Here is a 229,209-nt window from a genome sequence, read left to right as displayed (position 1 = left end):
GGCCTCCTGCAGCCGGTTGGCCAGGCTGAGGTTGGCCTCTTCGTCGAAGCGGGCGCGCAGCTCGACCACCACCGAAACGTCCTTGCCGTTGTGCGCGGCGGTGATCAGGTGCTCGATGATCTTGGAGTCGCGTCCGGTGCGGTACAGCGTCTGTTTGATGGCCAGCACATGCGGGTCGTTGGCGGCGTGCTGCAGCACGTCGAGCACGGCGTTGAAGCTCTGGTACGGGTGGTGCACCAGGATATCGCCTTCGCGGATGCTGCCGAACGGATCCTCCTCGTCCATCTCGGCCTTGCCCTGCTTGAAGTTAGGGAACTTCAGGTCAGGGCGCTTGGCCATGTCGTATACCTGCGCCACGCGGTTCAGGTTCACCGGGCCGTTGATGCGGAACAGCGCCTTTTCCGACAGGTTGAAGTTCTCCAGCAGGATTTCGACGATGCGGTCGGGGCAATCCTTGGCGATTTCCAGGCGCACCGCCGGGTTGTAGCCGCGCGCGTGCAGTTCGTCCTTCAGCGCGCTGGCCAGGTTCTCCACCTCTTCCTCGTCGACGAACAGCTCGGAGTTGCGGGTGACGCGGAACTGCCAGGCGCCCTTGACCTTCATGCCGGGGAACAGGTCGCCGACGAATTCGGTCAGGATCGCCGACAGGAACACGTAGTCGTCCTTGCCGCCGGACACGCTTTCGGGAATCTGGATGATGCGCGGCAACGAACGCGGCGCGCGCACGATGGCGATGCCGCCGTGGCGGCCGAAGGCGTCCTTGCCCTGCAGGATGACCGCGACGTTCAGGCTCTTGTTGAGGATCTGCGGGAACGGATGCGCCGGATCCAGCGCCAGCGGCGACAGCACCGGCAGGATCTCGTTGCGGAAGTAGTTGTGCAGCCAACGCTTCTGCGCCGGACTCCAGGTGTCCTGCTTGGAGATGCGCACGCCGGCCTGCGCCAGCTCGGGGCGCAGCACGTCGTTCCACAGCGCGTACTGCTCCTGCACCAGCCTGTTGGACAGCGCGTAGATCTTCTCCAACGCCAGCTGCGGATCCATGTTGTCCGGCAGCAGCGGCGCCTTGTACTGCATCGCGGTCTTCACCGTGGCGGCGCGGATCTCGAAGAACTCGTCGAGGTTGGTGCAGGAGATGCACAGGTATTTCAGGCGTTCCAGCAGCGGAATGCCTTCGTCGCGGGCCTGCGCCAACACCCGGAAATTGAACTCGAGCTGCGACAGCTCCCGGTTCAGGAACAGCTCCGGAGCGGGCAGGGGCGTGGAATCGGTCATGGAAGAAGCCTTTTCGACAAGGATAGCAGATGCCGAAAGCGCGGTTAAGCCAGGCGCGCCCCGGGGAAGCGGCAGCGGAAGGTGCTGCCTTTTCCGGGAGTGCTCTCGATCAGCAGCTCGGCCTGGTGCAGGTTGAGCACGTGCTTGCAGATCGACAGCCCGAGGCCGGTGCCGCCGAGTTCGCGCGATCGGCTGGCCGAGACCCGGTAGAAGCGTTCGGTCAGGCGGCCGATCTGGTCGGCCGGGATGCCGAAGCCGGTGTCGCTGACGAAGAAGTCCAGCCCGCCGGCGGCGTTGCGCTCGAAGCCGAGACGGATGCCGCCGCCGGTCGGGGTGTAGCGCACGGCGTTCGAGACCAGGTTGGAGAAGGCGCTGTGGATCTCCTTCGGCGCGCCCAGCAGCTGCCCGTGGAAATCGCCGACGGCCTGCACTTGATGCCGGCCTTGGCTGAGCGCGGCGGCTTCCTGCAACAGCGTCTTCATCAGCGAATCGGTGCTGATCGGTTCTTCCGGCAGCGAGCTCTCCGATTCCAGCCGCGACAGGTTCAGCAGATCCTCGACCAGATGGTTCATCCGGCTCGACTGCTTCTGCATCTCCTGGATGATGGTCGCCAGTTCCGGATTCTCCTGCTGTTCGATCAGTTCCAGATAGCCGTGGATCACCGTCAGCGGCGTGCGCAGTTCGTGCGAGACGTTGGCCACGAAATCGCTGCGCATCTGCTCCAGCCGGCGCATCTTGGTCGAATCGCGCAGGATCAGCAGGCTGTTCTGCGGCGTGTACGGCAGCAGGAACAGGTCCAGAAAGGCGCCGGCCTCGGCCGGCGAGGACACGTTCAGCAGCGGTTTTTCGGCGTCACCGGCGGTGAACCAGTCCTTGATCGGGGCATCGAACAGGCGGAACAGGTTGCTGTCCTCGTCGCCGGGCGAGAGGCCGAGCATGCGCTTGGCGGTCTTGTTCGACCACACCAGGTAGCCGGTTTCGCGGCTGACCACCAGCGCGCCCTCGGGCATGGCACCGGCCGCCAGCCGGTAGCCGCGCAGCATCTGCACCAGCCGCGCGATGCGGTGCCGGTGCTCCTGGTTCTTCTTGAAGATCAGGATTTCCAGCGCGCCCCAGACGCCCAAGCCTTCCGGCCGCGGGTTGATGACGCGCGATTCGAGCTGGTTCAGGATGCGGCCGAGCTTGGCGTAGGCGCGGACGATCTGCAGCACGGTGATGGCGGTGAACGCGGCCCACAGGCCGGCCCAGGCGCCGAACCAATAGCCGGCGGCCAAACCGAAGGCATAGGTGAACGCCCAGAGGATCCAGCTCTGCCGCCAGGCCAGTGCGGTCAGGGTCGCCTTCGGCATGCTCAGGCTTTCAGGCCCGTATCCGCGAAGCGGTAGCCGGAGCCGCGCACGGTCTCGATCATCGACTCCAGCCGGAACGGTTCCAGCACCTTGCGCAGGCGGCGCACGTGCACGTCGACGGTGCGGTCCTCGATCTCGCTGCCGCCGCCCCAGACGAAATCCAACAGCTGGTTGCGGGTGTACACGCGCCCGGCGTGGCTCATGAAGAAGTGCAGCAACCGGTATTCGGTGGGGCCCACGTGCACGCTTTGGCCGTGCACCAGCAGTTTCTGCTGGCGGCCGTCCAGGCGCAACGCGCCGATCTCGATCGAACCGTCGTCCTCGGTCTCCCGGCTCCGGCGCAGCACGGCCTTGATGCGCGCCAGCAGTTCCCGGGCCGAGAACGGCTTGACCACGTAATCGTCGGCGCCGCTGTCGAAACCGGCGATGCGGTCGCTTTCCTCGCCCTTGGCGGTCAGCATGATGATCGGCACGTTGCGGGTGTTGGCTTCCTTGCGGAAGCGCCGGACCAGCTCGATGCCGGTGGTGCCCGGCAGCATCCAGTCGAGCAGGATCAGGTCGGGGATGCGTTCGGCCACGGCCTGCAGAGCCTCCTTGCCGTCTTGCGCGCAGACCGGCTGGTAGGATTGCGTGCGCAGGGCGTAGGCGATCATGTCGCGGATGGCCGGCTCGTCTTCGACGATCAGGATATGGGCTTGCACATCAAAACCTTAGTCCAGGAAGATAAGGTATTTAATCGGATGATTATGACTGTAATATGACGGCCTGTCATCCGGGCGTCATCCGGATGTGTCAGCCGCCTTGCTGCTCCGGCTTGATGCCCTGGCGTTTCAGCTCCAGCGAAATCGGCGTGAACTCGGCGATGCGCGCCTCGATCCGGGCCCGTTGGTAATAATCGAGCTCGTCGTTCTTCAGCAACGCGGCCAGCTGGCCGATGGCGTCATCGACCCGGCCGTTGAGGAAAGACACCTCGGCATAGACCTCTGCCGCGCGCAGACGGTTGCCGGAGAGTTCGTAGGCGCGCGCCATGGTGCGCTGGAACACCACGTCCTCGCCGGTGCCGGCCGCCAGCCGGCGCAGCACGTCCTGCGCCCGCCGCGCCTGCGCCGCGTCGTCCTGCTCGAGCAGGAAGCCGGCGTACGACAGGATCACCGCGCGGTTGCCCGGATAGTGCCGCATCAGCTGTTCGTAGCGGGTCTGCGCCAGGGCCGGATTGGCCGACACCTGGGCCGCCTCCGCGCGCGCCAGCGCGATATACAGGTTGTCCGGATGCGCCGTATACAACGGGCCGAGCAGGGCTTCGGCCGCGCCGCCTTGCCGATGGCCGATGTAGGCCAACGCCAGTCCGTATTTCTGGGCATCCGTCGGCTGGCTTTCGAAGCCGTCCACGCCGCGCCGGTATTCGGTGATCGCCGCGCCCGGACTGGCCGCCGACAGCACGCGCAGGCGCTCCTTGACCCAGGGGAAGTCGCGGCCGATGCCTTCGCCCGGGCGAGCGGCGTGGGCCTGGGCGAAATCGGGCAGCAACGGGTTGTTGCCGGCGCGGGTGCCCACGCTCGGCGTGGAGGTTTCCTGCTTGATCTTCTGCGCCCGGTCGCGGGCCTCGCTGATGCGGGTGGCGGTCACCGGGTGCGTGCGCAGGTAGTCCGGTGCGGTATAGCCGCCGGAGTTGGCGCGGCCGGCGCTTTCCATGCGGGCGAAGAAATCGCCCAAGGCGTCGACGTCGTAGCCGGCCCGGTTCAGGGTCTGGATGCCGATGCGGTCGGCCTCGGATTCGTTGGCGCGGGTGTAGTCGATTTGGCGCTGCATCATCAGCGCCTGCGATCCGACCACGGCGGCCATGGTGGCGTCATCGCTGGAAGCGCTGTCGCCGCCGGCCGATTGCGCGGCGATGACCATGCCGAGCGCGGCCAGCATAATCGGGATCTGTTCCTTCTTGGCGCGTTCGACCGAGCGCACCACGTGGCGCTGGGTCACATGCGAGATCTCATGGCCGAGCACGCCGGCGACTTCGTCTTCGCTGCGGGCGGTCAGCACCAGGCCGCTGTTCATGCCGATGTAGCCGCCGAGCGTGGCGAAGGCGTTGATCTGGCGCTCGCGCAACATGAAGAAGGTATACGGCTGTTTCGGATTGTCGGAGGAGGCGCCCAGCCGGTGGCCCATGGTCTGCAGCCAGGCCTCGACCAGCGGATCCTCCAGCAGCAGGTTCATCTGCCGCAGCTGGTACAGGGTGTAAGCGCCGTATTGGGCTTCCTGCTGCGGGGTGATCAGTTCGCCGGCCGAGGAGCCGAGTTCGGGCAGGGCGGTTTCCTGCGCCGCGGCCGGCACGGCGGCCAGCAGCCCGGCGGCGACCGTCAGGCCGAGCAGGGTGGTGCGGGGATAGCTGGCGTTCATGCGTTCTGCACCGGGGTTCACGTACACTAAGACCCTGAGTGTACCGCAGAGTTCCCGACAATCCCCTGAACCCGCCATGGCCGACATCCTGATCTACAGCACCGCGATCTGCCCGTATTGCGTCGCGGCCAAGAACTTCCTGAAGGCCAAAGGCCTGGACTGGCACGAGGTCCGCATCGACCTCGATCCGGCCGCCCGTGCCGAGATGCTGGCCAAGGCCCAGCGCACCTCGGTACCGCAGATCTTCGTCAACGGCACCCATGTCGGCGGCTTCGACGACCTGGTGGCGCTCGACCGCGCCGGCCGATTCATCCCACTTTTGGAGCAGAACCCATGAGCGAGTCCGACCGCGTCAAAGCCTTCACCGAATTCCGCCAGCGCATGAACGAGCGCATCCTGTCCGAGGACAACCAGGTGGTGCGCCGTTTCTTCGCGCTCGACACCCAGACCTACAAGGACGGCGCGCTGAGCCTGAAGACCAAGGAGTTGCTCGGCCTGGTGGCGTCGATGGTGCTGCGCTGCGACGACTGCATCAGCTACCACATCGCCCAATGCAAGGAAGCAGGCGTCAACCGCGACGAATTCTTCGAGGCGTTTTCGGTGGCGCTGGTGGTCGGCGGCTCGATCGTCATCCCGCATCTGCGCCGGGGCGTCGACTTCCTCGACCAGCTGGAAGGCCAGGGCATCCACGCCGCGGTGCCCGAGCACAAACACGATTGATTCCGATGCGCGCGGCTTGGCCGCAGTTGCCTTCGGTTTAGCCGCCGTTGGGGCGGAGAGCCGGCCGGATGGGGTATAATAATGCCCCTCATCCGCTGAATATTGGTGAATACACATGTCGCAGACGATCGCTGTCATCCGGGGCGATGGCATTGGCCCGGAAATCATGGACGCCACCCTCGAGGTGCTGAACGCCCTCAACGTCGGTTTGGAGTACGACTTCGTCGACGCCGGCCTGAGCGCCTATGAGAAGACCGGCGAACTGCTGCCGGAAGCGACCCTGGCCGCGATCGCCCAGCACAAAGTGGCGCTGAAGAGCCCGCTGACCACCCCGGTCGGCGAAGGTTTCGCCTCGATCAACGTGGCCCTGCGCCGCAAGTTCGACCTGTACGCCAACGTGCGTCCGGCCATCAGCTTCCCGAACACCAAGTCGCGCTACAGCGGCATCGACCTGATCACCGTGCGCGAGAACACCGAAGGCGCCTACATCGGCGAAGGCCAGAGCCTGTCGGAAGACGGCGAGACCGCGCTGCTGACCCAGAAGATCACCCGCAAGGGCTCCGAGCGCATCGTGCGCTACGCCTTCGACATGGCCCGCGCCATCGGCCGCAAGAAGGTCACCATCGTGCACAAGGCCAACATCCTGAAGTCGACCTCGGGCCTGTTCCTGAAGGTGGCGCGCGAAGTGGCCGCCCAGTACCCGGACATCGAATGCAACGAGATGATCGTGGACAACACCTGCATGCAGCTGGTGATGCGTCCCGAGCAGTTCGACGTGATCGTGACCACCAACCTGTTCGGCGACATCATCTCCGACCTGTGTGCCGGTCTGGTCGGCGGCCTGGGCCTGGCCCCGGGCGCCAACATCGGCAAGGACTGCGCCATTTTCGAGGCCGTGCACGGCTCGGCCCCGGACATCGCCGGCAAGGGCGTCGCCAATCCGTGCGCGCTGCTGCTGGGCGCGGTGCAGATGCTGGAGCACATCGGCCAGGTGGACGCCGCCAAGCGCCTGAAGCAGGCCATCGTCGACACCATGAACGATAAGGACAGCCTGACCCCCGATCTGGGCGGCACCGGCTCCACGCAGACCTTCGCGCAGGCCATCATCAAGCACATCAAGGCGTAAGTTCTCTTCCGCCGGAAACGAAAAAAGCGCGCCTCGGCGCGCTTTTTTCATGTGGTCTGCCGTGATGCTCAGGCGTTGATGTGTCGCAGCACCGATAATGCGGCCTTGCCGGGCTTGTAGGCCGCCTTGAGCGCATCGAACACGTAATCCCCTGCCGCCTCGCAGGCGTCCGGTAGCGATTTCTTCAAGGCCAGATTGGCCGCGATGGCCGAGGACAGCGTGCAGCCGGTGCCGTGTCCGGAAACCTTCAGGCGCGGGTGTTCGAATTCGTACAGCGCCTTGCCGGTGTCGAGCCGGTCGATCACGGTCTTGCCGCGCAGATGGCCGCCTTTCAGCAGCACCGCCTTCGCGCCCAACGCCAGCAGTTCCACCAAGGCGGCTTCGGCCTCTTCATCGCTGTCGATGGTGTGGTCTAGCAGCAGCACGGCTTCGTCGATGTTCGGCGTGATGACCGTGGCCAGCGGCAGCAGGCGGTCTACCAAGCGGCGGATGGCGCGGGTTTCCAGCAAAGTGTGGCCGGAGCTGGACACCATCACCGGATCGAGCACCACATGCTTCGGTTGGTGGATTTCCAGCGCGTCGGCCACCGTGTCGACGACTTTGGCGTTGGCCAGCATGCCGATCTTGACCGCGCGCACGTCGAAGTCGGCGAACGCCGAATCCAGCTGCGCTTTCAGGAACGCCACCGGCGGCACGTGTACCGCCTGCACGCCGCGGGTATTCTGCGCGGTCAGCGCGGCGATGGCCGACAGCCCGTGCACGCCGTGCGCCGCGAAGGTCTTCAGGTCGGCCTGGATGCCGGCGCCGCCGCCGGAATCGGAACCGGCGATGGTGAGCACCGAGGGCGCGCGCGCCATGGCTTACAGCACCTCGGAGGCGTAATCGGCCAGGCGCGAGCGTTCGCCGCGGCGCAGGGTGATGTGCGCCGAGTGCGTCCAGGTCTTGAAGCGGTCCACCGCGTAGGTCAGGCCGGAGGTGGTCTCGGTCAGATACGGCGTGTCGATCTGCTCGACGTTGCCCATGCAGATGATCTTGGTGCCCGGGCCGGCGCGGGTGATCAGCGTCTTCATCTGCTTGGGCGTCAGGTTCTGCGCCTCGTCCACGATCAGCCAGCGGGTCAGGAAGGTGCGGCCGCGCATGAAGTTCATGGCGCGGATCTTGATGCGCGAGGCCAGCAGGTCGTTGGTGGCGCCGCGGCCCCAGGAGTTGTGGTCGTGGGTGCTGGTCAGCACTTCCAGGTTGTCGGTCAGCGCGCCCATCCAGGGCGTCATCTTCTCCTCCTCGGTGCCGGGCAGGAAGCCGATGTCCTCGCCGACCGAAACGGTGGCGCGGGTCATGATGATCTCGCGGTAGCGTTGCACGTCCATGGTCTGCGCCAGACCGGCGGCCAGCGCCAGCAGAGTCTTGCCGGTGCCGGCGGTGCCGAGCAGGGTGACCAGGTCGATGTCCGGATCCATCAGCGCGTTCAGCGCGAAGTTCTGCTCGCGGTTGCGGGCGTTGATGCCCCAGACCTGATGCTGCGGCGTGCGGAAGTCGTCGACGATCTGCAATACCACGCGTTCACCGTCGATCTTCACCACCCGCATCTCGACCTCGTCCTCGCCCGGCATGTACAGGAACTGGTTCAGGTACCAGTCGTCGTCGCGCGCGCGTCGGATCTCGTAGAAGGTGCGGCCCTTGTCGGTCCAGGAGCGCAGGTTGCCCTGGTGGCGCTCCCAGAAGTCCGCTTGCAGCTCCTTGACGCCGGTGAACAGCAGGTTGAAGTCGTCGATGGCGCGGTCGTTCTCGTAGTCCTCGGCCAGCACGCCGCAGATCGAGGCCTTGATGCGCAGGTTGATGTCCTTCGAAACCAGTACCACCGGCGTCTCCGGGTGGTCCTCCTTCAGCTGCAGGATGGCGCCGAGGATCAGGTTGTCCGGCATCACGGTGCCGAAGCGTTTGCCGGATTCGGTCGGTTTCAGCTGGAACAGCAGGCGGCCGACGCTGTCGGCGGCGCGCAGGTTCAGGCCCTTGGGCTGCACCAGCGCAATGCCCTCGGCGATGTCGCGGTTGCCGTGGGCTTCGATCAGCTCGTTGATGAAGCGGCTGACCTGGCGGGCGTTGCGGGAGGATTCGGAGTGGCCTTTCTTGCCGTTGTCCAGCTCCTCCAGCACCATCATCGGGATGAAAACGTCATGCTCTTCGAACTTGAACAACGCGGTCGGATCGTGCATCAGGACGTTGGTGTCCAGGACGTAGATGCGCTTGCTGCGTGTCATTGGCGTTTTCCTTGGCCGGGGGATTTTTCAATATTTCATCGGGTCCATGATGGCGTCCAGGTTCAGGTGGTCGCAGAACTCCATGAAGTCGTCGCGCAGCGCCGCGATGTGCATGCTGGCGGGGATGCCGATGGTGAGTTGGGCGGTGAACATCGAGGCGCCGGTGTGCATGGCCTGGTAGCCGTTGCTCTGCATGTTCTCGATGGTGATGCCCTGGCGGTCGAAGAAGTCGGCCAGCTGGAACAGGATGCCCGGCTTGTCGGCGGCCACCACTTCCACCAGATACGGCAGCAGGTTCGACTGCATCGGTTTCGGGCCGGTGCGGTAGAACGCGATGCGGATGCGGTCCTCGCGTTCGAGCTTGCCGAGCAGGGCCTCGAGCTTGACGATGGCGTCCCAGCTGCCGGCCGCCAGCGCGACCAGCGAGACGTCACGGCCGACGGTGGACAGGCGGGTGTCGAGCAGGTTGCAGCCGGACTCGGAAATCCGGCGCGAAACCATGAGCAGGGGCGAGTGCGGATAGGTGCTGTAGGCGCTTATCAGCAGGTGGTTGCCGGAGGCCGGCGCTTGCGTTTCGGTGTCGTTCAATGCGCGTTCCTGGGACACGGGAATCTGTGTCAGAATGGTGCTCACAGAATAGAGTTTCGCCGGCTTGCCGGCAAGTGCCATTTTCGACCGCAATCCAGGAGCCTTCCGCGTGCAGTTACACGGCAGCATCACCGCACTCACCACCCCGTTCGACGCCGACGGCCGGCCTGATCTGGCCGCCTGGCGGGCCCAGATCGAACGCCAGATCGAGGCCGGCACCGCGGCCGTGGTGGTCGCCGGTTCCACCGGCGAAGCCGCCGCGCTGAGCGACGCCGAATACGCGCAACTCATTGAAACCGCGGCCGCCTGCGTCGGCAAGCGGATTCCGGTGCTGGCCGGTAGCGGCCTGTCTTCCACCGCCAAGACCATCGCCCAGACCAAACTGGCGCAGGACAGCGGTGCCGATATTGCCTTGGTGGTGACGCCGCCGTACGTGCGGCCAACCCAAGCCGGCCTGATTGCGCACTACCGTGCCGTGGCCGATGCCGCGGGCATCCCGGTGGTGCTGTACAACGTGCCCGGCCGCACCGGCTGCGACATGCAACCGGACACCGTGGCCGCGCTGCGCCCGCATGCCAATATCATCGGCTTGAAGGAAGCGGTGGGCGACGAAGGCCGCTGGGCTGCGCTGTATCCGCTGGCCGGACCGGATTTTTCCCTGCTCAGCGGCGACGATCCGACTTTCGTGCGTGCCATGGCCGGCGGCGCGCACGGCGTGATTTCGGTGGCCTCGAACGTGGTGCCGGCGACTTTCGCCGCCATCTGCCGGCTGTTGCGTGACGACAACCTGGCCGGCGCCCAGGTGCTGGACGCGCGTCTGCGCGGCCTGTACGACTTCCTCGGCGTCGAACCCAATCCGGTGCCGGTCAAGGCCCTGATGCGCCTGCTGGGCTACGGCCAAGACCTGCGCCTGCCGTTGCTGCCGCTGTCCGAGCCGCACCGCGCCGAGGCGTTGCGCATGGCGGAATTGTGCAACACTGTCGAACAATCGATCTGATCCGAGGAAACCGTATGTCCCTGATGTCGAAATGTGGCCTGCCCATGCTGTTGCTGACGCTCACCGTCGGCGGCTGCGGCTGGTTCAAGAGCAAGCCGGATTACGAGGGCGCCGAATTGGCCAAGCCGATCACGGTGCCGGCCGACCTGAGCCGCCCGAGCGACCGCGACGCCATGCGCATCCCGGCCAAGAGCCTGATCGGCGCCAATGCCGTGCGCGTCGAATCGGTGCGCAGCGTCGATGTCGGCGGCGATGTCGCCTCGGTCTGGAAGCGTGCCGGCGACGCGCTCGCCGCCGTCGAGGGCGCCGAGATCCTGAGCCGGGCCGAAAGCATCGCCAGCTACGAAGTGCGTTTCGCCGGCGAGACTTTCCTGGTTTCGGTGCAGGCCAACGGCGCCGGCTCCCGCATCATCGCGGTCGGTGTCGACGGTGCGGCCAGCGAAAGCGCCGCCGCCGGCCAGCTGCTCGGTCTGCTGAAAGCCAAGCTGTAAGTTTCCCGGTGTTGAACGGAAAAGAGCGCCCATGGGGCGCTCTTTTTTGTCGCGGCGGTTCCGGACTCAGCGTTGCAGGTATTGCAGCTTGTCCGGTTTGCCGTCCCATTCGGCCGCTTCCGCCAGCGGCTCTTTGCGGGTGGTGATGACCGGCCATTGTGCAGACAGCTCGGCGTTCAGCGCCACGAAATGCTCCTGGCCGGCCGGCACGTCGTCCTCGGGGAAGATGGCCTTGGCCGGGCATTCCGGTTCGCACAGGGTGCAGTCGATGCACTCGACCGGATCGATCACCAGGAAGTTCGGACCTTCGTGGAAGCAGTCGACCGGGCAGACCTCGACGCAGTCGGTGTATTTGCAGCGGATGCAGTTTTCGGTAACGACAAAGGGCATAAATCACCTAAAGGGCGGTAAACCCCGTAAAATACGGCTTGGCCACGGGGCTTGGACGTGGACATTTTACTGCATTTAGGAAGCTTATGAGCGAACCCCAGGAGGCGGGCCACGGCACCGTCATCGCCCGCGCCGACCACGGCATCTCCCGCAAGGACATCAGCCCGAACGCCCTGCGCGTGCTGTACAAGCTACGCGACGCCGGCTTCAAGGCCTACATCGTCGGCGGCGCCGTGCGCGACCTGCTGACCGGCGGCCACCCGAAGGACTTCGACGTCGCCACCAACGCCACCCCGGAACAGGTGCGCGCCCAGTTCCGCAACTGCCGCCTGATCGGCCGCCGCTTCCGGCTGGCGCACGTGATGTTCGGCTCCGAGATCATCGAGGTCGCCACGTTCCGCGCCTCCGGCGACGACGACACCGCCGCCGCCGACCGCGAAGTGCACGAGGAAGGCCGGCTGATCCGGGACAACGTCTACGGCACCCTGGAGGAGGACGCGTTCCGCCGCGACTTCACCGCCAACGCCCTGTATTACACGGTCGAGGATTTCAGCGTGCGCGACATCGTCGGCGGCTACCGCGACGTCAAGGACCGCGTGCTGAAGCTGATCGGTGATCCGGAAACCCGTTACCGCGAGGATCCGGTGCGCATGCTGCGCGCGGTGCGCCTGGCGGCCAAGCTCGGCTTCTCGATCCACCCCGAGGCCGCCGCGCCGATTCCGGCCATGGCGCCGCTGCTGGCCGGCGCGTCCTCGGCGCGCCTGTTCGACGAGGTGCTGAAGATCTTCCTGGCCGGCAGCGCGGTGCCGAGCTTCCTGCTGCTGGAGCAGTTCGGTCTGCTCGACGTGCTGTTCCCGGACGCCGCCAAGGCGCTCAAGACCAACCGCAGCGGCGCCCTGCGCGCCATGCTGATGCAGGCGCTGCGCAACACCGACGAGCGCGTGCGCGCCGACAAGACGGTGGCGCCGGGCTTCCTGTTCGCCTGTCTGCTGTGGCCGGCCTATTGCCGCGAGGTCGCGGTATTGCAGGCCTCCGGCGCCGAGCTGGCGGTGGCGCAGCAGCGCGCCGCCGACCGCGTCACCCTGCGCCAGACCGAGCGCGTGGCCATTCCGCGCCGGTTCTCGCTGCCGATGCAGGAAATCTGGCAGCTGCAGTCGCGTTTCGGACAGCGCACGCGCAAGCGGGTGTTCCGCCTGCTGGCGCATCCGCGCTTCCGCGCCGCCTTCGATTTCCTGTCGCTGCGCGCGCATGGCGTGCCGGAATTGGCCGAGGAGCTGCGGTTCTGGGAGCAGGCGCAGGCCTTGGCGCCCGAACAGCTGGCGGAAATCATCCCGGCGCATGCCCCGGCCGGCAGCGGCGAAAGCGCCGCGCAGCCGCCGAAACGCCGCCGTCGGCGCAGCAGGCCGCGGCCCGCCGGCTGATTGCCGTGTCCGCACGCGTCTTCATCGGCCTCGGCGGCAACCAAGGCGACACCGCCGCCATCCTGCGCAGTGCCGCGCAGGCCATCGCGAAACTGCCGCGCAGCCGTCTCTGCGCTGTGTCCGGCGTCTATCGCACGCCGGCCTGGGGCGGGGTGGAACAACCCGATTACCTGAACGCCGTGCTCGAGCTCGACACCGCCTTGCCGCCGGGCGTGCTGTTGCATGAATTGCTGGACATCGAACGCCGGCATGGCCGCGACAGAGCGCAGGAAACTCGCTGGGGGCCACGCACGCTGGATTGCGACATCCTGCTGTACGGTGAACGCCGCATCGAGGCCGAGGGCCTGCAGGTGCCGCATCCGCGCATGGCCCAACGCGCGTTCGTGCTGGTGCCCTTGGCCGAACTCGCGCCCGACCTGACAGTTCCCGGCCAAGGTGCTTTAATGGAGCTGCTCGCGGCCCTGCCCAAACAGCCGATCGAACGACTCGCCGAAGGAATCGACCATGTACGCCAATGACGCCGATGCGCCGCTCCGCGCGCCGATCACCGTGCCCGCCCTGCGCCAGATGAAGCAACGTGGCGAACGCATCGCCGCGCTGACCGCCTACGACGCCAGCTTCGCGCGCGCCATGGACCATGCCGGCATCGACGCCGTGCTGGTCGGCGATTCGCTGGGCATGGTTGTGCAGGGCGGCGCCAACACCGTCTCGGTCACGCTCGAGGACATGGTGTACCACAGCCGCTGCGTGGCCAAGGGCCTGCGCTCGGCGCTGCTGATCGCCGACATGCCGTTCCAGACCTACGCCGGCCCCGAACGCGCGCTCGACGCCGCCACGGCGCTGCTGGCCGAGGGTCTGGCCAGCATGGTCAAGCTCGAGGGCGCCGGTATCGTGCTGGACGCCATCGGGTATTTGAGCGAGCGCGAGATCCCGGTCTGCGCACATCTGGGACTGACCCCGCAATCGGTGCTTAAACTGGGCGGCTTCAGGGTCCAGGGCCGCGACGCCGACGCCGCCAAGGCGCTGCTGGCGCAGGCGCGGGCGGTCGAGGCCGCCGGCGCGCAGCTGCTCGTGCTGGAATGCGTGCCCTCGACGCTGGCCGCCGACATCACCGGCGCGGTCGGCATCCCCACCATCGGCATCGGGGCCGGTCCGGACTGCGACGGCCAGATCCTGGTCTGCCACGACGCGCTCGGCATCAACTCCGGCCACCGTCGGCCGCGCTTCGTCAAGGACTTCCTGAAAGGCCGCGATTCGGTGGAGGCCGCGTTCCGCGCTTACGTTGACGAGGTCAAATCCGGCGCCTTCCCCGCGCCCGAACACGGATACGCCTGATGCACGTCTTCACCGGACTCGCCGAGCTGCGGCGGCAAATCAACGAATGGAAGGCCGAGGGCCAGCGCATCGGCTTCGTGCCGACCATGGGCAACCTGCACGCCGGCCATTTCGCCCTGGTCGAACTGGCCAGGCAGCGCGCCGATAAGGTGGTGGCCAGCATCTTCGTCAATCCCACCCAGTTCGGTCCGAACGAGGATTACGCGCGCTATCCGCGCAGCGAGCAGCGCGACTGCGGCGGCCTGCAGGCGCATGGCTGCGACGCGGCGTTCCTGCCGACCGCGGACGTGATGTATCCGTTCGGCGCCAAGAACACCGTGCAGATGCACGTGCCCGGCATCACCGACATCCTCTGCGGCGCCTACCGGCCCGGCCACTTCAACGGCGTGGCCACGGTGGTGGCGCGACTGTTCAACATGGTGCAGCCGGATCTCGCGGTGTTCGGCCGCAAGGACTACCAGCAGCTGCAGGTCATCCGCTACATGGCGGCCGAAATGAGCTTCCCGGTCGAGATCGTGCCGGCGCCTACCCTGCGCGAAGCCTCGGGGCTGGCGATGAGCTCGCGCAACCAATACCTGACCGATGCCGAACGCGTCACCGCGGCCGAGGTCTACCGCACCCTCTGTTTCATGCGCGACGCCTATCTGGCCGGCACGCCGGTCGAGCGCATCGAGCACGAGGCCTTCGCGCGGCTGGAGGCGCAGGGTTTCGAGGTCGACTACGCCGAAATCCGTTCGGCCGAACTCGGCCGGCTGGCGCGTGCGCGCACCAGCGCACGGGTGGCGCTGATCGCGGCGCGTCTGGGATTGACGCGCCTGATCGACAATCTCGAATTCGACAGCCAAGAGGGCAGTTGACGTCATGTGGAACACGGAGGACTGGCAGGCGCTGGCAGCACATGCCGAGCGTTGCCGCAGCAAGACCATCGCGGGGTTGGTGGCGGCTGAATCGGGGCGCGCCGCCGATTTCGCCTGCCGCGTCGGGCCGCTGTACCTGAATTTCGCCCGCCAGCACATCGATGCCGAGGCCGTCGCCGATCTGCAGGCGCGGTTAGTGGCCTCCGGTATCGAAGCGCAGGCGCGCGCGCTGTTCGACGGCGCGCACGTCAACGCCAGCGAGGACCGTCCGGCCCTGCATACGGCGCTGCGCAGCGGTCTGTCGGCTGCGCCGGCGGCGCGCGCGGCGCATGCCGACGCCATGGCGGCGCTGGCCCGGATGGCGGAAACCGCGGCCCGGCTGCGCGCGCGCGGCGTCACCGACATCCTCAGCGTCGGCATCGGCGGCTCCGACCTCGGACCGCGGCTGCTGCTCGACGCCTTGGCCGAGCACGCCGACGGCGGATTCCGCGTGCATTTCCTGAGTTCGGCCGACGGCATGCATCTGGACCGTTACATGGCTACGCTCGATCCGGCGACGACCGCGGTGCTGCTGGTCAGCAAGAGCTTCACCAGCCAGGAGACGCTGATCAACGGCGCCGTGCTCAAAGCCTGGGCCGGCGATTCGGAACGCGTGTTCGCGGTCACCGCCAACGCCGCGCGCGCCGAGGCCTTCGACGTGCCGGCCGGCAACATCCTGCCGATCTGGGACTGGGTCGGTGGCCGTTTCTCGGTCTGGTCGGCGGTGTCGTTCGCGGCCGTGCTCGGCCTCGGCATGCCGGCGTTCCGCGAATTCCTGCGCGGCGGCGCCGACATGGACGCGCATTTCCTGGAGGCGCCGGCCGGGTGCAACGCGGTGTATTGGCAGGCGCTGATGTCGGTCTGGAACCGCAACGCCATGGGCTACGGCACGCAGGGCATCATCCCGTACGACGAGCGCTTGGCCCTGCTGCCGGCGCATCTGCAGCAGGTAATCATGGAAAGCCTGGGCAAATCGGTCACCGTCGACGGCCGCGACTGCCCGCAGGCGACCTCGCCGGTGCTGATGGGCGCCAGCGGCAATCCCAGCCAGCACAGCTTCTTCCAATACCTGCAGCAGGGCGTGGGCACGGTGCCGCTCGACATCCTCGGCGTGCTGCGTTCCGGCCACAGCCAGCCGACCAACCATCACTTCATGCTCGCCAACCTGCTGGCGCAGGCCGAATCCCTGGCCAACGGCCAGGACGATGCCGATCCGCAACGGCGTTATCCCGGCAACCGGCCTTCGACCGTGATTCTGCTCGACGAGCTGACGCCGTATGCCCTGGGCATGCTGCTGGCGCTGTACGAACACAGCGTGTTCGTGCAGTCGACGATCTGGGGCATCAACGCCTTCGACCAGTGGGGCGTGGAACTCGGCAAGCGCATCGCCATCGGCCTGATGCCGCATGTGGAAGGCGAGGGCGGCGACGCGGCCGCGCTCGATCCGGTGACGCGCGAACTGCTGGCGCGCCTGCTCAGCCGCTGAGCGCGGCGTCCAGCCGGTCCAAGGCCCAGCGCGCGTGTTCGCGCACCACCGGGTCGGGGTGCCCGCACCTTTCGGCCAGTGCGGCGCGGTTGGCCTCGCTCGGCGCGGCGTTGCCGAGCGCCACCGCGATGTTGCGCAGCCAGTTGACGTACCCGGTGCGGCGGATGGCCGAGCCTTCGGTGCGCTGCAGGAATTCCTCCTCGCTCCAGGCGAACAGCTCGAGCAGTCCGGCTTCGTCGAGCCGGTGGCGGGCGGCGAAATCCGGCTCGGCGTGGATCTTGGCGAACTTGTTCCAGGGGCAGACCAGCTGGCAGTCGTCGCAGCCGAAGATGCGGTTGCCGATGGCGGCGCGGAACTCCTCCGGGATGCTGCCTTGGTGCTCGATGGTCAGATAGCTGATGCAGCGCCGCGCATCCAAGCGGTTCGGTGCCACGATGGCCGCGGTCGGGCAGACGTCGATGCAGCGCGTGCAGGTGCCGCAATGGCCCTGCGGCTTGAGCGCGCTGCGCGGCAGCGGCAGGTCGGTGTAGATCTCGCCGAGGAAGAACCAGGAGCCCTCGTCCTTGTCGATCAGGCAGGTGTGCTTGCCGATCCAGCCCAGACCGGCGTTGCGCGCCAGCGCCCGTTCCAGCGCCGGCGCCGAATCCACCAGCACCCGGTAGCCGAAACCGCCGGTTTCGCCGGCGATGAAATCGGCCAGACGCTGCAACCGCCGCCGCATCAGCTTGTGGTAGTCGCGGCCGAGCGCGTAGCGCGCCACATAGGCGCGTTCGGAGTCGTGCAGGGTTTGCCAGGCCTGTCCGGGGTCGGTGCCGTAATCCATGCGCACCGAGATCACCGACACCGTGCCCGGTTGCAGCAGTTCCGGGCGCGAACGCATCTCGCCATGCCGGGCCATGTAGTCCATCTGGCCGTGCAGGCCGTGGGCCAGCCAGTCGCGCAGATGCGCTTGGTCCTCGCCCAGCGCGGCCTCGGCCACGCCGAAGCCGGTGAAGCCGAGTTCGCGGCTGTGGTCGCGGATTTTGCCGAGCAGGGCGTGGAAGTCCATCGCGCCAGTATAAAATGCTTCACATGACCGCACACGCCGCCGACAGCCGCAGCCCCGAAGACACCGCCGCCTTGGCCGCGCGTCTGGCGGCCGTATGCCCGCCGGGCATGACGGTGCACCTGCACGGCGACCTCGGCGCCGGCAAGTCGACCTTCGCGCGCGCCTTCCTGCAGGCGCTCGGCGTGCGCGGCGCGATCAAGAGCCCGACCTATACCCTGATCGAGACCTATGCGCTGTCCGACGGCCTGGATGCCGTGCACATGGACCTGTACCGCATCGCCGACCCCGACGAGGTCGATTATCTGTCATTGGACGATTACGACGGCCGCAGCCGGGTGATGTTGGTGGAGTGGCCGGAACGCGGCGAAGGCCATATTCCGCCCGCCGATCTGCGCATCGACCTCGCCGGCGAAGGCGATGTGCGCCGCATCCGCATCGATGCGCGCACGGCCGACGGCGCCGCCTGGCTGGCCGCGTCCGGCTTGAACGCCGCATGAACCGTGGTACGGTATGTATAATCAAGGCTTGCGCCGACCGGCCGCCAATGCTTCAATCCCGCTTATGAGAATGATGCTGAAACGACTGCTCTGCCTCGCGCTGCTGCTTGCCGCCGGCCACGCTTCGGCCGCCGGCGTCACCTTGTCCGGCATCGTGCTGCTGCAGGACGGCGATTCGACCAAGGCGCTGATCGACCTCTCGGGTCCGGCCAGCTACAAATCCTTCACCCTGAAAGCCCCCGACCGCGCCGTGCTCGACATCGACGGCGCGCAGCTGGCGCCGCAGTTCGCGTTGCCGCCGGCCAACGGCATCGTGCTGTCGGTGCGCCAGGGCAAGACCCCGACCGGCGTCCGCCTGGTATTCGATCTGGTGCAGGGCGCCGAATTGGCGACGCGTCTGGACGATGCCGCCGGCAAGCCCCGGCTGGCCTTGGAATTACGCGGTAAAGGCGCCGTGCTCGCCGCCGCACCGGCCAAGACGGAGCCCGCGCCGGCCGTGATTCAAGCTCCCGTGCCGGCCAAGACCGCTCCGTCCGTCGCCAGCACGCCGGCCAAGCCGGCCGCCGGCGCGCCGGCATCGGCTAACGTACCCGGCCGCAGCAACATCGGTTACGCGCTGATGGACGATGAAATCGTGCAGATCGACATCGACAGCTCGGGCGACAAACCGACCACCACGGTCAAGCCGGCCGGCAACAAGCCGGTGCCGCCGCTGCCCAGCCAGAAGCCCTCGATCCACCCGACGCCGGCGCAGGCCCAGGCGGCGTTGCCGAAGAAAGCCAAGACCGTCAACGACGTGCTCGGCCCCTCGGCGCGCAAACTGGTGATCGCCATCGACGCCGGTCACGGCGGCAAGGATCCCGGCGCGCTGGGCGGCAGCGGCCTGCGCGAGAAAGATGTGACCCTGCGCGTGGCCAAGGAACTGGCGGCCCTGGTCAACGCCGATCCAGGTATGCGCGCGGTGCTGATCCGCGACGACGATACGTTCGTGCCCTTGCAGGAACGCTACCAGCGCGCGCGCCGGGCGCAGGCCGACCTGTTCGTCTCGATCCACGCCGATGCCGCGCTGAACAACGCCGCCAGCGGCTCCTCGGTGTTCGTGCTGTCGACCAAGGGCGCCTCCTCGCAGGCCGCGCGCTGGCTGGCCGACAAGGAAAACGCCGCCGACCTGGTCGGCGGGGTCAGCTTGGACGACAAGGACAAGAACCTGTCGGCGGTGCTGCTGGACCTGTCGCAGAGCGCCACCATGCGCATGAGCGAGGACGCCGCCGAAAAGGTGCTCGGTTCGCTCAAGGATCTCGGCAAGGCCCACAAGAAGCAGGTCGAGCACGCCAATTTCGTGGTGTTGCGCTCGCCGGATGTGCCCTCGATGCTGGTCGAGACCGGCTTCATCACCAATCCGGACGAGGAGCGCAAGCTCGGCGACCCGGAGCACCGCAAGCGCTTGGCCTACGCCATCGCCCAGGGCCTGCGCAATTATTTCGTCGAACAGCCCCTGCCGGGCACCTATTACGCCCGCAAGGGCGAGGTTTCCGGTGCCGGCGTGACCGCCGCCGGCCCCGGCATCATCCCCTGATTTCCGGCCGCCCGCCGCGCGCATTCGGTACAATGGACGGCCATGCGCATCCATAAGCTGCCCGATGTCCTGATCAACCAGATCGCCGCCGGCGAGGTGGTCGAGCGCCCGTTCTCGGTGGTCAAGGAACTGGTCGAGAACGCGCTGGACGCCGGCGCGGCCAAGGTCGAGATCGAGCTCGAGGAGGGCGGCATCCGCCTGATCCGCGTGCGTGACGACGGCGACGGCATCGCGCCCGAGGAGCTGCCGGTGGCGGTGCAACGGCACGCCACCAGCAAGATCGCCAGCTTGGACGACCTCGAGCAGGTGGCCACGCTCGGCTTCCGCGGCGAGGCGCTGCCCTCGATCGCGTCGGTTTCGCGCTTCGCCATCCGTTCGCGCCGGCCCGAGGCCGAGCACGGCGCGGCGCTGGCCATCGACGGCGGCCGGCTGGGTGCGGTGCTGCCGGAGGCGCACCCCAAGGGCAGTACGGTGGAGGTGCGCGACCTGTTCTACAACGTGCCGGCCCGGCGCAAGTTCCTGAAGGCCGAGCGCACCGAGCTCAACCACATCGACGACTGGCTCGGCTCGCTGGCGCTGGCCAAGCCGGCGGTGGAACTGCGCGTGCGCCACAACGGCAAGGCCTACAAGCACTACAAGCCGGTCGACGCCGACGCCCGCCATCTGGAGCGGGTGGCGCAGGTGCTGGGCGAGGGCTTCGCCGGACAATGCCTGCCGGTGGCCGCCGAGCATCAGGGTATGGTGCTGCGCGGCTGGGTCGGGTTGCCGACCGCGGCCCGCTCCAGCGCCGACCAGCAGTACTTCTTCGTCAACGGCCGCGCGGTGCGCGACAAGACCGTGGCGCATGCGGTGCGCCAAGCCTATGCCGACGTGCTGTACCACGGCCGGCATCCGGCCTTCGTGCTGTTCCTGGACATCGATCCGCTGCGGGTCGATGTCAACGTGCATCCGGCCAAGCATGAAGTGCGCTTCCGCGACGGCCGCAGCGTGCACGATTTCATCTACCGCAGCCTGCACCGGCTGCTGGCCGATACCCGCGCCGGCGCCGCGCCGGAGGCCTTGCCGTCGCCCGTGATGCCGTCGCCATCGGCGTATCCGTTGGCCTATGCCGCGCCGCAAACGCGCATGGCGCTGCCGGTGCAGGAAAATCTGGCGCACTACCGCAGCCTGTACGCCGAACCTGCCGAGGCCGCGCCGGCCGCCGCGGCGCAGCCGATGCCCGAACCGCCGACCGACGGCTCGCCGCCGCTGGGTTTCGCGCTGGCGCAGCTGCACGGCGTGTTCATCCTGGCCGAGAACGACGCCGGCTTGGTGCTGGTCGACATGCACGCCGCGCACGAACGCATCACCTACGAGCAGTTGAAGGCGGCGCAGGGCGACGGCGGCATCCGCAGCCAGCCGCTGCTGGTGCCGGTATCGGTGCCGTTGAGCGAATCCGAGGCCTCGGCCAGCGAGAGCCTGGCCGAACCCCTGCGCGAGCTGGGCTTCGAGGTGGTGCGCAGCGGACCGCAATCGGTCAGCGTGCGCGCAGTGCCGAGTCTGCTGGCCGACGTCGACGCGCGCCAGCTGTTCCTGGACGTGCTGTCCGAGTTCCGCGAGTTCGGCGCTTCGCGCCGGCTGCAGGAAGCGCAGAACGAACTGCTGTCGACGATGGCCTGCCACGGCTCGGTGCGCGCCAACCGGCGCTTGAGCCTGCCGGAAATGAATGCCCTGCTGCGCGCGATGGAAGCCACCGAGCGCTCCGGGCAATGCAACCACGGCCGCCCCACCTGGGTGCAGCTGAGCCGGTCCGAGCTGGACCGCCTGTTCATGAGAGGACGATGATGCGCAAGATACTGATGATGGCCGCCACCCTGCTGTTGGCCGCCTGCCAACAGGGCCCAAGCCCTGAACAACTGGCCAAGGAAAAAGCCGAGAAGATGAAATACGAAGCCGAAATCGCCGCTTGGCGCAGCGAACGCATCGAGCGCCTGAAAAAGCCGGACGGCTGGCTGTCGCTGGTCGGCATGCACTGGCTGCCGGTCGAGGGCTTCACCCGCGTCGGTTCCGGCGCCGACAATGGCACCCGCTTGGCGACCGGCCCGGCGCGCTTGGGCGTGATCTCCACCGCCGCCGGCAACCGGGTCTGGCTGCAGCCGGAAGCCGGCGTGGCGCTGACCCTGGACGGCCAGCCGCTGACCGGCAAGACCGAGCTGACGCCCGACAGCCGCGGCACGCCGAGCGTGGTCGGCTTCGAGAACGGCCGCGCCAGCTTCGTGGTCATCGAACGCGGCGGCAAGCTGGCCCTGCGCGTGCGCGACGCCGAGGCCGAGACCCGGACGAAATTCACCGGCATCGACTATTTCCCGATCGACACCGCGTTCCGTTTCACCGCCACCTTCACCCCGCACGAAGCCGGCCGCACCATCGACATCGTCAATATCCTCGGCATGGTCGAGCCGATGATGAATCCGGGCACGGTCAGCTTCACAGTGGGCGAGGTCACGCACACGCTGGAAGCGGTGGATGAGGGCGACGGCCGCCTGTTCCTGATCTTCGCCGACCGCACCTCGGGCAAGGAAAGCTATGCCGCGGCGCGCTTCCTGTACGCCGATCCGGCCGGCGCCGACGGCACCACCGTGGTCGACTTCAACAAGGCCTATAACCCGCCGTGCGCGTTCAACGCCTACTCGACCTGCCCGATGCCGCCGCCGGAAAACCGGCTCGACCTGGCGGTGACCGCCGGCGAGAAGAAGCCGCGGAAGATCTGAGCATGCGCCTTGCCCGCCCTCTGCTGTGCCTGACGCTGCTGCTGGCCGGCTGCGCCAGCGCCCAGCCGCCGACGCCGGCGCTGTGGCGGGTCAGCGATGCCGACAACAGCCTGTATCTGCTGGGCTCGTTCCATCTGCTGAAGCCGGACGACTACCCGCTGTCGGCCACCGTGCAGGCCGCGTTCAAGGATGCCGAGACGGTGCTGTTCGAACTGCCGCCGCAGGAGATGGGCTCGCCGGCCACGGCCATGGCGATGAGCCGCGCCGCGCTGCGCGGCGACGGCAAGACCTTGGCCGAGGAGATCGGTCCCGAGTTGGACGGCAAACTCGGCGCGTGGGCCGCGGCCAACAGCGATGCGCTGGCCACGTCCGGCCTGTCCGCCTCGCTCTTGCAACGTTTCGAACCCTGGTTCGTGGCGCTGTTGATCAGCAACATCGAAATGGCCAAGCTCGGCCTGGATCCGGCCTTGGGCCTGGATGCCCACTTCGTGGCCGAGGCCGCCAAGGCCGGAAAGCCCGGCGCGGGCCTGGAAACCGGCGCTCAGCAGATCGCGCTGCTGGACGGCATGAGCGGCGACGAACAGCGCCAACTACTGCGCGAATCGCTGGCCGAAGCCGACGAGGCCAAAGCCCGCACCGAAGCCCTGCACGCGGCCTGGCGCCGCGGCGACGACAAATACCTCTGGCGCGAAATGGGGCTGGAGATGCGCCGCGAGTATCCGGCGCTGTACCGGCGCATCAACGTCGAACGGAACGACGCGTGGTTGCCGGCGTTGCAGGCCCGCTTGGACGCGCCTGGCAGCGACGATACCTTGGTGGTGGTCGGCGCCCTGCATCTGCTCGGCGAAGACGGCGTGGTGGCCAAGCTGCGCGCCAAGGGTTACAAGATCGAGCGCCTCAAGTAACCTCGAATCCCCCTCGATCCCCCGCGCAAAGGGGGAAGCGCGCCGCGCAGCGGGATTCCCGCTAAACGTAAACCACGTCGATGCAATCGACCGGGCAGGGCGGAATGCACAGATCGCAACCGGTGCAGCGGTCGGCCAACACGGTATGCATCAGTTTCGACGCGCCGACGATGGCATCGACCGGACAGGCCTGGATGCATTTGGTACAGCCGATGCATTCGGCTTCGCGGATGACCACCACCGACGCCGGCCGGGTTTCGCCGTGTTCGGGACTCAGCGGTTTCGGTTCGCATTCCAGCAACGCGGCCAGCGCGCGGATGCCGGCTTCGCCGCCGGGCGGGCATTGGTTGATGTCGGCCTCGCCGTCGGCGATGGCCTCGGCGTACGGCCGGCAGCCGGCATAACCGCACAGGCCGCATTGGGTCTGCGGCAGCAGCGCGTCGATGGCCTCGGCGGTCGGCCGCTGCGGCATCCTTACTTGACCGGGTGGCCGGGTTGCGCGCCGGCGTCGGCGTCCAGCAGGAACAGGCCGTCGTTGCCGCCGGCCGACAGGATCATGCCTTCCGAGATGCCGAAGCGCATCTTGCGCGGCGCCAGGTTGGCGATGAACACCACGTTGCGGCCGACCAGCTTCTCCGGCTCGCCGTAGCTGGCGCGGATGCCGGAGAAGATCTGGCGCTGGCCGAGGTCGCCCGCATCCAGCAGGAAGCGCAGCAGCTTGTCGGAGCCGTCCACGAAGCCGCACTCCAGCACTTTGCCGATGCGCAGATCGAGCTTGGCGAAGTCCTCGATGCCGATGGTGCCGGGTGCGGCCTCAACAGCCGGAGCTTTCTTTGGTTCGGCGGCCTTGGCTGGTTTGGCTTCAGTGGCGGGCGGGGCGGCGGTGGTGTCTTTCGAGGCGTCGATCATGGCTTGGATGTGTTTGGGGTCGATGCGGGTGAACAGCGGGCTGTAGGCGGCGATGCGGTGCGCCAGCAGCGGGCCGGTGAAATCGGACCAGCGCGCGGCCGGTGCGTTCAGGAAGGCTTCGGCCTGCGCCGCCACTTGCGGCAACACGGGCTTGAGCGCCAGCGCCAGCACGCGGAACAGGTTCAGCGCCTGGGTGCAGACGGCGTGCAGCGTGTCCAGGCCGTCCGGCTGCTTGGCCAAAACCCAGGGCTTGGTGTCGTCGATGTAGCGGTTGGCGATGTCGGCCAACGCCATGGTCTGGCGCAGCGCTTGGCCGATCTCGCCATCCAGATAGCTTTGCCGGATGGCGGCGAATTCGGTTTCGAACTGCGCGTACATGGCCGAATCCGGCAGCGTGTCGGCCAATTGGCCGTCGAAACGGGTGGCGATGAAACCGGCGCAGCGGCTGGCGATGTTGACGAACTTGCCGACGATGTCGGCATTGACCTTGGCCACGAAGTCGTCGAGGTTGAGGTCGAGGTCGGCCACGCCGGAACCGGATTTGCCGGCGAAGTAGTAGCGCAGCGCTTCCGGCTGCAGGCCGGCATCCAGATAGCTGCGCGCCATCACGAAGGTGCCGCGCGATTTCGACATCTTGGCGCCGTTCACCGTCAGGTAGCCGTTCACGTGCAACGCGGTCGGCGCCCGGAATCCGGCGCCGTGCAGCACCGCCGGCCAGAACAGGCCATGGAAGTTGACGATGTCCTTGCCCAGGAAGTGGTGCAGTTCGGTTTCGCCGGCGGCGTTGCGCGCGGCGTCCAGGAAGGCGTCGAAGTCGAGGCCTTCGCGTTGGCACAGGGCCTGGAAGCTGGACAGGTAGCCGATCGGCGCGTCCAGCCAGACGTAGAAGAACTTGTCCGGCGCGCCCGGAATCGGGAAGCCGAAGTAGGGCGCGTCGCGCGAGATGTCCCAGTCGCGCAGGCCGCCGTCGGCGTCCAGCCATTCGCGCAGCTTGGTCTGGATGCCCTCGTGCGCCACGCCGCCCTTCAGCCAGGCGTCCAGGAACGAGGCGTAGTCGCCGAGCTTGAAGAAGTAGTGCTCGGATTCCTTCAGCACCGGCTTGGCGCCGGATACCACCGACACCGGGTCGATCAGGTCGGTCGGGGCGTAGGTGGCACCGCAGGCCTCGCAGTTGTCGCCGTACTGGTCGGCGGCCTTGCAGTTCGGGCAGGCGCCCTTGATGTAGCGGTCCGGCAGGAACATGCCCTTTTCCGGATCGTACATCTGGTTGATGGTGCGCACTGCGATGCTGCCGCGCGCCTTCAGGGCGGCGTACACGCGCTCGGTCATGGCCCGGTTATGGGCGGAATGGGTCGAGTCGTAGTGGTCGAAATCGACCGAGAAGGCCTTGAAATCGGCCTCGTGCCCGGCCTGGATGGCGGCGATGAAGGCCTCCGGGCTCAGTCCGGCCTTTTCCGCGGCCAGCATGATCGGGGTGCCGTGGGTGTCGTCGGCGCAGACGAAGTGGACGGTGCCGCCGGCCAGTCGGCGGGCGCGGACCCAGATGTCGGCCTGGATGTAACCGACCAGATGGCCCAGATGCAGGGGGCCGTTGGCGTAGGGAAGGGCGGTGGTGACGAGTGCGGGGGCGAGATTCATCACAGAATTATAAAGGCTCCGGCCCCTGTTTGTGGCTTTCCTTTGCCGCTACAATAGGCTTTTCCGCGAAGTACGCCGCATGTCGCTCACCGAAGACGCCGTCCGCGCCGAATTGGCGCACATCCTCGACCCCGATACCGGCCTGGACCTGATCTCGGCCAACGCCGTGCGTGCCGTCGGCATCGACGGCCAGAACGTGGCGCTGGCCCTGCAGTGGGCCTATCCGGCCAAAAGCGGCCAGCCGGCCCTGATCGAGGCCATCCGCAGCCGCTTGGCCGAGCGCCTGGGCGCGCAGGCGGTCAGCGTCGAGATCCAGACCCGCATCCCGGCGCACAAGGTGCAGAAAGAGCTGTCGCCGCTGCCGGGCGTGAAGAACATCGTGGCCGTGGCCTCCGGCAAAGGCGGCGTCGGCAAATCGACCACCGCCGTCAACCTGGCGCTGGCTTTGGCGGCCGAGGGCGCCAGCGTCGGCATTTTGGACGCCGACATCCACGGCCCGTCGATCCCGATGATGCTCGGCATCTCCGGCAAGCCCGACAGCCTGGACGGCAAGACCGTGGAGCCGAAGATCGCCTACGGCCTGCAGGCGATGTCGATCGGCTTGTTCCTGGGCGAAGACACCCCCACCATCTGGCGCGGCCCGATGACCACCCAGTACCTGCAGCAGCTGCTGACCACCACGCGTTGGCAGGACCTGGACTACCTGATCATCGACCTGCCGCCGGGCACCGGCGACATCCAATTGACCCTGGCCCAGCGCATCCCGGTCTCGGCCGCGCTGATCGTGACCACGCCGCAGGACATCGCGCTGATCGACGCCAAGAAGGCGCTGAAAATGTTCGAGAAGGTCGAGGTGCCGGTGCTCGGCATCGTCGAGAACATGGCCGTGCACATCTGCTCCAACTGCGGCCACGCCGACGCCGTGTTCGGCGAGGGCGGCGGCGCGCGCATGGCCGAACAATACGGCACCGAGCTGCTGGGCCAGCTGCCGCTGCAGCGCGCCATCCGCGAGCAGATGGACGCCGGCACGCCGACCGTGGCCGTCGCGCCGGATTCACCGGCCGCCGCCGCCTACCGCGCCATCGCCCGCAAGGCCGCCGCCAAGCTCTCGCGCCAGGCGCGCAACAAGAGCATCGGCTTCCCGAACATTGTCATCCAAAACACCTGAGAGCCCCGACATGAGCATCAAGTCCGACAAGTGGATCCGCCGCATGGCCGAGCAGCACGGCATGATCGAACCGTTCGAGCCCGGCCAGGTGAAGACCGCCGCCGACGGCCACCGCATCGTGTCGTACGGCACCTCCAGCTACGGCTACGACGTGCGCTGCGCGCGCGAGTTCAAGATCTTCACCAACATCAACTCGACAATCGTCGACCCCAAGGCCTTCGACCCGACCAGCTTCGTCGACATCGAATCCGACGTCTGCATCATCCCGCCCAACTCCTTCGCGTTGGCGCGCACCGTGGAGTTCTTCCGCATCCCGCGCGACACCCTGGTGGTATGCCTGGGCAAGAGCACCTACGCGCGCTGCGGCATCATCGTGAACGTGACGCCGCTGGAGCCGGAATGGGAAGGCCACGTGACGCTCGAATTCAGCAACACCACGCCGCTGCCGGCCAAGATCTACGCGGGCGAGGGCGTGGCGCAGATGCTGTTCTTCCAGTCCGATGAAGTCTGCGAGACCTCCTACAAGGACCGTGGCGGCAAATACCAGGGCCAGACCGGCGTCACCCTGCCGAAGACCTGAAGTCCATAATTCGTTTGCGTATGAAAAAAGCCGGCCCGCGATGCGGAGTCGGCTTTTTTATATCCACTAGTAATGAATTTATTTTTCCTTGTGATGCTATTCAAGCTATCTTTTGTTTTTCTATTTATTTTGATGGATTGAATTTACCATGGATTTGGTCGTGACATAGTTTGCAAACTGCCATCAAGTCTGAGTCGAGTTCTTGCCCAATTCGAGCGTATGTCTTGTGGTGAATCTCAGTGGCTGGATAGTGTTCGCAGCACTCGCATTTTTTAGTTGCGCGTTCCAAAATAACCATACGACGCTTTCTCCATGTTTCAGACTCTAGATAAGCTTCATACTCCGCTTTCAGGCTTGGTTCAATTGCTATATAGATAGCTTGGTATTCAGCGTTTTTACGCGCTCGCCATTTAATCTCAAGCTCGTTATCAAACAGAGTGATGGATATTGGTTTCGCTTGGTTTTTTATTGATTTTAACCCGATTGCACTTCCGGCATGTCCACAACTAATGCATTGGTTGTAATAAGCTTTCCTACTGTCTACGAGAATTCTAAGGCGAATCTCGCGTACTTCATGAGTGCATCGGTACCTCTCCTCAATAGCAGAATAAGCGGCTTTTTTGATTAGAAAATGCGACATAAAAAATCTCAAATAGATTGGCTATTTATTTCTCATAACAGCTTCGGAGATTTCGCTGATTTAACAGTGCATTTTCCATGAGCGGTAGATTCACTGATGCCGGTGGGCAGTTCAAGCTTTGTACGTGTAACAACGGTAAGATCTGTGCGGTTTATATCAATTATCGTCGTGTATGAAGCCGATAGGCCTGCATGTGTCACACTGGTAAGGCGAATCACGCTCGGTAACGTGTCTTTGGCGTAGATTTTTATTCCACATGTTCTTTCTTGAGCGCATTCTGCGCTTAAGCCAAAAAATTCAACCTCTGCTTTATTAGACTCGTCATCTACTTTGGCGTAAATAACTTGCTCCATATTTTTATCTGTCGTTTGTCTGCACTCGATATTCTTAGTGACTGCAAACGCAGCGGGAGTTGTTGCGACAACTGCTGCAGTAAGAATCCAGCGAATCATTAAAAATTTCCCCATTTGTATAAAGTCGTTATGAGCATTAGAGCGCCACAAACCACTTTAATCTTATGCTGGAATTTTGGTCAATTAGAAAAAGTCTCAGAAATTGAAGTTATTAGAAGACTTATAATTCTGCCTGCCTCGGCCTCGCCATACGGCTGCCGCTGACCGGAATTCCACACCGGTGCCGGCCAGGCCGCATCGCCGTCATGGCGCAGGATCACATGGATGTGCAGCTGCGGCACCACATTGCCCAGCGCCGCGATGTTGAGCTTCTGCCCGTGCGGGAACACGGACTGCAGGGCGCGGGCGGCGGCGTTGATTTCGGCCTGCAGCTGCAGCTGGTGCTCGGTGCCCAGGTCCGGCCATTCGCGCACGTTCGGCACCCGCGGCACCAGGATCAGCCAGGGGAAGCGGGCGTCGTCCATCAGCCCGATGCGGCAGAGCGGGGCGTCCAGAAGGAAATGCGTATCGGCCTCCAGGCGGCCGTCGAGTCGGAATTCAGGCTGATTCATCAATGGCTTGGCCGGGAACGGTATAATCCAAGGCCCAGTATCCGGTCCCCGTTCCCGCATGTCAAAGTCCAATCCGAAAGTCGGTTTCGTCAGCCTCGGCTGCCCCAAGGCGCTGGTCGATTCCGAGCGCATCCTGACCCAGCTGCGGGTGGAGGGCTACGACATCGTGCCGACCTACGACAAGGCCGACGTGGTGGTGGTCAACACCTGCGGCTTCATCGACTCGGCGGTGGAGGAATCGCTGGACGCCATCGGCGAGGCCATGGCCGAGAACGGCAAGGTCATCGTCACCGGCTGCCTGGGCAAGCGCCCGGAGCAGATCCGCGAGCAGTTCCCGGATGTGCTGTCCATCTCCGGCCCGCAGGACTACCAGAGCGTGATGGGCGCGGTGCACGCCGCGCTGCCGCCCAAGCACGACCCGTTCATCGACCTGGTGCCGGACTACGGCATCAAGCTCACGCCCAAGCACTACGCCTACCTGAAGATCTCCGAGGGCTGCAACCACCGCTGCAGCTTCTGCATCATCCCGTCCATGCGCGGCGATTTGGTCTCGCGGCCGGTGGACGACGTGCTGCGCGAAGCCGAGAAGCTGGTGCGCGGCGGCGTGCAGGAACTGCTGGTGATCTCGCAGGACACCAGCGCCTACGGCGTGGATGTGCGCTACGCCGAGCGCACCTGGCGCGACAAGGCCTACCAGACCCGCATGAAGGACCTGTGCGAGGGCCTGTCGGAGCTGGGCGTGTGGAGCCGCCTGCATTACGTGTACCCGTACCCGCATGTGGACGACATCATTCCGCTGATGGCCGAGGGCAAGCTGCTGCCGTACCTCGACATCCCGTTCCAGCACGCCAGTCCGCGCATCCTGAAGGCGATGAAGCGCCCGGGCGCGGTCGACAAGAACCTGGAGCGCATCCAGCGTTGGCGCGAAATCTGCCCCGATCTCACCATCCGCTCCACCTTCATCGTCGGCTTCCCGGGCGAAACCGAGGAAGACTTCGAGCAGCTGCTGAGCTTCATCGACCAGGCCGAGCTCGACCGCGTCGGCGCCTTCGCCTATTCGCCGGTGGAGGGCGCGACCGCCAACGAGTTGCCGGGCGCGGTGCCGGAGGAGGTCAAGGAAGAACGCTTGGCACGCTTCATGGAACTGCAGGCCGAAATCAGCGCCGAAAAATTGCAGCGCAAGGTCGGCAGCGTGCAGCAGGTGCTGGTCGATGCCGTCGACGGCGAACTGGCCATCGCGCGCTCGAAGGCCGACGCCCCGGAAATCGACGGCTTGGTGCAGATCCAGGACGGCGAACGCATGGGCCTGAAGCCCGGCCAATTCGTGGACGTCACCATCATGGGCGCCGACGAGCACGACCTGTTCGCCTTGGTCGATCTGGATAACGCGGATTTTTGAGTCGGCGTTGCGCCGATTTTTTACTACCCCGCCCTTCGGGCACCCCTTCATGAATGAAGGGGATTAAAAACATCAAGCCGCTTGGATAAACTCCCCTTCGTTTACGAAGGGGTGGCGCGAAGCGCCGGGGTAGCGCTTTTAAATGCCGAAGGGGTAGCGCTTTTAAATGCCGAAGGGGTAGCGCTTTTAAATGCCGAAGGGGTAGCGCTTTTAAATGCCGAAGGGGTAGCGCTTTTAATTCCGAAGGGCAGGGGGATTACTCGTACCGCACCGACACCAGCACGAAGTTGGCACGGCCGGTCGGCAGTTCCACTTCGAATTCGGCGTCCACCGCTTTGTTCAATACCGCCCGCGCCAAGGGCGAGTCGATGCTGATCCAGCCGCGTTTGGCGTCGGTTTCGTCCGGGCCCACGATGCGGTGCGTGCGCGCGTTGCCGTCTTCGTCCTCCAGCTCGAACCAGGCGCCGAAGAACACCTTCTCGCGCGGCGCGCGGGAGCTGTCCGGCACCTTCAGTACCTCGATGCGCTTGCTCAGGTAGCGCACGCGCCGGTCGATCTCGCCCAGCTGCTTCTTGCGGTAGGTGTATTCGGCGTTTTCGGAGCGGTCGCCCTCGGCCGCGGCCGCGGCCAAGGCCTTCACCACCTCCGGCCGGCGCACGTGCCAGAGCTCCTGCAGCTCGGCGCGCAGGCGCTCCAGGCCCTCGCGGGTGATCAGGGCGGTGGATTTCTCGGGTGGCGGTCGCCAGCGGCTCATCGGTTCATGAAAATTTAATGGAGTCCGGACCGTCGATGGGGAATAATGACGGCTGTATAGCTTAGTGCATCGCCCGGGAGTTTTCATGCGTCATCTGTTCGTCACCGCTTTCCTGCTGCTCGCCGCCGGCGCCGTCCAGGCCGCCAAACCCAAGCCCGAGGAGGCGCTGTATGCGCGCATGGAGGTCACCGTGCAGGCCTACCAACAGGCCTGGAAGCGCTACGAAGCCGGCGACGAAGCCCAGCTGCTGGCGATGAACGCCGCCATCGAGGACATGGAAGAGCACGCCAACGCCTGCTTCAAGCTGCGCAGCTGTTCGCGCAGCACGCTGATCAGCGCCTACGAGCGCATGATCAAGCACCACGACATGCCATCGCCGGCAGTGGTGCGTCTGCCCAACCCGGAAAGCCTGCCGGCCATCGACAGCACGGTGAAGTTGCTCGGTTCGCGCATCGAACTGCTGGCCAAGTACAACGAACCGGTGCAGGCCGCCATCGGCAACTGGCTGACGGTGAACCGCGCGTTCTTCATGGATTCCTGGGAGAACTACCAGTACATGCGTTACCTGATGGCGCCGGAATACGAGAAGGCCGGCCTGCCGGAGGCGCTGCTGTTCGGCATGATGACCAAGGAGTCCGGCGGCAAGGCGCATTCCACCTCGCGCGCCGGCGCCTCCGGGCCGCTGCAGTTCATGCCGTCCACCGGCCGCCGTTTCGGGCTGGACGTCAGCGCCGGCCGCGACATGCGCTACGATCCGCAGTACGCCGCGCGCGCCAATGCCGAATACATGAACGAGCGCTTCGAGGAACTGAACAAGAGCCTGGAGATGGCGATCGCCGGCTACAACGGCGGCGAAGGGCGGGCACGGCGCATTTACGGCGAGCGCGGCGGCGAATTCTGGCAGGAGCGCGTGTACAAGGAATGGCCGGCCGAAACCCGTGACTACGTGCCGGCGGTGATCGCCGCGGCCTGGCTGTTCCTGCACGGCGAGGACTACGGCCTGACTTTCCCGAAACTGGATTACACCCCGGCCAGCTTCACCCTGCAGCGCCCGAGCAGCATCAACGAGCTGACCATCTGCCTGGGCAATCCGCACAACCAGTTCGGCTGGTTCCGCGTGCTGCGTAACCTCAACCCGCATTACGAACCGAACCAGTTCATCGGCCAGGGCACGGTGCTGCGCGCGCCGCAAAAATTGGTGGAAAGCTACCAGGCCAACTGCCTGTCGGGCCCGCGCGCCGAGTTGGCGCGCACGCTCAGCCAGGCACGCAAGACGCCGGTGTTCGCCGCGCCGGAACCGGTGCTCGTTGCCGCCGAAGCGCCGGCCGAGGGTGTGACCGCCGCGCCGGAAACCCATGCCGGCAAGTACACGGTCAAGCCGGGCGAGACGCTGATGATGATCAAGCGCACGTTCGATTGCGACCTGCAGCGCCTGATCAAGGAAAACGACCTGTCGCCGCCGGATTACATCATCCGTCCGGGCCAGGACATCAAGCTGATCGGCTGCCGCAAATAAGCGGTTTTGATGTGCAAGAAAAAAGCCGGGCGATGCCCGGCTTTTTCGTGTGCGGCGTTCCGGCTTACAGCGCGTCCCAGCCGGCTTTGGGCGTGAAGCGCGCGCCGTATTTGGCCTCCAGTTCGCGCAGTTTGGCCAGGCAGGCGTCGCGGCCGACGGCCTTGATGTGCTCGATCGGGCCGCCGCGGAACGGCGCAAAGCCGGTGCCGAAGATGACGCCGGCGTCCAGCAGTTCGGCATCGCCGACCACGCCCTGGTGCAGGCAGGACACCGCTTCGTTCAGCAGCGCGAACACCAGGCGGTCCTGCAGGTCGGTCGGGGCTTGGTAGCCGTTCGGCAGTTCCGGTTTGACCGGCTTGCCGTCCTTCCAGGCGTACAGGCCTTGGCCGTCCTTCTTGCCGCGCTTGCCGTCTTCCACTTTGAATACATCCGGCAGCTCTTGGCCATGGAACGCGGCCATGATCTTGCCGACGCTGGCGGCCACGTCCAGGCCGACGGTGTCGACCAGTTCAATCGGGCCCATCGGCATGCCGAAGTCGAGCGCGGCCTTGTCGATGGCGCGGCCCGGAATGCCTTCGCTGAACGCCAGGATCGCTTCCTGCATGTACGGCGCCAGGATGCGGTTGACCAGGAAACCCGGCGTGCCGGCGACCGGCACCGGCAGCTTGTCGATGGCGCGGCAGAACGCGGCCAGGCGGCGTTCGGTTTCCGGCGCCATGCCGTCGTGGCGCACGATTTCCACCAGCGGCATCATCGCCACCGGGTTGAAGTAGTGCAGGCCGGCGAAACGCTCGGGGTTGGCGAGCTTGGAACGCAGCAGGTCGAGCGCGATCGAGCTGGTGTTCGACACCAGCAGCGCGTCCGGCTTCATCTTCGGTTCCAGCGCGGCGTACAGCGCCTGCTTGGCGTCGAGGTTTTCGAAGATGGCCTCGATCACCAGGTCGGCCTGGGCCACGCCGTCGCCGGCCACGTCGGCGCGCAGACGGGCGGCGGTGGCTTCGCGCTTGCCGGCGTCCTTCACCTTCTTGCCGAACAGCGCCGCGGCGCGGTCCAGCGCCGGCTGGATGTACTGCATCTCGCGGTCCTGCAGGGTCACCTCGAAGCCGCGCAGGGCGCACCAGGCGGCGATGTCGCCGCCCATCACGCCGGCGCCGATGACGTGCACGTGGCGGATGCCCGGGTCCGGCTTGCCGGCCCCATCCTTGCCGCCCAGCGATTTCAGGCGTTCCATCAGGAAGAAGATGCGGGTCAGGTTGCGCGCGGTCGGGCCTTGGGCCAGCTTCACCACCGAATGCGCTTCCTGCACCAACGCCGCCGGCACCGGCAGGCCGCCGGCGCGCACCCAGGTGCTGATCAGGCTGTACGGCGCCGGGTAGTGGTCCTTGCGCGCCTTGCGCGCCACCTGTTTGACCAGCACGCCCGACAGCAGCTTGCGGGCCGGCAGGGTGTTGGTCAGCCAGGCGGTGGCGCGCTGCTTGAACGGACGCTGCACGCCGCGTTCGATCAGTTCCACGGCTTTGGCCATCATCAGCGCCGGTTCGGTCACCGCGTCGACCAGGCCGATGGCGCGGGCCGCCGAGGCCGACAGCGCACGGCCGGTCAGCATCATGTCGAACGCGGCCGGCGCGCCGACCAGGCGCGGCAGGCGCACGCTGCCGCCCCAGCCCGGATAGATGCCGAGTTTCACTTCCGGCAGGCCGATGCGGGTGCTGGCGTCGTTCGAGGCCACGCGGATGGCGCAGGCCAGGCTCAGCTCGGTGCCGCCGCCCATGCAGTGGCCGTGGATCAACACGGCGGTCGGGCAGGGCAGTTCGGCGATGCGCTGGAAGATGTTCTGGCCGTTGCGGATCGAATCCAGGACGGTGCCCTTGGCGTCGAATTCGGCGAATTCGGAGATGTCGGCGCCGGGGATGAAGCCGGCGGCCTTGCCCGAACGGAACACCACGCCCTTCGGCGGCGCCAGCGCGATCCGTTCCAGCAGAGCGTCCAGCTCCATCAGCACGGCCTGGCACAGGGCGTTGACGCTCGCGTCCTGGCGGTCGAGGGTGAGCACCAGGATGCCGTCGTTACGGGTTTCGACATGCCAATGCCGGGAGGTGAGGCCGCTGAACTGGTTCATACATTCGTTTGATTGAAATTAAAGTAAGCTTATCTTCACCGCTTTGGCGCCGGCGGTCAATCGCCGGGAACTTTTTCCGGCCTCCGGCGACCAACCCGTAGCCGATGGCTGCAGACGAAACGGAGATCCGGGCCCGATGGCCGAACACGAAATCGACGCCGAACTGGTCCGCAAGGCCCAGAAAGGGGACAAAACCGCCTTCGACCTGCTGGTGCGCAAGTACCAGCACCGGATCGCGGCCGTGGTCAGCCGCTTCGTGCGCGACCACGGCGAATGCCAGGACGTGGTGCAGGATAGCTTCATCAAGGCCTTCCGCTCGCTGCCGGGCTTCCGCGGCGACAGCCAGTTCTACACCTGGATGTACCGGATCGCGGTCAACACCGCCAAGAACCATCTGGCCAGCCAGAAACGGCGGCCGGGCGCCGACGTCGAGATCGAGGACGCCGAGTTCATCGACGGCGGCGTGTACGTGCAGGACAACGATACGCCGGAGCAGGAACTTCTGCGCGAAGAAGTTGCCCAAGTGGTCAGCAAGGCGCTGGCGGCCTTGCCGGACGAGATCCGGCAGGCCATCACCCTGCGCGAGATGGAAGGGCTGTCCTACGAGGAAATCGCCGAGGTCATGGGTTCGCCCGTCGGCACCGTCCGATCCCGCATCTTCCGCGCACGCGAGGCGATCGACGCCCGCCTGCGTCCCCTTTACGAGCAACAGCGAGTCAGGCCATGAAACCGATCAGCGAAACCGACCTGGAACAACTGAGCGCCTACATCGACGGCGAACTGCACGGCAGCGAGCGGCGCTTCTTCGAGAAACGCCTGGCCGCCGATCCCGGTCTGCGCGCGGCCTGCGAACGCGCCTGGCTGGCGTCCACGGTGCTGAAGGCGCAGCCGTTCCGCCTGATGCCGGAAACCAGCGCGACCGACATCTGCGCCCGTTGCGACGGCGCTCCGAACCGCGGCCGGGCCTGGGCCTTGGTCGCATCGCTGGCGGCGTTGACCGTGGCGGTCGGTATCGGCTATCGGCTCTGGCCGGATGCCGAACCCAATACGCCCGAAACCGTCGAGCTGGCCGCCAAGCCGGCCTCGCGCGCCGTGCTCAAGCCGGCCGGCGCCGCCGCCACGGTGCAGTCGGCGCCGGTGGTGCGCCGCAACCTGCAGCGTCCGCAATTGGCCGATAACGCCACGCCTGCCCCCACCGCTGCGGCCGCGGACGATCCGAGCGGCTTCGAGTTGAACGAAGCGACCCGTTCCAAGACCTGGCCCAAGCGCGATCAGGCGCTGGACGATTATCTGGTGCGCCACAACCAAATGAGCGGCAACGCCGCCAGCGACTTGATTTCCTATGCCGAGCTGCTGTCCGAGCCGGACGCCGCGCCCGAGCCGCAGGAGCGCCCGTGAGACGTCAGGCCGCCATCCTCTTGCTGTGCGCGCTGACGGCCTTGCCGGCGTCGGCGGCCGAAGACGGTTCCTGGCTGCAGAACGGCAAGGACTGGGTGCGCCAGCTCTGGCGCGATGACGCCCGCCAGTGGCTGGAACGCATCGACGGCGCGGTGCTCAACAACGAATACCAGGGCGTCATCGTATTCGCCCAGGGCGACCGCATCGAGTCGCTGGCGGTCGAGCACCGCATGCGCGACGGCGTCGAAACCCTGCGCCTGCGCACCCTGTCCGGTCCGCCGCGCGAACTGCTGAAGCGCAACGGCAAGATCCAGAACGATTCGCTCGGCGGCGACGCGCCGACTTCCGGCGCGGCCTCGGCGCAGACCACTTTCAGCCAGTTCGGCCGCCTGGCGCGCAACAAGTGGTACAAGGCGTCCTTGGCCGAGCAGGGCCGCATCGCCGGCCGGCCGGCGCAGGTCATCGAGGTGCGCGCGGCCGATGCCTGGCGTTACGGCTACCGCCTGTGGCTGGACCAGGAGACCGGGTTGCCGCTGAAGATCATCACCTTGGACGAGCGCGGCTACACGGTCGAGCAGGTCGCCTTCACCCAGATCCGCATCAGTCCGGCCAAGGGCAAGCCGGCCGGCCAACGGCCGCCGGCACCGAAGGCCTTGGACAATCCGTTCAAGGACGTGAAAGGCTTCCAGCTGGTGGCCCGCGGCCGCAAGGGCGCGTCCGAACACTATCTGTTCAGCGACGGCTTGGCCAGCGTGTCGCTGTATGTCGAACCGGCCGCGGTCAAGGACAAGGCGCAGATGCGCAAGGATTCGGTCAACGGCCTGATGTTCGCCGACGGCAGCACGCGCTACGTGGTGCTCGGCAAGGTACCGGTCGCCACCTTGGAGCGCATCCTGGCCGCCGCCCGGCGCTGAATTCCCCCCGAAACTCCGTCGTCAACGAGGAATGCCCATGTCGAAGTTCTCTCCCGTATCCCGTTTTGCAGTCGGTTTCTTCAGTTGCGCCCTGCTGGTGGCCTGTTGGCAGCAGGCCCAGCAACCGGTGCAGGCGCAGAGCGCGCCGGCGGCCAACGCCGCGCCGCTGGTGTCCTTGCCGGATTTCAGCGCCTTGGTCGAGCGCACCGGTCCGGCCGTGGTCAGCATCGAAGCGCGCGGCGAATCCCGCAGCGCCCGCGCCGAGGGCCCTGACGACGAGCAGATGCAGGAATTCTTCCGCCGCTTCTTCGGCCAGCCGATGCCCGGTCAGCCCGGCCCGCAGGCGCCGCGCCGCGGCGGCACCTCCTACGGTTCCGGCTTCATCATTTCGGCCGATGGCTACGTGCTGACCAACCACCACGTGATCGAGGGCATGGACACGGTCACCGTGCATCTGGCCGATCGCCGCGAGCTGCCGGCCAAGCTCGTCGGCTCCGATCCGGCCACCGACGTGGCGCTGCTGAAGGTCGAGGCCCGCGGCCTGCCGGTGCTGGCCGTCGGCGATTCGGACGCGGTCAAGCCCGGCCAGTGGGTGGTCGCCATCGGTTCGCCGTTCGGCTTCGACCATTCGGTCACCGCCGGCATCGTCAGCGCGCTCGGCCGTCCGAGCGTGGACGGCAGCCAGCGCTACGTACCGTTCATCCAGACCGACGTGGCCATCAACCGCGGCAACTCCGGCGGCCCGCTGCTGAACACGCGCGGCCAGGTGGTCGGCATCAACTCGCAGATCTTCAGCAATTCCGGCGGCTACATGGGCGTCAGTTTCGCCATCCCGATCCGCACCGCGATGAACGCGGTCGAGCAGCTGAAGGCCACCGGCACCGTGCAGCGCGGCCAACTCGGCGTGCAGGTGCGCGACGTGCAGTCCGAGGAACTGGCCGAGCTCGGCCTGAAGACCGCCGAAGGCGCGTTCGTGGCCAGCGTGCAGAACGGCAGTCCGGCCGCCAAGTCCGGCATCCGCGCCGGTGACGTGATCACCGCGTTCAACGGCCAGGCCGTGGTCGAATCCTCCGACCTGCCGCCGCTGGTCGGCGCGCTCAAGCCCGGCAGCAAGGCCCAGGTCACCCTGCTGCGCGACGGCCGCCGGCAGTCGGTGCCGGTGGTGCTGACCGCCCTGGACGAGTCGCTTGCCGCCGGTCCGGGCCGTCCGGCCGCCCCGGCCGACGCCGCCAAACTCGGCTTCAGCGTCACCGAGGTCACGCCGGCCACCCGCCGGCGCCTGGACATCGCCGAGGGCGGCGTGCAGGTCGCGCGCGTCAGCCAGCCGATGCTGGCCCGCGCCGGCATCAACGAGGGCGACGTCATCCTCGAGGTCGGCCGCCAGCCGGTGGCCTCGGTCGCCGCCTTCAACAAGGCCCTCGCCGGCATCAAGTCGGGCGAACGGGTCCGGCTGCTGGTCCGCAACGAACAGAGCACCGCGATCGTGGTCCTGGAAATGCCGTAAGAAATTGATTCTGGGGCGGAAACCCTGCCTCAGACGCGGTCCCATGTGCGATAATGATCGGCTAGCGTTTTCCGACAAAGCGAACCCATGCAGCATATCCGCAACTTCTCCATCATCGCGCACGTGGACCACGGCAAATCGACTCTGGCCGACCGCATCATCCAGATCTGCGGCGGCCTGCAGGACCGCGAGATGGAGGCGCAGGTGCTCGACTCCAATCCGATCGAGCGCGAGCGCGGCATCACCATCAAGGCCCAGTCGGTGTCGCTGCCGTACACCGCGAAAGACGGCAAGACCTACCAGCTGAACTTCATCGATACCCCCGGCCACGTCGACTTCAGCTATGAAGTCTCGCGCTCGCTGGCCGCCTGCGAAGGCGCGTTGCTGGTGGTCGACGCCGCCCAGGGCGTCGAGGCGCAGTCGGTGGCCAACTGCTACACCGCGGTGGAGCAGGGCCTGGAAGTGGTGCCGGTGCTGAACAAGATCGACCTGCCGACCGCCGACATCGAGCGCGTGAAGGGCGAGATCGAAGCGGTGATCGGCATCGACGCCTCGGATGCGGTGGCCATTTCGGCCAAGACCGGCCTGAACGTGCGCGACGTGCTGGAGGCCATCGTCGAGCGCATCCCGCCGCCGAAACCGGTCGACACCGGCCATCTGCAGGCGCTGATCATCGACTCCTGGTTCGACAACTACCTGGGCGTGGTCTCGCTGGTGCGCGTGGTGCAGGGCGAGATCAAGCCCGGCGACAAGATCCTGGTGATGTCCACCGGGCGCGTGCACCAGGTCGACGAGGTCGGCGTGTTCACGCCCAAGCGCAAGGTGCTGGGCAAGCTCTCGGCCGGCGAAGTAGGCTGGCTGAACGCCTCGATCAAGGACGTGCACGGCGCGCCGGTCGGCGATACCCTGACCCTGGCCGGCAACCCGGCCAGCGAGCCCCTGCCGGGCTTCCAGACCATGCAGTCGCGCGTGTTCGCCGGCCTGTTCCCGGTCGACGCCGAGGACTATCCGGCCCTGCGCGAGGCGCTCGACAAGCTCAAGCTCAACGACGCCGCGCTCAACTTCGAGCCGGAAAGCTCGGAGGCGATGGGCTTCGGCTTCCGCTGCGGCTTCCTGGGCATGCTGCACATGGAGATCGTGCAGGAGCGCCTGGAGCGCGAGTACGACCTGAACCTGATCTCGACCGCGCCGACCGTGGTGTACGAGGTGTTGCTGACCGACGGCACGGTGATGCCGCTGGACAACCCGGCCAAGCTGCCGCCGGTCAATAAGATCGACGAGATCCGCGAGCCGGTGATCCTGGCCACCATCCTGACCCCGCCGGATTACGTCGGCAACGTCATCACCCTGTGCGAGGAGAAGCGCGGCTCGCAGCAGGGCATCAACTACATGGGCAGCCAGGTGCAGATCAGCTACGAGCTGCCGATGGCCGAGGTGGTGACCGACTTCTTCGACCGCCTGAAGTCGGTGTCGCGAGGCTACGCCTCGCTCGACTACCACTTCCTGCGCTTCGACGCCGGCCCGTTCGTGCGCGTCGACGTGATGATCAACGGCGACCGGGTCGACGCCATGTCGATGATCCTGCACCGCGCGCACGCCGAACGCCGCGGCCGCGAGCTGTGCGAGAAGATGAAGGACCTGATCCCGCGCCAGATGTTCGACGTCGCCATCCAGGCCGCGGTCGGTTCGCAGATCATCGCGCGCTCCACGGTCAAGGCCATGCGCAAGAACGTGCTGGCCAAGTGCTACGGCGGCGACGCCACCCGCAAGAAGAAGCTGCTCGAGAAACAGAAGGAAGGCAAGAAGCGGATGAAGCAGTTCGGCAAGGTCGAGATTCCGCAAGAAGCGTTCATGGCCGTGCTGTCGGTCGACAACAAATAAGGATTGCCCGTGAAGATCGATTTCGCCCTGATTCTGACCCTGCTGGCCCTGGTCACCGGCCTGGTCTGGCTGGCCGACAAGCTGGCGTTCGAGAAGCGCCGCAAGGCCGCCGACCCGGAGGCCAAGGATCCGGTGCCGGTCGAGTACGCCAAATCGCTGTTCCCGGTCATCTTCGCGGTGCTGGCGCTGCGTTCGTTCCTGGCCGAGCCGTTCCGCATCCCGTCCGGCTCGATGATGCCGAACCTGCTGATCGGCGACTTCATCCTGGTCAACAAGTTCGATTACGGCATCCGCCTGCCGGTGCTCAATAAAAAGGTGGTCGAGATCGGCCAGCCGGCGCGCGGCGACGTCATGGTGTTCCGCTATCCGGGCATGGGCGAGGGCGATCCGGCCGCCGGCACCGATTACATCAAGCGCGTCATCGGCCTGCCGGGCGACACCGTGAGCGTCGAGGAGAACCGGGTCGCGGTCAACGGCGTGCCGTTCACTTATGCCGAAGACGGCGTGTTCATCGGCGAAGGCGTGTCCAGCGAGATGACCGGTTCGCGCATCTACACCGAAACCCTGGAGGGCCGCCGCCACGCCATGCTGGAGATGGACGGCGTGCCGCTGGGTTACCGCCACAACGGCAGCTGGACGGTGCCGGCCGGCCATTACTTCGTGATGGGCGACAACCGCGACCGCAGCGCCGACAGCCGCGAATGGGGCTTCGTGCCGGAGCGGAACATCGTCGGCCGGGCGATGGTAATATGGCTCAACTGTTCGGGTTGGTTCTGCACCGACAGCTTCCAGCCTTCGCGCATCGGCACCAAAATCGACTAACGGGAGAGCCATACCATGCAACGCACCCAACAGGGCATGACGCTGATCAGTTTCATCCTCATCCTGGCGCTGGCCGCTTTCTTCGGCTTCCTGGCCATGCGCCTGTTCCCGGTGTACTCGGAGTATTACAGCGCGGTCAACGACATCAAGGCCGTGACCCAGGCCGCCGGCGCCCAGAACCAAGGCCTGCCGCAGATCAAGGACAGCCTGTACCGCCGCTTCCAGATCAGCTACGTCGACAACATCAACCTCGACAAGAACGTCAAACTGGTCAACGGCCCGGCCGGCAAGACCCTGGAGCTGAACTACGAAGTGCGCAAGCCGCTGATGTACAACCTCGACTTCGTGGCCAAGTTCGAGCGCAGCTTCCCGGTTTCCGGACAGCCGGGCGTCGAGTAAGCGGTTGCTGGACCGGTTCAACAATCCCGCCTTGCTGGAACAGGCGCTGCGCCACCGCAGCGCCGGAAAACCGCATAACGAACGCCTCGAGTTCCTTGGCGACGCCGTGCTCGGCCTGCTGGTGTCCGAGGCGCTGTACGCCAAATTCCCGACCGCCAGCGAAGGCGACCTGACCCAGGCGCGTTCCCTGCTGGTGCGCGAGCCGGTGTTGGCCGACATCGCCCGCGAGCGCGACCTGGGCGCCCGCCTGCAGCTTGGGCCGGGCGAGATGAAGACCGGCGGCCACCGCCGCGATTCGATCCTGGCCGACGCGGTCGAGGCGGTGATCGCCGCAGTCTATCTCGATGCCGGCATCGACGCCGCCCGCCGGCTGGTGGCCGAATGGTTCGGGCCGCGCCTGCAGTTGGTGCCGGCGCGTTCGGCCGGCAAGGACCCCAAGACCCGTCTGCAGGAATGGCTGCAGTCCAAACAGCATCCCTTGCCCGCGTACCGCCTGGTGCAGGCCACCGGCAGCGAACACGAACGGGTGTTCGAGGCCGAGTGCCTGATCGAGCAGCTCGCCATCCGCACCCAGGGCCGCGGTTCGTCGGTGAAGGCCGCCGAAGCCGAGGCCGCGCAGCAGGCGCTGATCCTGCTAGGAAAAGCCAAATGAACGACAACGCGTCATCCCATCCTTACCGCGCCGGTTTCGTGGCCGTGATCGGCCGCCCGAACGTGGGCAAGTCGACCTTGGTCAACGCTCTGGTCGGCAGCAAGATCAGCATCGTGTCCTCGCGGCCGCAGACCACCCGCCACCGCATGCTCGGCATCGCCAGCTTCCCGGAAGGCCAGCTGGTGCTGGTCGATACCCCCGGCATCCACGCCAAACAGAGCCGGGCGATGAACCGGCACATGAACCGGGCCGCGCGCGGCGCGGTCAGCGACGTGCACGCCTCGGTGCTGGTGGTCGAGGCCGGCCGTTGGCACAGCGACGACACGCTGGCCTACCAGGCGCTGAAGGACTCCGACGTGCCGGTGCTGCTGGCGATCAACAAGATCGACAAGCTCAAGGACAAGGACGCGCTGTTGCCGTTCATCAAGGAGGTCACCGACGGCCGCGCCTTCGACTCGGTGCACCTGATCTCGGCGCTGAAAGGCAAGGGCACCGCCCATCTGGTCAAGGCGCTGTTGGCGCACATGCCGGAGTCCGAACCGCTGTACGACGAGGACGAGATCACCGACAAGAGCCAGCGCTTCCTGGCCGGCGAGCTGGTGCGCGAGCAGCTGATGCAGCGCCTGGGCGACGAGCTGCCGTATTCGGCCACGGTCGAGATCGAGAAGTTCGAGGTCGATGGCGCATTGCTGCGCATCGGCGCGGTGATCTGGCTGGAGCGCGAAGGCCAGAAGGCCATCGTCATCGGCAAAGGCGGCCAGCAGCTGAAGGCGATCAGCGCCGCGGCCCGCATCGGCATGGAGAAGCTGTTCGGCGCCAAGGTGTTCCTGGAGACCTGGTGCCGCGTGCGCGACGGCTGGTCCGATGACGAAGCCGCGCTGCGTCGCTTCGGCTACAACGACTGATGCGCGTCGAGTGGCAGCCGGCATTGGTGCTGCACAAGCGCGCCTACCGCGAGACCAGCCTGCAGCTCGAACTGCTGACCCGCGACCACGGCATCGTGGCCTTGGTGGCCAAGGGCGTGACCGGCGCCAAGAACCACATCCTGCGCGCCCAGCTGCAGCCGCTGCAGCATATCAAGGCCAGCTTCCTGCTGAAGGGCGAGCTCGGCACATTGACCCAATCCGAAGCCCTGCCGCCGCCGCTGGCGTTCGCCGGCGAACGGCTGATGGCCGGGCTGTACCTCAACGAGCTGGTGCTGAAGCTGTGCCCGCGCCATGACGCCGACAACGAGCTGTACCAGCGCCTGCTGCAGGCGCGCGCCGAGCTGGCCGGCAACGGCGACCTCGCCTGGTTGGTACGCCGTTTCGAGCGCGACCTGGTCGGCCATCTGGGCTTCGTCACGCCCTGGTCGTTCACCGCCAGCGGCGAGGAAATCGGACCGGAGCGGCATTACCGCGTGCACCCGGAGCTGGGCCTGATGCCCTGCGGCGCGGAAGACGCCGGCGCGCTGGTCGGTGCCGAGTGGCTGGCGTTCAATGCCGACCGCATGCCGTCGCGTCCGGCGTTGGCGGTGTTGCGCGGCGTGTTGCATGCCGCCATCGCCTCGCATCTGGGCAAATCGCTGCCGCGCAGCTGGCAGATGATCGGCGAGTTGAGCCGATCGCTGCTCAAATAGCGGCCAAGGTTTCGGCGCAGACGCATTCGAAACGTGCCAGCGCCTCCGGGCCGGGCGCGGCTTCCAGCGCGCGGCATTCGGCCAACAGGCGTTCAGCGCCGAGAAAGCCGCAACTGGCCTTGAGCTTGTGCAGCACGTCGCCCAAGGTCTTCAGGTCACCGGCGTCCAGCGCCGCGCGCACCGCGGCCGACATCGCCGGCACTTCGGCCTGGAACAGAGCCTTCAGGCTGGCCACCGCCTGCGGGTTCTGCGCCAGCGCGCGCAGGGCCTTGTCGGGATTCCACAGAGGTGCGCTGTCCAGACCGCACAGGCGCAGCACCGCGGCATGCAAGTCGCCGACCGGCATCGGTTTGGCCATGGCCTCGGCCGCGCCGGCCGCCAGCAGGCGCGTTCGGGTCGCGGCATCGAGCTCGGCGCTGAGCGCCAGCACCGGCACGCCGGGCGGAAATTCACCGATGGCGCCGAACAGGTCGCCGTCCGGCAGGTTGCAGTCGGATACGATCAGGTCGAACCGGCCTTGCCGGAACGCGTCGCGGGCCTCGCGGAAGCTGGCGCAGGCGCGCCATTGCACCAGCAACCGGCCGATGGCCTCGCCGAGGTAGGCGCGGCTGATGTCGTCGTCTTCGATCAACAGGATGTCGGTCATGGCGGTTCCGGGCCGGCGGTCCCATCCGCGGCCGATAATCTGCGAAAATAGCGTTTTGCATCCGGGAATCCCATTGTGGCACGAGGCGGCGTCAAAGCGAAACGCGAATACGAGCTCGACATCGTCGACCTGAGCCATGACGGCCGCGGCGTCGCGCGGGTCGAGGGCAAGACGGTGTTCGTCAGCGGCGCGCTGCCGGGCGAACGCGTACGCGCGCAGCAGACCGGCCGCAACCGGCACTTCGACGAAGCCAGGACCCTGGAGGTGCTGCAGGCCTCGCCGGACCGCGTCGTGCCGGAATGCCCGCATTTCGGCGTCTGTTCGGGCTGCGTGCTGCAGCATCTGGCGCCGGCGCGCCAGATCGAGGCCAAGCAGTGCACGCTGACCGAGAACCTGCAGCGCATTGGGCATGTGCAGCCGGAGTCGGTGCTCCCGGCGATGGTGTCCGAGCCCTGGGGCTATCGGCGCAAGGGCCGTTTTTCGGTGCGCTATGTCGAGAAGAAGGGCGGGGTGCTGGTCGGCTTCCGCGAGACCGATCCGCGCTTCGTGGCGCAGCTGGCCGGCTGCCGCACGGTGGTGCCGACGGTCGATGCCCTGATCGTGCCGCTGACCGAATTAATTGGCGCCATGCAGGCCAAGCGCGAAATTCCGCAGGTGGAGTTCATCCAAGGCGACGGCCCGGTGGCCTTGGTGTTCCGCCATCTGGCGCCGCTGGCGGCCGACGATCTGGCCTTGCTGCAGGCCTTCGGCGACGCGCACGGCGCGCAGATCTTCCTGCAGCCCGGCGGCGTACACACCCTGCATCCGCTGCGCGACGGCTACCCCGAGCTCGGCTTCGACCTCGGCGAAGACATCCGTTTCACCTTCCGTCCGCTCGATTTCATCCAGGTCAACGCCGCGCTGAACCGGCGCATGATCGACAAGGCCATCGAGCTGTTGGCGCCGACCGCCGACGACGTGATCCTCGACCTGTTCTGCGGTCTCGGTAATTTCACCCTGCCGCTGGCCAAGCATGCCGGGCAGGTGGTGGGCGTGGAGGGCGACCACGGCTTGGTGGCACGCGCCAAGGCCAACGCCGAACGCAACGGCATGACAAACGCCGAATTCTTCGCCGCCGACCTGACCCAGGACCTGTCGGCCCAGCTCTGGAAAGGCCAGCGCTTCAGCAAGCTGCTGCTCGATCCGCCGCGGGCCGGCGCCATCGAGGTGCTGAAGCAGCTCGACCTGCGCGGCGTCGGCCGCATCGTGTATGTGTCCTGCCATCCGGCCTCGCTGGCGCGCGATGCCGGCTATCTGGTGCAGGAGCGCGGCTACCGGCTGGTGGCCGCGGGCGCCATGGACATGTTCCCGCAGACCGCGCACGTCGAATCCATCGCCGTGTTCGAGGCCGTCTGATGGCGATCGAGATCGAACGCAAGTTCCTGCTGGCCGGCGACGGTTGGCGCGCCCAGGCGCACCATGCCCTGCGCATCGCCCAGGCCTATCTCAACGACGGCGCGGCGCTGGCCGCCGGCCGCGAGCAGTGCTCGGTGCGCGTGCGCATCTGCGGCGAGCAGGCCAATCTCAACATCAAGTCGCGCGAGCTCGGCGCCAGCCGGCAGGAGTTCGAATACCCGATTCCGCCGGCCGATGCCGAAGCGCTGATGGCCTTGTCCTGCGACGGCCGCATCGACAAGATCCGGCATCTGGTGCAGGTCGGCGCGCACCTGTGGGAGATCGATGAATTCCGCGGCGACAACGCCGGCCTGGTGGTGGCCGAGATCGAGCTGTCGCGCGTCGATGAACCGTTCGAGCGGCCGTCCTGGCTCGGCCGCGAAGTCACCCATGAGCGCCGGTATTACAATCTGGCGTTGGCGGCCCGGCCGTTCGCGCACTGGACGGCGGAGGAGAAAGCATGCTGATCATCGGTCTGGAAGGCCACACCGTGAGCGCCGCAGAACGCGGCCATCTGCAGCATCCGGCGGTGGCCGGCGTCATCCTGTTCGCGCGCAATTTCGCCTCCAAGGCCCAGTTGCAGGACCTGTGCGCCGATATCCGCGCCAGCGCGCCGCGGCCGCAGCTGATCACCGTCGACCAGGAAGGCGGACGCGTGCAGCGCTTCCGCGACGGCTTCGCCAAACTGCCTTGCCTCGAGGACATCGGCGCCGCGGCCGGCCGCGGTCTGCCGGCGGCCTTGGCCATGGCGAAAGAACACGCGTACCTGATGGCGGCGGAAGTGATCGCCAGCGGCCTGGACCTGAGCTTCGCGCCGGTGGCCGACCTGGGCCGCGGCAACCTCGCCATCGGTAACCGCGCCTTCAGCGCCGAACCGGAGACGGTGGCGGAATTCATCGCCGCCTACGTGGCCGGACTGCGCGAGGCCGGCATGGCCGCGACTCTCAAGCATTTCCCCGGCCACGGCTCGGTGCTGGCCGATACCCATTTCGACGAAGCGGTCGATGACCGGCCCTTGGCCGACATCGAAGCCCTCGATCTGGTGCCGTTCCGCGCCGGCTTGGCTGCCGGCGCCGAGGCGGTGATGATGGCGCATGTGCGCTATCCGCAGGTGGCGCCGGATCCGGCCGGCTATTCGCCGTTCTGGATCCAGACCCTGCTGAAGCAGCGCCTCGGTTTCGCCGGCGTGGTGTTCAGCGACGACATCGGCATGGCCGCCGCCGAAAGCGTTGGCGGCGTGCGCGCGCGCATCGAAAAACATCTGTCGGCCGGTTGCGACGCGGTGCTGGCCTGTCCGCCGGCCTGCGTGCCGGACGCCATCGAGGCGATGGCCGTGCGCGAGTACCCGCTGGCCCGGCTCGACCGGCTGCGCGCGGCGCGCGCCTTCGACTGGGCCGCGTTGCCCGGCGATTCCCGTTATCTGGCCGCGTGCGCGGCCCTGAACGCGTTGGAGCGTGTCTGATGAAACATACCTTCGAACAGCTGCTGGCGGCTTCCGACTGCCTGTACGACCGGGACGCGGTGGAGCAGGCCATCGACCGCATGGCCGAGAAGATCCGCAAGGATTTCGACGGCCAATTCCCGGTGTTCCTGACCCTGATGAACGGCGGCATGTTCTTCGGTGCGCGTCTGGCGCTGCAGCTCGGCATCGACGTCGAATTCGACTACGTGCACGCCACCCGTTACCACGGCACCACCACGGGTTCGGGCCTGGCTTGGTTGCGCCGGCCCGGCGCCGTCATCGAAGGCCGGCCGGTGTTGCTGGTGGATGACATTCTGGACGAAGGCCATACCCTGAAGGCGGTACGCGACTGGTGCGAGGACCAGGGCGCCACCAAGGTCAAGATCGCGGCGATGACGGTGAAGCAGCACGACCGCTGCGTACCCGGCCTGATAGCCGACTACATCGGCCTGACCGTGCCGGACCGCTACGTGTTCGGTTACGGCATGGACGTCAACGAACACGCCCGCAATCTGCCGGGCATCTACGCGATGAAGGATTGAGCGCCATGAACGACATCGCATTGGCCGTCATCGGCGGCACCGGCGTGTACCGTCTGCCGGGCGTGACCTGGCGCGACAGCGTGGAGGCCGATACCCGCTACGGCCGGCCCTCGGGCCCCGTGCGCATCGCCGACATCGATGGCCATGCCGTGGCGTTTCTGGCCCGGCATGGCGAGGGGCACGGCGTGCCGCCGCATCAGGTCAATTACCGCGCCAATCTACAGGCCCTGCACGATCTGGGTGCGCGCCGGGTGCTGGCGGTGAACACCGTCGGTGGCATTACCGAGGCTTACGGCCCGCGCGTGATGGCGGTGCCGGACCAACTTATCGACTACACCTGGGGCCGCATCAGCACCCTGTGCGAGGAGCCGGGCACCGAGGTCCTGCACGTCGATTTCGGCGATCCGTACACCGAAGACCTGCGGCAGGCCATCCTGTCCGCCGGCGCCGCGGCCGGCATTCCGCTGGTGGCCGGCGGCTGCTACGGCGCTACCCAAGGCCCGCGCCTGGAGACCAAGGCCGAAATCCGCCGCCTGCGCCGCGACGGCTGCAATCTGGTCGGCATGACCGGCATGCCGGAGGCGGGCCTGGCGCGCGAGCTCGGCTTGGACTACGCCAGCCTGTGCGTGGTGGCCAATTGGGCTGCCGGTTGCGATCCGCAAGACACCGAAATCACACTGGCCGAGGTGCTGGCCAACGTCGACTCGGTCATCGGCCACCTGATGCCGATTATCCGGGGCGTGCTGGACGCCGAAAAAACACTTGGCAAGTAAACGCCGTTTGTGCATACTCTGGATTCACCGGCGATTCATGTTGGTGAACAATCAATCTTCAAACGGGGTGTTGCAATGAGTGTGGGTACGGTCAAGTGGTTCAATGACGCCAAGGGTTTCGGTTTCATCGCGCCGGAAGACGGCAGCGAGGACATTTTCGTGCATTTTTCGGCCATCGCCTCCGAGGGCTTCCGCTCGCTGAAGGAAGGCCAGCGCGTCACTTTCGACGTGGTGCAGGGTCCGAAAGGCAAGCAGGCCGCCAACGTCGTCGGCGCCTGATCGGTACGGCGGCGCAAGCCGCCGTCCTTTTCCCCATGTGGTACATCGTTTTGGCCAGGGATAACCCGGGTACCTTGGCGCAACGCCTGGCGGCCCGGCCCGCTCATCTGGCGCGCCTGCAGGAACTGCTCGGGCACGGCCGGCTGAAGCTCGCCGGCCCGATGCCGGCCATCGACAGCGAAAATCCCGGCGAGGCCGGTTTCAGCGGCAGCCTGCTGGTGGTCGAGTTCCCGTCCTTGGATGAAGCCAAAACCTGGGCTGATGCCGATCCATACATCGCCGCCGGCGTGTACCGCAGCGTCGAAATCCTGCCGTTCAAGCCGGTGCTGCCGTGAGCGCCGATCGCGTCGAACGCATCCGCGAGGCTTTGACGGCATTGCAGCCGGTCCGGTTGGACATCCGCGATGACAGCGCCAAGCACGCCGGACATGCCGGCGCCCGCGACGGCCGCGGGCATTTCAGCGTCAGCATCGTGTCCGCGGCCTTCGATGGCCTGTCGCCGATCCAGCGCCACAAGCGGGTCTATGCCGCCATGGGCGCACTGATGGACACCGACGTGCACGCCTTGGCCATCGTCGCCAAGACCCCGGCCGAGGCCGGCGCCTAGCGCGTTTCCGGCAAAAAAGCGTAATTTCCTATCGCCCCCGCCGGCCGTACGCGCTATACTGTCAATTGCGTCCTCATTTTGCCGATAAGCATATATAAATCATAAACTTATCGCCGGTATTGAGGGAGAATTCCAGCCCCGCCGCGGAACCCGTTCCGTCGCGCCTTGAGCGAAGACCGAAAACCACATCCATGCGCCTTTCGACCATCAAACTGTCCGGCTTCAAGTCCTTCGTCGACCCCACGGTTTTCCATCTGCCCACGAACATGACCGGCATCGTCGGGCCGAACGGCTGCGGCAAGTCCAACATCATCGACGCCATCCGCTGGGTGATGGGCGAAAGCTCGGCCTCGCGCCTGCGCGGCGACGCGCTGACCGATGTCATCTTCTCCGGCTCCTCGACCCGCAAGCCGGTCAGCCAAGCCACCGTCGAGCTGATCTTCGACAACAGCGAAGGCAAGATCGGCGGCGAGTTCGCGCGCTTCAGCGAGATCTCGGTCAAGCGTTCGGTCAGCCGCGACGGCCAATCCAACTACTACCTCAACGGCTCGCGCTGCCGCCGGCGCGACATCACCGACCTGTTCCTGGGCACCGGCCTGGGCCCGCGCAGCTACTCGATCATCGAGCAGGGCATGATCGGCCAGATCATCGAGGCCAAGCCCGAGGAGCTGCGCGTGTATCTGGAGGAAGCCGCCGGCATCTCCAAGTACAAGGAGCGCCGCAAGGAAACCGAGTCACGCATCAAGAGCACGCGCGAGAACCTCGACCGCCTGAACGACCTGCGCGAGGAGATCGACAAACAGCTCGAGCACCTGAAGAAGCAGGCGCGCGCCGCCGAGCAATACCAGCAGCTGCAGGCCGAGCGCGCCGAGAAGGACGCCCAGCTGAAGGCCATGGACTACCGCCAGCTCGGCATCGAGCTGCACAAGCACCAGGAAGCCCTGCGCGACGGCGAGCTGCAGCTGCAGAAGCTGCTGGCCGAGCAGCGCCACGCCGAAGCGCAGATCGAGCAATGCCGCAGCCAGCAGACCGAGGCCGCCGAGGCGCTGGCCAAGGTGCAGGCCGAAGGCTACCGCGTCAGCGGCGAGCTGGCGCGCATCGAACAGCAGATCCAGCACCAGCGTGAACTCAAGCAGCGCCTGGAGACCGCCCGCGCCGAAGCCGACCAGGCCTTCGCGCAGATCGAGAGCCATCTGGGCGAGGATCAGGCCAAGCTCGACGCCGTGCAGGCCGAGATCGCCGCGCTGGAGCCGAAACTGGCCGCGCTGCAGTCCGAGCAGGACGGCAAGTTGGCGGCGCTGCGCCAGGCCGAGCACGACCTGCAGGAATGGCAGCAGAAGTGGGACGCCTGCCTGAAGGCGCAGGCCGAAGCCACGCGTTGGGCCGAGGTCGAGCGCACCAAGATCGAATACCTCGAGAAGCAGAACCTCGAACTCAGCCGGCGCAGCGAAGCGTTGCAGGCCGAGCGCACCAGCCTCGATCCGGACGCGATCCAAGCCGGTCTGCAGGCCATGGAAGCCGAGCACGCCACCCAACGTGAAAGCCTCGACCGCCTCGCCGCCGAGCTGGAGGAACGCAAGGCCGGACAGCAGGCCCTGGTGGAGGAGCAGCGCCAGAAACAGAACGAGCTGTCGGAAATCCGCAAACAGTCCGAATCGGCGCGCGGCCGTCTGGCCTCGCTGGAAGCGCTACAGCACGCCGCCCTCGGCCAGGAAGACAAGCAGACCAAGGACTGGCTGGGACGCCAAGGGCTCGCGGGCCAGTCGCGTCTGGGTGAGATGCTCGAGGTCGAGGCCGGCTGGGAGTTCGCGGTGGAAACCGCGCTGGGCGCCTTGCTGGAGGCGGTCGCGGTCGACGACAGCGACGCCTTGCTGGCGCATGTCGCCGAAGTCAATCAAGGCCATCTGGCGCTGATCGACCAGACCCGCAGCGGTCGCGGCTTCCCCGACGGTACGCTGGCCGCGCGCATCCAGGGCCCGGACGCCATCCGCATCTACCTGAGCCGCGTGCATACCGCGCCCGATCTGGCCGCCGCCCGTAACCGTCTGGCCGGTCTGGCCGAGCACGAATCGGTCATCACCCCGCAGGGCGAGTGGCTGTCGAAGGGTTTCGTGCGCGTGCTGCGCTCCGGCCACGCCCAACAGGGCAGTCTGCGCCGCGAAGCCGAGATCAAGGCCACCCGCGCCGACATCGAGCGCTTGGCCGAGGACGAAAAACGCGTGCAGGCCGATCTGGCCGCGCTCAAGGACCGGCTGTTGCAGGCCGAGCAGACCCGTGAAGACGCGCAGCGCAGCCTGTATCTGGCGCACCGCGGCGTGTCCGAACTGTCCGGCCAGATCCAGGGCGTGCAGGGCAAGCTGCAGTCGGCGCAGAGCCGCATCGCGTTGATCGACGGCGAGCTGCGCAATGCCGCGCAGACCTTGGATGAAGCGCAAGTGCAGGTGCGCGAGGCGCGTGTTCGCCTGCAGCAGGCGGCCGACGGCATGGGCGAGCTGGAGCGCCAACGCCAGGCGCTGGACGAACAGCGCCGCACGCTCGGCCAGGCGCGCGACGAGGCCCGCCAGCAGCAGCGCGAGCACGCCGACGCCAGCCACCAACTGGCCTTGGCGGCGCAGTCGCACCGGACCGCCGCCGCCGGCCTGCAACAGTCGATCGAACGCCTGCACCAGCAGCGCGTGCAGCTGGTCGCGCGCAGCACCGAATTGGCCGAACAGCTCAAGCACGGCGACAGCCCGATCGAGCAATTGGCCGCCGAACGCCAACGCGTGCTCGACCAGCGCGTGCTGTTCGAGCGCGAGCTGTCCTCGGCGCGCTCCGCGCTCGATGGCGTCGAGCAGGAACTGCGCCGCTACGAGCAGCAACGCCAGAGCGCCGACAGCCAGGCCCTGGCGCAGCGCGAGAAGATCACCGGCGTGCGCCTGCACGAACAGGCGGTGGCCCTGCGCGCCGAGCAGCTGAAGACCGCCATCGAGCAGGCCGGCGGCAGCATCGAGCACGTGCTGGAAAACCTGGGCGAGGAATTCAATCCCGAGCTCTGGGCCAAGAACCTGCTCGACATCGACAACAAGATGCGCCGGCTGGAGCCGGTCAACCTGGCCGCGATCCAGGAGTACGGCGAACAAAGCGAGCGCAAGACCTATCTCGACGCCCAGAACGCCGACCTGACCCAGGCGCTGGAAACGCTGGAGGAGGCCATCCGCAAGATCGACCGCGAGACCCGCGGCCGCTTCAAGGAGACCTTCGACCGCGTCAACGCCGGCGTGCAGGACCTGTTCCCGCGCCTGTTCGGCGGCGGCCACGCGTATCTGGAGCTGACCGGCGAGGACCTGCTCGACACCGGCGTCGCGATCATGGCGCGTCCGCCCGGCAAGCGCGTGTCGAACATCACGCTGCTGTCCGGCGGCGAAAAGGCGCTGACCGCGGTCTCGCTGGTGTTCGCCATCTTCAAGCTCAACCCGTCGCCGTTCTGCCTGCTCGATGAAGTCGACGCGCCGCTCGACGAGGCCAACGTCGGCCGCTTCAGCAGCATGGTGACGGAAATGAGCGAGTCGGTGCAGTTCCTGTTCGTGACCCACAACAAGGCCACCATGGAATCGGCCAAGCAGCTGTCGGGCGTGACCATGCGCGAGCCGGGCGTCAGCCGCATGGTCTCGGTCGACCTGGCCGAAGCCACCCGACTGGCCGGCGTGGCCTAAGCGGAGGTGAGCATGCTTTCCAATCTCAGCGACGAAGCCATCGTACGGATCATCATCGCCGCGGTGTTCGTGCTGGTCATCGGCTACATCGTGATCAGCAGCCGGCTGCGCGGCCGCGGCAAGCCGCAGGCGCGCAGCGCCGTGCGCCAGGAGCCGGAAGCCGGCGCCGACGACGGGCACGCCACGGACGGCCAAACGCCGGACGAACCGGAGTACCGCGAACAGGCCACGCTCGGTTTCGACAGCAAGCCGGCGCCGGCCAAGGCCAGCCAGATCGGCAAGCGCAAGAGCGAGAACTACGAGAAGCTGGTGATGCTGTACCTGGCGGCCAAGAGCGGCCAGACGATTTCCGGCGCCGAGCTGGTGCTGGCCACCGAGAAGGTCGGTCTGGTGTACGGCCACCACAACATCTACCACCGTCTGGCCGACGGCCCGGACGCCGGCGAGCCGGTGTTCAGCATGGCCAACGTGGTGCAGCCGGGCTATTTCGACCTGGCCAACATCGATGCGCTGCAGACGCCCGGCGTCAGCTTCTTCATGACCCTGCCGGGTCCGGTCACCGCGGTGCAGGCCTGGGACACCATGCTGCCGATCGCCGAACGCATGGCCCAGCTGCTGGACGCCGTGCTGCTCGACGCCGACCGCAACGCGCTCGGCCGCCAGCGCATCCTGCACATCAAGGAAGAGCTGCGCACGTTCGACCGCGAAAAAGAGCGCCAGAACATCAAGCCCGGACGCTGAGATGGATCCGGTGCAGGAACGCATGCGGCAGTTGCAGGCGCGCATCGAGGACGCCAACTACCGCTACTACGTGCTCGACGACCCGTCGATCACCGACGCCGAATGGGACCGCCTGCTGCGCGAACTGCAACAGCTGGAAGCCGCGCATCCCGAACTCGCCGACACCGCCTCGCCGACCCGCCGCGTCGGCGGCCGGCCGGCCTCGGGTTTCGCGCAGGTCGCGCATACGGTGCCGATGCTGTCGCTCGGCAACGCCTTCAGCGACGACGAGGTCGCCGAGTTCGTCGTCCGCATCGGCAAGGAGACCGGCGACGGCGAACCGGTGTTCTCGGTAGAACCGAAGCTCGACGGCCTGGCGATCAGCCTGCGCTACGAGCACGGTGTGTTCGTGCGCGGCGCGACCCGCGGCGACGGCAGCACCGGCGAGGACGTCACCGGCAACCTGCGCACGGTGAAAAGCATTCCACTGCGCCTGCGCGGCGACGCGCCCGCGGTGCTGGAAGTGCGCGGCGAGGTGTTCATGCCCAAAACCGGATTCGCCGAATACAACGCCTGGGCTTTGGCGCATGGCGAGAAGACCCTGGCCAATCCGCGCAACGGCGCCGCCGGTTCGCTGCGCCAGCTCGATCCGGCGGTCACCGCCAAGCGGCCGCTGGCGTTCTACGCCTACGCGCTGGGCGAGGTCAGCGCCTTGCCGGCCGGCATCGACACGCATTCGCAGGCCCTGGCTTGGCTGCGTTCGCTGGGCCTGCCGGTCTGCCCCGAGGTGCGCACCGCGCGCGGCGTCGCGGGCGTACTGGCGTTCTACCGCGAACTCGGCGCACGGCGCGACGGTCTGCCGTACGACATCGACGGCTCGGTGTACAAGCTTGACCGCTACGACCAGCAGCGCGCCATGGGCTTCGTGTCGCGTGCGCCGCGCTGGGCCATCGCGCACAAGTATCCGGCGCAGGAGGAATCCACCGTCGTCGAGGACATCGAGGTGCAGATCGGCCGCACCGGCGCGGTGACGCCGGTCGCCCGGCTGGTGCCGGTGCAGGTGGCCGGCGTGGTGGTCACCAACGCCACCTTGCACAACGCCGACCAGGTCGCGCGGCTGGACGTGCGCGTCGGCGACACCGTGATCGTGCGCCGCGCCGGCGATGTCATCCCGGAAGTGGTGCGGGTGGCCGATGGCGGCCGGCCGGACGGCAGCCGGCCCTGGACGATGCCGACGGAATGCCCGATCTGCGGCTCCGCCATCGAGCGCGAAGACGGCGAAGTGGTGGCGCGCTGCACCGGCGGCCTGTTCTGCCCGGCGCAGCGCAAGCAGGCCCTGTTGCACTTCGCCTCGCGCCGCGCGATGGACATCGAGGGTCTCGGCGAGCGCTTCGTCGACGCGCTGGTCGAATTCGGCTATGTGCGCACGGTCGCCGATCTGTATCTGCTGACGCTCGCCGATTTCCTGGAGATGAAGCGCCGCGCCGATGAGCGCGACGGCAGTACGCCGGAGACGGTGAAGGCCGGCAAGGTCGCCAGCAAGTGGGCCGAGAACCTGATCGCCGCCATCGACGCCAGCCGCGAAACCGCGCTGGAGCGCATGCTGTTCGCGCTCGGCATCCGCGATGTCGGTGAGAGCACAGCCAAGACCCTGGCGCGCCATTTCGGCGCGCTCGATCCGCTGATGGCCGCCGGCGAAGACGAATTGCGGCAAGTGCCCGACATCGGTCCGGTGGTCGCCGCGCGCATCGCGCATTTCTTCGCCCAGCCGCACAACCGCGAGGTGATCGATGCCCTGCGCGCCAACGGCGTGCGTTGGCCGGAAGGTCCGCCGCAGCGCGCCAGCGAAGGCCCGTTGGCCGGCGTCACGGTGGTGCTGACCGGCGGTCTGGCCGCGATGTCGCGCGATGAAGCCGGCGCGAAGCTGGAGGCGCTCGGCGCCAAGGTCTCCGGCAGCGTGTCGAAGAAAACCGGCATCGTGGTGGCCGGCGAAGCGGCCGGCAGCAAGCTGGCCAAGGCGCAGGAACTCGGCCTCGAGATCTGGGACGAAGCGCGCCTGCTGGCGTTCCTGGCCGAACACGCCGGAGCCGACGGTGGCTGATTGGCGCAGTCTGGTCACGTCCGAGGCGTTGCGCTTGCGCGCCGCGGTGTATCGCCACATCCGCGAGTTCTTCCACGCCCGCGGCGTGCTGGAAGTGGAAACGCCGGTATTGTCGGAAGCCGGCAACACCGATCCGAACATCGAGTCGTTCCGGCTCGAATTCACCGGCCCGAGCAGTGCCGGCAGCCGGCACCGCTGGCTGCGTACCTCGCCGGAGTTTCCGCTCAAGCGCTTGCTGGCCGGCGGCGTGGGCGATTGCTACGAACTGGGCCGGGTGTTCCGCAACGGCGAATACGGCCGCCGGCACAATCCCGAGTTCACCATGCTGGAGTGGTACCGGGTCGGTTGGGACCACCTGCAGCTGATCGACGAATGCGTCGAACTGGTGCTCGGCGTGTTCGCACTGAACGGCCGCACTCTGGATCTGGCGCGCTTCAGCTACCGTGAACTGTTCCAGCACCGGCTCGGCATCGACCCGCTGACCGCGCCGTTGGAGCTGCTGTCGGCCGCCGTGACTCAACATGCGCGCATCGATACCGACGGTCTGACGCATGATGATCTGCTCGATCTGCTGTTGACCCACGCCATCGAACCGGCGTTGCCGGCCGACCGCTTGACCGTGATTTACGACTTCCCGGCCAGTCAGTGCGCCTTGGCGCGCATCCGCCGCGACGCCATTCCGGTGGCCGAACGCTTCGAGCTGTATGTCGGCGGCGTGGAGCTGGCCAACGGCTACCACGAACTCAACGACGCCGCCGAGCAGCGCGCGCGTTTCGAGGCCGATCTGGCGCGCCGCCGCGAACGCAACGGCGCGCCGCTGCCGCCGGTCGATCAGCGCCTGTTGGCGTCGCTGCCGGACATGCCGGACTGCGCCGGCGTGGCGCTGGGCATGGACCGCTTGATGATGTGCCTGCTCGGTGCCGGCGCGTTCGCCGACATCGCCGCGTTCGACTTCAGCCGCGCCTGAGCCGTCGACCGGCGTCCTGCAGGCGCTTCAGCGCCGGCAAGGCCAGTTCGAACGCTTCTTCCGACCAGTTCCAGAGCAGTCCGGCCGGCAGTTTCAGGTTCTTGGCCAACGGCGCCGGCAGCCAATCCGAACCGAGCTTGCGCACGCGGCCGACGCTGTCGGCATAGCGTCCGATGGCCCAGGTCCGAGCCACTTCGCTCAGCAGTTCCGGCGCCCAGTGCGCCAACGGCGCCAGGCGCAGCAGCCAACGGCTGGCGGTTTCGCCCAAGCTCCGGCGCAGACGCCGCTCGATTGCCGCACCGTCCAGCAGGCGCGGCGTACCGGCGTCGGCCACGGCGAGGATCGCGGCGATTTCCCAATTGGCCGGTTTCAGGCCGTAGCGGCGGTAGATGTCGCGGATCAGCCGTACCTGGATCTTGGCCGGCGTATTGCCGCTCAGGTTCTTGCGCAGCGACGACGCCAGAAACGGTTTGGCCAAGGGCAGGGCGCTGATGACGCGGTGGGCGAGGGCATAGGCGCCGGCCTTGACACAGGCGGTGTGCAGGACGAGTTCAACCTGTCCACCGGGGCTGGCGGAGATGCGAGCCTCAGCCATATGGGATGGCCGCGAATTGGGTAAAATGGCGCATGCACAGGAACGATACCATGGATTTCAGCCGATACGACCGCGTCCGCCCCCTGCTCTGGAACGGCGACAGCCTGCGCGTGCTCGATCAACGCGTGCTGCCGCACCGGCAGGAATACCTGGATTGCCGCGATCATGCGCAGGTGGTCGAGGCCATCAAGACCCTCGCCGTGCGCGGTGCGCCGGCCATCGGCATTGCCGGCGCCTATGGCGTGGTACTGGCCGCGCGGGCGGTGAGCGCCGCCGATGGCGCCGAGGCGCTGGCGCGCATCGCCACGCCGTTGCAGGAACTGGAGCATGCGCGCCCGACCGCCGTAAACCTGGCCTGGGCCGTGCGCCGGATGGCCGCTGCCTTGCGCGCCGCCGGTGTGGATTGGCGGCGCGTCGTCGAAGCCGAGGCCGTCGCCATCCAGGCCGAAGACTTGGCCGCCAACCACGCCATGGGCCGCATGGGTGCCGACTGTCTGCCAACCGGCGCGCGCGTGCTGACCCACTGCAACACCGGCTCCCTGGCCACCGCCGGTTTCGGCACCGCGCTGGGCGTGATCCGCGCCGGCGTCGCCATGGGGCGAATCGCCGAGGTGTATGCCAGCGAAACCCGGCCCTGGCTGCAGGGTTCGCGGCTGACCGTATGGGAACTGCTGCAGGACGGCATCGAGGCGACGCTCATCGTCGATTCGGCCTCGGCCTACCTGATGCAGACCGGCCGGCTGGATGCGGTCATCGTCGGCGCCGACCGCATCTGCGCCAATGGCGACGTCGCCAACAAGATCGGCACCTACGCGCACGCGCTGGCGGCCAAGGCGCATGGCCTGAAGGTGATGGTGGTGGCGCCCAGCACCACGGTCGACATGGCCACCGCGCAAGGCGCCGACATCGAAATCGAACAACGCAGCGCCACCGAACTGACCCACATCGCGGGCGTCGAAGTGGGCGCGCGGGCGGCCAAAGTCTACAATCCGGTGTTCGACGTGACCCCGGCGGACTGCATCGATTTCCTGGTCACCGAAAAGGGCGTCATCGAGCGCCCGGACCGGGCCAAAATGACGGCCTGTTTCGGAGCCGTGTCAAGCCCCTAACGTATTGTTTCATCGGGGCAAAAAACGCTAAACGGACGCTGAATTCTGGTACAATCGGAGGGGTGTTTTTCCGCGTCGGAAACGGCCCGGAAACGGCATCCAAACCCCTCTAATTCCGAGTGCCTGAATGTCCGATTTAGCCAAAGAAGTCATCCCCGTCAATCTCGAAGACGAAATGCGCCGCAGCTACCTCGATTACGCCATGAGCGTGATCGTCGGCCGCGCCCTGCCCGACGTGCGCGACGGCCTGAAGCCGGTGCACCGGCGCGTGCTGTTCGCCATGCACGAGCTCGGCGCGCACTCGAACAAGCCGTACTACAAGTCGGCGCGCATCGTCGGTGACGTCATCGGTAAGTACCACCCGCACGGCGACCAGTCGGTGTACGACACCCTGGTGCGCATGGCGCAGCCGTTCTCGCTGCGCTACCTGCTGGTCGACGGCCAGGGCAACTTCGGTTCGGTCGACGGCGACTCCGCCGCGGCCATGCGTTACACCGAGGCGCGCATGGCGCGCATCACCCACGAGCTGCTGGCCGACCTCGACAAGGAAACGGTCGACTTCCAGCCGAACTATGACGAGAAGGAGCTGGAACCGACGGTCATGCCGACCAAGGTCCCGAACCTGCTAATCAACGGCTCGGAAGGCATCGCGGTCGGCATGGCGACCAAGATTCCGCCGCACAACCTGGGCGAGGTCATCAACGGCACCATCGCGCTGATCGACGATCCGGAAATCGGCATCGGCGAACTGATCGCGCACATCCCCGGTCCGGATTTCCCGACCGCCGGCATCATCAACGGCGCCGCCGGCATCCACGCCGCCTACCACACCGGCCGCGGCCGCGTGGTGATGCGCGCCAAGACCGACATCGAGATGCAGGACAACGGCCGCGAGGCCATCATCGTCACCGAAATTCCGTACCAGGTGAACAAGGCGCGCCTGATCGAGAAGATCGCCGAGCTGGTCAAGGAAAAACGCGTCGAAGGCATCTCCGAACTGCGCGACGAGTCCGACAAGGACGGCATGCGCATCTACATCGAGGTCAAGCGCGACCACAGCGCCGAGATCGTGCTCAACCACCTGTTCAACGAGACGCCGCTGCAGCAGACCTTCGGCATCAACATGGTTGCCCTGGTCGACGGCCGTCCGCAGCTGCTGAACCTGAAGCAGATCCTGGAAGCCTTCGTGCGCCACCGCCGCGAGGTGGTCACCCGCCGCACCATCTTCGAACTGCGCAAGGCCCGCGCCCGCGCCCACATCCTGGAAGGCCTGACGGTCGCCTTGGCCAACATCGACGAGATGATCGAGCTGATCAAGGCCTCGCCGAACCCGCAGGAGGCCAAGGAACGCATGATGGCCAAGCGTTGGCAGCCGGGTCTGGTCAAAGCCCTGCTCGAAGCCGCCGGCGCACACGCCTCGCGCCCGGAAGACCTCGACGCCGGGTTCGGCCTGCTTGCCGATGGCTACCAGCTGTCCGAGGTGCAGGCCAAGGAAATCCTGGAGATGCGCCTGAACCGCCTGACCGGGCTGGAGCAGGAGAAGCTGACCGAGGAGTACAAGGAACTGCTGGCCGAGATCCGCGACCTGATCGAGATCCTGGAAGTGCCGGAGCGCCTGCTGGCGGTCATCCGCCAGGAGCTGCTGAAGGTCAAGGAGGATTTCGGCGACGACCGCCGCACCGAAATCCGCCCGAGCGAGGAAGACCTGGCCGACCTCGACCTGATCGCCTCCGAGGACGTGGTGGTCACGCTCTCGCACGCCGGTTACGCCAAACGCCAGATGCCGTCCACCTACCGCGCGCAGAAACGCGGCGGCAAGGGCCGCGCCGCGGCCTCGGTCAAGGACGAGGACTTCATCGAACGCCTGTGGGTGGTCAACACCCATGACACGCTGCTGACCTTCACCTCCGAAGGGCGGGTGTTCTGGCTGAAGGTCTATCAGCTGCCGGATTCCGGCCCGAACTCGCGCGGTCGTCCGATCGTCAACTGGATTCCGCTGCAGGAGGGCGAAAAGGTGCAGGCGGTGCTGCCGGTGCGCGATTTCGCCGACGACCGCTACGTGTTCTTCGCCACCCGCAACGGCACGGTCAAGAAGACCCCGCTGTCGGATTTCTCCAACCCGCGCTCGAAAGGCATCTGGGCCATCAACCTCGACGAGGGCGACGGCCTGGTCGACGTGCAGCTGACCGACGGCGGCAAGGACATCATGCTGTTCGGCTCGCACGGCAAGGCCGTGCGCTTCGATGAATCCGAAGTGCGCTCGATGGGCCGCACCGCCACCGGCGTGCGCGGCATGCGCCTGCCGGAAGACGGCGCCACGGTGGTCAGCATGGTCGTGGTCGAGGGCGAGGGCGACATCCTCACCGCCAGCGAGAACGGCTTCGGCAAGCGCACCGAGGTCTCGGCCTATCCGAAGAAAGGCCGCGGCACCCAGGGCGTGATCGCCATCCAGACCTCCGACCGCAACGGCAAGCTGGTCGGCGCCATCCAGCTGACCGAACAGCACGAGATCCTGCTGATCTCCGACCAGGGCACCATGGTGCGCACGCGCGCCTCGGAAGTCTCGCAGGTCGGCCGCAACGCCCAAGGCGTGACCCTGATGCGGGTGGCCGAGGACGAGAAGCTGATGGCCATCGAGAGCCTGGACGTCATCGACGACGGCGGCGATGCCGAGGTCGAAGCCGGAGACGGCGCGCCGGAATGACGGCGCGTCGAGTTCTGAAACGGAAAACGGCGGATTCGATCCGCCGTTTTTCGTTCGTGCCGGAAGCGCGGGCTCAGGGCCGGTAAAGCTTGGCCTTGCCGTCCTTGACCCGCACGATGTAGCCGACCTTGATGCCATGCAGCAACTCCTGGCGGACCACCTTGGTGCTGCCGTCGCGCATGCGCACGGTGATCTTGTATTCACGGTTGCCTTCGGCCATCTTCTTGCCGGCGTAGGCGCCGCCGACCGCGCCGGCGACCGTGGCGACCTTCTTGCCGTCGCCACTGCCGACCTGGTTGCCGACCAGTCCGCCGATCACGGCGCCGGCCACCGCGCCGCCGGTTCCGGATTTGGGATCGTCGACCTTGACGATGTCCAGCACGCGGCCGCAGCGCGCGCAATCGGCCGGCATGTCGCGGGTCTGGGCGTTGGCGGCCGAACCGGCCAGTACGCCGGTCAACAGGATCATTGCGGTGAATTTGTTCATAACGATCTCCTTTGCGTTACAGGGAAGCGAGCACCGATTCGGCGGCGGACACCGAGAACTCGCCCGGCGCCTCCACGAACAGGTGGGTGACGATGCCGTCGTCGGCGACCAGGGCGAAGCGCTTGGCGCGCAGGCCCATGCCGAACGCGCTGGCGTCCAGCTCGAGGCCGAGCGCCTTGGTGAATTCGCCGTTGCCGTCGGCCAACATCTGGATGGCGGATGGGGTGTCCTGGCTCTTGCCCCAGGCCGACATCACGAAGGCGTCGTTGACCGACAGGCAGGCCACGGCGAAGCCCTTGGCGGTGAATTGGTCGATGTGCTGGATGTAGCCGGGCAGGTGTTTGGCCGAGCAGGTCGGGGTGAACGCGCCCGGCACGGCGAACAGCACCACCTTACGGCCGGCGAAGAACTCCACGCTGTCGATGGCCTGCACGCCGTCCTGCACCAGATTGAGGGTTGCGGACGGGATGCGTCCGCCGACTTGAATGGCCATGGATCACCTGCATATTGGGGAATGAGGGTGAATGATAAACTGTTTCCAGCGCATCCACCGTCAAGTCTGTTGCATCCATCCTGAACCGCGTTCTAACGGCGAGGAAATCCATGGAATTCAAGGATTATTACCAAACTCTCGGCGTCGAGCCGTCGGCCAGCGACGCCGAAATCAAGACCGCCTACCGCCGTTTGGCGCGCAAATACCATCCGGACGTGAGCAAGGAAACGGGTGCTGAGGAACGCTTCAAAGCGGTTAATGAGGCCTATGAGGTGCTCAAGGATTGCGACAAGCGCGCCCAGTACGATCAGCTCAAGGCCGGCGGCTATCGGCCCGGCGAGGATTTCCGCCCGCCGCCGGGCTTCAACCGTGGCGGCTTCCAGTTCGACTTCAACGACCTGGGCGGCGGGGGCGGCGGCTTCAGCGATTTCTTCGAGTCGCTGTTCGGCGGCGGCCAGCGCGCGCAGCAGGCGCCCTCGGGCAGCCGGGTCAAACTCGCCATCCCGTTGGAGCGCGCGTATGCCGGCGGCAAGCAGAAGATCCGCGTCGGCGAACGCACGCTGGAAATCAACATCCCGGCCGGCATCCGCGCCGGGCAAAGCATCCGCCTGGCCAAGCAGGGCGAACGCGGCGGCGATTTGATGATCGAAATCGACTACCAGGAACACCCCGAGTTCGAGCTGGACGGACAGAACGTGCTGTACACCGTGACGCTGATGCCCTGGCAGGCGGCCTTGGGCGACACCGTCTCAGTGCCGACTCTCGGCGGCAAGGTCGGCCTGAAGATTCCGGCCGGTTCCGACAGCGGCAAACGTCTGCGCCTGAAGGGCCGCGGCATGCCCGGCAAGCAGGGCAACGGCGACCAGTTGGTGGAAATCGAAATCAGCGCGCCGCCGGCGGACACCGAAGAGCAGAAAGCCCTGTACCGGCGGATGGCGGAACTGTACGGCGGCGCTTAGGCCGCCGGAGTCAGCACCTGCTTGATGATGTCGACCAGTTCGTTCTCGTTGAACGGTTTGGTCAGGTAGGCTTTGGCGCCTTGGCGCATGCCCCAGACGCGGTCGGTTTCCTGGTCCTTGGTGGTGACCAGCACCACCGGGATATGCTGGGTGGCCTCGTCGCGGGTCAGCGCGCGGGTGGCCTGGAAACCGTTGAGGTTCGGCATCACCACGTCCATCAGCACCAGGTCGGGTTTCTCGGTCTTGCACAGCTCGACGCCGATGACGCCGTCTTCGGCGGTCAGCGCTTCATGGCCGAGTTTTTCCACGATGCGTTTCATGCCCAGCAGTTGCGAGGGCGAGTCGTCGACGACCAGAATGCGTGCCATAAATTTCCCCTGTAGCGGTGCGGTTAGTTAACGGTAAAAACGCGTTTTTGGCAAGCCTTACGCATGGATGCGGACCACGGTGCGGCCGAACGACGCGCCGGCCAGCATGCGCTCGAACACCGCCGGCAGTCCGTCGATGCCGGTTTCGCGCACGGGCAGCGCGGCCAGCGTGGCGGCGTCGAAATGCTCCGCCAGCAAGGCCCAGACCCGTTCGCGGATCGGGCGCGCGGTGCCGGCCGAGGCGATGCCGAGCAGCGACACGCCGCGGATGATGAACGGCATCACCGACGCCGGCAGTTCCGCGCTGGCCACCAGGCCGCAGGTGGCGACATTGCCGTACGGCGCGGTCTGCGCCAACAGCGCGGCCAGCGTGGCGCCGCCGACGTTGTCGAGCGCGCCGCCGAAGCGCACGCTGTCCATCGGCCGCGTAGTCAAGAAGGCGTCGCGCGCCAGCACGTGCGATGCGCCCAGCGCGCGCAGCACGTCGGCGTGCTCCGGTTTGCCGGATACCGCGTGCACGGTGTAGCCGGCCTTGGCGAACAGCGCGGTGGCCAGCATGCCGACGCCGCCGGTGGCGCCGGTGACCGCGATCGGGCCGAGTTCCGGACGCTGATGGTTCTCCTGCATGCGCAGCAATGCCAATCCCGCGGTGAAGCCGGCGGTGCCCAGGATCATCGCATCGCGCGGGCTCCAGCCCGACGGTAGCGGGATGACATGTCGGGCGTCGATGCGCACTTCGGCGCCATAGCCGCCATCGCTGGTTTCCGACAGGCCCGAGCCGGTGACCAGCACCGAATCGCCCGGCTTCAGCGCCGGATCGGCCGATTCGACGACATGCCCGGCGCAGTCGATGCCGCCATTGAGCGGAAAGCGGCGCAGAATCTTGCCTTGGCCGGTGCCGGCCAAGGCGTCCTTGTAGTTCACGCTGGAGTACTGCGCCGCGATGACGGTATCGCCCGATGTCAGCGTCGCGCGCGTGACCGCTTCGATGCCGGCGCGGTAGCCGGCGTCGTCGCTGTGGATGCGGAAGGCGGGAAAGGCGGTGTCGGTGTGCATGGCAATCTCCGTGCGGCGGCCGGCGGGCAAGAAAAAACCCGCATCGCTGCAGGTTTTTTCGGTACGCGCCGTGCCGGTTCAGTTGACCTTGTGGATGGCGCGTTTGTCGACCGCCATGGCGGCGTCGTGAATGGCTTCCGACAGCGTCGGGTGGGCGTGGCAGATGCGCGCCAGGTCCTCGGCCGAACCGTGGAACTCCATGGTCAGCACGCCTTCGTGCACCAGCTCGGAGACGCCGACGCCGACCAGGTGCATGCCGAGCACGCGGTCGGTCTCGGCGTGCGCGATGACCTTGACGAAGCCGGCCGGCTCGCCCATGGCCACGGCGCGGCCGACGGCGGCGAACGGGAAGCTGCCGGTCTTGTATTCCACGCCCTCGGCCTTGAGCTGCTGCTCGGTCTTGCCGACCCAGGCGATTTCCGGTTCGGTGTAGATCACCCACGGGATGGTGTCGAAGTTGACGTGGCCGGGCAGGCCGGCGATCATCTCGGCCACCGCGATGCCTTCCTCGAAGCCCTTGTGCGCCAGCATCGGGCCGCGCACGCAGTCGCCGACTGCCCAGATGCCGTCGACGCCGGTGCGGCAGTGCGCATCGACCTCGATCTGGCCGCGCTCATTAAGCTTGACGCCGGTGCCGTCGGCCAGCAGACCCTTGCTGGCGGCCTTGCGGCCGACCGCGACCAGCAGCTTGTCGACGGTCAGCTGCACGTCGGCCTTGCCGTCGTTGTAGGTCAGGTGCACTTCGCCGTTCTTGACCTCGGCCTTGCCGAGCTTGGCGCCGAGCTTGATGTCGAGGCCTTGCTTCTTGAATTCCTTGAGCGCGACGCGCGACACTTCGGCGTCGGCCGCGCCCAGGAAGTCCGGCATCGCTTCCAGGATGGTCACTTCCGCGCCGAGGCGCTTCCAGACGCTGCCGAGTTCCAGACCAATCACGCCGGCGCCGATCACGCCGAGGCGCTTGGGCACCGCGGCGAAGTCGAGCGCGCCGACGTTGTCGACGATGTGCGTGCCGTCGAACTTGGCGAACGGCAGCTCGATCGAGTCGGAGCCGGCGGCCAACACGACATGCTTGCCGGTCAGCTCGACCACGCTGCCGTCATGCTGCTTGACGGTGACGCGCTTGCCCGGCTGCAGCTGGCCGAAGCCGTAGAACGGCGTGACCTTGTTGGCCTTGAACAGCGCGGCGATGCCGCCGGTGAACTGCTTCACGATCTTGTCCTTGCGGCCGACCATGGTGCCGACGTCGATCTTGGCGTTGTCGGCGGTGATGCCGTGCTCGCCGAACAGGTGCTGCATGTTCCAGTATTGGCGCGAGGAATCCAGCAGCGCCTTGGACGGGATGCAGCCGACGCGCAGGCAGGTGCCGCCCAGCGCGGGCTGGCCGTCCTTGCCGAGCGCGGCGTCGATGCAGGCGGTCTTCAGGCCCAGTTGCGCGGCGCGGATGGCGGCATGGTAGCCGGCCGGGCCGGCGCCGATGACGACGACGTCAAATTCAGTACTCATGGTTCATTCGCCTCGAAGGTGGATTACAGGCCGAGCAGCATGCGGTGCGGGTTTTCCAGCTGATTCTTGATGTCGACCAGGAACAGCACCGCGTCCTTGCCGTCGATGATGCGGTGGTCGTAGCTCAGCGCGATGTACATCATCGGGGCGATCACCACCTGGCCGTTCTCGGCGATCGGGCGCTCCTTGATGGCGTGCATGCCGAGGATGGCCGACTGCGGCGGATTGACGATCGGGGTCGACATCAGCGAGCCGAAGGTGCCGCCGTTGGTGATGGTGAAGGTGCCGCCCTGCAGGTCTTCCAGCTTCAGGCCGCCTTCACGGGCCTGCTTGGCGTAACCGGCGATGGCCGCTTCGATGTCGGCGAAGCTCATGTTCTCGACGTTGCGCAGCACCGGGGTGACCAGGCCTTTCTCGGTGGCGACCGCGATCGAGATGTCGGCGTAGCCGTGGTAGATCACGTCGTTGCCGTCGACCGAGGCGTTGACGATGCCGTGCTTGGCCAGCGCATTGGCGGCGGCCTTGGCGAAGAAGCTCATGAAGCCGAGCTTGATGCCGTGGGTCTTCTCGAACGGCTCGCCCAGCTCCTTGCGCATGGCCATCACCTTCGACAGGTTGACTTCGTTGAACGAGGTCAGCATGGCGATCGAGTTCTTCGACTGCATCATGCGTTCGGCGATGCGCTGGCGGATGCGGGTCATCGGCACGCGTTGTTCGGGGCGGGCGCCGCCGCCGGACTTGACGTGGTTGACCAGGTCTTCCTTGGTCACGCGGCCGGCGCGGCCGGTACCGGCGACGTCGGCCGGGTTGATCTCGTTGCGCGCGGCATAGTTGGCGGCACCGGGCGGCAGGCCGGCGGTGTCGACCTTGGCGGCGGGCGCGGCGGCAGCGGCCGGTGCCGGGGCGGCGGCTTTCGGCGCGTCGGCCTTGGCGGCCGGAGCCGGCGCGGCGGCGACCACGCCTTCCTCGATGATGGCCACGACCTGGCTGCTGGTCACGGTGGCGCCGGCTTCGAACTTGATTTCCTTGAGGGTGCCGTCGACCGGGGAGGGCACTTCCAGCACGACCTTGTCGGTCTCGAGATCCATCAGGTTCTCGTCGCGGCGGACCGTGTCGCCCGCTTTCTTGTGCCAGGCGGCGATGATGGCGTCCGAGACGGATTCGGGCAGGACGGGGACTTTGACTTCGATGCTCATGACGATGGCCTTTTGGGGGTTATTCGTTGGTGAAATCGCGCTGGCCCGGATTGACCAGGGCGTCGGCGATCAGTTTCGCCTGTTCGGCGGTGTGGGTGTTGGCGTGGCCGCAGGCCGGCGCCGCGGAGCGGGCGCGGCCGGCGTAGTGCAGCACGCGGCCTTCGCCCAGACAGCTGCGCAGATGGTGCTGGATCTGGTACCAGGCGCCCTGGTTCTGCGGCTCTTCCTGGCACCAGAACACATCCTTGGCGGCCGGGAAGCGCGCCAGTTCGGCTTTCAATGCTTCGCGCGGGAACGGATACAGCTGTTCGACGCGCACGATGGCGACGTTGTCCAGCTTCTTCTCGGCGGCGGCTTCGACTAGGTCGTAATAGACCTTGCCGGCGCAGACCACCACGCGCGTGGCCTTGGCCGGGTTCTTGGCGGTGCTGTCGGCAATCAGCTCCTGGAATGCGCCGTTGGCGAGATCTTCCATGCGCGAGACCGACAGCTTGTGGCGCAGCATCGACTTCGGCGTCATCACCACCAGCGGCTTGCGGGTGGCGCGCAGCATCTGGCGGCGCAGCATGTGGAACATCTGCGCCGGGGTGGTCGGCGTGCAGACCTGGATGTTGTTCAGCGCGCACAGCTGCAGGAAGCGCTCCAGGCGCGCCGAGCTGTGTTCCGGGCCCTGGCCTTCATAGCCGTGCGGCAGGAACAGCACCAGGCCGCACAGGCGGTCCCATTTGGCCTCGCCGGAGGTGATGAACTGGTCGATCACCACCTGGGCGCCGTTGGCGAAGTCGCCGAACTGGCCTTCCCAGATGTTGAGCGTCATCGGTTCGGCGGTGGAATAACCGTACTCGAACGCCATGACCGCTTCCTCGGACAGCAGCGAATCGATGATCACGGCGTGGCTCGGGTGCTTGACGAACTGCTGCAGCGGCATGTGCGACTGGCCGTTGTTCTGGTCGTGCACCACCGCGTGGCGGTGGAAGAAGGTACCGCGGCCGGCGTCCTGGCCGACCAGACGCAGGCGGTAGCCTTCGGTCAGCAGGCTGGCGTAGGCCAGGTTCTCCGCGAAGCCCCAGTCCATGTCGAGTTCGCCGGCGGCCATCTTGCGGCGGTCTTCGTAAATCTTGGCGACGCGCGCGTGCGGCTTGAAGCCGTCCGGCACGGCGCTGATCTTCTTGCCCAGGCTTTCCAGCGAGAACTGCGCCAGACCGGTCTTCACCGCCTGCGACAGCTTGCCGTTCAGCCACGGCGTCCAGTCGACCGCGAATTCGTCCTTGGCGGCCTGCGCCACGTCGGTGGTGACCTCGCCCTTGTCGAGTTTGCCGCGGTAGCCGTCGACCAGCGCTTTGGCGTCGGCGTCGGACAGCACGCCGGCGTCGGCCAAGGACGCGGCGTACAGTTCGCGGGTGGTCTTGCGGGCGCGGATGTTCTGATACATCAGCGGCTGGGTCGCGGCCGGCTCGTCGGCCTCGTTGTGGCCGTGGCGGCGGTAGCAGACCAGATCGATGACCACGTCGCGGCCGAAGGTGCGGCGGTAGTCGAACGCGAGTTCGGCGCAGTACACCACCGCTTCCGGGTCGTCGCCGTTGACGTGGAACACCGGCGCACCGATGATCTTGGCCGGGTCGGTGCAGTACAGGGTCGAGCGCGCGTCATCGGGGCGCGAGGTGGTGAAGCCGACCTGGTTGTTGATGACCACATGCACGCTGCCGCCGACCGCGAAGCCGCGGGCCTGCGACATCTGGAACAGTTCCATGACCACGCCTTGGCCGGCGAAGGCGGCGTCGCCGTGGATCACCACCGGCAACACCTGCGAGCGGTTGTCGTCCTGACGGCGCATCTGGCGGGCGCGCACGCTGCCGGCCACCACCGGCGCCACGATTTCCAGATGCGAGGGGTTGAAAGCCAGCGCCAGGTGCACCGGGCCGCCGGGCGAATTGACGTCGGCCGAGAAGCCCATGTGGTACTTGACGTCGCCGGAATGCTCCGGGGTATCGGGATGGTCGAAACGGCCCTCGAATTCGGCGAACAGCTTCTGCGGCGGCTTGCCGAGGGTGTTGACCAGCACGTTCAGGCGGCCGCGGTGGGCCATGCCGATGATGGCGTCCTTGATGCCGTGCTTGCCGCCGTGCTGGATCAGATGGTCCATCAGCGGAATCAGCGATTCGCCGCCTTCCAGCGAGAAGCGTTTCTGGCCGACGTATTTGGTGTGCAGGTAGCGCTCCAGGCCTTCGGCGGCGGTCAGGCGCTCGAGGATGCGTTTGCGCTGTTCCGGGCCGGCCTGCAGGCGGCTCTGCACCGACTCCATGCGCTGCTGGATCCACTGGCGCTGTTCGGCGTCGCTGATGTGCATGAACTCGGCGCCGATGCTGCCGGAATAGGTGCGCTTCAGGCGCTCGAGCAGGTCGGACAGCTTGAGCTTGTCCTGGCCGAAGAAGGTGTTGGCCGGGAATTCGATGTTGAGGTCGGCCTGGCTGAGGCCGTGGTGCGCGATGTCCAGGTCGGGGGCGGCCGGCTTTTCCATCATGCCGAGCGGATCGAGGTTGGCGTTCAGGTGGCCGCGCGAACGGTAGGCGGTCACCAGCTTGCCGACGGCGGTCTGCTTGCGGGCCATTTCCTCGTCGCCGCCGCCGGTGGCGTAGCGGGCCTGCTTGGCCTGGGCCTGGACCGCGGCCAACACCGCCGAGTGCGGCACGTCGCCGCCGCCCTGCAGGCTTTCGAAGTAGTTTTTCCACTGCGCCGGCACCGACGCCGGGTCGACCAGGAAGTCTTCGTAGAGTTCTTCGATGAATGCGGCATTGCCGCCGGAAAGCTGGGAGGACTTGAGGAATTGCTTGATCAGACTTTCCACGGATTTCGGCCTTCGTTCACGGTGAGTGTTGACCGGCATGCCAGCGCGCCAGCCGGTTTCCCAATCCGTGAATTATACCCGAGTCCGGCAGGCGGGAGCACAACCGGACTCGCCCGCGCTTCAGGGCCGAATCAGTTCCAGACGCATCGAGCGGTGGCGGATGCCGGCCTCGTCGTATTCCGGGCCGTAGGCCGCGAAACCGTGCTTTTCGTAGAAGCCCAGCGCGCCGAGTTGCGCGTGCAGGCTCACCTCCGGCCAGCCCGATTCGGCGGCCCAGGCCAGCAGTTCGCGCAGCAGCGCGTCGCCTACGCCGCGCCCGCGCCACTCCTTCAGCACCGCCATGCGGCCGATGGTGCGCTGCGGTGTCAGGCGGCCGGTGCCGATCGGCCGTCCGTCCTGGTCCAGCGCCAGCACATGCGCGCATTCGGGGTCGATGGCGTCGCGTTCCAGCGCGGCCGGCACATTCTGTTCCTGCACGAACACCGTTTCGCGCACCGCATGCAGCAGTGCGGCGTCCCGACCGAAGTCGGCGCGGACGATGCGGAACGCCGGGCTCATCCGCCGTCGCCGAGCCGGTACACGCCCTGTTCGAACAAGGCCTGCAACGCGGCTTGCCCGCTCTTGCCCAGGCGGTTGAGCTCATCGACGCCGATCGCGGGCCGATGGCAGAGCAGGCGGGCATCACCGGCGCCGAGCGCGAAGCTCTCGCCGCTGACGTGTAGCTGCGCCTGTTGGCCGTCACGGTGCCAGGCGAAGCGCGCGAACGGATTGCGCAGCAGTTCCTCGCCGGCCGACAGCGCCGCCAGCGCATCCGGCCAGGCCGGCTGGTCGGGCGCGGCCTGGATGTCGCCGGAGGCGCGGTAGCGGGTGATGAATTGCCCGAACCAGCGCCGGCGTTCCTGCGCCGAGGCCTTTTCCAGCACCGACAGCGCCGCCTCGACGCGCGCGAAGGCGGCTTCGTCGATCTCGAATGGATCCTCGGCCACGGCCAGATCCGGGTCCTCGTAGCGGTGGTATTCCGGCAGCCGTTGCGCCAGGTCATCGGCGAAGTCGGCCAGCATCTCGGCGGTGGACGGCGCGCGCATGCCGACCGAGAAGGTCATGCAGGGATTGCGCGCCTCGCCGTGGTGGGCGTAGCCCGGCGGCAGGTACAGCACGTCGCCCGGCTCCAGATCCCAGCCGTGGCTCGGGTGGAATTCCTGCAACAGTTTCAGTTCGGAATCCGGCCGGAACGCCGGCTCCAGCCTCGGCGCGTCCTCGATCTGCCAGTTGCGGCAGCCCATGGCCTGCACCAGGAACACGTCGTACTGGTCGATGTGGGGGCCGACCGAGCCGCCCTCGACCGCGAAGCTGATCATCACGTCATCCACGCGCCAGCGCGGCAGGAACGCGAACGGCGCCAGCAGTTCGGCCACGTCGGCGTCCCATTTGTCCATGTCCTGCACCAGCAGGGTCCAGTCGCGGTGGCCGAGTTCGGGGAATTCGGACTCCTCGAACGGCCCGGTGCGCAGATGCCAGCGGTCGTTCGGGCGGTCGTAGGTGACCAGGCGCGACAGCGGACCGTCTTCGCAGGCCAGGCCGGCCAGATCCTCCGGGGCCAGCGGCGGCTCGAAGCCGGGAAAGGCCTGCCGGATCAGCAGCGGTTTCTTCTGCCAGTAATCGCGCAGGAACTCCTCGACCGGCATGCCGAGGAAATGCGCCGCACTGCCGCGGGTCTCGATCATCTCAGGCTTTCCCGATGGCGTCGGCCAGCGCTTGGGCGCGGCCGATGTAGGTCGCCGGCGTCAGCGCCAGCAGGGCGTCCTTGGCTTCGGCCGGCAGCTCCAGGCCGCGGATGAAGGCCTGCATGCTGTCGCGGGTGATGCCTTGGCCGCGGGTCAGCGCCTTCAGCTGCTCGTAGGGATTGGGCAGACCGTAGCGGCGCATCACGGTCTGCACCGGCTCGGCCAGCACTTCCCAGGCGGCGTCCAAGTCTTCCTGCAGGCGTTGCGGATTGGTTTCCAGCTTGCCCAGGCCTTTCAGCAGCGAATCGAGCGCGATCAGGGTATGGCCGAAGCCGGTGCCGAGCGCGCGCAGCACGGTCGAGTCGGTCAGGTCGCGCTGCCAGCGGCTGATCGGCAGCTTTTCGGCGAAATGGCCGAGCAGGCTGTTGGCGATGCCGAAATTGCCTTCGGCGTTCTCGAAGTCGATCGGGTTGACCTTGTGCGGCATGGTCGAGGAACCGACTTCGCCGGCCTTCAGCTGCTGCTTGAAGTAGCCGAGCGAGATGTAGCCCCAGACGTCGCGGCACAGGTCGATGCCGATGACGTTGATCCGGCGCATGGCGTCGCACAGCTCGGCGATGCCGTCGTGCGGCTCGATCTGGGTGGTGTACGGGTTGAATTCCAGGCCCAATGCGGACACGAAGCGCTCGGCGAACGCCGGCCAGTCGACGTTCGGATAGGCGACGACGTGCGCGTTGTAGTTGCCGACCGCGCCGTTGATCTTGCCCGGCACGGTGATGGCGTCGAGCTGGCGCAGCTGGCGTTGCAGGCGCGCCGCCACGTTGGCCAGTTCCTTGCCGAGCGTGGTCGGCGAAGCGGTCTGGCCGTGCGTGCGCGACAGCATCGGCTGGCCGGCATTGGCGTGCGCCAAGGCGACCAGCGCCGCGTCCAGGCGGCCGAGCGCCGGACGCAGCACGGCGTCGCGGCCCTGTTTCAGCATCAGGCCGTAGCTCAGGTTGTTGATGTCTTCGGAGGTGCAGGCGAAGTGCACGAATTCCTTGGCTTGCGCCAGGTCGGCGCGGCTTTCCAGGCGCTGCTTGATGAAGTACTCGACGGCCTTGACGTCGTGGTTGGTGGTGCGCTCGATGGCCTTCACCGAGGCGGCGTCGGCCGGGCTGAAGTCGGCGGCGACGGCGCGCAGGAACGTGGCCTGGGCGGCGTCGAAGACCGGCAGTTCGGGGATGCCGGCCTCGCTGGCCAGGGCGATCAGCCACTCGATCTCGACATGCACGCGGGCCTTGATCAGGCCGTATTCGGAGAACACGCCGCGCAGGGCGTCGACTTTGCCGGCATAGCGGCCATCGGTGGGGGACAGGGCAAGCAAGGCGTGTTCGGTCATGGCGGGTCACTGGCTGGAGGTGGGCCGGCGGGCAGGGCGTGGCGATCGCCCGCGACAGGCCGTAATTGTACCGTGAAAGGCGCTATCATCGCGGAAAGCACCCGGCGGGAGAACGGCGATGGTGATGAAATTCCGTGTCGAGCAGGACGGTTTCGGCGAACTGCTGGTGCCGTTCGACGCCGTATACGGCGCCCAGACCCAGCGCGCCGTGCAGAACTTCGCGCTGTCCGGCCGTGGAATGCCGCCGGAGTTCCTGCGCGCCCTAGCCCTGCTCAAGGCCTGCGTGGCCCAGGCCAACGGCCAGCTCGGCCATCTGGGCCGCAAGCCGGCCAAGGCCATCGAGCGCGTTGCGCTGGAGATTGCCGGCGGCGCGTTCGCCGATCAATTTCCGGTCGATGTGTTCCAGACCGGTTCCGGCACCTCGACCAACATGAACATGAACGAGGTCATCGCCGGCGTGGTGAAGCGTGAGCACGGCCTGGCCGTGCATCCGAACAACGACGTCAATAACGGCCAAAGCTCGAACGACATGATTCCCAGCGCCTCGCTGGTGTCCGCGGCCGTGGCCTTGAAATACGGCCTGTTGCCGGCGCTGAAAGCCTTGCGCCGCAGCATCCAGCGCAAGGCGCGGCAGGCGGGCGCCACGCTCAAGACCGGCCGCACGCATCTGATGGACGCCATGCCGATGACGGTGGCGCAGGAGTGGTCGGGTTGGGCGGCCCAGCTCGATTCGGCCATCGCGCGCCTGGATGACAGCGGCAAGCGCCTGACGGCGTTGCCGCTGGGCGGCACCGCGGTCGGTACCGGGGTGAACGCCGATCCGAAGATGCCGGCGCTGGCCTGCAAAGCGCTGGCCAAGCACACCGGCATCGCGTTCAAACCGGCCGGCAACAAATTCGAGTCGATCGCCGCGCAGGACCATCTGGTGGAGCTGTCCGGCCAGTGCAATGCGCTGGCGGTGACCCTAATGAAGATCGCCAACGACCTGCGCTGGATGAACTCCGGGCCGCTGACCGGCCTGGCCGAACTGGAGCTGCCGGCGCTGCAGCCGGGCAGCTCGATCATGCCGGGCAAGGTCAATCCGGTGATTCCCGAGGCGGTGGCCATGGCCTGCGCGCAGGTGATGGGCCTGCATACGGCCGTTTCCATCGCCGGCCAGAGCGGCAACTTCCAGCTCAACACCATGATGCCGCTGATCGCCGACAACAGCCTGCAGAGCCTGAATCTGCTGGCCGCGGCCTGCACGCATCTGGCGGAAAAGGCCATCAACGGCATCACCTTCAACACGTCGCGGATGAACGAGGCGTTGGCCCGCAACCCGATTCTGGTGACTGCCTTGAATCCGGTCATCGGCTACGAGGCGGCCGCGCGCATCGCCAAGCGGGCCTACGCCGAAAAGCGGCCGGTGATCGATGTGGCCAAGGACATGACCGATCTCAGCCTGGACGAGCTGAAGGTATTGCTGGATCCGGCTCGCTTGACCACGGCTGGCGGCTAATTCGGTGCACGCCGCAGCTTGCGGATAAACGCGCCCATAAAAAACCCCGGCAAGCCGGGGTTTTGCTGATTCAACACCGAGCTCAGCGGCTGGGGCTTGCCTTTGCGGCGAACACTTTCGCCTTGGCCTCCGCGACGTCACGGGCGCATTCCGCGATATCGCTTTGCTCCACGCGGGCATAGGGCTTGAATTCCGGCACCGCATCGGACACCGCGCTCTGCGAAGCCAGCAGCGCCGGCAGACGGTCGCACAGCGTGATCGCGGAGGCCTCGATCTTCGCCGCTTCGGCTTCCATCTTGCGTTCGAAGCGCGCTTCGTTGCCAGTCAGTACCGCGAACAGCGCCGATTTCATGGCTCTGCCGGCCAGGTCGACGCCTTGGCGGCCGATCTGCACGCCTTCGGTGGCGATGCCGACCAGCTGGTTCCGGTGCGCGGCCAAGAGCGTACGTTGCCCGGCGGACAACGCGACGGCCTTGCCGCCGATCAGCAGGTCGCCCTCGGGCGTGATTTCCGCATCGGGTTGGCCATCGGCCTGTAGCTGCATGTTCTCCTCGGCGATCAGGCGGGCGGCCTGGTCGATTTCGGCATGGGCGTCGGCCAGACTCTGTTCGATGTCCGCTTCCGGCAGACAGCCGGTCAGCAGCAACGTGCTCAGCAGCAGGGCAGTCAGTGTGGTTTTCATGAGGCGTTCCTTATTGTGCCGGCGGAGCCGGCGGCTGTGGCGCTTCAGGGGCTTCCGGCGCTTCCGGCACGTCGATGTCGGACATGCACTCGTCGACGTCGGTCTGGGTCATCTGGGCGTAGGGCTGGAAGGCCGGAATGGCCTTGGCCAGCGCCTGTTCCGAGGCCATCAGCGCCGGCAGGCGGCCGCACAGCGTTTTGGCCGACTGCTCGATGCGTTTGGCTTCGGCTTCGATCTTCTTTTCGAACTCCTCGCTGTCGCCGTTCAGCACGCCGCTGAACGCTTCGCTGACCGCTTTGCCGGCCAAGGCCACGCCTTCCTTGCCGATGGCGACGCCGTCGCTGGCGATGGCCACCAGCAGTTCGCGGTGTTTGGCCAGCTGGGCGCGCTGGTCGTCGGTCAGCTGCACCGGCTTGCCGTCGATCAGCAGCTCGCCGGTCGGGGTGATTTCGGCCTTGGGTGTGCCGCTGGCGCCGGTCAGGCTCATGTTTTCCGAGGCGATTTCCTTGATGGCTTTGTCCATCTCGGCGTGTGCGGTATCGATCGCCTGTTTGGCGGTGCCGTCGCCGTCGGAGGGGGCGCAAGCGGTCAACAGGGCGGCGGCGAGCGCCAGTGCGGGCAGGGACTTCAACATGGGATTCTCCAAAAGGATTCCGGGAACGGGCGGCGCGCCGGATGGTACGCCGCCGGGGTGGAATTCAGCCTTCGTCGCGATAGCGGCGCATCTTCACCGCCGCGGCCAGAAAGGCCAGGCCGATGGCGACGCCGATCCACAGGTTGGCGGTGGCCAGCAGGCTGTAGGTGTTCGATAGCAGGAAGCCCAAGGCGTTGTCGGGGGTGATATGGGCATTCTGCTCCGAGACGTAGCCCAGCCAGGTGCCCGGGAAAGCGCTGCCCAGACCGCGGCCGACGATGATTTCCCAGTACTTGTCCAGTTCGAACGGCGAGCCGGACAGCAGGTTGATCCAGCTCAGGATGACGCCGCCGAGCACCGGTACGCCCACCGCCCACAGGAAGGGCTTGGTCTTGGCCCAGCTGGACACGAACATCAGGTAGCCGACGGTCGGCAGCGCCCACAGCACGTAGATCGGGATGAAGCTCAGGATCTGCAGGATGACCAGATAGAAGTTGCCGTTGCCGAGCACCGCGCCGAACAGGTTCATGCCATGGAACGCGGCCAGCAGCATGAAGGTGAAGGTGACCAGCAGCGCCAGCGCCAGCGATACCGCGATAGCGATCAGCGGCCCGACCACCAGCGCGGTCAGCGCCTTGGCCACCACGGTGTCGCGGTCGGAGATCGGCAGCGATTTCCAGAACAGGATGCTGCGGTCCTTGCGCTCGTCGTACAGGCAGCCCAGGGCGTAGAAGAACACCACGAAGCCCAGGGTCACCATCACCGGCATGGCGATGGCCGGATAGCCGACCGCGATGCCTTGCGCGATTTCGAGCTTATCGGCCTGCGACACGCTGGCCAGCGCCTGCGACAGGCTGACATCGCTGTTGCCGCCGATGTGGAAGCCGCCGTCGCGGCCCATCACGGTGGCGAACAGCATCGAACCGATGCTGATCAGCACGATGATGCCGGACACCACGATCGGCGCCCAGAAGAAGCCGCCTTTGTGTTCCCAATGTTCGCGTTTCAACAGCCAATTCATCGTGTTCATGCGTAGGTTCCTTTCATGGTGGCGACGAACAGGTCGGCGATGCCGGGGGTTTTGACGTCGCCGAGGCGGGACAGGTCGGTGCGCGCGACGCCGTCGAACAGGAAGACGGTCTTGCCGAACACCGAGCGCTCGTCGATCGGGCCCAGGGCCTTGGCGGCGGCGTAGCTGTCGGAGCCGACCATCACTTCGGTGAAGCGCCCGGCGATCTCGTCCATGGTGGTGTTCAGGGTGATCTTGCCTTCGCGGATGAACACCAAGTCGGTGAGGATGTGTTCGATCTCCTCGACCTGGTGCGTGGTGACGATGATGGTCTTGCCCTCGTCGAAATACTCTTCCAGCAGGTTCTGGTAGAACTGCTTGCGGTACAGGATGTCCAGGCCCAGGGTCGGTTCGTCCAGCACCAGCAGGCGGGCGTCGATCGACATCACGATCGCCAGGTGCAGCTGCACGATCATGCCCTTCGACATCTCCTTGACCTTCATCGACGGCTTCAGCTTGGTCTTGGCCAGGTAGGCGTCGGCCTTGGCGCGGTCGAACTTGGGATGGGTGCCGGCCACGAAATCGATGACCTCGCGCACGCGGATCCAGCGCGGCAGCACCGCCACGTCGGCGATGAAGCAGACCTCGCGCATCAGGTCGTCGCGCTGGGTGCGCGGGTCGAAGCCCATCACCTTCAGCTCGCCCTCGAACGGAATCAGACCGAGCGCGGCCTTCAGCGTGGTGGTCTTGCCGGAGCCGTTCGGGCCGATCAGGCCGACGATGCGCCCGGGTTGGATGTCCAGGTCGATGGCATCGACCGCGGCCTGCTTGCCGTAGTGTTTGCTCAGCGCGGTGGCGCTCAGGACGCTGCTCATGCGGATTCCCCCTTGGTGTTGTTGAGTAATTGTGCCGTATCCAGGCCGAGGCGTTTGATGCGTTCGGCAATCGCCGGCCATTCGTCGTGCAGGAAGCGCTGCTTCTCGCTGGCCAGCAGGCGGTCCTTGGCGTCGCCGCTCATGTACATGCCCAGGCCGCGGCGCTTCTCCACCACCTGCTCGTCGGCCAGTTCCTGGAAGGCGCGCGAGACGGTGATCGGGTTCAGCTGATATTCGGCGGCGATCTGGCGGACCGAGGGCAGGGCGTCGCCCGGCTTGATGTCGCCGTCCAGCATCATGCCGACCAGCCGTTCCTTCAGCTGCCGGTAGATCGGGGTGTTGTCGCTCCATTGGATGCTCATCAGCGTGCTCCCGGGAAGTTCGCTTTGCCGAACGAGAAGTACGGGGTGGTCAGCGCGCGTTTGGCGCGGCGCTTGCCGGCGATGCGGCTGTCGTCGGCGGATTCCGACGCTTGGGCGGCCGGACCGGCGGGCAGGTCGGTTTGGCCGGCCGCAACCGGCGCTTGGCCGGACAGGAAGCCCGCGAACAGCATCACACCGGAAAGTGCTAGGCTTGCCAGGGTGTTTTTCAGGGAGAGGGCCATAAGGTGCTCCGGTGATGTATCGGGTGGGTGTTGTAGGTAACTATAACAGTAAAAGTTTACCTGTCAACACCGTCTTCATGGTCGATTTGCCAAACTATTCAGAAATCATTCACTTTTCCCGCCGAGGAGTCGCGATATGTTAATCAAATCATTGCGTTATATTGCCTTGGGGCTGTTTTTGGTAGGTGCCGCCGGTGCCGCCAAAATCGATGTCCTGGACCACAAGTACCGCACGCTGGCCGGGAAAAAACAGGTCGATCTGCGCGCCACTTACGGCGGCAAGGTGCTGTTGGTGGTCAATACCGCCAGCAAATGCGGTTACACCCCGCAATTCGAGGCATTGGAGGCGCTGAACGCCAAATACGGCAAACAAGGCTTTGCCGTGCTGGGCTTTCCGTCCAACGACTTCATGGGCCAGGATCCGGGCAGCGAAAAGGAAATCAAGGATTTCTGCACCTTGACCTATGGCGTGAAATTCCCGATGTTCGAGAAGGTGCATGTCAAGGGCAACCAGACCACCGGCATCTACCGCGACCTGAAGGTGCTGACCGGCGACGTGCCGGGTTGGAACTTCCACAAGTTCCTGATCGACCGCAAAGGCAACGTGATCGGCAGCTTCCCGAGTAAGGTCAAGCCGGACGACGCGCAGATCGTGGCCAAGATCGAGGCGGCGCTGGCGGCGCAATGACGCCGGCGCGATAGTGTTTGCCGAAAGCGGCGTTTGCACCGACAATACGGGTCTGAATCCCACCCCGGAGTAAGTCCCCCATGAAGTTCAAGCAACCTCTCGCGCTCACCCTGGCCGGCGCCCTGATGTGCGTCAGCCTTTCCGCCTGCAGCAAGGACGAAGGCGCCGGCGAAGGCAAGTCCGCCGCCAAGCCCGAAATCGTCAGCGTCGAGAAAGGTAGCGAAACGGTCAAGGGCCTGGCCGGCATGAACAGCGAACGCAAGCAGGTCAGCTACATGATCGGCATGGACATCGCCAAGTCGCTGAAGGAAATCGAAGGCGAAATCGACGTCGACATGCTGGGCAAGGGCTTGGCCGACCAGATGGCCGGCAAGGCGCTGATCAACGACGCCCAGCACCAGCAGATCCGCGAGGCCTTCGCCGCCAAGCTGCAGGCGCACGCCGAGAAGACCGCGGCCGAACTGCCGAAGAAGAACCTGGAAGAAGGCAAAGCCTTCCTGGCCAAGAACAAGGCCGCGCCGGGCGTGATCACCACCGCCAGCGGCCTGCAGTACCAGGTGCTGCGCCAAGGCTCCGGCCCGAAGCCGGCCGCCACCGACGTGGTGAAAGTCAACTACAAAGGCACGCTGCTGGACGGCACCGTGTTCGACAGCTCCTACGAGCGCAATGAACCGATTGACTTCCCGCTGAACGCGGTCATCCCGGGCTGGTCGGAAGGCGTCGGCCTGATGCCGGTCGGCAGCAAGTACAAGTTCTGGATTCCGAGCGAGTTGGCCTACGGCGAAGCCGGCGGCCCGCCGGTGATCGGCCCGAACGCTACCTTGGTGTTCGAAGTGGAGCTGTTGGAAGCCAAAGCCGGCGAACCGGCGCCGGCCCAGTAATCCGGACGGACGCACGCGATGAAAGTCACCGTATTCGGCACCGGCTATGTCGGTCTGGTCACCGGCACCTGCTTGGCGGAGATGGGCAACCACGTGGTGTGCGTCGATATCGACGCCGCCAAGGTCGAAGGCCTGAACCAGGGCCGTATTCCCATCTACGAGCCGGGCCTGACGCCGATGGTGGTGCAGAACCACCAGGAAGGCCGTCTGCAGTTCACCACCGACGCCAAGTCGGCGGTCGAGCACGGCGACATCATCTTCATCGCGGTCGGCACCCCGCCGGACGAGGACGGCAGCGCCGATTTGCAGTATGTGCTGGCGGTGGCCGACACCATCGGCCGGCACCTGTCGCGGCCGGCCGTGGTGGTCAACAAATCGACGGTGCCGGTCGGCACCGCCGACCGGGTCGAGGCCGCGGTGGCTTCGGCCCTGCAGGCGCGCGGCGCCGTGGTGGCGTTCGACGTGGTGTCCAATCCCGAATTCCTGAAAGAGGGCGACGCGGTCAAGGACTGCATGCGCCCGGACCGCATCGTGATCGGCGCCAAGTCGGCCAAGGCGCTGGAGCAGCTGAAGAAGCTGTACGCGCCGTTCAACCGCAACCACGACCGCATCGTGGCCATGGACGTGCGTTCGGCCGAGCTGACCAAGTACGCCGCCAACGCCATGCTGGCGACCAAGATCAGCTTCATGAACGAGATGGCCAACATCGCCGAACGCGTCGGCGCCGACATCGAGATGGTCCGGCACGGCATCGGCTCCGATCCGCGCATCGGCTACAGCTTCATCTATCCGGGCGCCGGCTATGGCGGCTCGTGCTTTCCGAAGGACGTGCAGGCGCTGGAGCGCACCGCGTGCCAACACGGCTACGAGGCGAAGATCCTGGCCGCGGTCGAAGCGGTCAACGACCGCCAGAAAGACAAATTATTCGAGCTCATTTCCAGGCACTTCAACGGCGAGCTCAAGGGCCGCACATTCGCGGTCTGGGGCTTGGCGTTCAAACCCAACACCGACGACATGCGCGCCGCCTCCAGCCGCAACCTGTTGGCCAGCCTGTGGGCGGCCGGCGCCAAGGTCCAGGCCTTCGACCCGGAAGCCATGCACGAGGCCGAGCGCATCTTCGGCCAGCGCGACGACTTGGCGCTGACCGGTACCGCCAACGCCGCGTTGCAGAACGCCGACGCACTGGTGGTGGTGACCGAATGGAAGAATTTCCGCAGCCCGGATTTCGGTCAGCTGAAACAGCAGCTCTCGGCCGCCGCGGTGTTCGACGGCCGCAACATCTACGACCCGGAAACGGTTGAAGCCGCGGGCCTTGCCTACTACGGCATCGGTCGCGGCCGTTCCATCGCCAAGGCCGGCTGACGTGACGGGCAGCGTCGAAGAGCGTCTCGCCGAACTCGAGGCGCGCATCGCGTTCCAGGAGCATGCCTTGGCCGAAATGAGCGACGCATTGGCCGAAGCGCGCATGGAGAATTACCGGCAGTCCGAACAACTGCGCCGGGCGATGGAGGAGCTGAAGTCCATGCGCGGCATGGTGCTGGCCGATCCGGGCACCGAGCCGCCGCCGCCGCATTACTGAGCCATGAGCGATTCCCTGAAAGACCAATTGCTGGGCCTCGGCTTCAAGCCCGCGCCCAAACCCGAACGCCGCCCCACGCCCAAGCCGTCACCCCATCCGGCGCGTTCCGGCTCGAAAGCAGGGCATGGCCGCGGCAAACCACGGCCGTCGGCGGAGGAAATGGATCTGGCCAAGGCTTTCGCCCTGCGCAGCGCGCAGGAAAAACGCGAGCGCGAACAGGCCGAACGCGAGAAGCAGGAAAAGGCCTTGGCCAAGAAACAGGCCAAAGAGGCGGTGGCACGCCTGCTCGAGGGCAAGGCGCTGAACAGCGAGAGCGCCGAAATCGCCCGCCATTTCATGTACGGCGGCAAGATCAAGCGCGTGTACGTCACGCCGGAGCAGCTGACCGCGCTGAACGCCGGCGAGCTCGGCGTGGTGCAGTTCAACGGCCGGTATTGCCTGGTACCGAAGGACGTCACCTTGGCGGTGCGCGATCTGTTGCCGGCGCTGGTGGCCCTGTATTGCGACGGGAGCGAGGAAAGCCTGCCGGACGATTACGCCGACCCGAAATACCAGGTGCCCGACGACCTGATCTGGTGAGTCTCATCAGTCTCCGTCGCGGGCGTCCAGCACGAGTCCGATGCCGGCGTCTTCGACCGCCGCGCGCAGGGACTCCAGCGCGACCGGTAGCCGATCTAGGCCGATCCGGAAATGTAGTTTGCCATCCGGCGTGCGCGAGGAATGGATCGAGGCCAAGTTGATGCCCAGCCGCTCGAACACGTCGAGCAAGGCGCGCAGCGAGCCGGGGCGGTCCTGTGGCAGGTACACGCTGATGAAACGTCGGTCCTGCAGGTCGGCCTGCAGGTAACCCATGCGTTCAAAATCGTGGCTACAGGCGGCCAGCACCGAATCGCCAAACCACGCCGCGGGCACCTGCAGGAAGCGTTCCGCGACCGCCGTGCGGGCGTCGCTGCTGCCATCGGCAACCGCGTCGCGCAACTCCGCCGCCGCCGCCGCCAACCGCGCCAGCACCGCCGGCATGTGTGGATTGTCGAACTGGATGCCGGTGTAAATCGCCGGGTTGCCGGACAGGATCCGCCCGGTCACCGCGAGGTCGAGCTGATGGCCGGTGGTGCGTAGCCCATGCAGGCCTGGCAATCCGCCGGCATCGGCCGCGAGCACGCACAGTACTTTCGCCTGCACCATGTGCGTCGCATGCACCAGTCCCTGTACCAGCGCCATTGCCCGGTCATGCGCCTGCGGGTCGATCTCCACGCAGTCCGCCTGCAACTCTTCGAGCAATGCATCCAGCCATGCCTGCCAGCGCAGTATGCGCGCCCGGCACACCGCCATCGTGTGGCCTTTGAGGGTCACGGTCTTCGGTGGCGCCGCCATCGGGTGTAGGCCCGCCACCTCCGCGCGCGATCCCAGCATCGACTGCACCGGCGCCTGCTTGACCGAGGTGAGATCCAGCCATAGCTGGCCGGCTTCGATGCCATCGGCAAGCCTGGCGAACGACTCGATGATCGCCGGGGTATCGCGGATCGGTGTGCTGAACACCACCACGTCAGCGCGTTGCAGCAGCGTGCGCGGCGACAGCGAATCCGCCAGTGCCGGATCATGACCGATGACTTGCAGTCCCATCCGCTCGCTCAGGAAGCATGTCAGCCAACGCCCATAGGCACCCGCGCAGCCGACAATCGCGACCACCGGCGGGCGGGCGTCCGGGCCATTAACGGGTGTCATTCCGGGTCGTAGTCCAGATTGGCGGCCAAATAGCGTTCGGCTTCGGCGATGTCGATGCCTTTGCGCGCCGCGTAATCCGCGACCTGGTCGCGGCCCAGCCGGCCGATTACGAAATACCGGCTCTGCGGATGCGCGAAGTAGTAACCGCTGACCGCCGACGCCGGCTGCATGGCGAAATTCCCGGTCAGCCGCAGGCCGATGCGTTCCTCGGCGTCGAGCAGGGCGAACAGCGTGCGCTTCTCGCTGTGGTCGGGGCAGGCCGGATAGCCCGGCGCCGGCCGGATGCCGCGGTAGCGTTCCTGGATCAGCGCCTCGTTGTCGAGCGTCTCGTCGGCCGCGTACGGCCAGAGTTCGGTGCGTACGGTGCGGTGCAGCCATTCGGTGCAGGCCTCGGCGAAGCGGTCGGCCAAGGCCTTCAGCAGGATCGAGGAGTAATCGTCGTAAGCGGCTTCGAACGCCTTGGCCCGGGCGTCCACGCCCTCGCCGCAGTTGACCGCGAAGGCGCCGATGTAATCCGGCGGACCGCCCTCGGGTGCGATGAAATCGGCCAGGCTCAGATTGGCGCGGGTATCGGGCTTGTCGGCCTGTTGGCGCAGGAAGTGCAGGGTGGTCGTGCCGCTTCCGGTCTGCAGCCGCACGTCTTCGCCGCGGCTGTGCGCCGGCCAGAAGCCGGCCACGGCACGGGCCCTCAGCCAGTGCTCGGATATGATGCGCGCCAGCATCGCCTGCGCGTCGGCATACAGCGCCCGCGCCTGTTGCCCGACCACGGCGTCGTCGAGAATGGCCGGATAGCGGCCGGCCAACTCCCAGCTCTGGAAGAACGGCGTCCAGTCGATGTACGGCACCAGTTCCGCCAGCGGAATGTCGTCGAACACGCGCGTGCCGGTGAAGTTCGGCGCCGGCGGAGCATAGCCGTTCCAATCCAGGCGCAGGGCATTGCCGCGGGCGGCATCCAGCCCGACCAGGGTCTTGGCGTCGGACTTCAGCGCGTGCCGCTCGCGGATGCGACGGTAGTCCTCGGCGATGCCGCTCAGGAACTCCGCGTGCTGCGCCGGCGCGCAGACCGCTGCGGCCACGCCGACCGCGCGCGAGGCGTCCTTGACCCAGACCACCGGTTGGTCGTGGTGCGGCGCGATCTTCAGTGCGGTGTGCGCGCGCGAGGTGGTGGCGCCGCCGATCAACAGCGGCAGGCGCAGGCCCTGGCGCTTCATTTCCTTGGCGACGTGGCTCATCTCCTCGAGCGAGGGCGTGATCAGACCGGACAGGCCGATGGCGACCGCATCATGCGCCACGGCGGCGTTGAGGATGTCCTGCGCCGGCACCATCACGCCGAGATCGACGATCTCGAAATTGTTGCAGGCCAGCACCACGCCGACGATGTTCTTGCCGATGTCGTGCACGTCGCCCTTGACCGTGGCCATGACGATGCGGCCGTTGGAGCTGCCGGCACCGCCGGTCTGCTTCAGCGCCTCGATGTACGGTAGCAGCAGGGCGACCGATTTCTTCATCACCCGCGCCGATTTGATCACTTGCGGCAGGAACATCTTGCCGGCGCCGAACAGGTCGCCGACGGTGTTCATGCCGCGCATCAGGTGCCGTTCGATGACCTCCAGCGGATGCGCCGCGGCCAGCCGGGCCTCTTCCGTGTCCTCTTCCACATAGGCGTCGATGCCGTGCACCAACGCGTGCGCCAACCGGTCTTCGACCGGCCAGGCGCGCCAGGCCAGAGAGCTGCCGTCATCGGCGTTTTGGCCGGCCTTGAAGCGGTCGGCGGCGGCCATCAGCTTTTCGGTGGCGTCCGGGTCGGTGGCCAGCACCAGACCCTCCAGCAGCGCGCGCAGTTCGGGCGCGATGTCGTCGTACAGCGGCATGCCGCCGGCGTTGACGATGCCCATGTCCATGCCGGCGCGGATGGCGTGGTACAGGAACACCGAATGCATGGCTTCGCGCAGCGGCATATTGCCGCGGAAGCTGAAGCTGACGTTGGAGACGCCGCCGGATACGTGCGACAGCGGAAAGCGGCGCTTGAGTTTCCGCGCGGCCTCGATGAAGGCTACTGCGTAGCCGTCGTGTTCGGCGATTCCGGTGCCGATGGCGAAGATGTTCGGGTCGAAGATGATGTCTTCCGGCGGGAAGTCCAGGCGTCCGGTCAGCAGGTCGTAGGCGCGGGCGCAGATCGCCACTTTGCGTTCCAGCGTGTCGGCCTGGCCGCTTTCGTCGAAGGCCATCACCACCACGGCGGCGCCGTAACGGCGGATCAGGCCGGCCTGGCGCAGGAATTCGGCTTCGCCTTCCTTCAGCGAGATCGAGTTGACCACGCATTTGCCCTGCACCCACTTCAGGCCCGTTTCTAGCACCGCCCATTTCGAGGAGTCCAGCATCAGCGGCACGCGCGCGATGTCGGGCTCGGCGGCGATCAGACGCAGGAAACGGCCGAGCGCGGCTTCGGCATCCAGCATGCCGTCGTCCATGTTGATGTCGATGATCTGCGCGCCGTTTTCGACCTGCTGCTTGGCAACCGCCAGCGCCTTGTCGAATTCGCACTGCAGGATCAGCTTCTTGAACTGCGCCGAGCCGGTGACGTTGGTGCGCTCGCCGACGTTGACGAAATTGGTTTCCGGCGTGATCACGAACGGCTCCAGGCCCGACAGCCGGGTGTGTGCCGGTAGCACCGGAAGCCGACGTGGCGGCACGCCGGCCACCGCCGCGGCTATTGCCGCGATGTGCGCCGGGGTGGTGCCGCAGCAGCCGCCGACGATGTTGAGCAGGCCGGCGCGGGCGAATCCGCCCAGTTGCTCGGCCATGTAGTCCGGTGACTCGTCGTAGCCGCCGAAAGCGTTCGGCAGGCCGGCGTTCGGGTGGCAACTGATGCGCGTATCGGCCACCTGCGACAGGATGTCGATGTGCGCGCGCAGGTCCTTGGCGCCCAGCGCGCAGTTCAGCCCTATGGCCAGCGGCCGGGCGTGCCGTAACGAATACCAGAAGGCATCGGCGGTCTGGCCGGACAGCGTGCGCCCGGAGCGGTCGGTGATGGTGCCGGACACCATCAGCGGCAGGCGCTCGCCGCGTTCGCGGAACACCTCCTCGATGGCGAACAGCGCCGCTTTCGCGTTCAATGTGTCGAACACGGTCTCCACCATCAGGATGTCGGCGCCGCCGTCGATCAGGCCGCGCGCGGCCTCGCGGTAGTGCCCGGCCAAGGTGTCGAAGTCGGTATTGCGGAACGCCGGATCGTTGACGTCCGGGCTGATCGAGGCGGTACGCGAGGTCGGTCCGAGCACGCCGACCGCGAAACGCGGGCGTTCGGGCGTTTCGGCCTGCTTGGCGTCGCAGGCGGCGCACGCCAGCCGGGCCGAGGCCAGGTTCAGCTCATAGGCCAGGTGCTCCAGCCGATAGTCTGACTGCGAACTGCGGGTGGCGTTGAAGGTGTTGGTTTCGATCAAATCGGCGCCGGCGTCCAGATACTGCCGGTGGATGCCGGCGATCAGCTCTGGGCGTGTCAGCGACAGCAAATCGTTGTTGCCTTTCAGGTCGTGCCCGCCGCAACCGCAGGCGGCGCCGTGCGCGTGATCGGCCTCGGCCAGCAGGTCGAAACCGTCACGGAAGCGTTCGCCGCGGTAGTCGGATTCCTGCAGCCCCAGATCCTGGATCATGGTGCCCATGGCGCCGTCCAGGATCAGGATGCGTTCGTCCAGCGCGTTGATCAGGGCGGCCGCGCGCGCCGGCTCCTTCCAGGGCAGCATCAGGGTTTCACCGCCATCAGCATCACGATTTCGAAGTGCGGCGCGCGCCGTTCGCGGCTGACCACCTCGCAATGCTTGACCCGCAGTCCGGCCTTCTCTGCGAAGCGGATCAGTTCCTTCTGGCTGAAACCGAGGTTCTCGTGGCCATAGGGTTCGACCGCGCCCTTGTGGCCGTGCTTGAGCAGGCAGCTCAGCAGCAGCTCGCCCTTGGGCCGGAGCACGCGCGCGGCCTCCTCGATGGCTTGCGCCGGTTTCCGGGAATAGCTCAGCGCCTGCATCATCAGCACCAGGTCGAACTGCGGCGTCTCGAACGGCAGCTCGTGCATGTCGGCCTTCAGTACCGACACCGTCGGCCATTTGCGCAGGCGTTCGGTGGCGGCCTGCACCACCTTGGCGCTGGAATCGATGCAGACATAACGTTTGGCGTAGGGCGCGAACAGTTCGGCCAGCACGCCGTCGCCGGAGGCGATGTCGAGCACTTCGCCCGGGTCGATCAAGGGCAGGGCGGTGCGCGCCATGGCCTCCCACGTACGGCCGGGCGAGTAATGGCGCTCCATGTCGCCGGCCACGGTATCCGGCCAGTTTTCATCGTCGGCGCGCTGCGCCAGCACCACCGACAGCCGTTCGAAATCCTGCTTGAGCAACGGGTCGTCGGCGCCCGAGCGCAGGGCCTGCCATAGGCTGCGTTCGGCCGCGTCCAGATCCTTGTCGTTGAAGCGGTAATAGGCGCTGACCCCGGCGCGGCGGTCGCGCACCAGATCGAACTCCTTGAGCTTGGACAGGTGGGTGGACACGCGCGGTTGCGCCAGGCCGGTGATCGAGGCCAACTCGGCCACCGTCAGTTCCTCGTGTTCGAGCAGGGCCAGCAGACGCACGCGGGTCGGATCGGCGAGCACTTTCAGGCACTGGGACCAGGATTCGAGATTCATATATATCCTTTCATCATGATGCAAAGATATATGTTTTCCCGGGCGGGTGCAACACATAAGAACACATAAGCTTCGGCAACGGGGTTAAAATGGCTGTTTGTGATTCATTTCGAGCCGAGGCAATCATGGATTTTGGATTCACCGAAGAGCAGTTGATGATTCAGGACGTGGCCCGCCGCATCGCGCAGGAGAAGATCGCGCCCAGCGCCGAACACTTCGACCGTACCGGCGAATTCCCGCTCGACAACATCCGCCTGTTGGGCGAAAACGGCCTGATGGGCATCGAAGTGCCTACCGAATATGGCGGCGCCGGCATGGATCCGGTCAGCTATGTGCTGGCCATGATCGAGATCGCCGAAGCCGATTGCGCGCACTCGACCATCGTCTCGGTCAACAACTCGCTGTTCTGCAACGGTATCCTGAAGTTCGGCACCGAGGCGCAGAAGCAGCTGTACGTGCGCGCCATCGCCGAGGGTCGCGAAATCGGCGCCTTCGCGCTGACCGAGCCGCAGTCCGGTTCCGACGCCACCGCCATGCGCTGCCGCGCGGTCAAGCAGGCCGACGGCACCTATGTAATCAACGGCAAGAAGAGCTGGATCACCTCCGGTCCGGTCGCCAAATACATCATCCTGTTCGCCATGACCGATCCGGCCAAGGGCGCCAAAGGCATCACCGCGTTCATGATCGACACCGCCAAGCCGGGCTTCCACCGCGGCAAGACCGAACCCAAGCTCGGCATCCGCGCCTCGGCCACCTGCGAAATCGAGTTCCAGGACTACGTGGCCACCGCCGACGAAGTGGTGGGCGTGGAAGGCGAGGGCTTCAAGATCGCCATGGGCGTGCTCGACGCCGGCCGCATCGGCATCGCCTCGCAGGCCGTGGGACTGGCCAAGGCCGCTTACAAGGCCGCGGTCGCCTACGCCAAGGAGCGCAAGAGCTTCGGCCAGGCCATCGGCAGCTTCCAGATGATCCAGGCCAAGATCGCCGACATGAAATGCCGTCTGGACGCTGCCGAGATCCTGACCCTGCGCGCGGCGTGGGCCAAGGCTCAGACCGACCGCAACGGCGGCCGCTTCAGCACCGAGGCCTCGGTCGCCAAGCTCACCGCGTCCGAAGCCGCGATGTTCATCACCCACCAAGCGCTGCAGATCCACGGCGGCATGGGCTATTCCAAGGAAATGCCGCTCGAGCGCTATTTCCGCGACGCCAAGATCACCGAAATCTACGAAGGCACCAGCGAGATCCAGCGTCTGGTGATCGCCCGCAACGAAACCGGGCTGCGTTGACCCCGTTCCACCCCAACCGATCCCTCACCGAGTACATCCGAAATGACCGCCATCATCAATCCTTCGACCGCCGCCATCAAGGCCATCGCCCAAATCGTCGCCCAGAGGAGTACCGGCGACGTGCCGGCCGATGCCTTCGTGCACGCCGCGCTGTCGCAGGTGTCGTTGGAGGATTTCGAGCTGCAGGACCAGCAGGCCTGGGTCAAGATCCTGGAGTCGCTGCTGCAGGTCTGCGGCAGCCGCACGCCCGGCGTCGCCGCCGTGCGCGTCAACCAGGACGTCAGTCTGTCGGTCGACGGCGGCAACACCCGCAGTTCGCTGGAAATCGTGACCGAGGACTTCCCGTTCCTGGTCGACTCGTTCAAGATGGTGCTGGATTCGCTCGGCATCAGCTGCTACGCCATCGTGCATCCGGTCATTTCGGTCGAACGCGCGGCCGACGGCCGCTTGAAATCGCTGCCGGGCCCGATCCGCGAGTCGGTGGTCTGGATGGAGATCGAGCGCCAGACCGCCGAATCCGCCGAGGCCCTGGTCGCCGCCGTGCGCGCCACCCTGGAGGACGTGCGCGTCAGCGTCGCCGACTGGCAGGCCATGCGTACCCGCATGCTGGAAATCGCCGACATCGCGGCCCAGCAACGCGTCGACAACGCCGAGATCGCCCCGGATGAAGCCAAGGCCTTCCTGCAATGGGCGGCCGACAACCACTTCACCTTCCTGGGCTTCCGCGAATACACGCTGAGCGGTTCCGGCGACGCCGAAACGCTGTCGGCGGTACCGGGCACCGGCCTGGGCCTGCTGCGCGACAGCCATCACAGCGCACAGGCGCGTCCGGTCAAGACCCTGGGCCGCAAGCAGATGGAGCGCCACGAGCTGCTGATCCTGACCAAGACCGCGGCGCGCGCCAGCGTGCACCGTCCGACCTACATGGACTACATCGGCGTGCTGCGTTACGGCGCCGACGGCCGCGCCGTGGGCGAGTACCGCTTCATCGGCCTGTACACCACCGCAGCCTACAACCGCCGTCCGTGGGAAATTCCGGTGGTGCGCCGCAATTACGAAAAAGTGATGGACGCTTCCGGCCTGAGCCTGGAAGGCCACAGCGGCAAGGCCCTGCGCCAGATCCTGGAGACCCTGCCGCGCGAAGAGCTGTTCCAGGCCACGCCGGACCAGTTGCTGCAGACCAGCGTCAGCGTGCTCAGCCTGCAGGAACGCTTCCGCCCGAAACTGTACATCCGCAAGGATCCGTACGGCCGCTTCTACTCGGTGCTGATCTACCTGCCGAAGGACCGTTTCAACACCGAAATCCGCACCCGCATCGAGGCCATGCTGATGGCCGCGCTGGACGGCGAGCGCATCGACAAGACCCTGAAGGTCGGCGATTCGCCGCTGGCCCAGCTGCACCTGCTGATCCGCCACGCCGGCAACCAGCCGGCCGCCTACGACCTGGAGTCGCTGGAGGCGGAGCTCGGCGCCATCATCCGCAACTGGAAAGACGAGCTGCGTGACGCGCTGATCCAGGGCTTCGGCGAGGAGCGCGGCATCGCGTTGGCCGCGCGCTACCTGCCGGCCATGCCACAGAGCTACGTGGAGACCGTGACCCCGGCGCAGAGCATCGACGACATCCGCCAGATGGAGCGCCTGCAGGCCGAAGGCGGCCTCACCCTCAACCTGTACGAGAAGGACGGCGCGCTGCGCTTCAAGCTGTTCAGCCTGGACCGCGAAATCGCGCTGTCGGACGCGCTGCCGATGCTGGAAAACCTCGGCATGAAGGTGCTGACCGAGAATCCGTACACCCTGCACATCGACGGCCGCCGCGTGGTGATCCAGGACTTCGCGCTGGAAGCGACCGTTCCGGGGCTGCGCGCCGAGCACATCAAGGCCGACTTCGAGCAGGCCTTCGGCGCGGTCTGGCGCGGCCAATCGGAGAACGACGGCTTCAACAAGCTGGTCAGCCTGGCCGGCCTGGGCTGGCGCCGGGTTTCGGTGCTGCGCGCCTATGGCAAGTACCTGCTGCAGATCGGCGTGCCGTTCTCGCAGAGCTACATGGAAGAAACGCTGCAGCGCTATCCGGCCCTGGCCCGCATCCTGATCGGCCTGTTCGACGCCCGCTTCAACCCCGACCTGCCGGCCAGCAACACCGACCTGGCGCCGGCGTTGATGCGCATGGGCGTGGACTCGGCCGAGCGCTACCTGGCCAACTTCGTCGCCACCGCGCGCGAGGAGCAGATCGGCGCGGTCGACAAGCTGCTCGGCAAACAGTTGGCGAAAGTGGCCAGCTTGGACGAGGACCGCATCCTGCGCGCCTTCGCCACGGTGATGCACGCCACCCTGCGCACCAGCTTCTTCCAAGGCGGCGAGAGCGGCCACAAGGATTACGTCAGCTTCAAGTTCGATCCCTCGCGCATTCCGGACATGCCCAAGCCGGTGCCGTACCGCGAGATCTTCGTGTATTCGCCGTTCGTCGAGGGCGTGCACCTGCGCTTCGGTCCGGTGGCCCGCGGCGGCCTGCGCTGGTCCGACCGCCGCGAGGACTTCCGCACGGAAGTGCTCGGCCTGGTCAAGGCGCAGATGGTCAAGAACACCGTCATCGTGCCGGTCGGCTCGAAGGGCGGCTTCTTCGCCAAGCAGCTGCCGGATCCGGCGCTCGACCGCGACGCCTGGTTCAAGGAAGGCGTGGCCTGCTACAAGCGCTTCATCAACGGCCTGCTGGACATCACCGACAACATCGTCGGCGGCAAGATCGTGCCGCCGGCAAATGTGGTCCGCCACGACCAGGACGATCCGTACCTGGTGGTCGCCGCCGACAAGGGCACCGCGACCTTCTCCGACATCGCCAACGGCATCTCGGCCGAGCACGGCTTCTGGCTGGGCGACGCCTTCGCCTCCGGCGGCTCGGTCGGTTACGACCACAAGGGCATGGGCATCACCGCCCGCGGCGCCTGGGAGTCGGTCAAGCGCCACTTCCGCGCGCTCGGCCGCAACAGCCAGACCGAGGACTTCACCTGCGTCGGCATCGGCGACATGTCCGGCGACGTGTTCGGCAACGGCATGCTGCTGTCCGAGCACATCCGTCTGGTGGCGGCGTTCGACCATCGCCACATCTTCATCGACCCGAATCCGGACGCGGCGGTCTCGTTCAAGGAACGCCAGCGCCTGTTCGCCGTGCCGCGCTCTAGCTGGGAGGACTACGACAAGTCGCTGATCGCCCGCGGCGGCGGCGTGTTCCCGCGTTCGGCCAAGACCGTGGCGCTGAGCGCCGAGGCCAAGGCCGCGCTCGGCATCGACGAGTCGGTGGCCGAGATGACGCCGAACCAGCTGATGAACGCCATCCTGAAGGCGCCGGTCGACCTACTGTGGAACGGCGGCATCGGCACTTACGTCAAGTCAAGCGCCGAGACCCACGCCGACTGCGGCGACCGCGCCAACAACGGCCTGCGCGTCGACGGCCGCGAACTGCGCTGCAAGGTGGTGGGCGAGGGCGGCAACCTGGGCATGACCCAGCGCGGCCGCATCGAAGCCGCCCAGGCCGGCGTGCTGCTGAACACCGACTTCATCGACAACTCGGCCGGCGTCGACACCTCCGACCACGAGGTCAACATCAAGATCCTGCTCGGCGCGGTGATGCTGGCCGGCGAACTGGACCAGGAAAACCGCAACGCGCTGCTGGCCAGCATGACCGACGAAGTCGGCGAGCTGGTGCTGGTCGACAACTACCGCCAGAACCAAGCGCTGAGCGTGATGGAATCGATGAGCGCGCAACGTCTGGGTTCGTTCACCCACTTCATCCAGACGCTGGAATCGCAGGGCCTGCTGGACCGCGCCATCGAGTTCCTGCCGAGCGACGCCGAGCTGGCCGAGCGCAAGGCCAAAGGCCAGGGGCTGACGCGTCCGGAGCTGGCGGTACTGCTCAGCTACGACAAGATCGTGATCTTCAACCAGCTGCTCGACTCCGACGTCCCGGAAGATCCGTACCTGTCCAAGGAACTGCAGCGCTACTTCCCGCAGCCGTTGCAGGACAAGTACGCCGAATACATGCTCAGCCACCGTTTGCGCCGCGAGATCATCGCCACCGCGGTCACCAACTCGCTGGTCAACCGCATGGGCTCGACCTTCCTGCTGCGCATGCAGGAGGACACCGGCGAGACCCCGGCGCAGATCGCAAAGGCCTATACCATCGTGCGCGAGAGCATGCAGGCGCGCGCGCTGTGGGCCGAAATCGACGCCTTGGACAACAAGGTGCCGGAATCGGTGCAGATCCAAGCGCTGACCGGCATCTGGCACCTGCAGCGCAAACTGACGCGTTGGATGATCGCCTTGCCCGGTCTGTTGCCGGACATCGCGCGCATGGTCGAACGCTACCAGGAGCCGTTCAGCGTGCTGCTGCAGTCCTTGCCGGGCGCCCTGACCGAATCCGACCGCGGCCGCTTCGAGGCCGAGTTCAGCCGCCTGTCCGGTTTGGGCATGTCGGCGCAGTTGGCGCATTTCCTGGCGGCGTTGCCGTACCTGGATTCGTCGATGGACATCATCGAGCTCAGCCTGCGCGAGAGCCAACCGGTGAAGGCCGTGGCCCAGGCGCATTTCGCGCTCAGCGAGGCGCTGCACATCAACTGGCTGATGGCCGGCATCGAAGCCCTGCCGGTGACCGGACGCTGGCAGGCCCAGGCCCGTGGCGTGTTGCGCGACGAACTGCAGGCGCAGCAGCGCCAGCTGGTCAGCACCGTGCTGGGCAGCCTGCAGGCCGGCAAGGAACCGTCGGAGTGGGTCGAGGCTTGGCTGTCGCGCGACGACGCCGCGCTGAAGTACACGCTCGGCATGTTCACCGACATGCGTTCGCTCAGCGAGATGGATTTCCCGACCCTGTCGGTGGCGGTCCGCCGCCTGGCGCAGATCGCCTCGACCGGCACCCGCTGATTCCGCGGCGGTTCGGTTATGCTATGACCGGACCGCACCGGAGCCGCCCGTGCCTTTATCGCATCCGCCGAAGATCGCGTTCGTCGCCAGCAACGCGCCCAATGCCCAGGAGGCCTTGGGCGCGTTGACCGCGCGTTACGGCCAGCACGCACCGGAAGACGCCGAAGTCATTTGCGCGTTGGGCGGCGACGGCTTCATGCTCGGCACCTTGCATCGCCACGGCGATCTGGGCCTGCCGGTGTTCGGCATGAAGCTCGGCAGCGTCGGGTTCCTGATGAACCAATACCAGGCCGACGGCTTGGTGGATCGCCTGCACGCCGCCGAACGCAGCGAACTCAAGCCGCTGGAGATGGAGGCGCTGACCGAATCCGGCATGCGCCACCGCTTCCTGGCCTACAACGAAGTCTCGCTGTTGCGCCAGACGCGGCAGGCCGCGCATCTGGAAATCTCGCTGAACGACCAGGTCCGGCTCGAGGAACTGGTCTGCGACGGCATCCTGGTGGCCACGCCGGCCGGCAGCACCGCCTACAACTTCTCGGCGATGGGTCCGATCCTGCCGCTGGGCTCGTCGGTGATCGCGCTGACGCCGATCGCGCCGTTCCGGCCGCGGCGCTGGCGCGGCGCCATCCTGCGCGCCGACACGCGCGTCATGCTGCGCGTGCTCGATCCCTACAAGCGCCCGGTCAGCGTCACCGCCGATTCGCACGAGGTGCGCGACGTGGTCGAGGTGCGCATCGTGGAAAGCCAGAGCCATACGGTCAAGCTGCTGTTCGATCCGGCGCACAACCTGGACGACCGCATCCTCAACGAGCAGTTCGTCATCTGAGTCGCGCGCCGTGAGAACGGCATCCGCTACAATGGCGGCATGAACGGACAACCGACCTCGCAGTCATCCGGCGGCCAGGCCGCCCTGGTGGTGGCGATCACCGCCCGCGCCCTGTTCCACCTGGAGGACGGACACCGTGTGTTCGAATCCGAGGGAATCGAGGCCTACGCCCGCTACCAGCGCGCGCGCGAGAACGACGTGCTGCCGCCGGGCATCGCCTTCCCGCTGGTCACCAAGCTGCTGGCGCTGAACGCCGGCGCGCCGCCGGAACGGCCGCGGGTCGAAGTCATCCTGCTGTCGCGCAACAGCTCCGACACCGGCCTGCGCATCTTCAACGCCATCGAGCATTACGGGCTGAAAATCACCCGTGCGGTGTTCACCAGCGGCGCCGAGGTCTACCCGTACATCCAGCCGTTCGGCGCGCACCTGTTCCTGTCGGCCAATCCGGCCTCGGTGCAGGCCGCGTTGGAACACGGCATCGCGGCCGCCACCATCCTGCCGGCCGAAGCGGCCGAGCAGGGCCATCCGGAATTGCGCATCGCCTTCGACGGCGACGCGGTGGTGTTCGGCGACGAATCCGAGCGCATTTCGCAGCAGGGCGGCCTGGCCGCATTCCACGCGCACGAAGCCGAAAAGGCGCACGAGCCGCTGTCCGGCGGTCCGTTCAAGGGCTTTCTGTCGGCCCTGCACGAGCTGCAGGCCGATTTCCCGCCCGAACACTGTCCGATTCGCACCGCCTTGGTCACCGCGCGTTCGGCGCCGGCGCACAAGCGCGTGATACTGACCTTGCGCGAGTGGGGCGTGCGTCTGGACGAATCGCTGTTCCTGGGCGGACGCGACAAGGGGCCGTTCCTGAAGGCCTTCGGCGCCGACCTGTTCTTCGACGACTCCCGACACAACATCGACAACGCCCGCCTGCACGTGGCGGCCGGCCACGTGCCGCATGGCATCTCCAACGAATAATCCTTTCAGCTCAGTGGGTTGCGCGGCCCCTTCGGGCCTGTAAAGAATTTGCTGACAGCTCCCGAAATCCGGTTAATATGTTTGACAATCGCCCGGCGGTTTTTCCGGACGAGTGTCGATTTCGCGTATAAACCAGAACGCCAAGAGGGAAACGCCATGTCCAAGTCGCTGAAGCCCGTCGTACTCGCCATCACCGTTGCCGCCGCATTGGGCGCCTGCAAGAAGGAAGAACAAACCGCCGGCGCCGATGCCGGTCAAACCGCGTCGAACGCCCTCGAGGGCGAGCTGTCGATCATCGCCTGGCCGGGTTACATCGAGCGCGGCGAGACCGACAAGAACTACGACTGGGTCACCGGCTTCGAACAGCAGACCGGCTGCAAGGTCACGGTCAAGACCGCCGGCAATTCCGACGAAATGGTGGCGCTGATGAACCAGGGCGGCTACGACCTGGTCACCGCTTCCGGCGACGCCTCGCTGCGCCTGGTCGCCGGCGGCAAGGTGCAGGCCATCGACGTCGCGCGCGTGCCGTCCTATGCCACGGTCGACGAGCGCCTGCAGAACGCCGCCTGGCATACCGTCGACGGCACGCACTACGGCGTGCCCTATCAATGGGGCCCGAACGTGCTGATGTACAACACCAACGTGTTCAAGACCGCGCCGACCAGCTGGGGCGTGGTGTTCGAGGAGCAGAAGCTGCCGGACGGCAAATCCAACAAGGGCCGCATCCAGGCCTTCGACGGCCCGATCTACATCGCCGACGCCGCGCTGTATCTGAAAGCCAAGCGTCCCGAGCTCGGCATCACCGACCCGTACGCGCTGAACGAGCAGCAATACGCCGCCGCCATCGATCTGCTGAAGAAGCAGAAGGCCATGGTGCACCGCTACTGGCATGACGCCACCGTGCAGATGAGCGATTTCAAGAACGAGGGCGTGGTCGCTTCCGGCTCCTGGCCGTACCAGGTCAACGCGTTGCAGTTGGAGAAGCAGCCGATCGCCTCCGCGGTGCCGGTCGAAGGCGCCACCGGCTGGGCCGACACCACCATGCTGCACAAGGACGCCAAACATCCGAACTGCGCTTACGCCTGGATGGAGTGGTCGATCAGCCCGAAAGTGCAGGGCGACGTCGCGGCCTGGTTCGGCTCGTTGCCGGCGGTGCCGAAGGCCTGCGAAGGCAACGCGCTGCTCGGGGCCGAGGGCTGCAAGACCAACGGGTTCGGCGACTTCGACAAGATCCACTTCTGGCGCACGCCGGAAGCGCGCTGCACCGATCCGGCCGGCTGCGTGCCGTACAGCCGCTGGACCCAGGACTACATCGCCATCATGGGCGGTTGACCGTTCCGTTCCGGGGCCGGGCGAGGGGAGTTCCCCTCGCCCTTTTCGATGGTGTCGATGGAAGCAGTCATGACCTCCGCAGTTGCAGTCGAGTTTGAACGGGTTTCACGCATATACGGTGCCGTGCGCGCGGTCGACGGCGTCAGCCTGTCGATTCCCGATGGCGAATTCTTTTCCCTGCTCGGACCGTCCGGCTCCGGCAAGACCACCTGTCTGAGGCTGATCGCCGGCTTCGAGCAGCCCGACAGCGGCTGCATCCGCATCCGCGGCGAGGTCGCCTCGGGATTGCCGCCCTACCGGCGCGACGTCAACACCGTATTCCAGGATTACGCGCTGTTTCCGCACATGAACGTGCTGGAGAACGTGGAATACGGCCTGATGGTGAAAGGCGTCGGCAAGACCGAGCGGCGCAGCCGCGCCGAGGAGGCCTTGGCCTCCGTGGCTTTGGCCGAGATGGCCGGGCGTCGGCCCTCGCAGCTGTCCGGTGGCCAGCGCCAGCGCATCGCTCTGGCGCGCGCCATCGTCAACCGGCCGAAGGTGCTGTTGTTGGACGAGCCGCTGGGCGCGCTCGATTTGAAACTGCGCGAGCAGATGCAGTCGGAACTGAAATCCCTGCAGAAGCGGCTCGGCATCACCTTCGTGTTCGTCACCCACGACCAGGGCGAGGCGCTGTCGATGTCGGACCGCGTGGCGGTGTTCAACCAGGGCCGCATCGAACAGGTCGCCAGTCCGCAGACGCTGTACAACCGTCCGGAAACGGTGTTCGTGGCCGATTTCGTCGGCTCGGCCAACATCTTCGACGCCGCCGCCGCCGAACGCCTGATCGGCCGCCGGCAGGCGTTCTCGGTGCGCCCGGAGAACATCGCGGTCGACCGCGGTCTGGTCGACGGCCATACGGTCGAAGGCCGCGTGCTGGAGGTGCGCTTCCACGGCGCCAACAGCCAGCTGGAAGTCGCCGTCGGCGACGGCTTGCCGGTCTCGGTCACGCTGTCCAACAGCATGCTGCACGCCGGCGGTTTGCCGACTCCGGGCGATGCCGTGCGCCTGTCCTGGCCGGAATCGGCCGTCGTACCGTTGCGGGATTGAGCGGCGCATGGCGGCCAACGCGCTCTACCTGAAGACGCCGCTGCGGCGGCTGTCCGATTTCCTGTACCGGCATCCGCGTGCGCTGCTGGCGGTATTGCTGGGCCCGCCTTTGCTGTGGTTTCTGGTGATCTATCTCGGTTCGCTGCTGGCGCTGCTGATGCAGGGTTTCTACAGCTTCGACGACTTCTCGATGACGGTGCGGCCGGAGTGGACGCTGGAAAATTACGCGCGCATCTTCGCGCCGGCCAACTGGGACATCATCGTGCGCACGGTGGCGATGGCTTCGGCGGTCACCCTGGCCTCGGCCGTGATCGCATTCCCAATCGCGTACTACATGGCAGTGCACGCCGGCAAAGCCGAGAAGGGCCTGTTCTACATCGGCGTGATGCTGCCGATGTGGGCCAGCTACATCGTCAAGGCCTACAGCTGGACGGTGATCCTCGCCAAGGGCGGCATCGTGTACTGGGTCGCCGGCAAGCTCGGTCTGGTGCCGCTGCTGGAATCCCTGCTGGCGTTGCCATACATCGGCGGCTCGACGCTGTCGACCTCGCACCTCGGCCGCTTTCTGGTGTTCACCTACATCTGGTTGCCGTTCATGATTTTGCCGATCCAGGCCGCCATCGAGCGGGTGCCGCAGAGCCTGACCCAGGCCTCGCAGGATCTGGGCGCCGGCCCGTTCGCCACGTTCCGCCATGTGCTGCTGCCGTTGGCGTTCCCCGGCGTGGTGGCCGGTTCGATCTTCACCTTTTCGCTGACGCTCGGCGACTTCATCATTCCGACCCTGATCGGCCCCTCCGGCCTGTTCATCGGCAACTTCGTGTACGTGCAACAGGGCGCGGCCGGCAACATTCCGTTGGCGGCGGCGTTCACCGTGGTGCCGATTGTGTTGATCGCCGTCTATCTTGCCGTGGCGCGGCGCCTGGGGGCCTTCGATGCGCTCTAACGGCCACCCGCTGATGAAGGCGGCCGCCTGGGGCGGGCTGTTGTTCATGCATTTCCCGATCGCGGTCATCGCGATGTACGCGTTCAACACCGAGGCCAGCTCGTTCAGCTTTCCCTTGCAGGGCTTTACCCTGGAGTGGTTCGCCAAGGCCTTCGCGCGCGAGGACGTGCGCGCGGCGGTCTGGCTGTCGGTGGAGGTGGCGGCGCAGGCCACCGCGTTGGCGATGCTGCTCGGTACCCTGGCCTCGGCCGCGCTGTACCGCACCGCCTTCTTCGGCAAAGAGGTGATCACGCTGTTGTTCATCCTGCCGATCGCGTTGCCGGGCATCGTCACCGGCATCGCGTTGCTGTCGGCGTTCAAGCTGGCCGGCCTCGAATCCGGCATGCTGACCATCGTCACCGGACACGCCACGTTCTGCATCGTTGTGGTGTACAACAACGTCATCGCCCGTTTCCGGCGCACGTCGGCCTCGCTGCTGGAGGCCTCGATGGACCTCGGCGCCGACGGCTTCCAGACCTTCCGCCATGTGGTGTTGCCGAACATCGCCACCGCGCTGCTGGCCGGCGGCATGCTGGCGTTCGCGCTCAGCTTCGACGAGATAATCGTCACCACCTTCACCGCCGGCAGCGAACGCACGCTGCCGATCTGGCTGCTGAACCAGCTGTCCAAGCCGCGCGATACGCCGATCACCAACGTGGTCGCGCTGATGGTGATGCTGGCCACCATGCTGCCGATCCTCGGCGCCTATTACCTGACCCGAGACACCGACTCCGTCGCCGGAGCCGGGAAATGACCATCCACCCAGGAGAGCAACCATGCAGACCCAGATGTTGATCAACGGCCGGCTCGAGACCGGCACCGGCGAAAGCCTGGCGGTGTACGATCCGGCCACCGGCGCGGAAATCGCGCGCATCGCCGAAGCCGGGCCAGAGCAGGTGGCGCGCGCGGTGCGCGCCGCCGAGGCGGCGTTCGCAGGTTGGGCGCGCACCACGCCGAAGGATCGCGCCGCGGTGCTGCTGCAGATCGCCGACCGGGTCGAGGCGCATGCCGAGGAACTAGCGCGGTTGGAATCGCGCAATTGCGGCAAGCCGTTCCCGGCGGCGCTGAACGACGAAATCCCGGCCATCGCCGACGTGTTCCGCTTCTTCGCCGGCGCGGCGCGCACGCTGAACGGTTCGGCCGCGGCCGAATACCTGCCGGGCCACACCTCGATGATCCGCCGCGATCCGGTCGGCGTCATCGCCTCGATTGCGCCCTGGAACTATCCGCTGATGATGGCGGCCTGGAAGATGGCGCCGGCCTTGGCCGCCGGCAACTGCCTGGTGCTGAAACCGTCCGAAATCACGCCGCTGACCGCGCTGCGCTTCTTCGAATTGATCGCCGACCTGTTGCCGGCCGGTGTCGTCAATGTGCTGTTCGGCCGCGGCGGCACGGTCGGCGAACCGCTGGTGAATGCCGATCCGGTGCGCATGATCTCGCTGACCGGCTCGGTCGCGACCGGCAAGAAGATGCTGGACGTGGCCGCGCGCACGCTCAAGCGCACGCATCTGGAGCTCGGCGGCAAGGCGCCGGTGATCATCTTCGACGACGCCGACATCCAGGCCGCGGTCGAAGGCATCCGCACCTTCGGCTACTACAACGCCGGCCAGGACTGCACCGCCGCCTGCCGCGTGTACGTGCAGGACAAGGCCTACGAGAAGTTCGTGGCGGAACTGACCGCCGCGGTGTCGACCATCAAGACCGGCACGCAGGATGAGGACGGCGTCGAGATGGGGCCGCTGGTCAGCCAGGCCCATCAGCAGCGCGTGGCCGAATTCATCGAGCGCGTGCGCGGCGTCGGACATATGGAAATCACCACCGGCGGTGCGGTCGGCGAGGGCGGCTACTTCTACCGGCCGACCGTGGTCGCCGGCGCCACCCAGTCCGACGAGATCGTGCGCAAGGAAGTGTTCGGTCCGGTGGTCTCGGTGTCGCGCTTCAGCGATGTCGACCAGGCCATCGCCTTCGCCAACGACAGCGACTACGGCCTGGCGTCCTCGGTCTGGACTCCCGACATCGGCAAGGCCATGCGCGTCAGCGCCGAACTGCAGTACGGCTGCACCTGGGTCAACACCCACTTCATGCTGTGCAGCGAGATGCCGCACGGCGGCGTCAAGCAGTCCGGCTACGGCAAGGACATGTCGATGTACGGCCTGGAGGATTACACCACCATCCGCCACATCATGATCAAGCACTGAACCGGCCTATTGCCGGATATTGGACGGCCCCGCACGGGGCCGCCCGCGTGTCAGGGCGCGATGCGTTGCGCCCAGTCCAGCAAGGCCTGCAGCACCGGCGCCTGCCCGGGCTGTTCGGCCAGCAGGCGCGTGCATTCCTCGCGGTAGGCCGCCAAGCGCTCCGGCGTCAGCCTAAGGCGGCGGAAGTCCTGCCATTGCCGGGCTTCGCCGGCATCCAGGGTTTCCGGCCAATTGCGCGCCTTGTAGCGGAAATACAGCTCGGTCAGCCGGGCGTCGTGGAACACCAGCGGCGCCTGGCCTTGGCTGCTGCGCGCCTTGGAGAATTTCAGCTTGTCGGCGCGGTCGATGAAGCCGGCGTACAGGGCGCCATCCGGATCGTCGTCGGCATACTCGCGCGGCTTGCCGAACACGGCGGCGAGCTTGGCCATCACCGGTTCGGCGGCGGCCTGCAATTGTGCCTGGATCTCGCGCGCCTGAGCCAGGTCGATGCCGAGCCGGGCCAGGTCCGGTTTCAGGCCCAGCGCGGCGGCATCTTCCGGCTCCAGTACGATCGGACAGCGGTTGTGGTGGATTTCCTTGATTCCGATGCGCGCTTCGCCCTCGGGCAGCAAGGCGGCCTTGGTGAACAGGTTGCGTTCGATCTCTTCCGCGCCGCGTTCGATCAGCATCAAGGCTTCCGGGCGCAGTTCCACCGCCAGCGTGCGGCCCTTGATCAGCGGATGCGTCATCAGCGGCAGCATCAGTCCGGTGCAGGCGTGCGCGGCCGGGAACTGTCCGGATACGTGCAATACGCGCCGGCCGCGGTGTGGCTGCAGGCGTTCGGCCACCCGGTTCTTGTCGCGCAGCGACAGCGCGTAATCCCACAGCGCCGGCGCCGCCATCTTGGCCTTGCGCGCCAGGTTGATCAGGCTGCGCACGTCCGACAGCGCCTCGTGCGCCTCGCCCTCGAAGCAGCCGTTGGCCTTGGCCAGATGTTCGAGCTTGAAGCTCGGTTGGCCGTCCTCGCGCAGCGGCCACTGCAGGGCGCCGGGCTGCAGCGCGTACAGCATGCGCATCACGTCCAGCAGGTCCCAGCGCGAGTTGCCGCCGGCGTATTCGCGCTCGTAGGCGTCGAAGAAGTTGCGGTACAGCCCGAAGCGGATGAATTCGTCGTCGAAGCGCAGGGTGTTGTAGCCCAGCGCGCAGGTGCCCGGCTGGCTGAACTGCTCGTGCAGCACGGCCATGAACTCGGCCTCGCACAGGCCCGCGGCGGACACCGCCTGCGGCGTCAGGCCGGTGATCAGCGCCGCTTCCGGTTCCGGCAGGAAGTCGTCGGCCGGCCGGCAGAACAGCGAGATCGGCTCGCCGACCGGCTGCAACGCGGCGTCGGTACGGATCGCGGCGAATTGGGCGATACGGCTTTCGCGCGGACTGCGGCCGAAGGTCTCCAGGTCGAACCAGAGGAAGGTGTCAGTCATGCAGGGGCTCGAGACGGCGATGGACCAGTTCCGAGGCTAGCGCGAAATCGACCTGTGCGATGTCGGATTTTCCTGCACACAGCGTCTGCAATATGTCCCGTTGCACGCTGCCGCGGGCAAGCGCCACGGTATAGGGCGTGCGCCGGAAGCTGACCATCGAATAGCGCGGCACGAAGCGTTCGGGGTGGCGCGCGGCCAGTTCGCGTTCCAGCGCGCGCTGCAGCAGGAAGTCGGCGTCGTCGACCCGGTCGCGCATCTCGATGTAGTTTTCCAGCGCCATGGCCTGGATGGCGGCGGCGTTGGCCTGGCGTTCGCGTTGGTAACGGGCGATGGCCGTCTCCCAATCGGCTTCGGCCTCGACGGCCTCGAGCAGGGCCAGGCAGTCCTCGAACGCGCAGTTCATGCCTTGGCCGTGGAACGGCACCATCGCATGCGCGGCGTCGCCGAGCAGCACGGCGCGGTCGCGGTGGTGCCAGCGGTCGAGATACAGGGTCGACAGCGGGCTCTCCGGGTTTTGCGTCCAGTCCTGCTCGAAATCGGCGATCAGCGCCAGCGCGTCCGGGAACTGCGCATGGAAGAACGCGCGCGCGTCCTGCGGGCTGCGTATGCAGTCGAAACCGGTCTCGCCGGACGCCGGCAGGAACAAGGTGACGGTGAAGGTGCGCTCGGTGTTGGGCAACGCGATGCACATGAAGCCGCCGCGCGGCCAGATGTGCAGGCTGTTGCCGTCGAGGCGGAAGCTGCCGTCGTCGGCCGGCGCGATCTCCAGTTCCTTGTAATGATGGCCCAGCGATTCAGTGCGGGCCGTGACCGAACCGGCGGCCACCATCGCCTGGCGCACCTGCGAGCCGGCGCCGTCGGCGCCGATCAGCCGCTCGAAGCGCTCCACGCGCCCGCCGTCGGCGTCCTGCAGGGTGAAGCAACCGGCGTCGAGGTCGAGGTCGCGGATCTGCGCGTTGAATTCGATCCGTACGCCCAGCGCCTCGGCGGCGTCGATCAGCGCCCGATTCAGGCGGCCGCGATGGACCGACCAGATCACCTCCGAATCGTCCTTGCCATAGCGCAGGAAATTCTGCCGGCCATCGACGTCGTGCACCATGCGGCCGCGCATCATCACCGTCTGCGGCATCACCGCCGCGTCCAGACCCGCCTGCCGCAGCACATGCAATCCGCGGAAGGCCAGCGCCAAGTTGATCGAGCGGCCGCCTTGGTAACCGGTTTGCCGCGGATCCGGGCGCTTCTCGAACACCCGCACCGAATGCCCGCGGCGTACGAGCAGGATGGCGAGCAGGGTGCCGGCCAGGCCGGCGCCGATGATGTGGATGCGCTGCGCCTTCATCGTGCGTCCGCCCATTGCTTGATCACGCGCACCGCGTGATAGCAATCGCCGAAGCGGTTGTACAGCGGCGTCGGCGACAGCCGGATGACGTCCGGTTCGCGCCAATCGCCGATCACGCCTTCGGCCATCAGGTGTTCGAACAGCGCACGTCCGGCCTCGCGACCGGCCAACACCTGCAGGCTCAGTTGGCAACCGCGGCGCTCCGGGTCGGCCGGGGTCACGTTGCGGATGACGCCGGCCAGCTCCTGCGCGATCAGCGCGGCCAGATAGCCGGTCAGGGCTTTGGATTTGCGGCGCAGGGCGTCGATGCCGGCCTGCTGGAAGATCTCCAGCGAGGCGCGTAGCGGCGCCATGGCTAAGATCGGCGGATTGCTGAGCTGCCAACCGTCGGCGCCGGGCGAGCCCTGGAATTCGGCGCCCATCTTGAAGCGGGTGTCCTGGCGGTGGCCCCACCAGCCGTTGAAGCGCGGCAAGGCGGCGGTGGCGTGTCGTTCGTGCACGAACGCGCCGGCGATCGCGCCCGGGCCGGCGTTCAGGTATTTGTAGCTGCACCAGGCGGCGAAGTCGGCGCCGGAGGCATGCAACTGCAGCGGCAGGTTGCCGACCGCATGCGCCAGGTCGAAGCCGACCTTGCTGCCGTGCGTGTGCCCGAGCACGCTGATCGCGCGCAGGTCGAATGCCTGTCCGGTGCGGTACTGCACGCCGGGCCAAAGGACCAAGGCCACGCGGTGGCCGTGTTCGGCCATCACTTGCGCCAAGGCGTCTTCGGTCACCAAGCCGCTGTCCGAATCGGCGCCGACTTCGATCAGGCACTCGGCCGGATCGTGGCCGTGGAAGCGGATCTGCGATTCGACCGCGTAGCGGTCGGACGGAAACGCACCCTGTTCGATGACGATGGCCGGCCGGGTCGGGGTCGGGCGGTAGAAGCTGACCATCAGCAGATGCAGGTTCACCGTCAGCGAATTCATCGCCACCACTTCCAGCGGCTTGGCGCCGACGCACTCGGCCAGCAGGTCGCGCAGTTCGGTGTGGTAGGGCATCCACGGATGTTTGGCGTGGAAGTGGCCTTCCACCCCGAACGCGGCCCAGTCGTCGAGCTCCTGCTGCAAGGCCGCGCGCACGCTCTTCGGCTGCAGGCCGAGCGAATTGCCGCAGAAATACCATTGATCGCGGCCCTGGTGCTGCGGGATGTGGAACAGGGCGCGGAAATGCGCCAGCGGATCGGCCAGGTCCTGCGCCAGCGCGTGCGCTTCCGTAAACAGGCCGCTCATGGCGCGAACCGCCGGGCGTCGAGACCGAGCCAGGACAGCGCGGTACGGTGGAACAGCTGGGCATCGGCGTCCTCGCCGAGCGCCAGACCGCGGATGCCGGAGCCCGGCTCCTGTTCGCCGAGCGGGAACGGGTAATCGGTGCCGAGCATGATGCGGTCAAGGCCGACGGTGTCGATCAAATAGCGCAGGGCGCGGCCATCGTGCACGCAGGAGTCGAAATACAGCCGGCGCAAGTAGTCGCGCGGATTGCCCGGGTTGTCGGTGGCCACCAGATCCGGGCGCATATGGAAGCCGTGCTCGATGCGGCCGATGGTGTACGGAAAGCTGCCGCCGCCGTGCGCCAGCATCACCTTCAGGCGCGGAAAACGCTCCAGTACGCCGCCGAACACCAGCGCGCAGGCGGCGCGGCTCTGCTCGGCCGGCATGCCGACCAGCCAGGGCATCCAGTATTTCGGCATCGATTCGGCGCCCATCATGTCCCACGGGTGCACCAGGATGGCGGCGCCCAGATCCTGTGCGGCCTCGAAGAACGGCTGCAGTTCGGCGGCGTCCAGGTTCCAGTCGTTGACGTGCGAGCCGATCTGCACGCCGCTCAGGCCGAGCTGGTCGATGCAGCGTTCCATCTCCTGGATCGCCAGGCGCGGCGACTGCAACGGCACGGTGCCGATGCCGGCGTAGTGGCGCGGATGCTCGCGGCAGGTCTGCGCCATGTGGTCGTTCAGGCTCTGGTGCAGTTCCAGCGCCTGGTTCGGCGCGGCCCAATAGCTGAACATCACCGGCACGGTGGAGATCACCTGCACCTGCACGCCGAAGCGCGCGTAGTCGGCGATGCGCTCCTGCGGATCCCAGGTCTTCGGCCATATTTCGCGGAAGAACTTGCCGTCCTTGTAGATCCGGTGGCCGCCGTCGCTGCCATGGTGGATCACCGGGAAGCGGCTGTCGCCGTATTTGGCGGCCAAATCGGGCCAGTCGCGGGGCAGGTAATGGGCGTGGGTGTCGATTTTCAGCATGACGTGCTCAGAGACGGCTCAGTAACGCGGCGAACGCGAAGTACAGCGGGATGCCGATGGCGAGATTGAACGGGAAGGTGAAGCCGAGCGCGGCGGTAATGCAACGACCGACGTTGGCTTCCGGCAGGGACGCGCGGATGGAAGCCGGCGCGGCGATGTACGAGGCGCTGGCGGCCATGGTGCCGAACACCGCCGAGGTCGCGGCGTCCATGCCGATGGCGTGGCCGAGCGAAACGCCGAGCAGGCCGTGCAGCAAGGGCAACGCGGTGGCGAATGCCATCAACCGCAGCGCGCTGCGGCCGACAAAGCGCAGCTGGCCGCCGGCCAACAGGCCCATGTCGAGCATGAACAGCATCAGCGTGCCCTGGAACAGCTGGAAGTACATGGCGTCGACCTTGGCCAGCGCATCGGCGCTGCTGAGCGCGCCGATGGTCAAGCCGCCGAGCAGCAGCAGCGCGGTCTTGCCGGTCAACACTTCGCGTACGTGATGCCAGCGCACGCCCTGGGCGCCCTTGGCCAGCGCCAGGCCGACCAGGATGGCGGGGATTTCCATCGCCACCACCAACGCCACCAACACGGCATCGGCCGGCTGCCCGCTGCGTTCGCTGAACTGCTGCGCGGCGATGAAGGTCACCGCCGATACCGAACCGAAGTGGGCGGCGATGGCGGAGCCGTCGATGCGGCCGTCGCGCAGCCAGAGCCGGGCCAGGCCGTAGGCGCTGAACGCGGTCACTACGCCGAGCGCGATGGTGGCGAGGATCAGCACGGGCAGGTCGTGTGGCGTCTGTTGCCGCAACGCCACGCCGCCCTTCAGGCCGATGGCCAGCAGCAGGAAGATGGAGAGGTAGCTCTGGATCGCGGCCGGGATTTCCAGGTCGCTGCGCAGCAGCCGGGCCAGCAGACCCAAGGCGAACGCCAACACCACCGGCGAGAGCAGGTTGGCGGCGAGCAGATCGGCGGAGAACAGGTCGACGGGAAGCATGTACTGGCCTCAGGATTCGGCGTGGAAGCGCGCCGGCGCCGGGTTGAGGTGGCCGCAGGCTTTGCAGATGCGGTGTTCAAGTGAGCGGTAGAAGCGCTCGAATACGGCGTGGAACTGGTTCTCGATGTCGGTCAGCTGGAAGGACTCCGCGTACAGTCCGGCGTTGCAGGCCTCGCAGAACCAGCGCAGCGCGTCCTGTTCGTGCGCCAGGCGCCGGCGTTCGATCACCAGGCCGACCGAGCCGGGCATGCGCTGCGGCGAATGCGGCACGCGCGGCGGCAGGTAGAACATCTCGCCGGCCTTGATCGGGATGTCGCGCACGGCGCCGTCTTCCTGGATGCGCAGCACCATCTCGCCCTCGATCTGGTAGAAGAACTCGGGGCCGTCCTCGACGTGGTAATCGGTACGCTGGTTCGGGCCGCCGACGACCATGACGATGAAGTCGCCGTCGACGATGCATTTGTTGCCGACCGGCGGCTTCAGCAGGTGCCGGTGCTCGTCGATCCAGGCGTGCAGGTTGAAGGCCGGCGGCAGCATGTCATTTTCCCAGATAGGCGGTGCATTTGAGTTCGATGGCGATCGGCGTCGGCAGCGCGGTGATGCCGAGCGTGGTGCGGCAGGGTGCCGTGGCCGGATCCGGGAAGTATTCGCGCCAGACCCGGTTGTAGGCCGCGAAGTCGGCGGCCATGTCGGTCAGATACACGGTGACGTCGACCAGGTCGTGCATGCCGGCGCCGGCGGCCTGCAGCACGGCCTTGACGTTGGCGAACACCGCATGGCATTGCGCGATGATGTCGTAGCTCTGCAGGCTGCCGTCCGGGGCGTACACGTTGCCGGCGATGCGGTCGTCGGCCGGATCGCGCGGGCCGATGCCGGACAGCAGCAGCCAGTCGCCGGCACGGCGCGCATGCGGATACGAGCCGACCGCCTTGGGCGCGTCGCCGGCGTGGATGGCCTCAGCCATGGGCGCGCTCCCAGCACGCGGCCAGCGCGTTGCGGTAGCCGGACACGATGCCTTCGGTGCTCTCGATGCCCGTGTTCAGCGCGCGGATGTGACCGTTGTGCAGCGAATAAATCCAGGCGTGTACGGTGATGGTCTGGCCGCGCTGCCAGGCGTCCTGCAATACCGTGCTCTGGCAGACGTTCAGGGTCTGCTCGATCACGTTCAGTTCGCACAGCGTGTTGTGGCGCCGGGCCGACACCACCGCGTCAAGGCGTTCCTGGTGTTTGTCGAGCACGTCGCCGACGTGCCGCAGCCAGTTGTCGACCAGTCCGATGCGGCGGCCATCGAGCGTGGCCTGGATGCCGCCGCAGCCGTAGTGGCCGCAGACGATGATGTGTTCGACCTGCAGCATGTCGACCGCGAACTGGAGGGTGCTCAGGCAGTTCAGGTCGGTGTGAACCACCACGTTGGCGACGTTGCGGTGCACGAACACCTCGCCCGGATCCATGCCGGTGATCTGGTTGGCCGGCACCCGCGAATCCGAGCAGCCGATCCACATGTGCTTCGGGCTCTGCAGTTTCTCCAGACGCGCGAAGAAGCCCGGATCCTCGGCCAGCACGCGCTGCGCCCAGTCCTTGTTCTGTTCGAGCAGTTGCTTCAGTTCGGGCATTCAGTCGGTTCCTATGCAGACGGTTTTCGGTTCGGTGAAGAACAGCAGCGCCTCGAGGCCGCCCTCGCGGCCGAAGCCGGACTGCTTCATGCCGCCGAACGGCGTGCGCAGGTCGCGCTGCATCCAGGTATTGATCCAGACGATGCCGGTCTGTAGGCCGTCGGCCATGCGCCGGGCGCGGCCGAGGTCGCGGGTCCAGACGCTGGCGGCCAGGCCGTATTCGGAATCGTTGGCCAGCGCCAAGGCATCACGCTCGTCTTCGAACGGATGCAGGCTGACCACCGGGCCGAAAATCTCCTCACGGCAACTGCGCGCCGACATCGGCAGGCCTTCGATCAGGGTCGGCGCGATGTACCAGCCGCCGTCGCGTTCGACCGCTTCGCCGCCGCACAGGATGCGGCCGCCTTCCTCGCGGGCCAAGGCGATATAAGCCATAACCTTATCGAAATGCGCTTTCGACATCATCGGGCCGAGCTGCGAGGCCGAATCCGAGGGCGGTCCGACCCGCAGCGCCGCGGCATCGCGCACCAAGGCGGCTTTCACCTGTTCGTAGCGGCCGCGCTGCACCAGGATGCGCGAAGCGCACAGGCAGATCTGGCCGCTGTTCTGGAACGCCGCGCGCAGCAGCGCGGCGGGCGTGTGTTCCGGCGCGTCATCGAACACCACGGCCGGATTCTTGCCGCCCATCTCGAGCGTCACTTTCTTGAACTGCCGGGCGCATTCGGCGGCGATGGTGTGGCCGACGCGGGTCGAGCCGGTGAAGCTGACGGCGCGCACGCGCGGATGCGCGACCAAGGCCGCGCCGACGGTGTCGCCGGCGCCTTGCAGGAGGTTCAGCACGCCGGCCGGGAAGCCGATGGAATGGGCGACTTCAGCCAACAGCTCGGCCGACATCGGGGTGATTTCGCTGGGTTTGGCGATGACGCAGTTGCCGGCGGCCAAGGCCGGCGCCAGCTTCCAGCTCAGCAGATACAGCGGCAGGTTCCAGGGGCTGATCACCGCCACCGTGCCGAGCGGCGCGTGCCGGGTGTAATTCAGGCCGGCCTCGTCGTGAAAAGCGTGGTCCGGCGCATTCAGGCACTGCGCGGCGAAGAAGCGGAAATTGGCGACCGCGCGCGGCACTTCGATGTCGCGCACCAGCGCCAGCGGCTTGCCGGTGTCCCGGCTCTCGCAGGCGGTGAACGCCTTGCTGCGGGCTTCGATGGCATCGGCCAAGCGATTCAGCCAACGCGCGCGTTCGCTCGGTTTCAGCACCGACCAAACCGGGAAGGCGGCTTCGGCGGCGGCGACCGCCGCCTCGGCGTCCTGGCTGTGGCCGCGCGGGCACTCGGCATAAACCGTGCCGGTCGCCGGATCGGATACCGGCAACCGATCGGCGGCCGCGGAGGCCCGTCGTTCGCCGGCAATCCAGTGTTCAATGCCAATCATGCGCTCTCCCCGTAGACGCCATAGGATACCGCATCCGTACAGCCGGTCGGCCTCTTACAGCGACTTGGTGCGGCCGCCGTCCACCGGCAGATTGACGCCGTTGATGTAACCCGACATCGGTTGGCACAGGAAGGCCACGGCGTGTGCGATTTCCTCGGCTTCGGCGAAGCGCGCCGCCGGCACGCTGGCCAGCATGGCTTCGGCGACGGCAGCTTCGGATTTGCCGGTGGCCGCGGCGCGGTCGCGCAGGATCTGCTGCAGGCGCTGCGTGCGCGTATAGCCCGGCAGCACGTTGTTGACGGTGATGCCGTCGGCGGCCAGTTCGGTGGCTAGGGTCTTGGCCCAGGACGCCATGGCGCCGCGGATGGTGTTCGACACACCCAGTATCGGAATCGGTTCCTTGACCGAGGTCGAGATGACGTTGACGATACGGCCCCAGCGCGCCGCGCGCATGCCAGGCAACACCGCCTGCAGCAGCTGTTGGGCGCCGATCACATGCTGTCGGAACACCGTCAGCAGCTGCGCTTCGTCGGCGTTTTGCAAGGCGCCGCCGGCCGGCCCTGCGCTGTTGTTGACCACAATGCCGTAACCGGCGCCGGCGATGCCGGGCAAGACGGCATGCAGGTCGAGCAGGTCGGCTACCAGCAGGGCATGCGCTTGCCCGTGGCGGTCGTCCAGAGTGGCCAGTGCGGCACGCAGGGCGTCTTCGCGGCGGGCCAGCAGGGTGACGTCGGCGCCGAGCGTCGCCAGGGCGCGTGCCGAGGCCAGACCGATGCCTTCCGAGGCGCCGCAGACCAGGGCTTTTCGGCCGAGCAGGACGGCCACGTCAGTGCCTCGGACCGATGGTCTTGATCATCTGCGGCAACAGATCCTCGTCGTTGTCGCCCTGCGGCGGCTCGAGCTCCTCCAGCCAGAGGCCCAGGCTGTCGGCGTCGTCCTCGTCCATGCCGTCGAACGAGCGGAAGTCGGCGTCCATCAGCGCGGCACGGGCGATGTCCTCGCTTTCGAACGCCAGGGTCTCGCCCTTGCTGTCGAACACGAAGGCGACGCCGTTTTCGGTGACCCGCAGGCGGGCCCAGACCAGCAGGTGCTCCGGCCGGGCCAGCCACCACTGTTCGGAGACGATGAGGTATTCGGGAAGATCGTCGTATTCGTCCATGCACTCAGGCCTTGCTCATGATGAAACAGAAGACGGCGGCGACCAGCGCCACCAGCGCGATCCAGCCGAACACGCCGGCCAGGTTGCCGAACTGGTTCAGCACCCGCGCCTGCGGATGGGCCTTGTGGCCGAAACGCATCAGCCACCAGCTGTAGGGCAGGCCGCCTTGGCCGGTGCCGGGCGCGAATGGCAATTGCCGGTCCAGATGCTCGCGGTAGGCCAGCACGCGCATGCCGAAGTGGCCGGGCAGGGCCGAGCCGAACACGCCGAGGAAGGCGAAGACCAGTCCGATCCACATGTCAGAAGGTGGCCAGGCCGGGCGCGCGCGGATAGGGGATCGCGTCGCGGATGTTCTGCAGGCCGCAGACGTACACCACCAGGCGCTCGAAGCCGAGGCCGAAGCCGGCGTGCGGCACGCTGCCGTAGCGGCGGAAGTCGCGGTACCACTGGTAGTGCGCCGGATCCAGGCCGAACTGGCGCATGCGCGCGTCGAGCACGTCCAGACGCTCCTCGCGCTGCGAACCGCCGATGATCTCGCCGATGCCCGGTGCCAGCACGTCCATCGCGGCCACGGTGCGGCCGTCGTCGTTCAGGCGCATGTAGAAGGCCTTGATGTGCTCGGGGTAGTTGGCCACCACCACCGGCCGGCCGACGTGTTGTTCGGTCAGCCAGCGTTCGTGCTCGGTCTGCAGGTCGAGGCCCCATTCGACCGGATAGTCGAACTTCTGGCCGGACTTCTGCAGCAGCGTGATGGCGTCGCCGTATTCGATGCGCTCGAACGGCGCGTTGATGAAGGCCTCCAGCTTGCTGATCGCGGTCTTCTCGACGCGTTCGGCCAGGAACGTCAAATCGTCCATGCGTTCGTCCAGCACGGCCTTGAAGATGTACTTCAGGAACGCCTCGGCCAACGCGGCGTCGTCGTTCAGGTCGGCGAAGGCGATTTCCGGTTCGATCATCCAGAATTCGGCCAGGTGGCGGGTGGTGTGCGAGTTTTCGGCGCGGAAGGTCGGTCCGAAGGTGTACACCTTGGACAGCGCCAGACAGTAGGCCTCCACGTTCAGCTGGCCGGATACGGTCAGGAACGCTTCCTTGCCGAAGAAGTCCTTGCTGAAGTCGACCTCGCCCTTGGCGGTACGCGGCAGGTTCATCATGTCGAGCGTGGAGATGCGGAACATCTGGCCGGCCCCTTCGGCGTCCGAGGTCGAGATGATCGGGGTGTTGATCCAGTAGAAGCCCTGCTCGTGGAAGAAGCGGTGGATGGCCTGCGCCATGCAGTGCCGGATGCGGCTGACCGCGCCGAACAGGTTGGTGCGCGGCCGCAGATGGGCGACTTCGCGCAGGAATTCCAGACTGTGCGCCTTGGGCTGGATCGGGTAGGTTTCCGGGTCTTCGACCCAGCCGACCACTTCGATGGTCTCGGCCTGCAGCTCGTAGGCCTGGCCCTGACCTTCGGACGCGGCGACGGCGCCGGTGGCGCGCACGGCGCAGCCGGCGCTCAGGCGCTTGACCTCGGATTCGTAATTGGCCAGCAGGGCGGGCGCCACGATCTGGATCGGCGCGAAGCCTGAACCGTCGCTCAGGTTGATGAAGGACAGGCCCGCCTTCGAGTCGCGGCGGGTGCGCACCCAGCCTTGGACCGTTACGGTTTCGCCCACGGCCACCTTGCCGTCGAGCACCTGTTGGATGCTTGCCACTGCCATACTTGAATCTCCGGGAATCGACGCAATCTACACGTTACGTTGCTATAGAATACCCGTTCGAACGGCATTCCCCAACCGTTAACGACATCTTTGACGAGGTCCATCCGCATGTCCGTCACCCTGACTCCCGCCGCCGCCGAACGCGTCAAACAGTACCTGAGCCAGACCCCGGGGGGCATCGGTCTGTCGGTGTCGGTCCGCCGCAGCGGCTGTTCGGGCTGGACCTACGCCTTGGACATCGCCACCCGGGCCCAGGACGGCGAGCGTGTGTTCACCAGCCACGGCGTCGACGTGCGGGTGCCGGAAGACGCCTTGGTTCAGCTGGAAGGCACGGAAATCGACTTCATCAGCCAGGGCCTGAACCAGCAGTTCCAGTTCAGGAACCCCCGGGTCACCGGGGAATGCGGCTGCGGCGAGAGCTTCACCACCGCCGAATCGGCCGCCTGAACCGTCCGAAACGCCGTAACGCCTTGTCTTTCCGGTAAAAGCCGGTCATACTATGCGGCTCCCGCACCTGGCGGGAGTTCTTGCTCCACCGCATCCGCGGGGGGCTGTTTGGCCGCAAGGCCATCATCCACAAGGAAACATCACAATGCGTCATTACGAAGTCGTGTTCATGGTCCATCCGGACCAGTCCGAACAAGTGCCGGCCATGGTCGAGCGCTACAAGTCCCTCATCGAGGGCGCCAACGGCAAGATCCACCGCCTGGAAGACTGGGGCCGCCGCCAGCTGGCCTATTCGATCGAGAACCTGGTCAAGGCCCACTACGTGCTCATGAACATCGAGTGCGACCAGTCCGTGCTGAACGAGCTGACCGACGGTTTCCGCTTCAACGACGCCGTGCTGCGCCACCTGGTGCTGTCCATGGACGAGGCCGTCACCGAGCAGTCCCTGATCATGAAGCACAAGGACGACAAGGGCGACCGCCGCCGCCGTGACGACGACGGCGCCGAAGCCGCCGCCGAGACCGTCGAAAGCGACGACGCCGAAACCAGCGAATCCGCTGCCTGAGACCCGAGGAACACACCATGTCGAAATTCTTCCGTCGCCGCAAATTCTGCAAGTTCTCCGCCGAAGGCGCCACCAGCATCGATTACAAAGACCTGAACACGCTGCGCCAGTACATCACCGAGAACGGCAAGATCGTGCCGAGCCGCATCACCGGCACCAAGGCCAAGTACCAGCGCATGCTGCAGGCCGCGATCAAGCGTGCCCGCTTCCTGGCCCTGATCCCGTATACCGACAACCACGACGTTTGATCCGAACGTTGTACGGACAGCACCCGCTGCGGGCGGTTTCCGCCCGCTAACGTATAGAACTGGAGTCATCATGAAAGTCATCCTGCTGCAAAAAGTCGCCAACCTCGGCGGCCTCGGCGACCAAGTGGTCGTCAAACCGGGCTTCGGCCGCAACTTCCTGATCCCGTACGGCAAGGCCGTGCCGGCCACCGCCGACAACGTCGCCGCGTTCGAAGCCAAGCGCGCCGAGTACGAAGCCAAGGCTGCCGCCGTGCTGGCCGCCGCCAACGCCCGCAAGGATGCGCTGGACGGCGCCGCCGTCACCATCTCGGCCAACGCCTCGGCCGAAGGCAAGCTGTTCGGTTCGATCGGCGCCCGCGACATCGCGGAAGCCTTCACCGCCGCCGGCCACAAGCTGGAGAAGTCGGAAGTGGTGATGGGCGAAGGCCCGATCCGCCGCACCGGCGAATTCGAGGTCGCCGTGCACCTGCACGCCGACGTCGACGCCAAGGTCAAAGTGACCGTGGTGCCGGAAGCGGCCTGATCGCCGGTTCCGCCCGCAACGAAAGAAACCGCCTCCGGGCGGTTTTTTTTGCCGTGAATTCCACCGGATATCCACAGCGTTATCCGCAACGTCCGGCCGCCGAACGCGGTACGATAGAGTCCTGCGTCAACGCCCCGAGAAGCCATGTCCGCACGTCCCGAATCCCTGTCCGGCAACCGCCGCGTCGATGAACTGAAAGTGCCGCCGCAGTCGGTCGAGGCCGAGCAGGCCGTGCTCGGCGGCCTGATGCTGTCGCCGGAGTCGATCAACCACCTCGGCGACCTGCTGGTCGCGGACGACTTCTACCTGCAGGCGCACCGGGTCATCTACCAGGCCATCCTCGAGCTGTCCGAGCGCAACCAGCCGTTCGACGCCATCACCATCGGCGAGTGGCTGAGCGCCAACAACCGCGCCAACCAGGTCGGCGGCACCGAATACCTGGTCGATCTGGTCAGCCAGACGCCGTCGGCCGCCAACATCCGGGCCTGGGCCGAGATCGTGCGCGAGAAATCGGTGCTGCGGCAGATGATCGAAGCCGGCACCGACATCGTCAACAACGGCTTCGCGCCGGACGGCCGCGACATCAAGGAGCTGCTGGCCAGCGCCGAGCAGGCGGTGTTCAAGATCGCCGAGCAGGGGGCGCGCGCCAAGAAGGGTTTCGTGGCCATCAAGGACGCCGCCAAGGAGGCCTACGACCAGATCATCAAGCGCTACGAGAACCAGGGCGCGCTGTCGGGCCTGCCGAGCGGCTTCAGCGAGTTCGACGAGATGACCTCCGGCCTGCAGAAGCAGGACCTGATCATCCTCGCCGCGCGTCCGGCCATGGGCAAGACCACGCTGGCGCTGAACATCGCCGAATACGCGGCGCTGAAGACCAAGAAGGCGGTGGCGGTGTATTCGATGGAGATGTCGGCCGGCCAGCTGGCGCAGCGCCTGCTGTCGTCGATCGGCCGCATCAACGCCAACGGCCTGCGTTCCGGCACGCTCGAGGACGAGGACTGGTCGCGGCTGACCATGGCGATCCGGATGCTGACCGAGTCGAAGATCTTCATCGACGACACGCCGGCGCTGTCGCCGCAGGAGCTGGCGTTCCGCGCCCGGCGCCTGAAGCGCGAGCACGACCTCGGCCTGATCGTGGTCGATTACCTGCAGCTGATGCAGGTGCCGGGCAGCAAGGAGAACCGCGCCACCGAGATCTCCGAGATCTCGCGCTCGCTGAAGGCGCTGGCCAAGGAGCTCGACATCCCGGTCATCGCGCTCTCGCAGCTCAACCGCGGCCTGGAAAGCCGGACCGACAAGCGCCCGGTGATGTCCGACCTGCGCGAATCCGGCGGTATCGAGCAGGACGCCGACATTATCCTGTTCATCTACCGCGACGAGTACTACAACAAGGAATCGCAGGACAAGGGGCTGGCGGAAGTCATCATCAGCAAGCACCGTAACGGCTCGACCGGCACCTTCAAGCTGAAGTTCTTCGGCGAGTACACCCGCTTCGACAACCTGGCCCACGACCAGCACGGCAGTTTCGAGTAAGCCATGGCCCGCGCGACCACCGCCCATATCCACATCGACGCGCTGCGCCACAACCTGGCCGTGGTCCGCGCCCGCGCCCCGCACGCGAAAGTGATGGCGGTGGTCAAGGCCGACGGTTACGGGCACGGATTGGAGCGCGTGGCGCACGCCTTGGCCGGCGCCGACGGCTTCGGCGTGGCGGCGCTGTCGGACGCGCAGCGCCTGCGCGCCGCCGGTTTCTCGCAGAAGATCCTGCTGCTGTCCGGTTTCGACGAGCCGGCCGACCTGGAGCAGCTGCGCCAGCTGGACGTCGACACCGTCGTGCACCACCGCACGCAGCTGGACATGCTGGCGGCCGACCACGGCTCGCCGCTGAAGGTCTGGCTGAAGATGGACAGCGGGATGCACCGCCTCGGCTTCGCGCCGGCCGATTTCGCCGCCGCCCACGCCCGTCTGCGGGCCTTGCCGAACGTGGCGGCGGACATCGTCTGCATGAGCCACCTGGCCAGTTCCGAGGACACCGGAAGCCCGCAGACGGCCGAGCAGCTGCGGACCTTCGGCGACCACCTGCCGCCCTCGGCCGCGGCGTCCATCGCCAATTCGGCCGGCATCCTGATCTGGCCGGAGGCCCACCGGCAGTGGTTGCGCGCCGGCGGCGCCCTGTACGGGCTGGCGGTCGGCGAGGGCAAGACCGGCGCCGATTTCGGCCTGCGGCCGGCGATGACCCTGAGCACGCGCCTGATTTCCGTGCAGACCGTCGCCAAATGCGAGCGCATCGGCTATTCCGGCATCTACACCTGTCCGGAGGACATGCCGGTCGGCGTCGCCGCCATCGGCTACGGCGACGGCTATCCGCGCGTGATCCGTCCCGGCACGCCGGTGCTGTTGAACGGCCGCCGCGTGCCGATCATCGGACGGGTCTCGATGGACCTGATGACGCTTGACCTGCGCGGCCAACCCGAGGCCGCCGTCGGCGATCCGGTGGTGCTGTGGGGCGAGGGGTTGCCGGTCGAGGAAGTGGCTGCCGCCGCCGGCACCATCAGCTACGAGCTGACCTGCTCGATCACCCGCCGGGTCCGCTTCGTCGAAGCCTGAGATTCACGCCGGCGCGACGGCCGGCGCGCTGTAATAGCTGTTTAATCGAGATTCCGGAGGCCCTGTGGCGAACGCATTGGTCTGGTTGCGGCGCGATCTGCGCCTGCACGACAATCCCGCGCTGGCCCAAGCCATCGCCGACGGCTACGCGCCGGTGCTGGTGTATGTGCACGCGCCGGAGGAAGAGGGGGCTTGGGCGCCGGGCGCCGCCTCGCTCGCCTGGCTGCATTTCTCCCTGCTCAGCCTGCATCGCGATATCGAAGCCCGCGGTGGACGTCTGGTCATCGCGCGCGGCGCGAGCCTGGCCGAGCTCGAACGCCTGCAGCGCGAAACCCGCGCCGAAGCCCTGTATTTCGGCAACGTCTACGAGCCGTTGCTGCAGGCGCGCGACGCCCGCGTGCAGCAGGCCTTCGAGCGCAGCGGCATTGCGGTCAAGCGCTTCAACGCCAGCCTGCTGGTGGAGCCTTGGCAGGTGCAGACCGGTTCCGGTACGCCCTACAAGGTGTTCACCCCGTTCTGGCGCAATGCCTCGGCCGCTTTCAGCCTGCGTGCCGAATACCCGGCGCCATCGCGCCTGCCGTCCGTCGAGGCCGTCGGTCTAGGCATCGAGCAGTTGGGCCTGCTGCCGGCCATCGCCTGGCATGCGGGCTTCTGGAGCCATTGGCGGCCGGGCGAGGAAGGCGCCCGGGAACTGCTGGAGGCGTTCTGCGAAGGCGCCGTCGAAGGTTACAAGGAGCAGCGCAACCTGCCCGACCGGACCGGCACCTCGAAACTGTCGCCGCACCTGCACTTCGGCGAAATTTCGCCGCAGCAGATCTGGCGGCGGACGGCGACGCTGCGCCTGTCGGAGACCGGCCAGGCCGACTTGGCCCATTTCCGGTCCGAACTGGGCTGGCGCGAATTCTCCTACCACCTGATCCACCATTTCCCGGACTCCACCGACCATAACCTGAACCCGCAGTTCGACCGTTTCGACTGGGCCGAGCCCGATGCGGAATCGCTGGCGCGCTGGCAGCGCGGCCGCACCGGCATCCCGATCGTGGACGCCGGCATGCGCGAGCTCTGGCACACCGGCTGGATGCACAACCGGGTGCGCATGATCGTGGCCAGCTTCCTGTGCAAGAACCTACGCCACCACTGGCTGCACGGCGCGCGCTGGTTCTGGGACACGCTGCTGGACGCCGATCTGGCCAACAACAGCCAGGGCTGGCAGTGGACGGCCGGCACCGGCTGCGATGCCGCCCCGTACTTCCGCATCTTCAATCCGGTCAGCCAATCCGAGAAGTTCGATCCGCAGGCGCGTTACATCAAGCGCTGGGTGCCGGAGCTGCAGCAGTTGCCGACGCCGCTGGTGTTCGCGCCCTGGCAACGGCCGGAACTGCTCCGCCATTCCGCGCCGGAGTATCCGGTTGCGCCGATGGTGGATCTGGGCGAGTCGCGCGCGGCGGCCTTGGCGGCCTATAGCCGGCGCTAGTGTCCGGCGGGGGCTTGCGGTAAAGTGGAGCCGAATCCTCTTCCGGTTCCCCTATGGCCGCGACCCGCAAAGCCCCTCGAAAATCGCCGATGAGCCGGGTCGACCAGGCCTGGTTGCGCATGGAACGGCCGACCAACCTGATGATGATCACCGGCGTGATGATGTTCGAGACGCCGGTGACGCTCCCCGGTCTGCAGAAGGTCATCCACGAGCGTTTCATGGCCTATCCGCGCTTCCGGCAGAAGGTGGTCGAAACCGCCACCGGAACCTTCTGGCAGGAAGACGCCGATTTCGACCTGGACCATCACGTACGGCTTTCCGCCTTGCCGGGCAAGGCCGACAAAGCCGCCTTGGAGCGCTTCGTCAGCCAGATGGCGTCCACGCCGCTGGACAAGAGCAAGCCGCTCTGGCAATTCGATCTGATCGAGAAATACGGCGGAGGCTCTGCGTTGGTGACGCGCATCCACCACTGCTATGCCGACGGCATCGCCCTGGTGCAGGTGCTGTTGTCGATGACCGATGCCGAAGCCCGGCCGCGCAAACGCGAGCCGCTGTCGAAGACTTGGCTGAAGGAAGACGGACGGGCGGTGCGTGCACGCATGGGCGTCATCGACCGCTACATGAAGCTCGGCGAGGACCTGCTCGGCAAGAGCATGGATTTCTACCGAGATCCGACCTTGGCCGGCGTGGTGGCCAAGGAGGGCGGCGAGATCGCCCGCGAGCTGGCGCTGGCGCTGTCGCTCAGCGATGACCCGGAAACCGTGCTGCGCGGCCGCTTGGGCGTCAGCAAGCGCGTGGCTTGGGCGCCGCCGTTGCCGCTGGAGGAGGTCAAGGCGATTTCCCGCGCCTTCGACGCCACGGTCAACGACGTGCTGATGGCTTCGATGGCAGGCGCCCTGCGCAGTTACATGCTCGAGCGCGGCGAGTCGCTGGACGGGGTGTCGATCCGCGCCACGGTGCCGGTCAACCTGCGGCCGCTGGAACACGCCAAGAAGCTCGGCAACCATTTCGGCCTGGTGTTCCTCGACCTGCCGGTCGGCGAGCACCATCCGGTCAGCCGACTGCTGCGGGTGGTGGAAAGCATGAAGCAGCTCAAGCAGTCGCGCCAAGCGGTGGTGGTGTACGGCCTGTTGGCCGCCTTGGGCATGGCGCCGCCGATGGTGCAGAACCTGGCGTTCGAGGTCTTCAGCCGCAAGGCCACCACCGTCGCCACCAATGTGCCGGGTCCGCAGATGCCGCTGTATCTGGCAGGCGCGAAGATCGCCGAGCAGATGTTCTGGGTGCCGCAGACCGGCTCGATCGGCCTGGGCGTCAGCATCCTGAGCTACAACGGCAAGGTGCATTTCGGCCTGATCGCCGACGCCAAGCTGATGCCGGATCCGGACGCGGTGATCCGGCGCTTCATTCCCGAGTTCGAGAAGCTGCTGTACATCGCTCTGATGGACGATTGGGGCGAGCCGGCGAAGGCCGGCCCGCCGCGCCGGATCAATCCTTGAACGGCGTCAGTTCGCCCGGCTTGCGCAGCATCTTGTTGACTTCGTCCAGATGCAGTTCTTCCTGGTAGATCATCTCGCGGCAGTATTCCTCGAGGATCACCGATTTGCCTTCGACCAGCTTGAGCAGTTTGTAATAGCACTGGCCGGCCTGCTTCTCGTGCTCCAGGCTTTCGCGCAGGATGTCGCCGATGTCGTGTTTCTCGGTCTCCAGCAGGGCCCCGATCCTCAGCGACGGATGGCCGCCGAGCATGGTCACCAGCTCTCCGGCCTTGCGGGCGTGGGCCAGGCTTTCGTCGGCGTTGCCTTTCAGCCAGGACACGATGGGGATGCGGTTGTAGCCGAACACCATCAGCGAATAGTGGGTGTAGCGCACCACGCCGGAGAGTTCGAACTCCATGATTTCATTGAGGAGTTTGATGGCTTTTTTCCTGTCTTGGTCTTTCATGGCGCTGCTCCGTGGACGGGGAGCCCATCCTAACAGACGCCGGAAGACGGCGGAAGTGCGCCGTTCCCGGGCTTTTGTAAAGCCGGACAATCGGTTACGATGCGCCGATGGGGAAAATCAGGGGGCTGATCGGATTGCTGCTGGCGCTGGCATGTTGCATGCCGGTTTTGTCGTGGGCGCAATCCGATACGCCATTGCGCGTCTATCGCGTCGGCCCGGCCGACCTGCCATGGCAATCGGTTCTGGCCGGCAAATACCGTGATCGGGAAATCCCCGTCGACAAACAGGCGTTCAGCCCGATGCCGGAAACCAGCGGCTGGTGGCGCGTGGAAATCCGCCGTGACTTGGACGGCATTTCCGACCCGATGCTGCATCTGAGCGCGGTCAGCCTGACCCATTCGGAGGTCTGGCTGCCGGGCAGCCCGGCGCCCCTGCGCTTCTCGCAGCTCGACCGGCAGGGCAACCACGGCTTCTCGCCGCGCCTGATGGTGGTGGCCTTGCCGCCGGAAATGCGCGCCGGCGATTCGGTGTACTGGCGGGTGCAAACCGGCGAGGTCTCGCCGCTGAAGCTCGGTCTGGCGGCAGAAGACGTACTGCGCGTGCAGGACGGCGAGCAGATCCGCTGGCACAGCATGGTCGAAGGCACCATCCTGGCCCTGGTGCTGGCCGGCTTCGTGCTGAGCCTGATCATGCGGGAGACCACCTTCCTGATCCTCGCCGCCGGCATCTTCCTGAGCCTGTTGTTCGTGCTGACCAACAACGGCGACGTGTTCCATTATCCGGGCTTGGCCGGCCTGGACGCCGAGTACCCGCTGCAACGCATCATGGGCTTGGCCGCCTGCGCGGTGATGACCCATTTCGCCTACATCTTCCTCGAGATGCGCCGGCGCACGCCGCGCCTGGCTCTGGTGCAGCGCGCCATCATCGGCGGCTTCCTGCTGTTGCTGATCGGCAGCTTCCTGCCCGGCTTCCGCGACAATCCGCTGGGCTCCATCCTGGGCAATCTGGTGATCGTCGCCGGCACGGTCAACGGCATCCTGGCCAGCATCCTGCTGATCCGCGCCGGCCAGCGCGCGGGCAAATTGTATCTGCTGTCCTGGACGCCGCTGCTGGTGTTCTCGTTCTGGCGCATCGTCGAAATAAGCCTGCGGCTGCCGTTCAACGAATTCGTCGGCTTGGTGTTCCCGGCCACCTATGTGCTGGCCGGCATCCTGCTGTACCTCGGTCTGGGCGAACGCATTCTGCTGTACAAACGCGAGCGCGACGCCAACGAGCATCTGGCGCGGATGGACTCGCTGACGGAGGTCTACAACCGGCGCGCGCTGGACGAACGCCTGCGCATCGCCGCGGTGCAGACCGAGAAGAGCGGCCGCAGCATGGCCGTGCTGTTCGCCGACCTCGACCACTTCAAGCGCATCAACGACAGCCACGGCCACGATGTGGGCGATTACGTGCTCAAGGACGTGACCCTGCGCATCCGCTCGGTGCTGCGCTTCGGCGACGTGCTCGGCCGCTACGGCGGCGAGGAGTTCGTGATCGCGCTGCCGGACTGCGGCGAGGAACAGGCGCGCCATCTCGCCGAGCGCATCCGCGAACGCATCGCCGAACGTCCGGTGGTCTGCGCCGGCACCGTGATTCCGGTCACCGTCAGCATCGGCATCTCGGTGCTGCGCGACGGCCAGTCCGACATCGAGGGCGCGCTCAAGCGCGCCGACCAGGCGCTTTATTTCTGCAAACAGAACGGCCGCAACTGCGTGAACACGCTTCCGGCCTGACGGAGAGAACATGACCGACATTCCCATCCGCAGCGGCGACCTGATCCTGATGCTCAGCACCGGACCGGTCTCGGCCATGATCGCCTGGTGCGGCGACTCCGCCTACAGCCATGCGGCGCTGATGGCCGACAACGGCGACATGATGGAGGCCTCGGCCTCCGGCGTGCGCCGCTATCCGCTGGCCAAGCGCCTGGCCGACAGTTCCGAGGTGGTCTATCTGGACGCATTCCGCAGCGTGAACAAAGCCGGACTGCCGCTGTCGGACGCCGAGCGCGCGGCCGTGGTCGCCGCCGGCGAAGTGTTCCTCGGCACGCCGTACGAGTTCGGCAAGCTGCTGGAAATCGGTATCATCTCGGCCGTGCGCCAGAAGCTGCCGGAGCATCCGCTGGCGCGCTATCTGGTGCGCGAGGCGCTCGACCATCTGCTGGAGAACGACGACCGGGCGATGATCTGCAGCGAATTCGTCTACAACTGCTTCCTGCTGGCCAAGGTCGATCCGCCCGGCGCCGTCACCCCGACCGTGGTGGTGGCGCCGCCCAGCGGCCTGCCATTCCCCAAAATCGACTGGGTGGCGTTCGCCAAGGAAATGTGGGAATTGCTGCAGGCACGCCCGCATGCCGCCGCGTTGCGCGCCATGGCATCGCCGGAGACGCTCGGCGTCGGCATACAGGACGAGGAACTGACCGGACGCATGGCCGAAGTCCGTGCGCGGCTGGGACTGCATGGATTGATGGCCTCGCCGGCGCCGGCCGCCGCCGGCAGCGTGGTGCCCAACCCGAATCCGAAATTGGTGACGCCGCTGGATCTGGCGACGTCACCCAGCCATTCCGCGCTCGGCCGCCTGGCCCAGTACTAAGCCGGTTCCGGCGCGTCCTCGTCCACCAGGAAGCCGCCGCTTTGGTGCGCCCACAGGCGGGCGTACAGGCCGCCGCGCGCGAGCAGCTCGGCGTGCGAGCCCTGCTCGACGATGCGCCCGCGGTCCATCACCACCAGCCGGTCCATGGCCGCGATGGTCGACAGCCGGTGCGCGATGGCGATCACCGTCTTGCCCTCCATCAGCCGGTACAGGTCGCGTTGGATCACCGCTTCCACTTCGGAGTCGAGCGCGCTGGTGGCCTCGTCCAGCAGCAGGATCGGCGCGTCCTTCAGCATCACGCGCGCGATGGCGATGCGCTGGCGCTGGCCGCCGGACAGCTTGACGCCGCGTTCGCCGACGTGCGCGTCGAAGCCGGTGCGGCCTTTGCCGTCGCTCAAGGCCAGGATGAAGTCCTCGGCCTCGGCGTTGCGCGCGGCCTGCCGCATCGCGGCCTCGTCGGCGTCCGGCCGTCCGTACAGCAGGTTGTCGCGCACCGAGCGGTGCAGCAGCGAGGTGTCCTGGGTCACCATGCCGATCTGCCGGCGTAGCGAATCCTGAGTCACGCGCGCGATGTCCTGGCCGTCGATCAGGATGCGGCCGTCGCCGGCTGCGTAGAAGCGCAGCAGCAGGTTGACGATGGTGGATTTCCCGGCGCCGCTGCGCCCGATCAGGCCGATCTTCTCGCCGGGGCGGATGTGCAGGTCGAAATCGGCGATTACCGGCTTATCGGGTGTATAGGCGAAGTTCAACTGTTCGAAGCGGATGTCGCCATTGCTGACCCGTAGTTCCGCCGCGTCCGGCGCGTCCTGGATCGCCACCGGCTTGGCCAGGGCCTCGATGCCGTCCTGCACGGTGCCGATGTTCTCGAACAGGCTGGCCATCTCCCACATGATCCAGTGCGAGACGCCGTTCAGGCGCAACGCCATGGCGGTGGCCGCCGCCACCGCGCCGATGCCGACTTGGCCGAGGCTCCAGAGCCAGAGCGCGGCGCCGGCGGTAGCCAGGATCAGGCCCATGCTGAGGATATGGTTGACCACCTCGAAACCGGTCACCAGCCGCATCTGCCGGTAGACGGTGGCCAGGAACTCGCGCATCGACTGCTTGGCGTAGCCGGCCTCGCGCTGGTTGTGCGAGAACAGCTTCACCGTGGCGATGTTGCTGTAGGCGTCGGTGATGCGGCCGGTCATCAGGCTGCGGGCATCGGCTTGGGCGCTGGCGGCTTTGCCCAGACGCGGCACGAAATACGCCAAGGCCAGCAGGTACAGCGCCAGCCAGCCGAAGAACGGCAGCAGCAGCTTGGCGTCGAACGCGCCGGCGACCGCGGTCATGGTCAGGAAATAGATCACCACGAACACCAGGATGTCGGTCACGATCATCACCGTGTCGCGCACCGCGAGGGCGGTCTGCATCATCTTGGCCGAGACCCGTCCGGCGAACTCGTCCTGATAGAAGGCCATGCTTTGGCCGAGCAGGTGCCGGTGGAAGTTCCAGCGCAGGCGCATCGCGAAATTGCCGTTCAGCGCCTGGTATTTGACCAGGGCCTGGGCGGCGATCAGCAACGGGCTGGCCACCAGTACGCCGACGAGCAGCAGCAGGTTGCCGCGTTCCTGGCTCCAGAGTTGATTCGGCGGGACTTTGCTCAGCCAATCGACGATATTGCCGAGCATGGCGAACAGCAGGGCCTCGAATGCGCCGATCAGCGCGGTCAGCAGCGCCAGTAGACCGATCAGGCCGCGCATGCCCTTCATCGCCGCCCACACGAACGGAAAGAACCCGGTCGGCGGCTGTTCCGGCGGCGTGTCGGGGAAGGGCGATACCAGGCGTTCGAACCAGGACAGCATGGCTCAGCGCCGTCCCGAGGCGATCAACGCCAGCAGTTCATGCGCGATGCTGGCGCCGGCCAAGGCGGTGATTTCGGCATGGTCGTAGGGCGGCGACACTTCGACCACGTCGCAGCCGACCAGATTCAGACCGCCCAAGCCCCGGATCAGCTCCAGCGCGGTGTGGCTGTCGAACCCGCCGACCACCGGCGTACCGGTGCCGGGGGCGAAGGCCGGGTCGATGAAGTCGATGTCGAAGGTCAGGTAGCAGGCGTTGTTGCCGACGCGGACCTTGATCGCCGCCACCGCCGCGTCCACGCCGTGCCGGTGCAGCCAGCGCGCGTCCAGCACCTGGTAGCCGTGCGTGTCGGCGTTGTGGGTGCGCATGCCGAGCTGGATCGAGCGCGCCGGATCGACCAGACCGTTCACCGCCGCCTGATAGAACATGGTGCCGTGGTCGATGCGGCCACCGTCATCCTTCCAGGTGTCGCTGTGGGCGTCGAAGTGGACCAGCGACAGCGGGCCGTGCGCCTCGGCCAAGGCCTGCAGGATCGGATAGCTGATGAAGTGGTCGCCGCCCAGGGTCAGCGGCAACACGCCGGCGGCGCAGAAGCCCCGGTAGGCTTCGGTGATCAAGGCCGGTGCGCCGGCGATGTTTCCGGAGTCGAAGAACACGTCGCCCCAGTCGACCACATGCAGGATATCGAGCGGATCGAAGCCCCAGGCGTAGGGCGGGCACCAGGCCAGCATGCTGGACGCGGCGCGGATGGCGCGTGGCCCGAAGCGGGTGCCGGGGCGCCCGGTGGTGGCCACGTCGAACGGCACGCCGACTACGGCGACGTCGACGCCGGTGAGCTCCTTGCTGTAGCGCCGGCGCAGGAAACTGGTGGCGCCGGCGTAGGTCGGTTCGGCTTGGGTGCCGTACGGCGAGTGGCGGGTAAACGCGAGATCCGAGACGGTCGGGGTCGCGGGCGAGGCGGAATCGTTCGACATGGCGGGCTCCGTGCAAGCAGTCCACTCGTCGTTCCTTGCGCGGGGCAATCGCCGGGACGAGCGTCACCGGTCTTCCGCCCGCGCGAAGCGGGCGTGTATTCAGTTTACTTCATTGTCGGCATGCTGAACTCGGCGCCGGCGCGGATGCCGGTCGGCCAGCGCGCGGTGACCGTCTTCAGCCGGGTGTGGAAGCGCACGCCGTCGGTGCCGTGCATGTGCAACGGGCCGAACAGGGAGCGTTTCCAGCCGCCGAAGCTGTGGAACGCCATCGGTACCGGAATCGGCACGTTGACGCCGACCATGCCGACCTGGATGCCGTGGCAGAACTGGCGGGCGGCATCGCCGTCGCGGGTGAAGATGGCGGTGCCGTTGCCGTATTCGTGGTCGTTGATCAGGCGGCAGGCGGTGTCGAAATCCGGAACGCGCACGATGCACAGCACCGGCCCGAAGATCTCTTCCTTGTAGATGGTCATCTCCGGTGTGACCCGGTCGAACAGGGTGCCGCCGAGGTAGAAGCCCTCTTCGAAGCCCTCCACCTTCAGGCCGCGGCCGTCCACCAGCAGCTGCGCGCCTTCGGCCACGCCGGCGTCGATGTAGCCTTTGACCTTGTCGCGGTGCTGGCAGGTCACCAGCGGGCCCATGTCCGGGTTGTTAGTGTCGCCGGGGCCGACGCGCAGGCTTTCCACCATCGGCTTGAGCTTGGCGATCAGCGCTTCGGCGGCGGCGTCACCGACGCAGACCGCGACGGAAATCGCCATGCAGCGCTCGCCGGCCGAACCGTAACCGGCGCCGAGCAGGGCGTTGACGGCCTGGTCCATGTCGGCGTCGGGCATGATCACCATGTGGTTCTTGGCGCCGCCCAGGGCCTGCACGCGTTTGCCGGCGGCACTGCCGCGGGCGTAGATGTATTCGGCGACCGGGGTCGAGCCGACGAAGCTGACCGCCTGCACGCGCGGGTCGTCCAGCAGCACGTCGACCGCGGTCTTGTCGCCGTGCACCACGTTGAACACGCCGTCCGGCAACCCGGCTTCCTTCAACAATCGGGCCAGGATCATCGGCGGCGTCGGGTCCCGTTCCGAGGGCTTCAGCACGAAGGTGTTGCCGCAGGCGAGGGCGATCGGGAACATCCACATCGGCACCATGCACGGGAAGTTGAACGGCGTGATGCCGGCGACCACGCCCAACGGCGCGTATTCGCTCCAGGAATCCACGCCGGTGCCGACGTTCATCGAGTGCTCGCCCTTGACCAGATGCGGGATGCCGCAGGCGAATTCGACCACTTCCAGGCCGCGGGTCAATTCGCCTTTGGCGTCGGAGAACACCTTGCCGTGCTCGCGGGTGATCGCCAGCGCGATCTCGTCGGCGTGGGCTTCCAGCAAGTGCTTGAACTTGAACAGCACCCGCGCCCGCGCCAACGGCGTGGTCGCGGCCCACGCCGGGAACGCCGTCTGCGCGGCGGCGATGGCGGCCTCCATGTCCGCCGGATCGGCCAGCGCCACGCGTCCACTCACCTCGCCGGTGGCCGGATTGAACACCTCGGCGCTGCGGTTGCCGGTGCCGACGTGGTCTTGGCCGGCGATGAAGTGGGCGATGGTGGCGGTCATGGCGGGCTCCGGTCAGGCGTTCAGGGCGTCGGTGGCGGGCACGTAGTCGTAGCCGAGATCGTCGGCGACCGCCTTGTAGGTGATCTTGCCGGCATGCACGTTCAGGCCGTTGCGCAGGTGCTCGTCGGCCAGCAATGCCGCCTTGGCGCCGCGGTTGGCGATCTGCACGGCGAACGGCAGGGTGGCGTTGGTCAGCGCGAAGGTCGAGGTGCGGGCCACGCCGCCCGGCATGTTGGCGACGCAGTAATGGATCACGTCATCGACTTCGAAGGTCGGATTCTGGTGGGTGGTCGGCTTCGAGGTCTCGAAGCAGCCGCCCTGGTCGATGGCGACGTCGACCAGCACCGAGCCGGGCTTCATCAGCTTGAGCTGCGTGCGCGACACCAGCTTCGGCGCGGCCGCGCCGGGAATCAGCACCGCGCCGATGACCAAGTCGGTCTGCGGCAGCAGGCTTTCGATGGCGTCCACGGTCGAGTACAGGGTGGTGATGCGGTCGCCGTACAGCTCATCGATGTAGCGCAGGCGGTCGAGCGAGCGGTCGAGCAGGGTGACGCGGGCGTTCAAGCCCATCGCCATGCGCGCCGCGTTCAGGCCGACCACGCCGCCGCCCAGCACCAGCACGTTGGCCGGCTTCACGCCCGGCACGCCGCCGAGCAGCACGCCGGAACCGCCTTGGGCTTTCTCCAGCGCGTGCGCACCGGCCTGGATTGACATCCGGCCGGCCACTTCCGACATCGGCGCCAGCAGCGGCAGGCCGCCCTTGCGGTCGGTCACGGTTTCGTAGGCGATGGCGGTGCAGCCGGATTTCACCAACGCGGCGGTCTGCACCGGATCCGGCGCCAGATGCAGGTAGGTGTACAGGATCTGGCCCGGGCGCAGCATGGCGCATTCGTTCGGCTGCGGTTCCTTGACCTTGATGATCATCTCGGCGCGCGCGAAGATCTCCTCGGCGCCGTCCACGATTTCGGCACCGGCCTTGCGGTATTCCTCGTCGGTCAGGCCGATGGCCTTGCCGCCGTCGCGCTGCACCAGCACCCGGTGGCTGTTGGCGATCAGCTCGCGGGCGCCGGACGGGGTCAGGCCGATGCGGTATTCGTGGTTCTTGATTTCACTGGGTACGCCGATGATCATGCTGTATTACTCCGAGAAAGTCGTTTTTGTGTGGTGTCGCGCGGGCGGTACGGGGTCAGTCGGTTTCCCGGATCGCATCGGCGATGCGGGAGAATAACGCATCAATGTGCTGTTTTTCCAGAATCAGCGGCGGCGACAGCGCGATGACGTCGCCAGTGACGCGGATCAGCGCGTCTTTTTCGTGGAAACAGTTGCTGAACACGTCATAGGCGCGGCTGCCGGGTTGGCCCTGACGCGATGCCAGCTCAATGGCGCCGATCAGGCCGAAATTGCGGATATCGACGACGTTCGGCAGACCTTTCAGCGCGTGCAGGCCATCTTCCCAATAGCTTTCCAGTTCGATGGCCTTCTCGAACAGGTTCTCTTCGGCATAGATGTCCAGCGTCGCCAGTGCGGCGGCGCAGGCCAACGGATGACCGGAATAGGTGTAGCCGTGGAACAGGTCGATCATGTGCTCCGGGCCGCTCATGAACGCCTCATGCACGCGGTCGCGCACGAACACCGCGCCCATCGGTACGCTGCCGTTGCTCAGGCCCTTGGCAGTGGTGATCAAATCCGGCGTGACCCCGAAGCGTTGGGCGGCAAACGCCTTGCCGACCCGACCATAGCCGGTGATGACTTCGTCAAATATCAACAAAATCCCATACTTATCGCAGATTTCGCGAATCCGCTTGAGGTAGCCTTCCGGCGGCAGGATGACCCCGGCCGAGCCGGAAATCGGCTCGATGATGACCGCGGCGATGGTGCTGGCGTCGTGCAGGGCGACCAGACGCTCCAGGTCTTCCGCCAGTTCCAGGCCGTGCTGCGGCAGGCCGCGGTTGAAGCCGTTGCGGCCGATGTCGAGCGTGTGGCGCAGATGGTCCACGCCCGGCAGGCCGGGACCGTACCATTTGCGGTTGTTGGGCAGGCCGCCCACCGAGATGCCGCCGAAGCCGACGCCGTGGTAGCCCTTCTCGCGGCCGATCAGACGGGTGCGCTGGCCTTCGCCGCGGGCACGATGGTAGGCGATGGCGATCTTCAACGCGGTATCGACCGACTCCGAGCCGGAGTTGGTGAAGAACACTTTGTTCAGCCCGGCGGGCGCGATTTCGGCCAGACGCTCGGCCAAGATGAAGGGGAGAGGGTGGCCCATCTGGAAGGTCGGTGCGAAATCGAGGGTGGCGATCTGCTGTTGCACCGCGTCGATGATGCGGCGCCGGCCATGGCCGGCGTTGCAGCACCACAGGCCGCCGGTGCCGTCCAAAATCTCACGGCCATCGGTGGTCTTGTAATACATGCCCTCGGCGCTGGCCAGCAGGCGCGGTTTTTGCTTGAACTGGCGGTTGGCCGAGAACGGCATCCAGAACGCGTCCATCTGCTCGGGGTGCTGGGTGGCTTGGCTTTGGTAATGCTGATGGAAGCGCGGCGTGTCGGTCATGGCGGTATCGGTCCAAGGCGATGTTTCGTCACTATACCGTGTTGAATAAATTTTACAATCCCCGGATTTGTAAAATATATTTACATGCGGATTGACCTTTCCGGCGAGGGGTGTTAAATATTCAACATCGCATTTGACAGTCCGCAGAACGCCATGGATATCGGGTTACGCCTTCAGGAAGTCCGCAACAAAAAAGGCCTGAGCCAGCGCGAACTGGCCAAACGGGTCGGTGTCACCAACAGCACCATCTCGCTGATCGAGCAGAACAAGGTCAGCCCGTCGATCAGTTCGCTGAAGAAGGTGTTGGACGGCATCCCGATTTCCCTGGCCGATTTCTTCACCGTCGACCTGGGCGAGGAGCGTGGCGACTCGCCGTTCTACGGCAAGGACGAGCAGATCGACGTCGGCAACGGCGGCATTCATTATTTCCTGGTCGGCCAGAACCGTCCGCAACGCCAGATGTGCATCCTGCGCGAGGTCATGCCGCCGGGCTCCGACACCGGCAAGGACATGCTCCTGCACGAGGGCGAGGAGGGCGGCATCATCATCCAGGGCGAAATCGAGCTCACCGTCGGCGATCAGGTGCGCGTGCTCGGCCCGGGCGACGCCTATTACTTCGAAAGCAAGACCCCGCACCGGTTCCGCAACGTCGGCAAGACCGAAGCCATTCTGGTGAGCGCCAACACGCCGCCGTCCTTTTAATCCTCCGTTTCCGAGAATCCGCCATGTCCCAGAAACTCACCCGCGCCGAGTGGGAAGCCAAAGCCCGAGCCCTCGACCTGCACACGCAGGCCTTCATCGACGGTGCCTACGTCGACGCCGCCTCCGGCAAGACCTTCGACTGCATCAGCCCGATCGACGGCCTGAGCCGCGGCCGGGTGGCCGAATGCGAGGCCGAAGACGTCGAGCGCGCGGTGCGCGCCGCCCGCCGCGCCTTCGAGTCCGGCGCTTGGTCGGAATCCTCGCCGGCGCACCGCAAGCGGACGTTGCAGAAATTCGCGCTGTTGATCGAAAAGCACGCCGAGGAATTGGCGCTGCTGGAGTCGATCGACATGGGCAAGCCGGTCGGCGACGCGCTGGCCATCGACGTTTCCGCCAGCGTGCGCTGCCTGAACTGGACCGCCGAGGCCATCGACAAGGTCTACGGCGAAATCGCCCCGACCCCGCAGCATGAGCTCGGCCTGATCACCCGCGAGCCGCTGGGTGTGGTCGGCGCCATCGTGCCGTGGAACTTCCCGCTGCTGATGGCGGCTTGGAAATTCGCGCCGGCACTGGCTACCGGCAACTCGGTGATCCTCAAACCCTCTGAAAAATCGCCGCTGTCGGCCATCCGCATCGCCGAGCTGGCGATGGAAGCCGGCATTCCGGCCGGCGTGTTCAACGTGCTGCCGGGCTTCGGCAAGGGCGCCGGCGAGCCGTTGGCGCTGCACATGGACGTCGACGGTCTGGTGTTCACCGGCTCCACCGGCGTCGGCAAGCACCTGCTACAGTGCGCCGGCCGCTCCAACATGAAGCGCGCCTACATGGAATGCGGCGGCAAGAGCCCGAACGTAGTGTTCGCCGACGCGCCCGACCTGCAGGCCGCGGCCGAAGCGGCCGCCATCGGCATCTTCTTCAACCAGGGCGAGGTCTGCACCGCCGCTTCGCGCCTGCTGGTCGAGCGTTCGATCAAGGACGAATTCGTGGCCATGGTGGTCGAGGCCGGCAAGTACCTGCATCCCAAGCATCCGTTCGAGCCGGGCGCGCCGATGGGCGCCATCGTCGACGAAGGCCAGATGAACCGCGTGCTCGATTACATCGAAAAGGGCAAGGCCGAGGGCGCCCGTCTGGCGCTCGGCGGCGAGCGGGTGATGACCGAAACCGGCGGCTACTACGTGGCGCCGACGGTGTTCGACGAGGTCGCCCATGAAATGACCATCTCGAAAGAAGAGATCTTCGGCCCGGTGCTGTCGGTCATCGCCTTCGACGACGAGAAGGACGCCGTGCGCATCGCCAACGACACCGACTACGGCCTGGCCGCCGGCGTCTGGACCTCGAATTTGAGCAAAGCCCACCGCGTGGCCAAGAAACTGCGCGCCGGCAGCGTGTGGGTCAACTACTGGGACGGCGGCGACATGACCGCGCCGTTCGGCGGCTTCAAGCAGTCCGGCAACGGCCGCGACAAATCCCTGCACGCCTTCGAGAAGTACACCGAGCTCAAGGCCACCTGGATCAACCTGAGAAGCTGATGGAAACGCCCGTCCGACTGCTGATCCACGGTGCCTCCGGGCGCATGGGCCAGGCCTTGATGCGCTTGGCCCAGAACGATGCCCGCCTGCGGGTGAGCGCGCAGAGCGGCAGCCGCGAAAGCGACCGTCTGCGCGACCTGCCGGAATTCGATGTCGCCATCGACTTCAGCTCGCCGGAGGGCTTCGATGCCGTCTTGGCCCTGTGCTTGGAACGCGGGAAAAGCTTGGTCAGCGGCACCACCGGCCTGAGCGCCGGCCAGTTCGCGGCCTTGGAAGCCGCCGGCGCCCGCATTCCGGTGCTTTGGGCCTCGAACTTCTCGCTCGGCGTGGCGGTGCTCGATCGCTTGGTCGGCCAGGCCGGGCAGTGGCTGAAGGATTGGCAGCTGGACATCCTGGAATCGCACCACATCCACAAGAAGGACGCGCCCTCGGGCACCGCGCTGAGCCTGGGCCGCACCGCCGAGGCCGCCAGCGGCAAGGCGCCGGTCTATCATTCGCTGCGCGGCGGCGACATCGTCGGCGAGCACACGGTGCAGTTCACCGGCATGGGCGAGCGCATCGAGCTGACCCACCGCGCCACCAACCGCGACATCTTCGCGCAGGGCGCGCTGTTCGCCGCGGTCCGGCTATCGGCGAAAATGAACGGGCATTACCGGTTCGACGATCTGCTGTAAGTCTTTCATGGACAAACCCGCCCGCATCCGCTAAAATTCTCGCTCGCCTAACCGCCTTCTTTCGGCTCCCGCGCAATACGGGAATCCGCTGCAGGAAGTACCCCAAACTCTTGAAAAGGCGAGCTTTGTGACCCAACCAGCCATTCTCGCTCTCGAAGACGGAACTGTATTCGAGGGCTTATCCGTAGGCGCGACCGGCATTTCGGTGGGCGAGGTGGTGTTCAACACCGCCATGACCGGCTACCAGGAAATCCTGACCGACCCGTCCTACAGCCGCCAGCTGGTCACGCTGACCTATCCGCACATCGGCAATACCGGCATCACCGGGCTCGACAACGAGTCCGGCCAGGTCTATGCCGCCGGCCTGATCGTGCGCGACGTGCCGCGCCGTGCCAGTAACTGGCGCAGTCAGATCGACCTGCCGGAGTGGCTGGTCAAGAACGGCATCGTCGCCATTTCCGACATCGACACCCGCAAGCTGACGCGTCTGCTACGCGACCGCGGCGCCCAGAGCGGCACCTTGATGGCCGGCGTCATCGACCGCGAGCATGCCGTGGAGGCCGCCCGCAAGTTCGCCGGCCTGAAGGGCATGGATCTGGCCAAAGTGGTCACCTGCGGCGAACCGTACCGTTGGCAGGGCGGCCAGCTCGACCTGAACAGCCAGGCCTTCGTCGAGGCGCCGGAGCGCTTTCATGTGGTGGCCTACGATTTCGGCGTCAAGCACAACATCCTGCGCATGCTGGCCGAACGCGGCTGCCGCCTGACCGTGGTGCCGGCTCAGACGCCGGCCGAACAGGTGCTGTCGCTCGATCCCGACGGCGTGTTCCTGTCCAACGGCCCCGGCGATCCGGCGCCCTGCGATTACGCCATCGCCGCGATCAAGACCTTCATCGCCCGCAAGATCCCGACCTTCGGCATCTGCCTGGGCCACCAGCTGCTCGGTTTGGCCGCCGGCGCGCAGACCCTGAAGATGAAGTTCGGCCACCACGGCGCCAACCATCCGGTCATCGACCTCGATTCCCGGCGCGTGCTGATCACCTCGCAGAACCACGGCTTCGCCATCGACGAAAGCAGCCTGCCGGCCAATGTCACGGTCACCCACCGCTCCCTGTTCGACCAGTCCAACCAAGGCATCGCGCTCGCCGATGCGCCGGCGTTCAGTTTCCAGGGCCATCCCGAAGCCAGCCCCGGTCCGCACGACGTGTCCTACCTGTTCGACCGCTTCATCGCCTTGATGGCGGAGCGCGCATGAGTCCGGGTCTGCGCCTCGCCGCCCTGTTGCTGCTGGCCTTTTGCGCACACCGCGCTTCGGGCGCCGACGAGGTGACGCCGGCGCAGCAGAGCCGGATGGCGGATGTCGCGGTCCGTGTCATGCCGATCGGACGGATCATGGAGATGGCGGCGGCCGAGAATCCGGCGTGGCCGGGCAGCGCGGACAGCCGCCTGGATGCCGAGCGGCTCGCGTGTCTGCGCGGCAATCTGCGGGCGCCCGCCTACCGGAAGGTGGTGGAGCGCCGCGTGGCCGATTATGCCCGCGCCGAACCGGCGCGGTTCGCCGAAGACTTGACCGTTCTCGAGGGCGATGCGGGCCGGCTGTTCGCCAAGCTCATGTCGGCGGGCATGGAAAGCAAGTTCAGCGGCAGCGAGAACCGCTTCGACCCCACTGCGCTGCTGAAGGACGAAACGCCGGAGGCGCTCGCCCAGATGGTGTTGCTGGCCAACGATCCGCGATACACCCCGCTGCGCGCCATGCTCGGCATCGGCGCACAGATCGTGGACGGGGAGAGCGGCCGGAAAGTCGGTCAGGCCGCGGGCCTGACGTTGATGCTCCCGGCCCTGTCCGACGCCATGACCGTCTGCAACGTACGCTTCGAAGAACTCTGACCGCCAACCCACCGAGGACCGCCGCATGCATCGATTCGTCCGCGCGTCATTCACCGCCCTGGTCCTGCTGGCTGCCAATTTTTTTGGCATGCCGTCCGCCTGGGCCCAAGCCAACGCCGCCAAGGTCGAGCGCCTGACTGACTTGGTGGTCGAGCTGATGCCGATCGGTAGCATCTTCGAGGAGTTGGCCAAAGCCGATCCGCAGTGGCCGTTGCGGAGCGACCGGAACGCCATGAGTGCCGGCCAGCACAGCTGCCTGCGCGGCGAACTGAGCCGTGCCGGCTACCGGCGCATGAAGCGCGTGGACGTGGCCGGATACGCCGCCGCCAATCCCTCGCGACTGGATGCCGACATCCGCGTGCTGGAGGGCGGTTCCGCTTGGCTGATGAACCGTCTGGTGCTGGCCGGCGCCGAGGCCGAGCGCACCGGCGTGCCGGCCGACGAGCAGGCCATCCTGTCGGCCGCCAGCATCGAGCAGGTCGGTTCGTTCATGAGCCTGATGCAGAGCCCGGATTACGCCGGTCTGCGCCGCGTGGCAGGCTTGGGCAATGCCCTCGACACCAACAAATCGCAGGAAGAGAACGAAGCGGCCGGCGAGCAAATCGGCGCCGATTTGGCTACCCAGGCCATATTCAAGGCCATGTCCACCTGCAAGATCCCGGCTTCCGCGCTGTTCGCCGACTAAGAATGCGCGCATCCCACCGAACGACCGAGCGACGAAATGCCGAAACGTACTGACATCCAAACCATCCTGATCATCGGCGCCGGCCCCATCGTCATCGGCCAGGCCTGCGAGTTCGACTATTCCGGCGCCCAGGCCTGCAAGGCCCTGCGCGAGGAAGGCTACCGCGTGGTGCTGGTCAACTCGAATCCGGCCACCATCATGACCGATCCGGACATGGCCGACGCCGTCTACATCGAGCCGATCAATCCGGCCACGGTCGAGCGCATCATCGCCAAGGAGAAGCCGGACGCGCTGCTGCCGACCATGGGCGGGCAGACCGCGCTGAACTGCGCCCTGACCCTGGCCGACGACGGCGTGCTCGACAGATACGGCGTCAAGCTGATCGGCGCCTCGCGCGAGGCGATCCGCATGGCCGAAGACCGCGAACTGTTCCGCGTGGCCATGGCCGACATCGGCTTGGACTGCCCGAAGGCGGAGATCGCGCGCACGCTCGAACAGGCGCTCGACATCCAGACCCGCGTCGGCTATCCGACCATCATCCGCCCGAGCTTCACCCTGGGCGGCAGCGGCGGCGGCATCGCCTACAACCGCGAGGAGTTCATCGAGATCGTCAAGCGCGGCCTCGACCTGTCGCCGACCACCGAAGTGCTGATCGAGGAGTCGGTGCTGGGCTGGAAGGAATACGAGATGGAGGTGGTGCGCGACACCGCCGACAACTGCATCATCGTCTGCTCGATCGAGAACCTCGACCCGATGGGCGTGCACACCGGCGACTCGATCACCGTGGCGCCGGCGCAGACCCTGACCGACAAGGAATACCAGCGTCTGCGCGACGCCTCGATCGCGGTGCTGCGCAAGATCGGCGTCGACACCGGCGGCTCCAACGTGCAGTTCGGCATCAACGCCGACAACGGCCGGGTGGTGGTGATCGAGATGAATCCGCGCGTGTCGCGTTCCTCGGCCTTGGCCTCCAAGGCCACCGGCTTCCCGATCGCCAAGATCGCCGCCAAGCTGGCGGTCGGCTACACGCTCGACGAGCTGCGCAACGAAATCACCGGCGGCCTCACGCCGGCCTCGTTCGAACCGACCATCGATTACGTGGTCACCAAGATCCCGCGCTTCGCGTTCGAGAAATTCCCGGCCGCCGACGCGCGACTGACCACCCAGATGAAATCGGTGGGCGAGGTGATGGCGATGGGCCGTACCTTCCAGGAGTCGGTGCAGAAGGCGCTGCGCGGGCTGGAAATCGGCAAGGTCGGCTTCGACCCGACCGGCGCCGCCGCCCAAGGCGAGGAAGGCCTGCTGCGCATCAAGCGCGAGCTCAAGGAGCCCGGTCCGGAGCGCCTGTTCCAGGTCGCGGAGGCTTTCCGCGCCGGCCTGAGCGTGGACGAGGTGTTCAAACTCAGCTTCATCGACCCCTGGTTCCTGGATCAGATCGAGGAACTGGTCGCCATCGAGGCCCAGATCGCCGAGGGCGGTTTGGCCGCCTTGGACGCCGGTCGCATGCGCCATCTGAAGCGCAAGGGCTTCTCCGACGCGCGCATCGCGCAACTGGCCGGCACCGACGAGGCCGCGGTGCGCGCGCTGCGCCATGCGCTGAAGGTGCGTCCGACCTACAAGCGCGTCGATTCCTGCGCCGCCGAGTTCGCCACCGGCACCGCCTACCTGTATTCGACCTACGAGGACGAATGCGAGGCCGCGCCGACCGACCGCCGCAAGGTCATCGTGCTCGGCGGCGGCCCGAACCGCATCGGGCAGGGCATCGAATTCGACTACTGCTGCGTGCATGCCTCGCTGGCGCTGCGCGAGGACGGTTTCGAGACCATCATGATCAACTGCAACCCGGAGACGGTCTCGACCGACTTCGACACCTCCGACCGCCTGTACTTCGAGCCGCTGACGCTCGAGGACGTGCTGGAGATCGTCGAGCTGGAGAAACCGGTCGGCGTGATCGTGCAGTACGGCGGCCAGACCCCGCTGAAGCTGGCGCGTGCGCTGGAGGCCGCCGGCGCGCCGATCATCGGCACCTCGCCGGATTCGATCGACTGGGCCGAAGACCGCGAGCGCTTCCAGAAGCTGGTCGAGGAGCTCGGCCTGCTGCAACCGCCGAACCGCACCGCGCGCAACGCCGAACAGGCCATCGCGCTGGCCAACGAGATCGGCTATCCGCTGGTGGTGCGCCCGAGCTACGTGCTGGGCGGTCGCGCCATGGAAGTGGTGTATTCCGACGAAGACCTGTCGCGCTACATCCGCGAAGCGGTGCAGGTCTCGAACGATTCGCCGGTGCTGCTCGACCGCTTCCTCGACAACGCGGTCGAAGTCGACGTCGACGTCATCGCCGACGCCGACGGCGACGTGCTGATCGGCGGCATCATGGAGCACATCGAAGAGGCCGGCGTGCACTCCGGCGATTCCTCCTGCTCGCTGCCGCCGTACACCCTGTCGGCCGCCATCCAGGACCGCCTGCGCGAGCAGGTGACGCGCATGGCCCGCGCGTTGAAGGTGGTCGGCCTGATGAACACCCAGTTCGCCATCCAGGGCGAGACCATCTTCGTGCTGGAGGTCAATCCGCGCGCCTCGCGCACCGTGCCGTTCGTGTCCAAGGCCATCGGCCGGCCGCTGGCCAAGATCGCCGCACGCTGCATGGCCGGCCAGAGCCTGGCCGCGCAGGGCGCGCTGCGCGAGATCGTGCCGCCGTACTATTCGGTCAAGGAAGCCATCTTCCCGTTCGCCAAGTTCCAGAACGTCGATCCGATCCTCGGACCGGAAATGCGCTCCACCGGCGAGGTGATGGGCGTCGGCCGCAGCTTCAGCGAGGCCTTCGGCCGCGCCGAAGAAGCCGCCGGCATCAAGGTGCCGCAACCGGGCAAAGCCTTCGTGTCGGTGCGCGAGGTCGACAAGCCGCGCGTGGTCGAAGTCGCCCAGGCGCTGCTGAAGAAGGGCTTCAGTCTGGTCGCCACCCAAGGTACCGCGCTGTATCTGAAATCCCGCGGCTTGCCCTGCGAGGCGGTCAACAAGGTCGCCGAAGGCCGTCCGCACATCGTCGACCTGATCAAGAACGGCGAGATCAGCTACCTCATCAACACCACCGAGGGCAAGCAGGCCATCGCCGACTCGTTCTCGATCCGCCGCGAAGCGCTGCAGCACCGTCTGGTGTATTCCACCACCATTCCCGGCGCCAAGGCCTTGGTGCAGTCGATGGACACCCGCGACAACCCGAGCGTCCGTTCCCTGCAGGAACTGCATGCGGAGCTGCGCGGATGAGCGGCATCGTTCCCCTGACCCACAAAGGCGCGTTGCGCCTGCGCGAAGAGCTGGACCGTCTGAAGTCGGTCGAGCGCCCGAAGGTGATCGAAGCCATCGCCGAGGCCCGCGGCCATGGCGATCTGAAGGAGAACGCCGAATACCACGCCGCGCGCGAGCAGCAGGGTTTCATCGAGGGCCGCATCCAGGAGCTGGAATACGCGCTGTCGCATTGCCAGGTCATCGAAGTCGGCAAGCTCAAGGCCGGCTCCAAGGTCGTGTTCGGCGCCACCGTCGAGCTGGTCGACCTGGATTCCGACGTGGTGGTGACCTACACCATCGTCGGCGACCTCGAGTCCGACATCAAGCAACAGCTGATCTCGGTGTCTTCGCCGATCGCGCGCGCGATGATCGGTAAGCACGAAGGCGACGCCATCACCATCCAGGCCCCGGGCGGCAGCCGCGAATACGAAATCACCGCGGTCCGTTATCTCGACTGACATGCCGACCGGCGCGCGCGTCCTGCTGTTGCCGGAACGGCGCCGCTTCGCCGGCCAGGGGTTCTCGCCTGCGTTCGCGCGCATCGCCCGCCGTTTCCATCAGACTGCCGGCACGGCAGGCGAGAGCGCTCAGCTGCAACGGCATTTCCGCTGCGAGCCGGACGGCTGGCCGCTGGCGGCGCTATGCCGGCAGGCCGGGCCGGGCGATGCCGGAGACGGGCAGTGGCTGTTGGCCGATCCGGTACACCTGCAGATGGAAATGCGTGATGCCCGGCTGATGGCCTGGGATACCTTGCCGCTAAGCGGATCCGAAACCGACGCCATCCATCAGGCTTTGGCGCCGGTGTTCGCCGATGCCGGTTACCGGTTTCTCGGCGGCGATGGCCGCTTCTTCCTGCGCGCCGCCAGCGATGAGGTCTTGCCGGCGTTCACGCCGGCGCCGGAAATGCTGGGTTGCACGCTGTCCGACCACTTGCCGGCCGAGCGCCGCTGGACGGCGCTGTTCAACGAATGTCAGGTGATCCTGTACAACCATCCGTTGAACGTCGAGCGCCAGCGCCGCGGCATGGCGACGGTGAACGCACTGTGGTTCTGGGGGCAGGGCGCGTTGCCGTCCGCGGTACATCACGGTTTCGCCCGCATCGAATCGTCGGCTTGGGATATCCGTGCGCTGGCGGCGCAGGACATGGCCGATGGCGGTGGCGAGCTGCTCGACCTGCGTCAGCCGCGCGATTGGCTTGCCGTCGAGGCCGCATTCGACCCGGCACGGGAAACGCGGTTCGACTTCGCCGATGGGACCCTCTGGCGTTGGCGTCCGGCATTCCGCTGGCGATTCTGGTCGCGGCGGATTGCGTCGCTGTCCTGAATTCTGAGCTGCATTTCGGAGTTGTCCGACACGTGAAAGCCGGCAGGCCATATCCGCGGCGGTACAATGGATGCATGCCGTACATCCCGAAGATCAGCCGCCGCCCGTTGCCCGAGGCCGTTCCCGCATTGCATGCCTCGCCGTTGCTGAGCCGTCTGTACGCGGCTCGCGGCCTGCAGTCGCCGGAGGAGGCCGATTTGGCCCTGGCGCATCTGTTGCCGCCGGATGGCTTGCGCGGGCTGGATACGGCCGTCGATCTGCTGCTGGATGCCATCGGCAACGACCGGCGGATCGTGGTGGTCGGCGATTTCGACTGCGACGGCGCCACCGGCGCCGCCTTGGCGGTGCGCGGCCTGTCGATGCTGGGGGCGCGTCAGGTGGGCTTCAAGGTGCCGCATCGGGTTCTGCACGGCTACGGCCTGACGCCGGGCCTGGTGGACGAGCTGATTCCGTCGAGTCCCGATCTGGTCGTCACGGTCGATAGCGGCATCGCCTGCCTGCCGGGCGTGGCGCGCGCCAAGGCGCTCGGCTGGAAAGTGTTGGTCACAGACCACCACCTGCCGGGTGAGCAGTTGCCGGATGCCGATGCCATCGTCAATCCGAACCAGTCGGGCTGTCCGTTCGCCAGCAAAGCTCTGGCCGGCGTCGGGGTGATGTTCTACCTGCTGCTGGCGGTGCGTCGCCGGTTGCGCGAGCACGGCTTGCCGGGCATGGATGCCGATCTGTCGAGTCTGCTGGATCTGGTCGCCATCGGCACGGTCGCCGACATGGTCAAGCTCGACGCCAACAACCGGCGGCTGGTGCGCGCCGGCCTGGCGCGCATCCGCCAAGGACGCTGCCAGCCCGGCGTGCGGGCCTTGGCGGCGCTCGGCGGCCTGGATCTGGCGAAACTCACCGAGACCGACATCGGTTTCCGCATCGGTCCGAAAATCAACGCCGCCGGCCGCTTGGAAGACATGGCGCTCGGCATCGAATGCCTGTTGGCCGATGACGAGACACGGGCCATGGACCTGGCCGAATCCCTGCATGCCATCAACCAGGAGCGGCAGGAACTGCAGCAGGACATGTTGCAGGAGGCGGAGCAGGCGTTGGCAACGATAGGCGATGACGATACCGACGCCGGACCGGCCGTACTGCTGTTCCAGCCGCATTGGCATCCGGGCATCATCGGCCTGGTGGCTTCGCGGGTGAAGGACAGCCGGCACCGGCCGGCCTTGGTGTTCGCGCCGAGCGAACCGGGCAGCGAGGAACTGCGCGGCTCGGCACGTTCGATTCCCGGCTTCCACATCCGCGACGCCCTGGCGCACATCGATGCCCTGCATCCGGGCCTGATTTCACGCTTCGGCGGCCACGCCATGGCGGCCGGCCTCAGCCTGCCGGCCGGTCATCTGCCGGATTTTCGCGCCGCGTTCCAGGCCTTGGCGCGGGCGTGGATCGAGCCCGAAAGCCTGCAGGGCGTGCTCTGGAGCGACGGCGCCTTGGCCGAACACGAGCTCGAGCGCGACACCGCACTATTGCTGCAGGCCGCGGGGCCGTGGGGTCAGGGCTTTCCGCCGCCGTTGTTCGACAATGCGTTCCACGTGCTGGAGTGGCGGGTGCTCAAGGAGCGGCATCTGAAGCTGCAGTTGGCGTTGCCTGGCTCCAGCCGGGCCATCGAGGCCATCCAGTTCGGCGGTTATGCCGGCCGGCCGCCGCCGGAACGCATCCACGCCGTGTATGAACTGCAGACCAACGACTGGCGCGAGCGCCGCGGCGTGCAGTGTCTGATCCGTCATCTGGAGCCCGTCTGAGGCCCGGCTCTGCTACAATGGCAGGCTGATTATCCTGGTGTTTTAGCTGGAATTTATGGAACTGAATCCGATCCGCAACCGCATCGCCGAATTGCAAGAGCGTGTGTCTTCGCTCAGGGGGTATCTTTGACTTCGACAACAAGGTCGAGCGTCTGGAAGAAGTGAACCGGGAGCTGGAAAGTCCCGAAATCTGGAACGAGCCGGATAAGGCGCTGGCGCTAGGCAAGGAGCGCGCCAGCCTCGACAAGACCGTGTCCGAAATCCGCGGCACGCTGGACGGACTGTCCGAAGCGCTGGAATACCTCGAACTGGCCGAGATGGAAGACGACGAATCGATGGTCGAGTCGATCACCGGCGACGTCGAGAAGATCGCCGAGCGCGTCGGCAAGCTCGAGTTCCGCCGCATGTTCTCCGGCGAGCAGGACCATGCCAACTGCTTCGTCGACATCCAGTCCGGCGCCGGCGGCACCGAGGCCCAGGACTGGGCCGAAATCCTGTTGCGCATGTACCTGCGTTTCTGCGAGTCGCGCGGCTGGAAGACCGAGCTGATGGAGGCCTCCGACGGCGACGTGGCCGGCATCAAGAGCGCCACCTTCCGGGTCGAGGGCGAATACGCCTACGGCTGGCTGAAGACCGAGATCGGCGTGCACCGGCTGGTGCGCAAATCGCCGTTCGATTCCGACAACCGCCGGCACACCTCGTTCTGCTCGGTGTTCGTCAGTCCGGAAGTGGACGACAACATCGAGATCGAAATCAATCCGGCCGACCTCCGGACCGACGTCTACCGCTCGTCCGGCGCCGGCGGCCAGCACGTCAACAAGACCGAATCGGCGGTGCGCATCACGCATATCCCGACCAATACCGTGGTCGCCTGCCAGATCGAACGTTCGCAGCACGGCAACCGCGACCGCGCCATGAAGATGCTGAAGGCCAAGCTGTACGAGCTCGAGCTGATGAAGCGCAACTCGGAGAAGGACGCGCTGGAAGCGACCAAATCCGACATCGGCTGGGGCAGCCAGATCCGCAGCTACGTGCTCGACCAGAGCCGGATCAAGGATCTGCGCACCGGCGTCGAACGCACCGATACCCAGAAAGTGCTGGATGGCGACCTCGACGAATTCGTCGAAGCCAGCCTGAAGGCGGGCCTGACCGCCGGCTCCGGCCGGACCAACTGAGCACAGCCATGAACGACACCGTCAACGACCTGCCGCAGGACGAGAACCAGCTGATCGCCGAGCGCCGCGCCAAGCTCAAGGCCCTGCGCGAAAAAGGCATCGCCTTCCCGAACGATTTTGTGCGCGCCGACTACGCGCAGGACCTGCAGGCCGAATACGCCGACAAGGAGCGCTGGAGCACGGAAAGCCTGCAGGAACTCGGCCGCGGCGTGCAGATCGCCGGCCGGCTGATGGCCAAGCGGGTGATGGGCAAGGCCAGCTTCGCCCAACTGCAGGACATGTCCGGCCGCATCCAGCTGTATTTGTCCGCGGCCGACCTGGGCGAGTCCTACGAGGCGTTCAAGCACTGGGACATCGGCGACATCCTCGGCGTCACCGGCACGCTGACCCGCACCAAGACCGGCGAGCTCTCGGTGAAAGGCGAAAGCCTGCGTCTGCTGACCAAGTCGCTGCGCCCGCTGCCGGACAAATGGCACGGCCTGTCCGACGTCGAGCAGCGTTATCGTCAGCGCTACGTCGACCTGATCGTGACGCCGGAGGCGCGCGAGGTGTTCATCAAGCGCTCGCAGGTGGTCTCGGCGCTGCGCAACTGGCTGGACTCGCGCCGCTTCCTGGAAGTGGAGACGCCGATGATGCATTACATCCCCGGCGGCGCCACGGCCAAGCCGTTCACCACCCACCACAACGCGCTCGGGCTCGACCTGTACCTGCGCGTGGCGCCCGAGCTGTACCTGAAGCGCCTGACCGTGGGCGGCCTGGAGCGCATCTACGAGATCAACCGCAACTTCCGCAACGAGGGCGTGTCGACCCGGCACAACCCCGAGTTCACCATGCTCGAGCTGTACGAGGCCTATGCCACCTACAACGAGATCATGGACCTGACCGAAGGCATGATCCGCGCCGCCGCCGAAAAGGTGCTGCCGGACCTGCAGGCGCACTGGGACGGCAACGACATCGACCTGTCAAAGCCGTTCCGGCGCTGGACCATGACCGATGCCGTGCTGGAGCACAACCCGCAGATACGGCCCGAGCACATCCGCGACCTCGAGGCCATGCGCGGCCACTGCCGGGCGCTCGGCATCCGCATCAAGCCGTCCTACGGCTGGGGCAAGCTGCTGCTGGAGGTGTTCGAGAAGACGGTGGAGCACACCCTGATCCAGCCGACCTTCATCACCCAGCACCCGACCGAAGTCAGCCCGCTGGCGCGCGCCAACGACGACGACGCCGGCTTGACCGACCGCTTCGAGCTGTTCGTCGGAGGCAGGGAGATCGCCAACGGCTTCTCCGAGCTCAACGACGCCGAAGACCAGGCCGCGCGCTTCGCCGAACAGGTGGCGCAGAAGGAGGGCGGCGACGACGAGGCCATGCACTTCGACGCCGACTACATCCGCGCGCTCGAGGTCGGTCTGCCGCCCACCGGCGGACTGGGCGTCGGCATCGACCGTCTGGTGATGCTGCTGACCGGCTCCAGCTCGATTCGCGACGTGCTGCTGTTCCCGTACATGCGGCCGGTGCACGACTGACGCTGGATTGCTTCGATAAACGCAAAGGGCGCCCATCGGCGCCCTTTGCATTGCGTGGCAAGAGGATGCGCTATTCGCGCGGTTTGCCGGCCCGGTTGTCGAACAGCGTACCTACGATGGCGCCGCTGCCGCCCAGGAACACCAGCGCCAGGAAGAAGGAGTTCCCGGCCATGGCGCTGACCGCATCCTTGAACACGAGCGCCGTGCACAGGCCGAGCAGGGTGCCGACGACCCGGAAACGGGCGTTGCGCGGCATGGCCATGTTCAGTCCGTCTTGGCGCTTTCGCGCAGCTCGCGACGCAGGATCTTGCCGACGTTGGTCTTCGGCAGCTCGTTGCGGAACTCGATGTATTTCGGACGCTTGTAGCCGGTCAGTTCGTCATGGCAGAAATGGCGGATGGCGTCGGCGGTCAGGTTCGGGTCCTTGCGCACCACCACCAGTTTGACCGCCTCGCCGGACTTCTCGTCCGGCACGCCGACGGCGGCGACCTCGAGCACGCCCGGCATGGCGGCCACCACGTCCTCGACCTCGTTCGGGAACACGTTGAAGCCGGACACCAGGATCATGTCCTTCTTGCGGTCGACGATGTAGAAGAAGCCCTTCTCGTCCATCTTGGCGATGTCGCCGGTGTGCAGCCAGCCGGCGGCGTCGATGACCTTGGCGGTTTCGTCCGGACGCTGCCAGTAGCCCAGCATCACCTGCGGGCCCTTGATGCACAGTTCGCCGATTTCGCCCTGCGGCAGCATGTTGCCGGCATCATCCTTGATGCAGCAGGCGGTCGAAGGAATCGGCAGACCGATGGCGCCGTTGAACTCTTTGAGGTCCATCGGATTGATGCAGGCGGCCGGCGAGGTTTCGGTCAGGCCGTAAGCCTCGACCAGGGTCACGCCGGTGACCTGCTTCCATTTTTCGGCCACGGCGCGCTGCACCGCCATGCCGCCGCCCAAAGTGAAGCGCATGCGGCTGAAATCGAGCTTGTCGAAGCCGGGCGTATGCAACAGGCCGTTGAACAGGGTGTTGACGCCGGTAATGGCGGTGAAGTTGCTCTTGGCCAGTTCCTTGACGAAGCCGCGCATGTCGCGCGGATTGGTGATCAGGTAGTTCAGGCCGCCGAACTTCATGAACACCAGGCAGTTCGCGGTGAGCGCGAAGATGTGGTACAGCGGCAGGGCGGTGATGATGACCTCCTCACCCTCTTTGATGCCGTGGCCCAGCCAGGCCGAGCTCTGCTGCATGTTGGCCACCAGGTTGCGGTGGGTCAGCATGGCGCCCTTGGACACGCCGGTGGTGCCGCCGGTGTACTGCAGGAAGGCGATTTCCTGCGGCTGGATGCTGACCGCCGGCAGGGTGTGCCTGGCGCCGAGCTTCAGCGTCTGCTTGAAGGGGATCGCGCCCGGCAGCTCGAAGTGCGGCACCTGCTGTTTCACGTACTTCAGCACGAAATCGATCAGATAGCCCTTCGGACCCAGCATCTCGCCGATGGTGGTGGTGATCACCTGGCCGACCTTGGTCTCGGCCACCACGTCCTGCGCCACATGCGCGAAGTTCTCAAGCACCAGCAGCACGGTCGCGCCGGAGTCGATTAGTTGGTGCTTGAGCTCGCGGTGGGTGTACAGCGGGTTGGTGTTGACCACGGTGAGGCCGGCGCGCAGCACGCCGAACAGCGCGATCGGGTACTGCAGCAGGTTCGGCAGCATGATGGCCACGCGCTCGCCTTTCTTCAGGCCGAGCTCGTGAATCAGGTAGTTGGCGAACGCGGCGCTGAGTTCGTCGATTTCATGGTAAGTCAGGGTCTTGCCGAAATTGCTGAACGCCGGGCGGTCGCCGAACTTGCGGATGGCCTGTTCCAGCACCGAAACGATCGACGGGAACTGGTCGAGGTCGATTTCGTGGGGTGTGTTCGGGGCGTAGCTGCTCAACCAGGGATGTGTCGTGCTCATGGAAACCGTGGATACGCGAAGGTATGTCCATTGGAGCATAAGCTCTAGGTGCTGACAAGCCTTGCGGCCAATGAAAAAGCGGCCGAAGCCGCTTTTTCACCGTCCCTTCGCGCGGGCCGATCAGGCGGCTTTGCGCGATGCCAGCTGGCGCAGCACGTAGTGCAGGATGCCGCCGTGGCGGAAGTACTCGACTTCCTTCGGGGTCAGCAGCAGCACCTTGGCCTTGAACGCCTTGACCGAGCCGTCCGGCGAGGTCGCGGTGACGTCGGCGATCTTGCCGGCGCCGTCCTGCAGGCCGGTGACGGCGAAGCGCTCGTCGCCCTTCAGGCCGTGCGAAGCGGCGCTCTCGCCGTCCAGGAACTGCAGCGGCAGCACACCCATGCCGACCAGGTTCGAGCGGTGGATGCGCTCGAAGCTCTCGGCGATCACGGCCTTCACGCCCAGCAGGGTGGTGCCCTTGGCGGCCCAGTCGCGCGAGGAGCCGGTGCCGTATTCCTTGCCGGCGATCACCACCAGCGGCACGCCCTCGGCCTTGTAGCGCATGGCGGCGTCGTAGATGGCGAGTTTGTCGTTCGACGGGTAGTGGATGGTGTTGCCGCCTTCCTCGCCGCCCAGCATCAGGTTTTTGATGCGGATGTTGGCGAAAGTGCCGCGCACCATCACGTCGTCGTTGCCGCGGCGCGAACCGTAGGAGTTGAAGTCGACCGGCTTGACGCCGCGCGCCTGCAGGTACTGGCCGGCCGGCGAGCTGGCCTTGATGTTGCCGGCCGGCGAGATGTGGTCGGTGGTGATCGAGTCGCCGAACAGGCCGAGCACGCGCGCGCCGTGGATGTCGTCGATGCTGCCGACCGACATGGTCATGCCGTCGAAGTACGGCGGGTTCTTGATATAGGTCGAGGCGTCGCTCCAGGCGAAGCTTTCGCCTTCCGGCGAGGCGATCTGGTTCCAGCGCGAATCGCCCTTGAACACGTCGGCGTAGTTCTTCTTAAACATGTCCGGGCCGATCGAGGCGGCGATGGCGTCGCTGATCTCCTGGTTGCTCGGCCAGATGTCCTTGAGGAACACGTCCTTGCCGTCGGCGTCCTTGCCCAGCGGTTCGCGGCTGAGGTCGATGTTGACGGTGCCGGCCAAGGCGTAGGCCACCACCAGCGGCGGCGAGGCCAAGTAGTTCATCTTCACTTCGGCGTGCACGCGGCCTTCGAAGTTGCGGTTGCCCGACAGCACCGAGGCCACGGTCAGGTCGCCGGCGGCGATGGCCTTGGACACGTCTTCCGGCAGCGGGCCGGAGTTGCCGATGCAGGTGGTGCAGCCGTAACCGACCACGAAGAAGCCCATCGATTCCAGATCCTTCAGGACATCGGCCTTCTTCAGGTAGTCGGTGACCACCAGCGAGCCCGGGCCGAGCGAGGTCTTCACCCACGGCGCCGGCTTCAGGCCGCGAGCGGCGGCCTTGCGCGCCAACAGACCGGCGCCCAGCATCACCGCCGGGTTGGAGGTGTTGGTGCAGGAAGTGATGGCCGCGATGACCACTGCGCCGTCCTTCATCTCGGTTTCGCTGCCGTTGATGACCGCCTTGACCGCGCCGGTGGCGTCGGCGTTCTTCTTGGCGCGGGCCTCGGCGAACGCGGCCAGCGCGGTATTGGCGTTGTCCTTCATGTCGGTCAGCAGCACGCGGTCCTGCGGACGCTTCGGGCCGGCCAGCGACGGCTTGACCTCGGCCATGTCCAGGTGCAGCACGGCGCTGTACTCGGCTTCGGCGTCGGTGCGCCACAGGCCCTGGGCCTTGGCATAGGCTTCGACCAGCGCGATCAGCGCCTCGTCGCGGCCCGACAGTCGCAGGTAGTTCAGCGACTCGCCGTCGATCGGGAAGATGCCGCAGGTGGCACCGTATTCCGGGGCCATGTTGGCGATGGTGGCACGGTCGGCCAGCGGTAGATGGTCCAAGCCGTCGCCGAAGAACTCGACGAACTTGCCGACCACGCCGTGCTTGCGAAGCATCTGGGTCACGGTCAGTACCAGGTCGGTGGCGGTGGCGCCTTCCGGCAGCTTGCCGGTCAGCTTGAAGCCGACCACCTGCGGAATCAACATCGAGCTCGGCTGGCCGAGCATGGCCGCTTCGGCCTCGATGCCGCCGACGCCCCAACCCAGCACACCGATGCCGTTGATCATGGTGGTGTGCGAGTCGGTGCCGAACACGCTGTCCGGGAAGGCGTAGCGCACGCCGTCGATGTCGCGTTCGACCACCACGCGGGCCAGGTTCTCGAGGTTCACCTGGTGCACGATGCCGGTGTTCGGCGGAACGACCTTGAAGTTGTTGAAGGCCTTCTGGCCCCAGCGCAGGAAGCTGTAGCGTTCGCCGTTGCGGGCGAATTCGATCTGGCCGTTCTCGTCCAGCGAGCTGGCCTTGCCGAAGGAATCGACCTGCACCGAGTGGTCGATGACCAGTTCGGACGGAATCAGCGGATTGATGTTGGCGGCCGAGCCGCCGAGCTTGACCACGGCGTCGCGCATGGCGGCCAGGTCGACCACGCAGGGCACGCCGGTGAAGTCCTGCAGCACCACGCGCGCCGGCATGAAGGCGATTTCGGTATCCGGTTCCTTCTTGGCGTCCCACTGGGCCACGGCTTCGATCGAGGACTTGGTCACCGACACGCCGTCTTCGCAGCGCAGCAGGTTCTCCAGCAGGATCTTCATCGAGTACGGCAGGCGGCTGATGTCGTAGCGCTGGCCGAGCTTGTCGAGGCTGAAGATGGTGTAGGTCTGGCCGTTGACGGACAGTTGGTCGCGCGTGGCGAAGGAGTCGGACATGGGGGGCTCCTGAAGTAGGGGGAAAGACGGACGGAACGGGGTTTCGTCAGCCCGATATTATGCCCGATTCCGCGCGTTTTTGCCCGTCATTTCTCGACGAACGCGCGTTCGAACACGTAGTGGCCGGGCTGCCCGATGCGGCTGGATGACTGGAATCCGCGGGCGTCCAGGATGCGGCGGAAATCGGCCAGCATGCCGGGGCTGCCGCAGATCATGGCGCGGTCGGTTTCCGGATTCAGTTCCGGGAAGCCGAGGAGGCGCGGAATCTCGCCGTTCTCCAGCAAGGTGGTGGCGCGGCCGTGCAGCGCGAACGGTTCGCGCGACACCACCGGCACGTAATGCAGCTGGCGCGAGACCTGTTCGCCGAGGTATTCGTGGCGCGGCAGCTCGTTGCGGAAGTAGTCGGCGTAGGCCAGATCCTTGACGTAGCGCACGCCGTGCACCACTACCACCTGCTCGAAGCGCTCGTAGGTTTCCGGATCCTTCACGATCGAGAGGAACGGCGCCAGACCGGTGCCGGTGGACAGCAGGTACAGCACCTTGCCCGGATGCACGTCGCTGATCAACAGCGTGCCGGTCGGCTTGCGGCTGATCAGCAGCGTATCGCCGGGCTGGATATGTTGCAGGCGCGAGGTCAACGGGCCGTCCGGCACCTTGATGCTGAAGAACTCCAGGTGCTCTTCCCAGTTGGCGCTGGCGATGGAGTAGGCGCGCACCAGCGGTTTGCCGTCCACTTCCAGGCCGATCATGACGAACTGGCCGTTCTCGAAACGGAACCCGTCGTCGCGGGCCACGGTGAAACTGAAGTACTGTTCAGTCCAGTGGCGCACGTCCAGGACGGTTTCCTTGATGTAGGCAGAACTCATGAAAGGCTTCCGGATCAATAAGATAGCTTGTTTTTTCGGCGCGCGGAGCGCGCTTTTCGCTGCGCACATGATACGGTCTTTGCCGGATGGCCGCTATTGACCGTAATCAAGTCCAAGGAAAATCAAGCTTTTAATTGCATTATCCGCAAACCCGTGTATAGTGCAGGTACTGATTTTGCTCAGGGCCAAATGTGGCTTGTGGCCCGATGCGGTAGATTTTAGCGGTCCGCTTCATCGTAACATCGCGGTATTCCTAGCAAAACAGTCTTTCTCCGCAAGGGGGAGGTTTTCTTTGTTTACCTAGGAGCAATACTATGTCTGATCGTCAAGTCGGTACCGTCAAGTGGTTCAACGACGCCAAGGGCTTCGGCTTCATCACCCCGGAAAGCGGCGAAGATGTGTTCGTGCACTTCCGCTCGATCCAGGGCAACGGCTTCAAATCGCTGAAGGAAGGCCAAAAGGTCACCTTCAAGCTGGTGAAAGGCCAAAAAGGCATGCAAGCCGACGAAGTCCAAGCGATGTAATCCCAAAGACGTCATAGTCTTTACAAAACCCCGATCCGTCGGGGTTTTTGTTTTCAACCCATAAAGGAATTCCCGATGCAAATCTCCGACAACAGCGTGGTCAGCTTCCACTACACCCTGACCGACAAGGACGGCAACGTCATCGACAGCTCGCAGGGCAACGCGCCGCTGACCTATCTGCACGGCGTCGGCCAGATCGTGCCGGGCCTGGAAAACGCGCTGGTCGGCAAGGCCGTCGGCGACAAGATGGACGTGCAGGTGCCGGCCGCCGAAGGTTACGGCGAGCGCCACGAGTTCATGATCCAGCAGGTGCCGCGCGAAGCCTTCCAAGGCGTCGATGACATCGAGCCGGGCATGCAGTTCACCGCGCAGACCCCGCAGGGCGGCATGACCGTCACCGTCACCGCCGTGGACGAAACCACCGTGACCGTGGACGGCAACCACCCGTTGGCCGGCCAGGACCTGTTCTTCGCGGTCGAGATCGTCTCGGTGCGCGAAGCCAGCGCCGAAGAGCAGGCGCACGGCCACGTGCACGGCGAGGGCGGCCACCAGCACTGAGCCGGTTCCGCATGGACAAAAAAACACCGCCATCCGGCGGTGTTTTTTTTGGGTGGCTGTTGTTGCTTATAGCGATTCGAAGATGCCGGCCGCGCCCATGCCGGTGCCGATGCACATGGTGACCATGCCGTAGGTGCCGCCGGTGCGTTTCAGGTTGTGCACCAAGGTGGCGGTACGGATGGCGCCGGTGGCGCCGAGCGGATGGCCGAGCGCGATGGCGCCGCCGTTCGGATTGACCTTGGCCGGATCCAAACCGCAGTCGCGGATCACGGCCAAGGCCTGGGCCGCGAAGGCCTCGTTCAGCTCGATCCAATCCAGCTGGTCCTGGTTCAGGCCGGCCTGCTTGAGCGCCTTCGGGATGGCGGCGATCGGACCGATACCCATGATTTCCGGCGCCACGCCGGCCACCGAGAAGCTGACGAAACGGGCGATCGGCGTCAGGCCGTAATCCTTCACCGCCTGGGCCGAGGCCAGCAGCACCGCACCGGCACCGTCCGACATCTGCGAGCTGTTGCCGGCGGTCACCGAGCCGCGGGCCTTGAACACGGGCTTGAGCTTGGCCAGACCTTCGGCGCTGGTGTCGGCGCGCGGGCCTTCATCGATGGCCAAGGTTTTGGCGCGGGTGATGATGCGGCCGCCGGCCAAGTCGGCGCCGCGGGCGACGACCTCATACGGCGAGATCTCGGCGGCGAAATGGCCGGCCGCGGTGGCCGCCAGCGCCTTTTGATGGGAGGCGAAGGCGAACGCGTCCTGGTCCTCGCGCGAGACGTTCCATTGCGACGCCACGTTCTCGGCGGTGATGCCCATGCCGTAGGCGATGGCCACGTGCTCGTTCTCGAACACCGACGGCGCCATGGCGATCTTGTTGCCCATCATCGGCACCATGCTCATCGACTCGGTGCCGGCGGCGAGCATCAAATCGGCTTCGCCGAGACGGATGCGGTCGGCGGCCAGCGCCACGGCCTGCAGGCCGGAGGAGCAGAAGCGGTTGACGGTCTGCGCCGACACCGATTGCGGCAGACCGGCGAGCAGGGCGCCGATGCGCGCCACGTTCATGCCCTGTTCGCCCTCCGGCATGGCGCAGCCGACGATGACGTCGTCGATGCGGGTCGGATCGATGCCCGGGGCCTGGGCGACCACGGCTTTCAACACGTGCGCCAGCAGGTCGGCCGGGTGCGCGTTCTTGAAGGCGCCGCGCGGGGCCTTGGCCACCGGCGTACGGGTGGCGGCGACGATATAGGCTTCTTGTATGGTTTTCATGGGGATGTCCTGGATTAGTTGCGCAGCGGCTTGCCGGTCTTGAGCATGTGGGCGATGCGTTCCTGGGTCTTGGGCATCTGCGCCAAGGCCACGAAATGCTCGCGTTCCAGCGCCAGCAGCCAGTCCTCGTCGACCAGCGTGCCGCGGTCGACATCGCCGCCGCACAGCACGGTGGCGATGCGGGTCGCGATCTCCATGTCGTGCTCGGAGATGAAGCCGCCGGCCTGCATGTTCACCAGCATCATCTTGAAGGTGGCGATGCCGATGCGGCCGGCCACCGGCACCGCCTTCGGCGGCATCGGCGGACGGTAGGCCGACTCGGCCATGGCGCGGGCCTGGGCCTTGGCCACGTGCAGCAGCTCGTAGGCGTTGAACACCACCACGTCGGATTCGCGGGCGAGCTTGAGTTCCTTGGCTTCCAGCGCCGAGCCGGAGACCTTGGCCATCGCCACCGCCTCGAAGTACGGTTTCAGGCCGGCGTGCACGTCGCCGTTGGGCGGGTTCATGCCGACGCGCACCGCGATTTCCTTCAGGCCGCCGCCGGCTGGCAACAGGCCGACGCCGACTTCGACCAGACCGATGTAGCTTTCCAGCGCGAACACGCTGCGCGCCGCGTGCATCTGGAATTCGCAGCCGCCGCCCAGCGCCATGCCGCGCACGGCGGCGACCACCGGGATCTGCGCGTACTTGATGCGTTGGCTGGTGGCCTGGAACTGCGCGATCATGGCGCGGAAGTCGTCGATGCGTCCTTCCTGCAGCGACGCCAAGGCGCCGGCCAGATCGGCGCCGGCCGAGAACGGCTCCTTGCTCTGCCAGATCACCAGCCCTTGGAATTGCCGTTCGGCGATGTCGATCGCCTTCTGCACGCCGGCCAACACGCCGTCGCCGATGGTGTTCATCTTCGACTTGAAGCTGAGCACGCCGATGCCGTCGCCGTCGTGCCACAGGCGTACCGAATCGTCCTCATACGCGGTTTCGCCGGGCGCGAAGCGTTCGCCGAGCAGCGGGTCCGGGAAGCGCTGGCGCGCGTACACCGGATTGCCCGAGCGCGGCAGGAAACGGTCTTCGGCGGCGCTGTAGCTGCCGTCCGGACCGTGCACGCCGGCGATGGCATCGACCCACGCGGGCAGGGCGGCCGAGCTCATCGCCTTGCCGGCCGCGATGTCCTCGGCGATCCAGGCGGCGATCTGCTTCCAGTCGGCGGCCTGCCAGGTTTCCAGCGGGCCCATCTGCCAGCCGTAGCCCCAGCGGATGGCGAAGTCCAATTCACGCGCGCTGGCGGCGATGTCGCCGAGGTGGAAGGCGCAGTAGTGGAACAGGTCGCGGAAACAGGCCCACAGGAACTGCGCCTGCGGATGCGCCGATGCGCGCAAGGCCTTGAACTTGCTCTGCGGATTTTTATCTTTCAGGATGGCCAGCACCTCCGGCGCCACCTGGGCTGCGCTCGGACGGTAGTCGCCGGCGGCCACATCGAGCACGTGGATGTCCTTGCCGACTTTCTTGAAGATGCCGGCGCCGGTCTTCTGGCCGAGCGCCTTGGCGTCGATCAGCCGCTGCAGGAATTCCGGGGTCTTGAAATAGGTGTGCCACGGATCGGCCGGCAGGGTGTCGGCCATGGTCTTGATCACGTGCGCCATGGTGTCCAGGCCGACCACGTCGCAGGTGCGGTAGGTCGCTGATTTCGGACGACCGATCAGCGGGCCGGTCAGCGCATCGACGTCGTCAAAGCCCATCTTGAACTGCGCCGTGTGGTGCAGGATCGACAAGATCGAGAACACGCCGATGCGGTTGCCGATGAAGTTCGGGGTGTCCTTGGCGTACACCACGCCTTTGCCCAAGGTGCTGGTCAGGAATGTTTCCAACGCGGTCAGCACGGGTTCGTCGGTGCGGGCGCAGGGAATCAGTTCGACCAGATGCATGTAGCGCGGCGGGTTGAAGAAGTGCAGGCCGCAGAAGCGGTGGTGCAGGGATTCGTCCAGCACCTCGGCCAAGGCGTTGATCGACAGGCCCGAGGTGTTCGAGGCCAGGATGGCGGTCGGCGCCACGAACGGCAGGATCTTGGCGTACAGCGCCTTCTTCCAATCCAGGCGCTCGGCGATGGCTTCGATGATCAGGTCGCAGTCGCGCAGCGACTCGAGGTTTTCGTCGTAGTTGGCCGGCACGATCTGCTGCGCCACCGATTTGAGCGCCAACGGCGTGGGCGAGAGCTTGCCGAGGTTGGCGACGGCCTTGTTGACGATGGCGTTCTTGTCGGCGCCTTCGGCCGGTAGGTCGAACAACAGCACCGGCACGCCGGCGTTGGCCAGGTGGGCGGCGATCTGCGCGCCCATGACGCCGGCGCCGAGCACGGCGGCTTTCTTGAAACGGTAAACGGACATGGAAATCTCCTGGATCAGGCCTGAAGCCCGGCTTTGGCGAAACGGATGAGGTGTTGGGCGGCTTTTTCGCAGTGCGCCTTCTCGCTGACGCCGTTCTGGCGCTTGATCAGGCCGAAGTCGGCCATGGCGTAGGTCAGCGCCCCGGCCACGAAGTCCATCCGCCAGTACAGTTCTTCCTTGCTGAGCTGCGGCAGGCAGTGGGCGATGGCTTTGGCGAATTCGCGCAGCACCTGGCCGTAGTTCTCGGACAGGAAGTTGCGCAGTCCGTCGTTCTTTTCGGCGTAGGCGCGGGCCAGCACGCGCACGAAGGCGCCGCCGTGGCGGTCAAGCGTCAGCGCCAATGCCGGCTGGATGAAGGCCAACAGGATGCCCTCGAGGTCGTTCGGGTCGTTCTCGACCGCCTTGGCCAGCGCCGACAGGCGTTTTTCGCTCATGTCGTCCATCCGGTGCTTGAACACCTCGTTGACCAGGTTTTCCTTGGAACCGAAGTGGTAATTGACCGCCGCGATGTTGACGTCGGCGCGGGAAGTGACCTGCCGCAGCGAAGTGCCGGCGAAGCCGTGCTGCGCGAACAGGTCTTCGGCGGCGTGCAGAATGCGCTCTTTGGTGTTGAAGTGGCTGGTCATAGCGCTCCGTCGTTGGAATTAAACGATTGTTTCAATCGTATGCTTGTTCGCAGGCAGGGTCAAGAGGACATCGTAGCCGTTTGAATTTCCATCAAATAGTCGATCCGTTTTCGGTGCCGGAATCCGGCGGAGGCGGGTAAAAAATGCTAAAATCGGCTCTTTAATCCACCCTTAAAGTCCGGAGTTGTCCCATGGCCATCGAACGCACCATTTCCATCATCAAGCCCGACGCCGTCGCCAAGAACGTCATCGGCCAGATCTATTCCCGTTTCGAGGCCGCCGGCCTGAAGGTCGTCGCCGCCAAGATGAAGCACCTGTCGCGCAAGGAAGCCGAGGGCTTCTACGCCGTGCACCGCGAGCGTCCGTTCTTCAACGCCCTGGTCGAGTTCATGATTTCCGGTCCGGTGATGATCCAGGTGCTGGAAGGCGAGAACGCCGTGCTGAAGAACCGCGAACTGATGGGCGCCACCAACCCGAAGGACGCCGCCCCGGGCACCATCCGCGCCGATTTCGCCGAATCGATCGACGCCAACGCCGTGCATGGTTCCGACAGCCTGGAGAACGCCGCGATCGAAATCGCCTACTTCTTCGCCGCCACGGAAGTCAGCGCCCGCTGACCCAGTGATGACCGACGTGCCGAAAACCAATCTGCTCGACCTGGATCGTGACGGCCTGGAGCGCTTCTTCGCCGAGGAACTCGGCGAGAAGCGTTTCCGCGCGCACCAGATCATGAAGTGGATCTACCATCAGCACGTCACCGACTTCGGCCAGATGACCGACGTCGGCAAGGCCCTGCGCGCCAAGCTGGAAGCGCGCGCCGAAATCCGCCCGCCGAGCGTGCACTTCGACAAGCCCTCGGCGGACGGTACCCATAAATGGCTGTTGGGCATGGACCAGTCCAACGCCATCGAAACCGTGTTCATCCCCGACAAGGGCCGCGGCACGCTGTGCGTGTCCAGCCAGGTCGGCTGCGGCCTGAACTGCCAGTTCTGCTCGACCGCGACCCAGGGCTTCAACCGCAACCTGTCGACCGCCGAGATCATCGGCCAGGTCTGGATCGCGTCCAAGCATCTGGGCAACAAGACCCACCAGCAGCGCAAGCTGACCAACGTGGTGATGATGGGCATGGGCGAGCCGCTGCTCAACTTCGACAACGTGGTGCGGGCCATGAGCCTGATGCGCGACGACCTCGGCTTCGGCCTGGCCAACAAGCGCGTCACGCTGTCGACCGCCGGCCTGGTGCCGATGATCGACCGGTTGGGCGACGAGGCCGACGTCTCCTTGGCGGTGTCGCTGCATGCCCCGAACGACGCGCTGCGCACCGAGCTGGTGCCGCTCAACAAGAAATACCCGGTCGCCGAGCTGATGGAGGCCTGCGTGCGCTACCTCGGCAAGCGCAAGAAGGGCGAGTCGATCACCTTCGAATACACGCTGATGAAAGGCGTCAACGACAGCCCGGCCACCGCCCGCGAGCTGGCCCGGCTGATGCGCCAGTTCAGCAACCGCATGCAGTACGCGGACGCCGCCAAGGTCAACCTGATTCCGTTCAACCCGTTCCCCGGCACCCGCTTCGAGCGTAGCGGCGAGACCGAAATCCGCGCCTTCCAGAAACTTCTGCTCGATGCCGGTGTCCTAACCATGGTCCGCCGCACCCGCGGCGACGACATCGACGCCGCGTGCGGCCAACTGAAAGGGCAGGTGATGGACAAGACGCGCCGCCAAGCCACCTTCAAGCTGAAAAACACCATCCCCAGCACAACCCAAACGCACTGAGAACGCCATGGATCCCATTCAGAATCCGCTTTTCAAGGAACCGGTCGGCAGCCTGTTCAGGGCGCGCCGGGAACAGATGGGGTTGAGTCCGGAAGACGTGGCCAAACGCCTGAAGTTCAGCGCGCATCTGGTCGAGGCCATCGAGTCCGAACAGTGGGAGAAGCTGGGCGCGCCGATTTACGCCAAGAGCTATATCACCGGCTACATCCGCCTGCTGGGACTCGATGAAGCGATCCGCGACGAAATCCCCAACATCAACGCCGCGCCGGCGTTGAAGACCATCACCGCCGCTCGGGTCGAACCGGCCGCGTCGTCTTCCAAGTGGCTGCTGGCCGGCCTGAGCATCCTGCTGCTGGCGGCCCTGGTCGCTTACCTGAGCCTGCGCCAACAGCCGGCCGAGTCGGTATCGCTGGACGCCTTGGTCACCGCCGCCGCACCGGCACCCGCCGATTCCGCGACGACCGTGCCGGTTGCCGCGCCAGCGGTCGCGATTCCCGGCCAGAGCCGGACGTCCGCCACTCCGCTGCCGGCCGTATCGATGGCGGTCGAACTGCAGTTGCGCAACAGCCGCGAGAGCTGGGTCGAAATCCGCGGCGTCGACAACAGCGTGCTGTACAGCGGATTGATTCCGGCCGGCCAGGAATTCCGTCACGCCCTCGACAAAGCCGGTAGAATCACTTTGGGCAACGCCAGCAGCGCCGAAGTGTCCATCGCCGGCGAGCGCCGCGATCTGACCGACGTGGTCAACAACGACGTGGCGCGCTTCAGCGTCGGCGCCGATGGCCGGCCGGTCGGCATCACGCCCTGAACACCACGCTTAACCATCCCTGCACAACGAGATAAGAACCAGTCCCCATGTCCGACCAATACGACGAACACGAACAGAGCGAACGCGTCAAGAAATGGCTGATTAACAACGGCTCCAATCTGCTGACCGGCCTGCTGCTGGCGGTCGCCGCCGTTTCCGGCTGGCATTGGTGGCAGGGCCGTGAAGGCCGTCAGACGCACGAGGCCGTCAACCAATACCAGACTTTCGTCGCCGCGGTCGAAAAACCGGATGCGGCCAAGGCCGTCGCGCTCGGCAACGGCCTGATCGCGAACTACGCCGATTCCGACTTCGCCTTCCTGGCGGCGTTGCGCCTGGCCAAGCTGCAACAGCAGCAGGGCAAGACGAAAGAGGCGTTGGCGGCAATCGACCAGGCCGCGACGCTGGCACGCGACGATGCGGCGCGCGAACTGGCGCAGGTGCGCAAAGCCCAACTGCAGATGGCGCAGGGCGACACGGCAGGCGCGGCGAAGACCGCGGCCGGCATCGCCGGCACCGCCTATCCTGCCAGTCTGGCCGAGATCAAAGGCGACTTGGCCGCGGCCGCCGGCAAGCGCGAGGAGGCGGCTGCGCACTACCGCACGGCCCTGACCGCGCTCGATGCCAACGCCGCCTCGCGCGGCCTGATCGAAATGAAACTGACTGATGCCGGCGGCAGCGCCGAACAATCCCAGGAGATCCGCTGATGTCCCGTAAACTCATCGCCCTCGGCGCCGGCATGCTCCTGCTGGCCGGTTGCTCCACACTGTCTTCGATCACCGGCCTGCTGAAAAGCGACAAGGAAAAAGCCGTGGCACCGAGCAAGTTGACCGCCATCGCCGAACCGATCGCGGTCAAGCGTCTGTGGTCGGTGTCGATCGGACAGGGCGAGGGCGCGCTGGCTGTGCGCCAGAAGCCGGCGATCGAGAACGACATGCTGTTCGCCGCCGACTCGGCCAACCAGTTGGTGGCCATCGACCGCGCCACCGGCAAGATCAAGTGGAAAGCCAACCCCAACAAGGAAGCCGCCGACGGCAAGGGCTGGAAGTTCTGGAAGAAGAGCGCACAGCCGTTCGCGCTGACCGGCGGCCCGGCCGTGTATTCGGGCCTGGTCGCGCTCGGCGGCCGCAACGGCGAGGTGTTCGCGTTCAACGCCGCCGACGGCTCGGTGCTGTGGAAGACCATGGTCAGCTCCTCGGTGATCAGCGCGCCGCTGGTGACCTTCGATACCGTGGTGGTGCGCGCCAACGACGGCAAGGTGTTCGGCCTCGACCTGTCGACCGGCGAAAAACGCTGGCAGTTCGACCGCGGCATGCCGAGCCTGAGCGTGCGCGGCAACAGCGCGCCGGTGCTCGGCCCGGGCATCATCCTGCTCGGCTATGAAGACGGCAGCCTGATCGCCCTGCGCCAACAGGATGGCCAGCGCGTGTGGGAACAGCTGGTCGCCAAGCCGGACGGCCGCAACGAACTGGAGCGCATGGCCGACATCGACGGCGAGATCCAGGTCGGCGACCGCGAAGTGTTCGCGACCTCCTACCGCAATTCGACCATGGCGCTGTCGGTCGGCAACGGCCAGCCGATCTGGGTGCGCGAAGTCGGCGGCTATGCCGGCATCGCCCTGCTCGGCGATCGGGTGGTGGTCAGCGACCGCGACAGCAACGTCTGGGCCTTCGACCGCAACAGCGGATCGGATCTGTGGAAGCAATCGGCGATGGCGCGCCGCGGCCTAACTACACCGGTGGTGCAGGGCGCCTACATCGTGACCGCCGACGCCGAAGGCTATGTGCATTGGCTGGACGCCGCGACCGGCGACATCAAGGGCCGCGCCAGCGCCGGCAAAGGCGTGGCCGGCAGTCCGGTGGTGTCCGATGACGGCATCGTGTACGTGCAGAGCGTCGACGGCAAAGTCACCGCGTTCGGATTGGCGCAATAAGATGCTCGATATGGTGGCCTTGGTGGGCCGGCCGAACGTCGGCAAGTCCACTCTGTTCAACGGCCTGACCCGGACCCGCGACGCCCTGGTGCACGACGAGCCGGGAGTGACCCGCGACCGCCACTACGGCTACTGCCGTCTGGAACCGACGCGGCCGTTCATCGTCTGCGATACCGGCGGCGTATCCGGTGAGGACGAAGGCCTGGCCGGCGCGACCTCGCGCCAGAGCTGGCAGGCGGCCGCCGAAGCGGCGGTCATCCTGTTCATCGTCGACGCCAAATCCGGCCCCGACGTGCTGGATCATGAAATCCTGAAAGGCCTGCGCCGGCTGAACAAGCCGATGGTGCTGGTCATCAACAAGACCGACGGCAAGAACACCGGCGACGCCATCCACGAATTCGCCGATTTCGGCTTCAAGCATGTGCTGCCGATTTCCGCCGCGCACCAACGCGGCGTACCCGAGCTGTTGGCCCTGGTGCTGCAGCTGTTGCCGGAACAGGCGCCGGCCGAGCCGGAGGAAGACGATGGCGCCCTGCGACTGGCCTTCATCGGCCGCCCGAACGTGGGCAAATCGACCTTGGTCAACCGCCTGTTGGGCGAGGAGCGCGTCATCGCCTCCGACGTGCCCGGCACCACACGCGACTCGATCAGCGTCGATCTGGAGCGCGACGGCACGCATTACCGGCTGATCGACACCGCCGGCCTGCGCCGCCGCGGCCGGGTCGAGGAAGCGGTCGAGAAGTTCTCGGTGTTCAAGACCCTGCAGTCGATCCAGGACTGCCAGGTGGCCGTGGTGCTGCTGGACGCCGGCGAAGGCGTGACCGAGCAGGACGCCACCGTGCTCGGCCATGTGCTGGAGGCGGGCAGGGCGCTGGTCATCGCGGTCAACAAGTGGGACAACCAGAGCGCCTATCAGCGCGAGCAGACCAAAGCCCTGCTCGACCGCAAGCTGTCGTTCTGCACTTGGGCGCCGATCGTGACCATCTCGGCCAAGCACGGCACCGGCATGGCCGAACTGTTCAAGGCCATCCACAAGGCCTACGCCAGCGCCACCCGCAGCTTCAGCACCGCCGAGGTGACCAAGGCGGTCGAAATCGCGGTCGCCACGTTTCCGCCGCCGGTGGTGCGCGGTCATGTGGCCAAACTGAAATACGGACACCCGGGCGACAGCAACCCGCCGACCTTCATCGTGCACGGCAACCGCCTGCGCACGCTGCCGGACAGCTACCGGCGCTATCTCGAGAACTTCTTCCGCAAGCGCTTCAAGCTGGTCGGCACGCCGATCCGCTTCGTGTTCAAGGACAGCGACAACCCCTACGAGGGCAAAAAGAACGTGCTGACCGAACGCCAACAGGAAAAACGCAAGCGCCTGATCCGCCATATCAAACGGAACAAGTAAGCCCGTGACGGCGATTCCGGTCAACCCGCGCCAGGCCCATGAACTGCAGCGTAGCGGCCTGCTATTGATCGATGTGCGCGAGCCGGCCGAATGGACCGCCGGCATGGCCGCAGGCGCCAAACCGGTCGCCAAGGCCGAGCTGGAAAAATCGGCCTGCTTCCATATCGCCGATGTCCATCAACCGGTCATCCTGATCTGCGCCGGCGGCAAGCGCTCGGACGCCTGCGCCGAAGCGCTCATTGCACAGGGCTATGGCACGGTGTATTCGGTGCAGGGCGGCACCCAAGCCTGGCAGGCGGACGGCTTGCCGATGGTGATTCCGGAAAGCACCGATTTCGAGCGCCGCTACGTCCGCCAGATGATGCTGCCGACGGTCGGGCGCGCAGGCCAGGAAAGGCTGGCGAAAGCCCGCGTGCTGCTGGTGGGAGCGGGCGGTCTGGGCTCGCCCTGTGCCTACTATCTGGCGGCGGCGGGCGTGGGCTTTTTGCGCATCATGGATGACGACACCATCGACCTCAGCAATCTGCAACGGCAGATTCTGCACAAAAACGATGATATCGGCGAAAAGAAAGCAATTTCAGCCAAAAATACGCTTTTGTCGCTAAACCCGACCATTTCCGTCGAATCGGTCGTCGACAAAATTCACCCGGACAATGTTCGAAACTACATTAAAGATGTCGACTTAGTGATTGACGGGACCGATAATTTCAGCTCCCGATACGCCATTTCGGATGCCTGCGCGAAGCAGGGCACGCCGTGGGTCTACGGTGCGGTTTACCGATTCGAAGGCCAGGTCAGCCTGTTCCATGCCCGACCCGGACAGGGGCCGTGTTACCGCTGCCTGTTCCCGGATGCCGCCGGTGCCGGCGCGCCCAACTGCAGCGAAGCCGGGGTGCTGGGCGTAACGCCCGGCGTGATCGGCTTGCTGCAGACCACCGAAGCGCTGAAATACCTGCTCGGTATCGGCGAACCGCTCGTCGGCCGGCTGCTGAGCTTCGATCTGCTCGGCATGCGCAGCCACGAAACCCATTTCAGCGCGGACCCGGCATGTCCGGTCTGCGGCACAGCCTGAACGCCGCTTTGTACATCAGCAAGCCGGTGACCGCGCCCAGCGCGGCCGCCGCCGAGTCTTTTTGCGCGTCCCAGACGTCGCCCTGGGTACCCAGATAGGCCATGCCGAGCTCGCCGCCGAAGCGGAGCGCCGCCTGCCATTCGATGATCTCGTACAACTCCGACTGCGCCATCAGGAACGCGATCGGCACGATTGCGCGCCAGATGCCCTGCAAGGCGGCGCGGCGTGACAGCAACTCCAGGTAAGCCGGCATCACCAATAGGCCGAACAGGAAATGGACGCCGCGGTCGAAGTGGTTGCGGCCGTCCATCGCCAGACCCAGCCATTGCCGGTACGGAACCTCGGCATAGGTGTAATGGGCGCCCAAGGCATGCAGGCACAGAAACAGGAACAAGGCGCCCAGTGTGTAGGCCGAGAATCGGATGCGGAGATGGCTGTAGCAGGCTAGCGGCACGGCGATGGCCACCAGCACGTTTTCCAGCAACCAGTCATCCGGGTACAGCGGATTGACCGCCAGCACGACCCACCAGCACAGATAGACGACCAGAAGCCCCAAGGCGTAGCGGGGGCTGGCCTCGGGAAAGCGGTCTGCATACGAAGCCATTACGGTCTGCTTATCCATACAATACTTCGCATAATGTATATTATGTACAAACTGACTATGGGTGAATGTGGGGGTACAGCCGAGATACGTGTAAAAGTGTATAGTTGAAGCGAAAATACTTAATGTTACCAATGGCTTAGCGAATAAAAATTGGACATCTTCTTTGCAACATCACTGATTCAGTGAATTGCGTGTCCTGCCGTCACTTTTGAATAGAATTCTTTAATCGCAGAGTCGGTCAGCCATGCTGGCGGACTACCAGGTTGGAATGCCGTCAAATCTACCGCGATTTCTCGCCCATTACACAATGGCTGAATGGTCATTATGCTTGCCCGTGCAGCACGTTCCGCGTTTGGCTTCGCGACTGCTAACGCCACTAACAGTATTGCTCGCTCTGGCGCTTCCGGCATTCTGATCTCAGCAACGTATGCAGCAGCCACGTATTCCAAGTCTGATAAAGTGAAACTAACGGTTTGATAAGCCAGTCAGGCCTGGGCTCTGGTATATCGACGAGGATCTGCATTTCCGGCAGCACTTCACTTTCCATCACGGCGACATCGCCATGATCCAGCAAGGCCGCAATATATTCTGGTTGCATCCATTGGCGTCTTGCAGTTCTGGCGCGCTGGCCACTTCTCCTGGCGCTTATTCTGGCCATTTTCGATCTTGTCGATACCACTTGCCTTTCTCGGCGGCTACATCAGTTTGCCGGCTGAAATACTCAAGCTGGTGCTGGGTATTGTTCTGCTTTATTCAGCTGCGCATTTTTTTATGCGACCGCCGATAGAAAACGATCCGAAAGCCCCACCACGCAGCCTGGCCCTCGTCATTGGCGGTGGTATTGGCTTTTTATCCGGGCTGACAGGCACGGGTGGTGGAATTTTTCTGACGCCCCTGTTGCTCATAATGAACTGGGCCACGGCAAGAAACGCTGCTGCGGTTTCTGCCCTCTTCATTTTGGTGAATTCCATTGCAGGCCTTCTCGGCAATATCAGTAGTACACGGCAATTTCCTGCATTTGCACTGGTACTGGTTGTTGCAGCCGGTTTCGGCGGCATTATTGGCTCCTATCTTGGGAGTCGTCGCTTCAATCCGCTACAAATAAAGCGATTTCTGGCGGTCGTATTACTCATCGCCGGTTGCAAACTAATCCTCACCTGACAGTCAGCGGACTTTGAATATATAAACAGGATTAGTAAGCCAGATCGCTCCCAATCTTGATTTGGATCAAAGCTTCGACAAAAACACATCGATAGAATTGCGACTGAAATATCCGGATCTTGCGATTCGGTATTCGCCTCCGAGACGGCAAGCCTGTGTTTCGAAATGAACTGGCATGCCGACCGTGGTCATGTTGACCACCAGGGCGGTGATGGAAACGTCACGGCCTCCCGTGTTTGGAAAGGAGTACATCGATGGGTTCACTAATCGACCGATTTGGTCGCAGGTTTCCGTACCTGCGTTTATCGGTCATCGAGGCCTGCAATTATCATTGCAGTTATTGCTTGCCGAAGGGTTATCAGGCGGTACCCGGCCGGCCAAAAAATCTCGACATTGATGAAATTGCTCGCCTGCTCGGTGCTTTCGCGACACTCGGTATGCAAAAAGTCAGGCTGACCGGCGGCGAGCCCAGTCTGCGCCGCGACCTGACCGATATTATTCGCGTGGCAGTCAATACCACCGGTGTTGAAAAAGTGGCAGTCACGACCAATGGTTGTTTATTGCAAAAACGAATTCGGGATTGGTGTGACGCCGGTCTGACTGCCTTAAACGTCAGCGTGGATAGCCTGGACCGCGATTGCTTCAAGAAAATCACCGGACATGATCAACTCAACTCCATCTTGGCCGGCGTCGAGACCGCCCTTGAAAGCAACCTGCTATCGGTCAAGTTGAATGCCGTTTTGTTGCGTGATCTCAATGACGCTCAATTACCCGTCTGGCTCGATTATCTGCGTGATCGCAGAATTAGTTTGCGATTCATCGAGCTGATGCAGACCGGCGACAATCTGGATTATTTCCACCAGCATCATTTACGGGCCGAAATACTCGAACAGCAGCTTGAACAATCGGGCTGGCGACTGCTGCCACGCGCCGCCGATGCTGGTCCGGCACGCGAGTATGGTCATGCCGACTATCGCGGACGCATCGGCATCATTGCGCCCTACTCGCGGGATTTTTGTGCCGGTTGCAATCGATTGCGCGTCACGTCCGCCGGCGATCTGCGGCTCTGTCTATTCGGACAAATTGGTATCCCGCTGCGAAATTTATTGCAGTGTGACGACCAGCAAGCCGAATTGCTCGCCACCATTGCCAAACAACTTGGGCTCAAACAGGCAGGACACGGTTTGCACATGGGTGATACCGGACTGACGCCGCATCTTGCATCCATTGGAGGATGAAGTGACTCGACAAAATTCAACGGAAGCAATGATCGGCAATTTTCAGATGGCCGACATTCGTCGTAAACGACCGACGGCGAGACGCGCAGTTGCCTGCGGTGAAATTTCACTCGGCGAGCTCGCTTTTACGATGCTACTGGACAAGAAAATGCCGAAAGGCGATCCCATCGCAATGGCGGAAATCGCCGGCATTCAAGGCGCTAAAAATGCAGCGCTGTTATTACCCTTGTGTCACCCGCTGGCATTGGAATATGTACAGGTGCGCTGCCAACCCATTCGGGAAAGTTTTTCGATACGTGTGTATTGCGAAGCAAGCACGGAAGCACGCACCGGCGTCGAGATGGAAGCGCTGGCAGGTACCAGCGCCGCTTTGTTGACCTTGTACGATCTCTCCAAGCCGATCGAACCTGCCCTGCAGATAAGCGCTATCCGCCTGCTGTTCAAGGAAGGCGGGAAAAGCGGTTTGTGGTGCCATCCCGAACCCATGACAAGCGCCGAACACGAACTGTTTCGACCCAAAAACAATCACCAGCTTAAAAATATTCGTGCCGCCGTTTTGACCTTGAGCGATCGCGCCCATAGCGGAGAATATGCCGATCTTTCGGGGCCGATATTGGCTGAACGATTAATCGGGCTGGGAGCCGAGATTAGTCACACGGAAATTCTTCCCGATGGTATCGAGCCTTTGGCCAGTCGTTTACGGGATTTATCGACGCAATCTATCCAACTCGTATTGTGTACCGGTGGCACCGGATTGGGGCCGCGTGATTTGACGCTCGAAGCACTTCAAACACTGGACGCACGTCACGTACCGGGCCTGGGTGAAATGTTTCGTTCGCAAAGCCAGCATTACACGTCACTTGCCTGGCTGAGTCGTGCAGAGGCCGTTCTGCTCAATGACATGCTGGTCATCGCCCTGCCCGGCAGCCCTAAAGCCGTTGCTCAGGGCATGGATATTCTCGGCCCGATATTGGCCCATGCGATGGCGATGGTGGCAGGAGAAGCACACGCATGATCAGCTATCGTGAAGCACAGGGAATTATCGCCGAGCAAGTGCATTGCTTGCCGACCGAATCCATTCGATCTGGACAAGCCCTCGGTCGTGTCCTTGCCGAACCGGTGACAAGCCCCATCAACCTGCCCTCCTTTGATAACACTGCAATGGATGGCTTCGCGATTGCAAGCAAAGGTGTTCCAGTGCCTGTAGGAAGCGCGTGGGATGTTCTTGGCGAACAAGCTGCGGGCGACGGCATTAGTCAGGCTACTACCGGCTGTTGGGAAATCATGACAGGAGCTCGCATTCCGGATGGTTACGATGCCGTCATCCCCATTGAACAAGTTCGCATCACACAACTTCATCCCGATGGTCGTCCTGCGCGCATTGAAAGCACGGACATTGCATTGCCGGGCCAGCATGTTCGCCGGACAGGCGAAGATATTGCCCATGGCGATATCGCGATGCAGGCTGGAGAGCGTCTAGCAGCGCAGCATGTCATGTTGCTGGCGGGACTGGGCATATCTCATGTGCAGGCTATTCGCGAGCCGCGAGTAGCACTGATCTGCACCGGACGCGAACTTGTGGATGATGTAGACCAAGTCTTGATTGAAGGCCAAATCCGCAATTCCAACGGACCGTTTCTGGCGGCACGTCTCGCCGCCGCCGGTGCAAGAGTCGTACATGTCCAAACCGTCAGCGATGAACCGGAAGTATTCATTGCCGCTCTGAACAGATCACTTGAGTTTGTACCTGACATCGTTATGAGCACCGGTGCCGTGTCGATGGGCCGTTACGATTTTGTGCCCGATACCTTGCTACGGGAAAACGCCAAAATTCTTTTTCATAAAGTCGCCATTCGCCCCGGAAAACCATTGCTGTTTGCCCGGCTGGCAGGAGGCCAGTTGTATTTCGGCTTGCCGGGTAATCCGGTATCAAGTGCTGTAGGCCTGCGTTTTTTCGTCGAAACGGCGATTCGTGCAATGACCGGTTTGCTGCCTGAACGTTCTTTGCTAGTACCGATAAAAACAGCGATGAAAAAAAAACCTGGTTTCCGCTTTCATCAAAAAGCCGGATTGCAGGTTGACGAGAACGGTCGTCTCTTTGCAGAAGTTTTGTCGGGCCAGGAGTCATTCCGAATTCGTCCGATGCTGCAGTCCAATGCCTGGGTGGTGTTACCTGAAGAAGCCGAACATATTTCTGCAGAAAGTCTGGTGGAAGTGTATGGCCTGGGTCACCTTGAATTTCCTTTTTCGAGAGAGTTGTCACCATGAAGATTCATCTGAAATTATTTGCCGCCTTTCAGGACTTTGAACCGGCTGGCCAGATCGAACTGGAATTACCCGATGGCGCACGGGTAGCGGATTTACGCTTGGCACTCGATGGTTACGGACAGCAGCATTGGCCGAAATATCGTCCCGGATTGGTAAGGCATTCCGCTTTCGCCAGCGAGACCACTATTTTGCGTGATCGCGAAGTGATTCCTTCCGATGGCCGGATGGCGGTATTGCCACCGGTCAATGGAGGTTGAAATGGAAAAAATGCATTGCGTAGTAGTGGATATTCAACACGAACGTCTGGATGTATCGGCTGCTCTTGAATTTGTTTCGGATCCGGGTTTTGGCGGTATTGCCATGTTTGTTGGCCGCGTACGCGACATGAATCACGGCCGTCGCGTTACCGGCGTCAGCTATGATTTGTTTGATGTCCTGGCGGTAAATATTTTCAATGAAATTGCGTTGGATACACTGCGTGAATTCGACGGAAAACTGAAAATATTTGTCACCCATGCCAAGGGGCGCCTAAGTATCGGCGATCTTGCGGTAGTCGTTGCCGTAGGCAGCCCGCATCGTGACGAGGCTTTTCGTGCATGCCGTAGCATCATCGAGAAGGTCAAGCACCAGGCGCCGATCTGGAAACAGGAACACTATGAAGATGGCAATAGCGAGTGGAGTGAAGGCTGCTCTCTTTGCGAGGTTCATCAGCATGCGCAGCCTAACTACGACCTCGTTGTCGGGCACTAACTCTTTGCAGGAATGTTTTTTGGAGTTTTCTGATGAAATTGCAAATACAGGAACAAAACCTTCGTTTTCGCATTGATGAAAATGAACTTGCAACGCTATTGAGTGAAGAGTTACTGGTGAACACGCTGCAGCTGCCGAACGGCGAGCAATTTATGCAGTCACTCAGGTTGATCATTGCCGATTCGGCTGCTTTGGAGACTACCGCGTTGACCTGGTGTCTGATCTTGCCAAAAGCCATTGTCGAGGCGTATGTCGAACGATTGCCATGCCGCGATGCTCTGACTTTCGCCCTGGGCGATACAGGCAATCTGCCCTTAACAGTCCAATTTGAAGTGGATGTGCGGGACAGCGTCAAAAAACGTGGTAGAGCCACGAAAAAACCATAATTTCGGTTTGATTTAGCCTGTTCCTGATTTTAGCTGATCGAATTGACTCAGGTCAAGTCATTTAAATTTAAGCAATGAAATAATTCGCTTCAATTGAATTTCTATTCTATTTGGGGTGTTTCATGGCTAGTATCGTGCCGACCAAGGCTGAAGGTCAGCTACTCAATGATTGGCGACCGGAAGACGCGGATTTCTGGAAATCCGACGGCAACCGAATAGCCAGTCGAAATCTCTGGATTTCTATTCCGGCCTTATTGCTGGCATTTGCTGTATGGATGATGTTTTCGGCCGTCGCGATCAAGTTGAAAGATGTCGGGTTTCATTTTACCGACGATCAACTTTTCTGGCTGACCGCTTTACCAGGTTTGTCCGGTGCCACCCTGCGAATTTTCTACTCCTATTTGGTATCGATGGTGGGTGGTCGACGCTGGACAGCAATATCCACCGCATCCCTGATGATTCCGGCGGTCTGGCTCGGAATCGCCGTGCAAGATACCGCCACTCCCTACTGGCACTTTGTCGCCATCGCGATTTTGTGCGGCTTCGGCGGCGGCAACTTTGCCTCGAGCATGTCGAACATTTCTTTCTTCTATCCCAAGTCCAAACAAGGCTATGCCTTGGGTATGAATGCCGGCCTGGGAAATCTCGGGGTTTCGGCAACGCAATTTCTCATCCCGATGGTGATCTCGATGGGTATCTTCGGCGCCGTAGCCGGTCATCCGCAACTCACAGCCGATGGCAAGGAAATGTATTTACAAAATGCCGGTTACTTGTGGCTTCCATTCCTGTTGGTGTCCACCCTGGCCGCCTGGTTTGGCATGAATGATTTGACGACGGCGCGCTCGAAATTTTCCGAACAATCAGTCATTTTCAGTCGCAGCCAGAATTGGCTGATGTGCTGGTTGTATATGGGTACGTTTGGTTCGTTTATCGGCTTTTCGGCGGGCTTTCCTATGTTGATCAAAACCCAATTTCCGGAAATCAATGCGCTGACTTATGCGTTTCTTGGTCCCTTGGTAGGTGCGTTGGCGCGCCCCGTTGGTGGTTGGCTGTCCGATAAAACCGGCGGTGCCATGCTGACGTTCTGGGTGTTTGTATTGATGGTGGCAGGCGTATTCGGTGTACTGCATTTTCTGCCCGTCGACGGCCAAGGAGGAAATTTCACTGGCTTCCTGATCAGCTTCATGGCCTTGTTCATCCTGTCGGGCATCGGTAATGCATCCACCTTCCGCATGATTCCGATTATTTTCCGGGCGTTTCATGATCGTAAATCTTCCAATAGAACACAGGAAGAAAAAACCGCTTCGATGCGCAATGCAGGAATCGAATCGGCCGCCACCATTGGCTTCAGTTCGGCCATCGGTGCCTACGGCGGATTTTTTATTCCGAAGAGCTACGGCAGCTCGATCGCATTGACTGGTGGGCCGCAAGCAGCGCTGTATGCCTTCATCGTTTTTTACTTTACCTGCATCGCCATTACCTGGTGGTGGTATTACCGCAAACGTGCCCCCTACCCTTGCTGAGAGCAGTTATGCATTTGATGGTGAATACGCAATTTAATTTTATATTTTCGGAGTGCTGGCAATGAGTTATTTCCTCGACCGTCTCAACTTCCTCAAGCCTGCAGCAGAGCCGTTTTCCGATGGCCATGGCGCCACCCGTACCGAAGATCGCAGCTGGGAAGACAGTTATCGCCAACGTTGGCAATACGACAAAATCGTACGCTCTACGCACGGTGTAAATTGCACTGGTTCCTGTAGCTGGAAAGTCTATGTAAAAAATGGTTTGGTGACCTGGGAAACCCAGCAAACCGACTACCCGCGTACGCGTCCGGATTTGCCAAATCACGAACCGCGCGGCTGCCCACGCGGTGCCAGTTATTCCTGGTATCTCTACAGCGCCAATCGGGTGAAGTATCCGTTGATGCGCAGTGCCCTGCTCAAGCTTTGGCGCGAAGCACGTCGATCCATGTCGCCGGTCGATGCCTGGGGCAGCATCGTCGGTGATAAGGAAAAAGCAAAAAGCTACAAGTCCAAGCGCGGCATGGGTGGTTTTGTACGCGTCAATTGGGATGAAGCCAATGAAATGATTGCCGCCGCGAATTTATTTACGACTAAAAAATTCGGACCCGACCGCGTAGTCGGATTTTCGCCGATCCCCGCCATGTCGATGGTGAGTTATGCCGCCGGCGCACGGTATCTGTCATTACTGGGCGGTGCATGCCTGAGTTTTTATGACTGGTATTGCGATTTACCACCGGCTTCGCCACAAGTTTGGGGCGAGCAAACCGATGTGCCGGAATCCGCCGATTGGTACAACAGCCGCTACATCATTGCTTGGGGTTCCAATGTGCCGCAAACGCGCACACCCGATGCCCACTTTTTTACCGAAGCACGCTACAACGGCACCAAAACGGTCGCCATTACTCCCGATTATTCGGAAGTCGCAAAACTCACGGATATCTGGCTGCATCCCAAGCAAGGTACTGATGCCGCATTGGCGTTCGCCTTTGGTCATGTGATCCTGCGCGAATTCCATCTTGATAATCCATCGACGTATTTTCTGGATTACTGCCGCCAGTATTCAGACATGCCGATGCTGGTGCGACTCGATGCACGTGATGACGGCAGCTATGTCGCAGGACGATTCCTGCGTGCCTCCGATCTCGATGGTGGCATGGGTGAAAGCAATAATCCCGAATGGAAAACATTGGCCTTCGATGAAATCACGGGCGCATTGACAGTTCCCAACGGCTCTGTCGGTTTCCGCTGGGGCGAAAAAGGCAAATGGAATATCGAAGAGAAAGATAGCTCCGGCCGCGATACGCGTCTGCGCCTGAGTCTGGCCGATGCTAATGACGACATGGTCGAAGTTAGCTTCCCCTACTTCGGTGGTGTTGAACACGAAAAATGGACTTCCAGCAAACACGAGGATGTTCTCAAACGCAATATTCCAGTTCGTCGCATTAAAACTGCCGACGGCAAGGATTGCTTGGTCGCCAGCGTCTATGATCTGACACTGGCGCAATACGGTCTGGATCGCGGTTTCGGCGGCGGCTACGTCACCGATAATTACGACGACAATGTGCCGGGTACACCGGCATGGCAGGAAAAAATTACCGGCGTACCACGTGCCGATGTCATCCAGATCGCCCGCGAATTTGCCCGCAACGCCGACAAGACGCGTGGTCGCAGCATGATTATCGTCGGTGCCGCGATGAATCACTGGTATCACAACGATATGAATTATCGCGGCCTGATCAATATGCTGATCATGTGCGGCTGCGTCGGACAAACCGGCGGTGGCTGGGCGCACTACGTCGGCCAGGAAAAATTACGTCCGCAATCGGGCTGGACACCACTTGCGTTCGGTCTGGACTGGAGCAAACCACCGCGTCAAATGAATGGCACCTCGTTTTTCTATTTCAACTCCGATCAATGGCGTTATGAAAAACTCGATGTTTCCGAAATCATTTCGCCACTGGCGGATCCAAAGAAATATTCCGGCAGTCTGGTCGACTTCAATTTGCGTGCCGTTCGCATGGGTTGGTTGCCGTCGGCACCGCAGTTGAACATGAATCCGCTGACATTCGTTCGCGAAGCCGAAGCCAAGGGAATCGATCCGGTGAAACATGCAGTGGCTCAATTCAAATCAGGCGAATTGGATTTTGCGTACGCCGACCCCGATGCACCGGAAAACTTTCCGCGCAATATGTTCATTTGGCGCTCCAATTTATTGGGCTCTTCGGGCAAGGGTCACGAGTACATGCTCAAACATTTGCTGGGCACGCGCCACGGCTTGCAAGGAAAAGATCTGGGTGAGCGCGGTGCCACCAAACCGCAAGATGTGAAATGGCATGACGAAGCCACCGAAGGCAAACTTGATTTGCTGGTCACGCTCGATTTCCGCATGTGCACCACGGCGTTGTATTCCGACATCGTATTGCCAACCGCTACCTGGTACGAAAAAAACGATCTCAATACTTCGGACATGCATCCCTTCATTCATCCGCTTTCCAAAGCGGTCGATCCGGCATGGGAAGCACGCAGCGACTGGGATATTTTCAAGGGCATCGCACGCACCGTCAGCGAATTTGCACCGGGCGTACTGGGTGTCGAGAAAGATTTGGTGCTGGTACCCGTCCTGCACGACACACCGAATGAATTGGCGATGCCTTTCGGTGTCACCGACTGGAAAAAAGGCGAGTGCGAAGCGATTCCCGGCAAGACGATGCCATCGATGGTCGTCGTCGAACGTGACTACCCGAACTTGTACAAAAAATTCACTTCACTTGGTCCCCTGCTCGACACTCAGGGTAATGGCGGCAAGGGCATGAGCTGGGACACGTTGGATGAAGTGAAATTCCTCGGCGAACTGAATCACAAGGTGACCGCCGAAGGCGTCAGCAAAGGCCGGCCACAAATCGAAAGCGCGATCGATGCCTGCGAAGTCATCTTGCATCTTGCTCCAGAAACTAACGGCCATGTGGCCGTCAAGGCATGGGAATCTCTGAGTACTTTCACCGGCCGCGATCACAGTCATCTCGCCGTCGGCAAAGAACACGAGGCGATTCGTTTCCGCGATGTCCAGGCGCAGCCACGCAAGATTATTTCATCGCCGATCTGGTCGGGCCTAGAAGACGAACACGTCAGCTACAACGCCGGTTATACCAATGTGCACGAACTCATTCCATGGCGCACGATCACCGGTCGCCAACAGTTCTACATGGATCACGAATGGACGATCGCCTTCGGTGAAGGCCTGATGGGTTACCGTCCACCGGTCAACACGAAAACCATCGCGCCGATGCTGGGGGCCAAACCAAACGGCAACAAGGAAATCGTGTTGAACTGGATTACGCCGCATCAGAAATGGGGCATTCACAGCACCTACTCCGACAACTTGATTATGCAAACGCTTTCGCGTGGCGGACCGATTGTCTGGCTGTCGGAAGATGACGCGAAAAGCGCCGGCATCGAAGACAACGACTGGATCGAACTGTTCAACGTCAACGGTGCAATTGCCGCGCGTGCCGTGGTTAGCCAGCGCGTGATGAACGGTATGGCGATGATGTACCACGCACAGGAACGCATCATCAACACGCCCGGAGCGGAAATCACCGGCACCCGTGGCGGCATCCACAACTCGGTCACTCGCGTCGTGGTCAAACCCACCCACATGATTGGTGGCTATGCGCAGTTTGCCTATGGCTTTAACTATTACGGCACCACCGGTACCAACCGTGATGAATTCGTCATCGTCCGCAAAATGGACAAAATCGAGTGGCACGACGGCGAAGCAGTACCTGCAACCGAGGAGGCTTCACGATGAAAGTACGTGCCCAAATAGCGATGGTACTCAATCTCGATAAATGCATCGGTTGCCACACCTGCTCCATCACTTGCAAAAACGTTTGGACCTCGCGCGAAGGCGTCGAGTATGCCTGGTTCAATAACGTTGAAACCAAGCCTGGGGTCGGCTATCCGAAAGAATGGGAAAACCAGCAGAAATGGAACGGCGGCTGGATACGTAACGATCGCGGCCGTTTGCAACTAAAAGCCGGCGGTCGCTGGCGTATCCTCTCGAAAATTTTCGCCAATCCGGATTTGCCGCAGATTGACGATTATTACGAGCCGTTTGATTTCGATTACCAGCATCTGCATCAGGCACCCGAAGGAAATCATCAGCCGACTGCGAGACCGCGTTCGCTGATTACCGGCGAGCGCATGCAGAAAATCCACTGGGGTCCGAACTGGGAAGAAATTCTCGGCACCGAATTCGCGAAGCGCAGCAAGGATTCAAACTTCGACAGTATGCAGCGCGAAATCTACGGTGCGTTCGAGAAGACCTTCATGATGTATCTGCCTCGTCTATGCGAGCACTGCCTCAATCCGGCATGCGTCGCGGCCTGCCCGAGCGGCGCCATCTACAAACGCGAGGAAGACGGTATCGTACTGATCGACCAGGACAAATGTCGCGGTTGGCGCATGTGCGTTTCGGCGTGTCCGTACAAAAAGATTTACTACAACTGGAAAAGCGGAAAGTCAGAAAAATGCATCTTCTGCTATCCACGTATCGAAATGGGCGAGCCGACGGTGTGCTCGGAAACCTGTGTCGGTCGAATCCGTTATCTCGGTGTTTTGTTGTACGACGCAGATCAAATCGAAGCCGCCGTTTCGGTGCCTTCGGAAAAAGATTTGTATAAGGCACATCTGGATATCTTCCTTGACCCGAACGATCCCCGGGTAATTGAAGCGGCGCGTGCAGAAGGCATTCCACAAAACTGGTTGGATGCCGCGAAGGAATCGCCGGTCTACAAACTGGCGATCGACTGGAAACTCGCGCTGCCGCTGCATCCCGAATACCGTACGTTGCCGATGGTCTGGTATGTACCACCATTGTCGCCAGTCCAGTCCGCCGCCGATGCCGGCAAGGTGGGCATGAACGGTGAAATTCCGGACGTCAAATCATTGCGTATTCCGGTTCGCTATCTTGCCAACTTGTTGACGGCCGGCGATGAAGCTCCGGTGATTCTCGCAATGGAACGCTTGTTGGCGATGCGCGCCTGGCGTCGTGCGATGAATGTCGACGGTGTTGAAGATATCGAAATACTCAAGCAAGCCGGTCTCACCGTGAAGCAGGCCGAAGAAATGTATCGCTATCTTGCCATCGCCAATTACGAAGATCGCTTCGTGATCCCGACGGCACATCGCGAATATGCCAATGATGCTTTTGGTGAACGCGGTGGTTGCGGTTTCACTTTCGGCAACGGTTGTAGTCCATCGTCGCCGGCGGAAGCACTCTTCGGTGGCCGTTCGACACAGACTTACCACGTGCCACCCAATCGCCAGGTCACGGACAGGGAAAAAGCATGAAATCGCTCAAACTAATCAGCGTTCTTCTCGATTATCCGGCCGACGATCTTTGGCAGCATCGCGACGAGCTATTGTCTGCGGCCACCGAATGCCAACTGCCGGCAGCACGCGGTTTGAAACTGCGAAGTTTCGTTGCCGACTTGACGGACCAGGCCACAATGGATGCGCAGGAAGCCTGGTTGGCCCTGTTCGACCGTGGTCGCTCGATGAGCCTGTTGTTGTTCGAGCACATTCATGGCGAGTCACGTGATCGTGGCCAAGCCATGGTCGATTTGATGGAAACCTATCAAAAAAACGGTTTCGAAATTGCAACGCGGGAACTGCCGGATTATTTGCCACTGGTGCTGGAATATCTTTCGCAACGACCTGTGGAAGAAGTGATCGATTGGTTAAAACATACTGGTCCGATTCTCGAGCTGCTGGCCGCCAGAGCCGGCGAAAGGCAAAGCCCCTATGCCTTGCTGTTTGAAATACTCATAGAAATTGGCCACGGCGAAGTCGATCTGACCGTCATTCGCCGCAAGGTGGCCACCGAAGCACGCGATGACACTCCCGAAGTAATGGATCAGGTGTGGGAAGAAGAAGCCGTGCGTTTCGGCAATGAAGCACCCTCAGAAAATTGCCTCCCTAACCAGCGATTACCGACCGGCGTAAAGATGACCGACAAGCAGGTGACCCCATGAATTTTCTCAATACTTTCTTTTTCCAGATTTATCCCTACATTGCCCTTGCAGTGTTTGCGATTGGCAGCTGGATGCGTTTTGATCACGATGCCTACAGTTGGCGCACCGGTTCAAGCCAATTGCTCTCGGGCAAATGGATGCGCCTCGGAAGCAACTGGTTCCATTTGGGTGTGCTAGCCATTCTTGGCGGCCATTTAGTCGGTCTGCTGACTCCGCATTTTGTTTACGAGTCTTTCATTACCGCAGGCCAGAAACAATTACTGGCGATGGTGGCCGGTGGAATTTTCGGTGTCGTGTGTCTGATCGGCATTACGATTTTATTATTGCGTCGTCTTTTTAACCCACGAGTGCGTGCGACCGGTAGCCCGCGTGATTTGCTCGTACTAGTGCTGTTGTACGCACAATTATTACTGGGTCTGTCGTCCATCTTCGTTTCGTCCGGCCATATGGATGGCGGCCAGATGATCAAACTCGGTGAATGGGCGCAGCACATCGTAACGTTCCGTCTGGGCGCCGCCGATTTCATGCTGGATGCCCACTGGATTTTCAAAGCCCACGTGTTTCTTGGCTTGACCCTGTTTCTGATTTTCCCCTTCACTCGCCTCGTCCACATCTGGAGTCTGCCCGTGGCCTATTTGCGCAGGCCATATCAGGTGGTCCGTAAACGTCAGGCACCGCTCGATTATCACGGGAAATAGTTATGAACAAGCCTCGTATTATTCCGATAGTGATGGATTCCGGCGCCTTGTCGGATGCCGCTGCGCGTGCCAGTGAGACAGCACACGATCACTCGCATGATGCGCATGATGCCAGCGCACCGATTCCCGCTCGGCCACCGGTTTTTCTAAAGGTGGGCGACAGAGAAATCGATGAAGCCGAAATCGCCCGGGAAATGCAGCACCATCGTGCCGACAATCCGCATACGGCGCGTGCCGATGCAGCACGTGCCCTGGTGGTGCGTGAGTTATTACTTCAGGAAATAGAACGACTGGGTATCGCTGCCAACGTCGAACCTTTGGATTCCGAAACACTTGAAGAAGCCGCGATCCGTCTTTTGATCGAGCAGGAAGTACCAACGCCCGAACCGGACGAAAATGCATGTCGCCATTATTACGAAAGTAATCGCGAACGCCTGCATACCCCCGACCAATACCATGTTCATCATATCCTGCTGGCAGCATCGGCCGATGACATCAAGGGCCGTTACGATGCCCGCGACCTGGGTGAGCGTTTGATTTCCGAACTGAAAGAATTTCCGGAACGTTTCACCGAATATGCAATGCGACATTCATCCTGCCCTTCTCGCGATGAAGGCGGTGATCTGGGCTGGATTGTCCGCGGTCAAACGACGCCGGAATTTGATCGGCAGCTATTCATGCTGCGCGAAGGTTTGGTGGCAATGACGATCGAATCGCGCTGGGGGCACCATGTCGTCCGTGTCGACGAAATTTCACATGGCGAACCCATGAGCTATGACGATTGCGCGGGAAAAATTGCCGGTTATCTAGAGCTGCAAGTTAAACAAAATGCACTGCATCAGTATCTGCAGATTTTGATTTCGCGCTATCCGGTGATCGGTCTGGCAGAACTCGAAGCACTCACTGCCTGAAGCGAATTACCTAAAACAGTGCTCAAGCATTCAATCTCTTGAAAAAATAACGGGGCCGTAAAGATGCAGAACACAACAACAGTGACTCAGGGACAACAGCGAACAGCGTTGTGGGCCAGCACGTTTGCATTCACCGTGTGCTTTGCGGTTTGGACGATTTTTTCGATCATCGGCATCCAGATTAAAAAGGATCTTGGACTCAATGACACCGAATTTGGTTTGCTGGTCGCAACGCCCATTCTGACGGGCTCGATGATTCGCCTGTTTCTGGGCATCTGGACCGAACAATACGGCGGACGCATCGTTTTCACTCTGGTCATGCTGGCCGGCGCGGCGGCAACCTGGATGCTGACGGCTGCTAATACCTATATCGGTTTTCTGTTCGCTGCATTGGCCGTGGGTATCGCTGGTGGTTCGTTTGCGGTTGGCATTGCTTACGTTTCCAAATGGTTTCCGGCGGAAAAACAAGGAACGGCACTGGGCATTTTTGGTGCCGGCAATATCGGATCAGCCGTTACCAAACTACTGGCTCCGATGGTGATGGTGGCCTATGGCTGGCATGCCGTTGCCCAGGTTTGGTCGGTTGGGTTGGCGATCACCGCCGTCCTCTTTTATTTCATCACCAAAGATGATCCCGGCCTTGCTACGCGCCGTAAAGCGGGCGTAAAGCCGGTGTCGTTCAAGCAACAAATGGCGCCGCTGAAAAACATCCAGGTATGGCGCTTCGGTCTGTATTACTTTTTCGTCTTTGGTGCTTTCGTTGCATTGGCACTCTGGTTGCCGCGTTACCTCACCGGTGCCTACGGACTCGACATCAAAACCGCCGGTGTCATTGCCGCGTGTTATTCCATTCCCGCCAGTCTGTTTCGCGTAGTCGGCGGCTGGTTATCCGACAAGATCGGTGCCCGCAGGGTCATGTACTGGACCCTGAGTGTCTCGGTTGTCTGTACTTTTTTACTGTCGTATCCGTCAACCAGCTATATCGTGTCGGGGATCAAGGGGCCGATTGAATTTACGCTGGCCGTCGGCGTGGTGCCTTTCATGGTGATCGTTTTTGTTCTTGGTTTTTTCATGTCGCTGGGCAAAGCCGCAGTCTATAAACACATCCCGGTTTATTACCCGAATAATGTCGGTGCGGTCGGTGGTCTGGTCGGCATGATCGGTGGTCTTGGCGGTTTTATCCTGCCGATTACCTTCGGTGTCCTGAACGATCTTATCGGCGTTTGGACAAGTTGTTTTATGTTGCTGTTTGTTCTGGTGTCGACGGCCCTGGTTTGGATGCACTTTGCCATTCGGCGTATGGACGTTGCACAGCATCCGCAAAGCTTCCGCGACACCGATCTGCCGGAAATTATGGCAGCCCGGGACGTGCACTGATACGAATAACAAACCATGCCTAAATCCGGAATCGAAGCACTGGAAAAACTGCGTGAAGGCAATCGACGCTTTGTTGATCACGTCATCAGCCTGGAGGCTTTGCTGAGCCATGCTCGACGGGCCGAGCACGCCAAGGCACAGGAACCGTTCGCGGTCATTCTGGGGTGCTCCGATTCACGGGCACCGGCCGAATTTATTTTCGATCAGGGGCTGGGAGATTTATTCGTCATCAGGGTAGCAGGCAATATTGCCGCACCCTCGCAAATCGGCAGCGTCGAATTTGCCGTGGAGCGTTTTGGCGTTCGGCTGGTGGTTGTTTTGGGTCATTCCAACTGCGGGGCCGTTCAAGCGACACTGGATGCCATAGATTGTCCCGGCGATGTGTCTCCAGCTCTGCATGCCATTGTCGATCGGATCATGCCCTCGCTTACCGACACACCATTGCTGGAAAAAGGTGATTGCCCAGAACGAACGCAATATGCCGTCCGGGCAAACGTCCGCCACACGATGCAACGACTAATTCAGGATTCGGATTTTATCAATCGGATGCGCAAAGAAAAGGGACTACTGATCGTCGGTGCCGATTATTCACTCGATACCGGCGAGGTGGATTTTTTTGAAACCCCGCCTGCGCAATAATCCTTCGTGCTTTAGATCGGCAACGTGACCGAGCCTAAATGACCTAGAAGCAGGAAGCCCGAGACCATTACCGAATTGATTGCCCACGCCACCGTTAGTGCCCGGGCTATCTGACCGTAAACCACGTTCTGTACATTGAAAGCGTTGATCCAAACCGCATGCATAATCCAGGCGGTATACGCGACGAAGAGGGCTAACAATGCAATGAGTGATGGTGTCCCGACTTGATGATAAAAATAGAGTATCGCCCCGAACATCAGGTGACTGATGAGCACTCCGTAAATCCAGAAGACAAGCCAAAGCCGCGTATTACCTCTGCGATCCAATGTTGCTGATTCCATGTTCATAGGTTTCTCCAGCAAGTCTAAGTTTCCACCATCCTAGCCCTGCCCCACGATGTACTTCTTGACCTAAGTCAAAGATGGCTAACCCGATTAAACATATCTCTGAGCGGGCACCAAACCACGGTGAATCAGGATCCCCTTGACCAGCGTCAAGGTGTCGCCATGAATTCGTCGCTAGCATGATGTCAGTAGTGGTGACAGGAAGCCGGAAAGGTATTCCCGTCGTCATTGACCTCACATCTCAGGAGAAAAGACCATGCAATTCCTGGTAAAAAACCCGATTTCCGAGCCAATGTCCGAAGCAATTATTCGCTGGATGCGGGCACTCGATGGTTCATCTGAAACACTTGTAGATGCGGAGACCCGGCAGATTCACATTAATTCCCGATTATCGGTTCCGCAGATCATCGAAGTGCTTCGCAACGCCGGTTGTGAGGCCAGTTTCTCGGTGCAGTCTGAGATTGGCCACAAACAGGGCGGTAGTACCTGTTGCGGCGGCTGTTCCTGACACTATTCTATTAGTTAATTGACTTCATCGGAGTTTGGCAATGAAAGCATTTCCGCATCACTATCAAGTCGCGGCATCAGCAGGCCCAGAAGGCGAAGTTCTGCTTTCTAGCGCCGGCCTCGCGCCACTGAATACTGCGCCTCCGCTCGAATTCGATGGGCCGGGTGATCGTTGGTCGCCAGAAACCCTGCTCGTAGGCGCCATTGCCGATTGTTTCATCCTGACCTTTCGTGCGGTCGCGGGGGCTTCGAAACTTTCCTGGCAAACGTTGGCTTGTGAGGTAGAAGGGACTCTCGAACGCGAACAAGGCGCATCGAAATTCGTTGCATTCACGATTCAGGCCAGACTCCGCATTCCTGCAGACGGTAATGTCGAAGCGGCTGAAAAAGCCCTGTATAAAGCCGAGGCCGGTTGTCTGATTTCGAATTCGCTCTCGGGTAAATTCGAGCTCAAGATCATTGTGGAAACATCCGACTAATCCAGAAGCCTGACATCCTCATGCATGAACAAATTTCAGCAAACTATGGCTCAGGCCTATGTCATCGCGAATATCGACGAGCTGCAAACCCGCTTGATTAGCGAGCTGGATGTATTCTTGTGATTGATACATTGTGCTTACGCCATTGGCGAGGGCCGCGAAATATGGCGATGTATTGATAATGCAATAAGCCGCGATGTCGTGCCGCTGGCTGTCCCAAAAAGTATCCAGCACGTAAACGCAGCCGTTGGAATTTAAACTGGTCTTAACACGCCGGAATATTTCCAGAATTGACTGCTTGCTGAAGCAGCTGAGGAGCTGGCTCATCCATATGACATCTTGACCGGCTGGAAACGGAGTATCGGGATTCAACATATCCGCTTCGTAAAAATCAACCCGATCCGACTGGCTTGCCAAATTGCCGCGTGCAATCGACATTTGTTCGGGCAGATCGACCAGAGTCATCCGGACCATCGGATTGAAATCAAGACATCGTTGCGCCCATTTTCCGGTATTGGCGCCAATGTCCATCAATGTCGTGGGCTGGCTCGAAAATACAATTGGCAACACCAACGTAAATGCCGAATCGGAATAATGATGATCGAACTCGAACCAGGCCGACTTGGCCACTTCCGGCAAGGAACTCAACCCGCGATATATCGTTTCCCATTCGCCCAGGCATTTCAGTCCGGCAGGTCTGCCTTCGGCCAATGCAGACTCCAGCTCGAACATACCCTGATAGCATATTTCCTGGGTGAAATTGAAATTCACCCGGGTCATAGGATCCCGTAGCATGAAGTCGCCGATCTTTTCCAGGTAATAGCGATCTTCCTTTCTGCCGACGACGCCGGCGCTCAGACAACTCTCCAGCAAAACACTGACGGCATATTCGCTTCTCTGATGGAATGCAGCGAGCTCTTCGATCGATTGACCGCTCGGAGAACGATCAATGCTTTCCAGCAAGCCCCACTTCATGGCAATCCGTACGCATTGGAAAACCACGGGGCCAAATGCGATTTTTTGCGCTTCAAAGCGTGCATCGATCGCAGGTAGCGGCTTGGCAAATGTTTTGTTTTTCATGTTTTTAGATTCGATTTCCGGTATTTTTTAATTGGCGGTCGACATGGGTTCCGGGCGTATATTCGGCAAAGCGTCATGACGACCAGTTGGATACCCAAGGTGCCATAGTTTTTTGAAATTTAACGATCCGTTTCCTCATGATTATTTCGAAGCGTTTGCCATAGCGACTGCATACGCTTTTCCACCGCCGGGTCGGACACAATCACCCTGCCCCATTCGCGCGTGGTTTCGCCAGGCCATTTCCGGGTCGCATCCAAACCCAATTTTGAGCCGAGCCCCGGCTCGGGACTGGCGAAATCCAGATAATCGATCGGCGTATTTTCGACCAGCATGCTATCGCGTGCCGGATCGACGCGAGTGGATAAAGCCCACAGCACTTGTGACCAGTCGCGTGCATCAATGTCCTCATCGACGATGATGATGAATTTGGTATAGGTGAACTGGCGCAAATACGACCAGATTCCCATCATCACCCGACGCGCATGACCGGCGTATTGCTTGCGAATGCTTACTACCGCGATTCGGTAAGAGCATGCTTCCGGCGGCAGAAAAAAATCGACAATCTCGGGAAACACCTTTCGCAGAATCGGAACGAATAATTCATTCAGTGCGAGTGCGAGCACCGAAGGTTCGTCATGCGGCGCACGGCCCATGTAACTGCCTTGATAAATGGCATCACGACGCAAACGCATGCGCTCGATGGTCATCACTGGAAACATTGCTTGCGCGTTGTAATAACCGGTGTGATCGCCGAAAGGACCTTCCAGCGCCGTGTCACCGGGATAAATAAATCCTTCCAGCAAAATTTCCGCCCCCGACGGCGCATCGAGCCCGGTCAATGCACTTCGCCAAACGCGACTGCGTTCACCGCGCAATAATCCGGCGAATTCAAATTCCGACAAAGTATCCGGAACCGGCGCCACCGCGGCCAACGTTGTTGCAGGATCGGCTCCAATCGCGACGACGATCGGAAAGGGTTTATCCGGATGCGTTGCCTGCCAATCGGCAAAATCCAGTGCACCGCCACGATGCGATAACCAGCGCATGATGACTTTGTTGCGGCCTATGACTTGCTGTCGGTACACCGCAATGTTCTGTCTGGGCTTTCGGGTGCCGCGGGTAATCACCAAGCCCAGCGTAATCAATTTGGCCGCATCTTCAGGCCAACAATGCTGAATCGGCAATCGTGACAAATCGATATCATTCGCTTCAATCACTTCGTCATTGAAGTCTGCATCGCGCACGGTACGAGGTGCGACATGGGCGAGCTGTGCGAGTTCCGGCCAGCTATGCAAGGCTTCGCGCAAACTACCCGGCCAACGTGGTTCCTTCAATGCCGCCAGCAATTCGCCGAGTTCGCGCAATGACGACAACGGCCTGCCTGACAACACCGCTTCGATACGGTTTCGATGTCCGAATAGATTGCCGAGATAGCGTTGTGGTGATTCGGTATTCGCTGCCATCAGCAAGGCCGGACCACCGGCACGAAGCGACAACAGACTCAATGCCGTGGATTCCAGATGGGAACTGACAGGCTCGTCGACGTGTTTTAACTGGCCGCTTGTTTCCAGCCGGGAAAGAAATGAACGCAGGTCATGGAAACTCATCGCGATAAGGTCCAGGAATACAAGTTGAATCGCGAAGTTACTTCGGGAACGGATGTCCCGAAAAGAGCGCAGTTTTTCTTGATGATTAACATGCCGACATGGTCGCTCAGACCGGATACGGGATCATTGACTTGGATCAAGTGGCCGCGACGGGAATTCGCAGGACTTGATCCTTGTCAATGCAATGACCCGACATCGGGCTGATACTGCCAGCTGGTCCCACCAAGGTGCTACTTATGCCTCCTTGTTCCTCGCCATTCGGCGCCAACCCCGTGCAATGGGCAGACGGCTCCAAAGCCCCGTTTGTCAAAAGCGAAAGTGCCATCAAGCTTGATCTGCGGCATCTGCCTGCACCCGAGCCAATGCATCGTATTCTTGAAGCACTGGAAACCCTTCCCGAGGGCAAATCTCTATTGGCGCGGACGCCTTGTCACCCACAACCGCTGCTGGATTTGCTCGATGCCCGTGGTTATCGAGTCGTCGTGATCGACTCTCCTGCCGGCGATGCCTGGGTACAAATATTTTCTCCCGATGACTGCACTGGCCGTTGATCATGCCCCGTCGGTGGAACTGCCGATGCGCTACCTCGGCATGGTGCCGGTATGGGGCTTGGTTACAGCATTTTTGATCCTGCACGACGGCTCGACTTTATTCATCAGTCGTTGGGCGCTGAACACCGTTGCGCTTACCCATATGATCACACTCGGAATATTGGGCAACGCGATGCTCGGCAGTCTGCTGCAGTTTCTGCCGGTCGCGGCCGGCGTACGTTTGGCGCCGTCAAACGCATTAAGTTTGCAATTGCCGATTATTTTCAATCTTGCCCTGATCGGATTACTCGCAGGAATACTTTATTGGCCCTGGTTGATTCCGTGGTCCGGTTTATTGCTGGCATTTTCAATCGGTTTTCATGCCATCGGATGTTTGCTCGCGATGCGTTTCGATGACAAGCAAACCTGGTTGCGAATCGGCATTTGCATGGTACTCGTCTGCCTGTTGCTGACGGCAGTGCTTGGCTTGTTACTCACGCTGGGACTTGCCGGAATCATCGCCATGCCGATGCAGCGGTTGACCGATATCCACGCCGCCATCGGACTGCTTGGCGGCGTTGTACTGCTGTGCGGCTGCGTCGGCAGCGTGATCATGCCGATGCTTCAGGGAACGATAGCACTGCCAAACCAATTTCTTCGATACTGGATCATTGCATTGATCTGCCTGCTGGTGTCCGGTGTCGTTTTACGCTTCGGAAATATTATAGATGGCGACACGCTCACGAAATTACTCGTGTTGCCCGTTGCCGCATTCGCAACCGCAATTATTTTCTTTCAATGGCGCGCTCCGCACCGTCGCAACCGGACACTGATTGGTTTCTGGTGTCTCGGATCGTTGTCGTTGCTGATGGCTGTCTTGACTGTCCTGTGTGTGTCGACACCTTACAAAACGATCCTCGCCGGTGTGTTAGCCATCGGTATCGGCCTGCCATCGTTGGTGCTCGGCATGTTGCTTGAAATTGCACCCTTCATTGCCTGGCTGAAGTTGCAACGGCAACGCCATCAAGGCAGCAGATTGCAAAGCGTCGATGGTCTGTTTCCCGAATATCGCAAACAACGCATTTTTATCTTCTTTGTATTGTCTGCCCTTGCGCTTCCAGCTGCGGTGATTTGGCCGAATTCAACCAGCGTGAACCTAGCAGGTCTTTTACTGGCATCGGCACATGGACTGGCGATGTTCGAGATCCTGTCGCTGCAGTTTCGAACTCGAAAATTTGCCGGTGGAAAAATCGGTTCGCAGGGAGTGCGCACATGAAAAAGAAGCTTCCACTGGTGTACGCCTGTTCCGGTTGCTCAAGCGCGGCTCAAATGGCAAACCAGATGGCGCTGTGGCTGGACCGACAAGGCAAAGCGGAAATGTCCTGCATCGCCGGTGTCGGTGGCGGCGTCACCGGACTGGTCAACACGGCGCGCAGCCATCGTCCCATCATTGCACTGGATGGCTGCATTCTTGCCTGCGCCTCTGCCTGCCTTTCGCAAGTTGGTGTGACACCCGATCGTCACATCGTGCTTTCCGAATTCGAAGTAAAAAAACGCAAGCATGTCGATTTCGATCCGGCCCAGGCTCACGCCATTTACGACCACCATATTGTTCCGATCGCCGAACGTTTGACGGATTCGGCATTACACAGTGAAAAGCATCATGACAAAAACTGAAACATCGCATGGCGCGCTGATCGGCGTACGTCGAATGATTGATGGCGTCGACGATGCGTTGTTGACACTGATTGTTGCCCGACGACGATTGGTTTCACTGGCGGCACGAATAAAGCAGGAAAAGGGCGTGCCGATCCGCGATCCGGACCGCGAACGCGAAGTGCTCCGGCGCGCACGGCGACTCGGCAATCGCTTTGGTCTTCCGCCAGCGAGCAGTGATCGCCTGATGTCTGCACTCATCCAGGATGCCTGCCGGCAGCAAGGCTTGTCGCAGGTGTCCGACGAGTTTGTTGTAGTTGATACAGATCAGGGCGCTCTCCCTCCTATTACAGGCATGCTCGCAAACACCATGAATAGCCAAACCCGATTTTCTTCTTATTCCCGCTGGCTTCGCCTGCTGCCACCTCCTTCCCGCTTGTCGCCTTTTTTGCGACGGATCCCGATTGTCTGGCAAGTGAAATTGTTCGAAGCGGCAATGCAGCGCGTATTGAGCGCACCGATAGAAAAAGGCGCACTCGAAATGCTGTCCGACCGAAGACTCGGCATCGAAGTGAGCGATCTGGATCTTCGCTGGGTAGTGGTACTGCGCGAAGGCCGAATGCGTGTCTGTGCGCGGGACGAAATTGCAGAGGCCACCGTCCGCGGTACTGCAACCGATTTAATGTTGCTGGCCAGTCGCCGGGAAGATGCAGACACCTTGTTTTTCCAACGTCGACTGGTTCTTACCGGCGATACTGAACTGGGTCTTACGGCCCGCAATTTACTGGACCAATTGCCTTGGCAGGAAATTCCGTTGGGGCTTCGCATAGCCATGCAACGTGGCACCGATCTGGCTCTGGCTGCACGCACGGCATATCAAAACAGAACGGCATCGAATTAGATTCTCGATTCCACTTCTGCAATATCAAATCATTCGACATCTCACCATGACAAGCAATATTGAAATTTCTCCACCGCAATGGAGCGACCAGCTGGAAATAGACTATGCCGAACTCGGTACCCGCCTCGAAGGCTTGGTGCCGTGTCTGGAATGGCCGATGCATCTGCCCTGGATCGATGCCATCCTCAGGCTCAAGGAACAGCGCGGCGCAGTCATCATGGCGCACAGTTACCAGTCACCGGAAATTTTTCATGGCGTGGCCGATGTCACCGGTGATTCGCTGTCGCTTGCACAAGCCGCCGCATCTTGTAGCGCAGAATTAATCGTGATTTGCGGAGTGTATTTCATGGCAGAGACGGCGAAGATCCTGGCACCGGATCGGACCGTCCTGATTCCCGATTTGCATGCAGGCTGTTCGCTGGCGTCATCGATAACCGCAGCCGATGTTCGACGCTTGCGTGCGATGCACCCGGGTGTTCCCGTCGTGAGCTATGTCAACACCACGGCAGACGTAAAAGCCGAGTCCGACGCCTGCTGTACCTCGGCCAATGCCTTGCAAGTGGTCGAAGCGATGGGAAGTAAAAAGGTGATTTTCATACCTGATCGATTCCTCGGTGCTTATGTCGCCGCACAGACGAATGTGGAACTGGTGTTATGGAACGGCACCTGCGAAGTACACGAAATTTTCACTGCACAGCAAATGCGGCATGCACGCGAACGCTTCAACGCGAAACTGATCGCACATCCGGAATGTTCACCCGAAGTATTGGCAGAGGCTGATTTTGTCGGTTCCACCAGCGCGATGAGCCAATGGCTGGAAAAAGTAAAACCTGATCGTGTTGCACTGATCACCGAATGTTCGATGGCCGATAATCTGCGGACGAAATTTCCGCAGATAGAATTCGTGCAGCCCTGCAACCTGTGTCCGCACATGAAGCAAATCACGCTGCCCAATATTTTCAATTGTCTGCGCGACCTGCGTCATGAAGTCACGGTTCCCGCCGACGTTGCATCACGGGCACGACGAGCACTCGACCGAATGCTGCAGGTAGGTCGTCAGGATCGTGTGTAAGCGCGAAACCATGCCGCTGATTATCGTCGGAAGCGGAATTGCAGGATTGACGACAGCACTGGCAGCTGCACCGCGTCAGGTGTGCCTGCTGAGTCGTGCACCGGACAGCCAGGACAGCGCCAGTGTTTTGGCTCAGGGCGGTATAGCGGCAGCGGTCGGACCGAATGACAGCACTTGCTCGCATCTGTTCGATACGATGCGATCGGGTTCTTTTCACAACTCAAAACCGGCAGTTCGCTATCTGGTAGAACAGGCAGCAGATGCATTGAACTGGCTAGGTAATCAAGGCGTGCTGTTCGATCGAGAGGGCGACGATTTTCACTTGGCACGCGAAGGCGGCCATGAATTTGCCCGCATCGCCCATGCCGGTGGCGATGCCAGTGGTCGTGCATTCATGCAAGCCTTGGTCGGCAAGGTAAAACAGGCGAGCCATATTCACTGGCATTCCGAAACCGATGTCGATGCCCTGCTCTTGCGCGGTAATTCCATTGCCGGTGTACGCGCAAAAAACAAAACAGGCGATACCGAAATTCACGAAGCCAATGATGTCGTGTTGGCAACCGGTGGATTGGGAGCCTTGTTTTCGGCGACCAGCAATCCGCCCGGTGCCGAGGGTGTCGGTTTGGCTTTGGGTCTTGCGGCGGGTGCAGCAGTGCGTGATCTCGAGTTCATCCAATTCCATCCAACGGCTCTGGCACTCGGCACGAATTTTCAATTGCCTTTGCTGACGGAAGCGTTGCGCGGTGCTGGCGCTATTCTTCGCGATGAACACGGTCGAGCCTTCATGACGGGACGCCATCCGATGGCAGATCTTGCACCACGCGATCTGGTCGCACGTGTGGTCTGGAAAATTTTGACGAAAGGCGGCAATACTTTCCTGCATGCCCAGCATCTGGGTGATGCATGGCCTCAACGGTTTCCGACCGTCTTGGCCAGTTGTCTTGCGCACGGTATCGACCCGCGTCTGGAGCCCATGCCGGTGACCCCGGCCGCACATTTTCATATGGGAGGACTGGCTACTAATCTGGATGGGCGCACCACTGTGCCTGGTTTGTGGGCCGTTGGCGAAGTCGCCTGCAACGGCGTGCATGGTGCCAATCGCTTAGCCAGCAATTCGCTGCTTGAAGGGGTGACTTACGGTCGTAGATTGGCCATGCGAATCAAGCAGGAAAATGTATCGTCGAACACATGCGGCACTTATTGTTTTGCCGAGCGTGGATTGGAAACCTCGCCGTCAGTCCAGCACTATTGGCGCCAACGACTTTGGCAAACACTCGGCCCTGTACGTCAGGCAACTGATATACAAAAGGCTTTGGCTGAACTCCAACAGTTCGGTAAAGACATAGGTTGGCGCCAACAACTCGCCATTTGTCTATTGCAGGCAGCACTGCATCGACGAGAAAACCTTGGGGCACATTGGTGGGCAGAGTCGGTAGACATCGATAAAAAATTCGCATTAAACACGCATTGATACGCACGAAAAATTCAAGCAAAAGATTAAATTCGTTTCAGTCGTTTTGCCTTGCGGACATGCGCATGCCCGGCTCGCCATACCAATAACCGTTTCGCATGCCGATTCGCGGTGGTGCGGTTGGAGAATGTCTGGCCAGATCGAAATGTGTGACGACTTCCTTCATTCCGTTGACTTGCGGATAAAGGCGAAGAATATCGACGCCTAGCGTTCGTAATTCCGGCAACTCGGGCCCGAGATCGGTGATTTCTTCTCCCTGTATCTGGATGCCGTTAATCCTGAGAAAGGCCTGATCCTCGCGTGTCGTGAGTCGCAAACCATCGGGATAATCAATGCAGCGAAACTGACACTGGTCTTTTGCAATATCGAGTGAGCGCGCCGTAAAGCAGCGAGCCGAATAGGACAACGGCAACCGCCCCCAAGCGATGACTTCCAGCTCGGGCATGGCTTGTCCATCGGCGTCCGTTGCCTCGCGAAGTTCCTTGATCAATTCGCGGCCTTGTTCAACACCCGGAACCCAACGCCTTAGCCCGTCTTCCACCAGCATTGCCAGTGCCCGGTGGTTATAGACATTCAACGAAGGCCCGGCAACAAAAGGCACTATCTTTTCACGACATAGCTGTACCGCCGACATGTCGTTGGCTTCGATCCAGAAAAGATCATGGTCGATTAAGCGATGCAGAACACTGAGTTCCGATTCCGCTTCGATCAATGCCAGCGAAGACAATACGACTTGCTTGCCATGAGCTGCCAATTCTTCCGCCAGTGCAATCCAGTCACGCGTGGTCAGTTCCCGTCGTTTGCTGCAAACGGTTTCGCCGAGATAAATAATATCCACCGGCCACTGGACGGCTTCCCGATAAAAAGCCAGCGTACGTTCCCGCGACCAAAAATACTGCAATGGACCTAAACTCAGTTTCATTATGGGTGCCTCTGTGATCGTGAGCATTAGTGCCATGCCCTGTGATAGGGGCCCAAGGTAGTTTGGTGGCCTTCGGCATGCGCCGATAGCACAGATTGCCAATTCGGCTCTACCGCCCACCTGCCAGGATTTGCTTCCAGTTTATCAATGGCGGCTCGCCAGATGCGGGTCACCGAGCTGACATACGCAACGCCGCGCTGACGACCTTCGATTTTTAGCGCGACGACGCCGGCTTGTTTGAGTCTGGGTAATAGTTCGAGCGTATTCAGGCTGGTGGGTTCTTCCATCGCATGAAATATTTCATCGCCGACCGCGAAGCGTCCTTTGCAGACAGTGGGGTAACCTGCCGGTTCGTCTTTCTTGAAACGATCGATCAAAACATCATTCAAACGCACGCTGCGAGAACCGTCATCGTATTCGTCCCAACGAACAAATCGAGCCGGTGAACAGACACCATGTCGATTCGGCGAGGCACCAGTGACATAACTTGAAAGCTGACAGCGTCCTTCCACCATGATGCACAGGCTGCCAAATGCGAATACTTCCAGCGGCACTGGTGATGTCTGGCATAGGCGCTCGACTTGCTGCACGGACAATACTCGTGGCAGAACGGCGCGACTAATGCCAAAGCGCTCATAGGCATAACGCAATGCCGGCGCCGTTGTTGCCGAACCTTGTACCGAAAGATGACGTGGCATTTCCGGATGCATGCGTGCCGCATAATCGAGTACCGACATTTCGGCTGCGATAATGGCATCTACACCAAAAGAGGCAGCCCGATCCACTGCCTGCTGCCATTCGCCGATGCGTGCACTATCGGGATAGGTATTCAATGCCACGTAAACTTTGCAATTATTTTTATGGGCGAAGTCGATGCCCTGGCGCAAATCTGCATCGCTGAAATTCAGGCCTGGAAAAGCACGTGCATTGGTCTGATCACGAAACCCGACATACACCGCATTTGCACCGGCATCGACCGCTGCCTGCAGTGCCGGCAAGTTACCGGCAGGACATACCAATTGCATGGGAATTCTCCAGAACAGTTTGGATAATTCTCGCTTTCGGCAATGGCTTTTGCTCTGATCTAAGTCAAGCAATTTATTTTGCGACCGATTTAGACTTGAACGCGTCGGCTCATCGCCATTATCTGGCGAAAAATGGCTTGTACGACATCCGAAGGCAAGCCACTCTGCTCTGCCCAATCACCGCGTTGCCGCATTAATTCGACTTCACGACCCGGATCAAGAACAGGGGAGCCGACAGCACGCTTGGCATGACCTGCACGGGCACTAAGCTCGCTGCGTCGTTGCAATAACGCAATCAATTCGTGATCCAACTCGTCGATGTGCTCACGGACTTCTCGCAGTGCCGGTGTCGGTTGGCCGAAATCGGGAATATTCATTTCGGTCATTGACGCGCCATGGTCGGGGGCTTTCGACAAGCGCTGATCGATCAAAGTCAGCGACTCAATCAATCCCTGCCTTGTGGCTGCAGCATAAGGATTTTCCAATTGGATGGCATTGAATAAGTGCCCCGCATCGGAGCGAACGGCTGCGATCGACGCAGCCAACGCCGCGAAGCTTGGTGGTGCCCAATGCAAATCCTTATCTACCCCTAAATCAAGCAATCCACGCGCAATAAAAAAAGCCATCGCATGCGTCAATGCCATGTATCGGTCATGACTGCTCGGCTCCTGCTCTCGCACCTCGCTACCCAGCGATTCGAACAAGACCCTGACGAGTCGTGCCGTTTCAGGATGCAGTTCACTGGGACACAACACCGTTCGCAATGGTTCTGCCCGCGCGATGCTGAGCGGGCCGAATAGTGGATGGCAACCAACATGCCCGATGTCTGTGCCCAATATTTCATCCATCAATTTGCACGGGCCTTGTTTAACACTGCAAACATCCATCACACGATGCCTGGCGCTTAACTTGGGACGCAAATCACGCAACACGGTTTCAAAGGAACTTACTGGTACCGCGATGACAATTAAATTGGAGCTGGTCACCAGAGCATCCGCGTCGGCAGTGGCGTGTGCTTCCGGTACTGCAGCGACAGGATCCCAGGCGCGCCACGGATAGCCGCGTTCGTCCATCAGTGCAGCGAATGCAGCGCCAAAACGGCCGTAGCCAAGAAATCCAATCTGGATGTCCTGCAACATTCGTGAGCTACTCTCGTGTTAACTGGACAAGTTGACCGTCACGATCAACCGTCAGGAATTGTGCAATGCGGCCGCTCTTGATGGTTTCGACCATCATTTTCAAAGGCTGCACCGCTTCATCGGCGTTGGGAGCGTGGCCTCCGCGACCATTCATTGCCGACACGAAAAGAATGTCCCAGCTTTGTCCGGTCTGTGCCGATTCTTCTATCAATGCGGTAAAACTTTCGATCTCCTCGGGACGTTTGTCCACGCAAACCACCGGTGCGAGCGCGCCGCCTTCACCGCGCTCGAAACGTTGCTTTTCCTCGTCAGTTGCATCGCGTGGCAATTCGGCTTTTGCAAACACAAACAGAAGCCGTTGCGGTTCGGATTGTTGAATCGCCGCCGCCAGAAGATCGTTAAATGTTTTCATTTCCATAAGTCATCAATTTTAAAAGTGCTGTGGTTAAAAATGGATTTCGAATTCCCGCTCAGCGTTTAATCATGCCATCGTCTTGTCCGAGATATTGGCGCAGCTCGCCAAGGGCGTCGTCAAGCACGATATCGTGTTGTGCCAACCACGTTCTCTCAAATAGCGTCTCGGCGTAACGCTCTCCCCGATCACACAGCAAACTCACGATGCTGCCGGTTTCACCGCGATCTCGCATCGCGGTAGCCAATTGCAAACAGGCAATCAGATTGGTGCCCGAGGAACCACCGTAACATCGGCCAAGAATATCTTCCAGCAACCAGGCGGCAGCGCAGGAATCGACGTCGGCGACTTCGATGATTTTATCCACCACGTCGAACATGAAACCCGGCTCGATATGGCTGCGGCCAATGCCTTCAATAATCGTATTGCAAGGCTTCGTTTCGGTGATGGCTCTGGTCTGCCAAGCCTGTGCAAACGCACCGCCAATCGGTTCCGCCACGCATAAGAGCGTCGGCAATCGCCGATAGCGAAGGTAACGCCCGATTGTGGCCGATGTGCCGCCAGTACCGGCTCCGCAGACTATCCAGGTCGGTATCGGGTTCGATTCTTTTTGCATCTGCGTGAGAATCGACTCGGCAATATTATTATTACCGCGCCAATCGGTCGCACGTTCGGCAAGACCGAATTGATCGAGATAACAGACGCCTTCTGCTCTTGCACGTTCTCGCGCATGCTCGCTGGTGTCGACACCGGCCGGCACCAAATCACACTCTGCCCCGAGTGATTGCAACACACTGATTTTTCGCGGTGTCGTGCACTCGGGCATGACGGCGGTAAAACGCAGACCTAGCAGACGTGCGAACCAGGCTTCCGAAATCGCGGTGCTTCCGGAAGACGCATCAATGACTGATTGACCTTCCTGCAAACGACCATTGCAAAGTGCGTACAGAAAAAGCGAACGCGCCAAACGATGTTTAAGACTACCTGTAGGATGTGATGACTCGTCCTTGAAATAAAAATGGATGCCGGGAAAACCGGCCATATCCAGTTTCAATAAATGCGTATCGGCCGAGCGTGCGGCTTCTTGCTCGAGGCAGGCAATGGCGCTGTGCACCCATGCCCTATTCTCAAAACAAGTGGCCATGAATGGATTCATGGCGTAACTAGAACAGTCATTGGACGGGAGTTATTTGTATCTAGCAATGCATCGATATTTCTCTCCAGGAAATCAAAATAGCCTTCGATATAACTGACATCGTTTTCGCTGTCGATCATGAAAGGGTTCATCAGCGTGTGACGCAAAATGACCAGACTATCTTCCGGCATGTTTCCTCGCTCATCGGCGATCAAATCCAGGCCCAATGCGTCATAAATTCGCCGGCTGTCCTCGGGCCCCATCGTATTGGGCCTGAGCGTGGTAATCGATCCGAAATATTCGCGTCTTTGCAATGGCACCCCGGGGTCGCAACGCAAAATATCATGCAGGCCGCGAACAAAATTATTCATCGTGGCGATATCGCGATTGCCGACGGGATTAAGTGCCAGACAGACTAAATTACTATCGGGCTCAAACGGCACGTAACAGATCAGGCGATTTGAAACGCGCCGGGAGAAATCCTGGATTGCCTGCTGGAAAACTTCGGCGGCTAAAATACTTTCCCGCGGCAATTTACCGAAATGCCTGTGGTCCAGCGGCATCACGCTATGCGTCACGTAAACAGCCGCGGCGATGGCACCGGATTTCGACCCTTCTGGAATGTAACGTCCAAGTTGCCGGTAACGTTTGAAATAGTCATCATTTTTATTGACCGAAAAAACGTAGTCCGCCTCTTCTGCCAACAATTCCATGCCACGCTGATCACGACAAATAAAGGCACCTGCTCCGTAGGGGATATAACCCAACTTGTGCGGATCTACCGTCACCGAATCGACATGACCGAGCGCCTCGAATGCCGAATAGACTTCGGTGTCCGGGAAGCGGCTAAATTCGGAACAAACTTCTTCGCGCGGCCGAATACCGCCATCTTCCTGGCGAAATAACGTCGCCAGATAGCCACCCCACGCCGCATCCACATGCACCGAGAAGCCTATGCCATGCTTGGCTGCCCAATCTCTTTCACGAAGCAGCTCATGTAGCGGATCGATGGTGCCGAATTCCGTGCTACCCAGCACACCGACAGCCATCAGTATCGGCTTTTGTTGTTTCAGATGGTTCTCAATAATGTCATGCAGTGCATCGCAGTTCATGCGCATGCCGCGCACTGGCACCGGCATCAATTGCTGACGTCCCAGGCCGAGCAATTTGACGCCCTTGCTCCAGGAGTAATGCGCGGTTATCGGCGCCAACACACTGGGAACCACCAAGTCGAGATGCGTTGTAAAAAAGTCACAGAGTCCACGCGTTTCAATCCGCTCCACGTGCAGGCGTCTCATGTAATGCTGTTTATCTGCGATCGATTGTTGATCAAGCCAATGATGCCAGTTGCTTAACAGCGCAATCGATTGATCGGGCGTGAGGTTGTAGGCCTGCCAATCATCTTCCGGCAAAGATAAACCCGGCGGATTGGCAGCAAGCAAGGCGACCGGAAAGGCTTTCAGCGCCATCGCCAGACGTAGCGCCTGATAATTGGCGACCGTGCCGCCCGAAGTCAAATGGCCAAAAGAACAATCGGCTTTCGTCGTATCGGTCGAAAATCCGAGCATGCGTGCCAGTTGCAAACCCGTTTTTATTTCCAGATCGACGGTTACCGGTGCCGCATCCACACTGACGTTGTTTGGGTTATACGGCAAGGTCAAAAACTGGGCAGCAAGCCCAGGCAGCAAGACATCCGACACCATATGGCCCAGATAACGCGGACTATGGAACGGTACCGAACGTTTCAATGCCGCCGATAGCGAGTGCAATTCCCGACGCAGACGAGCTTCAAATTCCATGAATTCCGGGGTATCCGAGGCTCGGGTCGGAATTGCAGGCGGGTCATCGGGATAGAGGTTGCGTCGCCAATACACGTGGTCGCGCAAGAACTCCACGACCAGCTTTTCCAGCAAGTCATTGTTCTCGCCATAAGGCCCCAGAAAGTAGGGATAAATACTGGCATTACTCATGTGAATCAAACTCCCGTTTTCTGTAGCGTTTTAGAACAACACGCCGATTTCGTTGACTTCGATCAGGTCAAAGCGATATTTCCGGTCAGGATGGGGATTCGAAAAGCCATCCCCTGACCAGCCAGAGTTCGATAGCGGCAGCTATGATTTCCTCATGCCCGAAAGTATCAAGGCTTTCAGTAAATAGTGCTTTGATGCAGATCAAAAGCCAGATGCCTGAACTAGATGGCTACCGCTATATGCAAGGGCACGCATTCATTGGATACAGGGCTGTGTTGACGGAAATGAAATGAACATGTTCGGGAGCTTTTGCATTCGGGGTTTGAGATGCCGATCACTCAATTTCTTAGTATTGGCATGGCCAGCTTTTCCAACGATGCTAACTCGCAGAGTTCACTTTCGCGACGCGACGCCCGAATCAGCTTTTCAGATTGAAATCGCTTAAAAACGCGACTCAGGGTTTCGGGAGCGAGTCGCAAATAATTGGCAATGTCTGTGCGGCTCATGGCGAGACAGAAAGACGTTGCAGAGAGACCACTCTGGGCGTGGCGCCTGGAAAGCGTTACCAAAAAAGCCGCCGTCCGCTGTTCTGCCCGGTAATCTCCTGTCAGCAATGCTGCCTTTCCAATATCCCGGGATAACAAACGGAATAGCTGCGTTTGCAAGCCTGGCATTTGGGATGCCAACAGGGCCATTTTCTGAAATGAAAAGCGACATAGCATCACAGTATCCAGCGCTACCGCATCGCACGGATATTTTGAATTGTGGATGGCGTTCAACCCTATTACTTCGCCTGGCAGAAAAAAACCCAGAACTTTTTCAGTGTTCTCGGCGTCGAAAATACAGGTTTTGACAGTTCCTTCCTGCACAGCAGCGATGGCATTGAAATCTTCGCCTTCCCGAAAAATATATTCACCTTGCTTAATCGGACCAATGTGCTCAACCAATATATGCAGTTTCCGAAGCGTCGCTTTATCATAGCCTTGTGATTGGCAAGCCTGTGAAAATGCACACGTCGTGCAGAAATGCATTTCATCGCCATCATCCATCAATGTGGATACTTTGATATTTGAAGTCATTGTCATGGCGAGATTTCAAAGTCCCTAAAGGTGTTCGAAAAGCAGAACCTCGTACTCCGCATAAAATGACGACGGGGCACGACTCCGTGAAGTGCCGGGCCAACCTGCACCAAAGTAAATAAATTGAACTCGTATCAGCATTATTGGTTGCCCCATCTTATTGGCTTCTGAGGCCGCTTATATTGACTTATGTCAAACGCCGGCTCCCTAAGCCGGTATTTCCGATACGAAAGGCGCAATCGCCTGTAGTGCCTGTAAATCTTGAATCGGTTGCCGGTTTCGGCTGAATGCACTCAGTTGCGGATTCAACAGATGGACGCTACGGTTGAGTCCGCGGCCCAACCAGACGTTGATCTTTTAATCCCTGCCCGACCTAGGCTTGAATGAAGTGTTGTAAATCAATGTGGCCCGGTTCGTGCTGAACTCCTCATTGGGCGCCGATCCCGACTCGGCGAACTTCTATCTCAAGACCAAGGGCGAAACCGAACAGGCGTTGGCGGCCATGGGCTTTTCGGCCTTGACACTGGTGCGGCCGTCGCTGCTCGACGGCGGCCCGCGCCCGGAACGACGCCCGGGCGAACAGGCCGGACTTTGGCTCGGCAAGCGGCTGGGAAGCCTGATTCCCGCGCGCTATCGTCCGGTCAGCACGCGCACGGTAGCGAAGGCGATGCTGGAAAGCGCCTTGAACAGCCGAGCGGGCATGCAGATCCTGGAAAACGACCAGCTGCTCTCGGATTATTCAATCGGAAACGCGTAAGCCGTATCGGGCAATTCACCGGCTCTCCACGTGAAGTGCCACCACTCCATGGGGTAATTCTCGAAGCCTTCGGCCGCCATCGCGGCCAGCAGCACCGTCCGGTTGGCGCGCTGCGCTGGACCGAGTTGCGGATAGCCGGTGTTGGCGCGCGGCCCGAAATAATCGAAGGCCGTGCCCATGTCGAACGGCCGGCAGGTTCCGGTGCGGCAGTCCAACAGTCCGACATCGACGGTCGCGGCTTTGCTATGGCCGGATTTCTCGGCGATGTAATCGGGCACCAGTACCGATTTGTCCAGCTCCGGGTAATACGCGGCCTTGGTCGATTGGTCGGCATCCTTGGCCCAGGCCATGAACGCGGCCACCGAAACGGTCGGCCGGTAGCAGTCGTACACCGCCAGCGCCATGCCCTGCCCGCGCAGCCCCTGCTCCACCCGCGCCAAGGCCTCAGCCACCGGGCGGTGCAACAGGCACTTGGCGGCCGCATAGCCCGGCACCGGACGCCCTGTGAAGTTGTCGGCCGTGGCGTAGCGGATATCCAGCATGATGCCCGGCGCGAAGGTCCGCACGTCGGCCAAGATGCCGGATTCCGCCGCCGCCATGCCGCCTGCCGCTGACGCCAAGACGGCGGCGCGTGCCAATACCGGGTACCACATCCCTCGCCTCTCCAAAAAAAACGCCCCGGGGCGAGATGCCCCGAGGCGTTGATTCTAACCGTTAACAGGAATCAGAAGTCGATGCTCATGGTCAGCTGGGCGTAGCGCGGCTTCTGCCACGCGGTACCGCGGGCGAACTCGGGCTCGTCGTCGCCGATGTAGTACTGCAGGGTTTCCGACACCTGGGTGACACGCTCCATGTTCAGCAGGTTGTAAATCGCCAGATTGGCGCGGAAGTCGCCGTCGCCGATCTTGCGCTCGTAGGTGACGCTGGCGTTCAGGTCGACGGTCCACGGCGTGCGGCCGAAGGCGCCGCGCTTGTTCAGCACGTACACGCGTTGGCTCGGATCGTCTTCGCAGTTCTGCACGCACTGGTAGAAGCTGTACAGGTCGGTGCCGTCGAACGGGTTGCCGGCGCCGAAGCCGTTGATCGGGCGGCCCGACTGCACGGTCATGCTGGAGCCGACCGACCAGTTGTCGTTGAACGCGTAGCTGCCGCGCAGCTTCAGGGTGTGACGGCGGTCGTTCGGCAGGTAGCCGTAGCCGTTCAGGTTGACGTACGGATTGTCGAACGCATAGGTGCGGCCGGTCTGGTCGCCGCTCGGCAGATCGGAGTTGGCCGGACCTTCGTAGTTGCCCTTGCTGAACGCCAAGGTGTACGAACCGTTGAACGACCACTTGTCGTCCCAGGCGCGGTCGAGCACGAATTCCAGCGAGCTGTAGCTGCGCTTGGGCTTGTCCCAGCCGCGCTGGCCGACGTAGTCGCCGTTGTCGTCATACAGGGCCCAGCCTTCGGTGCTGGTGTCGATCGTGTCGAAGCCGTCGTTCTCGCCGTCGCAGTCGGTGTCGGTGTAGACGGTCAGCACCTTGCCCGGGTTGGCCATCACCACCTGCTCGAAACCGTCGCAGTAGCTGTTGGCGGTCAGCGTGATGTCCTCGATCGCGTTGTTGAGCTTGCGGTAGGTGCCGCGCACGCCCCACGACCACTTGTCGTCGATCTGCTTCTGGAAGCCCAGGATCAGCTCGTCCTGGAATACCGGATCCAGGTCGGAGTCGACCTTGCCGCGCAGGTCGCCGACCGAGCCGTCGCCGTAGGTGTTGTCGACCGGACCGATCTGCGCGCCGAGCACCGGCTTGTAGTAGGTCGAACCGTTGTAAGTGAACGAATCCCACTCCTCCTCGAAGGCGTAGTATGTGGTCTGGCTGAGCAGGCCGCCGGCCAGTTTGACGTTGATCACGTTGGCGACCGGCAGGAAGTAGCGGCCGACGTTACCGAAGATCTTGACCGAACTGTCGCCGTTCATATCCCAGGAAAAGCCGAAGCGCGGGGCCAGCATATTGTCCATCTTGATGAAGCTGTTGCCTTCGGCGTCCTTGTTGTCGAAGGCCTCCGAACGCAGGCCCAGGTTCAGCACCAGGTTGTCGGTGACCGACCAGTTGTCCTCGACGTAGAACGCGGAGTTGACGGTCTCGAACTGGCCGCTGACCTCATACAGGTTGGCGGACACGACGCCGAAGATGCCGGCCGGCACGATGCCGCCGTTGGTCAGCTGGGTGCCCGGATCGGTGTCGCGGATGGTGTAGGCGATGCCGCCGGGACCCGGGTTGTACTCACGGTAATCGGACACGTTGTTCTCGCGGTCCAGGCCGAAGCGCACCAGGTGGCGGTCGAGGTTCCACTCGAAGTCCATGCGCATGGCTTCGCGTTCGTCCACATGCGCCAGCACCTGGTCTTCGCTGGTGCAGCCCGGATAGCGGCCGTAATCCAGGTTGTGGCGGTCGCGGATGTAGTTGCAGTTGATGTCGTTCAGGCTGTTGCGGGTACGGTCGCGCTCGTTGCGGCCGTACAGGAACTTGCCGGACAGGTTCTCGGTCAGGTAGCTGGTCCAGGTCAGCGCCCAGTTGGTGCCGCCGCTGTAGGTGTAGGCGGTGTTCAGGTAGTCGCCGCGGCCGGTATCGAGGTCGTACTCGTACTGCCTGCTTTCCTCGGTGTTCTTGTCGGAGAACGCCAGCAGCTCCACCAGGTTCTTGTCGTTGACGTGCCAGTCGAGCTTGACGCCCCAGAACGCGTCATCGGCCTGCGGAGTGTACTGCTCGCCGGCATCACCGGTCAGGGTCTGGCCGCTGAAATTGCGGGCTTCATACAGGCCGTAGAAGAACAGCTTGTCCTGCACGATGGCGCCCGAGGCGTACAGGTTCAGGTTGGTGTCGGTCGACTTGTCGCGGCTGAAGCTGTAGGCCAGGTTGCCGTCGGTGTCGTAGCGGTCGGTGCCGGCGGTCTGCATGAACGACGGTTCCCAGACCACTTCGGCGCCGTACTTGAACTCGTTCGAGCCGGACTTGGTCACGGCGTTGATCACGCCGCCGGTGGTGCGGCCGAACTCGACGGAATAGCCGCCGGTCTTGACCTGGAATTCCTTGTAGAAGGCGTACGGCACGGCCGAGTTGCCGATCCGGTTGGAGAAGTCGGTGACGTTCAGGCCGTTGATGAAGACGGTGTTCTCGGCGACCGAGGATCCGCCGAAGGAGAAGCCGCCGAGGTCCTTGTCGCCCTTGCCCACGCCCGGGGTGAGCAGGGCCACGGCGCCGGCGTCGCGTTCGACCGGCAGACGCTGGATTTCTTCGGCGGTGAAGTTGCTGGCGGATTCGACCGAGCTGACGTCGATCGGCGACACCACGGCGGTGCCGCGCACCTGCACGGTGTCGATCACGCCGGATTCGGCGCCGATATTGAGGCGGGTGGCGTTGCCCAGGCTGATGCGGACCTGCTCGGCTTTCTGCACGACCTGGCCGTCTTTGCGGACTTCAATGCGGTAAGTGCCGACCGGCAGGAACGGGAAGCGGTAGTTGCCGCTTTCATCGGCGGTCACCGTACGCTCCAGGCCGTTCTCCAGATTGGTCGCGACCACGGTGGTGCCGGATGCGGTGCGGCCGATCAAAGCACCGTCGTTGCTGGCCGCCAGTGTGGCGCCGACCGGCATCAAAGACAGCAGGCAGCCGCCCAAGGCCGCCGACAGGATATTTTTACGCAAAGCCCGTTTATTGCTCATGAACCCTCTCTCTATTGTGGTTGTTTATGGCTGAATCGTATATTAGAAACAAGCGATTAATAGTTCTTATAGTTTTTACCATGACCGGCAAACGGCGGTCAATGGTACTTTCGACTAAAACCTACCGGAATATGGCGAAAATTTGGCCAAAAGCGGGATCCAACGGCGACATTGCCTATACTCGAAGGCCAACTCAAGCAAAAAGCGTTCCATGATCGAATCGCCTTGGATCTACCTTGCGGCGCTTCTGCTGTGCGCCGGCCTGTTTCCGTTCCTGGAAACGCGCCTGCCCTGGCGGATATTCAAGGTATTGCCGGCCGTGGTGTTGACCTATCTGCTGATGACGGCTCTGTCGGCACTGGGTGTCTGGCAACACAACCAGGCCCTGGCCGATACGCGGCAAACCCTGTTGGACGCCGCCCTACCCGCCCTGATGGTGCTGCTGCTGGCCAACTGCGACATCCGGGCCATCCTGCGTCTGGGCCCGCGCATCCTGGCCGGATTCCTGTGCGCCTGCCTGTCGATATACGCCGCCATCGTGGCCGTGTTCCTGCTGATGCGGCCCTTGCTGCCCGCCGATGCCTGGCAGACACTGGGTTCGGTGTCCGGCGGCTGGATCGGTGGCACCGCCAATCTGGTCGCGGTGTCGCAGGCCATCAATGCCAGCCCGAACGCCCTGGCGAATGCCTTGTTGATCGATTCGCTGTGCTACTCGTTCTGGGTGCTGGCGCTGTTCGCCAGCGTGCCTTTGCAGGCGGTGGCGAACGCGAAACTGCGGGCGCGGCCGTTGGCCGAAGACATCGCCGGCTCGATTTCCGACGCGGGGACATCGGCGATACGCCCGGACATGGGCGCCTTGTTGCTCTGGCTCGGCGGCGCCGTGCTGCTTGGACAGGGCGCGCGTGCCTTGGCCGGCGCCATGCCGCCGACGGCAATGCTCGGCAACGCCTCGTGGACCATGCTGTGGGCGACGGCCATCGGCCTGCTGATTTCCTTCACGCCCCTGCGGCGGTTGCCGGGTTCGATGCCGATGGCCTCGGCGCTGTTGGCCGTGATCGTGGCCACGATCGCGTCGCAAGCGGACTTCCGCGGACTGAGTTCGGCACCGCTGTTCCTGCTGACCGGCTTGCTGGTGCTGTTGCTGCACGGCATGATCCTGCTCGTGTGCGCCCGCCTGTTTCGCTTCGACCTGGCGCTGTGCGGCATTTCCTCGCTGGCCTGCGTCGGCGGCGTAGCGTCCACGCCGTTGCTGGCGGCCGCCTACGCGCCGGTGCTGGTCCCGGTCGGCGTGCTGTTGGCGATGCTGGGCTATGTGCTGGGCACCGGCGGCGGTATCCTGCTGTCTGCGTTGCTGCAATCCATCGGACCCTGATCATGACGTCTTTGCGCCATCTCTGTCTATTGTTTCTGGCTGGTCTGAGCCTGGGTCTCGGCGCGGCCGAACGCGCCGAACCGGACTGGGCCCGGATCGGCCTGACGCCGGAACGCCTGGCGCCGGGCTATTGGCTGTCGCGTGCGTCGTCCGGCGAGCGTGTATTGATTTCGGCGCAAACCATCGCGGAACGCAACGAGCGCCTGCTGCGCACCGAACCGAGCATGGTGCATTGGCCGTCCTGGCCGGCTTCGCTGCCGCCCGAAGACATCCGCCGACGCATCGAAACGCTGACCGGGCGCCTGAATACGCCGCTGTTCAGGAACGCGGATACCGAAATCGCACAGGCCGAGATCGACGCCTGGCTGGATAACCGCGCGCTGGAGCGCATTGAGGCCGCCGATGACCGCCTGTTCGGGCTGGTGGTGAAACGCGCCGCCGTGCGCCGGCTGCCGAGCGCGCAACGCGCGTTCGACCGCAACGGCGGCATCGACATCGACCGCCTGCAGGAATCGGCCCTGTTCCCGGGCACGCCGGTGGCGGTGCTGCACGAATCGCGCGATGGCCGATGGCTGTTCGTACAGGCCGAGAATTACGCCGGCTGGGTCGAAACGGATGCGGTCGGCATCGCCGGGCGCGCCGAGGTGATGCGCTATGCCGCTCGCCAACCGCGGCGCCACATCACCGGCAGCCAGGTACGCACGGTGTATCACCCCTATGCCGAGGAAGTGTCCGAGCTGCGCCTCGACATGGGCGCCAGCTTCCCGCTACGCACTGACTGGCCGCTGTCCAAGCCGGTCAACGGCCAAGGCGCCCTGGGCGCCTGGATCATCGATGTACCGCTACGGCTGGACAACGGAATGCTCCACATCAAACCAGCGCTGATTCCGCGCGCGGCCGACACCGCCGCCGGCCCTTTGCCCGCCAGTCAGGCCAACCTCATCCGTCAGGCCTTCAAATTCCTCGGCGAGCGCTACGGCTGGGGCCATGATTACCAAGGCCGCGACTGCAGCGGTTTCGTGTCCGAAATCTACCGTTCGCTCGGCATCCGGTTGCCGCGCAACACCGGCGACCAGGCCCGCACCCCGGTATTCGAACGCATCGCCTACGGGCCGGAACTCGGCCGAGCCGAACGCCTGGCGCGCCTGAAGCAGTTGCGCATCGGCGACTTGGTGTTCATTCCCGGCCATGTGATGCTGGTGGTCGGTCACGATGAATTCGGCCCTTGGGTCATCCACGACGCGCACCGCAGCGCGCTGATGGTCGACGGCCGGTTCACCGCCCTGCCGATGAACGGCGTCGGCGTCACGCCGCTGCTGGCCATGGCGCTGTCCGAACAGCGCCTGTATGCCGACGCGGTCACTGCGGTGCAGCGCATCCTGTCGGACGGCGGCTGATGCGCATCTCGGGCTTCCATCTCGGCGTGTTGCGCATTCCGCTGCGTACGCCGTTCAAGACCGCCTTGCGTACGGTCGACTGCATCGAGGACGCCGTGATCCGGCTCGATACCGACGACGGCCTATCCGGCTATGGCGAAGCGCCGCCGACCGTAGCCATCACCGGTGACAGTCTGGAAAACATCCTGCAGGCCTTGCGTCAGCGTATCGGCCCTGCCCTGCTCGGCCGCGATGTCGCCGAACTGGACGGCAATTGCCGGTTGGTGCAGGACGCTCTGCCGGGCATCCGCAGCGCCAAGGCCGCGGCCGAAATCGCGCTGTACGACCTTCATGCGCAATCGCTTGGGTTACCCCTCTACCAGGCCTTGGGCGGCGGCACGCCACGGCTGGAAACCGACCTCACCATCAGCGTCAACGACACCGCCACCATGATCGCCGACTGCGAGGCCGCCATCGCCCGCGGCTTCCGGGCGCTGAAGATCAAGGTCGGCAAGCAGCCGGACACCGACGTCGCCCGCCTGCTCGCCATCCACGCCGCGGTGGCCGGCCGCGCCGCCCTGCGCATCGATGCCAACCAAGGCTGGGATGCGGCGCAGACCGTCGCCGTGCTGCGTGCGCTGGATACGGCCGGGGCCGGATTCGAGCTGATCGAGCAACCGGTACCGGCCGCCGACCTCGACGGCCTATGCGCCATCAAGGCCGCCGGTCTGCGCACGCCGCTGCTGGCCGATGAAAGCGCCTTCGACCTCGAACAGGCCCGCGCCTTGCTCGACCGCGACGCCGCCGACCTGATCAACATCAAGCTGATGAAGGCCGGCGGCCTGTCGCAGGCCCTCGCCATCGCCGAGCTGTGCGCCAGCCGCGGCAAGACCTGCATGATGGGCTGCATGCTGGAGGGCGGCATCAGCGCCGCCGCCGCCGCGCATCTGGCCATCGCCCGCACCGATGTCATCGGCAAGATCGACTTGGACGGCCCGAGCCTGGGTGCGTTCGATCCGATTGACGGCAATACCCGTTTCGAAGATGCTGTGATCACGGTCGACGACCGCCCCGGCCTGGGCATCACCGCCGTTTCCCATATCACTTGGTTGTCCTGATGAACGCCCTGCTTCCGATTCTGCTGCTGATGGCCACCCTAACCGGCAATCGTGCCGATGCCGCATCTTCCGTAATTCCGGACGACAGCACGCAACTGTTGATGGTGACCACTGCCGACTGGCAGGCGACGGGCGGCCGTCTACAGGCCTTTGAACGCATCGACGGCGCGTGGCGCGCGGTCCGTCCCGCATTCGCGGTCAGCGTCGGCACGCAGGGTTCGGCCTGGGGGCTGGGCCTGCATCCGCCGCAAGACGGCCCCCAGAAGCGTGAAGGCGACGGCAAAGCGCCGGCCGGCGTGTTCGAACTCGGCAGCGCCTTCGGCTATGCGCCGGCCAACGCCACCGCCTTGGGTTATCAGCCGATGACCGAAAGCGACTGGTGCGTGGACGTGAACGATTCGCCGCTGTACAACCGCATCGTCTCCACCGACGACGTGGGCGACGCGGCGGTGGCCGGTTCCAGCGAACCGATGCGGCGCGACCTGCACCGCGACGGCGACAGGGTGTACGCCAAAGGCTTCGTCATCGCGCATAATCCGAACAACGTGAGCGGCGCCGGCAGCTGCATCTTCGCGCATCTCTGGCGCGCGCCGGGCACACCGACCGCCGGCTGCACCGCCATGCCGGAAACCGAGATGGACGCCCTGCTCGCCTGGCTCGACCGTAGCCGCCGGCCGGTGCTGGTGCTGCTGCCCGAATCCGAATACCGCCGCCTGCAGGCGGACTGGCAATTACCCGAAAGGAATCCCTGAGCATGTCCGCTTCCACCCGTGTCTTCCTCGGCCTGTTGCTCGGCATCGTCGCTGGTCTTGGCCTCAGCCGGTTCGCGCCGGACGCCGCCGCGCCGGTCAGCGCCATCGCGCAACCGATCGGCCGGCTGTGGTTGAACGCCCTGCAGATGTGCATCGTGCCGCTGGTCGCGTCCCTGTTGGTGGTCGGCATCAACCAAGCCAACGATGTCGCCACCTCCGGCCGCATCGCGCGCAAGGCCCTGCTGTGGATCCTGACCCTGTTGGCATTGGCCGGTCTCGGCACCGCCATCGCGGCGCCGTTGCTGCTCGGCCTGATGCCGCATGATCCGGCTCTGATGACGGTGCTGCAATCGGCCGCCAGCCCGGCCTTGCCGCCGCCGGCCGGCGATTGGACCGCCAGCCTGATTCCGATCAACGTCATCGCTGCGGCCTCGGCCAACGCCATCGTACCGATGGTGGCGTTCACCCTGCTGTTCGCCTTCGCCTTGACCCAAATCGAAGCCGCCCGGCGCCGGCTGATCGTGGATTTCTTCCAGGCCATCGCCGATACCGTGATCCGCATGGTGCATTGGATCCTGCTGACCGGCCCGCTCGGCGTATTCGCGCTGATCCTGCCGATCAGCGCGCAGGCCGGCGCCAGCGTGGTACAGGCGCTCGGCATCTACATCAGCATGCTGTGCCTGCTGTATCTGGCCATCACCGGCATCCTGTACGGCGTCGCCCGCATCGGCGACGGCGAGCCGCTACGGCGGTACGCCAAAGCCATCCTGCCGGCGCAGGTGGTGGCGATGAGCACGCAATCTTCGGTGGCCACCCTGCCGGCCATGGTGGAAAGCGCGGGCGCCTTGGACTATCCACGGCATGTCACCGGCCTGGTATTGCCTTTGGCGGTTTCGCTGTTCCGCATCACCAGCCCCATCCAGTACCTAGGCGTGGCCTCGTTCATCGCCTGGGCCTACGGCATCGACCTGTCGCTGGCCACCACCGCCCTGTGCGTGGCGCTGGCGGTGGTGATCTCCATCGGTTCGGTCGGCCTGCCGGGCAGCGCCATCTTCATGGGCACCAACCTGCCGGTGGTGCAGGCCGCCGGCCTGCCGGTCGAGCCCATGGGCCTGCTGGTGGCGGTCGACATGATTCCCGACGTGTTCGCCACCCTCGGCAACGTCACCGCCGATTTGACGGTAACCAGCAAAGTCGCGCGCTCGGAATCCTGAGCGCGCCGTCAGCCGGATCGGACGCAATAAAAAACCCGCCTTGCGGCGGGTTCCTTATTTGTGGCGTCCCCACGGGGATTCGAACCCCGGTCGTTGCCGTGAAAGGGCAATGTCCTAGGCCTCTAGACGATGGGGACAGCAAGCCTAAAATTTTTCACATTGGTGGAGCTAATCGGGATCGAACCGATGACCTCTTGCATGCCATGCAAGCGCTCTCCCAGCTGAGCTATAGCCCCACGTGCTGTGAGAGTTGAAATTATAGGGAGGTTTTAAATTTGCGTCAAGCCCGTTCGAAAAAAAATTTACATGACGTCGGCCGCCGGCTCCGGCACGCCCTCCTCCCGACGCCAGCCGCCACGGCCGTGCCCCTGCTGCTTGAGGTACTGCAGCCATTTGTTGAGGAATCCGTTCATGCGCAGGCGGTGCGAAACCATGCGCTCCGTGCTCGGGTGCACGCCCAGCACGTCCTGCCAGCGCCGGCCGACATAGCAATGGCTGACCTCGCACTGGCGCGAATCCAGGTATACCCGGATCATGGCCGAGGGATCCAGGGCGCCGGTACGGGAATCGCGCAGGGTGTAGCTGAGCTTGCATTCGATGGTATAGGCGTGACGCTCCAACACCTCCAGCCGCAGCCGCAGGCCGTCCCGCCCTTCGGACAGGTAAACGCCGGCTGAAAGCGCGTCGAACTCCGCCATCGCCTGCAGACGCAGGAAGTTGTCGGTGTACAGGTCCATCAACCAGGTGAAGCGGTTGAGGCGTCGGTACAGGTCGGCGTTGTCGGGCGCACGCATGCTCAGTACAACTGGTTCTGGATGCCCAGCTGCGACAGGATCTTGCTGGATATCTCCTCGATCGAGGTGTTGGTGGTCGACAGGTGCGGCAGGCGGATGCTGCGGAACAGCTCCTCGGCACGGCTGACCTCCCGCCGGCACTGCTCGATGGTCGCGTATTTCGAGCCCGGCTTGCGCTCCTGGCGGATCTGCTGCAGACGGACCGGATCGATGGTCAGCCCGAACAGCTTGTGCCGGAATGGCTGCAGGCGCTTGGGCAACCCCTCGCCGTGCAGGTCTTCCTCGGTCAAGGGGTAATTGGCCGCCTTCACCCCGTAATGCAGCGCCATGTACAGGCAGGTCGGCGTCTTGCCCGAGCGCGACACCCCGACCAGAATCAGGTCGGCATTGGCGTAGTTGTAGCTGATGCCGTCGTCGTGGGTCAACGCGAAGTTGGTAGCGTTGATGCGCTCCTCGTAGGCCTTGTAATCGACCAGCGCGTGCGCGCCGCCGACCCGCGGCTTGCGCACCACGCCCAGTTCGTGCTCCAGCGGATGCACGAACGGGCCGAGCACGTCCAGCACCAGCGCGCCGGTTTCGGCGATGACCGCGCTGGCGCCGGCATCGACCAGGCTGGTGAATACGATGGCGCGCTGGCCGCTGCGCTCCTGTTCGGCCTCGATGATGCCGGCGGTATGCATGGCCTTGTCCATGCTGTCCACGAACGGCAGGCGCCGGGCCTGGTGCTGGATGCCCTCGAACTGGGCCAGGACGCTGTGTCCGATGGTTTCGGTGGTGATGCCGGTGCCGTCGGATACGTAGAAAACCGGACGCATGGGAACTCCTGTCGTTTCGGTCATTGTGCCCGATTTCGGCGGCGCCGGAAATCGCCGGCCCGGGCCATGGCGATGGGCTATAATATGGCTCCGCAAAACGCATCGGGAGCAGGCCTTGACTACGCAGATTCTCTGGTTGGATCACCTCCGCCTCTCCGACCTGGCGCAGGTCGGCGGCAAGAACTCGTCGCTGGGCGAGATGATCGGCCACCTGAGCCAGCTCGGCGTCTCGGTGCCCGGCGGCTTCGCCACCACCGCCGACGCGTTCGAGGAATTCATCGCGTTCAACAACCTGACCCAGCGCATCTACCAGCGCTTGGACGGCCTGGACGTGGACGACGTCGGCACCCTGATGGCGGTCGGCAAGGAAATCCGCCAATGGGTGATGGACGCGCCGCTGCAGCCGGCGCTGGACGCCGCCATCCGCGAGGCCTACGCCGAACTGTGCCGCCGCGCCGGCTCCGCCGAGGTCTCGGTCGCGGTGCGTTCCTCGGCCACCGCCGAAGACCTGCCGGACGCCAGCTTCGCCGGCCAGCAGGAGACCTTCCTGAACGTCACCGGCGTCGAGGACGTGGTCGCCAAGGTCAAGGAGGTGTTCGCCTCGCTGTACAACGACCGCGCCATCGCCTACCGCGTGCACCACGGCTTCAAGCACGAGGATGTGTTCCTCTCGGCCGGCGTGCAGCTGATGGTGCGCTCCGACGTCGGCGCCTCCGGCGTGCTGTTCACCCTCGACACCGAATCCGGTTTCCGCGACGCGGTGTTCGTGACCTCCAGCTACGGATTGGGCGAGAACGTCGTGCAGGGCGCGGTCAACCCGGACGAGTTCTACGTGTACAAGCCCAACCTGCGCGCCGAGCGCCCGGCCATCCTGCGCCGCACGCTCGGCAGCAAGGCCATCCGCATGGTGTATTCCGACGCGCCTGGCGAGCGGGTCAGGAACGAGTCGACCCCGGCCGAACTGCAGGCCCGTTTCTCGATCACCGACGCCGACGTCGAGGAGCTCTCGCGCCAGGCCCTGGTGATCGAACAGCATTACCAGCGCCCGATGGACATCGAATGGGCCAAGGACGGCATCACCGGCAAGCTGTACATCGTGCAGGCCCGTCCGGAAACGGTGAAGTCGCGCGCGCACGCCACCCAGATCGAACGCTATCTGCTCGAGCGCCGCGGCACCGTGCTGGTCGAGGGCCGTTCCATCGGCCACAAGATCGGCTCCGGCAAGGCCCGCGTCATCCGCAGCATCGCCGAGATGGACAAGCTGCAGGCCGGCGACGTGCTGGTGGCCGACATGACCGACCCGGACTGGGAACCGATCATGAAGCGCGCCTCGGCCATCGTCACCAACCGCGGCGGCCGCACCTGCCATGCCGCCATCATCGCCCGTGAACTCGGCGTGCCGGCCGTGGTCGGCTGCGGCGACGCCATGGAACGCATCACCGACGGCGCCGACGTCACCGTCAGCTGCGCCGAGGGCGACACCGGCTACATCTACGACGGCCTGCTGCCGTTCGAGAAGATCGTCACCGACCTCGACAACATGCCGCCGGCGCCGCTGAAGATCATGATGAACGTCGGCAACCCCGAACGCGCGTTCGACTTCGGGCAACTGCCGAACCAAGGCATCGGCCTGGCCCGGCTGGAATTCATCATCGCCCGCCAGATCGGCGTGCACCCGAAGGCCCTGCTCGACTTCGACAACCAGCCGGAGGCGATCAAGGCCCAGATCCGGCCGCTGATGGCCGGCTACGCCGATCCGGTGTCGTTCTACGTCGACCGTCTGGCCGAAGGCATCGCCACCCTGTCGGCGGCGTTCGCGCCGGAGACGGTGATCGTGCGCCTGTCCGACTTCAAGTCGAACGAATACGCCAACCTGATCGCCGGCCAGCAGTACGAGCCGCACGAGGAAAACCCGATGATCGGTTTCCGCGGCGCCTCGCGCTACATCAGCGACAGCTTCCGCGACTGCTTCGCGCTGGAATGCCAGGCGGTCAAGAAAGTGCGCGAGGACATGGGCCTGAGCAACTGCTGGATCATGATTCCGTTCGTGCGTACGCTGGAAGAAGGTCGCCAGGTCATCGCCGAACTCGAGAAGAACGGCCTGAAGCGCGGCGAGCACGGCTTGAAGGTGATCATGATGTGCGAAGTGCCGTCCAACGCCCTGCTGGCCGACGAGTTCCTCGACATCTTCGACGGCTTCTCGATCGGTTCCAACGACCTGACCCAGCTGACCCTCGGCCTGGACCGCGACTCGGCGATCGTGGCGCACCTGTTCGACGAACGCGACCCGGCGGTGAAGAAACTGCTGTCGATGGCGATCAAGACCGCCAAGGCCCGCGGCAAGTACGTCGGCATCTGCGGCCAAGGCCCGTCCGACCACCCGGACCTGGCCGACTGGCTGCTGCAGGAAGGCATCGAATCGGTGTCGCTGAATCCGGACACCGTGGTCGACACCTGGCTGCGCTTGGCCAAACTCAAGGCCGGCGGCTGATACATCTCGCCGCGCGTTACGAAAAAAGCACGCCTCGGCGTGCTTTTTTCATGTCCTGCGCGTCACCGCATCAGGGCGAACACACCGTTCGCCCCTACATCAGGATGATGCGGTTCCGGCCAGGGCGCCCATGAAGCGGCGGTAATAGGCCAGTTCGGCCACCGACTCCTCGATATCGGCCAAGGCGGTATGCGCGCCCTGCTTGCTGAAGCCGTCCAGCAAGGCCGGATTCCAGCGCCGGCAAAGCTCTTTCAGCGTCGAGACATCGATGTTGCGGTAATGGAAATAGGCTTCCAGGCGCGGCATCAACCGGGCCAGGAAGCGGCGGTCCTGGCCGATCGAATTGCCGCACATCGGCGAGCAGTTGGCGTCGACCCACTCAGCCAGGAACGCGATCATATGCGCTTCGGCCTGGGCGGCGGTATAGGGGCTTTCCAGCACCCGCTGCCAGAGTCCGGAGCGGCTGTGGGTGTTGCGGTTCCAGTCGTCCATCGCCTCCAGCACGGCCAACGGCTGGCGGATGGCGAATTCCGGGCTGCGCGCGAGGATGTTGAGTTCGGCATCGGTGACCACCGCCGCGATCTCCAGCAAGTCGTCGCGCTCCGGCACCAGCCCGGTCATTTCGCAGTCGATCCAGATCAGGCGTTGTTTACGGTCGTCGGACATCGGTGTCTCCTCAAGTCTGTTTATACTGTAGCAAATCCCGCACGAGCCCCGCGATGACGCCTGCTATCGACAGCCATTACGCCGTCCTGACCGCCATGCTGGCGCCGGCCTTGTTGATGGCCGCCACCGGCTCGCTGCTGCTGTCGGCCAACAACCGCCTGGCGCGGGTGGTCGACCGCCTGCGCATTCTGCTCACGCTGTGGAACGCCGGCGAACGCGGCCATGCGGCGCTGGAGAACCAGATCCTGCGCCACCGCCGCCGCAGCAACTTCCTGCTGCGCGCCTGCCTGTTCCTTTACTGCGCGCTCGGCTCGTTCATCGGCACCAGCCTGGCCTTGGCGGTGGACGCGCTCAGCGGCCAACGCATCCCCTTGTTGCCGACCGTGATGGGTCTGCTGGGCATGGCCTTCCTGCTCGGCGCGGCGTTCTATCTGGGGCGCGAAGTGCTGGCCGCGGTACGCAGCTTCGAAGCCGAAATCCGCGACGAAATGGCCTAATCGCGCCGGCGCTTGGCCTTGAAGTAGGCGCTCAGTTGCGCGCCGGCCTCCTCGCCCAGCAAGCCGCCCTGCCCGAGCACCCGGTGGTTGTGGCGCGCGTCTTCCAGCAGATCGAACACCGAACCGCAGGCGCCGGTCTTGGGGTCGCTGGCGGCGTACACCACCCGTTTCACCCGCGCATGCACCAGGGCCATGGCGCACATGGCGCAGGGCTCTAACGTTACATACAGCGTGGTGTCGAGCAGGCGGTAATTGCCGATCTTGCGTCCGGCCTCGCGCAGCACGTTGATTTCGGCATGCGCGCACGGATCGCTGTGGCGGATGGTCAGGTTGTGGCCCTCGGCCAGCACCTCGCCCTCGGCGGACACCAGCACCGCGCCGACCGGCACTTCATCCACCGCCTCGGCGGCCTGCGCCTGCGCCAAGGCGCGGCGCATGAAGGCGTCATCCTCGGCGCTGAAGCCGCCCATCATTCCCATTCAATGGTGGCCGGCGGCTTGCCCGAGATGTCGTACACCACGCGGGAAACGCCTTTCAACTCGTTGATGATGCGGTTGGACACCGTGCCGAGCAGCTCATACGGCAGATGCGCCCAATGCGCGGTCATGAAATCCACGGTCTCCACCGCACGCAGGGCGATGACCCATTCGTAGGCGCGGGCGTCGCCGACCACACCGACCGACTTCACCGGCAGGAACACCGCGAAGGCCTGCGAGGTCTTGTCGTACCAGCCGGATTTGCGCAATTCGTCGATGAAGATGGCGTCGGCCTTGGCCAGCAGTTCGGCGTATTCGGCCTTGACCTCGCCCAGGATGCGCACGCCCAGGCCCGGGCCCGGGAACGGATGGCGGTACACCATGTGCGGCGGCAGACCGAGTTCCACGCCGATGCGGCGCACCTCGTCCTTGAACAACTCGCGCAGCGGCTCGACCAGGCCGAGCTTCATGTGCTCGGGCAGGCCGCCGACGTTATGGTGCGATTTGATCACGTGCGCCTTGCCGGTCTTGCTGCCGGCCGATTCGATCACGTCCGGGTAGATGGTGCCTTGCGCCAGCCACTTCACGTTCGACAGCTTGGCCGATTCCTCTTCGAAGATCTCGACGAACAGGCGGCCGATGATCTTGCGCTTGGCTTCCGGTTCGTCGACGCCCTTGAGCGCGGCGAAATAGCGCTCGGCGGCATTGACGCGGATGACCTTGACGCCCATGTGCTCGGCGAACATGGCCATGACTTGGTCGCCTTCCTGCCAGCGCAGGAGGCCGGTATCGACGAATACGCAGGTGAGTTTGTCGCCGATGGCCTTGTGCAGCAGCGCCGCCACCACCGAGGAATCGACGCCGCCGGACAGGCCGAGCAGCACCTCGTCATCGCCGACCTGGGCGCGCACGCGCGCGATCTGGTCGTCGATGATGTTGGCCGCGGTCCACAGCGCGCGGCAGCCGCAGATGTCCTTCACGAAGCGCGCCAGCAGGGCTTCGCCGGATTGGGTGTGGGTCACTTCCGGATGGAACTGCACGCCGTAGTAGCGGCGACGCTCGTCGGCCATGGCCACAATCGGCACGGTGTCGGTCGAGGCGGTCACGGTGAAGCCGTCCGGCACGCGGGTCACGCGGTCGCCGTGGCTCATCCAGACGTTCAGCCGCGGCGGTTGGCCGGTAGCATCGTTGATGCCTTCCAGCAAGGCGCAGGGACGGTCGACATTGACCACGGCGGCGCCGAATTCGCGGTGGTGGCCGGATTCGACCAAGCCGCCGAACTGCATCGCCATCGTCTGCATGCCGTAACAGATGCCGAGCACCGGCACGTTCTGCGCGAACACTTCCTGGGGCGCGCGCGGCGAACCGGCTTCGGTGGTCGATTCCGGACCGCCGGACAGGATGATGCCCTTCGGCGCGTACGCGGCGATGTCGGCCGGGTTGTGGTCCCAGGCCCAGATCTCGCAGTACACGCCGGCCTCGCGGATGCGGCGAGCGATCAACTGGGTGTACTGCGCGCCGAAATCGAGGATCAGGATCTTGTCGCTGTGGATGTCGGTCATGTCAGCCTGCGCGGTAATTCGGCGGTTCTTTGGTGATCTGCACGTCGTGCACGTGCGCTTCGCGGGTGCCGGCGTTGGTCACGCGCACGAACTTGGGCTTGGTGCGCATCTCTTCGATGGTGGCGCAGCCGACGTAGCCCATCGAGGCGCGGATGCCGCCGACCAGTTGGTGCACGATCGAGCCGAGGTGGCCGCGGTACGGCACCCGGCCTTCGATGCCTTCCGGCACCAGTTTGTCGGCGTCGGAGGCGTCCTGGAAGTAACGGTCCTTGCTGCCCATCTCCATCGCGCCGAGCGAGCCCATGCCGCGGTAGCTCTTGTAGCTGCGGCCCTGGAACAGCTCGATCTCGCCCGGGCTTTCCTCGGTGCCGGCGAACAGGCCGCCGATCATGATGCTGGACGCGCCGGCGGCCAAGGCCTTGGCGATGTCGCCGGAATAGCGGATGCCGCCGTCGGCGATCAGCGGGATCTTGCCCTTCAGCACGTCGGCCACCATCGACACCGCGGTGATCTGCGGTACGCCGACGCCGGCCACGATGCGGGTCGTGCAGATCGAGCCCGGACCGACGCCGACCTTGACCGCATCGGCGCCGTGGTCCATCAGCGCCAAGGCGGCGTCGGCGGTGACGATGTTGCCGCCGATGACGTCGACGTTCGGGAAATGCTTCTTGACCCAGGCCACGCGCTCGAGCACGCCCTGCGAGTGGCCGTGCGCGGTGTCGACCACGATCACGTCGACGCCGGCCTGCACCAGCGCCTCGACGCGCGCTTCGGTATCGCCGCCGACGCCGACCGCGGCGCCGACCAGCAGCTGCTCGCTGGCGTCCTTGGCGGCGTTCGGGTTGTCGCGCGCCTTCTGGATGTCCTTGACCGTGATCAGGCCGCGCAGCTGGAAGCCGTCGTTGACCACCAGCACCTTCTCGATGCGGTGCTTGTGCATCAGGGCCAGCACTTCGTCGTCGCTGGCGCCTTCGGAGACGGTGACCAGGCGGTCCTTCTTGGTCATGATGTTGCGCACCGGATCGTCGAGCTTCTTCTCGAAGCGCATGTCGCGGCTGGTGACGATGCCGACCAGCTGGCCGCCATCGACCACCGGCACGCCGGAGATGTTGCGGGCGCGGGTCAGTTTCAGCACTTCGCCGATGGTGGTGTCCGGACCGACGGTGAACGGTTCGCGGATGACGCCGGCCTCGAAGTTCTTGACCATGGCGACCTGCGCGGCCTGTTCGGCGGCGCCCATGTTCTTGTGCAGGATGCCGATGCCCCCGAGCTGGGCCATGGCGATGGCCAGACGGGCCTCGGTCACGGTGTCCATCGCCGCCGACACGATCGGCAGGTTGATGCGGATGTTGCGGGTCAGCTGGGTGCTGAGGCGGACGTCTTTCGGGAGGATCGCGGAGTGCGCGGGGACGAGGGACACGTCATCGAACGTGAGGGCTTCAGCGAGAATGCGCAGCATGGACAGCTCCGGGCGTGTGAAGCGCTTCATTATAGCGTATGGGCGCCCGCCCTGTCGATGTCAGCGGTCGAGCGCCTCGCAGGCTTCCAGGGTGTTCTGCATCAGGGTGGCGACCGTCATCGGCCCCACCCCGCCCGGCACCGGGGTGATCCAGCTGGCGCGCTCGGCGGCCGCGGCGTATTCCACATCCCCGCACAGGCGGCCATCGTCCAGGCGGTTGATGCCGACGTCGATGACCACCGCGCCCGGCTTGACCCACTCGCCGGGAATCATGGATGGCTTGCCGACCGCCACCACCAGCACGTCGGCCTGGCGGACATGCGCTTCCAGCACGTCTTTCGGGGTGAACTTATGGCAGGCGGTGACCGTGCAGCCGGCGATCAGCAGCTCCAGCACCATCGGCCGGCCGACGTGGTTGCTGACGCCGACCACCACTGCGTTGCGGCCACGGATCGGCTGGTCGGTATACGCCAGCAAGGTGGTGATGCCGCGCGGCGTGCACGGCCGCAGGCCGAACTGGCGCAGCGCCAAGCGGCCGACGTTGGCCGGGTGGAAGCCGTCCACGTCCTTGGCCGGGTCGATGCGATCGATCAGCCAGGTGCCGTCGCGGCCGCCCGGCAGCGGCAACTGCACCAGAATGCCGTGGATCTTGGGGTCGGCGTTGAGCTGGTCGATCAGGGCGGTCAGCTCGGCGTCGGTGGTGTCGGCGTGCAGGTCGTAATCGTAGGCCTGGATGCCGACCCGCTCGCAGGCCCGGCGCTTGTTGCGCACGTACACGCTGGAGGCCGGGTCGTTGCCGACCAGCACCACCGCCAGACCCGGCCGGGAGCGGCCGGATTCGACCCGGGCCTGCACACGCACGGCCAGATCGTCCAGAAGGGTATCCGCGATGCGTTTGCCGTCGAGTACCTGTGCCGTCATGTGCGCCCGATCCGATGGGGGTGATACGCTATTATCCCGTATCTTCCGAGTGAACGCCATGCTGCCCGACGCCACCCGCACCGAACTCGAAGCCGCCGCCTTCCGCCGCCTGCGCGACCATCTGATGCAGGAACGGCCGGACGTGCAGAACATCGACCTGATGATCCTGGCCGGCTTCTGCCGCAATTGCCTGGCGCAGTGGTATCAGGACGCCGCCGTCGAGCGCGGCATTGCGATGGACAAAGACGCCGCGCGCGAAGCCGTGTACGGCATGCCGTTCGCCGACTGGAAGGCCCGCCACCAGCGCGAGGCCAGCCCCGAACAACTGGCGGCCTTCGAGGCCGCGCAACGCCGTCACGGCTGAGGAGCACACGTATGGCCGCAAAGAAAACCGCCTGGGCCGCCACCGGCAAGCGCTTCGATTTCAGCGGCACGCTGCTGCAGACCCACTGGAAAGCCCTGCACACCGGCGACGGCGAACCTTACCCCGACGAAAAACGCGCCGCCGCCCTGCTGAAAGTGGCCGGCAAGACCGCGCCGAAAGGCCTGTCGGCCGCCGAGTTGGCCGAAACCCTGCAGGACGCCTGGCGCGCCTTCCACAGCGGCGATTTCCAGCACGCGTATGAAACCGGCGTGGCGCTCGGGCCGGTGGGCGTCAGCGTGGCGGCCAAGGCCTTGGGCATCCACACCACGTACTTGGTGAAGAAGGATGCCGAACGCCTGGCGCGCTTCGAGGAAGTGGCGCAGTTGGGCGAAACGGCGGTGGCGGCCCTGCCCAAGGAAGCCAACAGCCACTACCGCATGGCATTCGGTTACGGCCGCTACGGCCAGGGCCTGTCGATCGCCAAGGCGTTGAAGATCGGGCTGGCCGGCAAGATCAAGAGCGCGCTGGACGCCTGCATCGCGCTGGATCCGAAACACGCCGAGGCGCATCTGGCCAGCGCGCTGTGGCACGCCGAAATCGTCAACAAGGTGGGCTCCACGCTGGGCGGGCTGACCTACGGCGCCAAGCGTAAACAGGCGGAACAGCATATGGCCACGGCGCTGAAGCTGGCGCCGAAGATGCCGATCGTGCATGTGGAACACGCGCAGATGCTGTTGCTGCTGGACGAAGACGACGAGCAGGCCGCCGCCGATGCCTTCGAAAAGGCCAGCCTGCTGCCGCCGCTGGACGCCATGGACTATCTGGACGGCCGTTTCGCCGCCGACCAGATCGCCTGAACGCCGCCCCGAACGGAATCTTTACAATCCCTTGGGGCGCTTTACCTAAAATAACCGTATGAAATTCGTTCGTATCGGGGCTGTGATGGCCCTTTTTTTTGCCCTGTCGCCGGCGGCCGAGGCGCAATTCTGGAAGCGAAAGACTGCCGCGCCCGAGGCCGGCGGTTACGAGCAGGCCCTGCTCGCCTACCGCAATCAGGACTATGCCGCCGCCGAGCGCCTGCTGACGCCCTTGGCCAAGCAGAACCATCCGCAGGCCATCGCGCAATTGGCCTATATGTACGAATTCGGCATCGGGGTGCGCAAGGATCCGGCCGAGGCCGTGAAACTCTACCGGCGGCTGATGGCGCTTTACCTGGAAAAAGCCAAGCTCGGCGATGCCGAAGCGCAGTATCAGGTGGGCCAGCTGCACTACGCCGGCAAGGGCGTGCCGGAGAACGTGCCCGAGGCCATGCAATGGTACGCACAGGCCGGCGCGCAGGGCCATCTGCACTCGCAATACAAGCTCGCCCTGCTGTACGACAGCGGCGAGAAAGCGCCGCGCGACCCGACCGCAGCCGTGCATTGGTACACCTTGGCCGCCGAACAGGGCCACGTGAATTCGCAGATGTTCCTGGCCATCAAATACTACCGCGGCCGCGATGTGGCGCAGGACTACGCCAAGGCCGCCGAGTGGTTCGGCAAGGCAGCAAGCGCCGGCAATGCCTATTCACAAAGCGCACTCGGTTTCATGTACGCCGCTGGCCAAGGCGTGAAGGAAGACAAGCAGCAGGCGCTGACCTGGTACCGCAAGGGCGCCGAACAGGGCGACAAGGACAGCCAGTACGACCTGGGCATGAAGCTGCTGAAAGGCGACGGCGTGCCGCGCAGCGTGAGCGAGGCCGCGCACTGGTTCGGCCAGTCCGCCGCGCAGGGCCAGATGGCGGCGCAGTTCGAGCTGGCCCAGCTGTACGCCAAAGGCGACGGCGTGAAGCGCGATCCGGTGCTGGCCTACGCCTGGTACAACGTGGCCATCATGAGCGGCCACTACCCGGCCAGCAAGCCGCGCGACGCCTTGGCCAAGACCATGAACGCGGACGAGATCGCCGAAGCCGAGCAGCTGAGCGCGATGTGGAAGTTCGGACAGTCCATCGTGCGGGAATGAGCACGTCTTGACGCATTGAAAATGAAAAACCCCGCCGAAGCGGGGTTTTTCATGTCTTGGTGGGCGATGCAGGGTTCGAACCTGCGACCCTTGCCGTGTGAAGGCAATGCTCTACCGCTGAGCTAATCGCCCAAGAGCCGTCATTTTACGGGAAAGCCGGCCGGCAGGCAAGATGCTCAGCGCGATTTGCTGCGGCGCAGGTTCAGCAACGAGGCCGGCGGCGCGAACGAATCGGCGCGGGCCTCGCGCCAGTACTGGCGCAGGCTGGGGTGCTCGGGTTCGCCGCCCTGCAGCAGTTCGCCCGGCCGCATCTGCGGATACACCCGCGACAGCGGCAGCACGCTTTCCGGATCGATGCGGCGGATGATGTGCTCGGGGCCGAGCTCGTCCGGGTGGCGCAGGCCGGCTGCGGCCAGGATGTCGGCCAGGGCCTTCATCGTGTTCTTCTGGAAATGGTAGACGCGCTCGGATTTGTCGCCGGGGTCCAGCCCGCGCTGGCGGCCGGAGTCCTGCGTGGCCACGCCGGTGGGGCAACGGCCGGTGTGGCAGTTCTGCGACTGAATGCAGCCGACCGCGAACATGAAGCCGCGCGCGGCGTTGCACCAGTCGGCGCCCAGCGCCAGCACGCGCGCCATGTCGAAACCGGTGATGATCTTGCCGGCCGCGCCGATCTTGATCTGTCCGCGCAGATCGAGCCCGACCAGGGTCTGGTGCACCAGCATCAGCGCCTCGCGCAACGGCATGCCCACATGGTCGGTGAACTCCAGCGGCGCGGCGCCGGTGCCGCCCTCGCCGCCGTCGACCACGATGAAGTCCGGCAACAGGCCGCTTTCCTGCATGGCCTTGGCGATGGCGAACCATTCCCAGACATGGCCCACGGCCAGCTTGAAGCCCACCGGCTTGCCGCCGGACAGCTCGCGCAGGCGCTGCACGAACTGCAGCAGGCCCAGCGGCGAATCGAAGGCCGAATGCGCGGCCGGTGACAGGCAATCGACGCCGACCGGCACGCCGCGTGCTTCGGCGATCTCGGGCGTGACCTTGGCGCCGGGCAGGATGCCGCCCTGCCCCGGTTTGGCGCCCTGCGACAGCTTCACTTCGATCATCTTCACCGACGGCAGCGCGGCGTTGGCGCGGAAACGCTCGGGGTCGAAACCGCCGTCGGCCGTGCGGCAGCCGAAATAGCCGGAACCGATTTCCCAGACCAGATCGCCGCCGTGCTCCAGGTGGTAGCGCGAAATCGAGCCTTCGCCGGTGTCATGGTAGAAGCCGCCCTTCTTGGCGCCCAGGTTCAGTGCGCGGATGGCGTTGGCCGACAGCGCGCCGAAGCTCATCGCCGAGATGTTGAACACCGCGGCGTCATAGGGCTGCGTGCAGCGCGCGCCGCCGATGCGGATGCGGAACGGTTCCGTGGCCGGCGGCGCCGGTTGCAGCGAGTGGTTGATCCATTCGTAGCGTTCGGCGTACACATCGCCCTGGGTGCCGAACGGGCGCTTGTCGAGCTCCTGCTTGGCGCGCTGGTACACGATCGAGCGCTGCTGGCGCGAGAACGGCGCCTTCTCGGTGTCGGATTCGAACAGATACTGGCGCAGCTCCGGGCGGATGGCTTCGATCAGGAAACGGCCATGCGCCAGCAGCGGGTAATTGCGGCGCAGGGCCGAATGCCGTTGGCTGAGATCGGCGATGCCGAGCACGGTGAATGCGGCGGCGATCACCGCCGGCCATAGCGCCCAACTATTGCCCTGCCAAGCCAACAGGCCGAAGCCGCAGGCGGCCGACAGCACCAGCAGGAACAGCCAATAACGGTTCAACGGCATGACGGCGCTCCGGTTGCGATGGCTTCGATTATAGCCGCCCGCCGCGGCCGCGCATCAGACGCCGAGGCGGTCGCGCAGGTCGTACCAGAGCGCGCCGAGTGCGGTGAACGGCACGCGGAACAGACGGCCGCCGGGGAACGGATAATGCGGCAGGCCGGCGAACACGTCGAAGCGTTCGTGCTGGCCGCGGATGGCTTCCGACAGCACCCGGCCGATCATGTGCGTGTAGGTCACGCCGTGGCCGGAGCAGCCTTGCGCGTAATAGATGTTGGATTCCAGCCGGCCCACCTGCGGCAGGCGCGACAGCGTCAGCAGGAAATTGCCGGTCCAGGCGTAATCGATCTTGACGCCCTTCAGCTGCGGGAAGGTGCGCTCCAGGTTCGGCCGGATGTGCGATTCGATGTCGGTCGGATCTTTCGCGCCGTACACCACGCCGCCGCCGAAGATCAGGCGCTTGTCGGCCGACAGCCGGTAGTAATCGAGCAGGTAATTGGTGTCTTCCACGCAGTGGTCGGTGGGCAGCACGTCCTGCCAGTTGGCCAGCGGTGCGGTCGCCACCACCTGCGTGCCGCAGGGCATCGACTTGGCGCTCAGCTTGGGCTCCAGCTCGCCGATGTAGGCGTTGCAGGCCACGATCACGGTCTTGGCGTGCACTTCGCCCTGCGCGGTGCGCACCACCGCCGTGGCGCCGCGCTCGATGCGCGTCACCGGCGACTGTTCGTGGATCACGCCGCCGAGCGATTCCAGCGCCGCGGCTTCGCCTTGGGCCAACTTCAGCGGATGGATGTGGCCGCCGGTCGGGTCGATCAGGATCGCCTCGTATTCGTCGGTGCGCACGTGCTTCTGGATGTCGGCGCCTTCCACCAGCTGCATCTTCAGCGAATCGTATTTCTCCCACAATTCTTTGTGCTCGTGCAGGCCGGCCACCTTCTTGCGGGTCTTGGCGGCGTAGATGCCGCCGTCCTTCAGGTCGCAGTCGATGCCGTATTTGGCCACGCGTTCGCGGATGATGCGGGCGCCCTCGAAGGCCATGCTGCCCATGGCGTCGGCCACCGCCTTGCCGTGGTTGCGTTCGATCACGTCGATGTCGCGCGAGTAGCTGTGCACGATCTGGCCGCCGTTGCGGCCGGAAGCGCCCCAGCCCACTTTCGCGGCTTCCAGCACCACCACTTTGAAGCCGGCTTCGGCCAGATGCAGGCCGGACGACAGACCGGTGTAGCCGGCGCCGACGATGCAGACATCGGCCTCGACGCGACCCTGCAGCGGCGGACGCTCCGGTTGCGGCAAACCGGAAGCGGCGTAATACGAAGGCGCGTGTTGGCTGTTCATTCGGCGGACCAGTCAAATATTTTCATAAGGTGTTGAAAATATAGCATCATCGCCCAATATTGCCTAGTCTGCCGGATTCATCGCGCTGTAAGCCAACGCGGGTAAAATCAAGGCATCGCCACGGAGTTCCGACATGAAATACGCCCTGCCCCTGTTCTGCGTCGCCGCCTTGGCCTTGGCCACGCCGGCCTCGGCCCAGCTGAAACCGGTGACCCGCGAGGAAATCGCCATCGGCAGCCAGCAGTACCTGCCCAGCCTGCAGAGCCAGGGCGGTCCGTTCCTGCGCGATGCCGCCTTGCAGGCCTATGTCGACAAGGTCGGCCAGCGTCTGGCCAAGGCCAGTGAATTCCCCGATCTGCCCTACGCGTTCACCGTCATCAACAACGGCGAACTGAACGCCTGGGCATTGCCGGGCGGCAAGATCGCCATCAACCGCGGTCTGCTGCTGGTGATGGAGGATGAGGCGCAATTGGCGGCGGTGCTGGCGCATGAGATCAGCCACGTCACCCGCCGGCACGCCATGCGCATGCGCAAGAAGAGCCAGACCGTCGGCCTGATCGGCGCCCTGGCCGGCATCGCCATCGGCAGCAAGGCGCCGCAGTACAGCGACCTGGCGATGAAAGGCGCGGGCCTGGCGGTGTACGGAACCCAAGCCAATTACAGCAGAGACCACGAACTGCAGGCCGACTCGGTCAGCATGAAATTGATGTCGGCGGCCGGCTACGACCCGATGGCCGCGGTCGAGATCCAGCAGATCTTCCTGCAGCAATCCCAGGGCCGCAGCAGCGGTGGATTGCAGGCGCTGTTCGCCTCGCATCCGCCGTCGCAGGCACGCGTGGACGCCAACCGCAAGCGCCTGGCCCAGCTTCCCGCCGGCGGCGAGCGCGGCAAACCGGCCTATGCCGCCGCCACCGCCACGCTGCGTGCCGACAAACCCGCGTTCGACGCCCTGCAGGAAGCCATTGCCGCCTACGGCAAAGCCGACTTCGCGACCGCGCTGAGCCGCAGCGAACGCGCCATCGCCCTGCAGCCGAAGGAAGGCCTGGCCTGGGAAATGAAAGGCCAGAGCCAGTACAAGCTCGGCCGCAAGAGCGACAGCCTGGCCGCGTTCGGCAAAGCCGCCACGCTCTCGCCCGGTTTCTTCCGGCCGCTGCTGTTGCGCGGCCTGGTGCATCAGGACCTGGGCAAACTGACCGAAGCCGAAAGCGACCTGCTCGCCAGCCGCAAGATCCTGCCGACGCAGATCGCCGCCTATCAGCTGGGCGAGATTTCGCGGCAACGCGGCCGACGCGAGGCCGCCATCGGCTATTACCGCGAGGCCGCGCAAGGCGGCGGCGAGATCGGCGAGGCCGCCAAGCGGCGCTTGCTCGAGCTGTAAGGCCTACAGCGCGTTGAGCGGCAGTTTCAGATAGCTGACGCCGTTGCCTTCCGGCTCGGGAAAATGGCCGGCGCGCATATTGACCTGCACCGAGGGCAGCAACAGCGCCGGCATCGCCAGCGTCGCATCGCGTGCGCTGCGCATCGCGGCGAATTCCGCTTCCGACACCCCAGCGCGCACGTGGATGTTGCCGTCGCGCTCGGCCTGCACCGTGGTCAGATGCTGCGGCCCGCGGCCGGCCGGCGGGTAATCGTGGCAGAGATACAGCCGGGTTTCCGGCGGCAGGGCCAACAGGCGCTGGATCGAGCGGTATAGCGTCGCGGCGTCGCCGCCGGGGAAATCGCAGCGGGCGGTGCCGTAATCCGGCATGAACAGCGTATCGCCGACGAACACATGCCGCAGGCCGTCGGCTTGCAGACAATAACTCAGGCAGGCCGGCGTATGCCCGGGCGTGGCGATGACCTCGATGCTCAGGCTCCCCAACGCCAGGCGCTCGCCGTCTTTCAGCAGGCGGTCGAACTGGCGGCCGTCGCGGGCGAATTCGGGACCGAGATTGAACACCCGGCCGAAGGTCTCCTGCACCGCCAGCACCTTGTCGCCGATGGCGATGTCGCCGCCGAGCGCCTGTTTCAGATACGGCGCCGCCGACAGATGGTCGGCGTGCACATGCGTTTCCAGATGCCACCGCACCTCGGCCTGCAGCTCCGCCGCACGCATGCGGATGCGCTCGGCCGATTCGGTGCGGGTCCGGCCGGATTTGGGGTCGAAGTCGAGCACGCTGTCGATCACCGCGGCGGCGCGCGTATCCGGATCCATCAGCAGATAGCTGAAGGTGGCGGTGGCGGAATCGAAGAACGCGTCGACGTGGAGGGACTCGGACATGGGGATACCTATCGGAAACCTGCCTCGATTATAGTATCGACATCGGCCACCGTCCCGAATCCGGGCGTCACCAGCGCCTCCTACACAGGATCCCGCATTGAACGTCGTCCTCTATCGCATCCTCGGAAATCCCCTGCCGCCGCGCCACGACAGCCGAAACACCTTGGAAAACCTGCGCTTCGTGCTGGACAACGAGGAAGACCTTCCGGGCTGCGAAAAACGTTGGATACTCAACGGCATCGTCGACGACGCGCTGTCGCGGGCCTGCCGGCAGCTGATCGAGCAGGCCGGACATGCCTGCATGATCATACCGTTCGATTGGGAAACCTACCGCCGGAGTTTCCTGGACGGTAGCGGCCTGCCGCCCCTGCCGGCCGGACAGGCGTTGCCGCCCATGCAGGCCCGGCTGCGCCACGAGTGGATCTACCGGCACAAATCCTTGGCCGCGATCAATCTGAACCGGGCCCGTAACGCGGCGATCGACGCCGGCCGCCGCGATGCCGACTGGGTGTTGCCGCTGGACGGCGGCACGTTCTTCAAGTCCGACGATTGGCAGGAATTCACGGAAGCCCTCCGACAGGCGCCGGATGCGTGCTATGCGCTGATTCCGATGTACCGTCTTGACGCCAACGAGGGCTTCCGCGAAATGGATGCCTCGCAGTACATGCAGGAGCCGCAGATCGCCTTCCGCCGGGATGCGCCGGACCGCTTCGACGAGCGCCTGCGCTACGGCCACCGCGACAAGTCCGAGCTGCTGGCGCGGCTGCAGGCGCCCGGCCCTTGGCATAACTGGACCGCCGCGGCGTGGGAAAACGAGACGCCGCTGACGGCGGTCGCGCCCGGACGCTTCATCGAAGCCGGCCGGCTCTATCGCCTGCAGAGCGGCGCGGAAACCGAGGTCGAGACCAAGGAGTCCGTCCGCCACCAAGCCCGGTTCCGGGGCGTGGCCGATTTCACCGCCGCCATCGACGCCGATCTGCTCGAACGGCGGATGGCCGAACTCGGCCGGACGCCGTGGATCCTGCCGGCGGCGCACCCCGCCCTGCTGCACACCACGCCGGCGGCCTTGGAGGCACGGCTCGCGCACGCGATCATGAATCCGCCGGGCACCGAGGACACGCTGCTGCTGCCGTTGCTGGCGGAAACCTGGTTGGCCGACGGCACGGTATCGCAGACGCACTATGACCGGATCAAGGAGCGGCTCGGCGCCCTGCTCACGGCGCTGGAGGAAACACCTGCCGGCCAGGCCGCCAACCGCGGCGGCGGCGTGACCGGAACCCGCACGCACCTGCTGAAAACAGCGCTGGCCCTGTTCCTGCGCCGTGACGCAGACGCCGCCCGGCTGCTGCACAACGCCACCTTGCGTCTGGTCCTGCAATGCGCGGCGCCACCGGCGGCCGGCGCGCCGCAGAACATCGCGGTTTGGCTGCTGCTGGCGCGGCTCGGTGCCATGGCGGGCATCGACCTAGCCGCCTATCGGGGCGTCAACGGTGAATCCATCGACGCATTGGCCGAAAACGCACGCGTCGCATTTCGTCCGGCTGGAAGTCCATCGCCACACGCCATCGAATCGGCTTGGGCGCTGTTGGACGGCATGCGGCGCGGAAACGGAATCCCGCCGGAGCACCCCGGCATCGCGGCGTTGGCGGGCGGCATGCCGGCGCATTGGCCGGTTTTCTGGGAGCAGTGGCCATCCTGAAACGCGGACGGCGGACAACAAAAAACCTCCCGACGGAGGTTGATGGTGCCCGGGCCTCACTAGAATAGCGCCCTATGATGCTTTATATATAGCGTTTCATAATATTGATTTGAAAATATGTCCCCATATATGCCCCCACTTCTGTATCGCTACCCCATATATGAACAGCTTTCTCATAATTTGCGTCTGCATGTATTTACGCACCTTTTTCATCAGCTTTCAAGCTCAGGCATTGATCGCAATGCTTGGGCCACGGCCCGCGCAAACGCCGCCGGATCCGGAGCTTGATCGAACTTCGGCCTGCCGAGCTGTTTGATGATTTCGCCTTGCCGCCTACACTCGACGTTCCCATAACTTAAGAAGGTGGTCAGCACCTGCTCGTGTCCAAGATTTTGACTCCATGCCTTGGGGTTCTACCCCGTTAATGCGGACACTTCAAAAAAGCCTCAAAATGGGGCAGGAGGAGTGTCATGGCAAAACGAAAGAAGTACAGCGAAGAGTTTAAACGCGAAGCGGTTAATTTGATACGTCA

The 229,209-nt window shown here is 64.2% G+C and carries 212 protein-coding genes, 3 tRNA genes and 1 riboswitch (1 of these 216 only partly in view); of the genes, 126 read left to right on the top strand and 89 right to left on the bottom strand.

All coding sequences use genetic code 11. The features are described 5' to 3' along the window. The 4 genes from ppk1 to IEV56_RS01060 all read right to left on the bottom strand — a co-directional run. On the bottom strand, positions 1-1,272 hold the 5' portion of the coding sequence (gene ppk1 / locus IEV56_RS01075) for a polyphosphate kinase 1 (protein WP_188446841.1). The gene continues 801 nt to the left of window position 1, outside the view; only the first 1,272 of its 2,073 coding nucleotides appear in the window; it begins with the start codon at positions 1,270-1,272; its stop codon lies off the left edge, out of view. A 44-nt stretch (positions 1,273-1,316) separates the two neighbouring features. After that, positions 1,317-2,621 carry a phosphate regulon sensor histidine kinase PhoR gene (phoR, locus tag IEV56_RS01070; RefSeq protein ID WP_188446839.1) on the bottom strand — a complete coding sequence of 435 codons (1,305 nt, stop codon included), beginning with the start codon at positions 2,619-2,621 and terminating at the stop codon, positions 1,317-1,319. 2 nt (positions 2,622-2,623) lie between these two features. Continuing rightward, positions 2,624-3,322, bottom strand: coding sequence for a phosphate regulon transcriptional regulator PhoB (phoB, locus tag IEV56_RS01065; protein ID WP_188446837.1), 699 nt, complete (start codon positions 3,320-3,322; stop codon positions 2,624-2,626). 91 nt (positions 3,323-3,413) lie between these two features. Further along, positions 3,414-5,015, bottom strand: a complete 1,602-nt coding sequence (locus tag IEV56_RS01060; RefSeq protein ID WP_188446835.1) for a M48 family metalloprotease — start codon at positions 5,013-5,015, stop codon at positions 3,414-3,416. Between the two features lie 76 nt (positions 5,016-5,091). On the opposite strand from IEV56_RS01060, the gene grxC reads away from it, so the two are divergent. From grxC to IEV56_RS01045, 3 genes are all read left to right on the top strand, one after another. After that, a complete protein-coding gene (gene grxC, locus IEV56_RS01055; protein ID WP_229730125.1) occupies positions 5,092-5,352 on the top strand; it encodes a glutaredoxin 3 in 261 nt (86 codons plus the stop codon). Continuing rightward, positions 5,349-5,735, top strand: coding sequence for a carboxymuconolactone decarboxylase family protein (locus tag IEV56_RS01050; protein WP_188446831.1), 387 nt, complete (start codon positions 5,349-5,351; stop codon positions 5,733-5,735). The genes grxC and IEV56_RS01050 overlap by 4 nt, the downstream gene beginning before the upstream one ends. Positions 5,736-5,850: 115 nt before the next feature. Continuing rightward, complete coding sequence (locus IEV56_RS01045) at positions 5,851-6,861, top strand: isocitrate dehydrogenase (RefSeq protein ID WP_188446829.1); 1,011 nt, start codon at positions 5,851-5,853, stop codon at positions 6,859-6,861. A 68-nt stretch (positions 6,862-6,929) separates the two neighbouring features. Here the strand turns inward: IEV56_RS01045 and thiD are convergent, their stop codons facing one another. Genes thiD through IEV56_RS01030 form a run of 3 tightly spaced genes read right to left on the bottom strand, consistent with a single transcriptional unit; the run spans position 6,930 to position 9,788 of the window. Continuing rightward, positions 6,930-7,718: a bifunctional hydroxymethylpyrimidine kinase/phosphomethylpyrimidine kinase gene (gene thiD, locus IEV56_RS01040; RefSeq protein WP_188446827.1), complete on the bottom strand. Its 789-nt coding sequence runs from the start codon at positions 7,716-7,718 to the stop codon at positions 6,930-6,932. Between the two features lie 3 nt (positions 7,719-7,721). Next, positions 7,722-9,119 carry a PhoH family protein gene (locus tag IEV56_RS01035; protein WP_188446825.1) on the bottom strand — a complete coding sequence of 466 codons (1,398 nt, stop codon included), beginning with the start codon at positions 9,117-9,119 and terminating at the stop codon, positions 7,722-7,724. A 27-nt stretch (positions 9,120-9,146) separates the two neighbouring features. Continuing rightward, entirely contained in the window at positions 9,147-9,788 is a 642-nt protein-coding gene (locus IEV56_RS01030; RefSeq protein WP_188446823.1) for a glycine cleavage system transcriptional repressor, read from the bottom strand. A 28-nt stretch (positions 9,789-9,816) separates the two neighbouring features. Between IEV56_RS01030 and dapA the strand changes: the two genes are divergently transcribed. Both dapA and IEV56_RS01020 read left to right on the top strand, forming a co-directional pair. Beyond that, positions 9,817-10,704, top strand: coding sequence for a 4-hydroxy-tetrahydrodipicolinate synthase (gene dapA / locus IEV56_RS01025; RefSeq protein ID WP_188446821.1), 888 nt, complete (start codon positions 9,817-9,819; stop codon positions 10,702-10,704). A gap of 14 nt (positions 10,705-10,718) precedes the next feature. Then, positions 10,719-11,195 (top strand): hypothetical protein, encoded by a 477-nt coding sequence (locus IEV56_RS01020; RefSeq protein WP_188446819.1) that lies wholly within the window; start codon positions 10,719-10,721, stop codon positions 11,193-11,195. Between the two features lie 66 nt (positions 11,196-11,261). Here IEV56_RS01020 and fdxA read toward each other — a convergent pair whose 3' ends face one another. Continuing rightward, positions 11,262-11,585, bottom strand: coding sequence for a ferredoxin FdxA (fdxA, locus tag IEV56_RS01015; protein ID WP_188446817.1), 324 nt, complete (start codon positions 11,583-11,585; stop codon positions 11,262-11,264). Between the two features lie 86 nt (positions 11,586-11,671). On the opposite strand from fdxA, the gene pcnB reads away from it, so the two are divergent. From pcnB to pgi, 5 genes are read left to right on the top strand one after another with little or no spacing between them, the layout of a single operon-like run. After that, positions 11,672-13,006 (top strand): polynucleotide adenylyltransferase PcnB, encoded by a 1,335-nt coding sequence (pcnB, locus tag IEV56_RS01010; protein WP_188446815.1) that lies wholly within the window; start codon positions 11,672-11,674, stop codon positions 13,004-13,006. A gap of 5 nt (positions 13,007-13,011) precedes the next feature. Continuing rightward, positions 13,012-13,524 (top strand): 2-amino-4-hydroxy-6-hydroxymethyldihydropteridine diphosphokinase, encoded by a 513-nt coding sequence (folK, locus tag IEV56_RS01005; protein WP_425488549.1) that lies wholly within the window; start codon positions 13,012-13,014, stop codon positions 13,522-13,524. After that, complete coding sequence (gene panB / locus IEV56_RS01000; protein ID WP_188446813.1) at positions 13,511-14,341, top strand: 3-methyl-2-oxobutanoate hydroxymethyltransferase; 831 nt, start codon at positions 13,511-13,513, stop codon at positions 14,339-14,341. The genes folK and panB overlap by 14 nt, the downstream gene beginning before the upstream one ends. Then, the gene (panC, locus tag IEV56_RS00995) at positions 14,338-15,198 is read left to right on the top strand and encodes a pantoate--beta-alanine ligase (protein WP_188447953.1); all 861 of its coding nucleotides are present in this window, start codon (positions 14,338-14,340) and stop codon (positions 15,196-15,198) included. The genes panB and panC overlap by 4 nt, the downstream gene beginning before the upstream one ends. A gap of 4 nt (positions 15,199-15,202) precedes the next feature. Then, on the top strand, positions 15,203-16,723 hold the full coding sequence (gene pgi, locus IEV56_RS00990) for a glucose-6-phosphate isomerase (protein ID WP_188446811.1): 1,521 nt from the start codon (positions 15,203-15,205) through the stop codon (positions 16,721-16,723). Here the strand turns inward: pgi and queG are convergent. After that, positions 16,713-17,771 carry a tRNA epoxyqueuosine(34) reductase QueG gene (gene queG / locus IEV56_RS00985; protein ID WP_188446809.1) on the bottom strand — a complete coding sequence of 353 codons (1,059 nt, stop codon included), beginning with the start codon at positions 17,769-17,771 and terminating at the stop codon, positions 16,713-16,715. The two genes, pgi and queG, sit on opposite strands and share 11 nt — an antisense overlap. 14 nt (positions 17,772-17,785) lie before the next feature. Between queG and tsaE the strand changes: the two genes are divergently transcribed. The 5 genes from tsaE to IEV56_RS00960 all read left to right on the top strand — a co-directional run bounded on the left by tsaE (position 17,786) and on the right by IEV56_RS00960 (position 23,499). Then, entirely contained in the window at positions 17,786-18,268 is a 483-nt protein-coding gene (tsaE, locus tag IEV56_RS00980; protein WP_188446807.1) for a tRNA (adenosine(37)-N6)-threonylcarbamoyltransferase complex ATPase subunit type 1 TsaE, read from the top strand. A 73-nt stretch (positions 18,269-18,341) separates the two neighbouring features. After that, a complete protein-coding gene (locus IEV56_RS00975; RefSeq protein WP_188446805.1) occupies positions 18,342-19,844 on the top strand; it encodes an N-acetylmuramoyl-L-alanine amidase in 1,503 nt (500 codons plus the stop codon). A gap of 42 nt (positions 19,845-19,886) precedes the next feature. Then, positions 19,887-21,668: a DNA mismatch repair endonuclease MutL gene (mutL, locus tag IEV56_RS00970; RefSeq protein WP_188446803.1), complete on the top strand. Its 1,782-nt coding sequence runs from the start codon at positions 19,887-19,889 to the stop codon at positions 21,666-21,668. Then, a complete protein-coding gene (locus IEV56_RS00965; RefSeq protein ID WP_188446801.1) occupies positions 21,665-22,594 on the top strand; it encodes a DUF1684 domain-containing protein in 930 nt (309 codons plus the stop codon). Before mutL ends, IEV56_RS00965 begins: the two co-directional genes overlap by 4 nt. Before the next feature lie 2 nt (positions 22,595-22,596). Next, on the top strand, positions 22,597-23,499 hold the full coding sequence (locus tag IEV56_RS00960) for a TraB/GumN family protein (protein ID WP_229730122.1): 903 nt from the start codon (positions 22,597-22,599) through the stop codon (positions 23,497-23,499). Between the two features lie 61 nt (positions 23,500-23,560). Here IEV56_RS00960 and rsxB read toward each other — a convergent pair whose 3' ends face one another. Both rsxB and metG read right to left on the bottom strand, forming a co-directional pair. Further along, positions 23,561-23,971 carry an electron transport complex subunit RsxB gene (rsxB, locus tag IEV56_RS00955; RefSeq protein WP_188446799.1) on the bottom strand — a complete coding sequence of 137 codons (411 nt, stop codon included), beginning with the start codon at positions 23,969-23,971 and terminating at the stop codon, positions 23,561-23,563. A 2-nt stretch (positions 23,972-23,973) separates the two neighbouring features. Next, entirely contained in the window at positions 23,974-26,046 is a 2,073-nt protein-coding gene (gene metG, locus IEV56_RS00950; protein ID WP_188446797.1) for a methionine--tRNA ligase, read from the bottom strand. A gap of 79 nt (positions 26,047-26,125) precedes the next feature. On the opposite strand from metG, the gene apbC reads away from it, so the two are divergent. Together apbC and dcd are read left to right on the top strand one after the other, a co-directional pair. Then, positions 26,126-27,214 carry an iron-sulfur cluster carrier protein ApbC gene (gene apbC, locus IEV56_RS00945; protein ID WP_188446795.1) on the top strand — a complete coding sequence of 363 codons (1,089 nt, stop codon included), beginning with the start codon at positions 26,126-26,128 and terminating at the stop codon, positions 27,212-27,214. 10 nt (positions 27,215-27,224) lie between these two features. Further along, complete coding sequence (gene dcd / locus IEV56_RS00940) at positions 27,225-27,794, top strand: dCTP deaminase (protein WP_188446793.1); 570 nt, start codon at positions 27,225-27,227, stop codon at positions 27,792-27,794. Positions 27,795-27,918: 124 nt separating this feature from the next. Here the strand turns inward: dcd and IEV56_RS00935 are convergent, their stop codons facing one another. The 3 genes from IEV56_RS00935 to IEV56_RS00925 form a co-directional block, all read right to left on the bottom strand. Beyond that, a complete protein-coding gene (locus IEV56_RS00935) occupies positions 27,919-28,434 on the bottom strand; it encodes a hypothetical protein (RefSeq protein WP_188446791.1) in 516 nt (171 codons plus the stop codon). A 32-nt stretch (positions 28,435-28,466) separates the two neighbouring features. Next, positions 28,467-28,886: a hypothetical protein gene (locus IEV56_RS00930; RefSeq protein ID WP_188446789.1), complete on the bottom strand. Its 420-nt coding sequence runs from the start codon at positions 28,884-28,886 to the stop codon at positions 28,467-28,469. Positions 28,887-28,966: 80 nt separating this feature from the next. Then, positions 28,967-29,398 (bottom strand): HIT domain-containing protein, encoded by a 432-nt coding sequence (locus tag IEV56_RS00925; protein WP_188446787.1) that lies wholly within the window; start codon positions 29,396-29,398, stop codon positions 28,967-28,969. A 58-nt stretch (positions 29,399-29,456) separates the two neighbouring features. On the opposite strand from IEV56_RS00925, the gene rimO reads away from it, so the two are divergent. Beyond that, complete coding sequence (gene rimO, locus IEV56_RS00920) at positions 29,457-30,797, top strand: 30S ribosomal protein S12 methylthiotransferase RimO (RefSeq protein WP_188446785.1); 1,341 nt, start codon at positions 29,457-29,459, stop codon at positions 30,795-30,797. A 256-nt stretch (positions 30,798-31,053) separates the two neighbouring features. Here the strand turns inward: rimO and greB are convergent, their stop codons facing one another. Further along, positions 31,054-31,551: a transcription elongation factor GreB gene (gene greB, locus IEV56_RS00915; protein ID WP_188446783.1), complete on the bottom strand. Its 498-nt coding sequence runs from the start codon at positions 31,549-31,551 to the stop codon at positions 31,054-31,056. An 85-nt stretch (positions 31,552-31,636) separates the two neighbouring features. Here greB and IEV56_RS00910 point away from each other — a divergent pair, with 85 nt between their 5' ends. Continuing rightward, positions 31,637-33,067, top strand: coding sequence for a lytic transglycosylase (locus IEV56_RS00910; protein WP_188446781.1), 1,431 nt, complete (start codon positions 31,637-31,639; stop codon positions 33,065-33,067). A gap of 64 nt (positions 33,068-33,131) precedes the next feature. Here the strand turns inward: IEV56_RS00910 and IEV56_RS00905 are convergent, their stop codons facing one another. Next, positions 33,132-35,186 carry a 3-hydroxyacyl-CoA dehydrogenase NAD-binding domain-containing protein gene (locus IEV56_RS00905; RefSeq protein ID WP_188446779.1) on the bottom strand — a complete coding sequence of 685 codons (2,055 nt, stop codon included), beginning with the start codon at positions 35,184-35,186 and terminating at the stop codon, positions 33,132-33,134. Between the two features lie 136 nt (positions 35,187-35,322). On the opposite strand from IEV56_RS00905, the gene rpoE reads away from it, so the two are divergent. The 10 genes from rpoE (at position 35,323) to recO (ending at position 44,374) form a co-directional block, all read left to right on the top strand. After that, positions 35,323-35,913, top strand: a complete 591-nt coding sequence (gene rpoE, locus IEV56_RS00900) for an RNA polymerase sigma factor RpoE (protein ID WP_188446776.1) — start codon at positions 35,323-35,325, stop codon at positions 35,911-35,913. After that, positions 35,910-36,584, top strand: a complete 675-nt coding sequence (locus IEV56_RS00895) for a hypothetical protein (RefSeq protein ID WP_188446774.1) — start codon at positions 35,910-35,912, stop codon at positions 36,582-36,584. The genes rpoE and IEV56_RS00895 overlap by 4 nt, the downstream gene beginning before the upstream one ends. Then, positions 36,581-37,498 carry a MucB/RseB C-terminal domain-containing protein gene (locus IEV56_RS00890; protein WP_188446772.1) on the top strand — a complete coding sequence of 306 codons (918 nt, stop codon included), beginning with the start codon at positions 36,581-36,583 and terminating at the stop codon, positions 37,496-37,498. The genes IEV56_RS00895 and IEV56_RS00890 overlap by 4 nt, the downstream gene beginning before the upstream one ends. A gap of 37 nt (positions 37,499-37,535) precedes the next feature. Beyond that, entirely contained in the window at positions 37,536-39,002 is a 1,467-nt protein-coding gene (locus IEV56_RS00885) for a DegQ family serine endoprotease (protein ID WP_188446770.1), read from the top strand. Between the two features lie 87 nt (positions 39,003-39,089). Then, the gene (gene lepA / locus IEV56_RS00880; protein WP_188446768.1) at positions 39,090-40,883 is read left to right on the top strand and encodes a translation elongation factor 4; all 1,794 of its coding nucleotides are present in this window, start codon (positions 39,090-39,092) and stop codon (positions 40,881-40,883) included. 15 nt (positions 40,884-40,898) lie between these two features. Next, positions 40,899-41,705 carry a signal peptidase I gene (gene lepB / locus IEV56_RS00875; protein WP_425488555.1) on the top strand — a complete coding sequence of 269 codons (807 nt, stop codon included), beginning with the start codon at positions 40,899-40,901 and terminating at the stop codon, positions 41,703-41,705. A 15-nt stretch (positions 41,706-41,720) separates the two neighbouring features. Further along, on the top strand, positions 41,721-42,104 hold the full coding sequence (locus tag IEV56_RS00870) for a DUF4845 domain-containing protein (RefSeq protein WP_188446764.1): 384 nt from the start codon (positions 41,721-41,723) through the stop codon (positions 42,102-42,104). Positions 42,105-42,108: 4 nt separating this feature from the next. Then, entirely contained in the window at positions 42,109-42,756 is a 648-nt protein-coding gene (gene rnc / locus IEV56_RS00865; RefSeq protein ID WP_188446762.1) for a ribonuclease III, read from the top strand. After that, complete coding sequence (gene era / locus IEV56_RS00860) at positions 42,753-43,661, top strand: GTPase Era (protein WP_188446760.1); 909 nt, start codon at positions 42,753-42,755, stop codon at positions 43,659-43,661. The genes rnc and era overlap by 4 nt, the downstream gene beginning before the upstream one ends. Beyond that, positions 43,661-44,374: a DNA repair protein RecO gene (gene recO / locus IEV56_RS00855; RefSeq protein ID WP_188446758.1), complete on the top strand. Its 714-nt coding sequence runs from the start codon at positions 43,661-43,663 to the stop codon at positions 44,372-44,374. The genes era and recO overlap by 1 nt, the downstream gene beginning before the upstream one ends. Here the strand turns inward: recO and IEV56_RS00850 are convergent. Further along, positions 44,367-45,020 (bottom strand): response regulator, encoded by a 654-nt coding sequence (locus tag IEV56_RS00850; protein ID WP_188446756.1) that lies wholly within the window; start codon positions 45,018-45,020, stop codon positions 44,367-44,369. The genes recO and IEV56_RS00850 overlap by 8 nt on opposite strands. Positions 45,021-45,095: 75 nt before the next feature. On the opposite strand from IEV56_RS00850, the gene rlmD reads away from it, so the two are divergent. The 12 genes from rlmD to epmA all read left to right on the top strand — a co-directional run bounded on the left by rlmD (position 45,096) and on the right by epmA (position 57,600). After that, positions 45,096-46,415, top strand: a complete 1,320-nt coding sequence (gene rlmD, locus IEV56_RS00845; RefSeq protein WP_229730121.1) for a 23S rRNA (uracil(1939)-C(5))-methyltransferase RlmD — start codon at positions 45,096-45,098, stop codon at positions 46,413-46,415. Further along, complete coding sequence (locus IEV56_RS00840; RefSeq protein ID WP_188446754.1) at positions 46,415-46,921, top strand: CYTH domain-containing protein; 507 nt, start codon at positions 46,415-46,417, stop codon at positions 46,919-46,921. Before rlmD ends, IEV56_RS00840 begins: the two co-directional genes overlap by 1 nt. Next, positions 46,915-47,916 (top strand): beta-N-acetylhexosaminidase, encoded by a 1,002-nt coding sequence (nagZ, locus tag IEV56_RS00835; protein ID WP_188446752.1) that lies wholly within the window; start codon positions 46,915-46,917, stop codon positions 47,914-47,916. Before IEV56_RS00840 ends, nagZ begins: the two co-directional genes overlap by 7 nt. Further along, a complete protein-coding gene (locus IEV56_RS00830) occupies positions 47,916-48,458 on the top strand; it encodes a hypoxanthine-guanine phosphoribosyltransferase (protein ID WP_188446750.1) in 543 nt (180 codons plus the stop codon). The genes nagZ and IEV56_RS00830 overlap by 1 nt, the downstream gene beginning before the upstream one ends. Positions 48,459-48,463: 5 nt before the next feature. Then, on the top strand, positions 48,464-49,231 hold the full coding sequence (locus tag IEV56_RS00825) for an S-methyl-5'-thioinosine phosphorylase (protein WP_188446748.1): 768 nt from the start codon (positions 48,464-48,466) through the stop codon (positions 49,229-49,231). A gap of 75 nt (positions 49,232-49,306) precedes the next feature. Continuing rightward, on the top strand, positions 49,307-49,510 hold the full coding sequence (locus IEV56_RS00820) for a cold-shock protein (RefSeq protein ID WP_188446746.1): 204 nt from the start codon (positions 49,307-49,309) through the stop codon (positions 49,508-49,510). 35 nt (positions 49,511-49,545) lie between these two features. Continuing rightward, complete coding sequence (locus IEV56_RS00815; RefSeq protein ID WP_188446744.1) at positions 49,546-49,845, top strand: YciI family protein; 300 nt, start codon at positions 49,546-49,548, stop codon at positions 49,843-49,845. Beyond that, the gene (locus tag IEV56_RS00810) at positions 49,842-50,117 is read left to right on the top strand and encodes a BolA family protein (RefSeq protein ID WP_188446741.1); all 276 of its coding nucleotides are present in this window, start codon (positions 49,842-49,844) and stop codon (positions 50,115-50,117) included. Before IEV56_RS00815 ends, IEV56_RS00810 begins: the two co-directional genes overlap by 4 nt. 191 nt (positions 50,118-50,308) lie before the next feature. After that, complete coding sequence (smc, locus tag IEV56_RS00805) at positions 50,309-53,812, top strand: chromosome segregation protein SMC (RefSeq protein WP_188446739.1); 3,504 nt, start codon at positions 50,309-50,311, stop codon at positions 53,810-53,812. A 12-nt stretch (positions 53,813-53,824) separates the two neighbouring features. Next, positions 53,825-54,553 carry a cell division protein ZipA gene (gene zipA / locus IEV56_RS00800; RefSeq protein WP_188446737.1) on the top strand — a complete coding sequence of 243 codons (729 nt, stop codon included), beginning with the start codon at positions 53,825-53,827 and terminating at the stop codon, positions 54,551-54,553. Between the two features lies 1 nt (position 54,554). Continuing rightward, positions 54,555-56,633, top strand: coding sequence for an NAD-dependent DNA ligase LigA (gene ligA / locus IEV56_RS00795; RefSeq protein ID WP_188446735.1), 2,079 nt, complete (start codon positions 54,555-54,557; stop codon positions 56,631-56,633). Beyond that, entirely contained in the window at positions 56,626-57,600 is a 975-nt protein-coding gene (gene epmA / locus IEV56_RS00790; protein ID WP_229730120.1) for an EF-P lysine aminoacylase EpmA, read from the top strand. The genes ligA and epmA overlap by 8 nt, the downstream gene beginning before the upstream one ends. On the opposite strand, the gene IEV56_RS00785 is transcribed toward epmA, so the two are convergent. Continuing rightward, positions 57,587-58,195, bottom strand: coding sequence for a hypothetical protein (locus tag IEV56_RS00785; protein ID WP_188446734.1), 609 nt, complete (start codon positions 58,193-58,195; stop codon positions 57,587-57,589). The genes epmA and IEV56_RS00785 overlap by 14 nt on opposite strands. A gap of 32 nt (positions 58,196-58,227) precedes the next feature. On the opposite strand from IEV56_RS00785, the gene mtnA reads away from it, so the two are divergent. Together mtnA and gyrA are read left to right on the top strand one after the other, a co-directional pair. Beyond that, positions 58,228-59,304, top strand: a complete 1,077-nt coding sequence (gene mtnA / locus IEV56_RS00780; protein WP_188446731.1) for an S-methyl-5-thioribose-1-phosphate isomerase — start codon at positions 58,228-58,230, stop codon at positions 59,302-59,304. Positions 59,305-59,431: 127 nt separating this feature from the next. Further along, entirely contained in the window at positions 59,432-62,008 is a 2,577-nt protein-coding gene (gyrA, locus tag IEV56_RS00775; RefSeq protein ID WP_188446729.1) for a DNA gyrase subunit A, read from the top strand. Positions 62,009-62,081: 73 nt separating this feature from the next. On the opposite strand, the gene IEV56_RS00770 is transcribed toward gyrA, so the two are convergent. Then, on the bottom strand, positions 62,082-62,495 hold the full coding sequence (locus IEV56_RS00770; RefSeq protein ID WP_188446727.1) for a glycine zipper 2TM domain-containing protein: 414 nt from the start codon (positions 62,493-62,495) through the stop codon (positions 62,082-62,084). A gap of 16 nt (positions 62,496-62,511) precedes the next feature. Then, positions 62,512-62,988: a peroxiredoxin gene (locus tag IEV56_RS00765; RefSeq protein ID WP_188446725.1), complete on the bottom strand. Its 477-nt coding sequence runs from the start codon at positions 62,986-62,988 to the stop codon at positions 62,512-62,514. Positions 62,989-63,098: 110 nt separating this feature from the next. On the opposite strand from IEV56_RS00765, the gene IEV56_RS00760 reads away from it, so the two are divergent. After that, the gene (locus tag IEV56_RS00760; protein WP_188446723.1) at positions 63,099-63,947 is read left to right on the top strand and encodes a DnaJ C-terminal domain-containing protein; all 849 of its coding nucleotides are present in this window, start codon (positions 63,099-63,101) and stop codon (positions 63,945-63,947) included. On the opposite strand, the gene pilH is transcribed toward IEV56_RS00760, so the two are convergent. The 8 genes from pilH to purB all read right to left on the bottom strand — a co-directional run bounded on the left by pilH (position 63,944) and on the right by purB (position 74,017). Continuing rightward, on the bottom strand, positions 63,944-64,315 hold the full coding sequence (gene pilH / locus IEV56_RS00755) for a twitching motility response regulator PilH (protein ID WP_188446720.1): 372 nt from the start codon (positions 64,313-64,315) through the stop codon (positions 63,944-63,946). The two genes, IEV56_RS00760 and pilH, sit on opposite strands and share 4 nt — an antisense overlap. A gap of 57 nt (positions 64,316-64,372) precedes the next feature. Further along, complete coding sequence (locus IEV56_RS00750; RefSeq protein WP_188446718.1) at positions 64,373-65,371, bottom strand: YhdH/YhfP family quinone oxidoreductase; 999 nt, start codon at positions 65,369-65,371, stop codon at positions 64,373-64,375. Positions 65,372-65,449: 78 nt separating this feature from the next. Then, positions 65,450-66,874 carry a dihydrolipoyl dehydrogenase gene (gene lpdA, locus IEV56_RS00745; RefSeq protein ID WP_188446716.1) on the bottom strand — a complete coding sequence of 475 codons (1,425 nt, stop codon included), beginning with the start codon at positions 66,872-66,874 and terminating at the stop codon, positions 65,450-65,452. A 23-nt stretch (positions 66,875-66,897) separates the two neighbouring features. After that, complete coding sequence (gene sucB, locus IEV56_RS00740; RefSeq protein WP_188446713.1) at positions 66,898-68,070, bottom strand: dihydrolipoyllysine-residue succinyltransferase; 1,173 nt, start codon at positions 68,068-68,070, stop codon at positions 66,898-66,900. Between the two features lie 19 nt (positions 68,071-68,089). After that, complete coding sequence (locus tag IEV56_RS00735; RefSeq protein WP_229730119.1) at positions 68,090-70,915, bottom strand: 2-oxoglutarate dehydrogenase E1 component; 2,826 nt, start codon at positions 70,913-70,915, stop codon at positions 68,090-68,092. A 120-nt stretch (positions 70,916-71,035) separates the two neighbouring features. Next, entirely contained in the window at positions 71,036-71,473 is a 438-nt protein-coding gene (locus tag IEV56_RS00730; protein WP_188446709.1) for a GNAT family N-acetyltransferase, read from the bottom strand. Further along, a complete protein-coding gene (locus IEV56_RS00725; RefSeq protein WP_188446707.1) occupies positions 71,470-72,639 on the bottom strand; it encodes a cupin domain-containing protein in 1,170 nt (389 codons plus the stop codon). The genes IEV56_RS00730 and IEV56_RS00725 overlap by 4 nt, the downstream gene beginning before the upstream one ends. Position 72,640: 1 nt before the next feature. Beyond that, a complete protein-coding gene (gene purB / locus IEV56_RS00720) occupies positions 72,641-74,017 on the bottom strand; it encodes an adenylosuccinate lyase (protein ID WP_188446704.1) in 1,377 nt (458 codons plus the stop codon). Between the two features lie 118 nt (positions 74,018-74,135). Here purB and IEV56_RS00715 point away from each other — a divergent pair, with 118 nt between their 5' ends. Further along, positions 74,136-75,515: a class II fumarate hydratase gene (locus IEV56_RS00715; RefSeq protein WP_188446702.1), complete on the top strand. Its 1,380-nt coding sequence runs from the start codon at positions 74,136-74,138 to the stop codon at positions 75,513-75,515. An 82-nt stretch (positions 75,516-75,597) separates the two neighbouring features. On the opposite strand, the gene IEV56_RS00710 is transcribed toward IEV56_RS00715, so the two are convergent. The 6 genes from IEV56_RS00710 to IEV56_RS00685 form a co-directional block, all read right to left on the bottom strand. Further along, complete coding sequence (locus tag IEV56_RS00710; protein WP_188446699.1) at positions 75,598-76,197, bottom strand: YggN family protein; 600 nt, start codon at positions 76,195-76,197, stop codon at positions 75,598-75,600. Between the two features lie 10 nt (positions 76,198-76,207). Beyond that, positions 76,208-76,831: a DUF2884 family protein gene (locus IEV56_RS00705; RefSeq protein ID WP_188446697.1), complete on the bottom strand. Its 624-nt coding sequence runs from the start codon at positions 76,829-76,831 to the stop codon at positions 76,208-76,210. A 64-nt stretch (positions 76,832-76,895) separates the two neighbouring features. After that, entirely contained in the window at positions 76,896-77,861 is a 966-nt protein-coding gene (locus tag IEV56_RS00700; RefSeq protein ID WP_188446695.1) for a hypothetical protein, read from the bottom strand. Continuing rightward, positions 77,858-78,715: an ABC transporter ATP-binding protein gene (locus IEV56_RS00695; protein WP_188446693.1), complete on the bottom strand. Its 858-nt coding sequence runs from the start codon at positions 78,713-78,715 to the stop codon at positions 77,858-77,860. The genes IEV56_RS00700 and IEV56_RS00695 overlap by 4 nt, the downstream gene beginning before the upstream one ends. Further along, positions 78,712-79,077, bottom strand: a complete 366-nt coding sequence (locus IEV56_RS00690) for a GntR family transcriptional regulator (RefSeq protein WP_425488548.1) — start codon at positions 79,075-79,077, stop codon at positions 78,712-78,714. Before IEV56_RS00690 ends, IEV56_RS00695 begins: the two co-directional genes overlap by 4 nt. Beyond that, positions 79,077-79,319 (bottom strand): hypothetical protein, encoded by a 243-nt coding sequence (locus IEV56_RS00685; RefSeq protein WP_188446691.1) that lies wholly within the window; start codon positions 79,317-79,319, stop codon positions 79,077-79,079. The genes IEV56_RS00690 and IEV56_RS00685 overlap by 1 nt, the downstream gene beginning before the upstream one ends. A 136-nt stretch (positions 79,320-79,455) precedes the next feature. On the opposite strand from IEV56_RS00685, the gene IEV56_RS00680 reads away from it, so the two are divergent. From IEV56_RS00680 to IEV56_RS00660, 5 genes are all read left to right on the top strand, one after another. Then, positions 79,456-80,007 carry a glutathione peroxidase gene (locus IEV56_RS00680; protein WP_188446689.1) on the top strand — a complete coding sequence of 184 codons (552 nt, stop codon included), beginning with the start codon at positions 79,456-79,458 and terminating at the stop codon, positions 80,005-80,007. Positions 80,008-80,087: 80 nt separating this feature from the next. Beyond that, on the top strand, positions 80,088-80,888 hold the full coding sequence (locus tag IEV56_RS00675) for an FKBP-type peptidyl-prolyl cis-trans isomerase (protein WP_188446687.1): 801 nt from the start codon (positions 80,088-80,090) through the stop codon (positions 80,886-80,888). Positions 80,889-80,906: 18 nt separating this feature from the next. Further along, positions 80,907-82,250, top strand: coding sequence for a UDP-glucose dehydrogenase family protein (locus tag IEV56_RS00670; protein ID WP_188446685.1), 1,344 nt, complete (start codon positions 80,907-80,909; stop codon positions 82,248-82,250). 1 nt (position 82,251) lies between these two features. Next, the gene (locus tag IEV56_RS00665) at positions 82,252-82,467 is read left to right on the top strand and encodes a SlyX family protein (protein WP_188446683.1); all 216 of its coding nucleotides are present in this window, start codon (positions 82,252-82,254) and stop codon (positions 82,465-82,467) included. 3 nt (positions 82,468-82,470) lie between these two features. Further along, the gene (locus IEV56_RS00660) at positions 82,471-83,046 is read left to right on the top strand and encodes a DUF2058 domain-containing protein (protein ID WP_188446681.1); all 576 of its coding nucleotides are present in this window, start codon (positions 82,471-82,473) and stop codon (positions 83,044-83,046) included. A 6-nt stretch (positions 83,047-83,052) separates the two neighbouring features. On the opposite strand, the gene IEV56_RS00655 is transcribed toward IEV56_RS00660, so the two are convergent. Genes IEV56_RS00655 through IEV56_RS00645 form a run of 3 tightly spaced genes read right to left on the bottom strand, consistent with a single transcriptional unit; the run spans position 83,053 to position 88,864 of the window. After that, positions 83,053-84,192 carry a prephenate dehydrogenase gene (locus IEV56_RS00655; protein WP_188446679.1) on the bottom strand — a complete coding sequence of 380 codons (1,140 nt, stop codon included), beginning with the start codon at positions 84,190-84,192 and terminating at the stop codon, positions 83,053-83,055. Beyond that, positions 84,189-87,935, bottom strand: a complete 3,747-nt coding sequence (gene metH, locus IEV56_RS00650) for a methionine synthase (RefSeq protein WP_188446676.1) — start codon at positions 87,933-87,935, stop codon at positions 84,189-84,191. Before metH ends, IEV56_RS00655 begins: the two co-directional genes overlap by 4 nt. Next, positions 87,935-88,864, bottom strand: coding sequence for a metalloregulator ArsR/SmtB family transcription factor (locus IEV56_RS00645; RefSeq protein ID WP_188446674.1), 930 nt, complete (start codon positions 88,862-88,864; stop codon positions 87,935-87,937). The genes metH and IEV56_RS00645 overlap by 1 nt, the downstream gene beginning before the upstream one ends. Before the next feature lie 125 nt (positions 88,865-88,989). Between IEV56_RS00645 and IEV56_RS00640 the strand changes: the two genes are divergently transcribed. From IEV56_RS00640 to IEV56_RS00600, 9 genes are all read left to right on the top strand, one after another. Further along, the gene (locus IEV56_RS00640; RefSeq protein ID WP_188446672.1) at positions 88,990-90,150 is read left to right on the top strand and encodes an acyl-CoA dehydrogenase family protein; all 1,161 of its coding nucleotides are present in this window, start codon (positions 88,990-88,992) and stop codon (positions 90,148-90,150) included. A 42-nt stretch (positions 90,151-90,192) separates the two neighbouring features. Next, positions 90,193-95,061, top strand: a complete 4,869-nt coding sequence (locus IEV56_RS00635; RefSeq protein WP_188446653.1) for an NAD-glutamate dehydrogenase — start codon at positions 90,193-90,195, stop codon at positions 95,059-95,061. 49 nt (positions 95,062-95,110) lie between these two features. Beyond that, entirely contained in the window at positions 95,111-95,887 is a 777-nt protein-coding gene (locus IEV56_RS00630) for an NAD kinase (RefSeq protein WP_188446651.1), read from the top strand. A gap of 39 nt (positions 95,888-95,926) precedes the next feature. After that, complete coding sequence (locus IEV56_RS00625; RefSeq protein WP_188446649.1) at positions 95,927-96,850, top strand: 5'-nucleotidase; 924 nt, start codon at positions 95,927-95,929, stop codon at positions 96,848-96,850. A 156-nt stretch (positions 96,851-97,006) separates the two neighbouring features. Next, the gene (locus IEV56_RS00620) at positions 97,007-98,182 is read left to right on the top strand and encodes an ABC transporter substrate-binding protein (RefSeq protein WP_188446648.1); all 1,176 of its coding nucleotides are present in this window, start codon (positions 97,007-97,009) and stop codon (positions 98,180-98,182) included. 69 nt (positions 98,183-98,251) lie between these two features. Further along, positions 98,252-99,268 carry an ABC transporter ATP-binding protein gene (locus IEV56_RS00615; RefSeq protein ID WP_188446646.1) on the top strand — a complete coding sequence of 339 codons (1,017 nt, stop codon included), beginning with the start codon at positions 98,252-98,254 and terminating at the stop codon, positions 99,266-99,268. A 7-nt stretch (positions 99,269-99,275) separates the two neighbouring features. After that, the gene (locus IEV56_RS00610; protein ID WP_188446644.1) at positions 99,276-100,211 is read left to right on the top strand and encodes an ABC transporter permease; all 936 of its coding nucleotides are present in this window, start codon (positions 99,276-99,278) and stop codon (positions 100,209-100,211) included. Continuing rightward, positions 100,201-101,004, top strand: coding sequence for an ABC transporter permease (locus tag IEV56_RS00605; protein ID WP_229730118.1), 804 nt, complete (start codon positions 100,201-100,203; stop codon positions 101,002-101,004). Before IEV56_RS00610 ends, IEV56_RS00605 begins: the two co-directional genes overlap by 11 nt. A 22-nt stretch (positions 101,005-101,026) precedes the next feature. After that, positions 101,027-102,448, top strand: a complete 1,422-nt coding sequence (locus tag IEV56_RS00600) for a gamma-aminobutyraldehyde dehydrogenase (protein ID WP_188446641.1) — start codon at positions 101,027-101,029, stop codon at positions 102,446-102,448. A gap of 50 nt (positions 102,449-102,498) precedes the next feature. Here the strand turns inward: IEV56_RS00600 and sbcB are convergent, their stop codons facing one another. Genes sbcB through asnS form a run of 13 tightly spaced genes read right to left on the bottom strand, consistent with a single transcriptional unit; the run spans position 102,499 to position 114,407 of the window. Then, on the bottom strand, positions 102,499-103,905 hold the full coding sequence (gene sbcB / locus IEV56_RS00595; RefSeq protein ID WP_188446639.1) for an exodeoxyribonuclease I: 1,407 nt from the start codon (positions 103,903-103,905) through the stop codon (positions 102,499-102,501). Beyond that, positions 103,898-105,259, bottom strand: coding sequence for an FAD-dependent oxidoreductase (locus IEV56_RS00590; RefSeq protein WP_229730117.1), 1,362 nt, complete (start codon positions 105,257-105,259; stop codon positions 103,898-103,900). The genes sbcB and IEV56_RS00590 overlap by 8 nt, the downstream gene beginning before the upstream one ends. Then, positions 105,241-106,515, bottom strand: a complete 1,275-nt coding sequence (gene kynU / locus IEV56_RS00585) for a kynureninase (protein ID WP_188446637.1) — start codon at positions 106,513-106,515, stop codon at positions 105,241-105,243. Before kynU ends, IEV56_RS00590 begins: the two co-directional genes overlap by 19 nt. Next, positions 106,512-107,525 (bottom strand): amidohydrolase family protein, encoded by a 1,014-nt coding sequence (locus IEV56_RS00580; protein WP_188446635.1) that lies wholly within the window; start codon positions 107,523-107,525, stop codon positions 106,512-106,514. Before IEV56_RS00580 ends, kynU begins: the two co-directional genes overlap by 4 nt. A 7-nt stretch (positions 107,526-107,532) precedes the next feature. Next, positions 107,533-108,507 carry a sodium-dependent bicarbonate transport family permease gene (locus IEV56_RS00575; RefSeq protein WP_229730116.1) on the bottom strand — a complete coding sequence of 325 codons (975 nt, stop codon included), beginning with the start codon at positions 108,505-108,507 and terminating at the stop codon, positions 107,533-107,535. Between the two features lie 9 nt (positions 108,508-108,516). Then, positions 108,517-109,044 (bottom strand): 3-hydroxyanthranilate 3,4-dioxygenase, encoded by a 528-nt coding sequence (locus IEV56_RS00570; RefSeq protein WP_188446633.1) that lies wholly within the window; start codon positions 109,042-109,044, stop codon positions 108,517-108,519. 1 nt (position 109,045) lies between these two features. Next, positions 109,046-109,471, bottom strand: a complete 426-nt coding sequence (locus IEV56_RS00565; RefSeq protein ID WP_188446631.1) for a RidA family protein — start codon at positions 109,469-109,471, stop codon at positions 109,046-109,048. Continuing rightward, the gene (gene can / locus IEV56_RS00560; protein ID WP_188446629.1) at positions 109,464-110,120 is read right to left on the bottom strand and encodes a carbonate dehydratase; all 657 of its coding nucleotides are present in this window, start codon (positions 110,118-110,120) and stop codon (positions 109,464-109,466) included. The genes IEV56_RS00565 and can overlap by 8 nt, the downstream gene beginning before the upstream one ends. Then, positions 110,121-111,548, bottom strand: coding sequence for an aldehyde dehydrogenase (locus IEV56_RS00555; RefSeq protein WP_188446627.1), 1,428 nt, complete (start codon positions 111,546-111,548; stop codon positions 110,121-110,123). A 54-nt stretch (positions 111,549-111,602) separates the two neighbouring features. Then, positions 111,603-112,373 (bottom strand): SDR family oxidoreductase, encoded by a 771-nt coding sequence (locus IEV56_RS00550; RefSeq protein ID WP_188446625.1) that lies wholly within the window; start codon positions 112,371-112,373, stop codon positions 111,603-111,605. 1 nt (position 112,374) lies between these two features. Next, positions 112,375-112,707: a hypothetical protein gene (locus IEV56_RS00545; protein ID WP_188446623.1), complete on the bottom strand. Its 333-nt coding sequence runs from the start codon at positions 112,705-112,707 to the stop codon at positions 112,375-112,377. A gap of 4 nt (positions 112,708-112,711) precedes the next feature. After that, positions 112,712-113,005, bottom strand: coding sequence for a hypothetical protein (locus IEV56_RS00540; RefSeq protein ID WP_188446620.1), 294 nt, complete (start codon positions 113,003-113,005; stop codon positions 112,712-112,714). A 1-nt stretch (position 113,006) separates the two neighbouring features. Beyond that, entirely contained in the window at positions 113,007-114,407 is a 1,401-nt protein-coding gene (gene asnS / locus IEV56_RS00535) for an asparagine--tRNA ligase (RefSeq protein ID WP_188446618.1), read from the bottom strand. 108 nt (positions 114,408-114,515) lie between these two features. Here asnS and IEV56_RS00530 point away from each other — a divergent pair, with 108 nt between their 5' ends. From IEV56_RS00530 to IEV56_RS00495, 8 genes are all read left to right on the top strand, one after another. Then, positions 114,516-114,854: a HesB/IscA family protein gene (locus tag IEV56_RS00530; RefSeq protein WP_188446616.1), complete on the top strand. Its 339-nt coding sequence runs from the start codon at positions 114,516-114,518 to the stop codon at positions 114,852-114,854. A 145-nt stretch (positions 114,855-114,999) separates the two neighbouring features. Next, complete coding sequence (rpsF, locus tag IEV56_RS00525; protein WP_188446614.1) at positions 115,000-115,419, top strand: 30S ribosomal protein S6; 420 nt, start codon at positions 115,000-115,002, stop codon at positions 115,417-115,419. 17 nt (positions 115,420-115,436) lie between these two features. Beyond that, positions 115,437-115,667, top strand: a complete 231-nt coding sequence (gene rpsR, locus IEV56_RS00520) for a 30S ribosomal protein S18 (protein WP_188446612.1) — start codon at positions 115,437-115,439, stop codon at positions 115,665-115,667. A gap of 70 nt (positions 115,668-115,737) precedes the next feature. Continuing rightward, positions 115,738-116,190 (top strand): 50S ribosomal protein L9, encoded by a 453-nt coding sequence (gene rplI / locus IEV56_RS00515; protein WP_188446610.1) that lies wholly within the window; start codon positions 115,738-115,740, stop codon positions 116,188-116,190. Positions 116,191-116,334: 144 nt separating this feature from the next. Then, a complete protein-coding gene (locus IEV56_RS00510) occupies positions 116,335-117,723 on the top strand; it encodes a replicative DNA helicase (protein WP_188446607.1) in 1,389 nt (462 codons plus the stop codon). Positions 117,724-117,726: 3 nt separating this feature from the next. Then, positions 117,727-118,797 (top strand): alanine racemase, encoded by a 1,071-nt coding sequence (gene alr, locus IEV56_RS00505; RefSeq protein ID WP_188446605.1) that lies wholly within the window; start codon positions 117,727-117,729, stop codon positions 118,795-118,797. 64 nt (positions 118,798-118,861) lie between these two features. Then, entirely contained in the window at positions 118,862-120,271 is a 1,410-nt protein-coding gene (locus IEV56_RS00500) for a cryptochrome/photolyase family protein (RefSeq protein WP_188446603.1), read from the top strand. Between the two features lie 53 nt (positions 120,272-120,324). Then, on the top strand, positions 120,325-121,767 hold the full coding sequence (locus IEV56_RS00495) for a WS/DGAT/MGAT family O-acyltransferase (protein ID WP_188446601.1): 1,443 nt from the start codon (positions 120,325-120,327) through the stop codon (positions 121,765-121,767). Here the strand turns inward: IEV56_RS00495 and IEV56_RS00490 are convergent. After that, on the bottom strand, positions 121,757-122,212 hold the full coding sequence (locus tag IEV56_RS00490) for a ferritin-like domain-containing protein (protein WP_188446599.1): 456 nt from the start codon (positions 122,210-122,212) through the stop codon (positions 121,757-121,759). The genes IEV56_RS00495 and IEV56_RS00490 overlap by 11 nt on opposite strands. Positions 122,213-122,319: 107 nt before the next feature. Between IEV56_RS00490 and IEV56_RS00485 the strand changes: the two genes are divergently transcribed. After that, positions 122,320-123,987 (top strand): sensor domain-containing diguanylate cyclase, encoded by a 1,668-nt coding sequence (locus IEV56_RS00485; protein ID WP_188446597.1) that lies wholly within the window; start codon positions 122,320-122,322, stop codon positions 123,985-123,987. A 10-nt stretch (positions 123,988-123,997) separates the two neighbouring features. Further along, positions 123,998-124,843, top strand: a complete 846-nt coding sequence (locus IEV56_RS00480; protein WP_188446595.1) for a C40 family peptidase — start codon at positions 123,998-124,000, stop codon at positions 124,841-124,843. Here the strand turns inward: IEV56_RS00480 and IEV56_RS00475 are convergent. The 5 genes from IEV56_RS00475 to aptA form a co-directional block, all read right to left on the bottom strand. Then, on the bottom strand, positions 124,840-126,684 hold the full coding sequence (locus IEV56_RS00475) for an ABC transporter ATP-binding protein (RefSeq protein ID WP_188446593.1): 1,845 nt from the start codon (positions 126,682-126,684) through the stop codon (positions 124,840-124,842). The two genes, IEV56_RS00480 and IEV56_RS00475, sit on opposite strands and share 4 nt — an antisense overlap. A 3-nt stretch (positions 126,685-126,687) precedes the next feature. Then, positions 126,688-127,656: an agmatinase gene (gene speB, locus IEV56_RS00470; protein WP_188446590.1), complete on the bottom strand. Its 969-nt coding sequence runs from the start codon at positions 127,654-127,656 to the stop codon at positions 126,688-126,690. A 104-nt stretch (positions 127,657-127,760) separates the two neighbouring features. Next, complete coding sequence (locus IEV56_RS00465; protein ID WP_188446588.1) at positions 127,761-129,260, bottom strand: CoA-acylating methylmalonate-semialdehyde dehydrogenase; 1,500 nt, start codon at positions 129,258-129,260, stop codon at positions 127,761-127,763. Positions 129,261-129,272: 12 nt separating this feature from the next. Next, positions 129,273-130,391 carry an alanine dehydrogenase gene (ald, locus tag IEV56_RS00460; protein ID WP_188446586.1) on the bottom strand — a complete coding sequence of 373 codons (1,119 nt, stop codon included), beginning with the start codon at positions 130,389-130,391 and terminating at the stop codon, positions 129,273-129,275. A gap of 55 nt (positions 130,392-130,446) precedes the next feature. After that, positions 130,447-131,808 carry an omega-aminotransferase AptA gene (gene aptA, locus IEV56_RS00455; protein ID WP_425488547.1) on the bottom strand — a complete coding sequence of 454 codons (1,362 nt, stop codon included), beginning with the start codon at positions 131,806-131,808 and terminating at the stop codon, positions 130,447-130,449. Positions 131,809-131,961: 153 nt separating this feature from the next. Between aptA and IEV56_RS00450 the strand changes: the two genes are divergently transcribed. The 12 genes from IEV56_RS00450 to lysS all read left to right on the top strand — a co-directional run bounded on the left by IEV56_RS00450 (position 131,962) and on the right by lysS (position 146,375). Then, positions 131,962-132,510, top strand: coding sequence for a cupin domain-containing protein (locus tag IEV56_RS00450; RefSeq protein ID WP_188446584.1), 549 nt, complete (start codon positions 131,962-131,964; stop codon positions 132,508-132,510). A gap of 23 nt (positions 132,511-132,533) precedes the next feature. Beyond that, the gene (locus IEV56_RS00445) at positions 132,534-134,036 is read left to right on the top strand and encodes an aldehyde dehydrogenase (protein ID WP_188446582.1); all 1,503 of its coding nucleotides are present in this window, start codon (positions 132,534-132,536) and stop codon (positions 134,034-134,036) included. Next, positions 134,033-134,710, top strand: coding sequence for a 4-hydroxy-tetrahydrodipicolinate reductase (locus IEV56_RS00440; RefSeq protein WP_188447935.1), 678 nt, complete (start codon positions 134,033-134,035; stop codon positions 134,708-134,710). The genes IEV56_RS00445 and IEV56_RS00440 overlap by 4 nt, the downstream gene beginning before the upstream one ends. Positions 134,711-134,837: 127 nt before the next feature. Then, positions 134,838-135,962 (top strand): glutamine-hydrolyzing carbamoyl-phosphate synthase small subunit, encoded by a 1,125-nt coding sequence (carA, locus tag IEV56_RS00435; RefSeq protein ID WP_188446580.1) that lies wholly within the window; start codon positions 134,838-134,840, stop codon positions 135,960-135,962. Then, positions 135,959-136,594: a hypothetical protein gene (locus IEV56_RS00430; RefSeq protein ID WP_188446574.1), complete on the top strand. Its 636-nt coding sequence runs from the start codon at positions 135,959-135,961 to the stop codon at positions 136,592-136,594. Before carA ends, IEV56_RS00430 begins: the two co-directional genes overlap by 4 nt. Positions 136,595-136,619: 25 nt before the next feature. After that, positions 136,620-137,279 (top strand): hypothetical protein, encoded by a 660-nt coding sequence (locus tag IEV56_RS00425; protein ID WP_188446572.1) that lies wholly within the window; start codon positions 136,620-136,622, stop codon positions 137,277-137,279. A gap of 36 nt (positions 137,280-137,315) precedes the next feature. Continuing rightward, positions 137,316-140,543, top strand: coding sequence for a carbamoyl-phosphate synthase large subunit (gene carB / locus IEV56_RS00420; protein WP_188446570.1), 3,228 nt, complete (start codon positions 137,316-137,318; stop codon positions 140,541-140,543). Continuing rightward, entirely contained in the window at positions 140,540-141,022 is a 483-nt protein-coding gene (gene greA, locus IEV56_RS00415) for a transcription elongation factor GreA (RefSeq protein ID WP_188446563.1), read from the top strand. The genes carB and greA overlap by 4 nt, the downstream gene beginning before the upstream one ends. 1 nt (position 141,023) lies before the next feature. Beyond that, entirely contained in the window at positions 141,024-141,887 is an 864-nt protein-coding gene (locus tag IEV56_RS00410) for a phosphoglycerate mutase (RefSeq protein ID WP_188446561.1), read from the top strand. A 74-nt stretch (positions 141,888-141,961) separates the two neighbouring features. Further along, positions 141,962-143,677 carry a single-stranded-DNA-specific exonuclease RecJ gene (recJ, locus tag IEV56_RS00405; RefSeq protein WP_188446559.1) on the top strand — a complete coding sequence of 572 codons (1,716 nt, stop codon included), beginning with the start codon at positions 141,962-141,964 and terminating at the stop codon, positions 143,675-143,677. Between the two features lie 55 nt (positions 143,678-143,732). Then, positions 143,733-144,852 (top strand): peptide chain release factor 2 gene (gene prfB, locus IEV56_RS00400; protein WP_188446557.1). Its coding sequence is split into 2 segments (ribosomal slippage): positions 143,733-143,804 and positions 143,806-144,852, totalling 1,119 coding nucleotides; the frame shifts between segments, so codons are not numbered across the junction. Positions 144,853-144,860: 8 nt separating this feature from the next. Beyond that, a complete protein-coding gene (gene lysS / locus IEV56_RS00395; protein WP_188446555.1) occupies positions 144,861-146,375 on the top strand; it encodes a lysine--tRNA ligase in 1,515 nt (504 codons plus the stop codon). A 70-nt stretch (positions 146,376-146,445) separates the two neighbouring features. On the opposite strand, the gene IEV56_RS00390 is transcribed toward lysS, so the two are convergent. The 4 genes from IEV56_RS00390 to IEV56_RS00375 all read right to left on the bottom strand — a co-directional run bounded on the left by IEV56_RS00390 (position 146,446) and on the right by IEV56_RS00375 (position 151,990). After that, positions 146,446-146,637, bottom strand: a complete 192-nt coding sequence (locus tag IEV56_RS00390; RefSeq protein WP_188446553.1) for a hypothetical protein — start codon at positions 146,635-146,637, stop codon at positions 146,446-146,448. 2 nt (positions 146,638-146,639) lie between these two features. Then, positions 146,640-148,316 carry an AMP-binding protein gene (locus IEV56_RS00385; RefSeq protein ID WP_188446551.1) on the bottom strand — a complete coding sequence of 559 codons (1,677 nt, stop codon included), beginning with the start codon at positions 148,314-148,316 and terminating at the stop codon, positions 146,640-146,642. Between the two features lie 120 nt (positions 148,317-148,436). Next, positions 148,437-151,124: an aconitate hydratase AcnA gene (acnA, locus tag IEV56_RS00380; protein ID WP_188446549.1), complete on the bottom strand. Its 2,688-nt coding sequence runs from the start codon at positions 151,122-151,124 to the stop codon at positions 148,437-148,439. 86 nt (positions 151,125-151,210) lie between these two features. Then, positions 151,211-151,990 (bottom strand): ferredoxin--NADP reductase, encoded by a 780-nt coding sequence (locus IEV56_RS00375; RefSeq protein WP_188446546.1) that lies wholly within the window; start codon positions 151,988-151,990, stop codon positions 151,211-151,213. A gap of 314 nt (positions 151,991-152,304) precedes the next feature. Between IEV56_RS00375 and IEV56_RS00370 the strand changes: the two genes are divergently transcribed. Both IEV56_RS00370 and slyD read left to right on the top strand, forming a co-directional pair. Beyond that, positions 152,305-152,514: a cold-shock protein gene (locus tag IEV56_RS00370; protein WP_188446544.1), complete on the top strand. Its 210-nt coding sequence runs from the start codon at positions 152,305-152,307 to the stop codon at positions 152,512-152,514. 75 nt (positions 152,515-152,589) lie between these two features. Then, positions 152,590-153,072 (top strand): peptidylprolyl isomerase, encoded by a 483-nt coding sequence (gene slyD, locus IEV56_RS00365; protein ID WP_188446542.1) that lies wholly within the window; start codon positions 152,590-152,592, stop codon positions 153,070-153,072. A gap of 66 nt (positions 153,073-153,138) precedes the next feature. On the opposite strand, the gene IEV56_RS00360 is transcribed toward slyD, so the two are convergent. From IEV56_RS00360 to IEV56_RS00350, 3 genes are read right to left on the bottom strand one after another with little or no spacing between them, the layout of a single operon-like run. Then, the gene (locus IEV56_RS00360; RefSeq protein ID WP_188446540.1) at positions 153,139-154,332 is read right to left on the bottom strand and encodes an acetyl-CoA C-acyltransferase; all 1,194 of its coding nucleotides are present in this window, start codon (positions 154,330-154,332) and stop codon (positions 153,139-153,141) included. A 14-nt stretch (positions 154,333-154,346) separates the two neighbouring features. Then, the gene (locus tag IEV56_RS00355; protein ID WP_188446538.1) at positions 154,347-156,710 is read right to left on the bottom strand and encodes a 3-hydroxyacyl-CoA dehydrogenase/enoyl-CoA hydratase family protein; all 2,364 of its coding nucleotides are present in this window, start codon (positions 156,708-156,710) and stop codon (positions 154,347-154,349) included. Between the two features lie 14 nt (positions 156,711-156,724). After that, the gene (locus tag IEV56_RS00350) at positions 156,725-157,336 is read right to left on the bottom strand and encodes a TetR/AcrR family transcriptional regulator (RefSeq protein ID WP_188446536.1); all 612 of its coding nucleotides are present in this window, start codon (positions 157,334-157,336) and stop codon (positions 156,725-156,727) included. A gap of 191 nt (positions 157,337-157,527) precedes the next feature. On the opposite strand from IEV56_RS00350, the gene ndk reads away from it, so the two are divergent. Genes ndk through moeB form a run of 7 tightly spaced genes read left to right on the top strand, consistent with a single transcriptional unit; the run spans position 157,528 to position 164,318 of the window. After that, positions 157,528-157,953 (top strand): nucleoside-diphosphate kinase, encoded by a 426-nt coding sequence (gene ndk / locus IEV56_RS00345; RefSeq protein ID WP_188446534.1) that lies wholly within the window; start codon positions 157,528-157,530, stop codon positions 157,951-157,953. Between the two features lie 7 nt (positions 157,954-157,960). Beyond that, positions 157,961-159,109, top strand: coding sequence for a dual-specificity RNA methyltransferase RlmN (gene rlmN / locus IEV56_RS00340; RefSeq protein WP_188446532.1), 1,149 nt, complete (start codon positions 157,961-157,963; stop codon positions 159,107-159,109). Positions 159,110-159,116: 7 nt separating this feature from the next. Continuing rightward, positions 159,117-159,917, top strand: coding sequence for a helix-turn-helix domain-containing protein (locus tag IEV56_RS00335; RefSeq protein ID WP_188446530.1), 801 nt, complete (start codon positions 159,117-159,119; stop codon positions 159,915-159,917). A gap of 47 nt (positions 159,918-159,964) precedes the next feature. Next, positions 159,965-160,621, top strand: a complete 657-nt coding sequence (locus IEV56_RS00330; protein WP_188446528.1) for a YfgM family protein — start codon at positions 159,965-159,967, stop codon at positions 160,619-160,621. After that, positions 160,621-161,847 carry an outer membrane protein assembly factor BamB gene (gene bamB / locus IEV56_RS00325; RefSeq protein WP_188446526.1) on the top strand — a complete coding sequence of 409 codons (1,227 nt, stop codon included), beginning with the start codon at positions 160,621-160,623 and terminating at the stop codon, positions 161,845-161,847. The genes IEV56_RS00330 and bamB overlap by 1 nt, the downstream gene beginning before the upstream one ends. 1 nt (position 161,848) lies before the next feature. Next, the gene (gene der / locus IEV56_RS00320; RefSeq protein WP_188446524.1) at positions 161,849-163,246 is read left to right on the top strand and encodes a ribosome biogenesis GTPase Der; all 1,398 of its coding nucleotides are present in this window, start codon (positions 161,849-161,851) and stop codon (positions 163,244-163,246) included. A gap of 4 nt (positions 163,247-163,250) precedes the next feature. After that, complete coding sequence (gene moeB / locus IEV56_RS00315; RefSeq protein ID WP_188446522.1) at positions 163,251-164,318, top strand: molybdopterin-synthase adenylyltransferase MoeB; 1,068 nt, start codon at positions 163,251-163,253, stop codon at positions 164,316-164,318. Here moeB and IEV56_RS00310 read toward each other — a convergent pair. Next, positions 164,278-164,922, bottom strand: coding sequence for a DUF2238 domain-containing protein (locus tag IEV56_RS00310; RefSeq protein ID WP_188446520.1), 645 nt, complete (start codon positions 164,920-164,922; stop codon positions 164,278-164,280). The two genes, moeB and IEV56_RS00310, sit on opposite strands and share 41 nt — an antisense overlap. Before the next feature lie 498 nt (positions 164,923-165,420). Between IEV56_RS00310 and IEV56_RS00305 the strand changes: the two genes are divergently transcribed. The 15 genes from IEV56_RS00305 (at position 165,421) to IEV56_RS00235 (ending at position 181,908) form a co-directional block, all read left to right on the top strand. Then, the gene (locus IEV56_RS00305) at positions 165,421-166,083 is read left to right on the top strand and encodes a sulfite exporter TauE/SafE family protein (RefSeq protein ID WP_308419389.1); all 663 of its coding nucleotides are present in this window, start codon (positions 165,421-165,423) and stop codon (positions 166,081-166,083) included. A 125-nt stretch (positions 166,084-166,208) separates the two neighbouring features. Beyond that, positions 166,209-166,346, top strand: a riboswitch (molybdenum cofactor riboswitch). Next, positions 166,338-167,321 carry a GTP 3',8-cyclase MoaA gene (gene moaA / locus IEV56_RS00300; RefSeq protein WP_188446516.1) on the top strand — a complete coding sequence of 328 codons (984 nt, stop codon included), beginning with the start codon at positions 166,338-166,340 and terminating at the stop codon, positions 167,319-167,321. Its footprint overlaps the riboswitch before it by 9 nt. Positions 167,322-167,367: 46 nt before the next feature. Next, positions 167,368-168,336, top strand: coding sequence for a bifunctional molybdenum cofactor biosynthesis protein MoaC/MoaB (moaCB, locus tag IEV56_RS00295; RefSeq protein WP_229730115.1), 969 nt, complete (start codon positions 167,368-167,370; stop codon positions 168,334-168,336). Then, positions 168,333-169,589, top strand: coding sequence for a molybdopterin molybdotransferase MoeA (locus IEV56_RS00290; RefSeq protein ID WP_188446514.1), 1,257 nt, complete (start codon positions 168,333-168,335; stop codon positions 169,587-169,589). The genes moaCB and IEV56_RS00290 overlap by 4 nt, the downstream gene beginning before the upstream one ends. After that, positions 169,586-169,846, top strand: coding sequence for a MoaD/ThiS family protein (locus tag IEV56_RS00285; RefSeq protein ID WP_188446512.1), 261 nt, complete (start codon positions 169,586-169,588; stop codon positions 169,844-169,846). The genes IEV56_RS00290 and IEV56_RS00285 overlap by 4 nt, the downstream gene beginning before the upstream one ends. A 1-nt stretch (position 169,847) precedes the next feature. Next, on the top strand, positions 169,848-170,339 hold the full coding sequence (locus IEV56_RS00280) for a molybdenum cofactor biosynthesis protein MoaE (protein WP_188446510.1): 492 nt from the start codon (positions 169,848-169,850) through the stop codon (positions 170,337-170,339). Between the two features lie 32 nt (positions 170,340-170,371). Then, on the top strand, positions 170,372-170,725 hold the full coding sequence (locus tag IEV56_RS00275; protein ID WP_188446508.1) for a hypothetical protein: 354 nt from the start codon (positions 170,372-170,374) through the stop codon (positions 170,723-170,725). Positions 170,726-170,847: 122 nt separating this feature from the next. Next, complete coding sequence (locus tag IEV56_RS00270) at positions 170,848-172,248, top strand: NarK family nitrate/nitrite MFS transporter (RefSeq protein WP_188446506.1); 1,401 nt, start codon at positions 170,848-170,850, stop codon at positions 172,246-172,248. A 61-nt stretch (positions 172,249-172,309) separates the two neighbouring features. Then, positions 172,310-176,056 (top strand): nitrate reductase subunit alpha, encoded by a 3,747-nt coding sequence (locus tag IEV56_RS00265; RefSeq protein WP_188446504.1) that lies wholly within the window; start codon positions 172,310-172,312, stop codon positions 176,054-176,056. Further along, positions 176,053-177,600, top strand: coding sequence for a nitrate reductase subunit beta (gene narH, locus IEV56_RS00260; protein ID WP_188446501.1), 1,548 nt, complete (start codon positions 176,053-176,055; stop codon positions 177,598-177,600). The genes IEV56_RS00265 and narH overlap by 4 nt, the downstream gene beginning before the upstream one ends. Further along, a complete protein-coding gene (narJ, locus tag IEV56_RS00255) occupies positions 177,597-178,283 on the top strand; it encodes a nitrate reductase molybdenum cofactor assembly chaperone (RefSeq protein ID WP_188446499.1) in 687 nt (228 codons plus the stop codon). The genes narH and narJ overlap by 4 nt, the downstream gene beginning before the upstream one ends. Further along, positions 178,280-178,981: a respiratory nitrate reductase subunit gamma gene (narI, locus tag IEV56_RS00250; protein ID WP_188446497.1), complete on the top strand. Its 702-nt coding sequence runs from the start codon at positions 178,280-178,282 to the stop codon at positions 178,979-178,981. The genes narJ and narI overlap by 4 nt, the downstream gene beginning before the upstream one ends. Positions 178,982-178,983: 2 nt before the next feature. Beyond that, positions 178,984-179,892 (top strand): peptidylprolyl isomerase, encoded by a 909-nt coding sequence (locus IEV56_RS00245; protein WP_229730114.1) that lies wholly within the window; start codon positions 178,984-178,986, stop codon positions 179,890-179,892. Positions 179,893-179,955: 63 nt separating this feature from the next. Beyond that, on the top strand, positions 179,956-181,269 hold the full coding sequence (locus IEV56_RS00240; protein WP_188446495.1) for an MFS transporter: 1,314 nt from the start codon (positions 179,956-179,958) through the stop codon (positions 181,267-181,269). A 15-nt stretch (positions 181,270-181,284) separates the two neighbouring features. Continuing rightward, positions 181,285-181,908 carry a carbonic anhydrase gene (locus IEV56_RS00235; protein ID WP_188446493.1) on the top strand — a complete coding sequence of 208 codons (624 nt, stop codon included), beginning with the start codon at positions 181,285-181,287 and terminating at the stop codon, positions 181,906-181,908. An 11-nt stretch (positions 181,909-181,919) separates the two neighbouring features. On the opposite strand, the gene IEV56_RS00230 is transcribed toward IEV56_RS00235, so the two are convergent. After that, positions 181,920-182,255 (bottom strand): hypothetical protein, encoded by a 336-nt coding sequence (locus IEV56_RS00230; RefSeq protein ID WP_188446491.1) that lies wholly within the window; start codon positions 182,253-182,255, stop codon positions 181,920-181,922. A 253-nt stretch (positions 182,256-182,508) separates the two neighbouring features. Here IEV56_RS00230 and IEV56_RS00225 point away from each other — a divergent pair, with 253 nt between their 5' ends. Both IEV56_RS00225 and IEV56_RS00220 read left to right on the top strand, forming a co-directional pair. Beyond that, a complete protein-coding gene (locus IEV56_RS00225; RefSeq protein ID WP_188446489.1) occupies positions 182,509-182,760 on the top strand; it encodes a hypothetical protein in 252 nt (83 codons plus the stop codon). Between the two features lie 40 nt (positions 182,761-182,800). Continuing rightward, positions 182,801-183,238 (top strand): OsmC family protein, encoded by a 438-nt coding sequence (locus tag IEV56_RS00220; RefSeq protein ID WP_188446487.1) that lies wholly within the window; start codon positions 182,801-182,803, stop codon positions 183,236-183,238. A gap of 18 nt (positions 183,239-183,256) precedes the next feature. On the opposite strand, the gene IEV56_RS00215 is transcribed toward IEV56_RS00220, so the two are convergent. Together IEV56_RS00215 and IEV56_RS00210 are read right to left on the bottom strand one after the other, a co-directional pair. Next, positions 183,257-184,318, bottom strand: a complete 1,062-nt coding sequence (locus IEV56_RS00215) for a class I SAM-dependent methyltransferase (protein WP_188446484.1) — start codon at positions 184,316-184,318, stop codon at positions 183,257-183,259. 119 nt (positions 184,319-184,437) lie between these two features. Further along, positions 184,438-185,925: a UbiD family decarboxylase gene (locus IEV56_RS00210; protein WP_188446482.1), complete on the bottom strand. Its 1,488-nt coding sequence runs from the start codon at positions 185,923-185,925 to the stop codon at positions 184,438-184,440. A gap of 272 nt (positions 185,926-186,197) precedes the next feature. Between IEV56_RS00210 and IEV56_RS00205 the strand changes: the two genes are divergently transcribed. The 6 genes from IEV56_RS00205 to IEV56_RS00180 are packed head-to-tail and all read left to right on the top strand — an operon-like array spanning position 186,198 to position 191,555. Next, positions 186,198-186,476 (top strand): DUF2249 domain-containing protein, encoded by a 279-nt coding sequence (locus tag IEV56_RS00205; RefSeq protein ID WP_188446480.1) that lies wholly within the window; start codon positions 186,198-186,200, stop codon positions 186,474-186,476. Further along, complete coding sequence (locus tag IEV56_RS00200) at positions 186,457-187,731, top strand: hypothetical protein (protein WP_188446478.1); 1,275 nt, start codon at positions 186,457-186,459, stop codon at positions 187,729-187,731. The genes IEV56_RS00205 and IEV56_RS00200 overlap by 20 nt, the downstream gene beginning before the upstream one ends. Then, positions 187,728-188,132: a putative zinc-binding protein gene (locus IEV56_RS00195; RefSeq protein ID WP_188446475.1), complete on the top strand. Its 405-nt coding sequence runs from the start codon at positions 187,728-187,730 to the stop codon at positions 188,130-188,132. Before IEV56_RS00200 ends, IEV56_RS00195 begins: the two co-directional genes overlap by 4 nt. Next, entirely contained in the window at positions 188,107-189,012 is a 906-nt protein-coding gene (gene ubiT, locus IEV56_RS00190) for a ubiquinone anaerobic biosynthesis accessory factor UbiT (protein ID WP_229730113.1), read from the top strand. The genes IEV56_RS00195 and ubiT overlap by 26 nt, the downstream gene beginning before the upstream one ends. Next, positions 188,951-190,084 carry a quinolinate synthase NadA gene (gene nadA / locus IEV56_RS00185; RefSeq protein ID WP_229730112.1) on the top strand — a complete coding sequence of 378 codons (1,134 nt, stop codon included), beginning with the start codon at positions 188,951-188,953 and terminating at the stop codon, positions 190,082-190,084. Before ubiT ends, nadA begins: the two co-directional genes overlap by 62 nt. 10 nt (positions 190,085-190,094) lie before the next feature. Further along, positions 190,095-191,555: an L-aspartate oxidase gene (locus IEV56_RS00180; protein ID WP_188446473.1), complete on the top strand. Its 1,461-nt coding sequence runs from the start codon at positions 190,095-190,097 to the stop codon at positions 191,553-191,555. Positions 191,556-191,592: 37 nt separating this feature from the next. Here IEV56_RS00180 and IEV56_RS00175 read toward each other — a convergent pair whose 3' ends face one another. The 7 genes from IEV56_RS00175 to IEV56_RS00145 all read right to left on the bottom strand — a co-directional run bounded on the left by IEV56_RS00175 (position 191,593) and on the right by IEV56_RS00145 (position 199,243). Beyond that, the gene (locus IEV56_RS00175) at positions 191,593-192,477 is read right to left on the bottom strand and encodes a U32 family peptidase (protein ID WP_188446471.1); all 885 of its coding nucleotides are present in this window, start codon (positions 192,475-192,477) and stop codon (positions 191,593-191,595) included. Positions 192,478-192,503: 26 nt separating this feature from the next. Next, positions 192,504-193,502 (bottom strand): ubiquinone anaerobic biosynthesis protein UbiU, encoded by a 999-nt coding sequence (gene ubiU, locus IEV56_RS00170; protein WP_188446469.1) that lies wholly within the window; start codon positions 193,500-193,502, stop codon positions 192,504-192,506. Positions 193,503-193,591: 89 nt separating this feature from the next. Further along, the gene (locus IEV56_RS00165) at positions 193,592-194,641 is read right to left on the bottom strand and encodes a prephenate dehydrogenase/arogenate dehydrogenase family protein (protein ID WP_188446467.1); all 1,050 of its coding nucleotides are present in this window, start codon (positions 194,639-194,641) and stop codon (positions 193,592-193,594) included. Between the two features lie 7 nt (positions 194,642-194,648). Further along, positions 194,649-195,059: a ribonucleotide reductase subunit alpha gene (locus IEV56_RS00160; protein ID WP_188446465.1), complete on the bottom strand. Its 411-nt coding sequence runs from the start codon at positions 195,057-195,059 to the stop codon at positions 194,649-194,651. A gap of 52 nt (positions 195,060-195,111) precedes the next feature. Next, positions 195,112-196,209 carry a PLP-dependent cysteine synthase family protein gene (locus IEV56_RS00155; protein WP_188446463.1) on the bottom strand — a complete coding sequence of 366 codons (1,098 nt, stop codon included), beginning with the start codon at positions 196,207-196,209 and terminating at the stop codon, positions 195,112-195,114. Beyond that, a complete protein-coding gene (locus tag IEV56_RS00150; RefSeq protein WP_188446462.1) occupies positions 196,206-198,158 on the bottom strand; it encodes a pyridoxal phosphate-dependent decarboxylase family protein in 1,953 nt (650 codons plus the stop codon). The genes IEV56_RS00155 and IEV56_RS00150 overlap by 4 nt, the downstream gene beginning before the upstream one ends. Positions 198,159-198,496: 338 nt before the next feature. After that, complete coding sequence (locus IEV56_RS00145) at positions 198,497-199,243, bottom strand: helix-turn-helix domain-containing protein (RefSeq protein ID WP_188446460.1); 747 nt, start codon at positions 199,241-199,243, stop codon at positions 198,497-198,499. A 397-nt stretch (positions 199,244-199,640) separates the two neighbouring features. Between IEV56_RS00145 and IEV56_RS00140 the strand changes: the two genes are divergently transcribed. Then, on the top strand, positions 199,641-199,994 hold the full coding sequence (locus IEV56_RS00140) for a Rossmann-fold NAD(P)-binding domain-containing protein (RefSeq protein WP_188446458.1): 354 nt from the start codon (positions 199,641-199,643) through the stop codon (positions 199,992-199,994). Here IEV56_RS00140 and IEV56_RS00135 read toward each other — a convergent pair. After that, positions 199,973-200,593, bottom strand: coding sequence for a M15 family metallopeptidase (locus IEV56_RS00135; protein WP_229730111.1), 621 nt, complete (start codon positions 200,591-200,593; stop codon positions 199,973-199,975). The genes IEV56_RS00140 and IEV56_RS00135 overlap by 22 nt on opposite strands. A 125-nt stretch (positions 200,594-200,718) precedes the next feature. Continuing rightward, positions 200,719-203,697 (bottom strand): TonB-dependent receptor, encoded by a 2,979-nt coding sequence (locus IEV56_RS00130; RefSeq protein WP_188446454.1) that lies wholly within the window; start codon positions 203,695-203,697, stop codon positions 200,719-200,721. 211 nt (positions 203,698-203,908) lie between these two features. On the opposite strand from IEV56_RS00130, the gene IEV56_RS00125 reads away from it, so the two are divergent. The 5 genes from IEV56_RS00125 to IEV56_RS00105 are packed head-to-tail and all read left to right on the top strand — an operon-like array spanning position 203,909 to position 209,529. Continuing rightward, complete coding sequence (locus IEV56_RS00125) at positions 203,909-205,069, top strand: DUF819 family protein (protein ID WP_188446451.1); 1,161 nt, start codon at positions 203,909-203,911, stop codon at positions 205,067-205,069. 2 nt (positions 205,070-205,071) lie between these two features. Then, complete coding sequence (locus IEV56_RS00120) at positions 205,072-206,466, top strand: C40 family peptidase (protein ID WP_188446449.1); 1,395 nt, start codon at positions 205,072-205,074, stop codon at positions 206,464-206,466. Then, positions 206,466-207,563: a dipeptide epimerase gene (locus tag IEV56_RS00115; protein WP_188446447.1), complete on the top strand. Its 1,098-nt coding sequence runs from the start codon at positions 206,466-206,468 to the stop codon at positions 207,561-207,563. Before IEV56_RS00120 ends, IEV56_RS00115 begins: the two co-directional genes overlap by 1 nt. Then, positions 207,563-208,315: a L,D-transpeptidase family protein gene (locus IEV56_RS00110; RefSeq protein ID WP_188446445.1), complete on the top strand. Its 753-nt coding sequence runs from the start codon at positions 207,563-207,565 to the stop codon at positions 208,313-208,315. Before IEV56_RS00115 ends, IEV56_RS00110 begins: the two co-directional genes overlap by 1 nt. Before the next feature lie 2 nt (positions 208,316-208,317). Continuing rightward, positions 208,318-209,529 (top strand): dicarboxylate/amino acid:cation symporter, encoded by a 1,212-nt coding sequence (locus IEV56_RS00105; protein ID WP_188446443.1) that lies wholly within the window; start codon positions 208,318-208,320, stop codon positions 209,527-209,529. Positions 209,530-209,590: 61 nt separating this feature from the next. On the opposite strand, the gene IEV56_RS00100 is transcribed toward IEV56_RS00105, so the two are convergent. The 4 genes from IEV56_RS00100 to ppsR form a co-directional block, all read right to left on the bottom strand. Beyond that, positions 209,591-209,666 (bottom strand) — tRNA-Glu (locus IEV56_RS00100). A 23-nt stretch (positions 209,667-209,689) separates the two neighbouring features. Next, positions 209,690-209,765: transfer RNA gene (locus tag IEV56_RS00095), tRNA-Ala, on the bottom strand. A gap of 66 nt (positions 209,766-209,831) precedes the next feature. Beyond that, complete coding sequence (locus IEV56_RS00090; protein ID WP_188446441.1) at positions 209,832-210,323, bottom strand: DUF1249 domain-containing protein; 492 nt, start codon at positions 210,321-210,323, stop codon at positions 209,832-209,834. A gap of 2 nt (positions 210,324-210,325) precedes the next feature. Next, on the bottom strand, positions 210,326-211,138 hold the full coding sequence (gene ppsR, locus IEV56_RS00085) for a posphoenolpyruvate synthetase regulatory kinase/phosphorylase PpsR (protein WP_188446438.1): 813 nt from the start codon (positions 211,136-211,138) through the stop codon (positions 210,326-210,328). Between the two features lie 115 nt (positions 211,139-211,253). Here ppsR and ppsA point away from each other — a divergent pair, with 115 nt between their 5' ends. Then, positions 211,254-213,629, top strand: a complete 2,376-nt coding sequence (gene ppsA, locus IEV56_RS00080) for a phosphoenolpyruvate synthase (protein ID WP_188446436.1) — start codon at positions 211,254-211,256, stop codon at positions 213,627-213,629. A 99-nt stretch (positions 213,630-213,728) separates the two neighbouring features. Here the strand turns inward: ppsA and orn are convergent, their stop codons facing one another. Then, complete coding sequence (gene orn / locus IEV56_RS00075) at positions 213,729-214,295, bottom strand: oligoribonuclease (RefSeq protein ID WP_188446434.1); 567 nt, start codon at positions 214,293-214,295, stop codon at positions 213,729-213,731. Between the two features lie 53 nt (positions 214,296-214,348). On the opposite strand from orn, the gene IEV56_RS00070 reads away from it, so the two are divergent. Continuing rightward, positions 214,349-214,792, top strand: coding sequence for a DUF2721 domain-containing protein (locus IEV56_RS00070; protein ID WP_188446432.1), 444 nt, complete (start codon positions 214,349-214,351; stop codon positions 214,790-214,792). Here IEV56_RS00070 and tadA read toward each other — a convergent pair. Genes tadA through folD form a run of 4 tightly spaced genes read right to left on the bottom strand, consistent with a single transcriptional unit; the run spans position 214,789 to position 219,210 of the window. Then, positions 214,789-215,262: a tRNA adenosine(34) deaminase TadA gene (gene tadA / locus IEV56_RS00065; protein WP_188447925.1), complete on the bottom strand. Its 474-nt coding sequence runs from the start codon at positions 215,260-215,262 to the stop codon at positions 214,789-214,791. The two genes, IEV56_RS00070 and tadA, sit on opposite strands and share 4 nt — an antisense overlap. After that, a complete protein-coding gene (guaA, locus tag IEV56_RS00060) occupies positions 215,262-216,830 on the bottom strand; it encodes a glutamine-hydrolyzing GMP synthase (protein ID WP_188446429.1) in 1,569 nt (522 codons plus the stop codon). Before guaA ends, tadA begins: the two co-directional genes overlap by 1 nt. A gap of 1 nt (position 216,831) precedes the next feature. Further along, entirely contained in the window at positions 216,832-218,289 is a 1,458-nt protein-coding gene (gene guaB / locus IEV56_RS00055) for an IMP dehydrogenase (protein ID WP_188446427.1), read from the bottom strand. A gap of 60 nt (positions 218,290-218,349) precedes the next feature. Further along, positions 218,350-219,210, bottom strand: coding sequence for a bifunctional methylenetetrahydrofolate dehydrogenase/methenyltetrahydrofolate cyclohydrolase FolD (folD, locus tag IEV56_RS00050; RefSeq protein ID WP_188446425.1), 861 nt, complete (start codon positions 219,208-219,210; stop codon positions 218,350-218,352). 58 nt (positions 219,211-219,268) lie between these two features. On the opposite strand from folD, the gene IEV56_RS00045 reads away from it, so the two are divergent. The 3 genes from IEV56_RS00045 (at position 219,269) to IEV56_RS00035 (ending at position 221,575) form a co-directional block, all read left to right on the top strand. Next, positions 219,269-219,574, top strand: a complete 306-nt coding sequence (locus IEV56_RS00045; protein WP_188446423.1) for a DUF1244 domain-containing protein — start codon at positions 219,269-219,271, stop codon at positions 219,572-219,574. Between the two features lie 11 nt (positions 219,575-219,585). Continuing rightward, complete coding sequence (locus IEV56_RS00040; RefSeq protein WP_188446421.1) at positions 219,586-220,431, top strand: hypothetical protein; 846 nt, start codon at positions 219,586-219,588, stop codon at positions 220,429-220,431. 85 nt (positions 220,432-220,516) lie between these two features. Beyond that, the gene (locus IEV56_RS00035; RefSeq protein WP_188446419.1) at positions 220,517-221,575 is read left to right on the top strand and encodes an SEL1-like repeat protein; all 1,059 of its coding nucleotides are present in this window, start codon (positions 220,517-220,519) and stop codon (positions 221,573-221,575) included. Between the two features lie 57 nt (positions 221,576-221,632). Here IEV56_RS00035 and IEV56_RS00030 read toward each other — a convergent pair. The 3 genes from IEV56_RS00030 to IEV56_RS00020 form a co-directional block, all read right to left on the bottom strand. Next, a tRNA-Val gene (locus IEV56_RS00030) sits at positions 221,633-221,707 on the bottom strand. Positions 221,708-221,751: 44 nt separating this feature from the next. Continuing rightward, a complete protein-coding gene (locus tag IEV56_RS00025; protein ID WP_425488554.1) occupies positions 221,752-223,383 on the bottom strand; it encodes an FMN-binding glutamate synthase family protein in 1,632 nt (543 codons plus the stop codon). A gap of 60 nt (positions 223,384-223,443) precedes the next feature. After that, entirely contained in the window at positions 223,444-224,718 is a 1,275-nt protein-coding gene (locus tag IEV56_RS00020; RefSeq protein ID WP_188446415.1) for an NAD(P)/FAD-dependent oxidoreductase, read from the bottom strand. A gap of 133 nt (positions 224,719-224,851) precedes the next feature. Between IEV56_RS00020 and IEV56_RS00015 the strand changes: the two genes are divergently transcribed. Continuing rightward, positions 224,852-226,096, top strand: a complete 1,245-nt coding sequence (locus IEV56_RS00015) for a M48 family metalloprotease (protein ID WP_188446413.1) — start codon at positions 224,852-224,854, stop codon at positions 226,094-226,096. 3 nt (positions 226,097-226,099) lie between these two features. Here IEV56_RS00015 and IEV56_RS00010 read toward each other — a convergent pair whose 3' ends face one another. Beyond that, positions 226,100-226,978: an MBL fold metallo-hydrolase gene (locus tag IEV56_RS00010; RefSeq protein ID WP_188446411.1), complete on the bottom strand. Its 879-nt coding sequence runs from the start codon at positions 226,976-226,978 to the stop codon at positions 226,100-226,102. 97 nt (positions 226,979-227,075) lie between these two features. Here IEV56_RS00010 and IEV56_RS00005 point away from each other — a divergent pair, with 97 nt between their 5' ends. Next, positions 227,076-228,677 (top strand): hypothetical protein, encoded by a 1,602-nt coding sequence (locus IEV56_RS00005; RefSeq protein ID WP_188446409.1) that lies wholly within the window; start codon positions 227,076-227,078, stop codon positions 228,675-228,677. Positions 228,678-229,209: the final 532 nt, after the last annotated feature.

This window comes from Arenimonas maotaiensis (assembly GCF_014638745.1).
In the GTDB taxonomy this organism is placed as follows: Bacteria; Pseudomonadota; Gammaproteobacteria; order Xanthomonadales; family Xanthomonadaceae; genus Arenimonas; species Arenimonas maotaiensis.
The sequence above is the reverse complement of the archived record's forward strand: the minus strand, read 5'-3'. Positions and strand labels throughout refer to the sequence as shown.

Bases quoted from the DNA above. Each gene is read 5' to 3' on its own strand.
- IEV56_RS00105 (WP_188446443.1), top strand. From the start codon at position 208,318: ATGTCCGCTTCCACCCGTGTCTTCCTCGGCCTGTTGCTCGGCATCGTC.
- ald (WP_188446586.1), bottom strand. From the start codon at position 130,391: ATGATCATCGGCGTACCCAGTGAAATCAAGAACCACGAATACCGCATC.
- IEV56_RS00580 (WP_188446635.1), bottom strand. From the start codon at position 107,525: ATGCTGAAAATCGACACCCACGCCCATTACCTGCCCCGCGACTGGCCC.
- ndk (WP_188446534.1), top strand. From the start codon at position 157,528: ATGGCCATCGAACGCACCATTTCCATCATCAAGCCCGACGCCGTCGCC.
- IEV56_RS00700 (WP_188446695.1), bottom strand. From the start codon at position 77,861: ATGAACACGATGAATTGGCTGTTGAAACGCGAACATTGGGAACACAAA.
- speB (WP_188446590.1), bottom strand. From the start codon at position 127,656: ATGTCGAACGATTCCGCCTCGCCCGCGACCCCGACCGTCTCGGATCTC.
- IEV56_RS00495 (WP_188446601.1), top strand. From the start codon at position 120,325: ATGGCCGCGACCCGCAAAGCCCCTCGAAAATCGCCGATGAGCCGGGTC.
- IEV56_RS00200 (WP_188446478.1), top strand. From the start codon at position 186,457: ATGACTGCACTGGCCGTTGATCATGCCCCGTCGGTGGAACTGCCGATG.
- IEV56_RS00130 (WP_188446454.1), bottom strand. From the start codon at position 203,697: ATGAGCAATAAACGGGCTTTGCGTAAAAATATCCTGTCGGCGGCCTTG.
- IEV56_RS00290 (WP_188446514.1), top strand. From the start codon at position 168,333: ATGATCAGCTATCGTGAAGCACAGGGAATTATCGCCGAGCAAGTGCAT.
- IEV56_RS00575 (WP_229730116.1), bottom strand. From the start codon at position 108,507: ATGCTTCCCGTCGACCTGTTCTCCGCCGATCTGCTCGCCGCCAACCTG.
- rpoE (WP_188446776.1), top strand. From the start codon at position 35,323: ATGGCCGAACACGAAATCGACGCCGAACTGGTCCGCAAGGCCCAGAAA.
- bamB (WP_188446526.1), top strand. From the start codon at position 160,621: ATGTCCCGTAAACTCATCGCCCTCGGCGCCGGCATGCTCCTGCTGGCC.
- IEV56_RS00605 (WP_229730118.1), top strand. From the start codon at position 100,201: ATGCGCTCTAACGGCCACCCGCTGATGAAGGCGGCCGCCTGGGGCGGG.
- IEV56_RS00895 (WP_188446774.1), top strand. From the start codon at position 35,910: ATGAAACCGATCAGCGAAACCGACCTGGAACAACTGAGCGCCTACATC.
- mutL (WP_188446803.1), top strand. From the start codon at position 19,887: ATGCGCATCCATAAGCTGCCCGATGTCCTGATCAACCAGATCGCCGCC.
- zipA (WP_188446737.1), top strand. From the start codon at position 53,825: ATGCTTTCCAATCTCAGCGACGAAGCCATCGTACGGATCATCATCGCC.
- IEV56_RS00715 (WP_188446702.1), top strand. From the start codon at position 74,136: ATGGTGATGAAATTCCGTGTCGAGCAGGACGGTTTCGGCGAACTGCTG.
- IEV56_RS00730 (WP_188446709.1), bottom strand. From the start codon at position 71,473: ATGAGCCCGGCGTTCCGCATCGTCCGCGCCGACTTCGGTCGGGACGCC.
- gyrA (WP_188446729.1), top strand. From the start codon at position 59,432: ATGTCCGATTTAGCCAAAGAAGTCATCCCCGTCAATCTCGAAGACGAA.
- metG (WP_188446797.1), bottom strand. From the start codon at position 26,046: ATGAATCTCGCCCCCGCACTCGTCACCACCGCCCTTCCCTACGCCAAC.
- narI (WP_188446497.1), top strand. From the start codon at position 178,280: ATGAATTTTCTCAATACTTTCTTTTTCCAGATTTATCCCTACATTGCC.
- moaA (WP_188446516.1), top strand. From the start codon at position 166,338: ATGGGTTCACTAATCGACCGATTTGGTCGCAGGTTTCCGTACCTGCGT.
- IEV56_RS00110 (WP_188446445.1), top strand. From the start codon at position 207,563: ATGAACGCCCTGCTTCCGATTCTGCTGCTGATGGCCACCCTAACCGGC.
- IEV56_RS00475 (WP_188446593.1), bottom strand. From the start codon at position 126,684: ATGCTGTCCTGGTTCGAACGCCTGGTATCGCCCTTCCCCGACACGCCG.
- IEV56_RS00285 (WP_188446512.1), top strand. From the start codon at position 169,586: ATGAAGATTCATCTGAAATTATTTGCCGCCTTTCAGGACTTTGAACCG.
- IEV56_RS00785 (WP_188446734.1), bottom strand. From the start codon at position 58,195: ATGGCTGAGGCTCGCATCTCCGCCAGCCCCGGTGGACAGGTTGAACTC.
- IEV56_RS00480 (WP_188446595.1), top strand. From the start codon at position 123,998: ATGACCGACATTCCCATCCGCAGCGGCGACCTGATCCTGATGCTCAGC.
- IEV56_RS00155 (WP_188446463.1), bottom strand. From the start codon at position 196,209: ATGAATCCATTCATGGCCACTTGTTTTGAGAATAGGGCATGGGTGCAC.
- ligA (WP_188446735.1), top strand. From the start codon at position 54,555: ATGGATCCGGTGCAGGAACGCATGCGGCAGTTGCAGGCGCGCATCGAG.
- IEV56_RS00925 (WP_188446787.1), bottom strand. From the start codon at position 29,398: ATGAATCAGCCTGAATTCCGACTCGACGGCCGCCTGGAGGCCGATACG.
- IEV56_RS00465 (WP_188446588.1), bottom strand. From the start codon at position 129,260: ATGACCGCCACCATCGCCCACTTCATCGCCGGCCAAGACCACGTCGGC.
- pilH (WP_188446720.1), bottom strand. From the start codon at position 64,315: ATGGCACGCATTCTGGTCGTCGACGACTCGCCCTCGCAACTGCTGGGC.
- IEV56_RS00015 (WP_188446413.1), top strand. From the start codon at position 224,852: ATGAAATACGCCCTGCCCCTGTTCTGCGTCGCCGCCTTGGCCTTGGCC.
- rlmN (WP_188446532.1), top strand. From the start codon at position 157,961: ATGACCGACGTGCCGAAAACCAATCTGCTCGACCTGGATCGTGACGGC.
- IEV56_RS00670 (WP_188446685.1), top strand. From the start codon at position 80,907: ATGAAAGTCACCGTATTCGGCACCGGCTATGTCGGTCTGGTCACCGGC.
- IEV56_RS00610 (WP_188446644.1), top strand. From the start codon at position 99,276: ATGGCGGCCAACGCGCTCTACCTGAAGACGCCGCTGCGGCGGCTGTCC.
- IEV56_RS00770 (WP_188446727.1), bottom strand. From the start codon at position 62,495: ATGAACAAATTCACCGCAATGATCCTGTTGACCGGCGTACTGGCCGGT.
- greB (WP_188446783.1), bottom strand. From the start codon at position 31,551: ATGAGCCGCTGGCGACCGCCACCCGAGAAATCCACCGCCCTGATCACC.
- IEV56_RS00210 (WP_188446482.1), bottom strand. From the start codon at position 185,925: ATGAGTTTCCATGACCTGCGTTCATTTCTTTCCCGGCTGGAAACAAGC.
- panB (WP_188446813.1), top strand. From the start codon at position 13,511: ATGTACGCCAATGACGCCGATGCGCCGCTCCGCGCGCCGATCACCGTG.
- narH (WP_188446501.1), top strand. From the start codon at position 176,053: ATGAAAGTACGTGCCCAAATAGCGATGGTACTCAATCTCGATAAATGC.
- IEV56_RS00960 (WP_229730122.1), top strand. From the start codon at position 22,597: ATGCGCCTTGCCCGCCCTCTGCTGTGCCTGACGCTGCTGCTGGCCGGC.
- IEV56_RS00245 (WP_229730114.1), top strand. From the start codon at position 178,984: ATGAACAAGCCTCGTATTATTCCGATAGTGATGGATTCCGGCGCCTTG.
- IEV56_RS00510 (WP_188446607.1), top strand. From the start codon at position 116,335: ATGTCCGCACGTCCCGAATCCCTGTCCGGCAACCGCCGCGTCGATGAA.
- IEV56_RS00410 (WP_188446561.1), top strand. From the start codon at position 141,024: ATGCCGACCGGCGCGCGCGTCCTGCTGTTGCCGGAACGGCGCCGCTTC.
- IEV56_RS00045 (WP_188446423.1), top strand. From the start codon at position 219,269: ATGCTGCCCGACGCCACCCGCACCGAACTCGAAGCCGCCGCCTTCCGC.
- IEV56_RS00125 (WP_188446451.1), top strand. From the start codon at position 203,909: ATGATCGAATCGCCTTGGATCTACCTTGCGGCGCTTCTGCTGTGCGCC.
- tsaE (WP_188446807.1), top strand. From the start codon at position 17,786: ATGCTTCACATGACCGCACACGCCGCCGACAGCCGCAGCCCCGAAGAC.
- rpsR (WP_188446612.1), top strand. From the start codon at position 115,437: ATGTCGAAATTCTTCCGTCGCCGCAAATTCTGCAAGTTCTCCGCCGAA.
- acnA (WP_188446549.1), bottom strand. From the start codon at position 151,124: ATGTCCGACTCCTTCGCCACGCGCGACCAACTGTCCGTCAACGGCCAG.
- IEV56_RS00840 (WP_188446754.1), top strand. From the start codon at position 46,415: ATGGCGATCGAGATCGAACGCAAGTTCCTGCTGGCCGGCGACGGTTGG.
- sbcB (WP_188446639.1), bottom strand. From the start codon at position 103,905: ATGACTGACACCTTCCTCTGGTTCGACCTGGAGACCTTCGGCCGCAGT.
- IEV56_RS00600 (WP_188446641.1), top strand. From the start codon at position 101,027: ATGCAGACCCAGATGTTGATCAACGGCCGGCTCGAGACCGGCACCGGC.
- IEV56_RS00275 (WP_188446508.1), top strand. From the start codon at position 170,372: ATGAAATTGCAAATACAGGAACAAAACCTTCGTTTTCGCATTGATGAA.
- alr (WP_188446605.1), top strand. From the start codon at position 117,727: ATGGCCCGCGCGACCACCGCCCATATCCACATCGACGCGCTGCGCCAC.
- IEV56_RS00565 (WP_188446631.1), bottom strand. From the start codon at position 109,471: ATGGCTGAGGCCATCCACGCCGGCGACGCGCCCAAGGCGGTCGGCTCG.
- IEV56_RS00825 (WP_188446748.1), top strand. From the start codon at position 48,464: ATGAACGACATCGCATTGGCCGTCATCGGCGGCACCGGCGTGTACCGT.
- IEV56_RS00530 (WP_188446616.1), top strand. From the start codon at position 114,516: ATGTCCGTCACCCTGACTCCCGCCGCCGCCGAACGCGTCAAACAGTAC.
- IEV56_RS00230 (WP_188446491.1), bottom strand. From the start codon at position 182,255: ATGAACATGGAATCAGCAACATTGGATCGCAGAGGTAATACGCGGCTT.
- IEV56_RS01030 (WP_188446823.1), bottom strand. From the start codon at position 9,788: ATGGCACTTGCCGGCAAGCCGGCGAAACTCTATTCTGTGAGCACCATT.
- IEV56_RS00675 (WP_188446687.1), top strand. From the start codon at position 80,088: ATGAAGTTCAAGCAACCTCTCGCGCTCACCCTGGCCGGCGCCCTGATG.
- mtnA (WP_188446731.1), top strand. From the start codon at position 58,228: ATGCACAGGAACGATACCATGGATTTCAGCCGATACGACCGCGTCCGC.
- smc (WP_188446739.1), top strand. From the start codon at position 50,309: ATGCGCCTTTCGACCATCAAACTGTCCGGCTTCAAGTCCTTCGTCGAC.
- IEV56_RS00710 (WP_188446699.1), bottom strand. From the start codon at position 76,197: ATGAAAACCACACTGACTGCCCTGCTGCTGAGCACGTTGCTGCTGACC.
- apbC (WP_188446795.1), top strand. From the start codon at position 26,126: ATGTCGCTCACCGAAGACGCCGTCCGCGCCGAATTGGCGCACATCCTC.
- nagZ (WP_188446752.1), top strand. From the start codon at position 46,915: ATGCTGATCATCGGTCTGGAAGGCCACACCGTGAGCGCCGCAGAACGC.
- IEV56_RS00750 (WP_188446718.1), bottom strand. From the start codon at position 65,371: ATGCACACCGACACCGCCTTTCCCGCCTTCCGCATCCACAGCGACGAC.
- IEV56_RS00235 (WP_188446493.1), top strand. From the start codon at position 181,285: ATGCCTAAATCCGGAATCGAAGCACTGGAAAAACTGCGTGAAGGCAAT.
- IEV56_RS00280 (WP_188446510.1), top strand. From the start codon at position 169,848: ATGGAAAAAATGCATTGCGTAGTAGTGGATATTCAACACGAACGTCTG.
- IEV56_RS00180 (WP_188446473.1), top strand. From the start codon at position 190,095: ATGCCGCTGATTATCGTCGGAAGCGGAATTGCAGGATTGACGACAGCA.
- IEV56_RS00645 (WP_188446674.1), bottom strand. From the start codon at position 88,864: ATGAATCTCGAATCCTGGTCCCAGTGCCTGAAAGTGCTCGCCGATCCG.
- guaA (WP_188446429.1), bottom strand. From the start codon at position 216,830: ATGACCGACATCCACAGCGACAAGATCCTGATCCTCGATTTCGGCGCG.
- lepA (WP_188446768.1), top strand. From the start codon at position 39,090: ATGCAGCATATCCGCAACTTCTCCATCATCGCGCACGTGGACCACGGC.
- IEV56_RS00485 (WP_188446597.1), top strand. From the start codon at position 122,320: ATGGGGAAAATCAGGGGGCTGATCGGATTGCTGCTGGCGCTGGCATGT.
- orn (WP_188446434.1), bottom strand. From the start codon at position 214,295: ATGTCCGACGACCGTAAACAACGCCTGATCTGGATCGACTGCGAAATG.
- IEV56_RS00430 (WP_188446574.1), top strand. From the start codon at position 135,959: ATGAGTCCGGGTCTGCGCCTCGCCGCCCTGTTGCTGCTGGCCTTTTGC.
- IEV56_RS00620 (WP_188446648.1), top strand. From the start codon at position 97,007: ATGTCCAAGTCGCTGAAGCCCGTCGTACTCGCCATCACCGTTGCCGCC.
- dcd (WP_188446793.1), top strand. From the start codon at position 27,225: ATGAGCATCAAGTCCGACAAGTGGATCCGCCGCATGGCCGAGCAGCAC.
- thiD (WP_188446827.1), bottom strand. From the start codon at position 7,718: ATGGCGCGCGCGCCCTCGGTGCTCACCATCGCCGGTTCCGATTCCGGC.
- guaB (WP_188446427.1), bottom strand. From the start codon at position 218,289: ATGCTGCGCATTCTCGCTGAAGCCCTCACGTTCGATGACGTGTCCCTC.
- IEV56_RS00695 (WP_188446693.1), bottom strand. From the start codon at position 78,715: ATGAGCAGCGTCCTGAGCGCCACCGCGCTGAGCAAACACTACGGCAAG.
- lpdA (WP_188446716.1), bottom strand. From the start codon at position 66,874: ATGAGTACTGAATTTGACGTCGTCGTCATCGGCGCCGGCCCGGCCGGC.
- IEV56_RS00390 (WP_188446553.1), bottom strand. From the start codon at position 146,637: ATGGCCATGCCGCGCAACGCCCGTTTCCGGGTCGTCGGCACCCTGCTC.
- IEV56_RS00490 (WP_188446599.1), bottom strand. From the start codon at position 122,212: ATGAAAGACCAAGACAGGAAAAAAGCCATCAAACTCCTCAATGAAATC.
- IEV56_RS00070 (WP_188446432.1), top strand. From the start codon at position 214,349: ATGACGCCTGCTATCGACAGCCATTACGCCGTCCTGACCGCCATGCTG.
- recJ (WP_188446559.1), top strand. From the start codon at position 141,962: ATGCCGTACATCCCGAAGATCAGCCGCCGCCCGTTGCCCGAGGCCGTT.
- IEV56_RS00375 (WP_188446546.1), bottom strand. From the start codon at position 151,990: ATGAGTTCTGCCTACATCAAGGAAACCGTCCTGGACGTGCGCCACTGG.
- IEV56_RS01050 (WP_188446831.1), top strand. From the start codon at position 5,349: ATGAGCGAGTCCGACCGCGTCAAAGCCTTCACCGAATTCCGCCAGCGC.
- purB (WP_188446704.1), bottom strand. From the start codon at position 74,017: ATGACCGAACACGCCTTGCTTGCCCTGTCCCCCACCGATGGCCGCTAT.
- IEV56_RS00655 (WP_188446679.1), bottom strand. From the start codon at position 84,192: ATGACACCCGTTAATGGCCCGGACGCCCGCCCGCCGGTGGTCGCGATT.
- pcnB (WP_188446815.1), top strand. From the start codon at position 11,672: ATGAGCGAACCCCAGGAGGCGGGCCACGGCACCGTCATCGCCCGCGCC.
- sucB (WP_188446713.1), bottom strand. From the start codon at position 68,070: ATGAGCATCGAAGTCAAAGTCCCCGTCCTGCCCGAATCCGTCTCGGAC.
- IEV56_RS00725 (WP_188446707.1), bottom strand. From the start codon at position 72,639: ATGATCGAGACCCGCGGCAGTGCGGCGCATTTCCTCGGCATGCCGGTC.
- IEV56_RS01020 (WP_188446819.1), top strand. From the start codon at position 10,719: ATGTCCCTGATGTCGAAATGTGGCCTGCCCATGCTGTTGCTGACGCTC.
- IEV56_RS00135 (WP_229730111.1), bottom strand. From the start codon at position 200,593: ATGGCGGCGGCGGAATCCGGCATCTTGGCCGACGTGCGGACCTTCGCG.
- IEV56_RS00020 (WP_188446415.1), bottom strand. From the start codon at position 224,718: ATGAACAGCCAACACGCGCCTTCGTATTACGCCGCTTCCGGTTTGCCG.
- IEV56_RS00165 (WP_188446467.1), bottom strand. From the start codon at position 194,641: ATGTTGCAGGACATCCAGATTGGATTTCTTGGCTACGGCCGTTTTGGC.
- ubiU (WP_188446469.1), bottom strand. From the start codon at position 193,502: ATGCAATTGGTATGTCCTGCCGGTAACTTGCCGGCACTGCAGGCAGCG.
- carB (WP_188446570.1), top strand. From the start codon at position 137,316: ATGCCGAAACGTACTGACATCCAAACCATCCTGATCATCGGCGCCGGC.
- era (WP_188446760.1), top strand. From the start codon at position 42,753: ATGAACGACAACGCGTCATCCCATCCTTACCGCGCCGGTTTCGTGGCC.
- IEV56_RS00120 (WP_188446449.1), top strand. From the start codon at position 205,072: ATGACGTCTTTGCGCCATCTCTGTCTATTGTTTCTGGCTGGTCTGAGC.
- folD (WP_188446425.1), bottom strand. From the start codon at position 219,210: ATGACGGCACAGGTACTCGACGGCAAACGCATCGCGGATACCCTTCTG.
- fdxA (WP_188446817.1), bottom strand. From the start codon at position 11,585: ATGCCCTTTGTCGTTACCGAAAACTGCATCCGCTGCAAATACACCGAC.
- ppsR (WP_188446438.1), bottom strand. From the start codon at position 211,138: ATGCGTCCGGTTTTCTACGTATCCGACGGCACCGGCATCACCACCGAA.
- IEV56_RS01060 (WP_188446835.1), bottom strand. From the start codon at position 5,015: ATGAACGCCAGCTATCCCCGCACCACCCTGCTCGGCCTGACGGTCGCC.
- IEV56_RS01045 (WP_188446829.1), top strand. From the start codon at position 5,851: ATGTCGCAGACGATCGCTGTCATCCGGGGCGATGGCATTGGCCCGGAA.
- IEV56_RS00370 (WP_188446544.1), top strand. From the start codon at position 152,305: ATGTCTGATCGTCAAGTCGGTACCGTCAAGTGGTTCAACGACGCCAAG.
- IEV56_RS00360 (WP_188446540.1), bottom strand. From the start codon at position 154,332: ATGAAAACCATACAAGAAGCCTATATCGTCGCCGCCACCCGTACGCCG.
- moaCB (WP_229730115.1), top strand. From the start codon at position 167,368: ATGGCCGACATTCGTCGTAAACGACCGACGGCGAGACGCGCAGTTGCC.
- IEV56_RS00765 (WP_188446725.1), bottom strand. From the start codon at position 62,988: ATGGCCATTCAAGTCGGCGGACGCATCCCGTCCGCAACCCTCAATCTG.
- rplI (WP_188446610.1), top strand. From the start codon at position 115,738: ATGAAAGTCATCCTGCTGCAAAAAGTCGCCAACCTCGGCGGCCTCGGC.
- IEV56_RS00040 (WP_188446421.1), top strand. From the start codon at position 219,586: ATGGCCGCAAAGAAAACCGCCTGGGCCGCCACCGGCAAGCGCTTCGAT.
- IEV56_RS00425 (WP_188446572.1), top strand. From the start codon at position 136,620: ATGCATCGATTCGTCCGCGCGTCATTCACCGCCCTGGTCCTGCTGGCT.
- IEV56_RS00760 (WP_188446723.1), top strand. From the start codon at position 63,099: ATGGAATTCAAGGATTATTACCAAACTCTCGGCGTCGAGCCGTCGGCC.
- slyD (WP_188446542.1), top strand. From the start codon at position 152,590: ATGCAAATCTCCGACAACAGCGTGGTCAGCTTCCACTACACCCTGACC.
- metH (WP_188446676.1), bottom strand. From the start codon at position 87,935: ATGCTGCCCTGGAAGGAGCCGGCGCGCGCGGCCGCCCTGATCAACGCG.
- IEV56_RS00330 (WP_188446528.1), top strand. From the start codon at position 159,965: ATGTCCGACCAATACGACGAACACGAACAGAGCGAACGCGTCAAGAAA.
- IEV56_RS00705 (WP_188446697.1), bottom strand. From the start codon at position 76,831: ATGTTGAAGTCCCTGCCCGCACTGGCGCTCGCCGCCGCCCTGTTGACC.
- IEV56_RS00690 (WP_425488548.1), bottom strand. From the start codon at position 79,077: ATGAGCATCCAATGGAGCGACAACACCCCGATCTACCGGCAGCTGAAG.
- IEV56_RS00175 (WP_188446471.1), bottom strand. From the start codon at position 192,477: ATGAAACTGAGTTTAGGTCCATTGCAGTATTTTTGGTCGCGGGAACGT.
- IEV56_RS00445 (WP_188446582.1), top strand. From the start codon at position 132,534: ATGTCCCAGAAACTCACCCGCGCCGAGTGGGAAGCCAAAGCCCGAGCC.
- IEV56_RS00555 (WP_188446627.1), bottom strand. From the start codon at position 111,548: ATGATTGGCATTGAACACTGGATTGCCGGCGAACGACGGGCCTCCGCG.
- IEV56_RS00640 (WP_188446672.1), top strand. From the start codon at position 88,990: ATGGATTTTGGATTCACCGAAGAGCAGTTGATGATTCAGGACGTGGCC.
- queG (WP_188446809.1), bottom strand. From the start codon at position 17,771: ATGGACTTCCACGCCCTGCTCGGCAAAATCCGCGACCACAGCCGCGAA.
- IEV56_RS00540 (WP_188446620.1), bottom strand. From the start codon at position 113,005: ATGTGGATCGGACTGGTCTTCGCCTTCCTCGGCGTGTTCGGCTCGGCC.
- IEV56_RS00870 (WP_188446764.1), top strand. From the start codon at position 41,721: ATGCAACGCACCCAACAGGGCATGACGCTGATCAGTTTCATCCTCATC.
- phoR (WP_188446839.1), bottom strand. From the start codon at position 2,621: ATGCCGAAGGCGACCCTGACCGCACTGGCCTGGCGGCAGAGCTGGATC.
- IEV56_RS00615 (WP_188446646.1), top strand. From the start codon at position 98,252: ATGACCTCCGCAGTTGCAGTCGAGTTTGAACGGGTTTCACGCATATAC.
- IEV56_RS00090 (WP_188446441.1), bottom strand. From the start codon at position 210,323: ATGCGTGCGCCCGACAACGCCGACCTGTACCGACGCCTCAACCGCTTC.
- IEV56_RS00220 (WP_188446487.1), top strand. From the start codon at position 182,801: ATGAAAGCATTTCCGCATCACTATCAAGTCGCGGCATCAGCAGGCCCA.
- IEV56_RS00035 (WP_188446419.1), top strand. From the start codon at position 220,517: ATGGCCCTTTTTTTTGCCCTGTCGCCGGCGGCCGAGGCGCAATTCTGG.
- IEV56_RS00935 (WP_188446791.1), bottom strand. From the start codon at position 28,434: ATGTCGCATTTTCTAATCAAAAAAGCCGCTTATTCTGCTATTGAGGAG.
- IEV56_RS00680 (WP_188446689.1), top strand. From the start codon at position 79,456: ATGTTAATCAAATCATTGCGTTATATTGCCTTGGGGCTGTTTTTGGTA.
- IEV56_RS00570 (WP_188446633.1), bottom strand. From the start codon at position 109,044: ATGCTGCCGCCGGCCTTCAACCTGCACGCCTGGATCGACGAGCACCGG.
- IEV56_RS00965 (WP_188446801.1), top strand. From the start codon at position 21,665: ATGATGCGCAAGATACTGATGATGGCCGCCACCCTGCTGTTGGCCGCC.
- IEV56_RS00225 (WP_188446489.1), top strand. From the start codon at position 182,509: ATGCAATTCCTGGTAAAAAACCCGATTTCCGAGCCAATGTCCGAAGCA.
- IEV56_RS00635 (WP_188446653.1), top strand. From the start codon at position 90,193: ATGACCGCCATCATCAATCCTTCGACCGCCGCCATCAAGGCCATCGCC.
- IEV56_RS00310 (WP_188446520.1), bottom strand. From the start codon at position 164,922: ATGGCTTCGTATGCAGACCGCTTTCCCGAGGCCAGCCCCCGCTACGCC.
- IEV56_RS00590 (WP_229730117.1), bottom strand. From the start codon at position 105,259: ATGGGCGGACGCACGATGAAGGCGCAGCGCATCCACATCATCGGCGCC.
- IEV56_RS00145 (WP_188446460.1), bottom strand. From the start codon at position 199,243: ATGACAATGACTTCAAATATCAAAGTATCCACATTGATGGATGATGGC.
- IEV56_RS00545 (WP_188446623.1), bottom strand. From the start codon at position 112,707: ATGGACGAATACGACGATCTTCCCGAATACCTCATCGTCTCCGAACAG.
- IEV56_RS00625 (WP_188446649.1), top strand. From the start codon at position 95,927: ATGAACGGACAACCGACCTCGCAGTCATCCGGCGGCCAGGCCGCCCTG.
- rpsF (WP_188446614.1), top strand. From the start codon at position 115,000: ATGCGTCATTACGAAGTCGTGTTCATGGTCCATCCGGACCAGTCCGAA.
- pgi (WP_188446811.1), top strand. From the start codon at position 15,203: ATGTGGAACACGGAGGACTGGCAGGCGCTGGCAGCACATGCCGAGCGT.
- der (WP_188446524.1), top strand. From the start codon at position 161,849: ATGCTCGATATGGTGGCCTTGGTGGGCCGGCCGAACGTCGGCAAGTCC.
- IEV56_RS00450 (WP_188446584.1), top strand. From the start codon at position 131,962: ATGGATATCGGGTTACGCCTTCAGGAAGTCCGCAACAAAAAAGGCCTG.
- IEV56_RS00885 (WP_188446770.1), top strand. From the start codon at position 37,536: ATGTCGAAGTTCTCTCCCGTATCCCGTTTTGCAGTCGGTTTCTTCAGT.
- rsxB (WP_188446799.1), bottom strand. From the start codon at position 23,971: ATGCCGCAGCGGCCGACCGCCGAGGCCATCGACGCGCTGCTGCCGCAG.
- asnS (WP_188446618.1), bottom strand. From the start codon at position 114,407: ATGGCAGTGGCAAGCATCCAACAGGTGCTCGACGGCAAGGTGGCCGTG.
- IEV56_RS00195 (WP_188446475.1), top strand. From the start codon at position 187,728: ATGAAAAAGAAGCTTCCACTGGTGTACGCCTGTTCCGGTTGCTCAAGC.
- IEV56_RS00975 (WP_188446805.1), top strand. From the start codon at position 18,342: ATGCTGAAACGACTGCTCTGCCTCGCGCTGCTGCTTGCCGCCGGCCAC.
- IEV56_RS00850 (WP_188446756.1), bottom strand. From the start codon at position 45,020: ATGACCGACATCCTGTTGATCGAAGACGACGACATCAGCCGCGCCTAC.
- IEV56_RS00150 (WP_188446462.1), bottom strand. From the start codon at position 198,158: ATGAGTAATGCCAGTATTTATCCCTACTTTCTGGGGCCTTATGGCGAG.
- IEV56_RS00115 (WP_188446447.1), top strand. From the start codon at position 206,466: ATGCGCATCTCGGGCTTCCATCTCGGCGTGTTGCGCATTCCGCTGCGT.
- IEV56_RS00265 (WP_188446504.1), top strand. From the start codon at position 172,310: ATGAGTTATTTCCTCGACCGTCTCAACTTCCTCAAGCCTGCAGCAGAG.
- IEV56_RS00660 (WP_188446681.1), top strand. From the start codon at position 82,471: ATGAGCGATTCCCTGAAAGACCAATTGCTGGGCCTCGGCTTCAAGCCC.
- IEV56_RS00830 (WP_188446750.1), top strand. From the start codon at position 47,916: ATGAAACATACCTTCGAACAGCTGCTGGCGGCTTCCGACTGCCTGTAC.
- IEV56_RS00335 (WP_188446530.1), top strand. From the start codon at position 159,117: ATGGATCCCATTCAGAATCCGCTTTTCAAGGAACCGGTCGGCAGCCTG.
- can (WP_188446629.1), bottom strand. From the start codon at position 110,120: ATGCCCGAACTGAAGCAACTGCTCGAACAGAACAAGGACTGGGCGCAG.
- aptA (WP_425488547.1), bottom strand. From the start codon at position 131,808: ATGACCGACACGCCGCGCTTCCATCAGCATTACCAAAGCCAAGCCACC.
- IEV56_RS01035 (WP_188446825.1), bottom strand. From the start codon at position 9,119: ATGACACGCAGCAAGCGCATCTACGTCCTGGACACCAACGTCCTGATG.
- rimO (WP_188446785.1), top strand. From the start codon at position 29,457: ATGTCAAAGTCCAATCCGAAAGTCGGTTTCGTCAGCCTCGGCTGCCCC.
- lysS (WP_188446555.1), top strand. From the start codon at position 144,861: ATGAACGACACCGTCAACGACCTGCCGCAGGACGAGAACCAGCTGATC.
- grxC (WP_229730125.1), top strand. From the start codon at position 5,092: ATGGCCGACATCCTGATCTACAGCACCGCGATCTGCCCGTATTGCGTC.
- IEV56_RS00240 (WP_188446495.1), top strand. From the start codon at position 179,956: ATGCAGAACACAACAACAGTGACTCAGGGACAACAGCGAACAGCGTTG.
- IEV56_RS00930 (WP_188446789.1), bottom strand. From the start codon at position 28,886: ATGATTCGCTGGATTCTTACTGCAGCAGTTGTCGCAACAACTCCCGCT.
- greA (WP_188446563.1), top strand. From the start codon at position 140,540: ATGAGCGGCATCGTTCCCCTGACCCACAAAGGCGCGTTGCGCCTGCGC.
- narJ (WP_188446499.1), top strand. From the start codon at position 177,597: ATGAAATCGCTCAAACTAATCAGCGTTCTTCTCGATTATCCGGCCGAC.
- IEV56_RS00270 (WP_188446506.1), top strand. From the start codon at position 170,848: ATGGCTAGTATCGTGCCGACCAAGGCTGAAGGTCAGCTACTCAATGAT.
- IEV56_RS00685 (WP_188446691.1), bottom strand. From the start codon at position 79,319: ATGGCCCTCTCCCTGAAAAACACCCTGGCAAGCCTAGCACTTTCCGGT.
- IEV56_RS00815 (WP_188446744.1), top strand. From the start codon at position 49,546: ATGTGGTACATCGTTTTGGCCAGGGATAACCCGGGTACCTTGGCGCAA.
- IEV56_RS00010 (WP_188446411.1), bottom strand. From the start codon at position 226,978: ATGTCCGAGTCCCTCCACGTCGACGCGTTCTTCGATTCCGCCACCGCC.
- IEV56_RS00910 (WP_188446781.1), top strand. From the start codon at position 31,637: ATGCGTCATCTGTTCGTCACCGCTTTCCTGCTGCTCGCCGCCGGCGCC.
- IEV56_RS00350 (WP_188446536.1), bottom strand. From the start codon at position 157,336: ATGACCAGCCACTTCAACACCAAAGAGCGCATTCTGCACGCCGCCGAA.
- IEV56_RS00355 (WP_188446538.1), bottom strand. From the start codon at position 156,710: ATGTCCGTTTACCGTTTCAAGAAAGCCGCCGTGCTCGGCGCCGGCGTC.
- IEV56_RS00215 (WP_188446484.1), bottom strand. From the start codon at position 184,318: ATGAAAAACAAAACATTTGCCAAGCCGCTACCTGCGATCGATGCACGC.
- IEV56_RS00905 (WP_188446779.1), bottom strand. From the start codon at position 35,186: ATGAACCAGTTCAGCGGCCTCACCTCCCGGCATTGGCATGTCGAAACC.
- recO (WP_188446758.1), top strand. From the start codon at position 43,661: ATGCGCGTCGAGTGGCAGCCGGCATTGGTGCTGCACAAGCGCGCCTAC.
- kynU (WP_188446637.1), bottom strand. From the start codon at position 106,515: ATGAGCGGCCTGTTTACGGAAGCGCACGCGCTGGCGCAGGACCTGGCC.
- IEV56_RS00820 (WP_188446746.1), top strand. From the start codon at position 49,307: ATGAGTGTGGGTACGGTCAAGTGGTTCAATGACGCCAAGGGTTTCGGT.
- IEV56_RS00385 (WP_188446551.1), bottom strand. From the start codon at position 148,316: ATGAGCACGACACATCCCTGGTTGAGCAGCTACGCCCCGAACACACCC.
- tadA (WP_188447925.1), bottom strand. From the start codon at position 215,262: ATGGGCGGCTTCAGCGCCGAGGATGACGCCTTCATGCGCCGCGCCTTG.
- IEV56_RS00160 (WP_188446465.1), bottom strand. From the start codon at position 195,059: ATGGAAATGAAAACATTTAACGATCTTCTGGCGGCGGCGATTCAACAA.